General features: G+C 41.7%; 161 protein-coding genes, 1 tRNA gene and 1 pseudogene. 83 read left to right on the top strand and 80 right to left on the bottom strand.

The genetic code is table 11. The features are described 5' to 3' along the window. From D1164_RS13920 to D1164_RS13850, 15 genes and pseudogenes are all read right to left on the bottom strand, one after another. Positions 1-211, bottom strand: a pseudogene (locus tag D1164_RS13920) (MFS transporter); the annotation flags it as partial. Between the two features lie 41 nt (positions 212-252). Further along, complete coding sequence (locus D1164_RS13915; protein WP_206611011.1) at positions 253-1,785, bottom strand: hypothetical protein; 1,533 nt, start codon at positions 1,783-1,785, stop codon at positions 253-255. Positions 1,786-1,813: 28 nt separating this feature from the next. Beyond that, complete coding sequence (locus tag D1164_RS13910) at positions 1,814-2,539, bottom strand: fibrobacter succinogenes major paralogous domain-containing protein (protein WP_172594463.1); 726 nt, start codon at positions 2,537-2,539, stop codon at positions 1,814-1,816. Between the two features lie 11 nt (positions 2,540-2,550). Next, entirely contained in the window at positions 2,551-3,201 is a 651-nt protein-coding gene (locus D1164_RS13905) for a fibrobacter succinogenes major paralogous domain-containing protein (protein WP_119350599.1), read from the bottom strand. Between the two features lie 34 nt (positions 3,202-3,235). Then, positions 3,236-4,852: a hypothetical protein gene (locus D1164_RS13900; RefSeq protein ID WP_119350598.1), complete on the bottom strand. Its 1,617-nt coding sequence runs from the start codon at positions 4,850-4,852 to the stop codon at positions 3,236-3,238. A gap of 136 nt (positions 4,853-4,988) precedes the next feature. Beyond that, the gene (locus D1164_RS13895; RefSeq protein ID WP_119350597.1) at positions 4,989-7,382 is read right to left on the bottom strand and encodes a glycoside hydrolase family 3 N-terminal domain-containing protein; all 2,394 of its coding nucleotides are present in this window, start codon (positions 7,380-7,382) and stop codon (positions 4,989-4,991) included. A 5-nt stretch (positions 7,383-7,387) separates the two neighbouring features. Further along, positions 7,388-8,986: a hypothetical protein gene (locus D1164_RS13890; RefSeq protein ID WP_206611010.1), complete on the bottom strand. Its 1,599-nt coding sequence runs from the start codon at positions 8,984-8,986 to the stop codon at positions 7,388-7,390. Between the two features lie 78 nt (positions 8,987-9,064). After that, positions 9,065-11,392 carry a glycoside hydrolase family 3 C-terminal domain-containing protein gene (locus D1164_RS13885; RefSeq protein ID WP_119350596.1) on the bottom strand — a complete coding sequence of 776 codons (2,328 nt, stop codon included), beginning with the start codon at positions 11,390-11,392 and terminating at the stop codon, positions 9,065-9,067. 39 nt (positions 11,393-11,431) lie between these two features. Beyond that, positions 11,432-13,573 carry a glycoside hydrolase 5 family protein gene (locus D1164_RS13880; protein WP_119350595.1) on the bottom strand — a complete coding sequence of 714 codons (2,142 nt, stop codon included), beginning with the start codon at positions 13,571-13,573 and terminating at the stop codon, positions 11,432-11,434. A gap of 194 nt (positions 13,574-13,767) precedes the next feature. After that, on the bottom strand, positions 13,768-15,369 hold the full coding sequence (locus D1164_RS13875) for a hypothetical protein (protein ID WP_119350594.1): 1,602 nt from the start codon (positions 15,367-15,369) through the stop codon (positions 13,768-13,770). An 18-nt stretch (positions 15,370-15,387) separates the two neighbouring features. Further along, on the bottom strand, positions 15,388-17,505 hold the full coding sequence (locus D1164_RS13870; protein ID WP_119350593.1) for a glycoside hydrolase 5 family protein: 2,118 nt from the start codon (positions 17,503-17,505) through the stop codon (positions 15,388-15,390). 15 nt (positions 17,506-17,520) lie between these two features. Further along, entirely contained in the window at positions 17,521-18,978 is a 1,458-nt protein-coding gene (locus D1164_RS13865) for a hypothetical protein (protein WP_119350592.1), read from the bottom strand. Positions 18,979-19,060: 82 nt separating this feature from the next. Next, positions 19,061-20,692: a RagB/SusD family nutrient uptake outer membrane protein gene (locus D1164_RS13860; RefSeq protein WP_119350591.1), complete on the bottom strand. Its 1,632-nt coding sequence runs from the start codon at positions 20,690-20,692 to the stop codon at positions 19,061-19,063. Between the two features lie 21 nt (positions 20,693-20,713). Then, entirely contained in the window at positions 20,714-24,112 is a 3,399-nt protein-coding gene (locus D1164_RS13855; RefSeq protein WP_172594462.1) for a TonB-dependent receptor, read from the bottom strand. 197 nt (positions 24,113-24,309) lie between these two features. Beyond that, complete coding sequence (locus tag D1164_RS13850; protein ID WP_119350589.1) at positions 24,310-25,308, bottom strand: FecR family protein; 999 nt, start codon at positions 25,306-25,308, stop codon at positions 24,310-24,312. Between the two features lie 257 nt (positions 25,309-25,565). Between D1164_RS13850 and D1164_RS13845 the strand changes: the two genes are divergently transcribed. The 4 genes from D1164_RS13845 (at position 25,566) to D1164_RS13830 (ending at position 30,513) form a co-directional block, all read left to right on the top strand. Further along, positions 25,566-26,909 (top strand): Gfo/Idh/MocA family protein, encoded by a 1,344-nt coding sequence (locus D1164_RS13845; protein WP_119350588.1) that lies wholly within the window; start codon positions 25,566-25,568, stop codon positions 26,907-26,909. A 21-nt stretch (positions 26,910-26,930) separates the two neighbouring features. Beyond that, positions 26,931-27,632, top strand: a complete 702-nt coding sequence (locus D1164_RS13840; RefSeq protein ID WP_119350587.1) for a 3-keto-disaccharide hydrolase — start codon at positions 26,931-26,933, stop codon at positions 27,630-27,632. A 430-nt stretch (positions 27,633-28,062) separates the two neighbouring features. Beyond that, positions 28,063-30,024 carry a DNA primase gene (gene dnaG, locus D1164_RS13835; RefSeq protein ID WP_119350586.1) on the top strand — a complete coding sequence of 654 codons (1,962 nt, stop codon included), beginning with the start codon at positions 28,063-28,065 and terminating at the stop codon, positions 30,022-30,024. A 6-nt stretch (positions 30,025-30,030) separates the two neighbouring features. Beyond that, positions 30,031-30,513, top strand: coding sequence for a pyridoxamine 5'-phosphate oxidase family protein (locus D1164_RS13830; RefSeq protein ID WP_119350585.1), 483 nt, complete (start codon positions 30,031-30,033; stop codon positions 30,511-30,513). A 3-nt stretch (positions 30,514-30,516) separates the two neighbouring features. On the opposite strand, the gene D1164_RS13825 is transcribed toward D1164_RS13830, so the two are convergent. Beyond that, the gene (locus D1164_RS13825) at positions 30,517-30,705 is read right to left on the bottom strand and encodes a hypothetical protein (protein ID WP_119350584.1); all 189 of its coding nucleotides are present in this window, start codon (positions 30,703-30,705) and stop codon (positions 30,517-30,519) included. Positions 30,706-30,808: 103 nt separating this feature from the next. On the opposite strand from D1164_RS13825, the gene D1164_RS13820 reads away from it, so the two are divergent. Continuing rightward, entirely contained in the window at positions 30,809-31,843 is a 1,035-nt protein-coding gene (locus tag D1164_RS13820) for an NAD-dependent epimerase/dehydratase family protein (protein ID WP_119350583.1), read from the top strand. Here the strand turns inward: D1164_RS13820 and D1164_RS13815 are convergent. Together D1164_RS13815 and metK are read right to left on the bottom strand one after the other, a co-directional pair. After that, positions 31,834-32,931 carry a universal stress protein gene (locus tag D1164_RS13815; protein WP_119350582.1) on the bottom strand — a complete coding sequence of 366 codons (1,098 nt, stop codon included), beginning with the start codon at positions 32,929-32,931 and terminating at the stop codon, positions 31,834-31,836. The two genes, D1164_RS13820 and D1164_RS13815, sit on opposite strands and share 10 nt — an antisense overlap. 153 nt (positions 32,932-33,084) lie before the next feature. Beyond that, positions 33,085-34,338 (bottom strand): methionine adenosyltransferase, encoded by a 1,254-nt coding sequence (gene metK / locus D1164_RS13810; protein WP_119350581.1) that lies wholly within the window; start codon positions 34,336-34,338, stop codon positions 33,085-33,087. A gap of 461 nt (positions 34,339-34,799) precedes the next feature. Here metK and D1164_RS13805 point away from each other — a divergent pair, with 461 nt between their 5' ends. Next, entirely contained in the window at positions 34,800-35,744 is a 945-nt protein-coding gene (locus D1164_RS13805) for a PorP/SprF family type IX secretion system membrane protein (RefSeq protein WP_119350580.1), read from the top strand. A gap of 24 nt (positions 35,745-35,768) precedes the next feature. On the opposite strand, the gene D1164_RS13800 is transcribed toward D1164_RS13805, so the two are convergent. Beyond that, positions 35,769-36,533, bottom strand: a complete 765-nt coding sequence (locus tag D1164_RS13800) for a creatininase family protein (RefSeq protein ID WP_119350579.1) — start codon at positions 36,531-36,533, stop codon at positions 35,769-35,771. Positions 36,534-36,544: 11 nt separating this feature from the next. Continuing rightward, on the bottom strand, positions 36,545-37,357 hold the full coding sequence (locus tag D1164_RS13795; protein WP_172594461.1) for an outer membrane beta-barrel protein: 813 nt from the start codon (positions 37,355-37,357) through the stop codon (positions 36,545-36,547). 233 nt (positions 37,358-37,590) lie between these two features. Between D1164_RS13795 and D1164_RS13790 the strand changes: the two genes are divergently transcribed. The 5 genes from D1164_RS13790 to D1164_RS13770 all read left to right on the top strand — a co-directional run bounded on the left by D1164_RS13790 (position 37,591) and on the right by D1164_RS13770 (position 45,477). Then, positions 37,591-39,255 (top strand): DEAD/DEAH box helicase, encoded by a 1,665-nt coding sequence (locus D1164_RS13790; protein ID WP_119350577.1) that lies wholly within the window; start codon positions 37,591-37,593, stop codon positions 39,253-39,255. Positions 39,256-39,362: 107 nt separating this feature from the next. Beyond that, positions 39,363-41,759 (top strand): response regulator, encoded by a 2,397-nt coding sequence (locus tag D1164_RS13785; RefSeq protein ID WP_119350576.1) that lies wholly within the window; start codon positions 39,363-39,365, stop codon positions 41,757-41,759. Between the two features lie 93 nt (positions 41,760-41,852). Further along, positions 41,853-43,199: a sigma-54-dependent transcriptional regulator gene (locus tag D1164_RS13780; RefSeq protein ID WP_119350575.1), complete on the top strand. Its 1,347-nt coding sequence runs from the start codon at positions 41,853-41,855 to the stop codon at positions 43,197-43,199. A gap of 205 nt (positions 43,200-43,404) precedes the next feature. Next, complete coding sequence (locus tag D1164_RS13775) at positions 43,405-44,367, top strand: Cbp1 family collagen-binding glycoprotein adhesin (RefSeq protein WP_119350574.1); 963 nt, start codon at positions 43,405-43,407, stop codon at positions 44,365-44,367. 147 nt (positions 44,368-44,514) lie between these two features. Then, complete coding sequence (locus D1164_RS13770) at positions 44,515-45,477, top strand: DUF4382 domain-containing protein (RefSeq protein ID WP_119350573.1); 963 nt, start codon at positions 44,515-44,517, stop codon at positions 45,475-45,477. A gap of 114 nt (positions 45,478-45,591) precedes the next feature. On the opposite strand, the gene D1164_RS13765 is transcribed toward D1164_RS13770, so the two are convergent. The 3 genes from D1164_RS13765 to D1164_RS13755 form a co-directional block, all read right to left on the bottom strand. Continuing rightward, positions 45,592-46,008, bottom strand: coding sequence for a hypothetical protein (locus tag D1164_RS13765; protein WP_119350572.1), 417 nt, complete (start codon positions 46,006-46,008; stop codon positions 45,592-45,594). Positions 46,009-46,109: 101 nt separating this feature from the next. Next, positions 46,110-46,757, bottom strand: coding sequence for a response regulator transcription factor (locus D1164_RS13760; RefSeq protein WP_119350571.1), 648 nt, complete (start codon positions 46,755-46,757; stop codon positions 46,110-46,112). Positions 46,758-46,762: 5 nt separating this feature from the next. Further along, on the bottom strand, positions 46,763-48,280 hold the full coding sequence (locus D1164_RS13755) for a response regulator (RefSeq protein ID WP_119350570.1): 1,518 nt from the start codon (positions 48,278-48,280) through the stop codon (positions 46,763-46,765). 312 nt (positions 48,281-48,592) lie between these two features. On the opposite strand from D1164_RS13755, the gene D1164_RS13750 reads away from it, so the two are divergent. The 4 genes from D1164_RS13750 to D1164_RS13735 all read left to right on the top strand — a co-directional run bounded on the left by D1164_RS13750 (position 48,593) and on the right by D1164_RS13735 (position 55,996). Further along, a complete protein-coding gene (locus tag D1164_RS13750; protein WP_172594460.1) occupies positions 48,593-51,040 on the top strand; it encodes a T9SS type A sorting domain-containing protein in 2,448 nt (815 codons plus the stop codon). 300 nt (positions 51,041-51,340) lie between these two features. Beyond that, entirely contained in the window at positions 51,341-53,812 is a 2,472-nt protein-coding gene (locus D1164_RS13745; RefSeq protein WP_119350568.1) for a T9SS type A sorting domain-containing protein, read from the top strand. Positions 53,813-54,005: 193 nt separating this feature from the next. Then, the gene (locus D1164_RS13740) at positions 54,006-54,908 is read left to right on the top strand and encodes a prephenate dehydrogenase (RefSeq protein ID WP_119350567.1); all 903 of its coding nucleotides are present in this window, start codon (positions 54,006-54,008) and stop codon (positions 54,906-54,908) included. Continuing rightward, entirely contained in the window at positions 54,905-55,996 is a 1,092-nt protein-coding gene (locus D1164_RS13735; RefSeq protein WP_119350566.1) for a chorismate mutase, read from the top strand. Before D1164_RS13740 ends, D1164_RS13735 begins: the two co-directional genes overlap by 4 nt. 54 nt (positions 55,997-56,050) lie before the next feature. On the opposite strand, the gene D1164_RS13730 is transcribed toward D1164_RS13735, so the two are convergent. From D1164_RS13730 to D1164_RS13715, 4 genes are all read right to left on the bottom strand, one after another. Next, positions 56,051-57,451, bottom strand: coding sequence for an aldehyde dehydrogenase (locus D1164_RS13730; protein WP_119350565.1), 1,401 nt, complete (start codon positions 57,449-57,451; stop codon positions 56,051-56,053). Further along, a complete protein-coding gene (gene rnpA, locus D1164_RS13725; protein WP_119350564.1) occupies positions 57,421-57,840 on the bottom strand; it encodes a ribonuclease P protein component in 420 nt (139 codons plus the stop codon). The genes D1164_RS13730 and rnpA overlap by 31 nt, the downstream gene beginning before the upstream one ends. 61 nt (positions 57,841-57,901) lie before the next feature. After that, a complete protein-coding gene (locus D1164_RS13720; RefSeq protein WP_119350611.1) occupies positions 57,902-58,651 on the bottom strand; it encodes a uroporphyrinogen-III synthase in 750 nt (249 codons plus the stop codon). A 22-nt stretch (positions 58,652-58,673) separates the two neighbouring features. After that, positions 58,674-59,675 (bottom strand): DUF4271 domain-containing protein, encoded by a 1,002-nt coding sequence (locus D1164_RS13715; protein ID WP_119350563.1) that lies wholly within the window; start codon positions 59,673-59,675, stop codon positions 58,674-58,676. A gap of 103 nt (positions 59,676-59,778) precedes the next feature. On the opposite strand from D1164_RS13715, the gene D1164_RS13710 reads away from it, so the two are divergent. Together D1164_RS13710 and D1164_RS13705 are read left to right on the top strand one after the other, a co-directional pair. Then, complete coding sequence (locus D1164_RS13710; RefSeq protein WP_119350562.1) at positions 59,779-61,419, top strand: AMP-binding protein; 1,641 nt, start codon at positions 59,779-59,781, stop codon at positions 61,417-61,419. Between the two features lie 21 nt (positions 61,420-61,440). Beyond that, positions 61,441-62,358 (top strand): TIM barrel protein, encoded by a 918-nt coding sequence (locus D1164_RS13705; RefSeq protein WP_119350561.1) that lies wholly within the window; start codon positions 61,441-61,443, stop codon positions 62,356-62,358. Positions 62,359-62,665: 307 nt separating this feature from the next. Here D1164_RS13705 and D1164_RS13700 read toward each other — a convergent pair whose 3' ends face one another. Continuing rightward, entirely contained in the window at positions 62,666-63,253 is a 588-nt protein-coding gene (locus tag D1164_RS13700) for a hypothetical protein (protein ID WP_147372188.1), read from the bottom strand. A gap of 254 nt (positions 63,254-63,507) precedes the next feature. Between D1164_RS13700 and D1164_RS13695 the strand changes: the two genes are divergently transcribed. After that, complete coding sequence (locus D1164_RS13695) at positions 63,508-64,215, top strand: 2-phosphosulfolactate phosphatase (RefSeq protein WP_119350610.1); 708 nt, start codon at positions 63,508-63,510, stop codon at positions 64,213-64,215. Positions 64,216-64,272: 57 nt separating this feature from the next. Further along, the gene (locus D1164_RS13690; RefSeq protein ID WP_241558290.1) at positions 64,273-65,466 is read left to right on the top strand and encodes a MalY/PatB family protein; all 1,194 of its coding nucleotides are present in this window, start codon (positions 64,273-64,275) and stop codon (positions 65,464-65,466) included. 44 nt (positions 65,467-65,510) lie between these two features. On the opposite strand, the gene D1164_RS13685 is transcribed toward D1164_RS13690, so the two are convergent. The 5 genes from D1164_RS13685 to D1164_RS23785 form a co-directional block, all read right to left on the bottom strand. Beyond that, positions 65,511-66,266 (bottom strand): LytR/AlgR family response regulator transcription factor, encoded by a 756-nt coding sequence (locus D1164_RS13685; protein WP_119350559.1) that lies wholly within the window; start codon positions 66,264-66,266, stop codon positions 65,511-65,513. After that, positions 66,247-67,311 carry a sensor histidine kinase gene (locus D1164_RS13680; RefSeq protein ID WP_172594459.1) on the bottom strand — a complete coding sequence of 355 codons (1,065 nt, stop codon included), beginning with the start codon at positions 67,309-67,311 and terminating at the stop codon, positions 66,247-66,249. The genes D1164_RS13685 and D1164_RS13680 overlap by 20 nt, the downstream gene beginning before the upstream one ends. A gap of 77 nt (positions 67,312-67,388) precedes the next feature. Then, on the bottom strand, positions 67,389-68,183 hold the full coding sequence (locus D1164_RS13675) for an SDR family NAD(P)-dependent oxidoreductase (RefSeq protein WP_119350557.1): 795 nt from the start codon (positions 68,181-68,183) through the stop codon (positions 67,389-67,391). Continuing rightward, complete coding sequence (locus tag D1164_RS23790) at positions 68,173-68,634, bottom strand: DUF2062 domain-containing protein (RefSeq protein ID WP_172594458.1); 462 nt, start codon at positions 68,632-68,634, stop codon at positions 68,173-68,175. The genes D1164_RS13675 and D1164_RS23790 overlap by 11 nt, the downstream gene beginning before the upstream one ends. Then, entirely contained in the window at positions 68,631-69,266 is a 636-nt protein-coding gene (locus D1164_RS23785) for an SRPBCC family protein (RefSeq protein WP_172594457.1), read from the bottom strand. Before D1164_RS23785 ends, D1164_RS23790 begins: the two co-directional genes overlap by 4 nt. Positions 69,267-69,698: 432 nt before the next feature. Between D1164_RS23785 and D1164_RS13665 the strand changes: the two genes are divergently transcribed. The 12 genes from D1164_RS13665 (at position 69,699) to D1164_RS13610 (ending at position 84,291) form a co-directional block, all read left to right on the top strand. After that, positions 69,699-70,283 (top strand): RNA polymerase sigma factor, encoded by a 585-nt coding sequence (locus D1164_RS13665; protein WP_206611009.1) that lies wholly within the window; start codon positions 69,699-69,701, stop codon positions 70,281-70,283. Further along, positions 70,273-70,779 (top strand): hypothetical protein, encoded by a 507-nt coding sequence (locus tag D1164_RS13660; RefSeq protein ID WP_119350555.1) that lies wholly within the window; start codon positions 70,273-70,275, stop codon positions 70,777-70,779. Before D1164_RS13665 ends, D1164_RS13660 begins: the two co-directional genes overlap by 11 nt. Positions 70,780-70,801: 22 nt before the next feature. Continuing rightward, a complete protein-coding gene (locus D1164_RS13655) occupies positions 70,802-71,902 on the top strand; it encodes a DUF4097 family beta strand repeat-containing protein (protein WP_119350554.1) in 1,101 nt (366 codons plus the stop codon). A gap of 175 nt (positions 71,903-72,077) precedes the next feature. After that, a complete protein-coding gene (locus tag D1164_RS13650) occupies positions 72,078-72,794 on the top strand; it encodes a head GIN domain-containing protein (RefSeq protein ID WP_172594456.1) in 717 nt (238 codons plus the stop codon). Between the two features lie 7 nt (positions 72,795-72,801). Next, complete coding sequence (locus D1164_RS13645; protein ID WP_119350552.1) at positions 72,802-73,437, top strand: hypothetical protein; 636 nt, start codon at positions 72,802-72,804, stop codon at positions 73,435-73,437. Positions 73,438-73,718: 281 nt separating this feature from the next. Beyond that, complete coding sequence (locus tag D1164_RS13640; protein ID WP_119350551.1) at positions 73,719-75,476, top strand: ABC transporter ATP-binding protein; 1,758 nt, start codon at positions 73,719-73,721, stop codon at positions 75,474-75,476. Further along, complete coding sequence (locus tag D1164_RS13635; protein ID WP_119350550.1) at positions 75,460-77,223, top strand: ABC transporter ATP-binding protein; 1,764 nt, start codon at positions 75,460-75,462, stop codon at positions 77,221-77,223. Before D1164_RS13640 ends, D1164_RS13635 begins: the two co-directional genes overlap by 17 nt. Before the next feature lie 111 nt (positions 77,224-77,334). Continuing rightward, on the top strand, positions 77,335-77,937 hold the full coding sequence (locus tag D1164_RS13630; RefSeq protein WP_119350549.1) for a TetR/AcrR family transcriptional regulator: 603 nt from the start codon (positions 77,335-77,337) through the stop codon (positions 77,935-77,937). Between the two features lie 233 nt (positions 77,938-78,170). Next, a complete protein-coding gene (locus tag D1164_RS13625) occupies positions 78,171-79,499 on the top strand; it encodes a TolC family protein (RefSeq protein ID WP_172594455.1) in 1,329 nt (442 codons plus the stop codon). Between the two features lie 21 nt (positions 79,500-79,520). Then, positions 79,521-80,585, top strand: a complete 1,065-nt coding sequence (locus D1164_RS13620) for an efflux RND transporter periplasmic adaptor subunit (RefSeq protein WP_119350547.1) — start codon at positions 79,521-79,523, stop codon at positions 80,583-80,585. Positions 80,586-80,595: 10 nt separating this feature from the next. Then, on the top strand, positions 80,596-83,727 hold the full coding sequence (locus D1164_RS13615) for an efflux RND transporter permease subunit (RefSeq protein WP_119350546.1): 3,132 nt from the start codon (positions 80,596-80,598) through the stop codon (positions 83,725-83,727). A 6-nt stretch (positions 83,728-83,733) separates the two neighbouring features. After that, positions 83,734-84,291 (top strand): hypothetical protein, encoded by a 558-nt coding sequence (locus tag D1164_RS13610; RefSeq protein WP_119350545.1) that lies wholly within the window; start codon positions 83,734-83,736, stop codon positions 84,289-84,291. Between the two features lie 150 nt (positions 84,292-84,441). Here D1164_RS13610 and D1164_RS13605 read toward each other — a convergent pair whose 3' ends face one another. The 25 genes from D1164_RS13605 to D1164_RS13485 form a co-directional block, all read right to left on the bottom strand. Continuing rightward, entirely contained in the window at positions 84,442-84,654 is a 213-nt protein-coding gene (locus D1164_RS13605) for a hypothetical protein (protein ID WP_119350544.1), read from the bottom strand. Positions 84,655-84,983: 329 nt separating this feature from the next. Further along, the gene (locus D1164_RS13595; protein ID WP_119350542.1) at positions 84,984-85,949 is read right to left on the bottom strand and encodes an NAD-dependent epimerase/dehydratase family protein; all 966 of its coding nucleotides are present in this window, start codon (positions 85,947-85,949) and stop codon (positions 84,984-84,986) included. After that, entirely contained in the window at positions 85,942-86,763 is an 822-nt protein-coding gene (locus D1164_RS13590; RefSeq protein ID WP_119350541.1) for an SDR family NAD(P)-dependent oxidoreductase, read from the bottom strand. Before D1164_RS13590 ends, D1164_RS13595 begins: the two co-directional genes overlap by 8 nt. A 101-nt stretch (positions 86,764-86,864) precedes the next feature. Further along, positions 86,865-87,854 (bottom strand): glycosyltransferase family 9 protein, encoded by a 990-nt coding sequence (locus D1164_RS13585; protein WP_206611008.1) that lies wholly within the window; start codon positions 87,852-87,854, stop codon positions 86,865-86,867. Further along, positions 87,851-88,093, bottom strand: a complete 243-nt coding sequence (atpC, locus tag D1164_RS13580; RefSeq protein WP_119350540.1) for an ATP synthase F1 subunit epsilon — start codon at positions 88,091-88,093, stop codon at positions 87,851-87,853. The genes D1164_RS13585 and atpC overlap by 4 nt, the downstream gene beginning before the upstream one ends. 16 nt (positions 88,094-88,109) lie before the next feature. Next, the gene (atpD, locus tag D1164_RS13575; RefSeq protein ID WP_119350539.1) at positions 88,110-89,615 is read right to left on the bottom strand and encodes a F0F1 ATP synthase subunit beta; all 1,506 of its coding nucleotides are present in this window, start codon (positions 89,613-89,615) and stop codon (positions 88,110-88,112) included. A 113-nt stretch (positions 89,616-89,728) separates the two neighbouring features. Then, complete coding sequence (locus D1164_RS13570; protein WP_119350538.1) at positions 89,729-90,724, bottom strand: polyprenyl synthetase family protein; 996 nt, start codon at positions 90,722-90,724, stop codon at positions 89,729-89,731. Next, on the bottom strand, positions 90,699-93,110 hold the full coding sequence (locus D1164_RS13565) for an efflux RND transporter permease subunit (protein ID WP_119350537.1): 2,412 nt from the start codon (positions 93,108-93,110) through the stop codon (positions 90,699-90,701). Before D1164_RS13565 ends, D1164_RS13570 begins: the two co-directional genes overlap by 26 nt. 335 nt (positions 93,111-93,445) lie before the next feature. Further along, positions 93,446-94,030 (bottom strand): DUF4202 domain-containing protein, encoded by a 585-nt coding sequence (locus D1164_RS13560; protein ID WP_119350536.1) that lies wholly within the window; start codon positions 94,028-94,030, stop codon positions 93,446-93,448. A gap of 46 nt (positions 94,031-94,076) precedes the next feature. Next, a complete protein-coding gene (locus D1164_RS13555; protein WP_119350535.1) occupies positions 94,077-94,505 on the bottom strand; it encodes a DsrE family protein in 429 nt (142 codons plus the stop codon). After that, a complete protein-coding gene (locus tag D1164_RS13550; protein WP_119350534.1) occupies positions 94,502-94,918 on the bottom strand; it encodes a sigma-70 family RNA polymerase sigma factor in 417 nt (138 codons plus the stop codon). Before D1164_RS13550 ends, D1164_RS13555 begins: the two co-directional genes overlap by 4 nt. 99 nt (positions 94,919-95,017) lie before the next feature. Next, positions 95,018-95,389: a heavy-metal-associated domain-containing protein gene (locus D1164_RS13545; protein ID WP_119350533.1), complete on the bottom strand. Its 372-nt coding sequence runs from the start codon at positions 95,387-95,389 to the stop codon at positions 95,018-95,020. Positions 95,390-95,460: 71 nt separating this feature from the next. Next, positions 95,461-98,082: a copper-transporting P-type ATPase gene (locus tag D1164_RS13540; RefSeq protein ID WP_241558289.1), complete on the bottom strand. Its 2,622-nt coding sequence runs from the start codon at positions 98,080-98,082 to the stop codon at positions 95,461-95,463. Between the two features lie 13 nt (positions 98,083-98,095). After that, positions 98,096-98,323, bottom strand: a complete 228-nt coding sequence (locus D1164_RS13535; RefSeq protein WP_119350532.1) for an SHOCT domain-containing protein — start codon at positions 98,321-98,323, stop codon at positions 98,096-98,098. Positions 98,324-98,373: 50 nt separating this feature from the next. Beyond that, positions 98,374-98,616 carry a heavy metal-binding domain-containing protein gene (locus tag D1164_RS13530; protein ID WP_119350531.1) on the bottom strand — a complete coding sequence of 81 codons (243 nt, stop codon included), beginning with the start codon at positions 98,614-98,616 and terminating at the stop codon, positions 98,374-98,376. A 196-nt stretch (positions 98,617-98,812) separates the two neighbouring features. After that, entirely contained in the window at positions 98,813-99,154 is a 342-nt protein-coding gene (locus tag D1164_RS13525; protein WP_119350530.1) for a P-II family nitrogen regulator, read from the bottom strand. Between the two features lie 27 nt (positions 99,155-99,181). Next, positions 99,182-99,388: a hypothetical protein gene (locus tag D1164_RS23645; protein WP_147372187.1), complete on the bottom strand. Its 207-nt coding sequence runs from the start codon at positions 99,386-99,388 to the stop codon at positions 99,182-99,184. Positions 99,389-99,404: 16 nt separating this feature from the next. After that, positions 99,405-101,186, bottom strand: coding sequence for an efflux RND transporter periplasmic adaptor subunit (locus D1164_RS13520; protein WP_119350529.1), 1,782 nt, complete (start codon positions 101,184-101,186; stop codon positions 99,405-99,407). Next, positions 101,173-102,420 carry a TolC family protein gene (locus D1164_RS13515; RefSeq protein ID WP_119350528.1) on the bottom strand — a complete coding sequence of 416 codons (1,248 nt, stop codon included), beginning with the start codon at positions 102,418-102,420 and terminating at the stop codon, positions 101,173-101,175. The genes D1164_RS13520 and D1164_RS13515 overlap by 14 nt, the downstream gene beginning before the upstream one ends. Beyond that, the gene (locus D1164_RS13510) at positions 102,417-106,241 is read right to left on the bottom strand and encodes an efflux RND transporter permease subunit (RefSeq protein WP_119350527.1); all 3,825 of its coding nucleotides are present in this window, start codon (positions 106,239-106,241) and stop codon (positions 102,417-102,419) included. The genes D1164_RS13515 and D1164_RS13510 overlap by 4 nt, the downstream gene beginning before the upstream one ends. 99 nt (positions 106,242-106,340) lie before the next feature. Continuing rightward, the gene (locus D1164_RS13505; RefSeq protein ID WP_119350526.1) at positions 106,341-106,715 is read right to left on the bottom strand and encodes an HYC_CC_PP family protein; all 375 of its coding nucleotides are present in this window, start codon (positions 106,713-106,715) and stop codon (positions 106,341-106,343) included. Positions 106,716-106,825: 110 nt separating this feature from the next. Next, positions 106,826-107,263, bottom strand: coding sequence for an RrF2 family transcriptional regulator (locus D1164_RS13500; RefSeq protein ID WP_119350525.1), 438 nt, complete (start codon positions 107,261-107,263; stop codon positions 106,826-106,828). After that, a complete protein-coding gene (locus tag D1164_RS13495; protein WP_119350524.1) occupies positions 107,260-107,877 on the bottom strand; it encodes a hypothetical protein in 618 nt (205 codons plus the stop codon). The genes D1164_RS13500 and D1164_RS13495 overlap by 4 nt, the downstream gene beginning before the upstream one ends. A gap of 69 nt (positions 107,878-107,946) precedes the next feature. Further along, positions 107,947-109,113 (bottom strand): hypothetical protein, encoded by a 1,167-nt coding sequence (locus D1164_RS13490; RefSeq protein ID WP_119350523.1) that lies wholly within the window; start codon positions 109,111-109,113, stop codon positions 107,947-107,949. A 53-nt stretch (positions 109,114-109,166) separates the two neighbouring features. Then, positions 109,167-109,778: a YceI family protein gene (locus tag D1164_RS13485; RefSeq protein ID WP_119350522.1), complete on the bottom strand. Its 612-nt coding sequence runs from the start codon at positions 109,776-109,778 to the stop codon at positions 109,167-109,169. A gap of 319 nt (positions 109,779-110,097) precedes the next feature. Here D1164_RS13485 and D1164_RS13480 point away from each other — a divergent pair, with 319 nt between their 5' ends. The 10 genes from D1164_RS13480 (at position 110,098) to D1164_RS13435 (ending at position 122,582) form a co-directional block, all read left to right on the top strand. Further along, entirely contained in the window at positions 110,098-111,339 is a 1,242-nt protein-coding gene (locus D1164_RS13480) for a TolC family protein (protein ID WP_119350521.1), read from the top strand. A gap of 30 nt (positions 111,340-111,369) precedes the next feature. Then, complete coding sequence (locus D1164_RS13475; protein ID WP_172594454.1) at positions 111,370-112,563, top strand: efflux RND transporter periplasmic adaptor subunit; 1,194 nt, start codon at positions 111,370-111,372, stop codon at positions 112,561-112,563. A gap of 24 nt (positions 112,564-112,587) precedes the next feature. After that, complete coding sequence (locus D1164_RS13470; protein WP_119350519.1) at positions 112,588-115,671, top strand: efflux RND transporter permease subunit; 3,084 nt, start codon at positions 112,588-112,590, stop codon at positions 115,669-115,671. Positions 115,672-116,058: 387 nt separating this feature from the next. Continuing rightward, positions 116,059-118,824: a phosphoenolpyruvate carboxylase gene (locus D1164_RS13465; RefSeq protein WP_119350518.1), complete on the top strand. Its 2,766-nt coding sequence runs from the start codon at positions 116,059-116,061 to the stop codon at positions 118,822-118,824. 14 nt (positions 118,825-118,838) lie between these two features. Continuing rightward, positions 118,839-119,408 (top strand): Crp/Fnr family transcriptional regulator, encoded by a 570-nt coding sequence (locus D1164_RS13460; RefSeq protein ID WP_119350517.1) that lies wholly within the window; start codon positions 118,839-118,841, stop codon positions 119,406-119,408. Positions 119,409-119,523: 115 nt separating this feature from the next. Then, positions 119,524-120,021 (top strand): cupin domain-containing protein, encoded by a 498-nt coding sequence (locus D1164_RS13455; protein ID WP_119350516.1) that lies wholly within the window; start codon positions 119,524-119,526, stop codon positions 120,019-120,021. 23 nt (positions 120,022-120,044) lie between these two features. Continuing rightward, positions 120,045-120,476, top strand: a complete 432-nt coding sequence (locus D1164_RS13450) for a hypothetical protein (protein WP_119350515.1) — start codon at positions 120,045-120,047, stop codon at positions 120,474-120,476. Between the two features lie 98 nt (positions 120,477-120,574). Continuing rightward, positions 120,575-121,033 carry a beta propeller repeat protein gene (locus D1164_RS13445; RefSeq protein WP_119350514.1) on the top strand — a complete coding sequence of 153 codons (459 nt, stop codon included), beginning with the start codon at positions 120,575-120,577 and terminating at the stop codon, positions 121,031-121,033. Further along, a complete protein-coding gene (locus D1164_RS13440) occupies positions 121,020-121,907 on the top strand; it encodes a T9SS type A sorting domain-containing protein (RefSeq protein ID WP_172594453.1) in 888 nt (295 codons plus the stop codon). The genes D1164_RS13445 and D1164_RS13440 overlap by 14 nt, the downstream gene beginning before the upstream one ends. A 21-nt stretch (positions 121,908-121,928) precedes the next feature. Continuing rightward, positions 121,929-122,582 (top strand): hypothetical protein, encoded by a 654-nt coding sequence (locus tag D1164_RS13435; RefSeq protein WP_119350512.1) that lies wholly within the window; start codon positions 121,929-121,931, stop codon positions 122,580-122,582. 42 nt (positions 122,583-122,624) lie between these two features. On the opposite strand, the gene D1164_RS13430 is transcribed toward D1164_RS13435, so the two are convergent. Continuing rightward, entirely contained in the window at positions 122,625-123,056 is a 432-nt protein-coding gene (locus D1164_RS13430) for a DoxX family protein (RefSeq protein WP_119350511.1), read from the bottom strand. A 337-nt stretch (positions 123,057-123,393) separates the two neighbouring features. Here D1164_RS13430 and D1164_RS13425 point away from each other — a divergent pair, with 337 nt between their 5' ends. The 14 genes from D1164_RS13425 to D1164_RS13355 all read left to right on the top strand — a co-directional run bounded on the left by D1164_RS13425 (position 123,394) and on the right by D1164_RS13355 (position 146,294). Then, positions 123,394-123,942 (top strand): RNA polymerase sigma-70 factor, encoded by a 549-nt coding sequence (locus tag D1164_RS13425; protein ID WP_119350510.1) that lies wholly within the window; start codon positions 123,394-123,396, stop codon positions 123,940-123,942. Positions 123,943-124,045: 103 nt separating this feature from the next. Then, positions 124,046-124,993 carry a FecR family protein gene (locus D1164_RS13420; RefSeq protein WP_119350509.1) on the top strand — a complete coding sequence of 316 codons (948 nt, stop codon included), beginning with the start codon at positions 124,046-124,048 and terminating at the stop codon, positions 124,991-124,993. Positions 124,994-125,200: 207 nt separating this feature from the next. Then, the gene (locus D1164_RS13415) at positions 125,201-128,530 is read left to right on the top strand and encodes a TonB-dependent receptor (protein WP_206611007.1); all 3,330 of its coding nucleotides are present in this window, start codon (positions 125,201-125,203) and stop codon (positions 128,528-128,530) included. 11 nt (positions 128,531-128,541) lie between these two features. Continuing rightward, complete coding sequence (locus tag D1164_RS13410) at positions 128,542-130,335, top strand: RagB/SusD family nutrient uptake outer membrane protein (RefSeq protein ID WP_119350508.1); 1,794 nt, start codon at positions 128,542-128,544, stop codon at positions 130,333-130,335. 197 nt (positions 130,336-130,532) lie between these two features. Further along, positions 130,533-131,951, top strand: a complete 1,419-nt coding sequence (locus D1164_RS13405; protein ID WP_206611006.1) for a Gfo/Idh/MocA family protein — start codon at positions 130,533-130,535, stop codon at positions 131,949-131,951. 207 nt (positions 131,952-132,158) lie between these two features. Beyond that, positions 132,159-133,532 (top strand): mandelate racemase/muconate lactonizing enzyme family protein, encoded by a 1,374-nt coding sequence (locus D1164_RS13400; RefSeq protein ID WP_119350507.1) that lies wholly within the window; start codon positions 132,159-132,161, stop codon positions 133,530-133,532. Between the two features lie 211 nt (positions 133,533-133,743). Beyond that, positions 133,744-134,331, top strand: a complete 588-nt coding sequence (locus D1164_RS13395) for an RNA polymerase sigma-70 factor (protein WP_119350506.1) — start codon at positions 133,744-133,746, stop codon at positions 134,329-134,331. A 424-nt stretch (positions 134,332-134,755) separates the two neighbouring features. Further along, positions 134,756-135,751 carry a FecR family protein gene (locus D1164_RS13385; RefSeq protein ID WP_119350504.1) on the top strand — a complete coding sequence of 332 codons (996 nt, stop codon included), beginning with the start codon at positions 134,756-134,758 and terminating at the stop codon, positions 135,749-135,751. Between the two features lie 219 nt (positions 135,752-135,970). Next, complete coding sequence (locus D1164_RS13380) at positions 135,971-139,336, top strand: TonB-dependent receptor (protein ID WP_119350603.1); 3,366 nt, start codon at positions 135,971-135,973, stop codon at positions 139,334-139,336. A 30-nt stretch (positions 139,337-139,366) separates the two neighbouring features. Next, complete coding sequence (locus D1164_RS13375; RefSeq protein WP_119350503.1) at positions 139,367-141,199, top strand: RagB/SusD family nutrient uptake outer membrane protein; 1,833 nt, start codon at positions 139,367-139,369, stop codon at positions 141,197-141,199. Between the two features lie 98 nt (positions 141,200-141,297). Further along, positions 141,298-142,467, top strand: a complete 1,170-nt coding sequence (locus D1164_RS13370) for an alpha/beta hydrolase family protein (protein WP_119350502.1) — start codon at positions 141,298-141,300, stop codon at positions 142,465-142,467. A 45-nt stretch (positions 142,468-142,512) separates the two neighbouring features. Then, positions 142,513-143,688, top strand: a complete 1,176-nt coding sequence (locus D1164_RS13365; RefSeq protein ID WP_147372186.1) for an alpha/beta hydrolase — start codon at positions 142,513-142,515, stop codon at positions 143,686-143,688. Positions 143,689-144,068: 380 nt separating this feature from the next. Then, positions 144,069-144,935, top strand: coding sequence for a sugar phosphate isomerase/epimerase family protein (locus D1164_RS13360; protein WP_119350500.1), 867 nt, complete (start codon positions 144,069-144,071; stop codon positions 144,933-144,935). A gap of 6 nt (positions 144,936-144,941) precedes the next feature. Beyond that, entirely contained in the window at positions 144,942-146,294 is a 1,353-nt protein-coding gene (locus D1164_RS13355) for a Gfo/Idh/MocA family protein (protein WP_119350499.1), read from the top strand. Between the two features lie 138 nt (positions 146,295-146,432). Here the strand turns inward: D1164_RS13355 and D1164_RS13350 are convergent, their stop codons facing one another. Next, entirely contained in the window at positions 146,433-146,783 is a 351-nt protein-coding gene (locus D1164_RS13350; protein WP_119350498.1) for a carboxypeptidase-like regulatory domain-containing protein, read from the bottom strand. 88 nt (positions 146,784-146,871) lie between these two features. Then, positions 146,872-147,336: a toxin-antitoxin system YwqK family antitoxin gene (locus D1164_RS13345; protein ID WP_119350497.1), complete on the bottom strand. Its 465-nt coding sequence runs from the start codon at positions 147,334-147,336 to the stop codon at positions 146,872-146,874. A 475-nt stretch (positions 147,337-147,811) separates the two neighbouring features. Between D1164_RS13345 and D1164_RS13340 the strand changes: the two genes are divergently transcribed. The 3 genes from D1164_RS13340 (at position 147,812) to D1164_RS13330 (ending at position 152,977) form a co-directional block, all read left to right on the top strand. Further along, positions 147,812-148,996, top strand: coding sequence for a hypothetical protein (locus D1164_RS13340; RefSeq protein WP_119350496.1), 1,185 nt, complete (start codon positions 147,812-147,814; stop codon positions 148,994-148,996). A gap of 138 nt (positions 148,997-149,134) precedes the next feature. Further along, positions 149,135-152,014: a TonB-dependent receptor gene (locus D1164_RS13335; protein ID WP_119350495.1), complete on the top strand. Its 2,880-nt coding sequence runs from the start codon at positions 149,135-149,137 to the stop codon at positions 152,012-152,014. A gap of 303 nt (positions 152,015-152,317) precedes the next feature. Continuing rightward, positions 152,318-152,977 carry a cation diffusion facilitator family transporter gene (locus tag D1164_RS13330; protein WP_119350494.1) on the top strand — a complete coding sequence of 220 codons (660 nt, stop codon included), beginning with the start codon at positions 152,318-152,320 and terminating at the stop codon, positions 152,975-152,977. Between the two features lie 26 nt (positions 152,978-153,003). On the opposite strand, the gene D1164_RS13325 is transcribed toward D1164_RS13330, so the two are convergent. Beyond that, positions 153,004-153,846 (bottom strand): mechanosensitive ion channel family protein, encoded by an 843-nt coding sequence (locus D1164_RS13325; protein WP_119350493.1) that lies wholly within the window; start codon positions 153,844-153,846, stop codon positions 153,004-153,006. A 27-nt stretch (positions 153,847-153,873) separates the two neighbouring features. Then, on the bottom strand, positions 153,874-155,550 hold the full coding sequence (locus D1164_RS13320) for a S41 family peptidase (RefSeq protein WP_206611005.1): 1,677 nt from the start codon (positions 155,548-155,550) through the stop codon (positions 153,874-153,876). Positions 155,551-155,815: 265 nt separating this feature from the next. On the opposite strand from D1164_RS13320, the gene D1164_RS13315 reads away from it, so the two are divergent. The 5 genes from D1164_RS13315 (at position 155,816) to D1164_RS13295 (ending at position 161,683) form a co-directional block, all read left to right on the top strand. Continuing rightward, the gene (locus tag D1164_RS13315; RefSeq protein WP_119350491.1) at positions 155,816-156,538 is read left to right on the top strand and encodes a head GIN domain-containing protein; all 723 of its coding nucleotides are present in this window, start codon (positions 155,816-155,818) and stop codon (positions 156,536-156,538) included. 275 nt (positions 156,539-156,813) lie between these two features. After that, the gene (locus tag D1164_RS13310) at positions 156,814-158,187 is read left to right on the top strand and encodes a DUF5723 family protein (RefSeq protein WP_119350490.1); all 1,374 of its coding nucleotides are present in this window, start codon (positions 156,814-156,816) and stop codon (positions 158,185-158,187) included. Between the two features lie 11 nt (positions 158,188-158,198). Further along, a complete protein-coding gene (locus D1164_RS13305; RefSeq protein WP_119350489.1) occupies positions 158,199-158,477 on the top strand; it encodes a DUF4834 family protein in 279 nt (92 codons plus the stop codon). A 264-nt stretch (positions 158,478-158,741) separates the two neighbouring features. After that, the gene (locus tag D1164_RS13300; RefSeq protein ID WP_119350488.1) at positions 158,742-160,277 is read left to right on the top strand and encodes a glycine--tRNA ligase; all 1,536 of its coding nucleotides are present in this window, start codon (positions 158,742-158,744) and stop codon (positions 160,275-160,277) included. Between the two features lie 107 nt (positions 160,278-160,384). Next, the gene (locus tag D1164_RS13295) at positions 160,385-161,683 is read left to right on the top strand and encodes a glycosyltransferase family 4 protein (protein WP_119350487.1); all 1,299 of its coding nucleotides are present in this window, start codon (positions 160,385-160,387) and stop codon (positions 161,681-161,683) included. Here the strand turns inward: D1164_RS13295 and D1164_RS13290 are convergent. The 4 genes from D1164_RS13290 to D1164_RS13275 all read right to left on the bottom strand — a co-directional run bounded on the left by D1164_RS13290 (position 161,680) and on the right by D1164_RS13275 (position 164,952). Further along, on the bottom strand, positions 161,680-162,621 hold the full coding sequence (locus D1164_RS13290) for a Gfo/Idh/MocA family oxidoreductase (protein ID WP_119350602.1): 942 nt from the start codon (positions 162,619-162,621) through the stop codon (positions 161,680-161,682). The genes D1164_RS13295 and D1164_RS13290 overlap by 4 nt on opposite strands. An 87-nt stretch (positions 162,622-162,708) precedes the next feature. Next, complete coding sequence (locus tag D1164_RS13285; RefSeq protein WP_119350601.1) at positions 162,709-163,269, bottom strand: acyltransferase; 561 nt, start codon at positions 163,267-163,269, stop codon at positions 162,709-162,711. A gap of 90 nt (positions 163,270-163,359) precedes the next feature. Next, positions 163,360-163,746 (bottom strand): GxxExxY protein, encoded by a 387-nt coding sequence (locus tag D1164_RS13280; RefSeq protein WP_119350486.1) that lies wholly within the window; start codon positions 163,744-163,746, stop codon positions 163,360-163,362. A 78-nt stretch (positions 163,747-163,824) separates the two neighbouring features. Beyond that, a complete protein-coding gene (locus tag D1164_RS13275) occupies positions 163,825-164,952 on the bottom strand; it encodes a DegT/DnrJ/EryC1/StrS family aminotransferase (RefSeq protein ID WP_119350485.1) in 1,128 nt (375 codons plus the stop codon). Between the two features lie 174 nt (positions 164,953-165,126). Between D1164_RS13275 and D1164_RS13270 the strand changes: the two genes are divergently transcribed. Together D1164_RS13270 and D1164_RS13265 are read left to right on the top strand one after the other, a co-directional pair. Next, positions 165,127-166,296: a glycosyltransferase family 4 protein gene (locus tag D1164_RS13270; RefSeq protein WP_119350484.1), complete on the top strand. Its 1,170-nt coding sequence runs from the start codon at positions 165,127-165,129 to the stop codon at positions 166,294-166,296. Position 166,297: 1 nt separating this feature from the next. Then, positions 166,298-166,837: a methyltransferase domain-containing protein gene (locus D1164_RS13265; RefSeq protein WP_119350483.1), complete on the top strand. Its 540-nt coding sequence runs from the start codon at positions 166,298-166,300 to the stop codon at positions 166,835-166,837. A gap of 4 nt (positions 166,838-166,841) precedes the next feature. Here the strand turns inward: D1164_RS13265 and D1164_RS13260 are convergent, their stop codons facing one another. Further along, the gene (locus D1164_RS13260) at positions 166,842-168,320 is read right to left on the bottom strand and encodes a lipopolysaccharide biosynthesis protein (RefSeq protein WP_119350482.1); all 1,479 of its coding nucleotides are present in this window, start codon (positions 168,318-168,320) and stop codon (positions 166,842-166,844) included. Between the two features lie 57 nt (positions 168,321-168,377). On the opposite strand from D1164_RS13260, the gene D1164_RS13255 reads away from it, so the two are divergent. Then, complete coding sequence (locus D1164_RS13255; RefSeq protein WP_119350481.1) at positions 168,378-170,849, top strand: YfhO family protein; 2,472 nt, start codon at positions 168,378-168,380, stop codon at positions 170,847-170,849. A 5-nt stretch (positions 170,850-170,854) separates the two neighbouring features. After that, positions 170,855-171,376 (top strand): DNA-3-methyladenine glycosylase, encoded by a 522-nt coding sequence (locus D1164_RS13250; protein WP_119350480.1) that lies wholly within the window; start codon positions 170,855-170,857, stop codon positions 171,374-171,376. Here D1164_RS13250 and D1164_RS13245 read toward each other — a convergent pair. From D1164_RS13245 to D1164_RS23780, 4 genes are all read right to left on the bottom strand, one after another. Next, the gene (locus D1164_RS13245; protein WP_119350479.1) at positions 171,360-172,799 is read right to left on the bottom strand and encodes an MFS transporter; all 1,440 of its coding nucleotides are present in this window, start codon (positions 172,797-172,799) and stop codon (positions 171,360-171,362) included. The two genes, D1164_RS13250 and D1164_RS13245, sit on opposite strands and share 17 nt — an antisense overlap. 195 nt (positions 172,800-172,994) lie before the next feature. Then, positions 172,995-173,492: a response regulator gene (locus D1164_RS13240; protein ID WP_119350478.1), complete on the bottom strand. Its 498-nt coding sequence runs from the start codon at positions 173,490-173,492 to the stop codon at positions 172,995-172,997. Between the two features lie 271 nt (positions 173,493-173,763). Further along, positions 173,764-175,707 (bottom strand): Ig-like domain-containing protein, encoded by a 1,944-nt coding sequence (locus D1164_RS13235; RefSeq protein WP_119350477.1) that lies wholly within the window; start codon positions 175,705-175,707, stop codon positions 173,764-173,766. 265 nt (positions 175,708-175,972) lie between these two features. Continuing rightward, positions 175,973-176,143 carry a hypothetical protein gene (locus D1164_RS23780; protein WP_172594452.1) on the bottom strand — a complete coding sequence of 57 codons (171 nt, stop codon included), beginning with the start codon at positions 176,141-176,143 and terminating at the stop codon, positions 175,973-175,975. 96 nt (positions 176,144-176,239) lie between these two features. Between D1164_RS23780 and D1164_RS13230 the strand changes: the two genes are divergently transcribed. The 4 genes from D1164_RS13230 (at position 176,240) to D1164_RS13215 (ending at position 181,542) form a co-directional block, all read left to right on the top strand. After that, entirely contained in the window at positions 176,240-176,683 is a 444-nt protein-coding gene (locus D1164_RS13230; protein ID WP_147372185.1) for a hypothetical protein, read from the top strand. Between the two features lie 250 nt (positions 176,684-176,933). After that, positions 176,934-179,096, top strand: a complete 2,163-nt coding sequence (rnr, locus tag D1164_RS13225; RefSeq protein ID WP_119350475.1) for a ribonuclease R — start codon at positions 176,934-176,936, stop codon at positions 179,094-179,096. A gap of 162 nt (positions 179,097-179,258) precedes the next feature. Beyond that, on the top strand, positions 179,259-179,861 hold the full coding sequence (locus tag D1164_RS13220) for a TetR/AcrR family transcriptional regulator (RefSeq protein WP_119350474.1): 603 nt from the start codon (positions 179,259-179,261) through the stop codon (positions 179,859-179,861). A 106-nt stretch (positions 179,862-179,967) separates the two neighbouring features. Then, positions 179,968-181,542, top strand: a complete 1,575-nt coding sequence (locus D1164_RS13215; RefSeq protein WP_119350473.1) for an AbgT family transporter — start codon at positions 179,968-179,970, stop codon at positions 181,540-181,542. Here the strand turns inward: D1164_RS13215 and D1164_RS13210 are convergent. From D1164_RS13210 to D1164_RS13200, 3 genes are all read right to left on the bottom strand, one after another. Continuing rightward, complete coding sequence (locus D1164_RS13210; RefSeq protein ID WP_119350472.1) at positions 181,530-183,641, bottom strand: alpha-galactosidase; 2,112 nt, start codon at positions 183,639-183,641, stop codon at positions 181,530-181,532. The two genes, D1164_RS13215 and D1164_RS13210, sit on opposite strands and share 13 nt — an antisense overlap. A gap of 94 nt (positions 183,642-183,735) precedes the next feature. Then, complete coding sequence (locus tag D1164_RS13205) at positions 183,736-184,494, bottom strand: ABC transporter ATP-binding protein (protein ID WP_119350471.1); 759 nt, start codon at positions 184,492-184,494, stop codon at positions 183,736-183,738. Further along, positions 184,491-185,231 carry an MlaE family ABC transporter permease gene (locus tag D1164_RS13200; RefSeq protein WP_119350470.1) on the bottom strand — a complete coding sequence of 247 codons (741 nt, stop codon included), beginning with the start codon at positions 185,229-185,231 and terminating at the stop codon, positions 184,491-184,493. The genes D1164_RS13205 and D1164_RS13200 overlap by 4 nt, the downstream gene beginning before the upstream one ends. 171 nt (positions 185,232-185,402) lie before the next feature. Here D1164_RS13200 and D1164_RS13195 point away from each other — a divergent pair, with 171 nt between their 5' ends. Continuing rightward, positions 185,403-186,491, top strand: coding sequence for a mannose-1-phosphate guanylyltransferase (locus D1164_RS13195; protein WP_119350469.1), 1,089 nt, complete (start codon positions 185,403-185,405; stop codon positions 186,489-186,491). 68 nt (positions 186,492-186,559) lie between these two features. On the opposite strand, the gene D1164_RS13190 is transcribed toward D1164_RS13195, so the two are convergent. The 4 genes from D1164_RS13190 to D1164_RS13175 all read right to left on the bottom strand — a co-directional run bounded on the left by D1164_RS13190 (position 186,560) and on the right by D1164_RS13175 (position 193,652). Then, complete coding sequence (locus D1164_RS13190; RefSeq protein WP_119350468.1) at positions 186,560-189,991, bottom strand: efflux RND transporter permease subunit; 3,432 nt, start codon at positions 189,989-189,991, stop codon at positions 186,560-186,562. A 28-nt stretch (positions 189,992-190,019) separates the two neighbouring features. Then, the gene (locus tag D1164_RS13185) at positions 190,020-191,141 is read right to left on the bottom strand and encodes an efflux RND transporter periplasmic adaptor subunit (protein WP_119350467.1); all 1,122 of its coding nucleotides are present in this window, start codon (positions 191,139-191,141) and stop codon (positions 190,020-190,022) included. A 23-nt stretch (positions 191,142-191,164) separates the two neighbouring features. Continuing rightward, positions 191,165-192,505, bottom strand: a complete 1,341-nt coding sequence (locus D1164_RS13180) for a TolC family protein (RefSeq protein ID WP_119350466.1) — start codon at positions 192,503-192,505, stop codon at positions 191,165-191,167. Between the two features lie 487 nt (positions 192,506-192,992). After that, positions 192,993-193,652, bottom strand: coding sequence for a 2-C-methyl-D-erythritol 4-phosphate cytidylyltransferase (locus tag D1164_RS13175; protein WP_119350465.1), 660 nt, complete (start codon positions 193,650-193,652; stop codon positions 192,993-192,995). A gap of 60 nt (positions 193,653-193,712) precedes the next feature. On the opposite strand from D1164_RS13175, the gene D1164_RS13170 reads away from it, so the two are divergent. The 4 genes from D1164_RS13170 (at position 193,713) to D1164_RS13155 (ending at position 196,770) form a co-directional block, all read left to right on the top strand. Continuing rightward, positions 193,713-194,369 carry a DUF2461 domain-containing protein gene (locus D1164_RS13170; protein WP_119350464.1) on the top strand — a complete coding sequence of 219 codons (657 nt, stop codon included), beginning with the start codon at positions 193,713-193,715 and terminating at the stop codon, positions 194,367-194,369. Between the two features lie 176 nt (positions 194,370-194,545). Continuing rightward, the gene (locus D1164_RS13165) at positions 194,546-195,226 is read left to right on the top strand and encodes a DUF5020 family protein (RefSeq protein WP_119350463.1); all 681 of its coding nucleotides are present in this window, start codon (positions 194,546-194,548) and stop codon (positions 195,224-195,226) included. An 11-nt stretch (positions 195,227-195,237) separates the two neighbouring features. After that, a complete protein-coding gene (locus tag D1164_RS13160; protein WP_119350462.1) occupies positions 195,238-196,530 on the top strand; it encodes an NCS2 family permease in 1,293 nt (430 codons plus the stop codon). A 165-nt stretch (positions 196,531-196,695) separates the two neighbouring features. Next, positions 196,696-196,770: transfer RNA gene (locus tag D1164_RS13155), tRNA-Val, on the top strand. A gap of 144 nt (positions 196,771-196,914) precedes the next feature. Here the strand turns inward: D1164_RS13155 and D1164_RS13150 are convergent. After that, a complete protein-coding gene (locus tag D1164_RS13150; RefSeq protein WP_119350461.1) occupies positions 196,915-197,493 on the bottom strand; it encodes an RNA polymerase sigma factor in 579 nt (192 codons plus the stop codon). A 458-nt stretch (positions 197,494-197,951) separates the two neighbouring features. Between D1164_RS13150 and D1164_RS13145 the strand changes: the two genes are divergently transcribed. The 7 genes from D1164_RS13145 to D1164_RS13115 all read left to right on the top strand — a co-directional run bounded on the left by D1164_RS13145 (position 197,952) and on the right by D1164_RS13115 (position 210,509). Continuing rightward, positions 197,952-198,917, top strand: a complete 966-nt coding sequence (locus D1164_RS13145) for a FecR family protein (protein WP_119350460.1) — start codon at positions 197,952-197,954, stop codon at positions 198,915-198,917. Positions 198,918-199,061: 144 nt separating this feature from the next. Beyond that, positions 199,062-202,427, top strand: a complete 3,366-nt coding sequence (locus D1164_RS13140) for a TonB-dependent receptor (RefSeq protein ID WP_119350459.1) — start codon at positions 199,062-199,064, stop codon at positions 202,425-202,427. Between the two features lie 11 nt (positions 202,428-202,438). Beyond that, positions 202,439-204,037, top strand: coding sequence for a RagB/SusD family nutrient uptake outer membrane protein (locus D1164_RS13135; RefSeq protein WP_119350458.1), 1,599 nt, complete (start codon positions 202,439-202,441; stop codon positions 204,035-204,037). 314 nt (positions 204,038-204,351) lie between these two features. Then, positions 204,352-207,066, top strand: a complete 2,715-nt coding sequence (locus D1164_RS13130; RefSeq protein ID WP_119350457.1) for a hypothetical protein — start codon at positions 204,352-204,354, stop codon at positions 207,064-207,066. Between the two features lie 57 nt (positions 207,067-207,123). Then, positions 207,124-208,683, top strand: a complete 1,560-nt coding sequence (locus D1164_RS13125) for a Gfo/Idh/MocA family protein (RefSeq protein WP_119350456.1) — start codon at positions 207,124-207,126, stop codon at positions 208,681-208,683. A 15-nt stretch (positions 208,684-208,698) separates the two neighbouring features. Beyond that, complete coding sequence (locus tag D1164_RS13120) at positions 208,699-209,196, top strand: DoxX family protein (protein ID WP_119350455.1); 498 nt, start codon at positions 208,699-208,701, stop codon at positions 209,194-209,196. 5 nt (positions 209,197-209,201) lie between these two features. Further along, positions 209,202-210,509: a glycosyl hydrolase family 28 protein gene (locus D1164_RS13115; RefSeq protein ID WP_119350454.1), complete on the top strand. Its 1,308-nt coding sequence runs from the start codon at positions 209,202-209,204 to the stop codon at positions 210,507-210,509. Positions 210,510-210,706 lie beyond the last annotated feature (197 nt).

Below are 210,706 nucleotides of genomic sequence, written 5' to 3'. Positions count from 1 at the left end.
AAATAAATACTTTCCCTTTTTTGTCCTGGAGTATTCCCATGGGTATGGACAACACCCCGAACATCAGGTAGCCCAAAAATGGCAGCAGGGTGGCTGCGGTTATGGAAAGCGTGAATGACTCCCGTGCTAGGCTTACCATCGGACCCGCTGCATCCACCATGCCCATGGATAAAAATATCAGATAGACCGGTAGAAATTGTTTGTGTCGCATGGTTTTGTTATTATATGGTTGCTATAGGAAAATGGCATTGTTCATTTTCCTGAAAATAATTGATTTATAATACTTACTGTAGAATCTACCAAGATCTGTCCTCCTATTGGACCTACCGGACTACTCTGAATAATGGCGCTATAACCCCCGCCGTTAACCGCTTTTTTTGTAGGAAGATACGTTCCGGGACCAGCTAGTTGTATTACAAAGGTTTGCAGTGCAGCACTTCGAGCTTGAATTCGTAGTCCGTAATCTGTAAAAAGTTCAAATTGGTTAGTACATATTGCTATATCTCCAATACGTAAGATATGTACCTCTGTTTCCAATTTAGCATCCGGATTTTTTTGTTGTATTTCATATCGTTTCAGAACATCTGCATTCCAGGTCATGGAAGTTAAAACCTGTTTTGCCGCCTCAGGATTCGCATCAATTTGTGCTTTGTATTTATCTCGTTCAGATTTTGAAAACAAATATTCTTTTTCTGTAACCTTTCGCATTGGTAAAGGTAGGATTTCTACCTTATGGGCTAATTCTACATCAGTATAACGATCTTTTTTTACAGTCTCATAGGTTTCTTCAACAGCTAAAACAATTCGTCTGGCTATTTCTTCCATGCGGCTTAAATTTCGTAGTTTGAGCATGCGTTCTTCAGCGGCTTTTCGGTACATGGGGCGTGGGGACTGATCTCCTGATGCACCTGTCCAGCCGAGTACACAAAGTTGGGGACCAAAGCGCTGCTTTAAACTCTCACGCACGGGATGCCAAAAATCAGCATTGACGGCCAATCGATGTTCAACCTCCTGGGAAGGACATGGAACATTAATAGTCATTGCAACTAACTTATCGGTACTATCCCAGAAGAAAAGCATGTTAACATCATGATCTTCAATGCCCTCCAGATTCATAAAATCAGGTGTATTAGTATTACCATACATTTGTGCTGTCCCGTTTGAAAACTGCCCTGGCTTTTTGGCTTTTTCTGAATAAACCACTCTCCTGTTATATGCAATTGCTGCATGACTTAATCCCCATGAAACACTCCCGGAGGAACGGTTTTCCCATGCTTTAATAATTGCATCAGCTACACGTTGAACAAAAAAATTCTGGTATTCTTCGACTTGTAAAACTCCTTCTTTGGGTATAGGATATCTAAAATTAGACTCCGGGCCATTTTCTAAAACCGGAGCTGTGTGGGTATGTGTAGCATTTAAAAAGATTTTTTCTCCATCTAATCCAGGTATCTGCTTTTGCACTTCAGCCCGAATTTTTTTCACCAATTCGTTAGGTATACCGACTAAGTCACAAGAAACCATTATGGCCAAATCAAGTGTTTTGTTACTTTCACTTGATTCCAAAACTAATACATTTGCAGTCAGTGGAGTTTCAATAGTTTCTGCAATCCGTAAATTAAACTGCCCACACACTGCTACAGGCAAAGCCGGCGTAATATCGGCAGTTGCAGTGCCAATATTCAATTCTTTTGCATGCAGATGAGTACTTAATGTCAAAATGAATATAGACAATACAGCATTTAAGAAGGCATTCCATCCTCCTTTTGTTATTTTTGTTTTCATAACAATATATTTAAAATTGATTAACTACTTATTTTTTTATGCACCTTGTCGCGAAACCGAATTTTTTGTCTCCATTGGGATTTCTTCCAATGCATTCATTTGTTGAAGAAAAATGGCGATAATAAGCACATGATATAGAGGTCTCAGTAGATGTCCATATGGTAGAACCCGTAGTCATATCATAAAATTTGCCGCTACTGTCTCTTCGTCCGCTGGGGATAATCGTAAGGCCACTTTCATTTGTGGCACCTTTATTCGGGCTACTCCATTTTTCTGTGCCAGCTTCTTTGAGTTTTCCTCCTTCGTTGTCACCACGCCATACTATTCCGTTGGCCTGTTCGGAACTCATTCCCATAAACATTTCCAGTTTTTTCCAGTCTTCGTCTCTGGCAATGCGCCATCCTGCCGGGCACAGTTCTTTGTTGGTGGTAACCGCATGTCCGTTATACAAAGCGCCGTAAATATCTTTGTGTGAAATGTCATTATCATACCAAACATAGGCCGGGGCATCACTATTTCGCCATTCCGTAATATCGGTCACGTTGGGAATGGGAGTGCCATCGTTATACCGGGTGGCTTTAAGATTTTCTGTCATCCATTCCTGTTCTCCAATAGCCACCGTTTTATAAACATTCCCATCTATATCGGTCACTGTCTGATGTTTCTCCTGAGCCAATGATTTTGATAAAATTCCCGTAACCATTAGTAATATTATCAGGAATATGGAGCCTGTTTTATTTTGTAGTATTGTCATTTTAAAAAAGATTAATTGCATTTTACGCATCTGATACTAAAGCCATTGTTGCTGGTAAAATAACTCCGGTATATTTTTCTGTTTTTGATACTTATGGTTCTTGACCAAATATGTGTATCGGTAGCTTTTGTCGAAGTCCACCAGTACCCGGTGATGCCTTTTTCATAGAATATGCCCGAACCCCAGTAGTATCCATACCGATAGCCATTATAAACCGGGGAAAAACCAATCTTCTCCAGTTTTGTAAAAGCAATCTCGGTTCCACCGAGGTATTCAATAAGTATCTTCCAGTCAGTGTCTGATGGTACGCGCCATCCTTCCGGACACAATTTACCTGTATTTACGGCTTGCCAATTATATAAACCACCATGTATCGATTTTTTTGAAATATCATTTTCGTACCATGAAAAGGCCGGTTTGGTAGTGCGTACCCATTCTGTCATGTCAGAGATATTTGGAATCAATGTACCATCATTTAATTTTTTAGTTTTCAGGTTCTCTGTCATCCATACCTGATTGCCTATCACAATTGTTTTATATTTATTACCCTCAATATCAGTTGCGATACTTGAACTTTTTTGCCCATTAGTTTCAGAAGAGGTAAATACAGATAATGAAAAAAGCAATAGTATCAAGACATAAATTGAATTTGTATTTTTCATTGTAAAGTTATTTAAGTATCATGTTTCCAGATTATTATTGTTCCATTATATCGTTTATCATTTCCAATGTTTTTTCTACCAGTTCTTGTCCCCCTTCAGGCCCTATAAGGGTGCTGGCAGGAACAGCCCCATAAGCACCACCTTCAATTGAGCGGGTTGTTGGGACATATGAACCACTCCCAGTGAGCTGAACGAGGAATGTTTGTGTAGCTGGACTACGTGCTTTTATCCTCACTCCATAGTCAAGGTAATATTCAAATGGATTTGTTGCCATTACTATATCGCCAATGCGGAGCATATGCACTTCAATCGGCATCTTAGACTGTACTTTTTCAAGTTCATAGCGATCCTTGACGCTTTTCCCCCTTCTCATTTTGGTATGGGCAATTGTAATTTGAGTATACCATTTCGGTTGTTCTTTTAATGCAGGGGTTTTCTGGATTTCTTTTAGAAGCTGAATATACTCCTCTTCCCATTTTTCAGCTTCTTTGTTTCCTTGAATAACGTCTTCAGGACCAATTAGTCGCCTTGAAAGTTCGACAACTTCCAGTTTGTGTTTTAAGGTGGGGTTTCGGTTTATGCTATTTTCCATATAAGGAAGTACGGAAGTAACAGCATCAGCTATTCTCACTGCAATATCTTTTCTTAATCCCAGTGTGCGATCACCCACGTCCTTTAGGTCGGGAAACATCATTTTTTGCATCCTGGCTTCTGCTTTTTCTCCTATCATTATATGAGGAGACTGGTCACCTGCTGCGCTACACTGGGGTAGAATAAATATATTTTCCCCGAGACGTTTACGAATTTCAACCCTGGTGTCATGCCAAAAATCAGCACTTATCTGATACAAACCCTCAGTAACCTGTGATGGACAGGCAACATTTATTAAAACTCCGGTTAGATTATTTTGATTGTCCCAGGTATAAAGAAGATTAACGGAATGATCTTCGTATCCTTCTATATGGCTGAAATCTTTTCTGTTTGTATTTCCGTACATAACAGATTTTTCGGAAAAGTCAACCTGTAACCTGTTATGCCCCACAACTGCATGTCCCAGTCCATAGCTTATTCCTCCCAAAGTCCTGTTTTTCCATGCTTGTTCTGCCGCTTCGCTAATTTTATCAGATACAAATTGAATACATTCTGCGGGTGACATTACATCCAGATCAACACCGTAAAGTTCTTTTGCACTGGATGCTGTGTGGCAATATGGAGCTGTATGTGTATGAGTTGCGTTAATTATAATTTTTTCGGGAGACACTTCGGGGATTTTTCTGGAAATCTTTTCCCGTATTGTACTTCTAAGATTATCCTTTGCATTATCTCTTGTGCCATCGCTTATACTCACAAGGTCACAACTTATAAGAAAGATCTTTTCTGAAGATTCTCCGTTGCCAGATTCCAGTGCAAGTACTGTGGCAGTAACCGGGTCCATTACTCCTTCGGAAACCCTGGCATGAAATTGACCGGAAATGAGAACAGGTTTGTCCGGTGTTATATCAACCTGTGCCCATCCAACAGATAAATTGCCTGAATTATTAGCAACAACAGTTGTCGTATTTTTCTTTACCTTTTTATCCTTACAGCTGTTAGTCACAACGAACAGTGAGGGAAAAATTAGAATTGCGATTAAAATTTTTAAGTTTTTCATAGTCATTTATTTTTTTAGCCATTTTGTTATAATTTTTTGATCTAAAGCACTGTGTGGCTGCATGTACCTATTCAGCAGTCAGGTTTCATCCAAATAATAAATGAGTATTTTCTCAAAGTTTTTTGATGAATAATTATCATAATATTGTAATGATATCTGTAAGTTTTATATTATCGGCAGAGGCTCCTACCATAATTTCAAAATCTCCCGGTTCAACCACATACTTCATACTTTTATCCCAAAGCCCCAACTCTTTGCATGAAATTGTAAAATTTACAGTTGTTGTTTCACCCGGTTTGATATTAACTTTTTTAAAGGCTTTTAATACTTTCACCGGAGTAGTTACTGAGCTAACCTTATCATTAATGTATATCTGAATAACCTCTTTCCCTTCCATCTGTCCTGTGTTTTTTACCGAAACAGACAATTCAATCTTACCGTCACCAGATAATTTGTTTTGTTTGATGTTTAGATTAGAATATTCGAATTTGGTATAACTCAACCCATACCCAAATGGGAATAGAGGATCTGTTGAAGCAAACACATAGTCTCTTCCGGGTTTTTCGGGAGTTCCCGGTGTGCGATAATAACCTCTGCCAGTAGGTTTGTAATTATAGAACACCGGAATGTGCCCTTCACTTTGCGGAACTGAAACGGTAAGTCTTCCCGAAGGATTCACTTTTCCAAAGATAATTCGGGCTATGGCATTACCACCCTCTTCTCCCGGATACCATGCCTCAAGGATAGCAGGAATGTTTTCTTTCTCCCATTTAATGGTATATGCACGTCCGTGAACCATCACCATCACTATGGGTTTCCCGGTTTTGTGAATCGCTTTTATCAGTTCAGGCTGAATGCCTGGAGGGGTCAATTCGGATCTGTCATACCCTTCACCACAAGTAGGGTATCCCCCCTGCTCTGCCAATTCTCCCCAGCCTACTCCGGCCAGAGACATGCTTGATCCTCCTATTACCAACACGACAACATCGCTTTTTTCTGCTGCCTCAACAGCCTCCCGGAACCCGCTTGCATCCAGGTCGGTAATGCCACAACCTTTTGCATATTTGACAATAACCTTATCCCCGACTATATTTTTTATACCCTCAAGTACTGTAACTCCGGTATTATTATCTTTAGAAATACTGTAATCACCGTACTGAACCTGATCGGCATTGGGGCCGATAACGGCAATTGACTTTAAAGAAGAAATATTAAGTGGCAATAAATTATTTTGATTTTTTAATAATATTATCGATTCTTCAGCTACCTGACGGGCTAATTTTACCGATTTTTCAGTATGGATCAGCTCTGACAAATTTTTAGGTACCTTGTATGGTTCGTCGAACAAACCTGCTTTGAATTTTACAGTAAGGATATTTTTTACCGCTTCATTGACAAGAGTTTCAACTTCCTTATCTTCTTTTGCCAAGGTTATTAATTCTGAATATGCATAATTGCCACCTTCCTGGTCAACGCCAGCCTCCAGGGCAACGATTGCTGTTTCAGCTTTGCTCGAAGTTATTTTATGTTTGTAATGTAACATGCCAACTGCCCCATAATCAGCGAATACATATCCATCAAAACCAAATTCTGTTCGCAGAATATCTTTAAGTAAGGTTTTATTCGCATGCACAGGAATGCCGTTAACCTCACTATAGGAGGGCATTACAGAATATACGTTTGCTTCTTTTACAGCCTTTTCAAAAGGATATAAATGAAGATCTCTGAAATCTCGCGGACCTACCTGGATGGGTGCGATGTTGATGCCGGCAATTGGAGTTGAATAACCTACATAATGTTTTGCAGTACTCATAATGTGGTTTTTGGGTATTCTTTCTCTGGTAATGATAGGATCTCCTTGCATACCTATAATAAAAGCTTTTCCCATTTCAGCAACGTGGTAAGGGTCTTCTCCGAAACACTCCTCTACCCTTCCATATCTAGGGTCCCTGGCCAAATCAAACAAGGGAGCAAAAAACTGGTCACATCCGGTTAAGCTGGCTTCATAAGCTAAGAGGGTAGCCATTTCTTTTATTAATTCCGGATTCCAGGTACTACCTTGACCAATGGTTTGAGGGAAAATAGTTGCATCGTAAGCCAATTGTCCATGAATCCCCCCTAAATCAACCTGTATGGCAGGAACTCCCAATCTGGTATTTTCGCGAAGATACTTGTCTGCAGCTTCTGAATATTTTGCGATGCCTTTAACATCAATCGGCTTATCCTCCACTTTATTCCAGCGAGGAGGATCCAGACAACCAATGCTTTCACCTTTAAACAGTTCTTTCAGGGATTCCTCAGGAATATTACCATCATTGTCTGGTTTAAGATTTTCCAGGCTTAACTTTAACATTTGGTTGACTTTTTCTTCAATAGTCATCCGACCAATCAAATCATTGACGCGTTCCTCAATTTTAAGTTTCGGATTTTTATATGGAGGTAACTGTCCGTAAAGTTTTGTAGTGGGCAAAGTATTCAATGCAATAAGAATCATTATTGCGACAATAATTTTTTTTCTAATTGATTCCATTTTTTTTAGTTAACTTTTTGATTATATGATACATTCCAAAGTTTATTAATAAGTTCAACAGTTTGATCAACAAGAAGCTGACCTCCTTCCGGCCCCACCAGGTTACTTTGAGCGATTGCACTGTAATGTCCTCCTTTTACAGCCTTCTCAGTAGGAAGGTAAGTCCCTGGTCCGGCAAGCTGTACAACAAATGTCTGTACAGCTTTACTTCGGGCCTGTATGGCGATACTATAATCGGTGAATAACTCAAAAGGATTCGTGCAAATAACGATATCACCAATACGGATTACATGTATTTTGGCATTATACATTGGGGCTAGCTGGATTTTTTGTTGTTCATAACGCCGAATTACATCTCCTTCAAATGAGTTAAGCTTGCGGAAAAGGCGGTCTTTTGCCTTTGGATCAGCATTAATCTGGGCTTCTAATTTTTTAATTTCTTTTTGGCTGGCCTTATATTCGGTTTTAGTTATCAGTCTCATTGGTAATGACATGTCCTTTGTTTCATGAATTAATTGAATGTCATTATGACGATCCGTTTTAACAACTTCATAAGTGTCCTCAACGGCAAACACTATACGACGTGCTATTTCATCGAGCCGACTCAGGTGCCTCAGATTACGCATCCTTTCTTCACCTGCTTTCCCATACATAAGGTGAGGTGACTGGTCACCTGCCGCTCCAATCCAGCCCAAAACGCAAAGGCGAGAATTGAAACGTTTTCGTAAGGATAACCTTACTGGATGCCAATAATCTGCATTGATTTCATACCTCTCCTCTACCTCCTGAGCAGGACATGCGACAGCAATACCGACAGCAATTAATTCCCCTTGCTTATCCCAGAAAAAAAGAGAATTTACATTCTGGTCTTCATAGCCTTCAATGCCCCTGAATTCAGGGATATTGGTTTTTCCATACATTTTTGCTGAGTTATCGGCATAGACTGCTCTGCGGTTATAGCCCACTTTTGCCTGGCTTAACCCCCAGGTCACATTTCCTGGTTTTCGACTGTCCCAGGCTTGTTTTATGGCTCTTCCTATTTTTTTCGCAAAAAAGGAATAATAATCTTCAATTTGCGTAACATCTTTTTCAGGAATCGGATAAACATTAGCACGCACAACAGGTGCAGTATGCGTATGGATTGCATTCATTACTATTTTGTCGGTATTAAATCCAGGAAGAAGCTTGTGAACTTCATATTTTACTTGATATAGCATCTCTGAAGGAATAACCACAAGATCACATGAGACAAAAACAGTTGTTTCGATTAGCTTATTTTTATGCCTTGACTCCAATACAGCAATATTGGCCTCCAGGGGTGTTCCAACTTCACGGGCAATCCTTAAATGCATCTGACCATCCAAAGCAACGGGTAATTCAGGCGTGATGTCAACAGTAGATGTGCCAACATAAAGAGTATCCGCATACGCTTTAATATTAACTGAAAGAAGTGAGATTGTAAAAACAGGTATTGTAAATATGAATCGATACAATAAGGTGTTGTTCTTCAGCGTGGTAATAAGTTTATGTATGATATAAATAGTTATAAATGGATAGCCTGAAATTTTATTTAAGCCGTTGTTGCTGGAATGATTATTATTCATTTGTATTCTGTATTTAAATTTTTTATCCATTTGTCACATTGGTTGTCTTAATCGTTCCACATGGAGTTTATCATCTCTTTAATTTATAATTAGTTCAGTATTATTCATCTGCAGTTTCTCATCAGATGAATCAGTAGCTGTAAAGAGGGTATATTTGCCGGGTTCCACCACCCAGTTTGTATTCCAGTATTCCAGCTGTTCCTTCCCTATTTCAAAATTCAGAGTCTTTTTTTGACCCGGCTCCAGGTAAATACGCTGAAACCCCCTTAATTCTTTTTTGGGACGCACACGGGCAGTATTCCTGGCTTGAATATAGAGTTGTACAACTTCTTCTCCCGGCACCTTTCCTGTGTTTGTAATATCAACTGAAAGTGATGTCTTCTCATTAGAGGTTATACAAGCATTTTTCAAAATGAGATTATCAAGTTTGAAAGTTGTATAGCTAAGCCCGTATCCAAAGGGGAACAGAGGTTTGGGAGATGATGCATAAATTCTGCGGGGCCGGCCGGTTTCCAGTTTGTTATAAAACAAAGGTACTTGTCCAACATTATGAGGGACAGATACAGGAAGTTTGCCTCCGGGATTGACTTTTCCAAATAATACATCTGCAATTGCATTCCCGGTTTCCTGGCCGAGATACCAGCCCTGAATAATTCCAGGAATATTTTCTGCGACCCAGTTTATTGCAAGGGGTCTGCCTCCAATCAAAATGACAACACATGGTGTCCCGGTAGCTTTAACTGCCTGCACAAGTTCCAGTTGTCTGCCTCTTAGTCCCAGATAATCCGTGTCTTCATTTTCCCGGCAGGTTGCTTCGGAACCCCCAATAGCCAGAATTGCTACATCTGATTTGCGGGCCAGTTCAACAGCTTCCAGTATCTTTTGTGATTCAGGAGCAGCTGTATTTTTTACTATACTTTCAGCCTTTCGTGTCAACTCCTGCTCAAACTGAATATCATAATTCTTTGATCTTTCAGTGTCAATATCTGTACCTTCGGCATAGCAAACTTCTATTTTATCTCCAACATAGTTTTTAATTCCTTCCAGTATTGTAACAAAATATTTGAGTTCTCCCCTAGAGTAGCCACCAACTCTTATCGCATTAGCATTAGGTCCGATAACAGCAATTTTTTTCAACTTGTTACTATCGAGAGGTAAAGTATTTTTTTCATTTTTGAGCAGAACAATAGCTTTATGGGCTACTTCAAGTGCAAGTTCATCGCTTTTTTTGTCATTTATGGTTTTCCAGTTAATGTTTTTCTCGCGTGTGTTCTTTATAGAATTATAAGAGGAAATACCGGCTCCCCGGTAACGCTTAAAGTGGTCTGCATAATATACCGGTGGCGCTGAATCCTGTTTCACAAATATATCGGGAGATGGAATTTCTGTGTCAAATAATCTAAGTGCAAATTTAGCACGTAGGTTAACGGCAACTGCATTGTCTAAAAGTTTCTCAGGTATTATATCTTTTTTTACAGCTTCAATTAAATTGTGTCCATATACTCTGTTGTTAAAACCTACCGATAGATCTAACTCCTGATGAACTCCTGCCTCAAGTGATTTTCGGGCCGCGTCTGAGGGGTCCGACGCATAATAAAAAAGATTATATAGTCTTGGAATGTCCTGGTTATCTGATACAACTAATCCATCCCATCCATATTGACCACGTAAAATATCATTCAATATAAAATTGTTTGCGTGGCACGGAATTCCGTTTAGCAGATGATGGGCTGGCATTATGCTTGAAACTCTTGCTCCTTTCATTGCCATTCGAAATGGGTAGATATGGATATTATGAAGGTTATATTCGGAAACATCCATTGCTGCACCATTATCCCCGGCCATAGGCTCTCCGTCTGCAACAAAATGCTTTACACATGCAAGTATATGCTCTTTGTCAAACCGTTGTTCGCCTGTTCCCTGTAAGCCCTTAATGTAAGCAACACCAATTTTTCCAACCAAAAAAGGGTCTTCCCCATAGCTTTCCTCAATTCGTCCCCACCTGACATCTCTTACCACAGCCAGCATGGGTGAATAGCATTGATGAACACCGTAAGCTCTTGCTTCTTTGGCAACAACATTTCCCATTCTTTCAATTAAATCAGGATCCCATGTACTGGCCATTGCTATTGCCTGAGGAAACCTTGTTGCCCCGTTTGCCATAAATCCATTTAAACACTCTCCGGCAATCAAATTGGGTATTCCAAGTCTTAAATTGGCATTGGAATAAATATTTGTACCAAAGTAATAGGAAACAAGCTGGTATGCCTTTTCTTCAATAGTCATTTGGGAGATTAATTCCTGAACTTTTGCCTCATCTACATTTGGAAAAACAGATGAATTTTGAGCACTTAATTGAACAGAATAACCTATTACTATTAAATATATCTTGAGAATAAGCTTCATGTTAATTTTGGTTGTGTGGCATACAGTGTTTTATCGTGGTTATAGTTCTTGTATTAAATAGTACATTGACTGAAATTCTTTACCTATTTCAAATCTGAATACTCCATCTTTATATTCAGAAGGCATGTAACCAGTAATCATTCCTTGCGGATTTATAGACATTACACGTAAATTTTTCTTGTCCGTTGTAATCTCTATCGCAGCTTCTATCACTTCAATCAAAATTGGACCATGACCGGGATTTAATTGTTGTGTATGCTCCTCATTGTATTTGCTGTTGGTATTGTCTGCTCTCCCTATGGCTGTCAGGAGCATGTTTGTTGAACTTTTAATAGGCTCATCGGTTAACGAGCTAATAGCTACAGTGGCAAAATCTGTCTTTGCGTCAACTTTAAAATCGTTCAGTGACAATTCCCCTTCTTTGCCAATAAAGCCATAAACCGCTTTACTCTTTGGTGAATCTATCCAACCTATCTTTTTGTTCAAGTTTCTGTAAAGTTCTTTGGTATCAGAGAGTACCTCGCCTTTTTCTATGTTTAATACCGCTTCGTCGGGTCGGACAATCAGATCTCCCTTGCAATTCATTCCGGGGATAACACTCTCAGTCCTGTGCTTTTCTGCTGTTAAAAGATGGGCTTTCCCACGACCATCCAGAGGATCAATGATTTTTATATTTACAATTTTTTCGGCAGGTTTTATATCACCTCTTCTCATAATGAGGGCTGCATGGTAAAATAACCCAAACTTTGCAGGATCATTAAATGTATCAAATACGCCGCCCCTGTAGTAAACACCATTCAACGCTTTTCCTGTAACAGGCTTACCGATCATATCAACATCCTCATCCAAAGTATACCGGTAAGTATGTATGGTAAAACCGCCCCATCCCTGAAAAGAGCCTGCCGCTGCCATTAAGATTGAACTTTCTGCTCTCCACTCATTTGGCCAGGGATTATCCCACTCCGATATAAAAAATGGCTTATCCTGTACTCTGTAATATGCCAACCCGGGTAACATATTATTGGTAGAGCCTACATTAGGTTTATTTCCAAACTTCCCGGTTCCGTCCCGCCATCCTCCACCGCCAGATGTGTAAGCATGGGTATCGGTAAAATCACAGACTGCCTGAGCAAATAAATGAGCTGCATTTCTTGTCCAGTTGGTGCCGGCAATAGGAATCTTTACACCTATTTCCCGCATATGGGCAGTCATTTCATTGTAGTAATTTTTAGTAACATCGATAAAGAAGTTTGTTATGTTAATATCTTCTCTGGGATCAAATTCAACTTTACCATTACCAATCTTTATTTTTTTGCTGGCGGCCCATTTCCTGTATTGTTCTTCTAGTTCTGTTCTGTAAGGTTCATCCTTTACCGCATATCTCGGATAGGTAAATAAATCATTTTCATTGGTTATCTCGGTCAATACGATAGCGGGTTCATCTTTATACGCCAGTTTTGTATACGGATTTATGTGAGTCCACAAATCATGATTGAATTTTTTTTGTAATTCAATTAACTTTTTGTTGTATGTACTATATGGTTTTGCAGCATCACCCAATTTGTCGGCGGCTAAAACACCGTCACCTGTTTCAAATCTTCGGTAGGTTAACAAATCCATATAAATATATATCCCTTCTTTTTTTAGACAATATATCAGGTAGTCAAGGCGATCCATGCTTTCCGGATCAACGCTTTGTGTATTGGGTTTATTTTCTCCTCTGGTAAACTGAAAAATATTGGGAGTGGACCATTCCCCATCCATTTGATGGAACCTTACGATATTGACCCCAATCTTGGCTAGTCGCCTGGCTACCTTTTCGCTGTGCTCATGAGAAGGAAATATTTGTGCACTGTTGAAATTGGTTCCCCAAAAGCGGGCTTCGGTTCCATCTTCAAAAACAAATTTATCTCCCTCTGCTTTTAAGAATCCATGTTTCCCTGCGGGTTTTTCATTTTTATAAATAAAAGACAGATCAATGGGCATATCATCCCAGGGGAGGGTATACGGAACTGATTTCCTTTCAGGCCCTCCCTGTTCATTCAGATTATTTTCTGAATGAAGAGAATTATTTACTCCATTAATCTCTAATATTGATAGAAAAAGAAGAATAACAAAGAATCCTCTTTTGATATAAGAGTTTTTTAAAATTCCAGGTTTGGGGATTTTGAGAAGTGACATTTTACTCATGATTTTTATATTTTACTAATGGTTTTGGACTACCTGTATTCTTTTTTTAGTTGTTGACACATATCAAGTTGTGGTATTATGGGCAAATGTGGAACGGCAACAATCGATTAAATTTGCAGTTAGATGAATACTGCCTGCCTTATAATCTATGTACCAGAAACATCAGGTATTCTTTCCTATATCAATTATTTTTCCCACACTTCATCTATCAGTTTCAAGGTTTCTTCTGCAAGTTCATAACCTCCTTCAGGGCCAACTAAAGTACTTGTTGGAACTGCTCCATAGGCGCCCCCGGAAATTGAACGGTTTGTAGGAACATAAGAACCACTCCCTGCCAACTGAACCAAAAAGGTTTGTATGGCAGGGCTACGAGCCTTTATTTGCATTCCATAATCCACATAATATTCAAAAGGATTTGTAGCCATAGCAATATTACCTATCCGTAAAACATGAATTTCTATGGGAAGCCTTGGTTGCATTTTTTGTTTTTCATAGCGCTCCTTAACACCCAGACTTCTCAGCATCAGTCTGTGTGTTCTGGTTATTTCCAGGTACCACCTCGGCTTTTCCTTCATCTCAGGATTTTCTGTAATATCAAAAAGCATCTTTTCAAACTTTTTTTCCCACTCTTTAGCCTCTTTCATGGCATTATTGACATCTTCAATCTCTATAAGCCTGCGGGAAATTTCTATTGTCTCTACTTTATGTTCAAAAATGGGATTCCACTCGATATTGTTTTTTGTATAATGAAGGACTGAGGTAACAGCGTCTGCAATATGCATTGCAATTTGTTTTCTGCGGCCTGAGCTATTTCGTCCTGATTCAGTTCCCGGAAACATAAGCTGTTGCATACGTTCTTTCGCTTTCTTTTCTATCATAAGATGTGGGGACTGATCTCCCGCAGCGCTGCACTGTGGTAAGATAAAAAGCTCTTCTCCAATCCGTTTCTTAATCTCAATTCTGGTCTCATGCCAAAAATCCGCACTTATCAAATAATCACCTTCACTAACTTGCGATGGGCATGCTAAATTTACCACAACACCTGTAATGTTTTTTTTGTTATCCCAGGTGAAAAGCAGGTTCACCGAATGATCTTCATAGCCTTCAATATGACTGAAATCTTTCCTGTTTGTATTACCATACATTTGAGATTTTCCTGAAACACCTGATTGCAAGCGGTTATTCCCCACCGCAGCGTGTCCCAGTCCATAACTTATACCCCCAGGTTTCCGGTTCTTCCAGGCCCGTTTGGCAGTTTTACTTATGTTTATTGTTAAAAAATCCAAACAATCTGAGAACTCCATTGCTTCCAGTTCAATGCCATAAGTGCTTTTTATATTTGACGTCTGAGTAATATTATCAGTAGTCTCTTTTATAACCTCTCTGCTGGCCGAGTATTGTGGGCCGGAGTGGGTATGAGTGGCATTAAGAATTATTTCTTCGGGTTTTATTTCCGGTAATGATTCTGTTACACGTTTTCTTACGGCATCCCTTAGTTCATCCGTAATAAAAACCAAGTCGCAGCTTATTAGTATTACCTTTTTAGAAGATTGTCCATCAATGGATTCAATTGCAAGAGCAGTCGCCGTTACAGGGTCCATAATCCCTTCTGATACCCTGGCATGGAACTGTCCGTGAATAATAACAGGAACATTAGGTGTCGTATTTTCAGATGCCCATCCAATATACATTTGAGATGAATTGTCAACTTCCTTTTCTTTACAGCTTATCAGGAAAAAGAAAATAATACTGTAGAATAATGTTTTGCATAGAAGATGTACGTTCATTATGCCAATTTTAGATTTTTACAGTTCCTGTATCAAATAATACATTGACTGGAATTCTTTTCCAATTTCAAATCTGAACACTCCTTCTTTGTATTCTGAAGGCATATAACCGGTAATCATTCCCTGCGGGTTGACAGACATTACACGCAGATTTTTTTTATCAGTGGTAATCTCAATGGCAGCTTCTATTACTTCTACCTGGACAGGACCATGGCCAATGTCAAGTATTTGGGTATGTTCATTGTTATACTTGCTATTGGTATTTTCGGCCCGGCCCACAGCTGTCAGGAGCATGTTATCCGAAGAGCTAATGGGAGCATCATTCAAAGAGCTGATTGCAACAGTGGCAAAATCTGTTTTTATCTCAAAGTTTACCTTGTTTAATTTTATCTCACCTTCCTTTCCTACAAAACCATATACTGCTTTTGTTTTAGGAGAATCAAGCCATCCTATTTTTTTGTTTAAGTTTCTGTATAGTTGCTTGGTATCGGAAAGTACCTCCCTTTTTTCCGGATCAACCACTGCTTCATCAGGATGAACAATTATATCTCCCTTACTGACCATTCCGGGAAGGACACTCTTTACTTTATGCTTTTCTGCGGTAAGCAAAAGGGCTTTCCCGTGCCTTGAAAGCAAGTCGTCTAATTTTATATTTACAGTTTTCTCTGCAGGTCTGAAATCACCCCTTCTTATTATTAGTGCAGCATGATAAAACAATCCAAACTTAGCAGGGTCATTGAATGTATCAAACAATCCACCTCTGTAATAGACTCCATTTAGTGCTTCCCCGGTGATGGGCTTGGCTATCATATCAACATCTTCATCCAGGGTATATCTGTAAGTATGGATAGCAAAGCCACTCCAGCCTTGCATGGCTCCCACAGCAGACATTAACAAAGAACTTTCAGCCCTCCACTCATTAGGCCAGGGATTATCCCATTCAGAAACAAAAAATGGCTTATCTTGTACGTTATAAAATGCCAATCCGGGAAGCATATTGTTTGTGTTGCCAGTCATTGGCTCATTCATAAACCGTTTGCTTCCATCTCTCCACAGTCCAAAATCATAATAATAGGCATGGGAATCGGTAAAATCTGCCACTACCTGTGCAGTCAAATGGGCGGCATTTCTTGTCCAGTTGGTGCCGGCAATAGGAATCTTCACTCCTATTTCCCGCATGTGCTCAATCATTTCATTATAATAATCAGTAGTTACATCGATGAAGAACTTCTGAATATTGATGTCTTTTTTGTTAAACTCCAGCTTCCCGTTACCTACTTTTATTTTATTCTTGTCGGCCCAGGTTCTGTATAAATCTTCCAGTTCTGTTCTGTAAGGTTCGACAGTTACATTTTGTGACCATAAATCACATTCGTTCGTAATTTCAGTCATTACAATCGCAGGCTCATCTTTATATGCCAGTTTTGTATACGGGTTTATGTGAGTCCATAAATCATAATTGAATCTTTTTTGTAATTCAATTAACTTTCTGTTGTATGTGCTATATGGTTTTGCAGCATCACCCAATTTGTCGGCAGCTACAACGCCGTCACCTGTTTCAAATCTCCGGTAGGTTAACAAATCCATATAAACGTATATTCCTTCCTTTTTCAAACTATATATCAGGTAGTCAAGACGATCCATGCTTTCAGGATCAAGGCTTTGTGTATTGGATTTATTTTCTCCTCTGGTAAACTGAAATATATTTGGGGTGGACCATTCTCCATCCATTTGGTGGAATCTGACTATGTTAACCCCTATTTTTGCCAGTCGCTTTGCTACTTTTTCGCTATGTTGGTGCGAAGGGAAAATTTGAGCGCTGTTGAAGTTGGTGCCCCAAAATCTTCCTTCAGTCCCATCTTCAAAAATAAATTTATCGCCTACCGCTTTTAGGAAGCCATGCTTTCCTGCCGGTTTTTCTTTTTCATAAATGAAAGACAAATCAATGGGCATATCGTCCCATGGGAGGGTATAGGGTATGGTTTTGGAGGGAGTATTGTCCTGTTTGGGGATTAGGATATTACTTATACTCTCTATCTGAAAAAACAAAAACAACAGTGTAAATATACAAGCTTTCAGTAGGCTGGCACATACCATATTTTTTGTTGTAAGAATAAATATTGATTTTATTTTCATGATTATTGTTTTAGATTATTTCATTGTTTTGCTGATCATTTCAACTGTTTTTTCAACCAGTACCTGTCCTCCCTCAGAGCCCACAGAATTGCTTTGTACTATTGCAGAATAGCCACCCCCGGCTTCAGCTTTAGCGGTAGGGACGTAGGTTCCGTTTCCATTTGCAAGCTGTACAACAAAAGTTAAAACAGCGTCACTACGAGTTTTAATTCTCAACCCAAAATCAAGAAAAAGTTCGAAAGGATTAGTTGCAAAAACAACATCGTCCAGTCGCATAACATTTACTTTTACCGGGTAATATGGATTTTTATCCTGTTTATTATATCTGTCAATAATTCCTCTGTGCCATGATGCCCGGTCAGGTTGCTCTTTAGCCAATTTTTCAGACTGATCTGCCTCCTCTTTGGTAACTTTGCGTACAGGTAAAAACAACTCATCATATAGATGATTGAAGACAACTTCATTTTTTATATCGTCCTGAACGTAAGGGAATACTTCATCTACTGCGTTTGCTATGCGAAGCCCAATTTCCTGCCTGCGATTTATCCCTTTTCGTTTAAGCATTTCCATTTCAGCTTCCTTCCTCCACAGTAAATGGGGGGAAATATCACCAGCTGCGGCAACCTGTGGTAAAATATAAACATCTTTGCCATATCGTTTATGCAATTCAACCCTTGCCTCATGCCAAAAATCGGCAGACAATTGTGTCAGACTCTCTGTCTCTTGTGTAGGACATGCAATGTTTAATACCATACCGGTAAGTTTTTTCTGCTCATCCCAAAAAAACATCATTTCCAGACCATGATCTTCATAGCCTTCTATATGCGAAAAATCTACCCGATCTGTTTTTCCATACATTACTGCTGTCCCCTCTCCAAAACCACTTGGAACAGGGGAAAAGTAAACTGCCCGGCGGTTGTTTCCCACCACTGCCTGTCCCAGTCCCCAACTCATCCCGGCAGGTTTGCGGGATTTCCAGGCTTCAACGGCGGCATTTACAATTTGTTCTGCTGCAAATTTTACATATTCTGCAGGCTGAATCGCCTCTTCGGGTATTTCATACCTACCTTCCGTCAGTACAGGTCCGGTGTGGGTGTGCGTGGCATTTAAGATTAATTTGTTTGAATTAAATTCGGGTAATTCTTTTTTTAATAGCCCTGTCACTTTTTTAAGAAGGCCTCCTCTAATTACCACAAGATCACAAGATACCATAATGGCTGTTTCGATACTTTCATCACCATTTCTTGTCTCAATGGCCATTGCAGTACATGTTACGGAGTCCATTATTTCCCTGCTGATTCTGGTCCCAAACTGACCGGAAAGGGCAACAGGTTTATCGGGAGTTATGCTTTTTGTTGACCAGCCGACATAAAGTTTGTGAGGATTCTGATTAACAGCAAAAGAAGTATTAGTTGATAATAAAACCAGATAAATTCCTATTAAGATTTTCCAACCTTCTATTTTATTAGACATTTTTTACCCTTTATAATTGTTTGATTACTAACTTAAAGATTGGCTATGTTTTTCGCCAATCTTTAAGTTATTTGATACTTTTTTATTCCCAGCCCGGGTTTTGTTCCAGGTTTGGATTTAGAGCTATTTCCTGGGTTGGTATTGGGAGAAGATACAATTTGTTATCCCATGTTCTTGTAAAGCCGGGATACACGATTCTATAATTGTTATTATCATTAGGATCGCGTGCTCCTTTATACGTGAGAGAATCTTCGAGTCTCTTACAAGCTTTCCATCGAACCAAATCATCCCATCTGTTACCTTCTGCACAGGTTTCGATACGGCGTTCGCGGCGAATCTCATTAATAAGAGGTGATACCGGAATTTCCCAAACCGGCCAATCCGGATCCACAAAGCTAACATCCACAGTCAGATGAGGCATGTTTACCCTGTCTCTAAGTACATTGATGCTTTGGTCCAGCACTTCCTGTGTGCATTCTCCTAATTCTGCTTTGAGTTCAGCATAGGTAACCAGTAATTTTCCATAACGAAAAATAAAACGATCAATGTCGCACTGCCATTGCACCCTGTCCGCTTCATAAGGGGAATATCCTTTGGTGATGTAATATCCAGTTGTACAGTAATTTCTGTCAAACTCAGGCATGTCCAGGTATTCTTCTCCTCCATCCTGATATATTCTGTATGGACGATCGGGGGTATAGATTGATTGTTTCATACGGGGATCCCTGTTTTGAAATTCATCCATAAATTCTTCATCGCCTTGGTACAGAGGACTCAAAGAAGTAGGCAAACCGTCTTCGCAAAGATATGATTTTACAAAATCCTTGGTATAACCTGTTTGTTGCTCACCTAATTGACGAACATCATCATGTGTGTGCAATCCTTTAATAAAACGTTGGATCATTATGGCTTCCGGGTTTCCCTTCAATTCATACTGAACAAATAAATCGAAATAATCATTGTGAGGATTATCGGTACTATATAGCTCAAATGCTCCTGAGTTTATCACACCTTCGGCAGCATTAGCCCCTTCTCTTAATATCTCTTCAAAATTTCCAAGGTCGTGATATTTTCTAAATGTGCCTTCGTATAAACATGCCTCTGCCTTAAAAGTAAGCGCCGCATATTTTGTCAGGCGCCCAGTGGCAGATTCTTCGGGCAGATTGGCAATGGCAAAATCCAGATCTTTCAGCAAGTTGGCGAAAACCACTTCTCTGGAATCCCTTGCATTATAAAGTTCTTCAGAGTCTGTTTGTAAATCTTTATCAAACCAGGGCACATCGCCAAAATCTTTTACTTTTTTATGGTAAAAGTATGCTTTAAAAAATCTTATCTCTCCTTCATATCTTAAGACTTCGGGACTCTTTTCCATATTTTCAATCCTGACAAGGGCAAAATTACATCTGCGTATAGGCAGCCAGTCTCCTTTGCCCCAACCTCCTCCGGATGCCGGAACAGTGTATTCATTCCAGCTACGTGCACGGCGGTTTGCCGGAGCCTGATTATCCGAATCGTTATCTGGGCCTGAGCGGAACAAAAAATTAGGAGGATCTAAATATTGATAAAATTGATTCGCATACATGGCTATGTCTGATGCTGATTTCCAAAAATCAGCATCACTTACGCTGTCTAATGGGATCTTTTCCAAATATTCATCGTTACATGCCATAGCGATAAATAATGAAAGGCTTATAATAACAAATAATTTTTTCATAAAACATTAATTTTTTCTGGGTTAGAAATAAATATTTGCTCCGATAGAATATGTTCTGTTTATAGGAGTTTGATAAGTATTAGTCATTTCAGGATCTGCTAACATTTTATATTTATATATACCTGTTGTTTCCCATAAATTATTTCCTGAAAAGAATACCCTTACCTTATCTATTTTTACTCGTTGTGTCAGATTCACCGGGATTGTATAGCCTAATGTTAAGTCTTTTAACCTTAAGTAGGCAGCATTCTGCAAATAACGGGTCTGAGCCTGCTGAACATCCCGTCCTCCTGTAATAGAAGGTCTTGGGAAGAATGCATCAGTGTTATCCGGAGTCCACCAGTCAGCAATGACTGCACTGTGGGCAGTCCATTCGTCGTTCCAACCATTAAGCCAGTATCTTCCATTAAGCCAATAATCCCTTTTGGCAATCCCCTGGAAAAATATGTTCAGATCAAAACCTTTCCATTCTATGTTTGAAGTTACCCCAAAACTGTAACGTGGTGTATTATTTCCGATAATTTTTCTATCCCCGGGATCATCCAGAGTGCTTTTACCGTAGGTGATTTTGCCATCCTTATCTAAATCTTTAAAAATCAGATCTCCCGCTCCTCTCTGAAGCCCTACAATATTTGTCATATCTAATGCCTGGGCTTCTTCGTCTGTTTGGGCAATACCTTCCGTTACAAATCCCCATATTTCACCAATATTCTTACCTACATAATAATCAGATATAATTCCTACAGGATTACTGAATTTTGTAATTTTGGAAGTATAATCAGATAATAAAAGTTTTATTCCCCATTTTAGTTTTTCATTCCGTTGCCTCCATTCTATGGAAAGATCCCAACCTGTAGTTTTTAAATCGGCAGCATTTTCCCTTGGCTCAGAAACTGCTAAAACAGCCGGTAATGTGGCAGACTTGGTCAACATGTCTTTTGTATTTCTCTGATAAATATCAAAAGTTGCATTTAATCTGTTGTTTAGTATTGCCAAATCAACTCCAACATCATATTGCTCAACTGTTTCCCAGGTAAGTGCCGGGCTTACCAGGCCTGGGGCATAAAGTGTCATTGGAAGCTCCTCGTTCATCATAAAGCTAACCTGCCCAGAGCTATACGTTGCTATATAAGGGTAATTTTCCCTTACGGACTGGTTGCCCAGATTTCCATATGATGCCCTGATTTTTAGCATATCGAATGAATTCTTCAGCCTGCCCAGATAAGGTTCATTATCTAAACGCCATCCAACTGATGCAGATGGGAAAAATGAAAATCGATCAGCTTGAGGAAACTTTGAGGTACCGTCATACCGACTATTAAATTCGAATAAATAACGGTTATCATAATTGTAATTTACGCGTGTAAATGCACCTCTAATTGCAAACTCTGACGCCCCGTCCCATGTATATTTTTCTCCATAGGCTAAGTTCATAAACGGCATGGTTTCAACCATTAACCTGTCCCTGCGCGCTTCAATATACTCATACTTCTGATTTTCCTGATTAAACCCTACCATTGCAAGAACTTTGTGCTTGCCAAAGGTATTTTCGTAATCAGCATAAACATTAAAAGTATAATACCTGGTCTTATAATGTCCCTTGGTTGCCTGGCTCGGATTGGTGTAAGGGAAATATCCACTGACAGTCCCATCCACAAAATACATTTCAAGTTTTCTCCAGGTGCTGACATCGTTTTGGTGTTTGAAATTAGTTGAATAATCAACATTAAAAGTCATATTCTTAACGGGAGTAAGGATTGCACTGCCGGTCAACCATAAATCATCAATATTTCTTGACCGATAACCCGCTTCCTTATGAAACTGTATCATGTTGGGAACAGAACCTACTGAATAATAGTTCCCATTGGTGTCGTAAGGTGGAATATTTGCCCATTGGTGATACTGAAAACCGGACGTATATTCATCATGATGATTTGCTCTATGGTTGGGAGGAAAATACTTTTCGCTGGAATTAAAAGATATTTTGGTGCCAATAGTCGCCCACTTAAAAACCTCAAAATTTAGATTTGTCATAAAATTGTAGCGTTCGTAGGTTTCGTCGAACTGCTTAGGAATACCTTTTTGGTTTAGATAGTTCAGAGATGCGTAATAGTCAAATTTATCAGAACCACCTGATACCGTGGCTGAGTATTGCTGTTGAGGCATATAATCCCGCAATAAGAGGCTGGGCCAATCGGTATTGCCGTGGTAAAGAAATGTATTTGGACTGTCTGGATTCGGACTCACAGCCGGGTTATTTTCAGGATCATTATAGTGGGCAATTAAAAGAGATGCTCTTAGCTCATCAAACTGAGGATATGGAGTGCCATTTTGCCTCATGGAGCCAGAATTCATGTACTCCATACGCTGCATTGCATCCAAAGTCTTAAACTTTAATACCGGTTCGTTTACCCCATAATTTACAGACAGCGAAATTATCGGCTTATCACTTTTTTTACCTGTTTTGGTTGTAATAAGAATCACTCCATAGGCAGCACGGGCACCATAAATTGCAGCAGAAGCCGCATCTTTAAGAACAGAAACACTTTCAATATCATTTGGATTAATAAGATTAATATCCATTGGGACGCCGTTTACTAAAATTAAAGGCTCCCCTCCATTTATTGATTCAAAGCCCCGAATGTTAAAGGATGCCCCGGAGCCTGTAGTACCGGTTGTTTGAGTAATGTTAAGGTTAGAAATGGTTCCCTGAAGACCTTGCCCGATATTAACAATAGGACGGCTTTCCAGGACTTCTGCTGTTACTTGAGACACAGCTCCTGTAAGGTTTTCCTTTTTTTGAGTACCATAGCCAATCGCAACTACTTCTTCAATACCAACCGTCTCTTCCTCCATTACCACATTTATGCTCGTTTGATTTCCAACAACTAATTCTTGTGTCCGCATGCCCACAAATGAAAATAGTAATGTCGCGTCTTTCGGGATTGTGGAAAGGGTATATTCGCCGTTCGCATCGGTCACCGTCCCTTGGGTAGTACCTTTTACCACAACCGTTACACCGGGTAAAGGTTGACCGCCGGAGTCAGTTACCCTTCCTGAAACTGTGTTTTGTTGCATGTCCCCTTGTTGCTGTACATAATTCCGGTTAAAAAAGCTGTCGGATTTATCTACCAGTGCAATTTGACGTTCATACACTTCGTACTTTATATTGGTGCCTTTAAACAGCTCGTCGAGGATCTCAAAAACAATCTTATCTTTCATATCGATAGATGTTATTCTGTCCACATCAACATCGTTGCTGAAAAAGAATCGGAATTCACTTTGATCCTCAATGTCACCCAGAATTTCAATTACCTTGACATTTTGTCCGATCACCGTGAGTTTTTTAGATTGTGCATAACTCAAAGAGGCTAAGGATGTCAGAGTTGAAATGCACAAAATAAAAATTGTTAGTTTCATTTTTCTTAAATTTTCATGCACCCATGGTGCTATGCCATGGGAAAACCATTTTTTGTTCATAAATTTACATTTTGAGTTAATAAACTTGTTTTAATTCAATTCCAAAGGGGCAGAAGGATCAGTTCTGCCTCTTTTTGATTCTAAAGTCGCATTGTTTTGGTTTTTTTAAGTCATAGGCAAAATTATTATTGATTGATTTATTTCAGGTAAAAAAGGTTAATCACCCGGTTTTCTTCATCCCATGTATAATCTACGGAGGCAGTTACTTTCAGCAGGTTCAATACCTCACTGAAAGATTCCATCTCAATAGTGGCGGTATAGTAAATATCTTCCAGGCGTTTATCGTCATCCAGTTCAATTTTTATATTGTACCATCGTCCAAGTCGTTTGGCCATTTGGGGCAGGCTTTCTTTTCTGAAAATGAGCCGGCCTTCGGTCCACGACGTATACAGTTCCGTTTCTACCTTATCTACCTTGAAACCTGTAGGGGTATAAACTGCCTGGTACCCAGGTCGGAGGGCTGCCCCATTCCCTTTCTCTGTCAGCACATTCACTTTGCCCTTTACGAGGGTTGTTTCAAAAAAATCATCCTGGTATGCTTTTACATTAAATGAGGTGCCCTTAACTTCTACATCGCCGTAAACAGTTGAAACCACAAAGGGCGATTTTCCTTTTTTTACCTCGAAGTAGGCTTCGCCTGTCAGGCGAATTTGCCTTTTATCTTCAAAGTGTGAAGGAAACAGAAGTTCCGACCCGCAGTTTAACCAAACCAATGAACTATCGGGTAATGTAAATTGAGTGCGCGCTCCGTGCGGGGCAGTTATTTTTTGTTGTATCGCAGCCTGTTTTGCCGGCTTTGTCACATTCCAAAGTACCACTCCCGCAATGATAAACCCGATGACAAATGCAGCAGCCAGCGGGGCAGTCAAGTGGTAATATCTTTTTAAAGTATGTGTAAATGGATTTTTGGTTTTTTTCTCAGGTTCAATGCGTTCAAGCAACTGTTGCCAGCGCAAAGTAACTACTTTATTTTGGCGTCGTTTCACCTCTTCGCCAAGGGAGGATTGCAAATAATGGAAATATTTTTTATTGTCCGGAGACTGCTTAATCCACTCCAGCAGTTTAATCTCCTCCGTTCCGGAGAGGGTCCCTTCCAAAAATTGTTTTATTCTGTTTTTATATTGCAAATAATCCATTTCCTAAAATAGTGTTTATTAGTAATACAACTTCATTTGGATTTTACCAACCTCTGATTTTGATTTTTTTTAATTCCACACCTAATTTATGTTTCAGGCTGAGTAAAAGCCGGATAAAAACAGTACTAGTGTTAAAATATTTCTTCCAAAAAGGCTGTGATTGGGCAGTGTGGATTTTTAAAAGTAAGATCTTTTCGATAAATTAGCGCGCTGTCTTTAAGAATTTTATTGTTCAATTTATTAGAAAATCATACATCATGGGAACTAAACCGGCGATTGACCGCCGAAATTTCATTGCTAAAACAGCTCTTGGCACACTTGGCGCAGCCGGAATTTTGACCTCGTGCTCCGGCCCCGATTCAAAAAAACAGGAAATCCAGCTTCCAAAACTACTTGACCAGGCTCCAGACGGGAAGGTTATAAAAGCCGGACTGATTGGTTGCGGAGGGCGTGGTACCGGGGCTGCTATCAATTTTCTCGATGCAGGGCCCAATCTTCAGATTACAGCGCTTGGCGATGTTTTTCAGGACAAGATAGACAACTGCCGGGCAAAGCTAAAAGAAGAACGCAATGTGGAAATTGCCGATGAAAATTGTTTTCTTGGATTCGACAGTTTCGAAAAAGTAATTGACTCAGGGGTTGATATGGTGCTGTTGTGCACGCCGCCTCATTTCAGACCGGCACATGTGGAGGCCGCTGTGAATGCCCGGAAGCACATTTTTATGGAAAAACCCATTGCTGTTGATCCGGAGGGTGCGCGTTCGGTAATGGCTTCGGCCAAAAAAGCAGAGGCTATAGGATTGAGTATGGTAAGCGGTACCATTCGCCGGGTACAAAAAGATTATATGGAAACACAACGCCGTGTGGCTAACGGAGAAATTGGTGAAATTACGGGCGCCAACATCATCCGAAACGGGGGAGCACTTTGGTACCGGAGCCGGCAGCCCGAATGGACCGATATGGAATACATGCTGCGCAATTGGGTGAATTTTTGCTGGCTCTCAGGAGACCACATTACCGAACAGTTTATTCATGAAATTGACGTGATGAACTGGCACCTCGGGCAAAACCCGGAACGGGCAATTGGCTGGGGCGGTCGCCAACGCAGGGTCACAGGAGACCAATACGATTTTTTCAGCATTGAATACCTTTACGAAAACGGGTTGCGTACACACTGTGCTGCCCGTCAGATAAATGGTTGTACCAACCGAAAAGTGCAGCAAATTAACGGAACAAAAGGTTACGCTGACGCTGCAGGAAAACTGTTTGATTACAAAGGGAATGTAATTTGGGAATATCCTTATCCGGAAGAAGGAGATACTACTTCTGAATGGAATGTAACCAATCCGTTTGTACAGGAACATATCAATCTGGTTACAGCCATCCGTACCGGCAATCCTGTAAATGATGCCGAAGCACAGGTGAACTCCACCCTTGTGACTATTATGGGAAGGATTTCTGCTTACACTGGTAAAGATGTTACCTGGGAAGAAATTTTAAATTCCGATTTGTATCTCGGTCCAAAGACCTACACCTTTGGTCCTGTGCCGGGAATAAAAGAGGAAATTCCGTTGGCAGGTGTGTCAAATACAGCTAGTTAGTTTTTTTGAAAGTATAATGTGATGAAACGAATAATTGTAGTATTTGCCTTTTTTATGGTAGGAGTACTGGGTATTTCCGCCCAGGAGCTGGTAACTGTTTTTGGCAAGGAGGTTCAGTGGCAAAACGTATTGGATGCGAAAAAAGTCAAAGGAGAACCTGTTAAATGGTACCAGGTCAATACAGAAGTGGATACCTGGAAAAAGGACGGGGATATCCTGAAATGTTCCGGACATCCCATAGGCGTTATCCGAAGTGAAAAAGAGTACGAGAATTTTATCATGCACATTGAATGGCGCCACATGGAAGCCGGTGGAAATTCAGGTACTTTTGTTTGGAGCAGTGCTAAACCGGGCGAAAATCGTTTGCCCAACGGGGTAGAAGTACAAATGTTGGAGCTCGACTGGGTGAACCAAAACATCCGAAACGGAGAGAAACCTCCCATTGCTTATGTACATGGCGAAGTTTTTGGAGTGGGCGGAGTAGAGATTGTTCCCGATAACCCACGGGGCAAACGAAGCAAGTCCGTGGAAAACCGTTGTAAAGGCAAAGGGGAATGGAACACTTACGAGGTGGTGTGCGTGGACGGAACTGTCAAATTATCGGTTAACGGAAAATTTGTAAATGGTATCAGCAAGTCGTCGCAAAAGAAAGGGTATATCTGTCTCGAATCAGAAGGCGCTGAAATTCATTTTCGCAACATTAAAATTATCGAATTGCCATAATGCCGTTCCCAACGGAGTTTTCTAAAATCTCCTATCGGTGATATTGGCCGGATTTTAATGGATTAAGAACCGGCTGGTAAGGTGTGTTGGGAATCAAGTAAAGAAAATAGTTCTGCAGATTATTGCCAGTAGTTTGTTCAGATAAACTGCTGGCAATAATTGATTGTTTTGGGCATAAAGAATTCTTCAAAATAGAAAACTCGCTAATTGAGGTAAACGAGTTTTTTCAGAATTCAGTAAAAACGGGTTTATCACAAGCTTTAGTTGTTTGTGCTTCGTAAGGTTAAGTAATTGTTTTAATGGGGCAAAACCAATTTAGTATTTTACCTTGAGTCTTTTACCATTCTTACTGGCCGGTTTCTCGAAATTTTCCTTGTATGGCCTTTGAATCTGCATCTTTTCTCCACCCAAAATCCCTACATTTGTAGTCGTGATTGATCATTCCACTATACAGCGAATTCTGGATACTGCGGACATTTCCGACGTGGTTTCTGAGTTTGTGACCCTGCGTCGGCGTGGGGTTAACATGTTGGGATTATGTCCGTTCCATAATGAAAAAACACCTTCTTTTACGGTGTCGCCGGCCAAGGGTATTTTTAAATGCTTTGGCTGCGGGAAAGGCGGGAATGCGGTCAACTTCATCATGGAGCACGAAAACCTGAGTTATCCGGAGGCGCTAAAATGGCTGGCCCGAAAATATAACATCGAGGTGGTCGAAGAAGAGGAAACCGAGGAGCAAAAACAATTGAAGGATGAGCGCGAAAGCCTTATGATTGTTTCCGCATTTGCTCAAAAATATTTTACCCGTACACTTTGGGAAGAAAATGAGGGGCGAACCATTGGGTTGAGTTATTTCCGTGAAAGAGGATTTCGCGACGACATCCTGAAAAAGTTTGAACTGGGATACAGTCCGGATGGCAAAGTGCCTTTTACTGAGGCTGCTCAAAGGCAGGGCTACAAAATCGAATTTCTGGAAAAAACCGGGTTAACCATTAAGCGTGATGACTGGCTGCGCGATCGTTTTGCCGGGCGGGTTATGTTCCCTATTCATAACCTGGCAGGCCGGGTGATTGCATTTGGCGGCCGCATCCTGAAAGATGATCCTAAAGCGGCCAAGTATCTTAATTCACCCGAGTCGGAGATTTACCATAAAAGTAAGGTTTTGTATGGTATTTTTCAGGCCAGGCGTGAAGTAGCCCGGTCTGAAAAATGTTACCTTGTGGAGGGCTATACCGATGTGCTCTCCATGCATCAGGCAGGTATTGAAAATGTGGTGGCCTCTTCGGGAACTGCGCTTACTTCGGAACAAATCAGACTGATAAAACGGTTTACGTCCAATATCACTATCATTTACGACGGAGACGAAGCCGGAATAAAAGCCTCATTACGGGGTATCGATCTCGTACTCGAAGAGGGGATGAATGTGAAAGTTTTGTTGCTTCCCGGGGGAGAAGATCCTGACTCGTTTGCAAAGATGAAAGGGGCCAGCGGCTTCCTCGAATACATCCGGGAAAACGAAACGGATTTTATTCAGTTTAAAACCCGGTTGTTGCTGAAAGATGCCGAAAAAGATCCGGTGGCCAAAGCGCGGCTTATTTCTGATGTTATTCGGTCGGTGGCAGTAATCCCCGATACCATTACCCGGTCGGTTTACATCAAGGAGTGTAGCAGGCTGCTTGGGGTGAGTGAAGAAATTTTATATACTGAAATTAGAAAACAAAAATACAAGCAGAACGAGGATTTCAGGAATAGGGAAATGCGCAGGCAACGGGAAACACCCGTCGCTCAGCAAACCAGCCCTTCCGGTTCGCCTCAGGAAGAAGCAAAAACTTCTGATTTTTTGGTGGAAGAATTGGAATTTCTTCGGTTTCTTTTAAAACATTGCAACACGGTAATTTTTGAGGAAGAAGGAGAAAATCCCAACGAAGTGCATGAGGTGAAGGTCGGTGAATACATGGTGGAAGAGTTGGAAAACGACGATTTGGTTCCGGAGAATGAATTGTTCCGGAAAATTTTTTACGATGTAAAAGAAAACCTTGATAATGAGCAGTTCGATCCATGGAAACATTTTGTATACCATGCTAATGCTGATGTGAGTAAACTGGCTACCGACCTGCTGTCAGAAAAATTTATTGAAAGCAAGCGGTGGACAAAAGCCGGTGCATTTACCGAAAAGGAGGAAGAGATTTTGGATTACCTGGTGCCCCGAATTATATATGAATATAAATTACGCAGGATCAAGTTGATGATGGAAGAGATTGAACGATCCATTGATGCTGCTTCGGAAGAAAACAACTTTGACCGCGTGATTGAAGAGCAGTCGAAATATATGAACCTGAAGCGCGTGGAGAAGTTTTTATCGGACAAACTCGGCAGCAGGGCAATAAATTGATGAGCGATGCGGACACTGATAATTGAAAACAGAACGGAAATAGAAGAAATTGTACAATCCTGTAAAACATGCTATGTGGCGATGTCGGAGAATAATGTGCCGTATGTTTTACCCATGAATTTTGCGTTGGAGGACGATGTGGTTATCCTTCATTCTGACCAAAGCGGCCGGATGTGGGAAACGCTGCATCAAAACCCGAAAGTCTGTATCAACTGGACGCTGGGTGAAGAACTGGCCTGGCAGGATGTGCGCGTAGGCTGTAGCTACCGGGTAAAATCAAAATCGGTGCTGGTGGAGGGTTCGGTGGAATTTGTGGACGACTACGACGAAAAGGAGAGGTGCCTCCATTTGCTCATGGCTCAATACAGCGATCGCAAATTTAAATTCAACCCGCCGGCTGTAAAAAATGTGGGCATACTGAAGGTACACATTGAAAAAATATCGGCCAAAGAGTTTGGGGCGAAGGCGGTTACGCCATGGAACAGTTGATAGTCATTCAATAATAAAATTGTTCTTAAGCCTGTTCGGGTGCGGAGTTGACGTTTGAAAAAACTGCATTTCCTGAACCAACTCCAGGAAAAACATCAGCCGTTCGTGCGGATCACGCTCCAGTGTTTCCTCTCTCCTCCTTTCGTTGGCTTCCTCCTTTGTTTCAAAACGTAACAACTTTTCTACATCCATTATGCATCTTTTTTAATATGTAAATTTAATGGTTCTCTTGTTTAAAAGAAATTCAAAAAGTGAAAGGCCCTAAATTTTTTATCTTTAACCGAAAATTTCAGTTATGATTTTTGTTACTGGCGGAACAGGGTTAATTGGATCGCATTTGTTGTATAAACTGGTTTCTGAAGGGGAAAAGGTGAAGGCGTTAAAACGAAAGAAAAGTAATGTGCAACAGGTGCTAAAAACTTTTTCGTATTACACTGAAAAGCCGGAAGAACTTTTCGCCTGCATTGAATGGGTTGACGGTGATATACTCGATTATTTCGGCCTTGAAAAATTATTGGTCGGAATAGAGGAAGTGTATCATTGTGCGGCTATCGTTTCATTTCGTAGCAGTGAGCGCAAACAAATGATTCAAAATAATGTAGATGGAACGGCTAACCTGGTTAATGCCGCATTGGTTAACGGGGTTAAAAAGTTTTGTCATGTAAGCTCGGTGGCTGCCCTGGGACGTAATTTGAACGGAATCCCAACCGACGAACAGACCAACTGGGTACCTTCCAAAAAAGTTTCAGGTTATTCTGAAAGTAAGTTTTTTTCTGAAACAGAAGTCTGGCGTGGAATAGAGGAGGGGATGGATGCTATAATCGTGAACCCTTCTATCGTTTTGGGACCTGGAGACTGGAATACAGGAAGTTCACAATTGTTTAAAACAGTTTGGGATGGTCTGTGGTTTTATACTAAAGGAGTTACCGGGTACGTGGATGTAAACGACGTTGTAAAAGCTATGGTTCTGTTAATGGACAATGCAAATTTCGAGACCTTAAAAAACCAGCGTTACCTTTTAAGTGCGGAAGATTGGAGTTACCAGAATCTTTTCAATCAAATAGCTTACGCCCTGAACAAACCCCATCCGAAATATTTTGCTTCGAACCTGATGCTCCGTTTTGCCCGGTGTGCTGTTTCAGTATTCGGATTGATAAACAAAAACTTTTCATCCCTTTCCCGCGAAACTGCTGCTGCTGCCAACTCTGTGAGTCGATTTGACGGGAACAAAATTTCTCAGAATGCAAATTTTCAATACCTCCCGGTAACGAAATCGATTCAGCAAACGGCTGCCTTTTTAAAACAGGATATGAGAAATATTCAGGCATGAAAAATCAGTAATGGGGTGCGACTGTGAAAAACCATTTTCCGAGCCACACTGGGATTGAACAGCCTTGATATCATATTCCGTTTGTGGGTAGTCAGTGAAATAATATCGATATTTTCCTTTTCAATAAATGTATCAAAAGTTTCCAGGAAATCTTTTCCAACAATAAGCCGGCAGTCAAAATCCTTTTCCGTATACCTGCTTTTTAATACTTCTTTCATTCCCTCCAGTCGGGCTTTGTCCCAGTCGGAACTGTCCTCTTTTCCCATGTGGACACAATATACCTTGGCGTCAAAAGGTTTCAGCAGTCCCACCAGCTTGTCAATTACGGCAAAATCTTTTTCATCGAAGTTGGTCGCGTAAAGTATGCGTTTAAATTCCTGAATTTCTTTTTCGGGAGATTCTTCAGGAATCACCAGAACCGGAACTTTTGCATTATAAATAACATCGGCTGTAACACTGCCTACAATCGTGCCTGAATCACCGCCCGTTCCCATCACAATAAGGCGTGAATTGTTTTCATGGGCATACGCAAGTATATCTTCATCGGCATAACCGGGTTTGATGATAAACTCACTTTTCACCATTTTCCATTTCTCTTTGCCTATTTCGGTAGAAAGTTTCCGGATAAACTTTTTGAAGTTGTCGTTGGCATTCTTTTCCGCATTGTCCATCCGCTCCAGCAGCGTAGAATCATATACGTAAACATCGGCATACGGGACTGAATGGACAATAGGGTTGACATAACAGTGTATAAAAACCAGCTTTACCTGCTGGTGGCTGGCAATGTTGAATGCCAGTTTGCAGGTTTTATAGGAAACCGGCGAAAAATCAACGGGTACGAGTATATGGTCATCCTTCTCCTTATGTTTTTTTTGTAATTCGGGCTTTTTTCCCAAAAACTCTTCCAGGATGGGAACGGCATGTCGAATATCTTTCTCCAAGATTTTTACTTTCACTGAAGTAGCGGCATCTTCCATCAGGTTGATGTCTTCCAGATCGCATTCAATATCCTGTTCCTCAAGCCGCATTTTAAGTATTTGCGCTTTGGAATAGGGTAAAACCACAATTGTAACCAGTTTATCTTCCATGATTCTCGTGTTTTAATTGAACATTGTTTCCGTTAATTTATTCGTTGGAAGCCTTAAGAGGTTACAAAAAGTCTTCAAAAAATACAAAAAAAGAGGTGAATCAAATGTTGTTTTTGAAACACCTCTCATAAATGTAGTCTTGCTTTTCAGGAATTAAATCCCAAAAGCTTCCTTGATCTTATCTACAAAATCTAGTTTTTCCCATGTGAAAAGTTCCACTTCCAGTTCCGTCTTTCCCTGGTAGGGCGATTCAAATACCTTTGATACCGTAGCTGGTTTTCTACCCATATGACCATAAGCAGCAGTTTCTGAGTAGATTGGATTTCGCAGTTTTAGTCGTTCTTCAATGGCTGCAGGGCGGAGGTCGAAAATGTCTTTTACTTTCTGAGCAATTTCACCATCAGAGGAAGGTACATTTTTTCTTCCGTAAGTATTCACAAAAATACCTACGGGCTGTGCAACTCCGATGGCGTAAGCCAGTTGCACCAGTATTTCGTCAGCTACTCCGGCAGCAACCAGGTTTTTAGCAATGTGCCTGGAAGCGTATGCCGCGGACCGGTCCACTTTCGATGGGTCTTTTCCCGAGAATGCACCACCGCCGTGCGCTCCACGTCCTCCGTAAGTGTCTACAATAATTTTTCTTCCTGTGAGGCCGGTGTCGCCATGAGGACCGCCGATCACAAATTTTCCGGTAGGATTCACATGGTAAATGATGTCGTCTCCAAAAAGTTGCTGCACCCGCTCAGGAAGTTTTGCCTTTACACGGGGAATCAGGATGTTGATTACATCTTCCCTGATTTTTGCCAGCATAGGCTCGTCGTCGTCAAACTCGTCGTGCTGAGTGGAAACAACAATGGTATGCACTTTTTGCGGGAGGTTGTCATCTGAATACTCGATGGTTACCTGCGATTTGGAGTCGGGACGCAAATAGGTCATCTCTTTTTCTTCCCGACGAATGGCTGATAATTCTTTTAAAATCAGATGAGAAAGTTCCAGGGGCAAAGGCATGTAGTTGTCGGTGTCCTTGCAGGCATACCCAAACATCATTCCCTGGTCGCCGGCTCCCTGTTCATTTTTATCCCCTTTATCAACCCCCCGGTTAATGTCAGGGCTTTGTTCGTGAATAGCTACCAGTACACCGCACGAATCACCCTCGAAGCGGTAGGCTCCTTTGGTGTACCCAATTTGGTTGATAACACGGCGGGTAACTTCCTGTACATCTACATATGTTTTTGATTTGACTTCGCCGGCAACCACCACCTGTCCTGTGGTTACCAATGTTTCAATGGCAACTTTCGACTCAAGGTCGAACGCCAGGAACTCATCCAAAAGTGCATCTGAAATTTGATCGGAAACTTTGTCTGGATGACCTTCTGAAACTGATTCACTCGTAAATAAATAACTCATAATCCCAAAATTTTAGCCGAAATTTGTTCAGCGTGTTTAACAAAAATTTTTAGGCTGCGGGATGTATCGGATTGAAATAGTAAAAAAAAGCGACTGTTTTAGCATTCTTTTTCTGTGGTTGCAATCAATCTCAAATCTTTCCACGTAGCGCTACAAAAGTAACACTCTTTATCGGAATATAAAAAGAGTTTTATGGATTTTTTTAAATGAGGCAGTGCTAAACTCCAGATTCAGAAAATTTTATCTGTGCGAAATGGTTCCTGTAGTTTTCAGCAGTAATGCGGCTTTTGGCTTGATCCTTTTATCGCATGAAGGGGAAAAAGCAGCCATATACCCTTTAGAGAAGAAAATTTAGCCATAGTTTCCCTTTTTAAAAATCTGTTTTACAGCAGGTTGTGTGGCATATTGTTTATGTCGAGATAAATTTGTAGTTTTCCCAGTTGGAATTTTGTTCCGAGAGCATGAAAAACTGGATAAAATGTTTGGCTTCGGCAATCCTCTTGTTCCCTTTGTTTCCCGGCGAATCACATGGGCAGGCAGAGCCTGTTCTTACCCAGTATATGTTCAATATGCAGCCCATTAATCCGGCTTATGCCGGTATGTGGGAGAAGATCGGATTTTCCACGCTTGTGCGAAAACAATGGGCCGGCATCAACCGCTCCCCGCTCACACAGGTTTTTTCTTTTCACTCCCCCACAAATAATGAAAAAGTAGGGGTGGGACTGAATGTAACCAACGATCATTACGGCCTGGAAAACAAACTGGGTGTTTTTGGCGATTATGCTTACGAAGTTGCCATTACCCCTCAGGCCCGGTTGCGCCTGGGGTTAAAATTTGGTTTTCTGAACTATAAAAATCCGCTTACATTATATCAGCTTTATCCTGATGGCAAGTATGACGAAGCTTATGCAGAAGATGTAGATTTGAAATTTCTGCCCAATTTTGGTATTGGCGGATTTCTTTATGAAGAACATTATTACATTGGGCTCTCCATACCGAAGATGCTGAGGAACGACCTTAAAGCAAATATCAATAATTATAACATCGAAGCCCAGATTCAAACGGTGTACCTTACAGCTGGTTATGTATTCCGGTTTATTCAGTTCAATTACCTGATTTTCAAACCAACCATGATGATAACTTATAACCGTGGGTTGCCTATCCAGTATGACATCGGTGTGAACTTTATGCTGCGTGAAAAACTATGGCTTGGGTTAATGAACCGTTCCGGAAATGCCATAAGTTTTGTCTCGCAATGGATTATGGACAACAACCTGCGATTGGGTTTTGCAATGGATCTTACCTACAACGAAATATTTCCTTATCAATATGGCACCTACGAAGTTACCCTTGGTTTTGACATGGATTTTTTTGGCAGGAGCTACATCCGCGAAAAATTCTTTTAAAATAAAACTGTTGGAAAGGATAAGCTACTCGTAAAGGTCATCCAGATCACATTCTGCCAGTTCAACCAGGAAATCTCCAATTTTTGAAGTCACTGCCTCCAGAAATTTTTGTCCTTTTTCGGGTGTTGCCTTTTGGGGATCCCCTATTCCCGTATCATCGGTCACTTTATCCCAGCGACGAGGGGTCCAGCCGACCTTGTCGTTCAGTCCTTTCAGCTTGAATTTATTGGCTTTCCCGCTACCGGCTTCTTCCAAAGGTAATACCAGTTCGGGGAAATAATGCATAATTACACTGGTCTCCATTTCATTGGCATGGTCTCCTTCTTCTTCAAAATAATCGGATAAGGGAACCTGTTTAAACCATTCGGTTACGGCAATAAACATACCCGGGAATTGTGGCATTACCTCACGTATATGTGGTTTAAATTCGTTGCCGCCGTGGCCATTCATAACCACTAATTTGCGAATTCCCTGATTATACAGCGCCCTGACGATATCTTTCAGAATGGCTATTTGGGTAGATGGAAGGGTGTGCAAGCAGAAAGGCATTTCAATTTGCCCCGGGTTTTGTACGCCTAATGGAATGGTAGGCAATACCATCACTTTGGCTCCTTTTTTCCATGCTTTTCCGGCGGCATCAGCAGCAATCCGTGATGTTTCCAACGAATCGGTGCCAAAAGGCAGGTGGTAGTTGTGTGGTTCAGTAGCCCCCCAGGGGAGGATAGCTACATCGTATGGTTGGTTTTTTACCTGTTTCCAATTGGTTTCTTCTAAAATGTAAGGTCTCATACTATTGTATTTCAAAATTTTATTACTGTTATTCCGATAGTTACCGGTGTTAATTCGGGGCCTTTGTCTTTTTTGAAAAGGGGAGTCAACTCGTAGGTGGCAAATAAATTTATCCAGCGATAACCTGCCCGCACCATCAACCCGTATTTAAAGTCCTGAAGGGAGTAGTGACCAGGCGTTTTTAACTTTTCCTTTTTGCCTTGCACACGGTATTTTACTTTGGTGTGACTGCTTAACCGGACTCCTCCCACAATGCCTCCTGACACGTAAATCCTGTTTGTGTAGTGGTTTACAGGAATTTGAAATTCAGTCAGTAGGGGTATGGTTAGGGAAACTATGGATAATTTCGATTTTTGGTTTTGCTCAAAAAACAGGGACTGGGGCTCAATTCGTCCGTTTCCCAGTCTTTGGATGGTTGTGTTTTGCTCCATCCGGTAGCTTTGGAGGTGCAGTCCCAAACCTGTTACCAGCCCGATGGTATTTCGGTTGCGTTGCAACCCGATGCTTTGTTGAATAAGGTTGAGGTAGGTAGAATTTGAGCGGAAAATGTCGTTGTCCATAAATTCGGAGTCGTATCCTGAATAATCCGGGTTGACAAATAGATTAAAGCCAAAATCAACACCAGCCCAATGACCTGAAAAATCATCGTACCAAAAGTTAAACCCCTGACGGGTAAGTTCCCGCACGTCTATTTTTCGTAAAATTTTTTTGGTGTCTCTATTGATTGGAACAATGGTATCCGCTTCCTGTGACCACAGCTTTACAGAAAAAATTCCTGCCATTCCCAGCACCAGAAAGAATCGAATATAAATTGCTGTTTTCAATGGCTTGCTAAATTTCATAGAATTCAACTTAACTTGAATTTATAATGAAACAAATGTAAAGGATTTGGGTTGATTTGTATGGAAAAAATTATACAAAAACAGTAGAGATTTGATATGATAAAAAAATTTACGATGAATTATTAATTTGTTAATCCCTGCAACATTTTCTCCTAAAACCCTGAAATACATTTTAAAAGGTTACCTTTGCGCCTGCAAATTTTAGACATAATTACATGACATTATTCAATGAGATGAGCCTCAGTGCCGAAATTCAACAGGCAATTGAAGCATTGGGGTTTGAAACACCCACACCCATTCAGGAAAAAACCATTCCATTTTTATTGGAAAGCAAAAACGATATGGTGGCGCTGGCACAAACCGGTACCGGAAAAACAGCCGCATTTGGCCTGCCAGTTATTCAGCAAATTGACACCTCCCAAAAACATCCGCAGGCTTTAATTTTAAGCCCCACAAGGGAACTGGCTTTACAAATTGCCGGCGACCTGACTAATTTTTCAAAGTTCAGCCAAAAAATTAGTATCGCTGTGGTTTATGGCGGCGCCGATATAAAAAAGCAAATTAACCAACTGGAACGGGGAGCTTCTATCGTTGTGGGAACACCCGGCCGTACCCTCGATTTAATTAAGCGTAAAAAATTAAAAGTAGATAAAATACGATGGCTGGTGCTTGATGAAGCTGACGAAATGCTTTCAATGGGTTTTAAAGATGACCTGGATGCTATTCTGGCTACTTCGCCGGCGGAAAAGCAAACCCTGCTTTTTTCAGCCACTATGCCCAGGGAAATTGTTTCCATCGCCAACCGCTATATGACAAACCCTCAGGAAATTTCAGTAGGGAAAAAGAATACCGGCGCTGAAAATGTGGAACATCACTACTATCTTGTTCACGCTAAAGATCGTTACATTGCCCTGAAACGGGTAGCCGATCTGAACCCCAGTATTTATGGGATTATTTTTTGCCGTACCCGGTCTGAAACCAAAGATGTGGCCGACAAACTAATGCAAGACGGCTATAATGCCGATGCACTCCACGGAGATCTCTCCCAGGCCCAGCGTGACCATGTAATGGCCCGTTTCCGAAGTAAACACCTGCAAATGCTGGTGGCAACCGATGTGGCTGCCCGCGGCCTAGACGTAAACGACCTGACGCATGTAATTAATTATAACCTTCCCGATGATCCTGAAGTATATATTCACCGGAGCGGGCGAACCGGAAGGGCAGGTAAAAGGGGGATTTCCGTAACACTTATTCATTTGCGCGAAAAGGGCAAACTACGCCAGGTTGAAAAGAAAGTGAATAAATCCTTCATGCTGAAAGCTGTTCCATCGGGAAAGGAAATCTGTGAAAAGCAGCTTTTCAGTCTGATTGATAAAATGGAAAAAATTGAGGTGAATGAAACCGAGATTGAACCTTTTATGCCGGTAATTTACAAGAAGCTGGCCTGGCTCGAACGCGAGGAACTCATAAAACGTTTCGTTTCTATAGAGTTTAACCGTTTCCTGAAATATTACGAAAACGCCCCGGATATTAATGTGGACGAATCACGCCCCGGAGAACAGGATTACGAGCCCGGTAGAAGGAAGAAACGCGGCGCAAAAGGGCGGAATGGCCGGAGTGAGAGGAAAGAGGGAGGATATAAATTTTCGCGTTTCTTTTTTACATTGGGAAAGAAAAATGGGATCAACAAACGGAAGATTATCGATTTGATTAACCAGCATTTTCCAAATGAAAGTGTGGAAATCGGGAACATCGAAGTGATGAAAAACTTTTCGTTTTTTGAAGTGGATCGACGTTACGAAAAACAAGTGCTGAAATCCTTCTCAAAGGCCACTTACAAGGGACAGAGAATGGGTATCGATCTTGCAAAAGAAAAATAAAAAACAGGAAACACCTGCTTTTCTTACTCAACAAAAAAAGTCAGTTTACGTTTAAAAATAGCAAAACGACTGGTTTGGCTTATAACAAATTGTAAATCACTGACTCGATGGCAAAGTTTAGAATTGAATTCCAGATTACTCTTTTGGCTGTTGTAATTGCATCTGCAGTAGTTGCAACAGGTTATCTTGCTTATAAAAGCCTTTCTCAAATTGTTACTTCCGCCCAGCAGCAGGCCAGTCCCGATTACCAGTTGTTTTTGATAAAGGATATTGCTGCTGACCTGGCCACTGTGGAAAATGCAGTGCGGTTGTATGTTTTAACCGATAACAAAAAAAACCTGACACCGCACCGGGAAGCGAGCGAGGCCGTAGCAAAAAAACTGGAAAGCCTTAAAAAAAATACGTCGCCAGAGTACCAGTCGCTTGTGGATTCCTTTTATGTTTTATCCGTTGAAAAACTGGGAATCTGGCAGGAAGTGCTGAAACTGCATAATTCAGTACAGGGAATGGAACCTGTTTTTACGGAAATATACTCTAAACTGGAAGGAGAGGAAGCGGACACGGTTATTACTGAAACCCAAACCCGCGAGAAGGGTTTTTTGAAAGGTATTTTTGGACGGAAGAAAGTAGTTATTGATACAACAATTGTTGAGAAGAACATTGAAAGGGCAGAACTAAAAAACGAAATTCAAAACATTGAGTCCACTATAAAAGAGAAAGATACCCGAATTAATATTCTTGAGTCGAAGCTGATTGAACGAAACGGGGAAATTGGGAAAGAACTGAACCGGTTGATACTGTGGGGCGAAAACTTTGAAATGGAGAAACGTATTTCGAAAACCATGGAAGCCCACCATTTGGCGCAAATGACATATAAGTATCTGGCCATGTTTTCGGCAGCTGCTGTAGTGCTATTGCTGGCTGTCATTTTTCTCTTGTTTAATTATCAGAAAAAATCGAGGATTTACCAGCAAGCATTAAAAAGGGCGAAGCAGGAAGCGGAGAAACTGGCTCATGCAAAAGAACAGTTTGCAGCCAATGTGAGCCATGAAATGCGCACTCCGGTTAACGCAATATTTAGCTTATCAGAGCAATTGCACCAGCAGGTCTCTGATGATCAGGTAAAAAAGCAAATAACCATTTTATCTCATTCGGCAAGTCATTTGAAATCAATTATTAACGATACCCTCGACTTCTCTAAGATTCAGGCAAAAAAATTGTCTTTCGATTCCATTCATTTTTCTCCCCTGGCGGTTTTTGAAGAAGTGGCCAGCATTCAGGGCATTGAAGCACGAAAAAAGGGGATTTCGCTGCATTATTTCCAGGCGAACTCATTGCCTGAGGCGCTGGAAGGGGATCCGTTACGGTTGAAACAGATCCTGATTAACCTGGTGGGCAACGCCATTAAGTTTACCGAAAAAGGTGAAGTTGTGCTTAGCGTAAAGACCGAGAATAGTACCGGCAATAAAGTTCTATTGCATTTTCAGGTACAGGATTCAGGAATCGGCATTTCGGAAAAAAATCTTGAAATCATTTTCGATGAATTTGTTCAGGCTGAAAATGAAGGAGGCAAAAAATACAGCGGGACCGGTTTGGGGCTTGCCATTGTAAAAAAGCTGGTTGAAATGCAGGGGGGACACATTTCGGTTGAAAGCAAAACCGGAAAGGGAACTACCATGTTTGTTTCTATACCTTATCCCCTGGGCGATGCCGGAAAAATCGAGCATCGTGAGTTTGCAACACCGGATATTCCGGAGCATTTCCGTAGGTGTTCGGTATTGATTGCCGATGATGATGAGTTTAACCGGTTTGTTTTGATAAACATTTTGAAAAAATGGGGGACAAAATACGGGGAGGCAACGGATGGGGAAGAGGCCATTTCAGTGGCTTTGTCTAACCATTTCGATGTAATACTCATGGATATGCGGATGCCCCGAAAGACCGGGATTGACGCAGCTAAAGAAATTCTGGCTGAAAAACCAACATCAAAAATAATCGCCGTAACAGCTTCCGACCGGAAGGTAGATCAGCAGGCATGTTTAGAAGTCGGGATGTCTGGTTTTTTAATGAAGCCGTTTTCCGAAAAAGAGCTGTTTGATGCTGTGTCGCCTTTCCTGAATATTTCTCATTCCGAAGAGAACAAGCAAGTCAGCCAGAAAATAAAGCCTGATGATTTGGAACGGATTGCTAACGGAGATCCTGTTTTTTTAAGGGAAATGATCCTGCTTTTTATTAAAACTTCGAAAGACGGCCTGAATAATATTCAAGATGCTGTTGTGCAGAGAAACTGGGAGGCTGTTTCTGAAGCCGCACACAAAATGGCGGCACCGAGTAAGCACCTTCATGCTTTTGGGCTCTATGAAAAATTGAAAAGACTGGAAACTGAACCGCAAAATTCACCAAACCCTGAAATAATCGAAGAACTGTACCGTTCCGTGAAGAAAGAAACAGATGAGGTGGTGGCATCACTGAAACATTATTTGGATACACACAATGCCACATAAACCGGGTTTGGCGTTTTCTTTCGCTGAAAAAAAATATTTAACTTCCCCCTGTAATTAAAAAAGCAAAACAGGCTTGATTTTAAACCGGAAAAAATGGACGAGAAACCTTTCAGAATATTTGTAGTTGAAGACGATGAGTGGTACAACAGGCTTTTGGTTCATAACCTTTCCCTGAATCCTGATTACGATATAGAATCGTTTACCACCGGCAAAGATTGTCTCAACAGCCTGTACAAATCGCCCGATGTAATTACGCTTGATTACCGCCTTCCTGATATAAAAGGCCTTGAGATGCTGAAAAAGATTAAGGCGGAGAATGAGGATATTCAGGTTATTTTGATTTCAGAGCAAAGTGAAATTGAAGTAGTTGTGGAGTTGCTTAAGTTCGGAGCTTACGATTACATTGTAAAATCGGACGACATACGCGAACGCCTGCTGAACACCGTCCAGAATATCAGGAAAGGGGTGCGTTTAAAACGGGAGGTTATTTCGTTGCGCAGCGAGGTGAAGAAAAAGTACAGCTACCAAAAAACCATTGTAGGGAGCAGTCCGGCAACAAAAAAAATATTCAATCTTATAGAAAAAGCTACCCGAACAGGGATTACCGTTACTATTACCGGGGAAACAGGAACAGGAAAAGAGTTGGTAGCCAAAGCTATTCATTACAATTCGTCGCGTTCCGACAAACCTTTTGTGGCAGTGAATGTGGCAGCCATCCCACGCGATTTAATAGAAAGCGAACTTTTCGGATTTGAGAAGGGGGCTTTTACCGGAGCCAATGCAAGACGCATTGGTAAATTTGAAGAAGCCAACGGGGGAACTCTTTTTCTTGATGAAATAGCAGAAATGGATATAGCGCTCCAGGCTAAAATACTTCGGGCTCTTCAGGAGAAAGAAATTGTGCGGATAGGAAGTAACAATCCGGTAAAAACAGATTGCCGTATTGTTGTTGCCACGCATCAAAATCTTCAGGAGCTCGTTTTGAAAAAAGAGTTCAGGCAAGATCTTTATTATCGCCTTTACGGGTTGCACATTGAACTCCCGCCCCTGCGTGAAAGGGGAAACGACATTATTTCTCTGGCGAAACATTTTATCGGTGAATTTTGTGGGGAAAATGAACTGCCTCATAAAACATTGTCTAAGTCAGCAGTAGATAAGTTGCTGTTGTACAGCTTCCCGGGGAATGTACGGGAGTTGAAATCGGTGATGGAACTGGCAATCACCCTTGCTGATAACGACGAAATCAGCAGCGAAAATATTATCCTTGAAAACCAGGCCCTTTTGCCTGAAATTACCGATCAGGAAATGACACTCAGGGAATACAATATGCGAATTGTAAAAAGTTATCTTGATAAATACGGGAACAATGCTTCCCAGGTAGCGGAAAAACTCGGGATAGGAGTAGCTACTGTTTACCGGATGATGAAAAAAGCGGAATAAAATCATTCCTTTTTCAAACACACACTCTTTCTTATCATTTTGATAGTGAATTATCAAATAGATAAAGCTTGTGCAGGCTTTGTTCTTTTGTAATGGGCTGATTATTACTGGTATATTGGTCAGATTGAATTTTGGCACCCCGATTGAAATATCCACGGAAATGTTGGAGAAATGAATGTTAAATTAATTTTGGGAGGAATGAGCCATGAAAAAGGATTTTGAAGAAACAAAAAGTTCTAAAAAGTGGGAAAAATCAATCCTGAGAAATATTGTAACCGGGGCAATTATTTTACTTATTGTCATTACCGGTTTCATTATCATCTTAAACAAGGATGCAAAAATTAGCGATCTTCACATGGAGAAAACCAATTTAAGTTCGCTGATTGAAACAAGAGATTCTGTTATTAATGAACTCGACGGTACGTTGAGCGAAATCGAACAAAACCTTACGTTTATTAAGGAAAAACGGGGGCAGCTGGAACTTGAGCAAAGTGAAGGCAATCTCGATAAACAGGCAAGTATTATTGAAGACATTGCCCTGATGAACACGATGCTGGAAGAAAGTGAAAAGAAAATTGAAGAGTTGAATAAAAAGCTGTCTTCTTCTAATGTTGAAATTAAATCGTTCAGAAACAGAATTGCCAAACTTTCAACGGAGTTGAAGGAGCAAAATGAGGTAGTTGTTCAGCTTCAAAGAGAGTTGCAAGAGCGTGATTTGCATATTGCAGAAATGGATGTCCGGGTAGATCGCCTGGAGAATGATTTGAACGTGATGAATGATTCACTGAATGTAATGAACGATTCCATTGTGCGATCATCCGAAAAAATTAAACAAATGGATCACGAACTGAACAAGGCTTACTGGACGTTCGGTACATTTAAGGAATTGAAAGAACACGGTGTGATTACCCGCGAGGGAGGTATTCTTGGTATTCTGGGTGCCAATAAAACCCTGAAAGAAAATTTTAATGAAGACTACTTTACCGAACTTGATATCAGAAGTACTCAAACTATTCCGCTCTACACTAAAAAAGCGGAAGTTCTTTCGGAGCATTCCGACAGTTCCTATCGTTTAGTATATCAGGATAATCTGGTTGCCTACCTTGAAATTGAAGACCCGAATGAATTCTGGAAATTAACAAAATACGCTGTGATAGAAGTTAAATAATAAAGTCAGGGGGCCGTGGTGCTTGTTTTGAGAGGCCCCCGCAACTTTTAAATACAGGAAAAGTAAATTTCTTAATACCAACTATTAAATTGTTAACTCCCAAATACTTTTTAATAAGTAAATAGTTTTTAACCCTAAATTGGAAAAATGATGAAAAGGAAGAATTTTTTTGTTGTTGTAATCATCTTGTTTTCAGCGGTTCTTTTTGTTCAATGTTCTAAAGACGATTTAGACGGCAAAGAAAAAGGAATGCTCTCAGTTAAAATAACAGATGCCCCTTCAGACGATATGAATATTCAGGGAACGTTTGTTACAGTGTCGGATATTAAAATTGACGGGAAATCGGTGGAAGGCTTTACAAGTCAAACAATAGAGGTTTCGGCCTACCAGAATGGGAATGCCAAATTACTGGTAGATAATGAAGAAGTTGCTGCCAATACATACAACTCTGTTACCCTGGTTTTGGATCATGAAAACGATGCGTCGGGTGAATCGCCGGGTTGTTATGTTCTTACTGAAGACGGCACAAAGCACAATCTTTTCGCCGAAACAAGTACAGAAAGTGAGGTCACTGTTTCAAAAGAATTTGTGGTAGAGTCGGGGATGGAAACATCTTTGGTTATTGATTTCGATTTGCGGAAGGCTGTGGTTCGGATTCCTGAAAGTTCAGGTGAAAGCGAATACAAATTTGTAACTACCGCAGAACTTAAAAACTCGCTGAGAGTGGTCAATGAAGATGAATGTGGCGAGGTTTCGGGAAAGGTGGATTCGTTTAATGCCGAAAATCAAACCTACGTATTCATTTATAACAAGGGAGAATTTGAAACATCCGCCGAAAGTTCGGGTAGTGGTGAAAGCAACGTATTGTTTGCCAAAGCAGTTACCAGTTCTAAAGTAGGGAATGGCGGAGTATATAAACTCTCGTTTGTTGAAGAAGGTGACTATGAAGTTCATGTCGTCTCTTTTGAAAAGACAACGGATGAGAATAAATTTTCATTTAAAGGAATCCTCAACGCAAATAGTAAAATAGGCGGCTTACTTTTAAACGATGTTTCTGTTTCAGCTGATTCAACTGTTGAGCTGGACATTGAGATTTTAGGCCTGCTTTAATTCCCTGAAAACAATCCTCTCGGCAAACAAATGCAAATCAGTTTGGTTTTTATTACTTTCAAGTTGGATTTTGCTGAGGGATTCGATGCCCCGGGAGTTTTCCCGGGGTTTTTTTTATTCCGTATCCTTACTTTTTTTGCCCCAAAGCGAGACAATGATCAACCCGATTACGGCCATCATCAGGGTGAAAACAAGCACATCAACCACCAGGCCACTAAAATGAAGGAACATGGTGGTCATGGAGTAAAAAGACAAATTAATGTTTAGCGACAAAAGGAAACCCAAAATAGCGCCGGTTTTTAGTCCATCGGTTATTGCTTTAGCTCCCGACCATTTCAGAACAAGGGTTAGTAGCAATGCAATGGCCAGGTTGGAAGCGATAAGGGCCCACCAAATCATTTCTCCATCTGCCCTGTATATTGACTGGTCGTAATTGGCAGAAGAATAATCCATTAGTAAAATGCCATAAACAAGCCATCCGAGAAGAAAAAATGCGATACCGCCGAAAACTGTTCCTCTAAGAATTTTCATAATCGTAAACTTTAAAGTTAAACTACTTCAAGTTACGAATATTTTTTTATTGAAAGACTTAACTGGTTGTATTATAGTGCTATCATGCTCCTGGATGGGCGTCATTGTAGTTGTATCAACCCTTCCTTAATGGCATATTTTACCATATCCGCATTGCTTTTTAGTCCCAGTTTTTCAAAAATATGTTGCTTGTGGGTACCCACTGTTTTGACACTGATGAACAATTTTTCCGAAATTTCTCGTGTCGATTTGCCTTCGGCATAAAGTTTTAAAACTTCCAGTTCCCTTTCCGAAAGCTCAACCTGCCCTTCCGGGTTATCTTCTTCCGGTTCAAGGTATCCCTGTATAACCATTTCTGTAATATCGTCGCTCAGGTATTTTTTGCCTGAGACCACGGATTGAATGGCCTCTATGAGCTGCCGGTACGTGCAGTTTTTTAAAAGATAGCCATCTGCGCCAGCTTCGAGCACTCCTTTCACAAACTGACGGTCAGAATGCATGGATACAGCAATAACCTTTATTCCGGGATCTTCTTTTTTTATGATGCGGGTAGCTTCAATGCCATTCATTTGTGGCATGCCAATATCGATTAAGACCACGTCCGGTTTCAATTTTTTTGCCCGGTCGGTTGCCTCTTTTCCATCTTTTGCCTCGGCTATCACTTCTATGTCAGGAGCCGAAGAAATTAAGTTCACCAATCCTTCCCTGAATAATTGATGATCGTCTGCTATTAAAACCTTTGTTGTCATAATTTTTAGCCCTCACTCGTTGGTATAATCACAGTTGCATTTGTCCCTTCTCCCATAACCGACTTAATCTCAAGGCGTCCTTTTATGTTGTCAAGCCGTTCGTTAATACTCATCAGACCAAAACCTCCGTCCAGTTTGGCCTTTTTGTCCAGGTTCTTTTTAAAACCAATGCCATTGTCTCGTACTGAAATATAGTAATATTTTTTCTCTTTTTTTACCTCCAGCTCTACTGAATTGGCCTGTGCGTGTTTTAATACATTATTTAGTAACTCGGCAACAATTCGGTACAGGAAAATATTAAATTCCTTTCTGATACCAATTTTTTGATTTTCGCCGTGCAGAGTGGTCTGTATTTCATGTTTCATTTCTATCTGTTCCAGCTTCCATTTAAATGCCGGAATAAGCCCCAGCTCATATAAAATGGGCGGACTGAGGTCGTAGGTAAGCGTACGCGACTCAGAGATAGCATTGTTCAGTAGCTCAGATATTTCATTGATTGTTTTCTGTACCCTGGGAGGAAAATTTTCATTCATAATGGAAGAAAGCTTGATATATGCCAGCGACAGCGTCTGCCCGAGGCTGTCGTGCAGGTTTTCGGCAATTCTGCGGCGTTCTCTTTCTTCAACCAGTGTCAGTTCCGTGTTCAGGTACTTCAGCTTTTTTTGATAATTTTTAATTTGCTTTAAACTTTTCTTTAGCGCAATCTCTGCCTCTTTCCGTTTTGTAATATCGTAACACACTCCCCGAAAACCGTAAAACTTTCCTTTCTTATCAAAGGTGGAAAATCCACTTGCCGAGAGCCATATTGTTTCTCTTTTTATTTTTAATTCAATTTCACAATCGTTAAAACTTGATTGGTTGAGAAAACTTTCCTCAATAGTACTTTTTTTAGTTCTTCCAAAATGAAGCTGAAAAAGAGAGATATAACTTTTTTCACCGACAATACGATCGGGTTTTTCCCCCAGTATTTTTTCAATAACCGGGCTCACATAAGTAAAAATACCTTTTGAATCTACCTCCCAGTAAAATTCGAGCGCATGCTCTGAAATTTGCAGATACCTTTCTTCACTTTGCAGATATTTTGTGGTTTGATCTTTAATAAGAACTTCAAGGCTTTCGTTTCTTTTGCGTAGCAGGTCTTCTGCTTTCTTAATCCGCAAAACCACGTCGATTTGCGCGCGTAATTCATCCTGACTGAACGGCTTCGAAATAAAAGCATCAGCGCCGGCATTTAGCCCTTTAGTACGTTCAATGGGGTTTTGTCCCAGGGCAGAAATCATCAGGATAGGAATATGACACGTAGCTGTTTCTTTTTTCAGATATGCACAAACCTCGTATCCATTCATCTCGGGCATTAAAATATCGAGCAATATAATTTCAGGAATTTCAGTAACTGCCACTTCAATTCCTTCTTTCCCGGATGTGGCTTGTAAAAAAAGAAAATCAGGATAATACAGTTTGAAGATCTGATTTAACAGTACTAAATTTATCTCATTGTCGTCAATTGCCAGGATTTTCTTCATGTAATTCTCAGGTTGATTTAATATTTGTTGGATTTACTTTTTGAAAACATATTGAATATTAGCAAATTCAGTTAAGACAAATTTATCGTTTTTTTGTTAATGTTTTGTTTTTACTAAAGGAAAAAGTAAAATACAAGAATGGGTTTCCTAAGCTTTTTGTTAGTAATCAGTCACTTGATCTGACCCTCAATCAGCAAAATACTGACAAGGTTTCAGCATTTTCCACCCTGCTATTTCAGCAGTGCAACTGCGGCCCGGAATATTGGGATGCATTACTTTAGTATTGATTTACAAACCTTAATTCAGAATACGATGAAGTGGACGCTTCAGTTTGTCTTTCTCATTGCAATGGTGTGCAATGGGGAGGCGCAGGAATTCTATAAAGGCTCTGCCGCCCGGGGTGAACCGTTGATTAACATCGCGATTGATGAGGTAAACAAAACCTTTATTGCTCCGCCAGAGCGGCTTAGTCAGCTTAAATCGGCAAGCACCCCTGGTTCAACCATTAAAGTTACCTATGTCAATTTTCCGGAAGATGCCAAACGGGCTTTTGAATACGCCGTTTCTATCTGGAGGGAATTAATTATTTCCTCTGTGCCTATTCATGTGGAAGCTCACTGGGATTACATGAATGGAAATGTATTGGCAGAAGGACGCCCGTCTCTCTTTTTTAACAACTTTAGCGGGGCGCCTAATAGCAATATTTACTACCCGGTAGCTTTGGCAGAAAAACTCAGCGGCAAGGAAATGAATGCAGGAAGTCCTGACATTATTTGTCATTTTAACAACAAATATCAGTGGTATTTTGGAACCGACGGGAACACGCCGTCCACTCAGTACGATTTTGTTAGTTCTGTGTTACACGAAATTACTCATGGTCTGGGTTTTGCCGGGTTTTTGAAGGATACTGACGGAAAAGGTTTTTTTAATAATAATAACAATCTTCCAAGCATTTACGATCATTTTCTTTTTAATCAACAGAATCAACAAATTTCAGATAAATCGTTGTTTCAAAGTCCCTCTTATGAATTGCACAAACAACTTACTTCTGATAACCTCAAATTTTGTGAGCCCATAATTCCCAATCAGGAGCAGAGAACAATTGACTGGGTTTTTGCCCCTGCTGTTTGGAACGAAGGTTCCAGCATCTACCACTTGAAAGGGTACGATTACGGGGACGAAAACGGACTGATGACGCCTACTGCAAAAAAGGGTGAAGCAATCCATAATCCTGGCAAAATTGCGCTGTCTATTCTTTCCGAATTAGGGTGGGAATCAGTTACATTTGATTTTGACCAGTTGAAAGACAGGGAAGATGCACTGGCTGAGATACCTTTGAATATTGGGATAGTTTCCGATGCAGATGAAGACTTCTCTTCTGTCAAGTTGATTTATTCTACCGATGGTTTTGCTTCAACCAAATCTGTTTTATTGCAGCAAAATGAAACCTACCGGTTTGGAGGTAAGTTGCCGTTGGATTTCTTTGTTGGTAAGGTTGAGTATTATATAGAAGCTAAGACGATTGAAGACAGGACGTTCCGGCATCCGGCCGAAGCGCCTTCCAAGAAGTTTACTTTGCGCATTGGGCCGGACTACTATGTGCCCAACCTTTTCCATAATCCGTTAAAAGCAGTTGCCGGGTCGGTTTCCAAACTCGACTTGAGTGCTGAAGCTACGGATAACCTCGGTATAAAATCTGTTATGGTAGAGTATAAAATTAACGGCGTTTTACAAGAGCCGTTTGTTTTGTCCAATAGTGAAAAGGATTTATTCTCAGGTACCCTCGAGTTACCCAACGGAATAAAGGAAAATGATCGTTTGGAATACCGTATTACCGCAGAAGATAATTCTTCCAGGATGAATAAACGCTCCGTGCCGGCCATAGGATTTCAGCGTGTGGAAGTTTTCTCTTTCCATCAACCGCTCTCAGGGTATTCCACCGATTTTGAAAGGGGAGCAGACGATTTTATTTGCACTGATTTTAATATTTCCGGTGTCAACGGATTCTCAGGGAATGTGCTACATACACAAAGTCCATATCCTGTCTCGGCACTGGAGAATGAAAAATACAACCTGGTAGCACAGCTTAAATATCCGGTTATTATTCAGCAGGATGGTCAAATGTCTTTTGATGAGGTCGTTCTGATTGAGCCGGGAAGTCTCAGCGATACGGAGCTTTGGGATTACGTAGTTGTTGAGGCAAGCAGAGACGGTGGTACAAGTTGGCTGAATTTATCAGAACGGTATGACTCAAGAGTTGATGACACCTGGTATTCTGCCTTTACAAATAGTTTTTCAAACAACACATCCATTGCTACACCTCACGAGAGTATGTTTGTAAATCACACCATTAACCTTACCCAAAACACCGGATTGGAAGTGGGAGATACGGTACTTTTCCGTTTCAGACTGGCTTCCGATAAATCAGTAAATGGCTTTGGATGGACTATTGACAACCTTAAAATACAAGGGTTGCAAACGGGCAACGAAGAGCTTTTTGCCGAAGGCAGTTTCCAGGTTTATCCCAACCCTGTAAGCAGTCATCTTTTTGTAGAATGGTCGGGGCAGACCGATTCCTCACCTGTTGAAATTGTGGTGACTGATTTGTTTGGGAAAACCGTCCGTCGCGAGTCCGGCATTGACCCGTTCTATTCGTCGAAAACAAGAATAGACTTATCGGCAATGAGTCCGGGAATCTATATGGTGAACGTTAGTGACGGGATGCGCGTGTTGTCTACCAGTAAGATTATTAAAAATTGAAAGAAGAATGATTTTTCCAAAGGGAAGAATAAATGAATAATTACATTATTAATTTTTAAAAGAAAAAAATGGGAACTTTATTATTTGTACTTTTTGCTGCATCTTTTGCAGGTTTTGTCACTTCAACAGTGGTAATGTATAAATTACTCACATCCAAGAAAACACAGTAGTTTGAATGGAGCACCTTTTTTTTAGAAATTGAAAAGTGGCTTTTGATTGCATGATGGATTTTAAAATCCTATTTACTTTCAAACCTTTATAGTGTTATTTTTGTATATAGTTTGAAAGAAATATAGAATCATGTCAAAAACACTCATTACACTGATTTTTTCGTTGGTAGTTGCTTCTGCCATAGGGCAAAAACTGTGGCAGAAGCAAGGTTTTAAGCCTCCACCATCGGTTTGCTATGCGTCGGATAAAACGGAAAAGGTCTTTATTCCGCCGCCGGCCGGGGTTTTGAATTTACTCAAATCTGCTGAAAAGAAATCGGACATTATAGTTAATTACAGTCTCTTTCCTACGGAGGCAATTAAGGCTTTTGAGCATGCTGTGAGTATTTGGGAAGGATTGATAGAATCGCCGGTTCCCATCTATATCCAGGCCAACTGGCGGCCGCAAGGGCAAAATATTCTGGGTAGTTGCGCACCCGCCGATTTTGTGAAAGATTTTGAGGGTGCTCCCCGGAAGAATATTTATTATCCGGTAGCACTGGCAGAGAAAATAACAGCGACCGAGTTAACGGGTCCGGACCAGCCTGATATGGTGGCTGACTTTAATGAGGATATCATCTGGTATTTTGGCATTGATGGGAAAACACCGAGGTTGCGTTATGATTTTGTTACAGTGGTTTTGCATGAAATAGGGCATGGTTTGGGTTTCACGGGTTTCTTTTATGTAGAAAACCAGTCGGGAGAATATAGTTGGCTGGATTTGGGGGATGCTTCTTCGTTCGATAGGCTGGTTGAAAATCTTAACGGGGATCAACTCATTAACACGTCTGTTTTTGCCAATCCTTCTGCTTTATTAAAAGATGCACTGGTTTCCAATATGCTGTATGCCAACAGTCCGGTAGTATTGGCTGATGACGAAAACAGGCCACGGCTTTTTGCCCCTTCGGAATGGGACAACGGCTCAAGTATTTATCATTTAAATGATGCCACCTACCCTTCAGGTACCATAAATTCATTGATGACACACTCAATGGGTAAGGGCGAAGCTATTCATGACCCCGGTCCGTTAACAATGGGTATCATGGCTGATATGGGATGGAAAAGTATGTACATTGATTTTGCGCCTCCAAAAGACAAGGAACTGTTGGAAACGATTCCGTTTGAGGTAAAGATTACCAGCGACTACCTTTTGGATACCGCCCAGCTTTTTGTTGTGTTGTCGACCGATTCGTTTGCTACCCCTCCCGACTCTCTTCCCCTGTTGGTAAATGAAGCCGGGCTTTTTGAGGTGCAATGGATTCCGCCTACCGGAACCGAAACCGTTCAGTATTATATTAGTGCAGAAGATGAAAAAAGCAGGGTATTCAACAAACCGTCGGAAGCACCTCTTGAGTTTTTTACATTGAATTTTGGACCTGATACGGAAAAACCTGTCATCTGGCACGAACCCATTACTTATTTTTTCGATACAGGAAATAATCTGCGTATTTCTGCGCAGGCTGATGATAACCTGGGAGTAGATACGGTGTATGTGGAATACTCCGTTAATGGAGCAGAGCAGCTCACATTTGGCCTTGCTCACGACTCTGCAACAACTTATTCGGCCATTTTCCCATTTGAAAATAACCTTTTGAATGATGGAGATGAAATTGCTTACAATGTGGTAGCACGCGATGCATCGGTTGCCCAAAATACACGGATACTTCCTGTAGAAAGTAAGTTTTCTTTCAAGGTGGAAAAAATGTATGCTCCCATTGCAGGGTACATTAACAATTTTGACAATACCACAGCCGATTTTATTCTTACTGATTTTGATGTTTTTACGGCTGACGGTTTTGAAAACGGTGCACTCCACAGCCCCCACCCTTATCCAAGTCCCGAAGAGGATAACGAAGAGTTTAATTTTTCCACCATTTTAAAGTACCCCATCATCCTGAACGAGAATGCGTCTATGACTTTTGATGAGATTGTATTGGTTGAACCCGGTGATGAGGACACTTTTTTTGGCGATTTTGGATTTTGGGACTACGTGATTGCAGAGGGAAGTAAAGACAAGGGAGAAACCTGGCTGCCTCTGACTGACGGCTATGATTCCCGTGAGTATACTACCTGGGAAAGTAGCTATAATGATTCAATATCAGGGATAAATTCGACCACGAAAGGTTCGCCCGAATGGTTTATTAACCGGGAAATAGACATGCTCGAAAACGGGAATTTTTCAGTGGGAGATACCGTGATTATCCGTTTCCGGCTTTATTCCGATCCGTATGCACATGGCTGGGGATGGGCGATCGATAACCTTCGGGTTCAATCGCCGGTATCAGTTTCACAACCGGTTCTTTCACCAGGCAACATACTGGTTTATCCTAATCCTTTTTCAAAATCGTTCCGCGTTCTGACCGAACCTGAGAAGCCGGTTGAAGAATTACAATTCGATGTTTTTAACATGTATGGGCAAAAGATACAATCGGTTTTACTTCACTATGTAGATGCACCGGTAACTACTGAAATCGAGATTGGAAACGGGATGAGTGGAATCTATTTTCTCGTGGTAAAGGAAAATGGAAGGCAGGTTTTCACAAAAAAAATAATTCACAATTAAAATAAAAAGCTATCTTTGCTTCCAAATTGTAAAAAAAAGCATTCAATAATGAACAATACTTCTTATTACTGGTATTTTTATTTTGGTTCTGGAAGCATCGGGATCAACCAGTAGGGTATTGTTATAGTTAAAAATATTTTACAAGAGGTCCCGGAGTTTCCGGGGCCTCTTGTTTTTTAGAACAGTTTGAAAAATGAAGATAACAATTATTGGACTTGGTTTAATAGGCGGTTCGTTTGCCAAGGATTTGAGACTGGCTCGCTTTGCTACCGAATTCGTCGGTGTTGAAGCCAACAAGTCACACGCTCAGGAAGCGTTGAAACTGGGGTTGGTTGATCGGGTAGAACCATTGGAGAAAGGAATAAAAAATTCCGACCTGGTTATTATTGCCATCCCGGTAGATAAGGAACTGGAAGTTTTGCCTGCGGTACTTGACGGAATCGATCGGGGAACCACGGTGACTGATATGGGATCTACCAAAAAAGTGATCACTGAGTTGGTGAAAAGTCATCCTCGCCGGAACCAATTTATTGCGGCCCATCCTATGTCGGGGACTGAAAATTCGGGACCGACGGCAGCGATCGAGGGCTTGTTTAAGGGGAAAATAGCCATTGTCTGTGATCAGGAAAATTCAGGACCACAGCATCTTGCCCTGGTCGAAAAAATGTTCCAGGTTTTAGGTATGGACATCGCCTATATGTCTTCTGACGAACAGGACCACAGTACTGCATTTGTTTCACATTTGCCCCACGCGGCCGCATTTGCGCTTGCCAATGCGGTTCAGGACAAAGAAGATCGCAGTATCATTTTCGATTTAGCCAGCGGAGGTTTTCGCTCTACCGTGCGACTAGCAAAGAGTTCATGCTCCATGTGGAAACCCATTTTTGAACAAAATTCTCACTACGTGGTTAACTCTCTCGATGTTTATATTCAGCATTTACAGCAATTTCGCGATTGTATTAAAAACAATCAGTTTGATAAGCTGCAAGACCTGATTCTAAATGCCAATAAAATCAGAACCATTCTCGAAGGAGAGAACCCGCACTTTATAAAAAACGAAGAAAAAATTGTCAAACTTTACACGAAACAGCAATGAGTACAAAATTCGAAATTAACCCCATAAAAGAATGGCTCCCTCACATTAATAATCCGTTGCTTATTTCGGGGCCCTGCAGTCTCGAAACGGAAGAGCAAACACTTGAAACAGCTAAACTGCTGGCTAAAGATCCACGTGTTTTTGTTTACCGCGGAGGTGTTTGGAAACCCCGAACCCGGCCCGGGTCATTCGAGGGCGTCGGTTCCATTGGGTTGAAATGGTTACAGTTGGTAAAAAAAGAAACCGGGCTCCCGGTGGGAACTGAGGTGGCAAACGCACAGCATACTGAAGAGGCACTGAAAGCAGGGTTGGATGTATTGTGGATAGGCGCCCGTTCTACTGCCAGCCCTTTTGTGGTGCAGGAAATAGCCGATGTGGTTAAAGGAAGTGATGCTGTGGTAATGATAAAAAATCCTGTCAATCCTGATATTCAGCTTTGGGTGGGTGCCGTTGAGCGGATTTACCAGGCAGGAATAAAAAATATTGTGGCTATACACCGGGGGTTCACACCTTTCAGGGATACTGTTTTCCGCAATTATCCCAACTGGAAAACGGTGATTGAACTGCGCCGGTTAATACCCAATCTTCCCATTATTTGTGATCCCAGTCATATCGCAGGCAAGCGTGAATATCTTTTTGAAATTTCACAGAAGGCATTTGACATGGGAATGGAAGGTCTGATGATTGAATCACATATTGATCCTTCGTGCGCTCTGAGTGATGCGGCCCAGCAACTTACTCCTGCTGATTTGGGGAAGCTGCTCGACAGGCTGGTTATCAGGCACGCGACAGCCAACAATCCTGAATTCGACAACCGGCTCGAGTTGCTCCGTAGTCGTATCGATGTTATTGACTCAGAGTTGCTGGAGATGCTGGCTTCCCGGGTTGAAATTGTAAAACAGATTGGGCAATACAAAAAAGATAACAATGTAACCGCCCTGCAAATTAACCGTTGGAGTCAATTAATGGAAAACAGGGTAAATCTCGGAAAGAAGCTTGATTTGAACGATACTTTTGTGAAAATTCTTTTTCAGCTCATTCATGAAGATTCGGTCAGAATGCAAACTGAAATTATGGACAAAGAATAATTTATGTATTAGAATATCAGGCAGACCCGGGAGTATTTCCCGGGTTTTTTTGTATTAGCGAAATAAAAATTTCATCAAATTTAAAACCCAACTTTTGTAAGGAGGGTAACGTAATGGTAAATCAAATTTAGTGGATGTATGCATGACAGAACGCTCGTGGGAAAAAACTTCGAAACTGCGTTTGCCATGATAAGAGCCCATCCCGCTATAGCCAACGCCACCAAATGGCAAAGACAAGTTGGAGAAATGAATAACCACATCGTTTATCATCGCATCGCCAGAGGTTGTTTTTTTTAGAAATTCTTTTTGTTTTTTACGGTCTTCTGAAAAATAGTATGCTGCCAGCGATTTTTCTCCCATTTTTATGTGTGAAAAAACTTCGTCCATATCCCGAAAACTTAGCACAGGCAAAACCGGGCCAAATATTTCATCTTTCATTGCGGCAGAATCACCCGTAACACCGGTTAAAATGGTAGGAGAGAAATAGTTGGTTTTCGCATCAAATTCACCCCCGTAATAAACCTCCGAATCTTTCAGTAATTCAGATAGCCGGTTAACCGCCTGCGGATGAACAAGTCTTGTAAAATCGCCGTTCTTTTGCGGAAAGCTGGAATACATATTTTCGATTGACTTTACCAGTAATTTCAGAAACTGCTCTTTAACCGATTCGTGAACAAACAAATAATCTGGCGCTACACACGACTGGCCTCCGTTAAACAGTTTTCCCCAAACAATTCTTTTGGCCGCAACGTTAAGATTTGCGTCATGGTCAACAATAACCGGGTTTTTTCCACCCAATTCGAGTACAACCGGTGTGATGTATTTTGCTGCGGCTTGTAAAACAATTTTTCCAACCCTCGAACTTCCGGTAAAAAATATTTTATCCCAACGAAACGAAAGAAGTTCACTGCTTACTTCCGCGCCGCCCTGTATAACGGCTACGTATTCATCGTCAAATACCTCTTTTATTATTTTTTCGATGGTATTAGCTACCTGTGCTGTGGATTCCGATGGTTTTAACACAGCCACATTCCCGGCGGAAACAGCCCCGGCCAGGGGAGCCATTGTCAGCATAAAAGGATAATTGAATGGACTGATAATTAAAACCTTCCCATGAGGCTGCTTATGGATATAGCTTTTGGAGGGAAAGGCATGCAAAGGCGTTCTTGCACGTTGAGGCTTTACCCATTTTCTCAGATTTTTTATATGCTGTGAAAGTTCGTACTGTACCAATCCAACTTCCGAAGATAAAGCTTCAAACCCGCCTTTGCCCAGATCTTTTTTAAAAGCAGCTATTAGTTCTGCTTCGTTTCTTTTTATGGCTGTTTTTAATTCCTTTAGTTTTTTAATGCGGAATTCAACTTCCAATGTGGCATGTGAGCGAAAGAATAAATCTTGTTTTTGAATGATCTGGTTTAGGTGTTTTATTTCTCCGTCAGAGTGATTTTTGTACATCTTAATAATGCTTTTTTCATAGATTGTTCGATGGATTTATAATCCAGAATTTCTTTCCCGATAAAAATAATAAAAATTGCCCATTGAGTGTCTGCTCCGGTTTCAAGCAGAGTGTGTTTGTTTAATCTGTAAGCTTCTTTCATCCTGCGTTTTAAAAGGTTTCGCTTAACCGCATTTTTAAAACTTTTTTTACTAACCGAAAAACCAACCTGTACTTTATTTTTAACAGGCAGTTTTGTGTTTAAATAAACAATTTTCAGCGGGTAAGATAAAAACGATTCACCTTCTGAAAAGAGTTTATTAATTATTATTTTACTGCGAAGCCGTTCTTCTTTTTTTAAAGTGAACCTGCGATTTTGTATATCAAACGTTGGCAGCGTTTTTTCCATTTTAGATTAAAAAAGGCCATCCACAAAACGGACAGCCTCTCAAAGTTACATATTTTTCTTCTTAGGTGTTTTTATTCACATCTTTAATGTATTGCTCCAGGGCCATAGTCATTGAAGGGGCCTTGGGAGTAGGAGCTTCAATGTCTAGGCGCAACCCGGCTTCATGCACAGCCTGGGCTGTTGTGGGGCCAAAACAGGCAATCCTCGTGTCATTTTGGCTAAAATCCGGAAAGTTTTGGAACAACGATTTGATTCCTGAAGGACTGAAAAATACAAGGATGTCGTAATTTACATCCCGCAAATCAGATAAATCGCTGCTTACCGTACGATACAAAATGGCTTTGGTGTAATTAAACTTGCCTTTGTCGAGCAACTCCGGAATTTCCTGTTTGTGGATGTCTGAAAGCGGCACCAAAAACTTGTCGTCTTTGTGCTTTTTCATGATATTGATTAAATCGGAGAACTTCCCGTCACCATAGAAAATTTTACGTTTACGGTAAACAATGTATTTCTGCAGGTAATAAGCTGTAGCTTCAGAAATGCAGAAATATTTCATGGAATCGGGAATGGTGAGCCGCAGATCCTGACTGACCCGGAAAAAATGATCGACTGCAGTCCGGCTGGTAAAAATAACAGCTGAATGATCCAGAATGTGAATCCGTGTTTGACGGAATTCTTTTGCTGTAATACCTTCAACCTGAATGAATGGCCGGAAGTCAATTTTCACATTGTTTTTCTCGGCCAGGTCAAAGTAAGGTGATTTTGCCGTCGCTGGCTCTGGTTGTGAAACTAGGATACTCTTGATTTTCAAAATTCGCTTCTTTAAGTTTAAACTAATACCCACTCACTTGTACCACCAAAATCTTGTAAAGTAAAACCAAGGGTAAGAATTCAAGGGTACAAAAGTATAAAAACAGATAAAATATTGAAAATTGTTTCTTTAATAAAATTATGAACCCCCTTGAAAGCAATAAAAGATAAAAGGAGATAAACACAAATAATCCAATGGCTATGGGTAATAAAACAGAAGAGAAGGGATAGAACGCAATAACAGTAACCACGGGAAAAAGGACTAAACCTGTTACGCGGTTAAAATTATCCATATTGAACAAGAATTCTCCCGTTTCACTCTTTTTTTCAATCAAAATTCCCATGAGCCTGTAGACCATTTTTTTCGCAGAAAAATAAACCAGTACCAATGCCAGACTGAATAAATACTGGTAATTTTTTTTCCAGGGAAGATCAATTCTGAAATAATCCAGCAATTGAAAAACAAAAACCGAAAAAACCAGGTAAAATAGAACGTCGAGCCAGAATGCCCCCTGCAAAACGGAAGAGTTTTTTTCCTGAAATATGCGGGAAGAAGTGGAATAGTTTACCGTAGAGTGAAACAAACTCCCCATGTATTTGTCCCAGGCAGTTCGTACCAATGCCAGTAGAACCAACACCACCATGAGTAAAAGAGTGAGCCAGTCGTAATTTTCACGGTTTATTCGCCGTACAGGCAACCGGAATCCCTGGTTTTCCATTTTTAATGATGAAGCAAGTTCAATTTCACCTCGTGGCAACATATACCGCGAATCCCCCACCAAAAGTTTTTTCTCACGCTGCCACCACCAGTAACGCAACTGTTCCCTTGTTGGGGGAGCAGGCCGCGATGAGGCCTCAACGGTATCCGTTTTTTGTTCCGTCGTGTCGCGGGGGGCGATTGGCATAATCGGGATGGTTTGCGAACGTTCAATATTCAATTTTCCGGTTTGGGGTAAAATAGGCAGATTCTCCAAAGGATTTGCGCCCTTTGTTGTGTCTTGCTGGTATGTAATCCTGTTGTCCATAGTTTTTCCCGGCACAAAGATACCAATTGATTGATTATTGTATTGAAAACAGTGCGTGTAGTTGCTATTTTTTCTACATTTGAGCAAACAAAACTTCAAAAGGATGTCAGGTTATACATTATCAAAGCTTTACACCGAATCGTTTCAAAAGAACTGGGATAGCCTTGTTTTCTCGGATTATGAAGGCAAGGATTTTAGGTACAAAGACATTGCTGAAACCATCAAATCGTTGCATCTGTTTTATCAGCTAACGGGTTTGCAGAGAGGCGATAAAATTGCCGTTCTTGGTCGTAATTCGGCTCATTGGGGAGCGGTTTTTCTGTCTGCTCTTTCGGCAGGAATTGTTATTGTTCCTATTTTGCCTGATTTTAACGAGAGCAATACCAATCATATTATTAACCATTCGGAATCGAAACTGGTAATTGGCGCAAAACCGTTACTCGAAAAAGTAGATTTTGAAAAGGCAGAAAAATTACAGGCGGTTCTGGTGTTGGAGGATTTTACGCTTCACGCCGCCAAAGATGAAAATACCCAATTCAAACTGGATGATGCTTTTCAATATTACAAAGAAAATGAGCTGAAAAAGGAAGCCTTCAGTTTTGAAAACTGGGAAAGGGAAGAGACCTGCATTATTTCGTATACATCGGGAACTTCCGGCTTTACCAAGGGGGTTATGATTCCGGAAAGGAGTCTGGTCTCAAACATCGTTTTTGCGCAGGATCACATGCCACTGCAGCCCGGCCATAAAATTGTATCTTTCCTCCCGATGGCACATGTTTACGGGTTGCTGTTCGAATTTTTATTTCCGGTAACCCTGGGGTGCCACATTACCTTTTTGAGCCGCATCCCTTCGCCGGCCGTTATTACAAAAGTGTTTGGTGAAGTGAGGCCTCACCTCATTCTTTCGGTGCCACTGGTTATCGAAAAGATTTACAAAAAGAGGATTTTGCCTTCCATTGAAAAACCTCTCGTTAAAGTTTTACTGAAAGTGCCCGGATTGCAAAATGTAATTCTGAAAAAAATAAAAGAGAAACTCACCGAAACATTTGGCGGACGGTTCTTCGAAATTGTAATTGGCGGGGCGCCGCTGAGTGCGGAGGTCGAACAATTTTTCCGGCGTATTAATTTCCGTTTTACTATTGGTTACGGGATGACGGAATGTGGGCCGCTCATTAGTTATGAGGCGTGGAATAAAACCTTGCCCTCATCGGCAGGCCGCTTGGTGGACAGGATAGAAGTGCGTATCGATTCGGAAGATCCTCATAATGTGGTGGGCGAGATACAGGTGCGCGGGGAAAATGTAATGACCGGCTATTTCAAAAACGAACAGGCCACCAAGGAGGCATTTACCGATGATGGATGGCTTAGAACAGGCGACCTTGGAATTGTGGATAAAGACAATTTTGTTTTTATCCGGGGGCGGTCGAAAAATATGATACTGGGTCCGTCGGGGCAAAATATTTATCCGGAAGAGATTGAAGCTAAAATCTGCAACCTCCCCTATATGGCAGAGTGTGTGGTTACCGATCGCCAGGGAAAACTGGTTGCCAAGGTTTACCCCGACTTTGAAGCCATGGAAGCAGATAAAGTTTCGTTGGAAGAAATGCCTGAAATAATGGAAGAAAACCGGAAAAAATTGAATGCAGAACTTCCAAAATACGAGCAGGTCAGTACATTTGAATTGGTGAGCGAGGAGTTTGAAAAAACACCCAAAAAGAATATTAAACGATTCAAGTATATTTAACCCAATTAAATACGTAAAGAGATGGCAAATAATTCGCGAAGGGATTTTTTACGAACAACAGTTGCAGCAACTGCAGGAACTTTGGTTATTTCACCGGCTATGGCCGGGTTGGTAGCCAAAAGGGCACCCTTTGAAATATCATTGGCCGAATGGTCGTTCCACAAAGCTTTATTTGCAAATGAAATGACGAATCTGGATTTTCCGAGAGTGGCAAGAGAGCTTGGTATTGGCGGTGTTGAGTATGTGAATCAGTTCTTCAAGGACAAAGCCCGGGATAACAATTACCTGGCCGAGTTGAAAAAGATATGCAAAAACGAAGGCGTTACAAGCGTGTTGATTATGTGTGACGGGGAAGGCATGATGGGGCATCCTGAAAAGGAAGAACGCATTAAAACCGTTGAGAATCATAAAAAATGGATTGACGCTGCCAAATTTTTGGGATGCCATTCTATTCGCGTAAACGCAGGAAGCAAGGGCGGTTTTGAGGAACAACAAAAGTTGGCGGCCGATGGGTTGCGCATGCTTTGTGAATATGGCGACACCCGGAAAATAAATGTTATTGTGGAAAATCATGGCGGTTTATCCAGTAACGGCGAATGGCTGGCAGGTGTTATGAAAATGGTAGATCATAAACGGGTAGGTACTTTACCCGATTTTGGGAATTTTATTATCAATCGTCAGACCGGTGAAGAGTTCGATCGCTACAGGGGAGTTGAACTCCTGATGCCTTATGCCAAAGGAGTGAGCGCCAAATCGAACAATTTTGATGAACAGGGAAATGAAACCCGTTCGGATTATTACCGGTTAATGAAAATTGTAAAAGACTCGGGCTACAAAGGTTGGGTTGGTATTGAATACGAAGGGAGCGAATTGCCGGAAAAAGAAGGGGTTATTGCAACCAAACGCCTGCTTGAAAAAGTATTTGTAAGTCTGGGGTAGGAAAAGCCGGTATCCGGGCTTTTGTTAACCGGTTGTTAAACCAGTATTCTATCGAAACAAAAAAGCGTATAAAAACGTATTTTTTAATGTTTTGAGCAAACAGATATGAGGTGGACTTGATGAATTGATTGGTTGAGGTTTTGTTCAAGGCAGAAGAGGTATAATAATTATTTGTATTTCAGGGATTAAGCGGCGGAATTTTTCCGCCGCTTTTTATATACCCTTTTTGTTTCTGTTTTCTTGTTGGATAATAAAAAAGGGCTCTGCCACCAAAACAGAACCCTCTACCTTTTCTCCATTTTCTAGTCTATTTTTCTACGTTGTATGTGTATTCATTGTTGATTGAGCTCAAAACTATTTTGTATGAACCGCTTTCCAGTTTGGAGAGGTCATACCCTTTGGTGATGTTAAAATCATCGCCTAGTTTTGTTTCGTAAACCAATCCTTTACTGTCATTGTAGAAATACAACTTTACGTTTTCATGGTCGAAGTTCAGATACGAAACTTTCAGTTGGTTACCACTGAAATCAAAATACGGAGCAAAGCGTACTTTGGATTCACCTACTTCAATCCCTCTGCCTGAAACCTCAAAGTTGTTGTAAACCTTGGTGTCATTCACCTTCAGATTTAAAACATATTGCCCCGCCGGCAGATCTTTAAAGTCGTAAACCTGCCCGTAATCGGTAATTGGTTTATCTGTTTGTTTATAGTATACCACATTACCGTTAGCGGCTTCAATACTTACTTCAAAATAGGCGGGATTTTCGTTTGTAATTGCCACAAATGCCTTTTCTGCATTGAGCGGAATTACGTTCAATTTGGGCTTTTCAACTGCTGTTGTCATTGCTGCAATGGCAACAGCTAAAATTGTCATTGCTAATTTAATTGTTTTCATAACCATTCGTTTTTAAGTTTATATGAATGTCGGTGCAAACATACGGGGTTTTTTGAAATATGCTGTAAAACATACATTAAAACTACATCAAATAAATGTAAATTTAATACCTGATTTTGTTGTTTAACTTAACATTAATTTTAAATTTCTTAAAATCAGTGTCTTGTATTTTTATCGATGCTCTTATCAAATATCATGCCCCGATTTGTTTAGATATGTTAAGTTATTTTTATTTAATTTGTAAAAACGTAAAAATGGAAGTTCAGATATTACAACTACTTGACGGAGCGAAGGAAGCAAAAGGATTGACGGTGATAATCGATGTTTTCCGGGCTTTTTCAACAGCATGTTATGCTTTGGCGGAAGGAGCTGCTAAAATTATTCCGGTAGGAAACATTGAAAATGCCTATCAGTTAAAGGAGCAACATCCGGATTATATTTTAATGGGCGAACGCAATGAAATGAAGCCCCACGGATTTGATTTCGGGAACTCGCCTTCGCAACTAATTGGTTCAGAGCTTAAAGGGAAAACATTGGTGCATACCACCAGCTCGGGAACCCAGGGAATTGTAGCTGCCGGGCATGTACCTGAAATAATTACCGGAAGTTTTGTCAATGCCGGTGCCATTATCAGTTATATTAAAAACCGGAAGCCTGAAATGGTTTCCCTGGTTTGTATGGGATATGCCTGCGAGTTTCCTACCGATGAGGATACATTATGTGCCGAATATATCCGGAACGAACTGAAAGGGTTGTCCAATAATTTCCCCCAAATGGTTGAAATTATCCGGAAGGGTTCCGGGGAGCGGTTTTTTGAACCGGAAAAGCAGGAGTGGGCGCCAAAGGAAGATTTTGACCTTTGTTTGGACCTTAATCGTTTTGATTTTGTTTTGAGAGCGGAAAAGGAAGGTGAATTCAGTTTCCTGCGTAAAATTGATGTGGCAGGCGGAATATTGCGGTGAGAGGAAACGTTTTTCATCTCAGTTACAGTTTCCGGTGTGAGTGTTTAATGAATCTGAATGACAAAAAAAATAGGAATGAAAAGATATGATTTCGATGAAATTATTCCCCGTGAGGGTACCCATTGTTTAAAATATGATGCAAGGGAATGGATGTTTCACACTAACGATGTGCTGCCGCTGTGGGTAGCGGATACTGATTTCAGAACACCTGATTTTATTGCAGAGGCCATAAAAAATCGGGCGGAACATGAAATTTTTGGGTACACGTTTAAACCCGACTCATACTATGAAGCGGTTATAGGGTGGATGAAACGGCACCATAACTGGGACGTGAAGAAAGAGTGGATTTTGTTTAGTCCGGGAGTGGTATCCGGCCTTACTCTCGCCATCGAAGCATTGTCGAAACCCGGTGATGGGGTGGTGGTACAGCCGCCGGTTTATTTTCCGTTTTTCGATTGTGTAAAAGGTACGAAACGGAAATTGGTAGAAAACCCGCTGGTGTTGGAAAACGGCAGGTACACCTTTGATTTGGATGATTTAAAGGCGAAAGTAGATAAAAATACAAAGTTGCTGTTGTTGTGTAATCCACAAAACCCGGGAGGCATGGTTTTCACCCGTGAAGAGTTGGAGGGACTCGCTAATTTTTGCCTTGAAAACGATATTGTAATAATTTCTGACGAAATTCATTCCGACCTGGTGTTTAGTGGGCAGAGGCACATTCCTTTTGCCTCAATTTCGGAAGAGACAGCTAAAAATTCGGTCGTTTGTATGGCGCCCAGCAAAACCTTCAATGTGGCCGGTCTTTCCTCGTCACTGGTAATCATCCCTGACAAAACCAAACGCGGCCGGTATGAACGAGCCCTGAACATAGGTCATCTCGGTATGGGAAATATTTTTGGCACGGTAGCGTTGGAAGCTGCTTATACCCATGGCGACGAATGGCTGAAGCAGTTGCTCGACTACCTTTGGGGAAATTACCTTTTTTTGGAAGATTTTTTCAAGGAACACCTTCCGAAGGTAAAAGTAATGAAACCGGAAGCCACGTATCTGATATGGCTTGACTTCCGGGAATATGGAATGAATGACAATGAGCTTTTTAAATTCACTGTTGACAAGGCGAAAGTAGGCCTGAACAATGGCGGAAAATTCGGATCGGGCGGAGACGGCTGGCTGCGGCTGAATATAGGTTGCCCGCGCAGTGTGCTGGAAGAGGCATTAAAAAGGTTGGCCGGGGCGTTTGGTACATTGTAATGTAGTGGAGAAACTACATTTTGTAGCGCAATGTTTCTGTTGTTCTACCGGTCGAGCCACAGCTTGAAATCTTTGGCGCGCTCACGGCTTACAATTATATCTTCCCCTGGTTTTGGATTGATCTCAATTTTGAACCGGCTATTGAACCAGGTGTGAATATTGCGAATACTCTCAATGTTTACCACATATTTCCGGTTCGTTTGGAAAAACGTATCCGGATCCAACAGCGCAGAAAGCTGATCGATGGAATAGTTTATTGCAAACCGATCATTTTCGAATGTTACGGCAAAAGTCAGCCCGTCGTCATAAATGAACCAGGCAATATCTTCGCTTTTGACAGAACGAAACCGGTCGCCCAGTTTTATCAGGAATCTCTTTTTTATTTCAGGCTTTTCCGGAAAAACAATCTTTTTCAGTAACTCACTTTCGGGGGGAAGAAATATTTCCCTGAAATTTTTGAATTTATCTAATGCATTTTTTATGTCCTGGTAATCATAGGGTTTTACAATGTAGTCAATGCTGTTTACTTTGAATGATTTTAGTGCATACTCGTTGTAGGCAGTTGTAAAAATTACGGGCACCTCTATTTTTACCTCGTCAAAAATTTCGAAACAATTTCCGTCATTCAGTAAAATATCCTGGAAAATTAAATCAGGCATCGGGTTGTTTCTGAACCACAAAATGCCCTGCTTTACCGAACCGATGACCTCAAGTATTTTAATCCGGGGATCGTACTTTTCCAGAAGCCGGATTAGGTGCTGGGCTGTATGTTTTTCATCTTCAAACAATAAAACGTTCATAGTCAGAGTAGTTTAGAGACGGAATTTTGACGATAAATTCAGAATCTGTTTTCAGTATAATCACCTTCTGCCCCGATACCAGTTCGTACCTTTTCGAAATATTTTTTAATCCCATTTGTGTTGAAGGTTCATTTTTTACCCGGAGGTTTAGATTGTTTTTTACCACTATAAATTTTTCCTCCCTGTCAATGGTAATTTTTAAGGGGTTTTCCGGATTGCTTTTATTGTGAATAACCGCATTTTCCACCAGAAGCTGCAGGGTTACCGGTGGAATGTAGGTGTTCTCCACAAAGGGTTTTTGTAATCTGTTTTCAAGAAAGACACCTTCTTCGAAACGGGTTTTTATAAGAAAGAAATAGGCATCCAGAAACTCCAGTTCTTCGGAAAGTTTTACCAGATGAAATTCATTCTTTTCAATAATATACCGCAACGTTTTCGACATTTTTACAATAAATCCGGAGGCTAAATCGGCATCATCGTAAACAAGGGAAGAGAGCACGCTGAGGCTGTTGAATAAAAAATGGGGTTCAATCTGGGCTTTCAAGGCTTTGTACTGGGCCAGGATACTTTCTTTTTCCAGTTCACGTGCCTTTAATACCTCATTCTGGAAACTTTGTTGCATTTCGAAATACCCGTCAAAACCCAGGATTATCAGATAGATACTTGTTAATGCAATGGTCAATTCCGGGTTGAAAAATGAATTGTGCTCCCAGTGCCCCACATCTTCAAACAGATAAATATCTCCTATGCGGTAAAAATGATTTAACGAAAGGGAAAGGATAAATCCAAGAATCGCATGCAGGAAGGTTAAAACGGCAATTTTTACACGTATTCTGATTACATGCTGCGTTAGTTTTTGAAAAAAGCCATTAAAATAATCGGCAGTTTGCCAGATAAACATACCGTAGGTCATAAAAAACAAGGAAAACAGCAGGCTGCGAAAATTCAGCTCAAAAGGTCCTCCGGGAAATGATAAATCAAAACTTTTTATCATAAGATGAATAAGAAAAACCACCCAGAAACGTAACCAGATTTTTTTTATCATCCTCATCTGAATTATAATAGAATAATCATTGTTTTGAAAGCACAAGATAACTTTTTCCCACTGATTGTTTAAAGGAATCACATTGATTCTTTCATTTCGTTCTGAAGCGCCGAACGCAGAATAATGAGCCGCAGCCAAACCGGTACTATTTTCAGGGTTAACCAGCTCAGTTTATTCATTAGACCGGGAATGATTAACTCGTCGTTTTTTAATAATTGCCTGATGCATATTTTGGCCACTTTTGCTGCTGACAGGGTGGTGCTCCGAATCAGCCGGTTATGGCGCTCAATTCTGCGGGTTACTTCTGCATTGGTTTTCATTCCTCCGGGATGGGCCACGCTCACTACAATACCTGATCCCTTTAATTCAGCTCCGAGCCCCCGGGAAAAAGAATATACAAATGCTTTTGAGGCCGGATAAATTGTTTTAAATGGCATAGGACCGAAAGAGGCCATGCTGGAAATATTCAGGATGTAAGCTTTTTTTTGACGTTTCAGCGCGGGTAAAAGTAGGCGGGTAAGCAAAACCAGCGCCCGCATGTTGAGTAAAATAATCCGATCAATGTATTCGGGCGTGGCTTCCAAAAAAGGTTTGGTCCCACCAAGCCCGGCATTGTTGATTAAAATTTCGATTTCCAGTTCAATAATTTTCTTTACGAAATCTTCCACGGCGCCCCATTGCGTCAGATCGGTTTCAAATGTTTTTACTTTCACGCCAAACCGGAGCGATAAACCCAGGCCAAGCCGGGCTATCTGTTCGCCGGGTAGTGCAGCTAAAACGAGGTTTTTCCCCAGGCGGGCGCATTCGGTTGCCAGCTCCTTTCCCAGTCCGGTACTGGCCCCGGTAATCAATGTATATTGCTCAGTTTTCATATTTCATCCTGTTTTTTCGGGTAAGGACAGAAAGTGATATGTAGTAGCCGAGGAACATGGCAAAGACTCCTGTGATAGCTCCGCCCAAAAGCAACGACAAAAAAACATCGGAGCCGGCATCCATAACGGTTTTGGCAAAATTCAGGTTTATGCGGTCGGGGAGCCGGAAGGAAGATTCAATTCCCAGTATTTTTTTACCCAGCCAGTAGTTAAATGCAAACACAAAAACACCGGTTGCCAGATTGGTGTTAAACACACCGGCAACGGCTGCCATTCTGTTATAACGCAGGAAAGTAGCTAACGTAGCCGAAATCAGCATTTGGAAGCCGGGAAACGGGAGCATTCCCACAAACGAACCCAGGGCAAAGCCGCGGGCAATCATCTTGGGATCTCCCTTCAGGTTAAAAAGCCGCTTAAATCCGTTTTGTTTTTTGATTGTTTCTGTTTTCATTTTGTTTCCGCCAGGTGTTTTAAATCGTGAAATGAATCGATAAAAAGATTTTGAATAACCGGATCCTGGATAAACCTCGGAAAAACAGGCTTGGTGAATGAAACAACCCGGTAATCTACTTCGGTTGTTCCGTCTTCTGCAGAAATGAAGTGCCATTCTCCCCGGTAATTTTCCATCCGCTCCACGCCTTCTTTTTTCGGGAAGAATTGTGGATCCGCAGAAATTGAAATACGCGTGCCGGAGGCAGTTTGCCGTACAATATGCCTGGTTACCAAATCCTTTTGTTTTAGCGGCCAGGGGTAGCTCATGAGGGCGTAAGTAACCCATTCCGAGTTGTCCATCTTTGTTATCCGGCATTCCTTCACTCCCACTGCCCACAGGAAATAACTTTGAGGGTCATAAAAATGTGCCAGGATTTCAGGAACTTCTGCCTGGATAAAAAAACGGGCGCGCATTTCGCGGGTTTTTACCGAATCAATGGTCACCCAACGGTAATATACAGAGATATCCTCCGATTTCCTGGCAAGGCTCCATGTTTCATTGTTCCCGCTTTTGCTCTCTTTTGCCATTGGTTTTGCTGAAGCAGACAATAGCAGGAGCATTATCAGGAATGTTGCTTTCTGTTTTCGCATACTGAATTGTTTTCTGTTTTCACGCCTAAAATTATCCTGCTTTACCTTTTGGGGGAAATGAATTTCTGTGAAGCAGCAAGTTAATTGCTGAACTGTAAAAAATAGTCGCTAAACTGTTTTCATGTTCTTGTGAAAAAGACAGAAAAATGTTGGGAACGTGCGTTAATTTGTGTTAAAAGCGGACAAGACAGGAAAGATGAGTAGAAATGCTTTTGTAACCCTTTAACCGGTAATATTTTAGATAGGATTTTACAGCAATTAAGATGAACTTGCGTATTTTTGGCAAGACGCAACATTAGTGATAGCGTGAAACATCTAAGTGTAAAAAACTTGTAAAATGCTTTGGGGTGTATTCCTGAATCAGATACAAGTTAACAGCAGAATTGCAACCCTTTATTTTTTCTTTTGTCATTATTACGGAAAATTTAAAAATTGGGAGGGACAGAACATATACATCAGAGGTTAATTGAAGCCTGTAAGAGGGGGAAAGACAAAGCCCGGTTTGAGCTCTATCAATTGTATTCCAGGGCCATGTTCAACGTGTGCTACCGGATGATGAACAATCGTGAAGAGGCTGAAGATATGTTGCAGGAAGCATTTATACAGGCTTTTACAAAGCTTGATACATTCAGGTATGAATCGAGTTTTGGAGCGTGGCTAAAAAGGATTGTTATAAATACTTGTATCAATGCAAAAAACAAAAGAAAGGTGGAATTGACTTACTCCGAAGAAATATTCAATTACGACCAGCCTGAGACCGGAGAAGACGAAGAGGAACTTCAATTTACGGTGGCTGGTGTAACCCGGGCGATGGAGCTGCTGCCCGAAAGGGGCCGGATGGTTTTTTCACTTTACCTGCTGGAAGGATACGATCACGGAGAAATTGCCCAAATTATGAACATTACAGAATCGACTTCGAAGAGCCAGTTTATGCGAGCGAAACGACATATTGTGAAGATATTGAAAGAAAATACAGGAGGGATTCCTTTGACAAAAAACAAGGATTATGGAAACTGATCGATTGGAAGAATTTGTAAGGAATAACAGACGTGGGTTCGATCAACTCGAACCTTCACAGAAAGTCTGGGAAAATATTTCAGCCGCCTCAAAAAAAACGAAAACAAGGCGTTTAAATGTATACCTGCTCAGGGTAGCTGCCGTATTTATCGTGGTGTTGGTTACATCTGTTATGTTGTACAAATCAACCATTTTATCTCCAGGGTATTCCGAGATAATTGATGATCCGGAGATGCGTGAGTTAATGGAGGCAGAAACCTTTTACGCCCAACAGGTAAGCGGGAAACTGAAAGAGATTAGAAAGTGCTACAGCACGTTTCCTGAATTGAAAGTGGAAATTGAATCTGATCTCACAGAATTAGAGTTTATGTACAATGAATTGAAAAATGATCTGAGAGAGAATATTTCGAACAAGGCTGTTATTGAAGCCATGATCGACAATAACAGGAAGCGTCTGAAACTGGTTGACGAAGTACTGGATCAAATTAATTGCTAATAGAATAGGAAAGGTAAAAATAATGAAACAACTTAAAATTGGAGTGGGTCTTTTGGTTTTGGGCTGGTTGGTACCTGTTTCGCTGTTTGCCCAGTTTACCGAAACCAAAGAAATTTCCAAACGATTTCGGGTTAGCCCGGAAACGAGAATAGAAATTTCCAATAAATACGGTAAAATCGAGTTAAAAACCTGGGAAAAAGATTCGGTGGTTGTTGAAATTAGAGTGAGGGTGGAAGAGAAAAAGCAGTCGAAGCTCGAAAAATCGATGGACAAGATTGATTTCGAATTTACCAATAGTCAGCATTTTCTGATAATCCGTACTGAAGTGGGGGAAAACAGCAGCACCATGGAAAAAGAATTTTTGCGGTTTAAGGAAACATTGCTTCAGGCGGGAGGTGGTAATATGGAGATCGACTATTTGGTGAAATTGCCAAAAACGAATACACTGAAAGTGGAAAACAAATTTGGAGATATTTTTATCGGCGATTACCAGGGCGAAGTTGAGATAGACCTTTCGAACGGAAACCTGAAATCGCATGACTTTTCAGGCAGGACAAACATCACGCTCAATTTTGCCGATGCAACCATCAATGAAATAAAAAACGCACGCTTTAATTGTAACTACAGCGACCTGTACATTAAAAAAGCAAAATCGTTACGGATAACCGGAAAATCATCGTCTTTTGAGATACTCGAAATAAATGAACTTTATGCTGATTCCCGTCGCGACAAATATAGAATCCGGCTTGCCGATATGGTGGAAGCACGGGGTAGTTTCTCCAATTTCAGGCTGAATGAATTAAACGACCGGTTAACGTTAAGAGCTGAATACGGCGATTTGGATATTGAAAAAACGGCTTCGGACTTCACCAACATATTTATCGAATCAAAATCTACAGATATTAATCTTTGGTTTCATCCTGAAACTGATTTTGGATTCGAAATTACCCATACCAAATCAGAGGTGAACACCGATCGTGAAATTGAGATTGAAGAAAAAGAAACACTGGATGAAAAGGAAGGTAAGGTAAAGCTTTCCGGGTTTTTCAACAAGAAGGATGACAGTATGAAAAAGCTTTTTATAAATGCCAACTCAGGCGAAATCAATATATTCTCAAAATAGAAAGAGCATTTTTTTATTTTTCGTGCAACCCTTTTAAAAAATAGCTGTCACTAAAACAGAAACAATTTAAACGGAAACATTTTGCTTTGAAGCCATGAAAGGAACCATGGGAGAAAAACTGCTATCCACTGTGGTAAATTCCATTGAGTACCATGAAAAATTAAAACAATATGAGATGAAAACAATTAAACTATTAATTTTTAGTACAGTTACCTTTTTTGCGGTAACCGGCTGCGTAGATGATTTAATAATCAGGGGGAACGGGATAGCAGCCACCGAAGGGAGAATTACCCCTGATTTCGAAAAGGTTAAGTCGGAAGGTGCTTTCGATGTTCATATTACAAAAGGAGATGAATTTGAGGTTGTGGTCAATGCCGAATCAAATCTTCTTCAGTACATCGAAACCCACGTGAAAAATAACACTCTTCGAATTTACACTTCCGGCCTGCATAGTCTGAACAACCGTTTGCCGATGGAAGTTTACGTTACAACCCCCTACCTGGAAGGGATAACACAAAGCGGTTCAGGTACCATTTCAACGGGCTATTTTACCGCCGAACATTTTGATGCAGTTATCTCCGGCTCGGGAACCATTGAAACCTATGTTGAGGCGGCTTCTGTAGATGCTGTGATTTCCGGCTCGGGCGCCCTTACAATTTCCGGGGAGGCTGAAGTTGCTGACTTTTTGTTGAGTGGTTCAGGCGAAATGGACGCCTGGGATCTTGACCTTCATGATTGTGACGCAACCATTTCCGGGTCAGGAGATATTTGGATTCAGGTAAGCCATTACTTAAAAGCGGCAATATCCGGGAGTGGTAATGTTTTTTATAGTGGTTCTCCCAGCATAGAGACTCATATTTCGGGTTCAGGAGATATTATTCGACAAAATTAAGGATACGATGAAAAAATTTATGATTTTACTTTTGTCTTTACTGGCAATTAATTTTATTTCTTCCGCACAGGAGGATGAACGCGGACATGAAATTGAGACCCTTTTTTCAGACCAGAAAAGCCTGGGTTTTTATGGTGCGTTTTCGGTAGGCTATTCACAGATTGGCGGTGAGGATGCACTGGTTACAGGAGGCCGTGCAGCTTTAATTTTTAATCATTCCACAGCCCTTGGACTGGCAGGCTACGGGTTCATAAGCAACCTCGATGATCTTATGGAGGATGAAATCCAAAACTATGCATTAACCGGCGGCTATGGAGGTATTTTTATTGAGCCTATTGTGGGAGGGTTGAAACCTGTTCATGTGTCATTTCCCATCCTTTTCGGAATAGGTGGTGTTGCACTCATAGAAAACTACAATTACGGTATCCCGGAACATCCTCACTGGAGAACCGACTATATTGAACACGATTTGATTTTTGTTATAGAACCTGCAGTGGAACTTGAGTTTAACCTGGCACGGTTTTTCCGAACGGCTGCTACATTGAGCTACCGGTATACTTCGGATGTTCAATTGCCTCACACAAAAAAAGATGCATTGCGTGGCGTGCACGCCGGATTGACATTCAAATTTGGGAAATTTTAAAAATAAGGATTTTGAATCAGGCGAATGAAAAAAATGTATCATTCGCCTGATTCACTATTTTCTATTTCAAACACGCAGCATAAAAGCAGATAACTTTTTTCCTGAAAACTTGTTATTAATGCCGGATTGAATTTCAGATTCAGATGTTTTTGAATCGATAATCCGGCCATTAAAATTTATTGGTTATAAGGAATCATTCTTACATTCGCCGATAAATCCATGCAAAGTTCATTTTTTACATTTTTCTTTGCAGAACAAAAGTTTTAGAGGAAAACAGGACAATGGAAGACACGAGAAACAAGCAAAAAACCACTTCCGGAAAAACAAAATCGGGGTTACTGGCCTTATTGAAACCCTATATGTCCATGATTGTGTTGCTGGTGGTTTTTGCTTTGTTGGGAAACGGGGCGAACCTCATCATTCCCAAAATCATTTCCTACGGTATCGACGCTTATACGGATGGTCAGTTTGTGTTGAAAAACGTTGTAGTTGCATTTGTTTTGGTTTCTGCAGGTATTTTTCTTTTTAGCTACCTGCAGGCGATTATTCAAACGTATGCTTCAGAGCGGGTTGCTTTTGATCTTCGGAAAAAACTTTCTGATAAAATATCGCGCCAAAGCTTTTCTTTTATCCGGGAGTCGAACCCGTCGAAATTGTTGACGAACCTGACTTCAGATATAGATTCGGTAAAAATGTTTGTTGCCCAGGCGGTGGCTTCCATTATTTCATCGGTGTTCATGATTATTGGCACCTGTGTCCTTATGCTCCTCATCAACTGGAGACTGGCTTTGTCTGTTATTTTGATGATTCCGGTAATTGGGTTCGCATTTTATTTTGTGTTGCGAAAAGTTCGGGTTTTGTTTAAAAAGAGCCGGGAAATTATTGATCGTCTCAACCAGGTGATAAACGAAAGTATTTTGGGGGCTGCTATTATAAGGGTCATTAATTCTCAGCAACTGGAATACGGAAAATTTCTGGCAACTAATACGGAAGCGAAGAAGCTGGGGATTTCTATTCTCACTTTGTTTGCTACACTGATTCCGATTATCACTTTTGTGGCTAACCTGGCCACTCTTACGATTTTGGCGCTGGGGGGGCATTTTGTTATCAACGGGAGTTTGTCGTTGGGTGATTTTGCTGCTTTTAACAGTTATGTTTCTATGTTGGTCTTTCCCATTATTGTAATCGGTTTCATGAGCAATACCATTGCCCGGGCTTCTGCCTCATATGAACGGATTGATCAGGTTCTGAAGAAGCCTGAAACCCCGGGAACAGGAACGGACACTACTCCGCTGCAAGGGAATATAGAGGTAAGAAACGTGACTGTTTTGTATGATGATAAACCGGTGCTGAAAGATGTTTCGTTTGCAGTAAAAGCAGGTTCGCGAACAGCCATCATAGGACCAACAGCAGCCGGGAAAAGCCAGCTGCTCTACCTGCTTACCGGGCTCATAAAACCTGACTCAGGAACCATTGAGTTTGAAGGAATATATAGTCAGGATTTTCAGAAAGAGTCTTTTCATCAACAGATTGGGTTTGTGTTTCAGGACAGTGTGCTGTTTAACCTGAGCCTGCGCGAAAATATTGCTTTCAGCAATACCGTAACCGATGAATCGCTGGCAAAAGCCATTGAAACAGCTGAACTAAAAGGGTTTGTTCAGTCCTTGCCGCAAAAGTTGGATACTATTGTATCGGAGAGGGGCACCAGCCTTTCAGGAGGGCAAAAACAGCGAATTATGCTGGCCAGGGCGTTGGCACTCAACCCGAAAATATTGTTGCTGGATGATTTTACGGCGCGCGTCGACCAGCAAACCGAACAAAAGATACTGCATAATGTGTTGAATAATTATCCTGATTTGACACTCGTTTCTGTGACTCAGAAGATTGCACCTGTCAAAAATTTTGACCAGATTATTATGCTGATGGAGGGCGAAGTGATTGAAACAGGTAGCCACGAAACATTACTGGCTACCTGTCCGGAATACATCCAGATTTATAATTCTCAACAGAGTACCAGTCACTATGAATTACAATCTTAATTTCGAAACAGAAAATAAAGCAAAGAAACGATCCACTTTTGCATCGTTAAAAAGTCTGGTGGTACACCTGGTGGAAGAGAAAAAAATGTTGTGGACCGCATTTAGTGCCATGTTGATTACTGCTTTACTCACTCTCGCCGGACCCATCATCATCGGTCATACAATCGACACATATATACGGGCAAAACAATTTGATGGTGTCCTTCTGTTTAGTGGAATTTTGCTGATTATGTATATCGTTGCGGTGGGTGCCGGCTACCTGCAAACCAAGCTGATGGGCACTGTGGGGCAGCATATCCTGTTTGCCTTGCGGAATGCTGTTTTTAATAAACTTCAGGAATTGCCCTACGACTTTTTCAATCAGAATAAAGCCGGCGATCTGATTTCACGTATCAATAACGACACCGAAAATATAAACCAGTTTTTTTCTCAGTCGTTGATGCAGTTTATGCGTTCAATCCTGATAATGATTGGAGCCGGAATTTTTTTGCTGTCTATCCATTTGCCCCTGGGGGCGGCAACGCTTTCCCCGGCTATTATTATCTGGATTTTTACACATTTTGTATCCCCCTGGGTAAAGAAGAGAAATGCGGAAAGTTTAAAAAGTACCGGGAATCTCAGTTCTGAAGTGCAGGAAAGCCTGAGCAACTTTAAGGTGATTGTGGCCTTCGACCGGCGCGACTACTTCAGAAAGAGGTTTGCAGAAGTGAACCGCTATAATTATTCAACTTCTGTTAAAGCGGGTGTGGCCAACAATCTGTTTATGCCTGTTTACACCTTTTTGTCCAATATGGGGCAGCTCATAGTACTCGCCTTTGGCATTTACCTGATTACCCAGGGAAGTTTTACCATCGGGCTTTTAATCAGCTTTATCGCTTATGTTACCAGTTTTTATAACCCGTTGCGCCAACTTGCCTCGTTGTGGGCCAATTTCCAGTTGGCGCTTGCTGCCTGGGACCGCATCCGGAAAATTCTGACTCTGGAGAATAATATGCCCGTTGTTGCAGATCGGGAAAGTGTAACTTCTTCATCATTGCTCGCTTTTAAAGATGTTTCATTTTCATACCCTAACGGCACGGAAGTTCTGCACCGTATAAGTTTTGAACTGGAAAGGGGAAAAACATATGCCTTTGTCGGACCTACAGGCGGAGGAAAAACAACCACTGCTTCCCTGATAGCTCGTATTTACGATCCCTCCAAAGGTACTATATTGCTCAACGGCTGCGATATTCAGTCCTACCCGCATGAAGAGCGCGTAAAAAAAATCGGGTTTATTCTGCAGGAACCTTTCCTCTTTAGCGGTACCGTTAGAGACAATATTTTGTATGGAAATGAAGCATACAGGGAATACAGTAACAAGAAACTGGCCCAGGTTTTTCGTGACACCGGGCTGGAAAAACTACTGGAACGGTTTGACCGCGGATTGGATACAAAAGTTGACGATACGGGTGATGGCATTAGCCTGGGACAAAAACAGCTTATCGCTTTTATGCGCATTGTACTTCGCCAGCCCGATCTGCTCATTCTTGATGAGGCTACTGCCAATATTGACACCATAACTGAAAAACTGCTGGACAAAATTTTGCAAAAGCTCCCGGCCTCTACTACCAAGGTCATCATAGCGCATCGCCTCAATACCATTGCCAATGCCGACGAAATTTTCTTTGTCAACTCAGGAAAGGTAACCCGTGCAGGCTCACTCGAAGATGCCGTAAACATGTTGATGCGCGGAAAGATGGCCAGCTGACCGGAGTATATATCTTTTTAGAAAACTTTTTTTAACAGAAAACAAAAAAAATTAAATTATTTGCAGTGCTGTAAAATTAATTTTTATATTTGCAGACCAAACGGTCGGTTTATGAATACAACAAAGGAACATATTATGAAAACAGCTTTGAAACTTTTTTTGCAAAAAAGTTTCAAAGAAGTAACCATGAAAGAGATTGTCCAGAAAACAGGGCTTTCCAAAGGGGCTTTTTACCATTATTTCCCCAGCAAGCAAGATCTTTTTAGCGAAATCATCAATACATATTATCTTAAAATGGCAGCGGTTGAATACGAAAGATTTGACAGGAAATCATTTTATGGATTCTATCATGATTATGTCGAATATATAATGAATGAATTTATGGCGCTAAAAAAACTGTTGGAAGATACAAACGATGAAGACGATATAAACTATCTCACTATAGCTTTTGATGCAATACATATAATCCCTGATTTTAATCTGAAGGTTGAAGAGCTTCATGTACTGGAACTGACAGCATGGGCAGAGGCCGTAGCCCGGGGAAGGGCCAGCGGCGAACTTGATACGGTAATGACCGATGATCAGATAGCCTGTATGTTTGTTTATTCGAATGACGGGATAGGACTGCACCTGATCCAGGAAGGCCGGGTCAAACAATTGGGTCCCAAAATGCTGGAGCTTTGGGATGGTTTTTACAATGAAATAAAGGCATAAATTTTTTTAAATGAAAGCAAACCGAATGTTCGGTTTATCTATTGAATCAATACAGACCGGACGTTCGGTTTAAAAAAATGAAAAGAACCATATTAACAATAAAAAACGACAGAAGAATGATTCCGAATGCGACTTGCATAAAAAAGGATAAACGGGTTGTATTGAACGGAATCTAAATGATCGAAGAATAATTAAATAACTGAACAAATGACAATTATAATGGCATGAAAACAATGAAACAGAAATTGAAAACAGCATGTATTTTATTTCTTTCTGCCCTTTCGGTTGCAACAGCACAACCCCGCAGGTTGTCGTTGCAGGAGGCGGTACAAGTTGGATTGGAAAGAAACATGGAAATCCAAAATGCCGGACTTGAAAGGCAAAAATCAGAAAGTTGGCAAAAGGAACAACAGAGCCGGCTTTACCCGCAGGTGGAGGCCTACAGTAATTTTAACTATTACTTCGCCCTACCCAAACTTGTGGTTCCCGGTGAGATTTTTGGACAGGAGGGCGACATTCCGGTTGAATTTGGGACGAAACTCGATTGGGGTTCCGGTTTCCGCGCTACCCAGTTGTTGTACAACCGGAGTTATTACACCTCGTTAAAGCTGGCTCGTCAGAAAACAGATCTGGAAGGCCTCACCATGAGGCAAAAGCAGGAGGAAACGGCTTACAGCATTTCTCAGGTTTATTATTTGTGTCTGGCCACCTGGCAGCAGACCAACCACTTGTCTGTAACTCTGGAAAGTATGGAACAGCTGCTTAAGATTACCGGATTGCAGCAACAGAATGGAGTAATCCGGAAAGTGGATCATGAACAGGTGCTGGTAGACCAAAATAATCTTCGCACCGAAGTAGAGCAGCTTTCACGGCTTTACGACCAGCAGATTCGTCTTTTGAAATACCTCACCGGAATGGACCCCGACAGTGAGGTGGTACTGACTGACTCCTTAGCTTTTTCGAATGAACAGGCGGATTTGTATTTACCCGATTGGGGCAACCGTACCGAACTGAAACATCTTGAAAAACAAATGGAGGTAGTGGGATTGTCTAAAAGTATGAATAAGCAGGCCTATCAGCCTACACTTTCCGGTTTTGCCCAGTATTATTACCAGGGACAGCGCAACCAGTTCGATTTTTTTAAGGGGGGGAGTGACAAGTTTTTTAAGGTTGGTTTTGTTGGATTGAGTTTGTCCATTCCGGTTTTTAGCGGGTTTGAAAAGCAGGCAAAAATCAAGCAAAACGATATTACTTTAATGCAGTTGCAAAATACCCGGAACAATACCCTTCAGTTTTTCAGGAAAGAGTTTGCTGATGCAAAACAGCAATATGAAGACAGTTGGCAGGCGGTAATCAGGCAAAGACAAAACATTGGTATAGCAGAAGAAAACTACAGAGTAAACCTTCAGGCTTACCAGGAACAAACCATATCGCTTGTGGAATTGCTCCGGGTGCAAAACAGCCTGACAGAGGCCCATTTGTCTTACGACAATGCCTTGTTGCAATGGAAGAATGCCGAGCTGGGCCTAAAAAAATCAAGAGGTGAAATTCTAAACTTTTAAAGCAATAAAATAATAATAGCTATGAAAACAATTGGAAAGTATGTAACAATCCTGGCAACTCTTGCCATTGTGGCGCTGCTGGTTTATAAATTATTCAGTAATAAAAAACAATCAGACAATGAGTTGAAGGCCATGAGCGAATACAGCTCCGTAATTCCGGTAGAGGTGGTTTCCCCGGAGATTCGTAAATCGATACAATCAATGCAGGAGAACGGGGTGGTTCGCTCAGATGGTGAAATTACGATTCTGTCGGAAACGTCGGGCAGAATAACCTATGTAACGGGTGAGCCCGGGGAGCGGGTTTCTGCCGGGCAAACACTGCTCCGGGTAGAACGCGAAGTTATTGAGAGTCAGTTTGAATTAGCCCGGCTAACCTTGGAGAATGCAGAAAAGGATTTAGCGCGTTACAAAAATCTGGCAGGGGGAAATGCGGTTACCGAGCAGCAACTGGAAAACTCGAAGCTGAATTACCGGAACGCTCTCACAAATTTTACCACCCTGAAAAAGCAACTGGAGAATACGGAAATAAAGTCTCCGGCAGACGGAATAATTATTAAACGTTTTGTTGAAACCGGCGATAACCTGCTGCCTTCGGTGCAGGTGTTTTCATTACTCAAAAAAAATAAAATGGTTTTTGTGGTGAAAGTGGCCGAAAACGATATCCGGCACATTAATAAAGGGCAGGAGGCCACAGTCAGTCTGGATATTATCCCCGATAAACTATTTACAGGCGAAGTAAAAAGTATGAACATAACTCCTGATTTATCGGGCAGGTACGAAGTTGAAATCGATCTAAAAGAAAATGACAGCCGGTTTCGCGATGGCCTTGACGGAACAGCCGGGTTTAAAATTATGCAAGCCGGTGAAGGGGTGGTCATTCCACGGAAATGTATCGAAGGAAGTATTAACGATGCAGTAATTTACCTGCTTCAGGGCGATGTGGTTGTTTCCCGGAAAGTGGAAGCAGTTTCATTGAACGAAACCGAAGCTCTGATTACTGAAGGGCTTTCACCTGATGAGACACTGGTTCTTTCAGGTCAGATTAACCTTCAGAACGGAACAAAGGTATCTGTTTTAAATCAGTAAAAAGAAGACGATGAATGTATCTGAATTAGCCATAAAACGACCCACGCTGGTGGTAGTTGTGTTCACCATACTGGTGTTTCTGGGAGTTATGAGTTTTACCTCGCTGAATTACGAACTGTTACCCGAATTTAGTTCTCCGGTTTTTACGGTTTCTACGGTTTATCCGGGCGCCGGGCCGACTGAAGTGGAAAACAGTGTGACCAAACGAATAGAAGAGGCCGTTTCGGGTCTTTCTAACGTGGAAACGATTCGCTCCATATCGCAGGAAGGGGTTTCCGTGGTTTTCATTGAGCTAAAGCTAAAGGCGGATGTAGAGGCGGTGGTAAATGAAGCCGTACGAAAAGTGCAATCGGTAAGAAGTTTGCTTCCGCCGCAGGTGCTTGAGCCTTCTGTTTCAAAATTCTCTGTAAGCGATTTGCCCATCATTACCCTGAGTGTCAGTGCTAATTTGCCGGCGGCAAAACTGTATGATGAGTTGAACTACCAGATTATTCCGGCGCTGGCAAAAACAGAGGGAGTGGGTGAAATAAATATTTTGGGCGAAACGGAACGGGAAATTCAGGTTAATATCGATCATAATAAGCTGGATAATAACAATCTGTCTATACTGCAGGTGGTGCAGGCCATACACGCCTCGAATACCGATTTTCCGGCGGGGAAAATCAAAAATACAGATCGTCAGACTTTGCTCCGGATGTCGGCAAAATATACACATGTGTCTGATATTGCCAATCTGGTGGTTTCGCAAATGCCCGATGGTTCCATGGTGAAGTTGAAAGATATTGCTGAGGTAACCGATACCGAGAAAGATGCTGCAACTATTTACCGGGTAAATGGAGTCCAGTCGGTTGGATTGCAGATAAAAAAGCAGGACGATGTGAATGCTGTAACGGTTTGCGATGCCGTAAAAGCGGAAACCGTGAAGCTCGAAGATCAATACGCCGGCATTCAGCTTAAATTTACCGTTCCGCAGGATGGTTCACAAATTATTCTTGATGCTGCCCGGTCGGTAGGATTCGATCTGTTGCTTGCCATCATCCTGGTTACAATAATTATGTTCTTTTTTCTTCACAGCGGGCGCAATGCCATTATTGTAATGATTGCCGTACCATTGTCTTTAATCGCCTCTTTTATCGGTATGAGCCTGTTAGGTTACACCCTCAACCTGATGACCCTGCTCGCTATGTCGCTGGTTATCGGGACGCTGGTTGATGATGCTATTGTAATACTTGAGAATATTTACCGACATCTCGAGATGGGGAAAAATCGTTGGCAGGCGACAATTGACGGCGTGAAAGAAATCGGGTTGAGTGTGGTTTCCATTACGCTGGTGCTTATTGTGGTATTCCTTCCGGTTGCTTTGTCCGAAAGTATTATTTCCCCCATTATAGCTCCTTTTGCCATGGTAATTGTAATTACGGTTTTACTGAGTTTGCTGGTTGCGTTTACCGTCGTTCCGCTGCTCACCTCCCGGTTTTCAAAACTTGAAAAGTTGAACCGAAAAGCGCTATGGGGCAGAATTATCACGGTTTTTGAAAAAGGTATTGATGCTTTTTCCCGTGTTATTTTGCAATTGCTTAACTGGTCGTTGCGGCATAAGTTTATCACACTTGGCACCGCATCCCTGTTGTTTATCAGTTCGCTCATGTTGCCCGCAGGTGGTTTTATCGGCAATGAATTTATGAATGTGGGAGATATGGGTGAATGCCTGGTTACGTTAGAGTATCCCAGGGACTATACACTCAAACAGAACAGTAATGTTACGCGGAAAATTGAAGAGATCATCAGTCAAAAGCCGGAAGTGACAAATATTTATACTTCAGTAGGTAGTACTTCGGGCATGCTGGTGGCGCAAAGTGGAAATTACCAATCGGAAATTAATATTAAGCTGGTAGATAAAACCCGGCGTGATGTGTCATCGTCTCTTTTTGTGAAGAGACTGGAGCGCGAAATCAACGAAACATTCCCTGATGTAAAGGCCCGTTCGGCAGTGTTAAGTATGATTGGAAGTACGGATGAAGCTCCCATTCAAATAGTTTTTCAGGGGGCCAATACAGACACGCTCTATGATTTTGCAGAAAAAATGCGGCAAAAAATTGGTCAGATTCCGGGCACAAATAATGTAAAACTGAGCATTGAAGGGGGCTCTCCCGAAGTGGTGATAAAAATCGACAAAGATAAGATGGCCCGGCTTGGGGTGTCTCCCGAAGTGGCAGGGGGCACCATTCAAACATCATTTAGTGGAAATACCGATAGCAAATTCCAGATCGGTGATTACGAATACGACATCAATATCCGCCTTGATGCGTTTAACCGCCAGTCGGTCAAAGATGTGGAGAATCTTTCATTCCTGAATAATTACGGACAGACGGTTAAGCTGAAGCAGTTTGCTGACATTACTGAAGAGAGTGGTACCTCGAAGTTGGAACGCTTTGGGCGAATTTCTTCTATTACCCTGGAATCGCAGGCTTTGGGAAGGGCGGCAGGCGATATTGGCAACGACATTTTTGTTTTGCTCAACGAGACAGATTTTCCGCAGGGCGTAACCTATGTGCCTTATGGCGAATTGAAATACCAGGGCGATGCATTCGGCAGCCTTGGAATGGCGCTTCTAATTGCCATCATTCTGGTCTATTTAATTATGGTGGCACTGTACGAAAGCTACCTGCATCCTTTTGTGGTGTTATTCTCCATTCCGCTTTCCATTATCGGGGCGTTGTATGCGCTGGCCCTTTCGCAACAGTCACTGAGTATCTTTAGTATACTGGGCATTATTATTTTAGTCGGGTTGGTAACAAAAAACGCGATACTCGTAGTCGATTTTACAAACTCTCTGAGAAAGGAGGGGAAAGAACTGACAGAAGCTTTGGTTACAGCAGTAAAGCTCAGGTTACGTCCCATACTTATGACGGCCGTTTCAACGGTGGTAGGGATGTTACCGATTGCCTTGTCACACGGTGCTGGCAGTGAATGGAAAAGCGGTTTGGGATGGGTGCTGATTGGAGGCATGAGTAGCTCGATGTTGCTTACCCTCATAGTAGTACCCGTAGTGTACCTCGTTGCCGAAAAGATAAAGATCAGGGTTCAGAAAATTTTTGGAAGAAAGCGTTCCCTTTATCTTGTTCAATCTGAGAATAGCTAAAACGAAATGAAAACAGGAAAACAGATAGGGTTTCTGCTTCTGGCATTGGGAATGTTTTTCCCGGTGGCAGGGCAGGAACCTGTTTCTTTAGCCAACGATGGTCTGGTTTCCCGGACAGACAAAGGGTTTTACCTGTCGGTTGATTTCAGACAAACCGCTTTGGGCGGGGAACCGGTGAGAATGAATGGCGGAACATTGGCTTTTCTGCATAAGCAGCGGCTTTCTGCAGGAGGTGTTTTTTATGCCACTCCCTATTCTTTTTCTTATGAAAACCGGTTCTACGATTTCAGTTATGGCGGTCTCTGTGTCCAGGCGCTGCTCAAACCGCAAAAGCTGATTTTTTTGTCTGCCGGTGTTTCCGGGGGAATTAGCTACCTGCAAGAGGTCGCGGTTAAGGATCAGGTTGGCCCCTATCTTGAACTGGAAAGCCGGCTTTGGATGAATATAACTTCATTTATGAGAGTGTCGCTTTTGGCTGCTTACAGGTTGTCTGACAACCGGGTATCCGGTTTTGAGAGTTCGGGCGAATCCCTTGGCTTTTCAGTGGCTTATGGTAAATTCTGATGACGGGTACCGGAGATTTAGGAAAATTTTCTAAATATTATATGGCGATAAACAGGGGGCAGTATAAAAATCCGGTGGAGTAAAAAGTAATTGTGCTTAACTTTCAATATTCATTTAACTTTTTTTCTTCCCCGAAATAATAATTGGGACTTACGCTCCGCTCCAACTTGAACCTATGACATAGTACCCGGAAGGAATTTCCGGGCCAAGGTTGACTTTTACTTCACCCAAAGTCTTTTCAAAACTAACTTTGAAGGAGTGATTACATTTCACAAAACAACATGAGTTCGATGTAAAAATCTTATCTATAGCAACAGACTGGTTATCCACTCGTTTGGGGCTTTGCCCCAATCCCCACTTCATTTTTCTCCCAGATGAGAAAAACGAACCAAAAAGAATCATGTCAAAATTAACCTTTGCGTTTTTTCAATGTTTCGAATTAGCCCGACTGACGGAATTTTGACACAGCCCGCATCAGGTAGCTTTTCCGAGTGAAGCGAACGCAGCCTTGGGGTTTCTGTTTATCTTTTTGGCTAAACCAAAGAGTAAAATCGGCCTGATAAGGCATAAAAATGTTGATGGAAAATGTATCTGAAAACAGACTACTCCACCGAACTTTCAAGGTGCTCCATAAACAGTTAAACAGAACATTTGCAGACACAAACTCCTGTGCCATGCTTACCGGGAAAATATTATTGAATAGCTTTTTCTATCGCTTTCTTTGCCGGAACCATTGGCAATTCCAGTTCTTCTATTGCTTTTTTCGGAGTGAAATAATTTCCCAGACAAAGCATCCGGGCATTGGCAGAGGTTAGTTGGATCGGCCTTCGTAATACTTTTTCAGAGAAGTCGCCCCAATGGCCGAGCATCATCAGTAAAAAAGCGGGGATTGGAATTAAAATGGAACGTTGGCCGGCCACATGTGCCGTAAGGTGAAAAAATTCCCGGTACGAAAGATTTTCACCAGCCAGTAAATAACATTCCCCGGTTATTCCTTTCTCCAGGGCATTTACTACTCCGGTGGCAGCAGCCTCGGCCTCCACAAAGTTTTTCCCGCCGGGAGGATAAAAGGCTATTTTTTTATTCAGAATGTGTGAAAATATTTGTCCGCTGCTTCTACTCCCGGGAGTGGAACCAATAATAAAAGTAGGGTTAACAACCACAGCATCCATACTCCCGGCTTTTGTTTCTTTCAGAACCCATTGTTGCGCCAGGTATTTGCTGTAAGCATAACCCGAATCTTTCAGCCAGGGCAAAAATGGATGCTTTTCGCTTCCCGGATTTGCTTTTGTTCCATTTCCAAAACAATTGGCAGTACTTACAAATACCAACCGTTCTATTCCATGCCTCTTACCTGCTTCAAAAATGAATTGCGTGCTGTCTATATTTACTTTTTTGTAAGCTTCCAGCGCGGATGGTTTGGGGGAAGTCCTGGCAGCAGAATGTACAATATAACTACACCCCTTTACCGCTTTTTCTATATCCTCTTTTTGCGTTATTTGGCCGTTAAAAAAATCGACCTTTAAATTTGTCAATGCCCTTAGGTCACTTCCGGGACGTACCAGTACCCGCACCTGATAATCTCTTTTTAAAAGCTCACGCACTACGTGGGAGCCCAATAGTCCGTTTGCTCCCGTAACAAGCACTTTTTTATTCATTTTCAGTCTTTAGATTGAATCTTTTTTGTTTAATCTCTTTTTTTAACGAACGGCGCATGAGGGAAAGCCGTAACCAGACAGGTGCAACTTTCAGTAGTAGCCAGCTCACTTTATTAAAGAAACCGGGAATAATCAGTTTCCTTCTTTTTAAAAGCCTTTCAATACAAATTTGAGCTACCTTTTGGGAAGTGAGGGTTGTTGTCTGAATAAGCCAGTTGTGTTTTTCGATACGGCGGGTAACTTCTGCATTTGTTTTCATCCCGGCGGGGTGTGCTACACTCACCGAAACACCGGTGCCTTTTAACTCGGCACCTAACCCTCTGGAGAATGAATAAACAAAAGCCTTGGAGGCCGGATAAACGGTTTTATAGGGCATGGGACTAAACGATGCCATACTGGCAATGTTTAGTATATAAGCCTTTTCTTGTCTTTTTAAGTTGGGTAACAACAGCCGGGTGAGCAGAACCAGGGCATAAGTGTTCAGCAATACAATCTCTCCAATATATTCGGGTGAAGCATCCAGAAAAAGTTTTGCCCCTCCAAGGCCGGCATTGTTAATGAGCATATCTATTTCATATTTTTCTGAAATAGTGGACGCCAGCTTTTTTATCTCTTCTGTTTTGGTGAGGTCGGCTTCAAAGGTTTTTACATCCACTCCAAATTCATGCGCCAATTCCTTCCCCAACTCTTTCATGTTTTCTCCGGGAAGCGATGTGAGCAACAGGTTTCTTCCCCGTTGCCCGCATTCTTTGGCCATTTCTTTTCCCAGACCGCTGCTTGCTCCTGTTATCAAACAGTATTTATCTGTTTTCATGTTTTTTGCTTTGGACTTGGGACAAGATAACCAAAAGGTTGAAACAGAACAAAACGAATAAAAGGCGATACCGGATTTTAACAAAAAAGTTTAATCCCCGCTTAATTTGTAAATTGCTGGTTTATCCATTTTACAGCCTTTTCCGAGTCCTGTTCCATCATGCAGCGGAAATGTTTTTTTGGGCATTTCCGGTATCCCAGTTTAGAGCAGGGCCGGCACCTGAGCCCTGTTTTTTCCATCATTTCCGAGGCGGGGTGCGCGAGGTAGGGAGTCATTCCAAAATCAGGGGCGGTATTTCCCCAAAAAGAAAGAATTTTTTTTCTGAAAGCAGCAGCAATGTGCATCAACCCGGTATCATTGGTTAACACCACACGGGCATCGCGTACCAGACTGGCCGATTGATTCAGGCTGATTGCGCCGGCAAGGCTCACCACATTGCCTTTAGACTGTTTCAGAATCTCTTCTGCTTCTTCTTTTTCTCCTTCGCCCCCCAGCAGTACTACGGGGAAATCAATGTTGTTACAAATTTCCACCACCTTGCTGACCGGGAGTTTTTTAGTTGCCCATGTTCCGGCAATGGCAAAAGCAACAAATCCGTTTTGAAAGGAAGGCGGTAGTTCTTTTGTACCGGAATCTTCCTCTTCCGGAATGAAAAAATCAAGTCCTTTCCCGTCGTTTTTTACATCGAAAACAGAAAGTGTTTCCAGGTAACGGTCTACAATGTGCTTTTGAGGAAGCCTGTTGATTTTAAAGTTTACAAGAAGGTATTTTTCAATATTCAGCTTTTTAAAGGTGAAAGACGGAATATTTAGTTTCCTTTTTATTTTGCTGCTGCGCAAGTTGTGGTGAAGATCTACAATGTAATCAAACTGTTCTTCCTGTAACTGTTCAATCAGCTCGCCCATATTTTCGGAAAGTACATGCACTTTATCGATATACGGGTTGGAAGAAACCAGTGGGGCGTATACTTTTTTGGTTACAAAATGAATTTCTGCGCCTTCAACCTGCTGTTTCAGGCAGCGCACCACCGGTGTGGTGAGCACAATGTCGCCAATGGAGCTGAACCGTATTGCCAGGTACTTTATTCTCAATCTGATTCTGCTAAAACAATCACGTTGTTGTCTTTATTTTCAACCACTCCCCCGGTTACTTCGAAGGTGTGCCTGCGGTCGTTTTCGTCAATAACCCGTATGGTTCCTTTCCGAAGCGTAGAGATGAGGGGGGCATGATTTTTCAGCATTTCGAACAAACCCTTACTTCCCGGCAACCTGACGCGTTTCACTTCGCCTTCGTATATCTTTTTTTCGGGTGTAATGATTTCGAGAAACATAGTTTACAATTCTAAATTACTTGTTGGCCAGCAAACGTTCCCCCTTCTCAATGGCTTCTTCAATGGTTCCTACCAGGTTAAAAGCATTCTCGGGATATTTATCCACTTCTCCATTCAATATCATGTTAAAACCTTTCACGGTGTCTTCAATGGAAACCAGTTTTCCTTCGAGACCGGTAAACTGCGATGCCACAAAGAATGGTTGTGAAAGGAACCGCTGTGCGCGGCGGGCACGGTGTACCACCAGTTTGTCTTCCTCTGAAAGTTCATCCATACCAAGGATGGCAATAATATCCTGCAACTCTTTGTAGCGTTGCAGCAGGTGGATTACATTCTGGGCGCAGTTATAGTGTTCTTCCCCAACAATTTCGGGAGTAAGAATACGGGAAGAAGAATCGAGTGGGTCCACGGCGGGGTAAATACCGAGCTCCACAATTTTACGACTCAGTACGGTAGTGGCATCAAGATGGGCAAAGGTGGTGGCAGGTGCCGGGTCTGTGAGGTCGTCGGCTGGCACATAAACTGCCTGTACCGATGTAATGGAGCCGTGTTTGGTAGAAGTAATCCGTTCCTGCATAATACCCATTTCAGTGGCCAGTGTCGGTTGGTATCCTACTGCCGACGGCATTCGACCGAGAAGCGCAGATACTTCGGAACCGGCCTGGGTGAAACGGAAAACATTGTCGATAAAAAAGAGGATGTCACGTCCTTCATTTGAACTGGAGCCACTGTCGCGCAGGCTCTCGGCAATGGCCAACCCCGAAAGGGCTACACGTGCACGGGCGCCCGGAGGTTCGTTCATCTGTCCGAAAACCATGGCCAGTTTCGATTTTTTCAATCTCTCCTGATCCACTTTTGCCAGATCCCAACTGCCTTTTTCCATCGATTCACGGAAGGCATCGCCGTAATCCACAATGTTTGCCTCAATCATTTCACGCAGCAGGTCGTTCCCTTCACGGGTACGTTCTCCCACACCGGCAAAAACGGAAAGACCGCTGTGTGCAAGTGCAATATTGTTAATCAGTTCCTGTATTAACACGGTTTTTCCTACACCGGCGCCACCAAACAGTCCGATTTTCCCTCCTTTTGCATAAGGTTCAATCAGGTCAATTACCTTAATCCCGGTGTAAAGTACCTCTGTTTCTGTGAGTAAATCTTCATATTTTGGGGGGTCGTTATGAATTTTAAATCCTTTTTTCGGAAGTTGTTCCAGTCCGTCAACGGAATCGCCCGTTACATTCAGCAACCTTCCCAATGCCTCTTCTCCTTTTGGCATGATGATTGGCTGCCCGGTTGGAAGCACTTCCATCCCGCGTTTGAGCCCGTCAGTAGAATCCATGGCAATACACCGGATGGTATTTTCTCCAATGTGTTGCTGACATTCTACTATCAGATTGTCTTTCCCTTCGCGGATAACTTCGAGGGCATCGTAAATTGTGGGAAGATCGTTTCCCTCTTTCTCAAAACTGACATCAACCACAGGGCCTATTACCTGAATGATTTTTCCTTTGCTTTGATCCATCTGTTTTTTGAATTTGAAATGCGGTAAAAAGATACCGTCTGTTTTTTAGCCGCACAAAGTTATTGAAGTTTTGTTTTTTTTCGGCAAAAAATACATTTTAATCTTAAATTATTTTAAAAACGACGTCCAAGCATGTTTTTACTCAGGTTGCTGAGTTGTTCTTTCCGTAAATCGTTGACCGGTAAATCGTGCAAAATGTTAGCAGCCTGACTGAAACAGGCATCGATTTTTTCTTCAGTCAGTTCTTTAATTCCCAGCTGACGGTATATTTCCGTTACTGAACTGATTTTCTCTTCAGCGTTAAAATCCATTATATTCAACCACCTGAGAAGTTCCGTTTTGTGATTTTCAGCTGCTTTCTCCAGTGCTTTAACAAGCAGATAAGTTTTTTTATTGGCCAGGATATCTCCTCCGATTTTTTTCCCGAACGATTGCTGGTTCCCAAATGTGTCAAGCAGGTCATCCTGCAACTGGAATGCAAGTCCCAAGTTGATGCCGAAATCATAAAGCTGACTGGCCATTTCATCGGTTGCATGGGCCAGCAGTGCACCTGCTTTGAGACTACACCCAAGCAATACTGCGGTTTTTAACCGAATCATTTCAAGGTATTCTTCCTCGGTAACATTCAGGCGATTTTCAAAATCCATATCGTATTGCTGCCCTTCACACACAGCAAGGGCTGTGTCGGTAAATAAACCGGCCACATCAAACAATTGTTTTGAACGGCACTCCATCAGATACTGATACGATAAAAACGCCATCGCGTCGCCTGAAAGAATCGCACTGTTTTCACTGAATTTTTCATGGACGGTTGGTTTGTTCCGGCGCATTTCTGCTTTGTCCATAATATCGTCGTGGAGTAGCGTAAAGTTGTGAAAAACTTCTACCGCCAATGCTGCCGGCAACGCATTTTCAATTTCTTCGGAAAAAAGGTTGAAAGACATCAGCAATAAAACTGGACGTAACCTTTTCCCGCCCATACCAAGCGAATAATTAACAGGTGCATAAAGTTCCGCAGGGTTTCGGGCACTTAAAACCTCAGCCCGGCGGGCAATTTCGTCGTTGATAATTTTTTGCAACGTTTCAATCTGGTACATCGATTTGTTCATTTTGATAGTTGTCTTTTATCTTCAATTCTTCCAGCTCAATATCTTCTTCTTCATCGTAAATATGAAGGAGTGGTTCCTGGAATGAGCGGGTAGTGGTTAACCTCTCCAGCCCGGTGAGCAACGAAGGCAGTAAAATTAAATTGGAAGTAACTGCCACAAGCAGGGTAAGGGATACCAACACTCCCATAGCTACTGTTCCGCCAAATCCCGACAGCGCAAAAATGCCAAAGCCGAAAAAGAGTACCACTGATGTATAAAGCATGCTCACACCGGTTTCCTTTAGTGCGAGTACTACCGAGCGTCTTATATCCCAGTTGGTTACGATTAATTCCTGGCGGTATTTGGCCAGAAAGTGAATGGTATTGTCCACCGAAATTCCAAATGCAATGCTAAAAACAAGGATGGTGGATGCTTTGATGGGAATTCCTGAAAATCCCATGATGGCAGCAGTAAATATCAGCGGGATAACGTTGGGAGTGAGCGACATAATGACCATTCGCCACGAAGAAAACATGACGGCCATAAAAAAGGAGATAAGAAAAATAGCCAGTCCCAGACTTGTAAAAAGATTTTTTAGCAAATACTGCGTGCCCTTAAAGGTAGTCACGCTCGACCCGGTTACCGTTATATCGTATTTATCGGAAGTAAAAATGGAATCAATATCGGCATTTAACCGCGCATAAATATTTTCCATCCGTTTGGTGCCTACATCTTTCATCCGTATACTGATTCGCGTTACCTGTCTGGCACTGTCAATAAACGAATGCAGCATTCCTGCATCGTTTTCTCCCAAAGAGGCGTACTGCAGAATAAAACTTTGTTCGCGATTGTTTGGCAGGCTGTAATATTTTTCGTGACCGTTGTAGAAAGCCTGCTTCGAAAACTTCAGCAAATTCAATAAAGAAAGAGAGGGCGAAAGTTCTGAATACTCCGCCAACTTTTTATCGAGGTGGTCAATTTTATTGAACGTGCTTAGCTGCATAACTCCGCCGGGCCGTTTGGTGTCAATCATAATTTCCAGCGGCATCAGTCCGTCGAAGTTGGTTTCAAAAAATTTCAGGTCTTTGTAAATCGGGTCACTTTCAGGGATATCATCCACCATATAGCCGGAGCTTTTTATGAGGGAAATCCCGTAGAATCCAATTCCCAAAATGACAACCGCCACCACATAAACCGCTTTTCTGCGGTGTTCGGTAATATAGATGAGCTTGCGAATGATTCCGGTGACAAAACGATTGTTCAGATGATTTACATGGCGGGAAGAAGGAGGGCCGATGAAGCTGAAAATAATTGGAATAAGTAACAACGACAACACGAAAAGTCCCATGATACTGAGCGAGGCGACCACCCCAAATTGCCGCAGGATATCGCTTTTAACAATAACAAACGTGGCAAAACCCGAGGCCGTTGTCAGGTTGGTGAGAAACGTAGCGTTGCCAATTTTAATGATTACCCGCTGGAGGGCCTTGATTTTATTGCCGTGACTGACATATTCGTGGTGAAACTTATTCAGCATATAAATGCTGTTGGGAATACCTATCACAATCAGCAAGGGGGGAATCATGCCCGAAAGCAACGTGATTTTGAACCCGAACAATGCCAGCATTCCCATGGACCAGACTACCCCTGTCAGAACAATCAAAACCGGAAAAACTACAGCTTTGAGCGAACGGAAAAACAGGAACAACACTACAATACAAATGGCAAGGGCCAACACACTAAACAGGTAAATTTCTTTTTTTATCCTGATTGAGTTGACAACCCGGATGTATGGCAACCCGGAATAATGCAAATCAACCCCTTGCTCCTCCTCAAATTGCCGGGTAATTTTTTGGATAGACTTTACCATTTTTTCCCGCTCTTTCGACTGCATTTTGTCTTTGTTGACCGTAATGGCCAGCAGATAAGTATTGTTTTCCGGGTTATAAACCAGCTTCCGGTAAAATGGAAGGCTTCTGAATATATCGGCACTTTTGTCGAGTTCTTCCTGAGTGTGGAGCGTATCGGGGAAAAGCTCCTTTATTTCAAACCGGCGTTTCCCGGTATTCTTCAAAAGATTGTAGGCGTTTGAAACCGACAAAAGATCTTCCACCCCTTCTACTTCTGAAAGTTCTTCGCACAGATGTTCCCATTCCCTAAAACGGTCGATTTGAAAAAAAGCAGAATCCTGAATCCCAATTATAATAAGGTTGCCTTCTTCACCAAAAATTTTAACAAATTGCTGGTAGTCTTCAAATGCCGGATCTTTTTTAGGCAGCAGCGAAGCATATTCGTACGACATTTCAACATTACGTGCATGGTACCCTAAAAACAGGGTAATTACTGCCAGTACACCGAGTAAAAGTATTTTATTTCTGAGGATAATGCCCGAAATCTTCAGCCACATAAAATATTCAATCTATTGATATAAAGAAAGTGCGAAATTAAAAGAAATATTTGGATAATGAAGGGAAAAGTCCGTGGGGAGGCTTGAGAAGGTTTATGGGGAAACGGAATGGTACTTTTTAAATGGTGAGGGAACCTGTTTGTGATTTTTTTGTGATGGTGTTGGCGGCTCTGAACAGGAGATATCAGACTGACGGAGAGCAATCCGGAGTGGCTGAACTGCTAACCGGTTGACGAAGCAGGATACGTGCTGAAAGGAAGTCAGGTGGAGTGTTACCATTCTTTTAAGGATAAAGCAACCCCGGCTTCAGGCGTGGAGCAGGAACACCCGATTACTTACCCCAGCGCCTGCGATATAATCTGACGGGCTGGCTCGGGCAGGTTCAACTGCAATGCAGTACGATGGGCATGTTCCGACATTTTATTCCAGGTTTTTTGAACGATCCGGAGCAATTGCCCTTCCGGTTTCCCCTGCATAAAATCGTACATGTAGTGTTCCAGGAAAACCAGGCATACCACATCTTCAAGTTTTTGGGCCTCTTCCAGCCTCCGGATATTCCATTTTTTCAGAATGTTAGTCACCTCCGAAATAAAACCGTCGGAGTAGCCGCTTTCTTTTAGAATGACTGCCGCCTTTTCAGATTGATAATCACTCAGGTAATCCCGCCACTGATGGTATCCGGTCCGTCCTTCGGGATAATCGCTTCGCGGAATTTCCCAACGGTAAAGGTGCTGGCAACAAGCTGCAATTGTGAGGGCCTCCGAAGCATCAGGATAGACTTGCCGTAAACGTTCGGAAAGCCGCTGTGTATAAAGCCATTCTGCCGGGACGGCATCCGCCCCGTCAAATTCAATGCGGGGATCCTGAAGGTGTGCGTTTTTTAATGCTTCTGCGGCTGTATGAAAAACTGAACTGTACATACCATATTGTTTCGTATAAAAACGCTGGATAACAGCTTCTGCTTTATTAAAAAGTCAAAACTTTTGCATCGCTTTTCAGATAATCGGAAAGTGGTTTTCCCATTCCTTTTACTTCGAAATTCAGCTTTTTCAAGTTTTCAGTAACTCCGTAAGCATCGGCGCAAACAATGCAAGCTTTTATTTCTACACCGTCTTCTTGCATGGTTTTCAGCTTTTTCTGAATTTCCAGGTTTTCGGATGTCAGCTTTGCCGATGGCCCCCAAATGATTAAAGTCACTTCACTAAACCATCCGGCAGTTTTAGCGGCGTGTGTGTACATGAGCGCCACCCTTTCAGCTACATACGGATCATCGCTGGTCCATACTACAACGAGTTTGTCTCCGCCTTTTACATTATCATTTGATTGTGCTCTGGTTTTGGATACCGAAATGATGGTTGTTAGAAGCAATGTGATAAAAATAATTTTTGTTTTCATTGGATTAATGTTGGTGTAAACGTAAATAGATATTTTTTCAGTATAGCCCGAAAGTCATGATTATCCAGTAGGTTTTCTTCGTCGTTATCGTACCATCTCCCGGGTCTTCTGTTTTCCTTCCAGGAACCTTCCGGTTCAAAGAATCGGGCCAGCGATTTATTTTCATGCGGAACGGTTTGATTTACCTTTTTACGGTAATAATCAATGATTTTGTGGTTTAGAATACTGAATAGCCAGGTTTTCGGGGAGCTTTTCCCTTTGAAACTTTCAATCTTTTCTGTTGCTGCCAGAAAAGTATCTTGTACCAGGTCTTGCGCTAATTCTACATTCGGCAATTTATGAAAGGCCCACGAATAAAGCTCCCCGGTATAAGTTTCGACCCACTGGGTGAGATTTTTATTTTGTGTAACCATATTATCGGATAAAAATATCCGTGAAGGTAATTATTTTTCGTCTGCATAAAAAAAAGGACTACCGAAACCGGTAATCCTTTTCCATACGGAATTTGAAATTTAATGCTGATGTCCTTCGTGTGAATGTCCTGCGTTTTCTGCTGAACGATCATACTTGCAACAGCCCGGAAGTTTGTTGTAAACTTCGTTTTCTGCTTTGTGCATGTCGGTATCATGACCTACTTTGGCAATCGCCATATGAACTTTGTGCACATCGGTCTTTGAATCATCGAAAGAGACTTCCATCACTTTCGTTTTTTTGTCCCAATCAGCTTTTGAGACTCCATCTACCGACATCGCAGCTTTTTCAATACGCTTTTCGCACATGCCGCAGTTTCCTTTCACTTTAAACTTCTCCGTTTTGTTTCCGGCAAAAACAGTAACTGTACCCATAAAAAAGAGGGCAATCAAACCTAAGACTTTTGTTTTCATTTTTTTGAATTTTAAATGGTTTACTATATTATTCTTTATTCACTATTTACTATTTGAAAATCAAATAACTTTTATTTTTTCCTTAGTCGTAATGCATTGGAAATGACCGAAACAGAACTGAAACTCATGGCTGCCGCTGCAATCATGGGGCTGAGCAGAACCCCAAAAAACGGGAACAGAATACCGGCTGCAACGGGAACTCCCAATGAGTTGTAAACGAAAGCGAAAAACAGGTTTTGCCTGATGTTTTTCATTACTTTGTGGCTCAGTTCTCTTGCCCGGACAATACCATTCAGATCGCCTTTTACCAGGGTAATCTCAGCGCTTTGCATGGCTATATCTGTCCCGGTGCCCATGGCAATACCTATGTTGGCCTGTTCAAGCGCCGGCGCATCATTAATGCCGTCGCCGGCCATGGCTACTATTTCTCCTTGCGCCTGCAATGTTTTTACTTTTTTAAATTTATCATCGGGCAGGCAATCGGCCTGGTACCCATCCAGTTTTAATTCTTCGGCTACTGCCCTGGCCGTAAATTTATTATCGCCTGTCAGCATGTGCACTTTTACGCCCATTTTCTGCAATTCGCGAATGGCCTTTGCCGAAGTTTTTTTGATGGTATCGGCTACACTTACAATTCCTTCAATTTTATTTTCAACCAAAAGGTACATCACGGTCTGACCGGTTAATTGCCAGTCTTTTACCATTTCCTGTTTCTCCTTCATGAGTGTAGCACCCAAATCATCTGTTAAACGGTTGTTTCCCAATCCTACTGATTTTCCGTCAATTTTACCTTTTACTCCTTTGCCTGTAACCGCTTCAAAGTTTTCTGTCTTTTGCAGTTGTATTCCTTTTTCTTTTGCCCCTTTTACAATGGCCTCGGCAACCGGATGTTCACTGTGTGCATCGACTGACGCAGCCAGCCGGAGAATATCATCATCGGAAAGACTTCCGAATGATTTGTAGGATTTTAAAGCCGGTTTCCCTTCAGTAATGGTTCCGGTTTTGTCGATAATAAGGGTACTTACTTTATTCATTTCTTCAATGGCGCGGGCATCTTTTACCAGTACACCCGCCTGTGCCATTCTGCCCGAACCTACCATGATGGACATGGGTGTTGCCAGTCCGAGTGCACAGGGACACGCAATGATAAGTACAGCCACAGCATTAACAAAGGCATATACATATGCGGGTTCAGGCCCCCAGGCAGCCCAGATTATGAAGGTTAGTAAAGCAATGCCAATTACGATCTGCACAAAATATTTTGCTACCACATCGGCCAGTTTTTGTATCGGTGCGCGCGAACGGCTGGCCTGGTTTACCATTTCAATAATCTGAGCGAGTAAGGTATCTTCACCTACTTTTTCAGCTTTCATTTCAAACGAAGTATTTCCGTTAATAGTTCCACCGGTTACCTTGTCATTTTGTGATTTATCAACCGGAATGGGTTCGCCAGTGATCATACTTTCATCCACCACCGCGTTTCCGTCGGTAACTATTCCATCTACCGGTATTTTTTCTCCCGGGCGTACGCGCAGGATATTGCCCTCCTGTACCTCTTCAAGCGGAATTTCCTCCTCCTGCCCGTTGCGGATAATTCGCGCAACAGGCGGTACAAGATTCAGCAGGGCTTTAATGGCCGAATTGGTTTTGCTGTGTGCCCTGAGTTCGAGCACCTGGCCAAGAAGTACCAATGTTAAAATAACTGCGGCTGCCTCAAAATAGAGGTGCACGTTTCCGTTTGCATCTTTAAATTGTGCGGGAAATATGCCTGGTGTCAGCAGTGCAAAAACGCTGAAAAGGTAGGCCGCGCCAACCCCAATAGAAATGAGTGTCCACATGTTGGGAGACCAGCGACGAAGAGAGTTCCAGCCACGTTTGAAGAATTCCCGGCTGGAATAAAAAACAACCGGCGTAGCCAGGACAAACTCAAGCCAGCCCCACACTTTTTTAGAAGCAATTTCTTCCAACTTCAGAAACGGAAAAAAATCAGACATGGCAATAATGAATACCGGGATGCTTAAAATCACTGCAACCCGGAATTTTTTGGCCATTTTTTTATAAGCCTTTTCTTCCTCGCTGGTTTCTTCTCCTTTCTGTGGAACCAGATCCATCCCGCATTTGGGACAGCTTCCCGGATGATCCTGAACAATCTCGGGGTGCATAGGACAGGTGTAAACGGTTTTGGCAACCGACGCGCTTTCTTCTTTCACAAGATGCATCCCGCACACCGGGCAGTCGCCGGGTTGTTCGTAGGTTTTATCCCCTTCGCAATGCATGGGACAGTAATATGTCCCATGGCTTTTTTTACCCCTTTCTACGTTATGATGGTGTCCGGACTCATGATGATGACTGCCTTTTGTATGCGAATGTTTATGATGCCCTCCTTCTTTCTCTTCTCCTACAGGAACGAGGTGCATGTTGCATACCGGGCAATCTCCCGGCTCATCATAGGTTTTATCCCCTTCGCAATGCATGGGGCAGTAATATGCCCCGTGACTTTTTTTATCACTTTCCATGTTATGATGATGATTGTCTTTTGTATGCGAATGTTTGTGATGGCCTCCTTCTTTCCCTTCTCCTACAGGAACGAGGTGCATGTTGCATACCGGGCAATCTCCCGGCTCATCATAGGTTTTATCACCCTCGCATTTCATGGGGCAATAGTATTGCACATGATTTTGTTTGCTTGCCATTAATCTTGTTATTTTAGGAGTGAATGATTCTTTTTTTCTCCTCAAATTCTTCTTTTTCTATCTCGCCACTGGCATATCGGTCCTTTAAAACATCCAGGGCAGATTTATTGTCGGGTGAATTCTGGCGGGTGTTTTGATTTGATACCCGCACCACTAACCAGATAACTGCGGTGAGGATAAATAGGAAAACAATCCAACCCCACCCCATTCCGAATACCATTCCTTCAAATCCGTGATGCATTGTAAACTCCTTTCTTTTTTAATTCACACAACGTATTTTACGTAATCATTTTAGCAGCAGCATCCATCATGATTGTGACTTTGTGAGTCTGCGCCATTGTTCACCGGAGCCAGTTTCATGTTACATACCGGGCAATTCCCGGGTTTGTCGTAGGTTTTGTCGCCCTCGCATTTCATCGGACACTGATATAATGCTCCTGAATGAAAGATTGATTTTTCACCACTTTGGGACGATACTGTTTCCATTGTCATTACCTTTGTTTTTCCGCCGAATAAATTTTTTAGTGTCTTCATAATTAAAAGTTTTACTATTTTAACTGTCTCAAAGGTACAATGCTAACATTCCTAATGTGTTACACAATTATTTAATTGTTTTACATATTTTTATGTATCTATACTTTTCTGAAGAGTTTCTGTTTTTTTCTCCATGTTGTTTATAATCAGAATATGTAAGAATCTTGAAAATAACCTACGTAAGAATTCTCATCGGCTAAACGGCCAGGATGCCTTTCTCGTCGGTTCTTACTTTATACACTTCGTCAACTGGTGACACGAGAATCATCCCGTCGCCCCGATACCCGGTGCGTCCGTTTTTCCGGACAATTTTTACAACGGGCTCCACATGTTCGTCTGCAACAAGAATCTCCAGTTTAATTACCCGGTAGGCATCGGCAAACGGATATTTGACACTGATATGCTCTTTTTCATGATCCGAGTATTGTCCGGTTCCTTCGCATTCAACAAAGGTCATGCAGCAGTATCCTGCAGTTTTCAGGGCAGTGTAAACTTCTTCTGTTTTGCGGTGCCTTATAAATGCCTTAATCAATTTCATAACTTCAATTTTAAGATTCAATAATTGCTATTTGCTTTCTGCGTTTTCCGGGCAATCAACGATGTCTGTCAATTCGCATTTGGAACAAGTTCCCTCCCGGTCCGGACTGCCATCTTCTATGGCACAGGAGTGGGCAGTGAACTGTGCATTTTTATTGAATAGAAGCTTTATGCCCAGGGCCAGCATAACGATTGCTACCAAAATGACGGATATGATTAATAACTTGAAAAACATAGTTTAAAGTTTATACTTAATGATTATGCGCACCTGTTGTTTGCATGTTTTCTGCACCCTCATTTTTATATACGGGTTGTCCTTTGCGGTAGGTTTCTTTTACTTCACCGCAACGCAGCATCATATCGCCAAAGTAGGGATTCAGAACTTCATCGGATTCGCTAAGCCAGAATGCACCTTTATCGTCAAAGGCCATGGGGCAGAATTGCCTGTAAACCTTTTCAATTTCCAGCCCGAATGATTCAGTCATTTCCAGGATATTTTCTGAAAGTATATTGAAGTGTTCCCGTTGTTTTTCGATATCGTCCGTTGCCGATATCATTTCAGTCGCTTCCTTCAGATGTTTTTGCAAAGCCATCCAGTGGTGATGAGCATCTCCTTCCAGCAATCCCATGTCAACTTTTTTAAGTATGTCCGTTGTTTTTCCGGCGGCTTCACGGGCTTTTTCCGCATCATCGTTTACCAGGGCATTTTTTACTTCGAAATAGGCATTGGCTACCCTGGTAATTTGCTCCCTGAATGCCTGCGGCGCTTCCATGGTTTTGGTTTCGGGCCGCATCATCATGCTGGGTTTGCCTGCAAGTTGTGCGGCGGCATCAATGCTAAATGTACCGCTCACGGCAATCTCTTCACCATCTTCCAGCCCGCTTTCTACCAGATAATTGTCGCCCAGTGCCGGGCCCAGAGTTACTTCGCGCATGATAAAGTTTACCCCGTTTTCGGTTGCAGATTTTACATATACCAGCGAACGTTTTCCGGTCCACATCACGGCGGTTTTAGGTACAGTGAGGTTTCCGGCCCGGGCAGGTAATTTGGCTTCCACAGTCCCGGAAGCAAACATTTCAGGTTTTAGTTTCAACCCGCTGTTTGCCATTTCAACACGGGCTTTTGCTACCCTGGTGCGGGAATCAATGACCGGATCGAGGTATGAAATGGTTCCTTCAAAGGTTTCTCCCGGAACCGACTGAATGGTAAAGCTGATTTTATCGCCTTTTTTTATCCACGGCATGTCCTGTTCATATATATCAAACAGCACCCAAACCCGCGATAAGTCAGCAACCTCGTATATTGTCTGGCCCCGGTTCACATAATCACCCAGGTTTACTTTCCGGCTGATTACATAACCGGAAATATCGGCCAGAATATCAAATTTTTCTTGTGGAATACCGGATTGAAGGATTTGTTCCACCTGATCTTCCGTTAGCTTCCAGTTTTTTAGCTTCTCTTTTGCCGCCCGGAAAAGTTGTGGTTGTGAGTCTTTTATTTTTTCTGCCTCAAAAAGTTCTTCCTGGGCGGTTACCAGGTTGGGCGAATAAACCGAGGCAATTTTTTGTCCCTGTTGAACAAATTCTCCGGTAAAGTTTACCATCAATTTCTCTATCCTTCCCGGAATGTGTGACGACTGGGACGCAATCCGCCTTTCATCGGTTTCCACTTTCCCATTTAACCACAAGGTTTTGGCCGGCTCGGCAGTTCCTGCTTTTGCTGTTCTTACACTGGCCAGTTTCATGGCTGTTTCCGACATGCTGATAGCCATCGGGTCGATGCCTTCATCCTGTTCATCTTCCAACGGAATTAGATCCATTCCGCAAATGGGGCAGTCGCCGGGTTCCGGTTGCCTGATTTGCGGGTGCATGGAGCAGGTCCAGGTTTCGGCCTCTCCCGGTGCCTCTATTGCGTGATCATGTCCTTCATGATTTTTTTCTGACGAAGAACCGCCGAAAATGAACCATCCGGCCAGTAGCCCTACTACCAGGGTAGCTGCTGCAATGAATATGGTGATTTTATTTGTTTTCATCGTGTATTGTTTTTGCCGTTAAATAATTGATTTTTGCCTGGGCGGTCTGGAATTCAGCCAGTGCCGTAGCTTTGTTTTTTTGATACTGAAGCAATTGTTGCTGCATTCTCAGTACTTCTTCAAATTCTTTCCCTGAGTTACCGTAGGCTGTAAAAAGTAGGTTCAGCGATTGCCGGGTGGTGCTGATTTGTTCTTCGTATAACCTAACCAGCTGCTGTTGTTGCTGCAGCGTAAAACTGGCCCGGTCGAATTCTGAAACCAGCGTATTGAGTACATTTTTTTTCTGAAGAGAGAAACTTTCCTGCATTAGTCGGGCCTCCTGTTCCGCAGCTCTGTATTTTTTCCGGAACAGCGGGATACTTACCGAAACCATGGGCATGAGCACATCTTTTCCGTTGTCGGCCGAAGTCATTCCCGAGGGTTGGCCGACAACCACATAGTCGAGCCCGACACCAATGTTGGGTAAACCCTTCTTTTGAGCTGCTGTCTCGCTGGCTTCACTTGCATGCATTTTTAGATCAAGTTCAGCAAGCACCGGATTTTTTTCCAGTAAAGAATCTTTTTTCATTTCAACAGAAAAAATATTGGCCGTGAGCGAATCAATCACTTCCACCGGGGAAGTTTCGTTGCGGTTCAGCAAACTGTTAAAAGCAGAAAGCAATGGTTTTTCTTTGTCATCCAGAATCCGGAGTCGTGTTTCAGCTTCTTTTAGCAGAATGTCCACCCGAAGTACATCTACCATAGGGCTATTCCCGTTTTCAAATTTCCTGGTGGTTATGTTTTTATAAGAATTCAGAATAGCAATGTTTTCTTTTTCCAGCTTTTTCCATTTGTTAAGTTCGTAAAGCGGATACCAGGCAGATGCTACCTGAAAATACAGCCGGTTTCGCGCGTCAAGAAAAGCCTGGTATTTGGCTTCGGCCATGAGGGTGGCAGCGTCGCCACGGGCTTTCAGCGTTCCGAACCATGGAAACATTTGGGTAAGCGAAAACTTTGCCCGTTGCGGACCCACCCTGGTTTCTACCGGTGAAATAAAGTAACCGAAGGAAAAGGTGGGATCGGGCAGGGAATTGACCTGCGGTACCTTTTGCATGGCCGCTTCAAATGTTTTGTATTTGGCCTGCAATCCGGGATTATTTTCTGCAGCTATTTTGAAATAATCATCCAGGCTCTGGGCAGAACCTCCCGAAATGGCCACCAACATCACGATGATAGTATTGATAATTATTTTCATGATTTTCTTTTTTTAAGTTTCCATTCTTCCCTTAATGAATAAAGCGTGGGTACTATAAAATAGGTAATGGCTGCTACCACCATTCCGCCAAATGCGGGGATGGCCATCGGGATCATAATGTCGGAACCACGACCGGTAGATGTTAAAATGGGCAGCAAGGCAATAATGGTTGTTGCCGACGTCATTACAGCCGGTTTGATACGGCGCTGACCAGCTTCCACCACTGCGGCATGAACCCCTTTTAAATCATTGGTTTTGTTCCGTGCGAAACTTTGATCCAGGTAAGTTCCCATAACTACCCCATCATCGGTAGCCAGTCCAAACAGGGCAATAAAACCGACCCAAACGGCCACACTCAGGTTTACGGTTCCCATCTGGAAAAGGTCACGCATATTGGTTCCGAATACCGAGAACTCGGCAAACCAATTTTGCCCGTAGAGCCAAATCATGATAAATCCTCCGCTGAACGCCATGGCAATTCCGGTAAAAATCATGAGCGAGGTAGCAACTGATTTAAACTGGAAGTACAGGATCAGAAATACGATGATGAGCACTAAAGGTACAATGATTGACAACCTTTTTTCAGCTCGCACCTGGTTCTCGTAACTTCCAGAAAATTTATAGCTTGTTCCGGCAGGAACGACCAGTTCGCCCGCATCAATTTTTGCCTGAATGGCCTGACGGGCATCATGAACGACATCCACTTCGGCAAATCCGTCCTTTTTATCGAAAAGAACATATCCTACCAGAAAGGTTTCCTCGCTTTTAATGGCTTGTGGCCCTTTTATGTATTCAATTTTGACCACCTGTCCGAGAGGGATTTGTGCTCCGGTGGGAGTGGGAATAAGGATTTTTTTCAGCATTTCCGGATCGTCGCGGAGTTCACGCGGGTAGCGTACCCGTACCGGAAACCGCTCGCGGCCTTCCACTGTAGATGTGATTTTCATCCCGCCAACAGCCGTTTCAATGGTGCGTTGTATATCTTCCACATTCAGTCCGAAACGGGCGATCTCATCCCTGTCGATGTTTAAATGGATATATGGTTTACCGACAATACGGTCTGCAAAGGCAGCTTCGCTTTTTACCGAAGGCACTTCTTTGAGAATTCCTTCCAGTTTTATCCCGAACTGTTCAATGGTATTGAGGTCGGGGCCGTAAACTTTAATTCCCATCGGTGCACGCATTCCGGTTTGTAGCATGACAAGCCGCGTTTCAATGGGCTGAAGCTTAGGTGCGGAGGTAACGCCGGGTATCCGGGTTACTTTCACTATTTCGTCCCAAATATCGTCGGGCGATTGGATATGAGGCCGCCAGTTGCGGAAATAATTGCCCCGGTTGTCAGGAATCAGCTGGTCGCGGGTTATTTTTTGTTCAAGCGCTTCTTCGTTGGAGAGTGTATCGCCGGAAGTTGTGATGAACCGGTCCTCTCTATCTGTTTTATAGCGCACCCGGTGTCCCCGTTCATTCAGCAGGTATTCCGGTTTGTAGTTGATAACATTTTCAAACATGGAAATGGGCGCCGGGTCGAGTGCCGATTCCACGCGGCCCAGCTTGCCAACAGTCAGTTCCACTTCAGGAATACTTGTTACCAGCATATCGAGCTGCGCCACTACTTTAGTATTATATTCCACTCCTGAATGGGGCATGGAAGTGGGCATCAGCAGGAAGCTGCCCTCGTCGAGCGACGGCATAAATTCCTTGCCGGTTCCCGGGAATGCATGAGCCAGTTCTGACCAGACAGAAGTGGTGCGAACATTCCATCCCAGTTTGTCGAAACCCCGGGCCATAAATCCGAAAACGGTATTGAAGCCCAGCCAGATCACTACTCCCCAAAGAATGAGAACCGAAGGAATGGTCAGAAACAGGGCCTTATGGTTCAGGCACCATTTTAGAATGGGTTTGTAAAAATATTCCAGGACACTGAAAGCGCTAAGAATCAGCCCAACAAGCAATGCTACGAAAAACACATTCAGGAAAAGACTTTGCGAAGGTCCCAGCGGCATCCAATAGTTTGCCAGAAGCCAAATTACGCCCAGGCCGGCAATAATCAAGCCCGAGTGATTCAGAATCCACCTGGTCCAAACGGAATGATTTTTTTCTTCATGGTAGAAAAGATGTTTTAGCAATCCGGAAATTCCAAACAGGAATAACAGAATACCCCCCCAATAATATCCGGCTATTACCGAAATGGCGCCCAGGAGTGAGAGGGCCACATTTACCCATTGCGCAATCTTTTTGTTTTTTATCCGGGCGCCAAAAAACCAATGTGCAAATGCCGGCAGGATAAAAAGTGCCACAACCAGTGCCGCTACCAGTGCAAAGGTTTTGGTAAATGCCAGCGGGCCAAATAGTTTTCCTTCGGCAGCCTGCATGGTAAATACCGGGATAAAACTTACAATGGTGGTAGAAACTGCGGTTAAGATGGCAGTAGCTACTTCTGAGGCGCCCTGGTAAATGGTTTCGATGAGTTTTTGTCCCGGTGGCGCTTCATCTATCCGTTTGACAATGTTCTCGGAGAGAATAATTCCCAGATCAACCATGGTACCAATGGCGATGGCAATACCGGAAAGTGCCACGATGTTGGCATCCACACCGGCGTATCGCATGGTAATAAACACTATCAGCACTGCAATAGGCAACAAGCTGGAAATAAGTAGCGAGGCGCGCAGGTTATAAATCATGACAATAATAACCAGAATGGTAATCAGAATCTGCAAAGACAACGCCTCTTCCAGAGTTCCCAGGGTTTCGTAAATTAACTGGGTGCGATCGTAGAATGGTACAATGGTAAGCTGGCTTTCGGTTCCGTCGGGCAAAACCTTTTGGGGTAGCCCGGGTGAAATTTCGGCTATTTTTTCTTTTACATTGTTGATAACATGGAGTGGATTGGAGCCATATCGTGCAACTACTACGCCGCCCACAACTTCGGCGCCGTCTTTATCCAGGGCACCTCTGCGGGTAGCGGGCCCAAGACTCACAATACCAACGTCGCTGATGCGAACTGGCACATTATCATGCACTGCCACTACGGCTTTTTCGAGGTCTTTTACACTTTTAATGTAGCCCAGACCGCGCACAAGGTATTCGGCCTGGTTGATTTCGATGGTTTTTGCTCCAATATCCCGGTTGGAGTTTTTTACTGCCAGCATTACGGTATGAAGTGGTATGTTATAGGCTTTCAGTGCATCAGGGTTTACGTCTACCTGATATTCCTGCACAAATCCGCCAATGGAAGCCACTTCTGAAACTCCTTCAGCAGAGTTCAATCCATACTTCACATAAAAATCCTGAACGGTGCGTATTTCGTGCAAATCCCATCCACCGGTCGGATTTCCGTCTTTGTCACGCCCTTCAATGGTGTACCAGAATACCTGTCCCAAAGCGGTGGCGTCGGGTCCCAGGGCGGGTTGTACACCTTCGGGAAGTAACCCCGACGGAAGCGAATTCAACTTCTCAAGAATACGGGAACGCGACCAGTAAAATTCTACCTTTTCATCAAAAATGAGGTAGATACTCGAAAATCCAAAAATAGAGGAACTCCGAATGGATTTTACGCCCGGTATTCCCAGTAAGTATGTTGTGAGCGGGTAGGATATCTGGTCTTCGATGTCCTGAGGCGATCGGCCCGACCACTCCGTGAAAACAATCTGCTGGTTTTCTCCAATGTCAGGGATGGCGTCTACCGGAACCGGGTCTGACGGTAAAATGCCCGTATCCCATCCAAACGGGGATGTAATGATTCCCCAACTAACAAAAAGAGCTAGCAGTAAAACAGTTACCAGTTTGTTTTCCAGAAAAAAACGTATGATTTTGTTCAGCATATTTGTTATTTATAATTTAATCCTTCTGATGAAATGCTAATTAAAATATCCTGCGAAGTTTTATTTTCACAACGCACGACAGGGGCAGAAGAAATTAAATCATAAAAGCCAGGTCTGCTTTAGTGAAAGCAAAGTCTGTATTTTGGGTGGTGGTGGGGGACCTCTTTCTGCAATGATGTGATCAAAAGTTTCCTGAGGAAACAATGTCAAAAATTGTGTGGTCTCGAATGTAAGTATGTCAATATTAGTGATGTGGGGTAATTGCAGGAGACCGGGAACCGCAAAATCGTAATCAACCTGGTAGAATATTGTTTCATTGTGGCAACAGCCCCCATCGTCACAACAAGTTTCGGCTTCTGCGTAAACAGAAGTTGAAATCAGAAAATCATCGCAAAAATGCTTTGACACAGCCATCCCCGTTGTTGCCATCAGCAACAAAAATGAAAGAGTGATATGACTGAATCTTTTTAGCATTTTACAAAATAACAAAATAGTTGTAAGAATTGTTTTACACAATTGTGGGAAAAGATTATAAAATTTTTAGTTGATCCGCTGGTGATTCAAAAAAAACTAATGGATTGGAACTAATTTTCTACCTGTGCCAAATCATCTAATTTTATCTGTTCTTCAATTAAATCCTGAATGGTTTTTGATTTGAAATAGTCAATGATCTGATTATTGAGCTGCCCCCAAAAACCTCTTAAGGAGCAGAATTTTTCCCTTTCACAAGAAAAATTGGAAGCCAGACAGTCGATAATGCAGATGCCGGGCTCAAAAGCATTATGTACATCAAACACTGTGATTTCTTCCGCTGACCGAGTGAGTACATAGCCACTCCGGCGTCCTCCGGCTTTTGTAACCAGGCCGGCAACTTTCAATCCAGTGATTATCTGATCAAGATATTTATAGGAAATATCCTGATTTTTGGAGATCTCTTTTTGATATATTCCATTGGCATCCTTGTTTAATGCAATTTCAAGGATTGCACGTATCCCATATCTTGTTCTTGTACTGAATTTCAAAACGTGGCATTTTCGGTTAATGTTTTTTTCGACTGCAATCGGAAAGCAAAGTTAATAAAAACCTCGTTGTCAACTTTTATGGCTCCAAAGATTTTTGTGGGCGGGGCAATTTCAAAATCAGTCAGTTCTACTTTTAATTCTCCTTTTAGTACGGGAACCTCCCCGTCGCAAAAAATAATTCTGCATGGAACAATATATTCACGTGAATTCCCGGCAATGAATATTTTTGTCCGGAAGTTGGTCATCCCTGTAGTCTCATCAAAATCTGCCAGTTCTCTGGGTTCAATGTTGATATTAATGTTTGGGTATTGGGAGGCATTGACCATTTTGTAAAAGTCGTTGAGCATGCGGTTATTCGGGCCTGAAAAGTCATAAACAGGAATCTGAATATTTTGGTATGGTTCTTTCCCCGGGTTTTTTGCGGTGCGATTATTAACTTCCGGATTGTAGCTAATAAACTGAAACTGATTTACATTTGATGAACCTTGAATGGAAACATAACTTTCACATTCAGCTTCCTCCCTTGTCCCTTTTTTGTCGTTTGCAGTAATGTCAAAGGAAATAAGAGAAGTTGCTGTCAAAAGAATAAGATATGTCAGAATTTTTCCTTTCAAAGCTTTCTTTTTTTTGAAAAAGGTCGCCCGGGTTTTGACACCGGGCTACCCTTTGTTCACTACTAAAAATTAGAATGAAATTGCTGCCTCGAATACTAATCCATTAAATTTTCCACCATCAATATCTCCATGTGCAGGTCCGTCATATTTTTGCGTAACGTAATCAAGTTTTACCAGAACATTTTCTACCATATACCAGCCACCACCAATGTTTGTGCGGTTTACAGAAGAACCGTCATTGTTGGAAACTTTGTTGAGGCGTGTCCCTACATAAAAACTGCCTAAACGGTAAAGAGCCTGCAGGGCGGTTTGGGTGAAATGTTGGTCGGCATCTCTCCGGACTCCTTTCATCGATTCATAAATACCGAATACTTCCAGTCCGTGGAACTGTGCAAAAATGTTTGCCATGTAGCTGTTCATTTCCGATTGTCCGCTACCGGGGCTCCACCGGCCTGAACGGAAGTTGTCTCCCTCGGCATCGGCTTTTTGCATTACGTTGTAGTAGCGGGCGCCGGCACGGTCTCCATCCCACAGGTACGAACCGCTGTGTCCTTCCCCAACATGATACCCTGAAAGTGAAGCGCGAAGCCTCAGATCGTCATTTACCTGGGTATCGTAGCCCAGCTTCCAGTTGAAAACCAAATCTTCCCCAATGTCATTTCCCCGGCCATAATTGAGGCGTCCGTTGTTGGTCCCGACCAATGCCAGGAACCCGTTGCTGCGGAACATCACTTCCAGTCCGGGATTGGTTGTGTAGGCATCCATAATCCAGTTCCCAACAAACGGATTGTTTAAAACATCCGCGTTGTTGCTGCGGAAAAAATGGGCGTCGCCATAGTTGGGCATCATAACCCCTGCTTTTATGGTCAGGTACTTCATTACATTGTCAGCAGCCGGTAAAAACGGCATGTTGTCAATAACCAAATATCCACCTTCTACCCACGCCTCGTTATGGTGACGCGACGACATGTAGTTGTTAATGAATAACTGGATACCTGGGGCTAAATCAGCGGTAATATTGAGATTGGCTGTGGGTAAATTAAAATTATTTTTCAGGTCAATCAGTTCAACATCTGCTTCATGATCGAGAGATTGTAACTGAATGGCGAAATCGCCCCCAACCGTTACTTTTACATTCTTAAACTCTTCTGCATTTATTTTTTCTTTTTCAAACTGTTGTGAAAATGCAGGTAGGCTTAAAAGTAAAGCAATAACTAAAAACGATAAATTTTTCATCTTATTTTAAATAAATGGGTTATTAATTATCAATAAACTATTAGTTTTTATGTTTAAAAATTTCGTGAGAGTTCCTGGTCGCTTTTTTTGAATTCCAGGTCGAATTTTACCACTACATCATCGCCTGTTTTTAAAGCGCCCATCATGGCCGTAGGCGGATCAATTCCGAAATCTGACATTTTTAGGGGAACCTTTCCGCTTACCTGGAAGTGTTGGGTATCGTCGATTTTAAAATCGACTGTCATGGATACCTTTTTTGTTTGCCCGGCAATTGTCAGTAATCCGGTCATGTTTGCTTTCTTTTCTCCTGAAAGGTCAATTTTCCCTTTTTCGTCGAGAACGAAAGTGATTTGCGGAAACTTTTTCTTCTTCAGGGCATCATGAGTCTTATTGTCCATTATACCTTTCCCGCTTTTTAAGCCTTCTACCGGAGAGGTAAATTCTATGTTGCGGATTTCGGAAACCGTATTTCCATCCAGCTTCAATAACGTTTTGGCATTAAAATCAGCTGCCTGGATTTCCCAATCATGTATAGAAGATGTTCCTTCTATAATGAGTTTGCTTTGTTCCGACTGCAGTTGAAAGTAATCCTGCGCCCGGGCATTTACCGTAAGTAAAATGGATAAAATGCCTATAAAATAAAAACTAAATCTGAACCTTTTCATGTCTTAAAAATATAAAGTTATACTACTAATGCTATATATCCTATCACATTGGTAGGACAAAGTAATAAAAAGTTTTTCACATAAACTTTTGCGGCTCTATGTTGTTTAGCATACTTTGCGATTTAACCGGTCATATTTCCGGCTTTTTAATGTAGTTTATTTTTTATTAAAATGTTGTTTCATAGTTATTTATTGTGAGTTTTAGTGAGGATATTTTGGGAATATGTTTTTGAACATTATCTCAACAAAAGACCTTTTTGTCTGTTATTATTTAACCTTTTTTTAACTACCTTTAAATGTCAAAATCTTGTTAATTACCATGAATAAGAGAAAGTTTCACATCTTGTTTTTTTTGATTTTTCCATTGTTTGTTGCAGCCCAGGAAGATGTACTTACCATACAGGAGGCTGTTCGTTCTGCGCTGGAACAAAATGCCGGATTACAGCAACTCCGGGCCCGGCTAAAACAAAAAGAGAACAGTTGGCGTACCGAAACCGGTATTTCCCCGCCGGAGGTCAGTTATTTTAAGGAAGGTATAGGGAGCGGCCCCGGGGATGTTTTTGATGAGAAAAGGATTTCTGTTTCACAGACGGTGGACTTTCCGCTAACAACTGCCTATCGGCTAAAAGGAATTTCGGAAGAGTTAAAAGCGCTCGAATTTCAGGTAAAAGCCAGGGAAAAAGAAATTAAGTCTGAAGTAAAAAGTTTTTATGTCGAGGTTTTGTATGCCTTTTATTTGCAAGGTTCGCGTAAGAATCAACTTGAACTGGCACGTGAACTGTACAATGCTGTTTTTACAAAATTCGAAACCGGGATGGCAACCGGTATTGATTTGGCCAATGCAGAATTGAGGCTGGAAGAGGCCAGGAACGATCTCGACCAGAGTGAGTGGGTATTGCACCGGGCGCGTTACGGGTTGTTTTATGCCATGGGATTACCGGAAGAAGAACAACGATATTCCATTGCATTTTCGGATACCTTGATGGCCTCTGATATTGAGATTTCGCAAATACAGTCCTTGTCAATGCACGGAGATCAGCCGGGGTATCTGGCTACCCAGCACGAGTTGCAGGCCACGGATTATTTCCTGAAGGAAGCAAAAAGTAACATCCTTCCCGATTTAAGGTTAAACCTGTACAAACAAAATTTTGGCGAGGGTTATAACTTTCGTGGTTTTGAGGTGGGCTTACAGTTTCCCTTATGGTACCCGTTTGAGCAAAAAGGGAAAATTAAAATTGCACAGGCAAAGCAGGAAGAAATTTCCTGGAAGCAACAGGAAGTCAGCCTTGACATGAAACGGCAAATTGAATATGCCTGGCATAACTATTCTGTGAGCCGCACCATTATTGATCGTTACCACAAATCGATGAAGAATAAAGCAGCACAGTTGCAAAACCTGACGTTAAGGGCCTACCAGTTAGGGGAGGTGGATTTGCTTAATTTGCTTAATGCCCAGCAAATCTTTCTGGCCAGTGAACAACGCTACCTTGTGGCCTTGCGTGACTACTACCTTCAATTGGTTTCTCTGGAAAAATATATTGATCAGGAACTTGTATATTAACAAAAGAAAAAAATACAAAATCAAATGAATATGAACCGCATATTATTATTTCTACTATTGGCACCGTTTGCTTTTATAGTAGCTTGCTCTTCCCAAAAGAACAAGATAGATGCTGAAATTCCGGAGCAGGTTGAGCTTCCCCCTTCGTTGAAAAGTGAAACAGAAATGACAATAGTGAAGCTCACCAGTCAGCAGCAGCAGGATCTTCACATTAAAATTACACCGGTAAACAGCCGTTTGGTGGATTATTCGCTGTCCGCGCCCGGAGTTGTATTTCCGGCGCCAAAACATTCAAGTATTATTAGTACACCCATCAACGGGCAGGTTAGTGAAATAAAAAAGTACGAAGGAGATTGGGTCCGGGAAGGGGAAGTGCTTTATCATATTCAAAGTCTGGAGTTTGGCAACCTGGTTTCGGAGTACCTTCAGGCCTACGCCGAAAAACAGTTTCAGACCAACCGGCTGAAGCGCATCAGGCAACTGGTGGAGGAAACGATCAGTTCCGTGAGTGAGATGGAGCGGGTTACGGCGGAGTTTGAGCGCGCTTCTGCTTCGGAAAGGGCCGCTTATTCCAAATTGAAGGCGCTGGGGGTGACCGACAGGGAAATGCAAACCTTCATTGGCGCTGAGAATATTACCCCGGTGCTTCAAATCCATTCCCCCATTGGCGGAATGGTAGATCAAACGTTTGTCGAACTGGGCCAGTCGGTAAGTGCGCTTGAAAATCTTTCCCGAGTACTCGACACGCAGGAGGTGCTGATTCGGGGGTATGTTTCACCCGATGAAGCAAGGCTAATCAATAACAACGACTCGGTCCGGATTTCCCGGAGAGATGAAGCCCTGGGTTCTACACTGCATGCAAAAATTGCATCTATTAATCCGGGTCTTGAAGAAAACAGCCGGTCGGTGGTGGTGAATATCCTGACAGAGGCTGTAGATGGCTGGCCGCGTCCGGGTGAGAATGTACGCTTGGAAATTATCACCTCTTCTAAAAAAGAAGTGATTGCCATTCCGGTGGAGGCGCTGACTTACGATGGAAACCAGGCTGTTATATTTGTGAAAAAAGGACAGGGAGTTTTCGAAAAAAGACCGATAACGGTGTCTGAGATTGGGGCAAAGCATGTTTTTGTTCAAAACGGACTTTCTGATAACGAGCAGGTAGCTTCATCAAATGTATTTAGTTTGAAGGCCCTTTCCCGGTACGACATCATCTCGGAAGAATAAAAAAACCAAAAGAATTAGTTTCTCATGCTTAAGAATATTATCACATTCAGTGTCAGGCAAAAATATGTGGCTCTTTCCCTGGTGGTATTAATGGCCGTGGGCGGTTACTTTTCGCTCATACGGCTCCCCATTAATTCGTTGCCCGATGTAACGCCGGTACAGGTTTTAATCATTACTAAAGCCGGGCGTTTTTCTCCATTCGATGTGGAGAAGCTGGTAAGTTACCCCATCGAAACCGCCATGAACGGCCTCCCGAATATTGCCCAGGTGCGTTCTATTTCTCAATTCGGATTGTCGGCTGTGACAGTCGAGTTTGAAGAAGGAACCGATATTTATTTTGCGCGTCAAATGGTGAGCCAGCGGCTCCAGTCGATAAGCGACGAGTTGCCTCCCGATGTTTCGAGCCCGCAACTGGGGCCCATTTCCACCGCACTCGGTGAAATTTACCAGTATGTGGTACATGGCGAAAATTACTCCCTTACTGAATTGCGGGAAATTCAGGACTGGCTGATTGCCCCGCAGTTGAAAGTGGTAAAAGGGGTGACGGAGATTAACTCTTTCGGTGGTTTTGTAAAACAATACAATGTTATTGTACAACCCGGGCGGTTGCGCATGTTCGACATCGGCATTTCTGATGTGATGGACGCGATCGCAAATAACAACAGTGTTTCAGGAGGGAATTTTTTGGAACATAATAACGAACAGTACATCATCAGGGGGTTTGGCCAAATAAATAAGGTGGATGATATTCGAAATATTATTATAAAAAACGTGGAAAATAAGCCCGTTTTTATCCGCGATGTTGCCTCAGTGGAAATAGGGACTCAAATCAGGCAGGGAGGTGTAACCCAGGATGGAAAAGGTGAAGTGGTGACAGGAATTGTAATGATGTTGCGCGGAGGAAACGGAAGAGAGGTAATTTCAGATATTGAAGAAAAGATTGAAACCATTAATACCAGTCTTCCGGAAGGGGTCAGGATCGAAAAATTTTATGACCAGTCAGACTTAATTGATCGGACAACGGCCACCATCTCTACTAACCTGGTGGAAGGCGGGCTGCTGGTAATTGTAGTGTTATTGCTTCTGTTGGGTGAAATCTCCGGAGCGCTCATTGTGGCTATGGTCATTCCCTTATCCATGCTTTTTGCATTTATCGGTATGCGTGAATTTGGTTTGGCTGCCAACCTTATGAGTTTGGGGGCCATCGACTTTGGAATGGTCGTGGACGGTTCGGTAGTAATGGTGGAAAACATTGTTCACCGCCTTCAAAAAGATAAAGGTTCCGATAAGGGTGAGCTGATTAAAAATGCAGCCCAGCAGGTGGTCAGGCCCATATTTTTCGGCGTGCTGATCATTTTAATGGTTTATGTTCCTATCATGACTTTCAGCGGGATGGAAGGGATTATGTACCGGCCCATGGCTATTACGGTAGCGGCAGCGGTTTTTGGGTCGTTGCTGCTGGCGCTGATTTTTGTTCCCGCAATATCTGCCATTATTTTCAGGAAAGGGGTGAAGGTGAGGAAAAACCGGTTGATCAACTGGATGAAGCCGCATTATATTCGATCTCTTGAGAAATACCTGGAACGTCGCTGGACGGTCGTTTCTGTAGCGGTTGTTATTTTTGCCGCCTCCGTTTTTCTGATGTCGCGACTTGGCACCGAGTTTCTGCCTGAACTGGATGAAGGCTCCATTTTGGTTGAGCAGGTACGAATGCCTTCGGTAACACTCGAGCAATCCATTGAAAATGCCAACTGGCTGGCTGGTAAATTAGTGCAGGATATTCCTGAGATTCTCACTGTGGTGCCGAAAACAGGGCGCTCAGATTTAGCCAACGACTGGATGGGCGTGCACCAAACAGATGTTTGGGTGGTGCTAAAACCAACGGATGAATGGCGCGCCGGAATTACCAAGGAGGATATTATTGCCCGGATTGAGCCTTATCTGCAAACCGAACCCGGCCTGGTATACAATTTTACGCAGCCCATTGCCATGCGGGTGGATGAACTCACCAGTGGGGTGAAATCGGATTTGGCAGTTAAGATTTATGGAGAGGATTTGGATGTGCTTGGCCAGATTGGCGATGACATCTCAAAATTGTTGCCCGGATTGGAGGGTTCCGATAATTTTTTTGTTGAACAGACTGTAGGGCAGCCCTACCTTACCATTGAAATTAACCGGGAGGCTGTGGCTTCGTTCGGGTTGAATGTAAATGATGTGCAGAAAGTAATTGAAGCCGGAATTGGCGGGCAGGAAATCGGGATATTGTACGAAGGCCAGCGGAGTTTCGGCATTGTGGTCCGGTATCCGGCGAACGTGCGCGACGAGTTGCATAAAATACAGAATGTACCGGTACATTTACCTGGTGGCGATTTTGTTCCCCTGAAAAGAGTAGCCAATATTGAACTGCAGGAAGGACCTCGCGAAATCCAGCGGGAAAACGGGTGGCGCAGGTTGATTGTAGGAATTAATATAAAAAATATCGACCTTGGTACTTATGTGTCTAACCTTCAGCAAAAGATTGAACAGAATACGGAGATTCCGGCCGGTTATTTTATTGAATATGGCGGCTCTTTTGAAAACCAAAGAAGGGCTATGCGGCATCTGTTGCTGGTTGTACCCCTTTCTATTTTTATCATCATCGGGCTGTTGTATCTGAATTTTGGAAAAATGAAATACGCCATTTTAATTTTACTGAACCTGCCGTTTGCGCTGTCGGGGGGCGTTTTTCTTTTGTGGCTGCGCGGCATGTATCTTTCTGTTTCGGCAAGTATTGGTTTTGTCGCCTTGTTTGGGGTGGCCGTATTAAACGGTATTGTTTTGATAGATCATATTAATGAACTCCGGAAGGAAAACAGGAAGAACCTCAAACAAACAATACTCGATGGGGCTGCCGACCGGCTGCGGCCGGTATTGATGACGGCGCTGGTTGCCAGTTTGGGTTTTATTCCAATGGCTTTTAATACCGGTCCCGGGTCTGAGGTGCAACGTCCGCTGGCTACCGTGGTTATTGGCGGGTTGATTACTTCCACCATGCTTACGCTGATGGTGTTGCCCATTATTTATTACTGGATGGAACGGAAAAAGAAGGTTCCGAAGGCAAACAAATAAAAGAATGAGCATACCGGTCGGCTAGTTTTTCTATTAGGAGTTCACTGGTTTTTTGGGGAGAGAGTTGTAGCTCATTGGCCATCATATAAAAACTGTTTACAAGATCAATCCAATTGATGGATTTTGTTAGGTGTCTGTTTTGTTTGGTATCTGATAATGAGTTGTGTCGTATCCGTTGAGCATGGCAGTTCCATTCAAAATTCAGGATGGTAATTTGAATGTGTAGTTAGCTTTATTGTCCGGGAACATTTATTCTCATTTTTATATTTTGTGAAAAGATAAAGAAGAAAAAGTGAATAAAAACCAAACAAAGTGGCTCAAAACCTGTTCTGATTAAAAAAATTGTAATATCCTTTATTTAAAGGGAAATAGAATAATTTCAGCGGCATGGAACACCTTCTTGAAGAAGTAAAAAAGCGAATAGGTAAACCTTACTCTGATTTGGAATTTTTGTTGGAATGCTTCTCCGAAGTTTTGCGGGAGAACAACGAACCTGAGCTGGCGGCACAGGTACCGTGGATTTTAGAGAGAGGGCCTGTTTTCGATGGGAAGAATACAGAAAAGCTGCTACACCTTTTTTCCATTAGTTTTCAGTTGCTGAACCTGGCTGAGGTGAACGGGGCTGTTCAAAACAGAAGGGCTATTCAGGAAAAAGATGGGTTGGAAAGTGTGAGTGGCATGTGGGGGAATGTTTTCAACGATCTGAAAACAAAAGGTATCGGGGAGAAGGTTATTGCAGAAACCCTGAGCCAGATACATGCCGAACCAGTACTCACCGCTCATCCAACAGAGGCTAAACGCCCAGTGGTGCTTGCCCTGTACCGCCAGTTGTATCTGCTGTTGGTGAAGCGTGAAAATTCAATGTACACCAGCTATGAGAAGGAAGAGATAAAACATGATATCAAACAGATATTGCACAAGCTTTGGTTTATTGGGGAAATATTTCTGGAAAAACCTGCCGTGGAATCGGAACTTGAAAATGTACTTTACTACTTTTATAAAGTTTTTCCGGAGATGCTTCATTATCTCGATTACAAGCTTCGGCAGTCATGGGAAAAAGCCGGGTTTAATCCTGTTTGGGTTGAAGACACTGAAAATTTTCCCACCATTACTTTCGGGAATTGGGTAGGCGGCGATCGCGACGGCCATCCGCTGGTTACTTCCGGGGTGACTGCAACCACGCTTCGTATTTTCAGGTTACATGCTTTTTTGCTGCTGAAGTCGATGCTCGATGAACTTTCGGATAAATTAAGTATTTACTGCAGCAGCGATTGTCTTTCAGCCCGTTTTAAAAAGCGCATGAAGAAGCTGCAAAAAGAGCAGAACGTTACGCTGGAAAACAATTCGAACGAACCTTTCAAGGCGTACCTGTATCTGATAAAGCAGAAACTCCCTGTTGCGGAAACTGCGGCGGGTGGTATTGAACTGCAGGATACTCCTGTATCGTATAAAAATTCGGGAGAACTGATAGAAGATCTTCTTTTTTTGAAAGATGCTTTAAAGGAATATGGAGCACGGTCGCTTGCTGTTTACGATGTGCAAAAAGTGCTGCGGCACCTGAAAGTGTTTGGGTTTCACCTGGCGCGGCTCGACATCAGGCAGAACAGCAAATTTTACGAAGAAGCCCTGCGCGATTTGATAAAAGCCAGCCTGCCGGTAAAGTACAAAACCCTTTCATCAGATAAAAAATCTTTCGGACAGTTCATAAAGGATGAATTAGGGCACAACCGTCCATTTATCAGCAGCATCGATTTTCTCGATTCAAAAAAGGCGAAGGAAGTTGTACAATCCTTCCAGACCCTTGGCGCACATATTCACAAATATTCGGAGAGGGCGCTCGGATCCTTTATTGTAAGTATGACCCGTAATGCCACTGACTTGTTTACCGTTTACCTGTTTGTGCGTGAGGCAGGGCTTTCTCATTTTACCAATGGTGGTTTGGTTTGTCCCTTGCCGGTAGTGCCGCTGTTTGAAACCATCGATGATTTGAAGAGGAGCCCCAAAGTGCTGGATGAGTTTTTGAGTCATCCGGTTACCCGGAATAGCCTGGAATACATCAAAGAATATAAAAACCTCCCGGAACCTGTTCAGGATGTTATGATTGGCTACAGCGACAGCAATAAAGACGGTGGCATATTGGCCAGTATCTGGTATCTGTACGATGCCCAGGTGAAGCTCTATGAAGTAGCCCGGAAACATGGGGTGCAACTGCGGTTTTTCCATGGCAAAGGCGGAACTATTAGCAGGGGGGCGGGGCCAACCCACTGGTTTATGAAGTCGCTCCCGGTTTCTACCATGAACGGATTGATTCGAATGACCGAACAGGGGGAAACCATTGAGCGGAAATATACCAACAAAGTGAACGCAGCCTACAACATGGAGCTGTTGGTAGCAGGCCTTACGCGTCAAACCCTGTTAAACAGGGCAAACAAGGTGACAATTAACCACCAGCGAAATGAGCTGTTTGACTACCTGGCCCGCGAGAGTTACCGGGCTTTTAAGAAATTCACCGGGCTTCCGTCTTTTATCGCTTTTTACGAACAGGCCACCCCCATTGATGCTATCGAATCCAGCAAAATTGGGTCGCGTCCGGCACGTCGCACAGGAAAACGCACGCTGGCAGACTTGCGGGCTATTCCCTGGGTGTTTAGCTGGACCCAGTCGCGGATGCATATATCGAGTTGGTATGGTGTTGGTTCAACCTTGCATAAAATGCAAAATGAACAGCCCGAAAAATATGATCTTCTGAAAAAACTGGTAAAGGCCGATGATTTTGTACGGTATGTGCTGACCAATATAGACACCAGTCTGGCAGCTACGGACGAGGATATTATGCGGTTATACGCCAGCCTGGTTGAAAATACCAAGATACGAAATGAAATTCTCGGACTGTTGCTCGATGAACTTGCACTGACCCGGAAAACCATGGTCGATTTGCTGGGAAGCCCCATCAAAGAAAGGCGCCGAAACCATTACTTTTCCACACAGCTGAGGGCAGAAGCGTTGTTGCCTCTTCATAAGCAACAGGTTAACCTGCTGAAAATTTGGAGGAAAACTCAAAAAACCGGCAACAGGGAAAGACAAAACCAGTTGCTGAATGATCTCCTGCGTAGTATCAATGCGATTGCCAATGCGATGGGTACAACCGGATAATATTCTTTCATTCTATGAAACGGATTTTTTTTAACATTCAGAGGGCTTTTAATGTGCCTGATGAAGAACTGAAAGAAATAATACATGCCTCGCAATTAGTTTTTCTTGAAAAGAACGAATTCTTTTTGCATGAAGGAGAGGTTTGTCAGTCAATTGGTTTTATAGAGCGCGGAAGTATGCGACTTTTTTATGAATCGCCTGATAAAGAGGTTTGCAATGATTTCTTTTTTGAAAATTCTGCCATTGGTTCTTTAGCCAGCTTCCTTAGCCAAACACCTTCCATTGTGAATATTGCAGCCATTGAGAAATGCGAATTGCTGCTTTTGGGTTACGATGATGTGATGGCATTAATTGAAAAATTTCCGTCTCTAAAAAGGTTCTCGGATGCCATTTTGCAGGATCAGCTTCTCAGGGCTGAAAGACGGGAAGCAGCGCTACTCAGATATTCCCCCGAACAACGATTTCGAAACCTTATGGAAGAGCATCCAAAAGTTTTCAAGCGTATCCCGCTTCATTATATTGCCAGTTATTTGGGGATCAAGCCCGAAACATTAAGCCGCTACCGGGCGAAGTTACTGGTTTGATGGAACAAAAATAACTTGCCGCTAATTGAATACTGAAAATTCCTTTCTTGATTTGGATCAAGTACCAGCTGAATATTCTTCACTTGTTTTGTTGTGAAATTTTTAAATAAAACAAATGAAAACAAGAAGCAAAAATGAAGAGTTATTGGTTTTAACCGATGTCATTAAAGTGTTGGTGTCCAACAGTGAAACACAAAGTGGCTATGCTGTATTTGAAGAAAATGTACCGCCTTTGGGAGGACCGCCTCCACACAGCCATCCCGATGAAGAAATTTTCTATGTGCTGGAAGGAAATTTTGAATTTATTCTGAACAATGTGGAAAATCCTTTTAAAGTGTTACCCGGAAGCGTGGTGCATGTGCCTTCCAATGCCATTCATACTTTTAAGAATGTGGGAAATACACCGGGGAAAATGGTAGTACTGCTCAATCCAGGTAATTTACTCGATTATTTCAGAGCCATTGGGACGGTAATTAAAAATGCCAAAGACAGGCCGGATTTAACCTTGGTGCCAGATATTTCCCAACTCGATTTGTCAAAAGCTTTTAAATTGGCTCCTGAGCATAACATCGAGTTTTTTCTGCCCGAAGTCATGAAAAATGATGTAAATTGAGAGGTACTTTTTAGGTTTCGCAAATGATTGTTGTCGATCTGATAAAAAATAAGGAGGGCGATGTTTATGCCAAACTGAGCTATGAGCCCCGTAAGAATTACCTTATAATGAAATGGACCGGACCTTGTTCGGAAGAGGAAGTGAAAGCAGCATCCATGCGCATGCTTGATTGGCAAAAAAGGGAAGGGTTACGTGCCGGTTGCCGGTTTCATGTACACGATACCAAAGAAATTGAAGGGGCATGGTCCGGACTGGTTGACTGGATTAGTAATTACTTCTTCCCGTTAAACTATGAATACGGTTTGCGCTACAACATCAGCATCATTTCGCCCGATCTGTTTTCCAAAATGTCCTCTCTTGAGTTAAAAAAGAAAAGCAGCGGTAAGATCATAACAATTCTTTGCGAAACCATTTCCCAGGCTGAATCCTGGATTTTAGAACATTCGTCCGGGTAATGCTTTTCAAACTGGGATGTACTTCTCTAAATCATCAATATATTGTTAACTCCTAAACAACTTGTTGATTTTTATACATTTTAATCTCTGAAAGAATCATGAAAACATTAAAAATTAAAACCCTCATATTAATATTTTTGTGCCCTTTTTATACTTATTCTCAACAATTTTGGAGCCTGACAAACGAATTTTGGGGTGACCCCAAAACAGGAATTACCCTTGTAAATGATTCCATATTGTTTGTGAGTACTACCAATGGAGTTCTGAAAAGTACGGATGAAGGTGAACGTTTTGAGCAGGTCTTAACTGCTACTTCTGTATTCACCATATTCTCTTCACGGTGGGGGAAAGTGTACGCCGGTGGTTTGGGAAAGGTCTATTCTTCAGAGGATTTTGGGCTCTCCTGGGACTCGGTTTCACTGAATTCCGTTTTCCCGGTTACACAGTTTGTCGAAAACCGAACAGAAGGTATTTTTTCTATAACAGGAGAATGGGGGGAAGGAGATGGTGTCTTTTTCTCTGATAACCGGGGGGGCAAGTTGGATGGAGCGCAATAATGGTCTTGGAAGTTTCAGGGGGTGTGAGGGAATAGCGGTTGATAAAAACAATCGACTCTATTTGGCTATTACAGACAATAATATAAACGGAAGTGGAGGTCTGTTTATTTCAGAAGATGATGGTGGACTTTGGGGAAAAATTCCTGTGTTGGTGGATTCCATCAAAGGTCCGATTAAAGTTGGGAGAATCACCGGGTTGACGATTTCTCCAAGCGACAGCGTCTATTTCAGCTTTTCAGGTGTTGGCTCCAATTTTTATGTGGAATTAAATATTTGCAAAAGCATTCTGGATGTAAGATCCAATACTTCATGGTTGCCGTTTCAGGTTGGTCAACCTGTATCGTGGTGGATGGATCGGGCATTAAATAATATTCACTTTGCCCAAAACGGAAATTGGCACAGTTCTTATGCTTCTATAACAGTCTGGTTAGGAGGTGCTTATTTCTCAGAAGAAAAAGGGAGGGATTGGCACAGAATTGATTTCGGTCTGGGACTTTCCGAGACCGGATTTTATATGCCCCAGCATTTTGTAGAAAATGAAGGGGGTAGAATTTTTATGATTCAGTATTTGGATGAACGGATTTACACAACCGATAAAAGCCTTGTAACAAATATTCAACGCCCCGATAGACCCATTCAACCGGTTCGGGTTTTTCCTAATCCCGTTAAAAGAGGTAGTCCATTTTATATAGAGATTCCTGACATAGAGAAAGGCATGTCTGTCTCGCTCTATAACCTGGCTGGGGAAATAATTTGGGAAGAGCCGGTTTTTAAGGTTAAAACTGAAGTAATTGCTCCTCCCAAAGCTGGATTCTATATTATTTCTCTAAAAGGCAGGTATTCTGAGAGAACATCAAAAATTACCGTTTTTTAAATTCTAAAAATTCATTCAGTTATGAAAAGAACCGCAATGTTAATCCTTGCAATTCTGTTAGCTATGCAGAATTTTGCCCAGGTTGATATCAAAAACAATGAAATTCAGACCCTTTTTTCAACTTTCAAAAGTTGCGGATTTTACGGGGCATATTCCATTGGCTATTCTCAAATGGAAGGAAAAGATGCTTTGGTAACGGGTGGTAGAATGGGGCTGATATTTAACCACTTTACTGCAGTTGGAGTTGCAGGATACGGATTTTTTAACAACCTTGATGGGTATCACCCGTTTGTTGAGGACCCGGTTTGGTATTCGCTGGCGGGCGGTTATGGCGGAATTTTTATTGAGCCAATTATTAACGGGTTGAAACCAGTACATTTGTCATTCCCGATTTTGTTTGGTGCGGGTGGAACCGGCCTCGTGAGGAATTACGGGCCGGGACAGTGGCAAGATCCCTTTGACATTCACTTTCCGGAGAATGCTTTCTTTTTTGTTGCAGAGCCGGCAGTGGAGTTGGAGTTTAACCTGACAAATTTTTTTCGGACTGCCGTTACTTTGAGTTATCGCTTCACTTCCGATGTGGAATTAACCGGCAAAAGTAAAGATGTTTTGCAGGGGCTGTTCTTGGGATTAACATTTAAGTTAGGCAAGTTTCAGATATGCCCTTTGGATTAAGTTAATAATTGCCTGCACGAACAGAAGGAGACCCAGGACAACTTAAAACCGGTATTTTCTTTTTTGCTTTTTTTGAAGCAGGCTATCGATAGAAAATTTTCCGCTGCCCAGAACAAAAACAACTATTGACAGAAGCAAAAATAGGAATGCCAGTTCTTTGTCCGCAAACGAATCGTTTGCATGCGCTATAAAATACGCCACCGACATATTAACGATTATAGGAATTACTGTCAGCCGGGTAAAAAAGCCCAGGGTCACTAAAATGCCGCACAAGAATTCTGCGAATATGACAAGGATTAGAGATAACCTTCCCCCGATGCCTATCAGATCCGGAAATTGTGTGGACATCTCACCAAATGTCGATACTTTCATCCATCCGTGATACATAAATAATAATCCGCCCAGCATGATTCTGAGCAAAAAGGCCGCAATATCTGTATTCAGAGGAGCGGTATGCAAAATTCTGTTTTTCATGGTTCTAATTGTTAACTTGTTTAAAATAAAGCATGTCTGCCTGTCCTTTGCAGTCAGGCCGGGAACCTGCCATGGTGAAATTTTGCTGTGTGTATAGCGTTTTTTCTCATGGTTCGTTTCAAAAATCCGATCTCCAAAAAGTAACTCAACGTTATTCTATTTTAACAACAGGTAAATTGAAAGGTTGACAATTTTCTGTTTTAGAAAACTCCGGATATTTATAATGCACTGAGAATAAATAGGTCAAAAGCATAGGGCTGCTGAATAATGAAAGATGCCATTTCGCTCCTGTCTAATTTTTTTTAAGTTTGCAACAGCCTAACCTTTGTTTTGCTTTATGGCAGACCATTTTAATGAAATTTATACTTCCTTTTACAGAAAGTCTTTTCTGTTTGTCAAATCGTATGTTCACGACGATATGGTTGCCGAAGACATTGTTTCGGATTCCCTGATAAAAATATGGGAAAAAATGAAACAGGAGGAAACAGGCCCGATTGCCCCTTTGTTGTTTACTATCTTAAAAAACGCTTCGCTCGATCATTTGAAACATGAAGCGGTGAAGCACAATGCGCACCGCCATATCAGCAATTATTTCACCCGCGAACTGGAAATCAGGATTTCTACTTTGCAATCGTGCAATCCGGAAGAGGTATTTTCGTCGGAAGTAAAACAAATTGTTCGGGATACCCTTTCATCTTTACCTGAAAAAACCCGCCAGGTATTTGAGATGAGTCGTTTTGAAGGGAAACCTTACAAAGAGATTGCCGCAGACCTTGGTATTTCGGTAAAGGGAATTGAATATCATATTTCCCGTGCTGTAGGCGAACTCCGGGTGGCACTGAAAGATTATCTGCCCCTGTGGTTTTGTATTTTACACGGATTCTGAAAAAAAAAAATCGAATTCCGGACTAGGGATTCGTTTTCCTCAATCGTAATTATTATATCAGCGGCAAAATGGCCGGATAGTTAAACTGTTTTTTATAATTCGAATGGATAAAAAATTGTTGTTGCGATATATTTCAGGGGAAGCTACCGAAAAAGAAAAGGAGGAGATAACGGAATGGCTGGATGCCGATGTGGAGAATATGCAGGAGTTTTTGGCATTGCGTAAGCTGAATGATATAACAATATGGCAGTATGATCCCCAAAGCCAACAAAATCATCAAAAGGACAGCCCCCGGATATTATGGCAATCTTCCAAAAAGATAATGACAGAAGTTTTAAAAGTGGCCGCCGTCCTGGTTCTGGCATTTATTCTGTTCCGCTATTTTGACAAGGCCGGTTCCGAACATGCCTCCACCCAAACTCTTTATGTGCCGGCAGGGCAGCGTGCGCTCCTTACTTTGTCCGATAGCAGTAAAGTGTGGCTAAATGCCAATACAACGTTTACTTTTCCCAATACTTTTTCATCCGGCACCCGCGAGGTTACTCTGGAGGGGGAAGGTTATTTTGATATAGCACATAATGCATCGCAGCCTTTTGTTGTAAAAGCAGGAAAGTACGATATAAAAGTGTTGGGAACCGAGTTCAATGTACTTGCTTATACTGAAAATCCGGAATTTGAGGTTTCCCTCCTTAGCGGTTCTGTGGAAGTGATTAGAGCGGGAGGTAAAAACGGGAGATTGATTACACCCGGACAAAGAATTTTCATGGAGAAAAACAGTTTGAGAATCGCTCCTATTGAACATGCAAGTTATTTCATGTGGAAAGAAGGCCTGATCAGTTTTGATGACGAGGCTTTCCCGGAAATGGTCCGGAAGCTTGAACGCTATTTCGACCTGAAAATTATTGTAAAGAATGATAAAATACTTCAATACCGTTGCACAGGTAAATTCCGGACAAAAGACGGGATTGAACATATCCTGAAAGTACTTCAGTTGAGCAACCGGTTTGATTACTCCATCGATGATAAAATCAACGTTATAACCATCGAATAAAACCAGACCAGCGTATGTCTAACTAAATGATTTTGCCAATGAAATAGGAACTAAAAAGAAAAAGCCGGAGGGCGCTCCAACGCCAACCGGCAAACGGTCGAAACGCGACTGACTCGTAAAACAATCTTTGTATCAACCATCAAGAACAAAAGTATGAAAATTTATTTATTAAAGTTTGATGACGTATCAATTAAGCTAATCCGAAAAATGAAGCTAACTATTTTATTGATGACTCTGTTTGTATCGGGGGTGTTTGCAACAAATGCAGTCTCTCAGGTATCAAAAATTACACTTGCAATGACCGATGTTACCGTTGAGCAGGTGATGGGTGCCATCGAAAAACAAACCGATTATCTTTTTGTGTATAACAAGAGAGAAGTCGATTTGGGAAGAAAGGTTACGGTAATGGCAGAGGACAAGGCTGTGGCAGAAGTTCTTTCAGCTATTTTTCGGAGCACAGACATTATTTATGCCATGGAGGGTTCCAATATTATGCTGATGGTCAACAGGCAGCCGGCACAACAGTCAAGGCAGATAGGAGGGAAAGTGACTGATTCCGATGGCCGGCCTCTTCCGGGAGTAACAGTAATATTAAAAGGAACAACCCAGGGTACAGTTACCAATTTCGAAGGGGAATACTTATTAACAGATATTCCTGAAAATGCCACTCTTGTATTTTCTTTTGTGGGAATGTTGGCCCAGGAGATAGTTGTGGGAAGCCAAACTACCATTAATGTCAAAATGCAGGAAGAGACAATCGGACTGGAAGAAGTGGTTGCGGTTGGATATGCCTCACAGAAAAAGGCTACCATTACAGGGGCAGTCGGCAAAGTAGAAGGAGAAAAACTGGAAGTTGCCCAACCGACAAACTTTACTAATTCTTTGACCGGTAGGGTTCCCGGGTTGGTTACTGTGTCGAACAAGGGGATTCCCGGCGACGATGAGCCAACAATCAGAATACGTGGGAATAACACGTTAAATAATAATAGCCCGCTTATTGTTATTGATGGAGTTCCGGACCGGGGAATGTCGCGCCTGAGCGCACAGGATATCGAAAGCGTTACGGTGCTTAAGGATGCTTCAGCTGCCATTTATGGTTCCCGTGCGGCAAACGGTGTCATCCTGATAACTACAAAACGCGGAGTGGAGGACAAATTACAGACAAGCGTTACATTTAATCAGGGCTTCGCTTCGCCTACGGTACTTCCCGACATGGCTCCGTCGTGGCTTTACGCTACCATGATGAATGAAGTGGATATGTATGCCGGACAAAGCCCCAGGTTTTCAGAAGAAGATATTCAGAAGTTTAAAGACGGATCGTCTCCGTATACTCATCCCAATACAGATTGGTTTGATGAAGTATTTAAACCATTCTCGTTGGAAACCAATGCAAATATAAATTTGAGAGGAGGAACAGAAAAACTGAAATATTTCACTTCTCTAGGAGGAAGGTATCAGGACGCCACGTATAAACGAAGTGGCACCAGCTACAGCCAAATTAATTTCCGGAGTAATATCGATGCAAAGTTGTCCGATTATCTTAACCTTGCTATTGATATTGCGGGTCGCCAGGAGAACAGGAATTTGCCTATTTACAGCAGTGGGGTTGCTTTCCGGATTATTCCAAGGGGAAAACCAACGGATGTTGCATGGTGGTTTGATGAATACCCCGGACCGGATGTTGAATCAGATTGGCACCCGGGGCTTATGGGGACTGATATTCCCGGATACGATAAAAGAAAGAACTATGTTTTTGAAAGCAATATAAAACTGGATTTCCAGGTACCCTGGGTTAAAGATTTAGTGTTGACCGGAAACTTTTCTGTGGATAAGAACTTTTCCAACAAGAAAGTATGGCAGGTGCCCTATTATCTCTATGTGTGGGATAAAGAGAGTTATGATGAAAACGGGTTGCCCAAACTGTCTTCTTCCAAAAGGGGAATAAGCGAACCGAGACTGGACCAGGAAATGAATAATGGCCAGCGTATTGTCAGTAACTTTCTTGTCAATTACAAAAAACAACTGGACGAAAAACATTTGATTAAAGTGTTGGTAGGAACAGAAGTTACTGTCGGAGAGTCAGGGTATTTCTCTGCATTAAGAAAGTATTTTCTTTCAGAGTCTATTCCTGAGTTATTTGCGGGTGGCGATTTGGAAAAAGATAATACCGGAGCAAGCAGCGAGTATGCCCGGATGAATTATTTTGGTCGTATCAACTATGATTATCTTTCCAAATACTTGTTGGAGTTTGTTTGGAGGTACGACGGCTCATACATATTTCCGGAAGACAAGCGTTGGGGATTTTTTCCCGGAGTTTCAGCCGGCTGGGTAGTGAGCGAGGAAGGTTTTTGGAAAAATAGTGTGGACTTTATTGACTTTTTTAAGTTTCGCGGGTCTTGGGGACAAACAGGGAATGACCGCATAGGTAACTTCCAGTATCTTTCAACCTTTGAATTTGGTGATGACTGGATGCTAAATGGCTTTGAACACAATATTTTTACTACCGGAGGAGATGACAAAAACAAAACGTTGTATGAAAGCCGGATTCCAAATGAGAATATAACCTGGGAGGTCGCTAACCAAACCAATATTGGGTTTGAAGCAAAACTGATGAAGGGAAAATTATCCATAGAAGGAGATTACTTTTATAATGTCAGGTCGAATATTTTAATACAACGAAACGCTTCCATTCCTTCCTCGGCAGGGTTTTCTCTTCCTCCGGAGAATATAGGGGAAGTAGTGAACAAGGGAGGTGAGTTCAATATTGGATACGGCAATAATATAAGGGACTTCAATTATTTTGTTACGGTTAATGGAGGATATACGAAAGATAAAGTTACTTTCTGGGACGAAGAACCAGGGGTTCCGGACTACCAGAAAAGGGAAGGACATCCCATGCAGTCTGAACTTTATTACCAGGCAATCGGGATTTTTAAGGACTGGGACCATGTGAATTCTTATCCGCACTGGACAGGAGCGCGCCCCGGAGATATCATATTTGAAGATGTTAACGATGATAAAAAAATTGACGGCCTGGACCGGGTGAGAGACTACAGAGGGGCAATTCCCAAGTTTATTGGCGGCCTTAATTTCGATTTATCTTACCGTAATTTCTATGCAACGGTTCTTTTCCAGGGAGCTACAGGAAAAATAAGATACCATTATGTAGAGTCGGGAGAAGCCGGCAACTATTATATGGTAGATGCAGTTGGGCGCTGGACCGAAGATAACCCTGAAGCCGACAAACCAAGGTCGTTTAGTTATGTGGGCGAATATTGGCGGTCAAACGAAGGACGAAATACTTATTGGTTGAGAAGTGCCGATTACGTGAGACTGAAGAATATGGAAATAGGTTATAATATGCCTCAATCAGTGAACACCAAGCTCGGTACCAATGGGCTACGCGTGTATGTTAGCGGCTCAAATTTGTTAACATGGTGTCCTGATATTTCAGACTTTGACCCGGAATCAACCTCCAGCTATTGGGACTATCCACCACACAGGGTTATAAATCTAGGCGTAACAGTTAACTTTTAAAATGTAGAAAAATGAAAACGAAGTTGTTTATAATATGGCTTATTGTATCGGTTGTGATGGTGGGATGTAACCATGATATTCTGGAATTAAAGCCACTGGATGAATATTCGGATGCAGCGGTTTGGAGCGACCTGCATCTGGCAGAAGCAGTTCTCAACGGATGTTATAAATACAGGGACGATCCATTCAATAAATTTTCGATCGGTAATCTTGTAGATGAATTGGAGCGGAGAGACGGTGTGGCCCAAACACGGTTTAATAATTGTCAGATTACCCCGGATGTTATTCCCGGGTGGAGTTATCTTCCTACGTGGAACAATGAGTATAAGGCAATCAGGGCAGTGAATATTTTTCTTGAAAAAGCCAAGTCGCTTCCTGACGGAGAAGAGGTAAACGGAGTAACCATGAAAAACAGGATGCTGGGAGAAGCATATTTTTTACGGGCACATTATTACAGGAACCTGGTTAATTTGTTTGGGGGCGTTCCCATTATCAAAGAATCGTATGATCTGGAAAGTGAGTTTCAGGTTCCGCGTAACAGTTATGAAGACTGTGTTGAATTTATTGTGGAGGATTGCGAAAAAGCGGCAGATTTATTGCCTCTCGAACATTCCGGAGATAATATGGGAAGGGCAACCAAAGGAGCTGCACTTGCGCTTAAGTCAAGGGTTCTTTTGTATGCTGCCAGCGACCTTTATAATACAACAGTATTTCCCGGATATGCTAATCCTGAACTGATTGGTTATGTGGGAGGTGATAGAGAAGCCCGTTGGAGAAGGGCGAAGACTGCTGCCAAAGATGTAATGGATTTAAATATATATAGTTTGTACAAAGCAAACCCTGAGCCCGGTGATTCGATTGCCGCTAATTTCGAAGAATATTTTTTGAAACGGGAGAGTACCGAAGAAGATATTCTGATGGAGTATCGTACAACTACTTCATACCGTGATGCGAACCGGAGTTGGCAAAATCTTAGCGGACCTAACGGCTATCACCTGCGCGGAAGTAACGCTCCGTTAGACAATCTCGTAAGGGATTATGAAATGAGGGATGGGACAAAATTTGACTGGAACAATCCGGAACATGCGGCTCATCCTTACAAAAACCGTGATCCGCGTTTTTACGCTACCATATTTTATGAAGGAGCCAAGTGGAGACAGCGCGCTTCGGGTGAATACCCCCTGGATCCGGTGGGTCAAATCCAAGTAGGTCGTTGGGAAAAATGGGATCCTGTGGCAAATGAAATGTATGAACACTGGGGGTTGGATACCCGCAAAGGTCCCTATTCTCCTTTTGAAGGAGCTTATACAGGTTATTATATCCGCAAATGGATGGATTCTGAAGTAGATGCCCAGTTCTTTATTCCGGATATTTCTTACCGCTGGATTAGATATGCAGAAATACTTCTGAATTATGCGGAAGCATGTATTGAATTAGGTGAGGATGCCGAAGCCCGTATCTATATAAATATGATAAGGAAAAGAGCGGGGATGCCCGACATTACAGAATCAGGAGATGAACTCCGTGAACGTTATCGCAATGAACGGCGTATCGAGTTGGCTGTTGAGCGCCATCGCTTTTTTGATGTGCGCAGATGGGTTATCGGACCGGAAGTGTACACGGCCTCGTACAGGGTAGATGTTGTATATAAACTTCTGCCGGATAAAACAACGGCAACGGAGCCAACTGTTACACCTGTTTTGCACAAGGATTACTCATGGGATAATAAAGCCTATTTTTTACCTGTTATGAGGTCGGAAATGAATAAAAATTCGGAGTTGATTCAAAATCCTGGTTACGAGTAATCTGGTGTGTGTGCCTTTTCGTGTTTTGATGTTTTTATGAGTTGATTACAGTTAAGTTAAAGTGTTACAGTATATTACATATAATCATTATCTTGTTATTCCAATGAATAGAAATAGTAGTCTCGAATGAGGTTTAAGGGGGCTATGAATCAATACATTTTAGAAGGTTTATTTTTTAATGATATAAAATTTGAATTATGGAAGAAAATAAGAAAAAGACTACCCGCCGGGCTTTTTTATCTCAGACAAGTATGGTTGCAGCCGGTATTACGCTTGGTGCGAAATCGGTAAGTGCGAAGAGTTATTCCCGGATATTGGGGGCTAATGACAAAATCAGGGTTGGTTTTATCGGAGTTGGAAACCGGGGAACACAGGTAATGCATGAGTTTATGAACGAGTCGGACTGCGAAGTAGCAGCATTGTGCGATGTTTACGAACCTTACATAACCCGAAACCGTTCGCAGGTTGATCCGCGGTATATAGAAACCCGTCCGCGACAGATTCCCCAAATGGGGGAGGATTTTTCCAAAGATGTGGGTCGCTATACCGACTATCGTAAATTGCTGGAAGACAAAACCATTGATGCCGTTTATATTGGCACCCCGGATCACTGGCATGCCCTTCAGACCATTAATTCGATAGAGGCAGGGAAAGATGTTCTTGTGGAAAAACCGCTAACCAAAAGTATTCACGAAGGAAGGGCTATCATTAAAGCCTGGGAGAAGAGTAATCAGATTGCAGGGGTTTGTTTAAACCGCCGTGGGTCTGGTACATACCAGAGGCTGGCACAGGAAGTTCCCGCAGGGAAAATCGGGAAAGTAACTTTTGCTTTAAGCAGCCATGTTTCAAATATGGCTCCCAACGGAATCGGGAAAATGAAGCCCGAAAGACCGCCGCAAAATTTTGACTGGGATATGTGGCTGGGGCCAAAGCCATACAGGCCTTACCAATACAATATTGCGCCCTATATGTTCCGTTGGTGGGAAGAATACGACAACCAGATTCTGAATAACGGAGTGCATTCGCTGGACCTGATTCGGTGGTTGTTAAATGAAAAAGCCCCGGTTTCGATTACTACCCTGGGAGGTAAATATGTTGTGGATGATGACCGCACCATTCCGGATACCATGCAGACAATTTTTGAATTTCCCTCCGGCGCCATTGTTTCCTTTACTCAGTTAGAAGCCAGTTCCGGCAGCCTGGTCCGCCAGGGATTCCTTGAGATGCGGGGAACTAAAGGAACACTCTATGCCGAGGGAAACAATGGATATAAAATTGTCTCCACATCGAAAGGGCAGTTTCAGACCTGGGATAAGTTGATGGCAGACGAAACGTATGCAGTGGAAAGCGCTGGCAACGGAAAATTGTCGGATGGCACGTACGCTAATCCGGGAGCTAATATTGTACGGAATTTCCTCGATTGTGTTAAATCACGGGAAATGCCTATGGTTTCGCTCGAAGATGGACACCTTTCGACTAATATGGCTCATTTGGCCACCATTTCTTTGCATGTGCAGCAAACCCTTAAATGGGACGCAGAAAAGGAAATGGTTACTAACTGCGACAAAGCAAACGAGCTATTGTCGTATGAATACAGGAAACCCTGGAAATTATAAATATCACATTTTCCCCATTGGCATTAGCCAATGGGGAAAATTTATTTTTTCCTGCTACCCAAAAACTAAACGGATTTACAGCACAAAACGAAACTAGATTTTTACTGATGGAATAGCCATGATTAAAGAATTTGAACACAACGGCGAATGATTAACGTTTCCGTTTTTGTGTTTTGATTCTTGCGTCCTGGTTCTAATTTTTAACAAATGGAACGACGTAAATTTTTAAAAGACTCCGGTATGCTCTGCCTTTTGGGAATGTGCAATATTCTGCCGGAAAGTTGCAGCCCAAAGTCCCCAGGCAAAATTTATATTGCAGACGCTAATTCTGCCGTTGAAAAAGAGCCGTTGATTCAGCCTTTCGGTTTTAAAGGCGGATACTTGTCAGAATTGTGGCAAACGGTAGCCCGGCTAACCGGTTCTGATAACAACAGCGTGGTTGGTTTGGGAACACAGAGTGTATTGTGGTCTGATCAAAGCGTTTTTTTGAACCATACCGAAACAGAAGGTAACGCAATGATGTATTCCATCACCCAAAGGGCTTTGGAAATAATAAAAGGGCAGTACTACACTAATCCGGTGGAATTGTTGGAGAGCATTATGGATGAGGTAGTTGCTTACGGCAAAAAAGTGACGGGCAACGCTCACCTTCGGAAAACATTTGTTTTAAATGCCCTTGTGGCTGTTGATAATGCTCTTTGGCTGCTGTATGCAAAAGAAAACGGAATTACCAATTTCGACCAGATGATTCCGGCTGAATACCGGTCGACCTTTTCTGAAAAACACCAAAAAATTGCGGCCATTCCGTTAATTTCTTATGGTACAACACCCGACCAGTTAAAACAGACGGTTGATGATGGCTATTTTTTTATGAAGATTAAAATCGGGCAGCCGGGTTCACAAAAGGAGATGCTGCAAAAAGATACCGAACGCCTGAGTGCACTTCATGAGATGCTAAAAGATGTACGAACACCTCATACCCAGTCGGGCAAACTCCCTTATTACTTTGATGCAAACGGACGGTATGAAACGAAAGAGGCTTTCCTTCGATTTCTGGATCATGCCCAAAAGATAGGTGCATTTGAGCAAATTGCAATTATCGAAGAGCCTTTTCCTGAAGAACATGAAACGGATGTAACCGACATTCCTGTGCGGCTTGCGGCCGACGAAAGCGCCCATACCGATGTCGATACGGAGAAACGGATACAAATGGGATACCGGGCTGTGGCGCTCAAACCCATTGCAAAAACACTGAGCATGACAATGAAAATTGCCAAAGCTGCTACGGACCAAAGTGTTCCTTGTTTCTGTGCGGATTTGACTGTGAATCCTGTTTTGGTTGAATGGAACAAAAATATTGCCGCCCGGCTGAAACCATTTCCGGGGCTTCATAACCTGGGACTGCTTGAAAGTAACGGACATCAGAATTACCGGAACTGGGAAAAAATGATGAGCTATTTGCCTGACAGGAATAAGCCCTGGGTAGGCGTTAATAAAGGGTTATTTACCACAGGAAATGAGTTTTTTGAGAATGGAGGCGGCATTTATAAGTCATTAGATCATTACAAAAATTTATCTTAGTGTATTAACTCTGACCTCCTCAGGTTGCTGAGGGATGCTGTAGAATTACTGGCAGCCCGAAGAGGGATATCTCTTTGTTTTTACTGGTGTTACTCCCCTAAAGCGGGTTTCATCTCTCCGGATATCTGACAAATTCTTTAAAAGTTTTCCCCGAAATCCTGTCCGGGATTGTTCATAATTGGTTAAAATTGCAAATCTAACCGACTTTTAAATGAACATTCTGACAAATGAGATAATCGGACTTTTAACCCAAAGGCAGGAAGCTGCTTTTGAGGTGATGTTCAGTTTGTATTATCCGCGGTTGGTGTATTTTGCAAAAGAGTATGTTCCGTATGAAGATGCCAAAGGTATTGTTCAGGATGCATTTGTTACTTTCTGGGAGAAGGATCCTGAAATTCTAAACGAATCCCAGCTTCAAAGTTATTTATATACGGTGGTGAAAAACAACTGTTTAATGTACCTCCGGCATGAGAAAATAAAAAAGGGCTTTGAAACGGAGGCGGGAATCAGGATGCAAAATCAGGTTTATCAGTCGGCTTTGGAACAACTGGATACGTCGGAGATGGCCTTTCAGGAGATAGAAAGCAGGATAGAAACAACACTTGCGAAACTTCCGCCCCGTTGTCGCGAGGTGTTTATTCTGAGTCGTATGGAGGGCAAAAAAAACCATGAAGTTGCGGAAGAACTGAATATCTCCGTTAAAGCGGTGGAGGCACAGATAAGCAAAGCACTCAAAGTATTCAGGGTAGCCCTTAAGGACTTTCTTCCTCTTTTGGCGTGGTTCTTAAGGTATTTATAGACTCAAAAAAGCAAAAGATGAAAATGATAATGCAGCACAAGTTCCGGAAAAATATAGGATACATTATACATTCGATGTAGGTTCGCTATACTATTGAAGTATCGAAAAGAATGTACGTCATTTTCTGAAAGAGTATTTACAAACAAGATTCAAGTACTTATACCCCCGGTTATTCCCCTGTTGAAATTATTTTTTACGGTAAATACGCGCCTGCAGTTGAGCTTTACTGTAACAATTTCATGTTGCGTAACGGAATTTTTGTTGGTTGTGTACCCAAAAACAACCAAAGGGGCGCAGTATGAATTTTGGTTTTTGACTGATATCAAGGCATGTCCGGGATGAAATAAAACATTTTTCAAAAAAAGTGATTTTCCGGCGTAGGGTATTTTGATTTTCAATCATTCTATATAACAGAAAGAGATAAATGGAACAGAAAGAAATTATAGAAAAAATAATAAACAATGAGCCTTTGTATCGTTCCGAAGAGCTCATTTCCTGGATTCGTGAGTCGGAGGCAAACCGGGATGAATATATTCGTTACAAAAATGCCTGGGCATTGCTTCAGCAGGGCAGGGAGATGAGTGAGAAATTTATCGCAGAAGACTTCGAAGCGGTCAAAAGAAAAATGAAAATGCCCCGCAGGCAGTTCGATTTTCGCCAGGTAATGAAATATGCCGCCATAATTATTTTTGCCATAATGAGTGGGTATGTCCTGAACTCTGTTGTCTCATCAACGGGAAACCAGGTCGTTTCCATGAATGAAATTTCGGTACCCTATGGCAACCGGAGTTTAATTGTTCTGCCCGATGGCAGTAAAGCATGGCTGACAAATGGTTCCAAAATCAGCTACCCCGAAAACTTTACCGGAAAAACAAGGGATGTGACATTGACCGGAGAGGCTTTTTTTACCGTGGCCCATAATAAGGAAAAACCTTTTTTTGTGAATGTTGGAGAGCACCGGGTGAAGGTTTTGGGAACCGAATTTTCAGTTGTTGCATACCCCGATGATGATATGGTCCGGGTGGATCTGGTCTCGGGGAAAGTTCAGATGGATGTCAAAGATCAATCGGGAAACTATGAATCATATTCCTTGAAACCGCTTCATGGATTAGTACTGGACAAAAAATCCGGTAATCTGAAAAATAACCTGAAGATCCCGGATGGGTTTTTTAAATACTGGCAGAAGGGTGTGTATGAATTTAGGGACGAGTCGTTTGAAAGCCTTGCCAGAAAAATTGAGCGGATTTACAGTGTGAAAATTGTTTTCGAGGATAGTCATATAGGGCACAACTCTTTTACCGGGGCCTTCCACATCGATTCCAATATTTATACAATAATAGAAACCTTCAAACGGGCATCAAGGGTTCCGTTTGATTACTCCATTGAGAAGGATAAAATATATATAAAACATGTAAACTAAAACGATTTGCCTATGAATTAACTTAAACTGTGAAAAAGCGGGAAATGCCGCTAGCAATTCCCGCTTAACAGGGAAACATTACCGTGTTTCCTCTTCTTTTAAATCAATAACAAGCCTAGTGGCTTTATTATCTAACTTCAAAGTTTCAAAAGTATGAAAAAAATTAGATTTTTTAAGGGGGTAGGAGAAAACCCCCCTGTAACTAAATTAATTAGAACGATGAAGCTGACATGTTTACTTATAACATTTGCATTGCTTCAGGTTTCGGCCGAAACCTATTCGCAAACGAAGAAGTTGACGCTAAACCTGAAAAACACCCCCCTTTCGGTTCTTTTTGAGGAGATTGAGAAGACATCCGAATTTCATTTTTTTTATGATAGCGGTAGCTTGGACTTGTCGCAAAAAGTGACAGTAGCAGTAGAAGATTCAAATATTGAAGAAGTGCTGGAAAAATTATTCAGTGATTCCGGCATTTCGTATGAGATTTTTGACCGCTATATCATTCTAAAAGGTGAAGAGAAGAGGCGTATCAGGGAAGGTTTTTTTGTACAACAGCAGCAGCAGCAACATTCCGTTTCAGGGAAAGTTACTGACAGTGGTGGCGAGCCATTACCGGGAGTAACAGTAGTTGTGAAAGGTACCACGCAGGGAACTGTTACCAATGCAGAAGGAGAGTATTCCCTTTTCAATATTCCGGCAAACGCCACATTGCAGTTTTCGTTTGTGGGTATGCGGATGCAGGAGGTGGAGGTTGGAAACCAAACATTGATCAATATATCCATGGAAGAAGAAACCTTCGGGTTGGAAGAAGTTGTTGCCATTGGTTATGGAACCCAGAAAAAAGTAAATGTAATAGGTTCTGTAACAACCGTTAATAACGATGAGCTAACAGCAGCACCTGTAGGCAGAATAGCCAATGCATTAACAGGGCGTATGCCCGGAGCAACCATTATGCAGTCTTCTGGTGAACCGGGGAATGATGCGCCTTCAATTAGAATAAGGGGGAATTCAACATTAGGGAATAATGCGCCGTTGATTGTAGTTGACGGTATTCCCGGTCGCGATCTTAACTCGTTGCACCCCGAAGATATTGAGAGTATTACCGTTCTGAAAGATGCAGCAGCCGGTATTTACGGAGCCAGGGCAGCAAACGGTGTTATTTTGGTTACAACAAAACGGGGAGACTTTAACAAGGCACCTACATTTACATACCGGTTTTCGGAAGGTTTTCTTACGCCAACAATGCTTCCTGAAATGACTGACGCTGCAACTTATGCAACGATGATTCGCGAAAACCAGTCATACAGGGGTGTTGAGGAAGCCAATATGAGATTTTCGGAGGAAGACATAGTAAAATATGCATCCGGTGAGTATCCCTGGACGCATCCAAACACCAATTGGTTTGATTCGGCTCTCAGAAGATATAGTTCCACCCGTCACCACTCCTTTTCCGTAGCCGGAGGGGCAAAGAGTATAAATTATTATACCTCTTTTGGTTATCAGCTTGATGATGGTATATATAAAAACAATAATACCTCGTATAACAGATATAACCTGAAAGCAGCTTTAAACATTAAAATCAATGAATACATAAGCTTGGGGATTGATATCGCTGGTGCAAGAGAAGATAAAATGTATGGAACCAAATCTGCCGGTTCCAATTTTACTTCCCTTATAAGGATGTATCCTACATCGCATGCATTGTTCCCTAACGGTTTGCCCGGGCCTGATATTGAAAGGGGTGATCAGCCTATGGTATCAGCTTCCGCTGAAACAGGATTTGATGATGATCAGCGTTACAGAAGCAATAATATGCTGTCTGCGCAATTTATAATTCCGGGAGTTGAGGGATTGTCTTTGTCCGGGTATTTTGCTTACGATGTATATTTTCAGCAAAGGAAGTTATTCCAGAAACCCTGGACTCTTTATAGTTTCAACAAAGATGCCTATTTGGCAGCCGGGAATACAGGTAAAGAAGATGGCTCCGATTTTTTACTTGCTTCATCTTATGGATATTCAGAGCCAAGGCTAACAAATTATTCCACACGATCTGACTCCAGAACGACCAACTTAAAAATTGATTATACTCGTTCGTTTTCAGATGATCATAATTTAAGTGCGTTTGTGTCATATGAGAGTTTTGAGTATTATTATCAGAGCTTTGATGCTTTTCGCAGGTATTTCCTTTCCGATAAACTCCCGTATCTTTTTGCCGGTGGCGATGCAGAAAAGTCAAATGGCGAATCAGTGGATCATGATGCCAGAATGAACTTTTTCGGCAGGGCAAGTTACAATTATAAAGAAACCTATATGTTCCAGTTCAGCTTCAGGAGGGATGGTTCACTGCGGTTCTCGAAAGAAGCCGGACGCTGGGGGAACTTCCCGTCAGTACTCCTTGGATGGAGACCTTCGAACTACGAATGGTGGGAAGATAGTTTTGGGTTTATTGATTATTTAAAGTTTAAGGCTTCCTGGGGGCAAATGGGTAATGATGCCGTTCCTGCCTACCAATATCTGTCGAGTTACCAGTTTAGTGGCGGATATGTTTTGGGAAATAGCCAGGATTACAATCTTGGCTTAGCACAGGCAAATACTCCTAATCCGCATATTACCTGGGAGGTAGCAAACATGTTTAACATTGGTTGGGAATCCATGCTTTGGGATAGCCGGATAAATTTTGATACCGATTTATTCTACGAAAGAAGAAACAATATTTTAATTACAAGAAATGCTTCCGTCCCACAATTTACCGGACTTGAACTTCCTGATGAAAATTTTGGGATTGTGGACAGTAAAGGAATAGAACTGGTATTGGGCTATAGCAAAACGGAAGGTGATTTTACCTATAAAGTCAATGGAAACTTCTCTTTTGCCCGAAATAAAATTGTTGAATATGATGAGCCAGAGCGTAATGTAGCATGGCAGGAAAGAACGGGCCTTCCCCAAAATGCATTGTTACTGTACAGATCATTGGGTATTTTCAGGGATGAGGAGCATGTAAACTCTTTACCCCATCTGCAGGGAGCACGGCCAGGTGACATTATTATTGAAGATTATGACAAAGATGGTAAAATTACGAACGATGATCGTCAACTGTTTCCGCTTACTACAACTCCTGAAATCAACTATGGACTTTCATTTAATCTAAACTATAGAAACTTTGAACTTACCGGATTGTTCCATGGGGCGGCCCGTGGTATGAGGCGGGCGTATTATGAGATACAGGGTACCGGAGGAAATTATTTGCAATGGGCATCAGAAGACAGATGGACTCCTGAGAATACAAATGCGTCGAAACCGCGTGCGTTTGAAAGGATTGAAGAATACTGGAGGCAGGATTATATAACAGATTTCGATTATATGCCTATTTCCTTCTTGCGGCTCAAAAATTTACAATTAAAGTATACTATTCCGCAAAGTGTATTAGGATATACAAAAGTTGTGAAAGACTTCAATGTATATTTTTCAGGGCAAAATCTATGGTTGGTATATTCAGGCAATGAAATAATGGACCCGGAAGTAAGCAATGTTACAAGTTATCCACTCATGAAAGTGTATTCTTTGGGTGCTCAAATAACTTTTTAATTCAATCTTTTTAACTAAATGTGAAATATCATGAAAAGAATAATTCGAAATATTATATTTTTTAGTTATGTGTTGCTTTCGACGCTTGGGTGCGAAGAAACCATTTTAGATAAAGATCCTATTAACAGGTATTCAGATCCAATTGTTTGGTCTGATGTAAATCTTGTTGAGGCCTATTTAAACAATGTGTATAATAATGTGGATTATGGCAGGAGTTTTAGGGGACATGCCTATAATAGCAATTCAATTTTTGGATGCGAAGTTATTATGTACAAGGGAGGTCAATCACCGGTATATAACACCGGAGCCATAAGCGCTGACAACCAGGGTACTGATTTTGCCACGGGAATCTGGAAGCGGTACAAACAGATTCAGCAATTAAATATTTTTCTTGAAAAAATAGATCAGGTTTCTGAGGGGTATCCTGACACGGAAAAAGCAGCGATAAAAGTTCAGACAGATGTTCTGAAAGGGGAAGCGCTTTTTTTAAGAGCTTATTTTTACACCCGGTTATGTATGGACTATGGTGGTGTTCCTGTTTTAAACTCACCTACTTCATTGGGAGATAATTTTCTGGACATCAAAAGGAGCACCTTTGAAGAAACCGTTAACTTCATTGTTAAAGACTATGATGAAGCCGCGTCACTTTTAAAACTTAAGAGTGGAATGGAAATGGGAAGAGCAACAAAGGAGGCTGCTTTAGCATATAAATCAAGGCTTTTGTTGTTTGCTGCGAGCGACCTTACTGCTGATGGAAATGCGGAAAACGAACTGGTTGGTTACAGTAATCCCAACAGAGTAGCTTTATGGACTGCCGCAAGAGATGCAGCAAAAGATGTAATTGACTTGGGAACCTGTAATTTGGAAGATTTTGGGGCTCCTGATTTGGATGCAGTAGCACAAAATTATTTTAACTTTTTCAAGGCATACGATCTTTCAAGTAATGAGGTTATTTGGGGGAAAATGAACAGGCAGGATGTAGGGAGAAAAATATATACTAATAGAATGCAAGGCCCTAACGGCACCTATAATTACGGGAATCAGGAACCCTCAGGGAATTTTGTTGATGGGTATCAAATGAACGATGGATCTGACTTTTTTGATCACTTTGAAATCAATGAAGAGGGGGAGTATATAAATACATCCTCCCAATTCACAAACAAGAATCCATACTACTACAGAGAACCCCGTTTTTATGGAACTGTTCTTTATGACAGTGCTTTATGGCAACCACGTTTCTCTGATTTAGCAGATATTGATCCGGTTGGAATATATGACAGGAGAACAAGGGTAGAAAAAGTGGGAGGACAAGTTGTAAGCGAAAGATTTGGTCTGGATACACGCCAGGGACCGATTCAAAGTTGGAACGGAGGCTATAGTGGCTACCTTACCAAAAAATTTATGGACGATGCTATTGTTGGCAGGTACGAAGCCAATAAGAATATTCATATAAATATCCGCTATGCCGAAGTAATACTCAACTACGCTGAAGCGCTGTTGGAATTGGAAGAAGAAGAGGAGGCTGCAATATATATTAATATGATACGAAACAGATCCGGTCTTCCTGATTTTACCGGAGATATTGTGGAAGCTTTGCGCTACGAGAGAAAGATTGAGCTATTCTGTGAAGAACTCAGATGGTATGACATAAGAAGGTGGAAAATAATTGAAGATGTGTATGCCGAAAAATTGTATGGGGTAGATATTGTTGAGCTAAAAGAAGATGGTGTGACTACCACCAAATGGAAAAAGATATTTGGGGTACAGGCGGATAATAATTTTAGTGCAAAAATGTATTGGTGGCCCATTGCAACCGATGAGATCAACAAGGCACCTCAGCTTCAGCAAAATCCACATTATTAATTTTTTATCTGATTGTATGTTGGCAATTATTCCGGCATACGATTAAAAGTAACCTGGGAGTTATACTCCCAGGTTACTTTCCCAAAATCATATTTGTTATGAAAAGCTTAAAATATGTATGGTTGGCTTGTGTCTTCTTTGCAATGCTTAATGATTCCATGGGGCAAAAAAAAGAATTGTGTGTTGGCCATCATTGGACAGAAGACGAAGCCAATCTCAAAATGAAAGAGTTTGCACAGCAGTGGAATGATCTTGAATCATGGGAAACACGGGCAAACAAAATTAAGGAAGGTATCATTAAGGGGATGGAGCTAGGCCAGATGCCAAAGATTGAGGAAAATTTCAATGTTGTCGTCAGAAATGCCAAACACATGGATGGGTACATAGTCGAAAATATTACTATAGAAAGTTTCCCGGGATTCTACATCACGGGGAATCTTTACACTCCTGTAACTAAAAGAGACAAATACGCGGCCATCCTTGCTCCTCACGGTCATTTGAAAGATAGCAGGTTGCGGAAAGATACACAAATCCGCTGTGCAACACTTGCCCGAATGGGAGCAATCGTTTTTGCTTACGACATGGTTGGTTTTGGAGAATCAGTTCAGGTAGATCACGAGATTCCCATAGCGATGACTCTTCAAACCTGGAATAGCAAAAGAGTACTCGATTATTTATTGTCAAGGCCGGATGTGGATCCGGAAAGGATTGGTATGAGTGGCGCCTCAGGTGGTGGAACACAAACTTTTTTGTTAACGGCCATTGACGACAGGATAAAGGTCTCGGCACCTGTTGTGCAGGTTTCTGCCCATTTTTTTGGTGGTTGTATTTGCGAAAGTGGAATGCCTGTACACAGATATAATGGATTTCAAACCAATAATGTGGAAATAGCTGCCCTTTGTGCTCCAAGGCCTCTTTTGTTAGTGTCGAATGGAGAAGATTGGACACGGAATACACCAATAATTGAATATCCGTACGTAAAGAGAGTTTATGCGCTTTACAATGCAGAGCATAAAGTTGAGAATGTTCATTTGGCTACGGAAATACATGATTATGGGTATAGCAAGAGGGTGGCAGTTTACAATTTTTTTGCACACCACTTAAAGCTTAATAACAGGAATATTCCTTACAATAACGGGTACAAAGAAGACTTTGTAAAAATATTATCTCCCGAGTTAAGAGTATTTGACAAAAACCATCCAATGCCATCGAATGCTTTAATGGGAGATCAGGCAGTGATGGATTATTTGAAAATATACAATAATTGATTGTATTACAAGAAATTAAATTTTGATAACTTCAAAATAAAAAAAATGAAACAAATATTTTTGTCTAAACTGTATGTAGTTCTTATGGCTACACTATTCACCGTTCATTCTGTTGCCCAGGATAACATGCTATGTGTCGGCCGTCACTGGACAGAAGACGAAGCCAACCTGAAAATGAAAGAATTTGCTGCTGAATGGAACAATCTTGAATCGTGGGAGCAGCGGGCCGCTACCATTAAAGAGGGCATCATTAAAGGGATGAAGCTGGATCAGATGCCAAAGATAGAAGGCAACTTCAATGCTCAGATTACCAACACCCGGAAGTTTGACGGATATATTGTGGAGAATATTCGGATTGAAAGTTTTCCCGGGTTTTACATCACAGGAAATCTTTACCGGCCTGTAAATGCAAAAGAAAAGAATGCCGCCGTTCTTTCTCCTCACGGGCACCTAAAAGATAAGCGTTTGACCCACTATGTGCAAAAACGTTGCGCAGTACTCGCCCGAATGGGAGCTATTGTATTTGCTTATGATATGGTGGGTCACGGGGATTCACATCAGGTGGATTCCCATAATATTCCAATTGCATTGCTCCTTCAAACATGGAATAGCAAACGGGTGCTCGAGTATTTATTGTCGCGTTCGGATGTTGATCCGGAAAGGACTGGAATAACCGGCGGTTCCGGAGGTGGTACACAGACATTTATTCTTGCAGCCATTGACGAAAGGATAAAGGTTTCGGTGCCATGTGTTCAGGTCTCAGCCCATTTTTTCGGAGGTTGTGTATGTGAAAGCGGTATGCCAATTCATAAAAGCAAAAACCATCAAACAAATAATGTTGAAATTGCGGCCCTTTGCGCTCCAAGGCCTATGCTGCTTATTTCGAACGGAAACGACTGGACAAGGAATACGCCAAGGATTGAATATCCTTATATTCAAAAAGTCTATACACTTTATGATGCAGAACACAAAGTAGAGAATGTTCACCTTCCGGCAGAAAAACATGATTACGGCTATTCAAAACGTTCGGTGATGTACAATTTTTTTGCCTATCATCTTAAGCTGAATACGGGAGCAGTAAGTTGGACTCCATCGGTGAATGAAGACTTTGTTACCATTCTGCCCGAGGAACAATTAAAAGTGTATACCAGCGATAATCCAATGCCTGCCGACGCACTGAAAGGGAACAAAGCTATTATGGATTATTTGAATTTACAGTAAATAAGCTGGCTTTGTGTTCCTTGCAGATAATAAATGTAGCGGATTAAAATTTGAAATCTTTTTATCATTTAGGCTAGTACACTTTTGAGGTAGTACCTGGGTGTTCTATGCTGAAAAGTCGATTTTTTTCAACAGGATTATTTCCATAGAGTAGTGAGTATTTTCAGCTAACTGACCTGGAAATTAATTCAGGGTGTTTTATTTTCTATGCAGAACGAATGTGATTTTACACTTGAGATATTCGTTCAGCCTGAGCTTGTTTTGTTCATTTTACATTTGTTGGTTTTGTGCGTAAAGAGTTGAATGAGCGGTTTATAAGAAGGATGAATCTTCTTTTCTAAATTTCTATTGCCAGATTTTTTGAAGTAATAATTTATATAATGATAAAGTATATTAAAACAAGTACTTATATGTTGTTGGTGTGTTTAACAGTCAGTTGTGCAACAAAAACAGAAGATGTTTTTTTAACTGAAATTGGAGTTTGTATCAGCGTTTCCAATGCTGAAATGCTGGCCACACACGGGTATTCTTACATAGAAGAGAGTGTGGGCCGCTTTTTAATGCCGGCCAAAAGTGAGGCTGAATTTCAGGAGGCCCTTCAGAAAGCTCAAAATGCAGCCATCCCTGTAAAAGCCTGCAACAGTTTTATCCCGGGGAGTTTAAAGAGTGTTGGCCCCGATGCGGTTCATCCTGAGATGCTTGAGTATATGGAAACGGCTTTTCGCAGGGCACAGTTGGCCGGGGTGGAATATATAGTTTTTGGGAGCGGTGGTTCGCGCGGCATCCCCGAAGGCTTTTCGCGCGAGGATGCCCGTCGCCAGTTCATTGATTTGTGCAGCCAGATGGCTCCAATTGCTGCCAGGTACAATGTTGTGGTGGTGCTGGAACCGCTCAATACAAAAGAGTGTAACTTTGTTAATTCAGTAGAGGAAGGCGGTAAAATTGTGGAAGAAGTCAACCACCCGAACTTTCGCCTTCTGGCCGATATTTATCACATGCTGATGGACGGTGAAGGGCCGGGAAGCATTGAAAAATATGGTCACTTGCTTCATCATACCCATATTGCCGAAAAAGAGGGAAGAGCTGCGCCGGGAACACATAATGAGGATTTTACGGCCTATTTTGCTGCATTGAAAAATGGGGGGTACAAGGGAAAAATGTCCATCGAATGTAAATGGGGAGATCTGGAGATACAGGCACCGGTTGCTATGGAAGTGATAAAGAAACAGTTAGTAACCTTAAAATAAAAGAAGATGAATAATTCAAGGCGAACATTTATTAAAAAATCAGCCCTGGGGGCTGCCGGGATTACCATTGGCGGCATGGGGATGTCGGCCAGGAGTTATGGGAATATTCTGGGGGCGAACGACAAAATCCGGGTAGGGATCCTGGGCTTTTCCAACCGTTTTAAGGGATCTTTGGGTAAAGCTTTCCTGAAATACGCGGATGAAATGAATTTCGAGTTTTTTACGGTTTGTGACATTTGGAATCGTCGTCGCGATGAGGGACAGGCCTGGCATAAAGAAACCACTGGCAGGGAGATTGATACGGCCCGAAACACCGATGAGCTTTGGGGACAAAAGCCCGATGCCGTTATTTTAAGTACAGCTGATTTTCAGCATGCTTTGCTCACGGCAGAAGCAGTACGTGCCGGTGCCGATGTATATTGCGAGAAGCCGTTTGCCGAAACCATGGACGATGCCAACGAGGGGTTGAAAGCAGTGAAAGAAACCGGGAAAGTGATAACAATAGGTTCACAACGGCGCAGTGGCCCTAACTACCACGCTGCCCACGACTACATCCGGTCAGGTAAATTTGGAAAAATTCTGGACGTAGAAATGACCTGGAATGTAAATCAGCCGGGGAGGTGGCGTTTGCCGCATCTTACTTCCCAGATTAAAGAGTCGGATACCGACTGGAAACGTTACCTGATGAACCGTCCGTACGAGCCGTGGGATCCGCGTAAGTATTTGGAGTATCGCCTGTTTTGGCCCTACTCGTCGGGAATACCGGGACAGTGGATGGCCCACCAGATAGATACGGTGCACTGGTTTTCGCATTTGCCGCACCCACGTTCGGCCGTAGCCAACGGGGGTATTTACATGTGGAAAGATGGTCGTACCAATTTTGATACCATGACTGCTGTTTTCGATTATGGCCCGCAGGACAACCCGGATGAAGGGTTTCAGGTCATTTATTCTTCCCGCCAGAACAACTCTTCGGGTGGAACGAAGGAGTGGTACTTCTCCAACGGGGGCAAACTTGATTTGGCCACGAACAAGGTAAACAGTGACGGCGGATTAACCGAACGCTACGCCAGTGCCATGGGTATGGAACCTTTCCTGCTGGAAGACTTTGAACTGCCTCAGATTAAAGCTGAAACAGGCGCCAATACCGGTTCCGACCCGCTAACCAATGCGCACATGAAAAACTGGATGGAGTGCGTGCGTAAAGGCGACCCGAAAACCAATGCTCCGGTTGAGGCCGGCTACAGCCATTCCATTGCCAATATTATGGTAACAGCTGCCTTGCGTACCGGGCAACGTGCTACATTCGACGAAAAATCAAAACAGGTTATGGCCGGTGGAAAGGTGTTTAAATATTGATTTTTTTTGAATGGAGGGTATCATATAATATTGAGAGTGTCTTCTTCTGAATTCGGTTGACACAGAAAGAAAAAGCCCTGCTGAATTTGGTCTGGCCAAATCCGGCAGGGGCTATTTTGGGAAGGGAATGTTGAGCAACTAATTCGAATTTTCCAGCTTAATATTTACCTGGTTTTTGCTGGCATCCACATGCAGGGTTTCGGCGCTTTTTTTATACGAAATATAATTGGCTACCAGTTTGTATTCACCAGGTTTGATGTTTTCAAACGAAAAATTTCCGTCGAAATCGGTGTAGGTTTTTGTGTCGGTGCCGTCAATTTTTACTTCAACCCCTACCAAAAGTTCTCCGGAGTCACTATCATAAACAGTGCCTGAAAGTGCCACTGTGGCTGTGTTGTCTGAGTCATTTCCTGTTTTCGTTTCTTTTTCTTTTGCTGTAACTGTCAATGCAAATACTACAGCTATAATACCGAACATTATTCGTTTCATCTTTCAAAAAATTAAATGGTTTTCTCAGTGTAAAAGTAAGGCGCTGCTGTTAAATGGCAGTTACAGAAATATTACACTTTCGTTACATTTATTCGCGGTATTCTCTGGTGCTGGTAACCTCTCCGTTTTTTCCATAGTTTTTCCAGGTTCCGCTTTTTTTACCATTCCGGTAATGCAGTTCGTACATCAGGTTTCCCTCGTCGCCCCAAATAAGCCACTTTCCATGTTTTTGGCCCTTTTTGTAACGGGCAACCGAAACCTTTACATTATTGGCATTATACATCTCCCACTTTCCGTGCATTTGATTGTTTTTGTAAGAACGGATCTCATTCAGTTGTCCATTCTCAAACCAAATTTTTACTTTCCCGTGCTTTTTCCCATTTTTTACGGTCAGTTCCATTTTAACCTGCCCGTTTTCAAAATGAGTGGTATAAGAACCAGTATACGGGTGATTGTCTTTGTAAAAAAGACCTTCGATTTCTCTTATCTCCTGGGCCTTTAACCCGGAAAGAGCGAGCGCTACCATTCCGATAATCAATACTATTCTGTTCATTTTATCTTAATTGAAAAACGGCGAAATTAGAAAAAAACCATTCTGTAAAATTTCAGGAAGTTTTTTTTAATTGAAATTTAATAGATTATGATAACTACGTTTTCCTTATGGTACAAACTGATACTAATTCGAAAAGGACGTAATGGAAGTACGAAATGTATTTTAAAATGTTTTATACTTCAGCGTCTGTATCTGCCTTGTTATCTGTGAATGTATTTTTCAATTCGAAACAGTAGTTGTGCCACCTGGGATTGATTTTTTCTATGATAATAACATTACTTCTGTAATGAGGTAATTTCGAAAAAAGGTTTGATAAACAGGAATATAATGTTGACGGCAAGTTCTGTCAGAGACCATAAAAAAGCCCGGTAATGGCAATAAAGCGAAAGTAATTGTTTATTAATTCGCCTGTAATATTTCTGTAATATGCACAGGTTACATTTGCCCCGAATTTAAATCACAAAAAAATTCTGTTATGAAGAAGATCAATTTATTGTTTCATTTAACCTTGCTTTTGGGATTGCTGTTTACAGCATGTGAAGAGGATGACACTCAGTTAATTCCGGACGAGGATTCGGAGAAGATTACCAGTAATATTACGGAGAATACTACCTGGACTTCCGGTAAAGTTTATGTTTTGGGCGGAAGGATTACAGTGTTGGACGGGGTTACCCTGACCATTGAACCAGGTACCATTATTAAAGGAGAAGCAGGTACACAGGCCAATTCAACGGCGCTGCTTATCGCACGTGGAGGGAAATTGGTTGCAGAAGGTACGGCAGAAAAACCTATTATTTTCACATCGGTGGCCGATGAAATCCAGCCGGAAGATATTACAGCCGGAAACTTTGAGAGCCCTAATCTCGATGCAGATATCAACGGCCTTTGGGGAGGAGTTATCCTGTTGGGGAAAGCGCCCATCTCTGCATCGAACGAATCGGGTGATGTAAGTGAAACCCAAATAGAAGGAATTCCAACTTCGGATCAAAACGGGCTTTATGGAGGAAATGAGGCGGAAGACAATTCAGGTATTTTGAAATATATCTCCATTCGCCACGGGGGCACCAATATCGGCGCCGGGAATGAAATCAACGGCCTGACTCTTGGAGGCGTTGGTTCGGGAACCGTTATTGAAAATATTGAGATTGTTGCTAACCAGGACGATGGCATCGAGTTTTTTGGAGGAACTGTGAATGTTAAAAACCTGGTGTCGTGGAACGTGGGTGACGATGGTGTAGATACCGACCAGTCATGGGGTGGTACCCTCACTAATTTTATTGTTGTTACCCCGGCCGGGCATTGTTTTGAACTGGATGGCCCGGAAGGTTCCATGGAGGCCGGACACATCATTCAAAACGGAACAATTATCGCTTCGGAAGGTACCCGTATTTCACAGGATCTGATCAATGTGGATGACAATTCAATCGTTGGGTTGAAGAACCTGTTTTTCACCGGTATTTCAGAAGGGCAACAGATTAACCGGGTTACAGCTGCCGGGGTTACATTTGAAGGGATTGAACTGGATGTGACTGAAGAAGATTTGGCGGGCCATGTTAATGGGGATGTTCCTACAGGTGTAAGTGCCGTGAGTTCGCCCACCGTGGGCGCTGACACATCGGTTTTTGGATGGACCTGGGCTTCAAAAGCAGGCAAATTTTAAAAAACAAGAGTTAAAACGTTGATACATTCAGTCACCTGTTACAAAACGCATAATAATTTAGTTTACAAAAACAGACTTGCATTCACCTGTGCAGGTCTGTTTCTTTTGTTTCGGACAGACAAATAATTTTTCAATAAGATGAGGTATTTATTTAGTATATTTTTTTCATTTATTACCCTGCTTTCTGTAGCACAAAATGGAAAAATCAGAGGGACAATTGTGGATGATAAAACGGGTGAAACCCTTGTAGGAGTGGCTGTTTTGGTAAAAGGAACTACTACCGGTACTGCTTCCGACCTTGATGGCCAGTTTACGTTGGATGTGGCGGAGGGAAGTTACGACCTCCAAATATCCTATATTTCTTTTCAGACTTTAACAGTTGGGGATGTACAGGTGAAAGCCGGTGAAATAACCCTTCTCGATAATCTTAGGATGAAGGAAAGTACCCTTGAACTGGGAGAGGTGGTGGTTTCGGCCGAAGTGATTCGTACTACGGAAGCAGCTTTAAACACCATCAAAAAACAATCTGCCTCCATTTTGGATGGTATCTCTTCTGAAAAAATAAGGCTAACAGGCGATAACACTGCTGTAGAAGCTGCCCGAAGGGTAACGGGGGTTTCCATCGAAGGCGGTAAGTATGTTTATGTTCGTGGCTTGGGCGATCGCTATTCCAAAACGACCCTGAACGGTATGGATATTCCGGGTCTTGACCCTGACCGCAACAGCCTGCAGATGGATATTTTTCCGACAAATCTTATGAATAACATGATGGTGAGCAAAAACTTTACCGCCGACATGCCCGCCGATTTTACAGGAGGGTTGATGAATGTGGAAACAAAAGATTTTCCGGAAGACAAAATTGTGAGTGTCTCGCTAAGTACTTCATTCAATCCCGACATGCACCTGAATTCCGACTTTCTTACTTACACCGGCAGCCCGACAGATTTTTTGGGGTTTGACAATGGGACCAGGGGATTGCCAAGCGGGGCTGACCAACGGGTTATTCCGACGCCTATCAGCGGACATTCCCAGCAGGAAGTGGTTGATTTCGTTCGGAGTTTTAACCCCGAACTGGCAGCTTCGCGGAAAACCAGTTTGCCAAATTATAGCGCCAGTTTTTCATTGGGCAATCAAATCAGTTTAAACGGGGATAAGAAGCTGGGGTATATTTTTTCTGTTTCCTATAAGTCGGAATACACCTGGTACGACAATATCGTTTATGGTGAATATCAAAGATATATAGATCCCGATTTGTATGAAATGAGGTATGCCACCCTGCAAAATGGTGAAATGGGCGAGCAGAATGTGTTGGTAGGCCTGCTGGGCGGCGTGGCGATAAAAACCACTTTCTCGAAACTTCGGTTGACGGCCATGCGTTTGCAAAATGGTGAAAGCCGTGCCGGTAAGTTCGAGATTGACAATGACGGACAGGCAGTGGGGCAATCGGGTTATTTTGCTACTTCGGATAACCTGGAATACAACCAGCGTTCTCTTTCGAATGTGTTGTTGAACGGGGTACATGTTTTTAAAAATTCCGGATGGGAAATTGACTGGCGCCTGTCTCCCACTTTTTCGACTTCTGATGATCCGGATATCCGGAAAACAGCTTTTACACATTCATCAAACGGCAGCAGCTTTAATGCAGGCGCCGGCGGGAATCCTACCCGGATTTGGAGATCGCTGGGCGAACTAAATGCTATCGCAAAACTGGATGTAACTAAAAAATATACACTGAATGACCGCGAAGCAAAGTTAAAGTTCGGCGTGAGCCATACATACAAATACAGGGATTATGAAATACTATTGTTTGATATTCAGTTTTTTGGCGGTCAGTCGTGGCCTGATCCCGATCCTTCCACGGTATTAAATCCCGAAAATATTTATCCTAACCGCCCGAACAGTATATATTACCAGTCGGGCAACATTTATCCAAATCCCAATGCTTACCGATCGAATGTAAATAATACCGGCATATATATTTCCAATGAATTCGAGTTGTTCCCAAAGCTTAAAACAATTGTTGGGTTGCGGGCAGAGAATTATGTGCAGAAACATACAGGCAGGGATCAAAGATATGCCAGCGGAGATACGAAAAACGGACAAAACCTCGACAATGAAAAGGTGCTGGGATCTTTCGATCTGTTCCCTTCAGTTAACCTGGTTTTTTCACTCACGGACGATCAAAATCTGCGTGCTTCCTACGCCAGAACAATTGCCCGGCCATCTTTCAAAGAGCTCTCCTTTGCACAAATTATCGACCCCGTTTCCAATCGTATTTTTAACGGAAGCTTTTTTACATATCCCGGTTGGGACGGGAATTTAACGGAAACCCGGATCGATAACTTTGATGTTCGTTGGGAACTGTTCATGAAGAGTGGGCAGATTCTGTCGATGAGCGCATTTTATAAGAAGTTTGACAACCCGATTGAGCTGGTGCGGATTCCGGAACAACAAACCAGTACCGAATATCAGCCACGGAATGTAGGAAATGGCAGGTTGTATGGCGTGGAACTGGAGTTCCGGAAAGATCTGGATTTTATTTCTCCTGCATGGAGCCATTTCAACCTGAACGGGAATTTTACGTTTGTTGAATCACTCATCGACATGACAGAGATCGAATTTAAATCGCGTAAGTCTTACGAGAAAACGGGTGAAACCATTAAGGATACCCGGCAAATGGCAGGTCAGGCGCCGTATGTTATAAACGGAGGAGTAAGTTACAATCATTACGAATCAGGATTTGATGCGGGACTGTTTTATAATGTGAAGGGGCCCACGCTGTCGATTGTTGGGGCAGGCCTTTTTCCTGATATTTTTATCAAACCTTTTCACAGCCTGAATTTCAGTTTGAATAAGAAAATCGGGGAAAGCAAAAATACCACGATCGATTTTAAAGTGTCGAATATTTTGAATGCCCGAACGGAAAGTTATTACCAGTCGTACCATGCAGAAAACAAACCTTACAGCCAGATGAGTCCCGGCAGGAAATTCAGTTTGGGTGTGAGTTACAGGTTTTGAAAAAGCTGTTTTTTCTGCAGCGGTAATATGAATACAGAGAGTTGATTGGGAACAGGCTGTATCCGCTCCTCTAAATGAAGTACACATGTGAAGGCGCGTTGGTAAAAAAATTGAATACGCAGTATAGAGATGGGATTATACAAATGAATGTATGCCCCATTTTTTGGCAGGAAAGTGACCGTAGAAAACAGCGAGGCAATCCTGAAACCTAAACGGGGCTTTAGTTGTTGTGTTATTTGTTCTTGCAGGTGGTCAGGTGCCTGTTATTCAGGAAATCCAAAATTGCTGTAAAATCATTAAGTTATGCCGGAACATAAACACGAACATGAAAAGAAAACATTTTGGGTGGTGCTTTTAACAGCCGTCACAATGGTTGTTGAGATTATTTTTGGACTGATTACCAACTCGATGGCGTTGCTGGCCGACGGTATTCACATGGGATCTCATGTGTTGGCCATTGGGTTAAGCTGGATTGCATACATTGTTGTACGTAAGGTTTCCAAAAACGAAAAATTTAAAGGCAATTCAGATAAAATCCTTTCACTTTCAGGATATAGCAGCGGCCTGATGTTGCTGTTGTTTGCCTTCGTTATTATGGTGGAAGCTGTTGAACGTTTTTTCAACCCGGTGGACATTATTTACAGAGAAGCCATTTTTGTGGCCATTATCGGATTGATGGTTAATATTGCCAGCGCTTTTCTTTTACATCATGATCACGAGCATTCCGACCATAACATCCGCGCGGCCTATCTTCACGTGATTGCCGACGCCCTCACCAGTCTTTCGGCGATTTTGGGCCTCACCGCTGCCATGATTTGGGACATCCCGTTTATCGACACCATTGCCGCCATAGTGAGTTCGCTTGTCATTGTCAGGTGGTCAGTCGGACTACTGAAAGATTCAGGGAAAGCGTTGCTGGATATGAAGAACGCGCGTGCAGAACATGAACATCATCATCATTAAACAGATTTAGTTTGAGATTCCTGTTCTCAAGCCTGACCCGGGTTTGACTTAATGTGCAGATCGCGTTGCGGGAATGGAATTTGCACCCCGTGTTTCCGGAAAGCGTCGTCGATGGCATACCTTAATTCGCTTTTAGCATGTTCTACCAGGAAAGGTTCTTTCACCCAGAAAAAAACCTCGAAGTCGAGCGAGGAGTCACCGAAATCACTGAAACGTACAAACGGTCTGGGCTGTGCCGAGATATTTTTGTTTTGCAATACACAGTCGAGTAAAAGATCCGTAACCAGTTTTGTGTCACTGCCGTACGCCACGCCAACCTCTACCGAAAACCGTGTATTGTAATCCATTTGGCTCCAGTTGATAATGGTGTCGTTTACAAACTTGGAGTTTGGTACCACAAGGATTACATCGTCGCGGGTTTTCAGCTTGGAAGTCCTCAACCCGATGTGAATTACTTTCCCCACGGTTTTATCTTCCAGTTGAATGATGTCATTTATCTGGAGGTTTCGTTCAATAATCAGCACAATACCCGATGCAATGTCGCTAAACAACTGCTGAATACCAAACCCAACACCTACCAGCAGGGCAGTAATACTGGCCAGCAGAACCGACACTTTTACACCGGAAGTTTCGAGTAGTAAAACAATAACTACCACCCAGACAACATAACGCAAAATCAGATAAACAGACCAGTGTGAACGTCTTGTTGCTTCCTGCTTTTTGATATAACGTTTGAAAAGCCCCCGGATAATTCTTAGTCCGATAAACGTGGCAATCAGTACCATAATAACAATGACCACACTGGAAACTGTTATTTCAATATGCTCGGTCTTTAAAAGTTGATAATTAATTAATTCTTTTAGTTTCACAGGTATTAGGTTATTGTAATTCTGACGTTACGGGCGTTTCATGGTGATAATAATACCCGGCTCAAAATACCCGGTGTAGCCCATGGGTGAACCAAGCTCATCAATGGCTCTCTGAATAACAGTATCGTCTCCCAGCGAAGAACGAATAGCTCCTTTCTGGTAGTAATAACGCGATACGATTTCATGCCTTAGCAAACTTTTTATTTCATCTTTAAACCCTACTAAATCTTTGTCGAGTTGCGGCTCTAACCTCGCTTGTAATGTTTCAAATTCTTTTTGGGCAAGGCTGTAATATTTTTCATCTTTTGCCACTTCAATCAAATCCTCCAGCATGTGCTTTGACTCTGATTCGTATTCAAAATCGTCTTCCTTAACAAAGGCAGCAAATTTGTTGTAAGTTTCTTCGGTTACCTCAAACTCTTCCGGTGCAGCAATTGATTTGGTTTCATTGGTAAAGTTTGTGGCAAAGTCGAAAACTTTAAATTCAGAAAGCAAGGCAATGCTCAGGTTGCTCAACTGCTCCGAATCAAGCACAACGTCCGGAACAATCCCACCACCGTCGTATACTTTTCTGCCCTTTTTTGTAGTAAATTCCGAAATAAGCGAATCGGGAACATAACCTACGCTTCCATCTTCATTGCGGTGAGTATAGTCGAGTGCCTGGATGCAGCGTCCACTGGGAATATAATATTTGGCGGTTGTAACTTTTAACTTGGCATTGTAGCTCAGGTCACGGGTAGTTTGTACCAGGCCTTTGCCAAATGTACGCGCCCCAACAACCAGTCCGCGATCAAGATCCTGTATGGCGCCTGCCACAATTTCTGAAGCTGAAGCCGATCCGCGGTTGGTTAAAATCGCAATACGAATGGTAGTGTCCAGCGGCACTGATGTGGCAGTGTAGGTTTTATCCCACTGTTTTACCTTTCCCTTCGTACTTACTATTTCTGAACCTTGCGGAACAAAAAAGTTTACAATTTTTACAGCTTCCTGGAGCAATCCGCCCGGGTTTGAACGTAAATCGAGAATAAGTGACTCCGGGTCGTTTTTTTTCAGATCGAGAAATGCTTTTTTTACATCCTCGCTACAGTTAACCGTAAAGTTTGACAGGCGAATGTATGCCGTATTTTTATCAAGCATCCCAAAATAAGGTACGGCATCGATAGATATTTTTTCACGGATAACGTCCACTTCAAAAGGTTTTCTCTCACCGGGCCGCTGCAGTTTAATTTTTACAGGTTTTTTGGCAGGGCCTTTCAGAAGATTACTCACATCTTCGGTGGTCATATTTTCGGTCACTTTACCTTCTACTTCCAAAATGATATCACCGGCTCGTAATCCAAACTTCTGGGCAGGAAAACCTTCATACGGTTCTGAAATCACAACTTTTCCATCGTGGTTCCCAATGAGTGCCCCAATGCCGGCGTATTCCCCGGTTGTCATAAAACGAAAATCCTCCATTTGGTCTTCCGAAATGAAGTTGGTATATGGGTCAAGCGACTGAAGCATTTCGTCGATACTCGTTTTTACCAGTTTATTGGGATTTACTTCATCCACATAAAACATGTTCAACTCCCTGAAAAGGCTGTAATATATTTCAAGGTTTTTGGCTATTTCGAAATTTCTCTCATCGCGGTTAAAACTGTAGAAACCTATTCCCGCAACGATTACAATCAAAGCTCCAATCCAAATTTTTTTCCAATTCATATTTTTTCTCCTCATTTTTATCGAAATGAATTTCAGTAAGATAAATGTTATCTCTGAAACAGCAAAATTATAAATATTACCCGATATCAGTAATAAAACCCCTCAATGCATTACGTTAAAATATATTAACCTCGCTCCGGGGCTTTTTGTTTTTATCTTTAGAACGACAATGTTTGTCGAAAAAACAGAACGTAAAACTGTAACTTACCGTAATTTGTAACGTCTTGTAAATTACAGTCTCTTAAAAATTAAAAAATCTGTTATTATGAAATCATTTAAGTACGTATGCATTTTTCTTCTCGTTATTGCTGCCAGTTCCCATTCAGTTTCTCTGGCCGGGAATGTCAGGGAAACGCAAAACCGGGCTGTAAAAAATTTCGATGCCATAAAAGTTTCATCAGGCATCGATCTGTTTCTTTCGATGGGAACTGAAGAAACATTGAAGGTTATTGCCGATGATGATGTTATTGATGATGTAATAACCGAAGTAAAAAAGGGCACATTGCATATCTATATGAAAAAGAAAGATTGGCCCCGTTTTTTCAATTGGGGAGCAACACAAAGCCGGAAAGTTTATGTTACTGTTAAAGAGCTGAGTCTTCTCAGCGCTTCTTCTGGTTCAGATGTAAAATCAGAAGGCATTTTAACAGGGAAACGGCTGGAGGTGTCGGCCAGCAGTGGGAGCGATGTGGTTTTGGATGTGAATTATAAAAGTATGTCGCTTGATTCAAGTAGCGGCTCCGATTTAAAAGTAAGCGGGAAAGCCAAAACAGTGAAAGCCAGTGCCAGCAGCGGCAGCGATATAATAGCACGCGACCTGAAAGTAGCCACTTGCCATGCCAGTGCCAGCAGTGGTTCTGATATTTCTATTCATGTTACCAGGGAGATACATGCCAGTGCCAGCAGCGGCGCGGATATCAGGTATTACGGGAATCCGGGAGTTAAAGAAATTGACGAGTCAAGTGGTGGTGACGTTACCGGAAGGTAGTGTTAAAAAAGAATGCTGTTTGAGGAGGCACAACAAGTTCAATAATTTTAGCGGACAGCATGTAGATTTCCCAGGTGAGGCGAACGCAGCCCAGAGTTTGTTGCTTACCTTTTTAAGCTAAATCAAAGAGTAAAATCTGTTTGATAAGGCGAAAAGAAATTGAAAGGACAAGGCAAGTTGAAACATTCTTTTGCTCCATAAAAAGTTAAACTGATCCATTCTCCTGCCGTTATCTTTTGGGAAAAACTATTTTTGCAGGAAGTTATTTAAAAGAGATGGCTTTGGGAGAAATAAAAACAACCGGCTTTGTTTTGATTTTTGCCTGGCTGACATTTTCATTCAATGTGTCGGCACAGGAATCTGTTTCGCTGTATTTTTTGCCGGGGGTAACCCAGGCCTCCCTTGAAAATCCGGCTATTCAGAATCAAACCCGGAAGTTGGTTGTCGGTATTCCGGTACTTTCCGGAGCTTACGGGAACTGGGACGCAAACATTCAGTTGAATTCCCTCTTTTCCGATGGGTTCAGTTATAGTTTACAGCGTTTTTACGATGCCCTTGGTGAGCGGGGAAATGTTCGGGCTTCGGCCGGAATGTCGATGTTTTATGCCAGCCTGCAGCACAAGGATTACTCTTTTACTTTTTCCGTTTCAGAAAGGGCTTTAATGAAGGGTAATTTTGATCGTGAAATTGTAAGGTTTGTCCGTGACGGGACACTGAATTTTTTTGGTGTGAATGAAAATTTAGGGAATGCTTCTTTTATGGCAACCCAATACAGGGAACTTGCATTGGGCATTTCAAAACAGGTAGGGGAAAAGCTGGATGTGGGATTTCGTCCGAAGATATTATTTGGTAAAATTCATTTTGAAATGGATGAAGTGAACCTCTCCGTGGAAACAGAGCCGGGAGGTGAATACCTGCTGTTGAAGCCCGAAGGATCTTTTAAACTTACCGGGCCTTTTTATCCAAAACAGGATTCGGCAATTCATTTTTCTGCCTTTGCTGCCGACGCTTCTCCCGGCGATTATTTTTTTCAACCCCGAAACCTGGGTTTTGCCCTTGATTTGGGAGTGGTTTATCGTCCAAATGCCTTTTCCGAATGGTCGTTAAGCCTCATTGATGCCGGGTTTATCGGGCGAAAATATAAAACATTTAATGTTGATTTTGTCCGGCCCGCACGTTATTCAAAATACAATGCATACCAGTCGAACAATCCTGGCGGGGATAATTACAAAGAGCCCCGTGAGGCTTTGAAAGAATTTGGTGACACGGCTTCTTTTCTTATCACCATCAATGAAGCCGCTAAAAGAACGTTCACAGCGGTACCCGTTAAAATAAATGTGGCCGGGAAATATCATTTTTCTGAAAAAACGACCATCGGGTTCAGTAACCAGTTTAAATATTACCAACAGGATCCTCTAAATATGTTCTCTGCCTTTTTGGCCAAATCATTTCATCCAAAATTTGGAATGTACGGAAGTTTAACACTTTTAAATACCAGCAATATATTTCCCGGGTTAGGCGCCAGCTATACCAATAATTGGTTTCAGCTTTACTTTACCAGCAATAATATTTTAGGGATTGTTCAGCCGGGTTCTTCAAAACATTTAAATTTGTACTTTGGCGTTAATTTTTTATTCGATACTCAATAATAGAAATAAATATGAACCTATTCATAATTCTTTACCTTGTCGGTTTTATCCGCACACTTGTAGTCATTGCTATTATCTATTTTGTGATTAGACTATTTACGCGCTATGTACTTCCGGTTATTCTGGAAAATAAACTGAAAGACATTCAGCATAAAATGAATGAAAATCAAAATCAGCAGCAGCCTGCAAAAAAGCGTGAAGGAGATGTAACCATTGAATATGACCGGAAAAGAAATGGTAATCGTAGTAAAAGTGAAGGGGAATATGTTGATTTTGAGGAAGTGGACTGATTAAAGCGTAAAACATTTCTTTAAAATCGGAACCTCCATTCGTTTTTTCCACGCTCCAGAGGTACCCGGATGTCTGCCTGGCTTCAGGAAGAAATTTTTCTTTTTTCTCCCTTTTTACAAAAAATAATGGACATCCGGGGTTCCATTTAATCTGACAAACCAGAACTAAAATTCCGGAATCCTTTTTTTGAACCTCCTCATTTTTTCACAGCAACCAATTTAATTCTATTTTTGTCGCTATAATTCATTCTGAAATCAAAATAAATGGCACAGGAAGACATTTTTAAAAAGTTGGTTGCACACTGCAAAGAATACGGATACGTTTTTCAGTCGAGTGAAGTTTACGATGGACTGAGCGCTGTTTACGACTACGGACAATACGGCGTGGAATTGAAAAATAACATTAAAAAATACTGGTGGGACAGTATGGTGTTACTACATGAAAATGTGGTGGGGCTTGACTCGGCCATTTTTATGCATCCCACTATCTGGAAAGCCTCGGGTCATGTAGATGCGTTTAACGACCCGCTCATTGATAACAAAGATTCGAAAAAACGCTACCGTGCCGATGTGTTGATTGAAGAACAACTGGCCAAAATAGAAGAAAAAATAAACAAGGAAATTGGCAAAGCCCAAAAACGTTTTGGAGACGCTTTTGATGAGCAGCAGTTCAGGGAAACCAACCCACGGGTACTGGCCAATCAAAAAAAATATGAGGAGCTTCATACCCGGTTTGCAAAGGCATTGAATGATAATGATCTGCAAGAGTTAAAGCAAATAATTGTTGATCAGGAGATTGCCTGCCCGGTTTCAGGAACGCGTAACTGGACCGACGTTCGTCAGTTCAACCTGATGTTTGCCACTGAAATGGGCTCTACCTCCGATGGCGCCATGAAGGTTTTTTTACGTCCGGAAACAGCACAGGGGATTTTTGTAAATTACCTGAATGTGCAAAAAAGCGGGCGTATGAAAATTCCGTTTGGGATTGCCCAAATCGGGAAAGCTTTCCGCAATGAAATTGTAGCAAGGCAGTTTATTTTCCGAATGCGTGAATTTGAGCAAATGGAGATGCAGTTTTTTGTAAGGCCTGGTACTGAACTGGATTGGTTTGAAAAGTGGAAAAGCATTCGCATGAAATGGCACCAGGCGCTTGGTTTTGGAGAAGAAAATTACCGTTTTCATGAGCATGAGAAGCTGGCTCACTACGCCAATGCTGCTGTAGATGTGGAATACAAATTTCCATTCGGGTTCAAAGAAGTGGAAGGTATCCATTCCCGCACTGATTTCGACTTGTCGCAGCATGAGAAATATTCGGGACGAAAAATTCGTTATTTCGATCCGGAGTTGAACGAATCGTACGTACCTTTTGTAGTAGAAACCTCTATTGGAGTAGACCGGATGTTTCTGCAAGTGATTTCAGCAGCTTACTGCGAAGAGGAGTTGGAGAAGGATTCCCGCGTGGTATTGAAACTTCCGCCGGTGTTGGCCCCGGTAAAACTGGCTGTTATGCCGCTGGTAAAAAAAGATGGCCTACCTGAAAAAGCACGGGAAATAATAGACAAATTAAAATTCGATTTCAACTGCCAATACGATGAGAAAGACTCCATAGGTAAACGTTACCGCAGGCAGGATGCTATCGGTACGCCGTTTTGTGTTACCGTCGATCATCAGACCACACAGGACAACACCGTTACCATTCGTTACCGTGACAGCATGGAACAGGAGCGGGTAGCCATTACTGAGTTGGGCAAAATTATTGGCGGGAAAGTTAGCATGCGAAATTTGTTTGAAAAATTATAATGATAAATTTTCCGTGGGGGAGATTTTGGATAGAGTTTTATTTTTTTTCTCTGCCTTCTCCTTCACGGTTTTTTATGAATAACCACGGTATTCGCATTTCAGGTTAAATGAAAAAAGTTTTAATAATAACCTATTACTGGCCTCCGAGTGGAGGTGCCGGCGTTCAGCGTTGGATTAAATTTGTGAAATACCTGCCGGCGTTAGGCATCGAACCTTTAATATTGACTGTGCATCCCAATTACGCCACTTATCCGCAAATCGACCTAACGCTTGAAAATGACATTCCAAAGTCGACCAAGATATTTTATGCAAAATCGGTTGATTTGTATTCATTCTACAAAAAAGTATCTTCCAATAAAGAAGTTCCTTATGGTGGTTTTGCCAACACCAAAAAAAATAACCTGAAAGAAAAAATAATCCGTTTTATACGGGGGAATTTTATTATTCCCGATCCCCGGAAAGGTTGGAATAAATACGCCGTAGCCAAAGCGAGAGAGTTGATTCGGTCTCATCAAATTGATACGATCATTACTACCAGTCCTCCACATTCAACTCAACTTATCGGACTAAGATTGAAAAGGGAGTTTGATATTAAGTGGATTGCGGATCTACGTGATCCTTGGACTGATATTTACTATTTCAGACAAATGTATCCTACGCCAATTGCAATGCAGATTCACAAAAATCTGGAAAAAAAGGTATTGGTAGGAGCAGATAAAATTATCACTGTAAGCGAGTCGCTGAAAAAATTATTCGCACAAAAAGCGGATAACGTTTTAGGTAAAATTGAAGTAATTTCCAATGGGTTCGATGCCGATGATTTTAAGCATGTCGAAATAAACTCTGAATCGGACTTTTTTTTCATCTCATATGTAGGGACTATCTCGGAGAAATATGATGTTTCAGGTTTAATTCAAGCCCTTTCAGAATTACCCGAAGATATTCGTGCCAAAATAAAAGTCAGGTTTATTGGAAGAATTCCATCTAATATAATTGAGGAATTTGATAGGGCAGGATTAAATAAGTTACTTGAGGTAACCGGATATGTGCCGCACGCAAAAGCCATTGAATTTCAGTTTTCATCCGATGCACTTTTGTTGGTTATTCCAGATGTGAAAAATAATGAAGGGATTTTAACCGGTAAAATTTTTGAATATTTGGCAAGCCAAAAGCCTATTCTTTTAGTCGGGCCTGAAAATGGTGATGCTGCAAGAATTATCAGGGAAACCAAAAGTGGACTGGTTTGCGATTATAAGAACCATCTAAAAATGAAAGATGGAATTATCCGGTTCTTTCAGTCCAAACAGCTTACCATCCCTGAAAAAAATAAATTATCGGATGAAGTGATGATGTATACAAGGGAAAATCTCACAAAAGAATTACTAACAGTAATTAATTCCCTTTAAAATATTTTTTTCAGAAACGGATGGTAATCGCCTTTTCGTCCAACAGGATTTGCATTTCTCACAAAATCGGTTAGTTCAATGCTTTCGCGGGCATCGTCGATTCCAAATCCATTTCCATTTAGAATGTTTTGATAGGTCACAGTGTGCAAATCGGTAAAGCCGCCACTGAATTCAATCTCCTTGCCGTTCATAGTGATAGAGCGGTAGGTACGCATTCCTTTTTCGGTAGCCTGTGGTGGCAAATCACTGTAATCGAGACTCAGGAACCAACGTACCCGTGCTTTTTCTAGGTGAAGAAAACCCGCTGCTTTGTGTGATCCGTAATGGTGAACAATATTTTCCTTTACATTGCCAAAAATCCATGTGATCATATCGAAAAAATGGATGCCAATGTTGGTGGCCACTCCGCCTGATTTTTTAGCATCGCCCTTCCAGCTTTTCAGGTACCATTTTCCGCGGGTAGTTATGTAACTCAGGTCGATGTCATATATTTTATCGCCTCCCTCTTCAATTTGCTTTTTCAGGGCGAGAATAGTGGGGTGATACCTTAATTGCAGGATCGTGTAAACATTTTTCCCGGTTTCTGCCTCAATGTCTTTTATGATGTGCATGTCCTCCGGATAAACCACCAACGGCTTTTCGCAGATGGCATGGGCGCCATTGCGCAGGGCAAACCGTATATGCGAAGGGTGCATGTAGTTTGGGGTGCAGACGGTTACGTAGTCGATGGGGTCCCCCTCGCGTCGGATATCATCCATGTATTTGTCCATATTTTCAATTTCCAGGAAAAATTCTGCATCCGGGAAATAGCTGTCCATCCGGCCCATTACATCAAACCGGTCCGTGGCACAAACCAGTTCATTTCCTGTTTCTTTTATGGCTTTCATGTGGCGGTCGGCAATGTAGCCTGCCGAACCTATCAGTGCAAATCGTTTCATATTTTTATTTTTCACCGCAAGGGCGCAATGTCGCAAAGGTTTTAAAATTCTTTGCGCCTCAGCGTTTTTGCGGTTCATTCTTCTTCTTTACAAAGGTTTCAAAAAACCATCGGCTAAGATATACTTTTCTCCGGTTTCGGGGCACACCAGGTTGTCGCCCAAAATGGCGCCCGAGCGGCTCACCCACCCTTTTTGCCGGGCCGGAACACCCGCCATCAGCGCAAACGGTTTTACATCTTTGGTAATTACAGCGCCAGCGCCAATAAAACAATATTCGCCCAAGGTTGTACCGCAAACAATGGTGGCATTGGCGCCAATGGTCGCTCCCTTTTTTACCAGTGTTTTTTTGAATTCTTCCTTGCGGTTAACGGCACTACGCGGATTAATTACGTTGGTAAAAACCATGGAGGGTCCCAGAAAAACATCGTCTTCACAAACCACTCCCTCGTACACCGACACATTGTTCTGTACCTTTACATTATTCCCTAAAATGGCTTTGTTTCCAACAAAAACATTTTGCCCCAGCACACAGTTCATACCAATATGCGCCGTAGCCATAATGTGACAGAAATGCCAGATTTTGGAGCCACTACCTATTTTTGCACCGTCGTCAACGATGGCTGTTTCGTGGATAAATAGTTTATTCATTTTAATATTTTTTGCCGCTAAGGCGCCAATGTCGCTAAGATTTTTACGTTTTCCTTTGCGCCCTGGCGTCATTGCGGTCAATCCTTCTTCCTAAAAATTGTTCACAAATCGATTAAACCCTTCTTTCAGTAAAGGGACATTAAAATTAATCAGAAATCCCAATTTTTTATTGGTCAGTTTTAAATAGGAAATAATTTGCGCTTCATGAACAGGAAGCAGAATATCAACCGCTTTCAATTCAATCACAATTTCTTTCTCTACCAGAATATCAATTTTGAAGTCTTTGTTTAATTGTTCTCTTTTATAAAAAAGTGGAACAGGAACTTGATTTTCAGCATAAATACCTCTTAAATGGAGTTCTTTTAATAAACAAAGTTCATAAACCGATTCCAGTAAACCCGGTCCCATTTCTTTGTGAACAGTAATTGCAGCAGAAAGAATTTCCTTTGAAAGCTGATTGAGCTCATCTTTGTTCATCGTTTTTATTTTTCACTGCCAAGACACAAGGGCACTAAGATTTTTAAATTTTTTCTTTGCGCCCTGGCGTCATTGCGGTTAGTTTTTTTTTCTGAAAAATTCTTGTATCACTCTTGTTATATAATCCAGTTGCTCTTCTGTCAACTCAGTGTGCATGGGCAGCGAAAGCACGGTCTCCGCCAGGTGCTCACTCACCGGAAAATCGCCTTTGCCATGGCCTAAAAATTTATAGGCTTCCTGTAAATGAATTACTCCCGGATAATAAACCATCGACGGGATTCCCTTTTCTTTCAGGAATTGCTGTAGTTCGTTTCTCCGATTGGTCTGAATGGTGTATTGGTGGAAGGTGTGTGTACTATAATTTACACGTTCAGGTAACCGGATTTCTTCAATTTTTTTCAAATGTTCGTCGTACCAGGCTGCTGCATACCGGCGTGCTTTAATATGTTTTTCAAAATATTTAAGTTTTACGCTCAGTACCGCCGCCTGAATGCTGTCGAGCCGTGAGTTGACGCCAATACGTTCATACTGGTATTTCTGCTTCATGCCGTGGTTGGCAATGGAACGGACTATGGCTGCCAGCTTTTCGTCGTTGGTAAATACTGCGCCACCGTCACCAAAGGCACCCAGGTTTTTCGACGGGAAAAATGAATTGCAGCCAACATGGCCAATTGTTCCAGCTTTTTTTGTTGTATCGTTGCTGAAAATGTAATCAGTCCCCAGCGCTTGACAGGCATCCTCCACCACATAAAGATGGTGCTTTTGAGCCAGATCCAGCATCGGTTCCAAATGGGCACATTGTCCGAAAAGATGGACTGGCAGGATGGCTTTGGTTTTTGTGGTAATCGCTTTTTTTACCTCATTTTCGCTGAGGTTGAAAGTTCCGGTATCCACATCCGCAAAAACCGGCTTTAGTCCAAGCAGGGCAAGTACTTCTACTGTAGCAATAAAAGTAAACGGTGTGGTAATAACCTCGTCACCCGGCTTCAATTCCAGTGCCATTAAAGCAATCTGAAGAGCGTCGGTTCCATTTCCGCAGGCAATGACGTGTGTATTGAGGTAATGCGAGAGTTCCTTTTCGAACTCAAGTACTTTTCCGCTTTTTATGAATTGTGTTGATTTTATCACCTCCTGCATGGCCGCATCAATTTCCTTTTTCATGGTGAGGTACTGCCCGTAGGTGTCGCACATATGTATAGTTTGCATTTTCTGGATATAATTTATTTTTTAGTTATTTAACCAATAATTAGCAAATTTAGTGTGATTGAATGACTTTTTGGAAAATAATTCGGAATTGATTCTATTACAATTTGATTTTTTCTTCGAATGAAGATAAAAAACTAATTTTGCTAAAAGCTTAAAAATATATATAAACATATCATGAATACTTTAATGGTCTTAGAGCATGATTATCCCGAAGACGAGCGTGTCACAAAAGAAATTCAAACTTTGAGGCAAAGCGGGATGAATGTATTCCTGGCATGTTCTACAAAAGAGAATAAAGCTCAATACGAAAAGTTAGATGGTTTAGAAATTTACAGAAAGCCAATCTCGAAATTTATTGCAAAAACTTCTGTTGGAGCATTAAAATTCCCATTTTATTTTAACTTCTGGAATTCATTTATTCATCGTATATTAAAAGAGAAGCAAATTGATGCAATCCATATTCACGATTTACCTTTGGCAAGGGTAGGTTATAACATTTGTAAAAAACATAATATAAAATTTGTTCTTGATTTGCATGAGAATTGGCCTGTTCTTCTTGATTTGTCACCCCATACAAAGTCTTTTTTGGGAAAAATCTTATCCAGCAAAAAGCAATGGTTGAGGTATGAAAAAAAGTATGCCTCATTAGCTGATGGGTTAGTTGTTGTTGCGGAAGAAATGAAGCAGCGTCTGATGAATAAAGGAGTAATAAATAGAAATATTGCAGTTGTTCCCAATACATCGCGTGCTGGTATTTTTGAGAAGAGTAAAAATTATAGTTCGGATGAAAAATATATAACTCTCTATTATGCAGGAGGAATAACTCAACACAGAGGCTTAGATATAGTTATTCAGGGACTATCAAAAATGACATTGCCTGATAATTTTAGATTTTGGATTATTGGTAAAGGACGAAATGAACCTTTCTTGAAGAAAATGGCGCTTGAATTAAATTTGTCAAAGAAAGTGTTTTTTTTAGGGTGGAAAACCCACAGTGAAGTTTTGGAGTTGTTACTCCATTCTGATATTGCAGTAATTCCTCATTTAAAAAATGAACATTCTGACAATACATCTCCCAATAAAATTTTTCATTACATGTTAGCTAAAAAGCCTGTTTTGGCTTCCAATTGTAAGTACATTCAAAATATAGTCAACGAAACAAACTGCGGACTTATATACGAAAATGATAATCCTGAAGATTTTATAAAAAAGCTTAAAATTTTGATTGAAGATCCATCAAAAAGAGAGGATTTGGGGAATAATGGATTCCATGCTGCAGTTAATGAATACAGTTGGGAAAATACGTCAAAACCATTAATAAACTTATATAAAACTCTGAATTAATATGGTAACTAATGCATATAAAAATCCTAATAAAGCTCTTTTAAAGAGGTATAAAAACACACTTAACTTTTTTTATCAGCAAAACATAAATCCTCAAAGCCGGATACTTGATTTGGGAGTTGAAAATCCATTTACTCAAATAATGGAAAATGAGGGATTCTCTGTTTTGAACACAGGAGAAATTGATCTTGATTTAAAACCGGAAATGGTTAAAGGGTATGATGTTGAAGTGGTTACGGCTTTTGAGATACTTGAGCATCTGGTTTCTCCCTTTCCTGTGCTTAAAAATTTACCAGGTAAAAAACTGATTGCAACGGTACCTCTTCGGCTTTGGTTTAGCAGTGCTTACAGAAATCCGAACGATCCATGGGATTGCCATTACCATGAATTTGAAGACTGGCAATTTGACTGGCTGCTTGAAAAGAGTGGCTGGAAAATAGTTGATCGTGAAAAGTGGAAATCTCCGGTTATTAAAGTTGGAATCCGTCCGATGTTAAGAAATATTACTCCGCGGTATTATGCTGTTTATGCCGAAAGGTAAGGGTTTATTTCTTTTGGATTTTATTCATCCATGTGTCTTTTATCTGATTTACATCTTCTGAAATTTTAAAGCTAATAGTTAGCACTACGAAAATCACAGTGAATAAAATACTCCGTAATAAAATATCGGCTATAAGTTGTATCTCCGGCAATAAGTTTGAGATGAGTACTGAACCCATAAAAATCAGAGCAATAAAAAAAGTATTTTTATTAAATGGCTGCATTTGGTATTTGACCTTTAAAAAAATAAGCCGCATGACATTATTAGTTGCAATAGATGCTGCAATGGCAATTGCTGCCCCAGTTATGCCCCAAACCGGAACAAATAAGAAGATGGTGACAACAACCAGTATGATTAGAACCAGCATAAAATAAAGGGCTACCCTGTAATATTTTGAAAAAGCAATAATCTGTGCATTTGCACCGGTAAGCATATCAACTAAATAGCCCAATCCAATAAAAAATATCACCCATTTGGCATCATTATATTCTGGACCAAGAATCGTCAGGATATTATCTATATTAATCCAGATACCACCAAACAGGAAAGCCCCAATAATAAACTGATTCAGGCAACTTTTTTTGTAAACTTCCCCAATATAGGCAAGGTCATTCCGTTTCCAGGCATCGGCTATTAGTGTTCCCGTAATGCGCAGAAGTGGCCTTGATGGAATAATAACCAGTGTGCCAAAAAAGAAAGCAATGGTGTAAACACCAGTTGCACTCAATCCCAGCATCTGATTTATCAGAATTTTGTCGATATTGAAAACAATGCTGCCCCCCAAGCCGGTAAGAATGCTGTAAGCAGCAACACTCACCATTTCTTTGCGCAATTTCGGTTGAATAAACTTCAATTGTGGTTTCAGGTTCATTTCTCCTTTTGCCACCAAATATCCAATTAAAACTACCGTTTTGGCGCAAACGGCGACCGTATAAGTTAAAATTAGTTGATGAAGATTTAAGATGTTAAATACAAACAGCAGCGTAACGCTGAAAATTAGAATTCGTTGCAGAAATTCCTGCAAGAAAGTGCCAAAAACGGCATTATACAACAGTTTGTTAAATGTATCGAGTTGAACAAAAAGTAGGGCAAAGAATGTGAGAGGAATCAGCAGATCAATGTAATCAGCAAATATTTTTGATTTTTCGAGGTTACTCTCCACCAAATATGGCCTGAAAAACCAAAAAAAGATCAGAAACAATAAAAATCCGGTGAGTATCACAATAGATGCAATAAAAAGGTAGCCGTTGTGCCCTTTGTTTTTATCGCGAAAATAGGGAAAAAGCCGGGAGGTCACCCCATGAAAACCAAGCGAAGAAAACTGGGCAAACAGCAGTGACCATGATAACAGCAGTCCAAACAATCCGATAGTATCAGTACTCAGGTAATTGGGAAAGAGGTAAGCCGTAGTAATAAAACCTATACCTACCCCCAGGTACGACCAGAAACTGCCCTTTATGCTTTGTCTGATGATTATTCCCATTTATGTGGCAAAAGTGTTATAAATCCCTATTTTTGTTCAGAACTATATTTTAAAATTATGGCAAAGATAAGCGGCTTTCGTAATATTTTGACCAATCTGGGAATAATCCTGTTTTTTATCGTTTTAAGCTATGCCTATCTTTCTCCTTTACTGGAAGGGAAGGTTTTGCAGATGCCGGATATTGAGCATCATAAAGGAATGTCGAAAGAACTGGTAGATTACCGCGAAGAAAACGGGGAGGAAGCCCTTTGGACAAACAGTATGTTTGCAGGAATGCCGGGTTATATGGTTTCTGTTATTTACCCTGATAACTTAGCGAGGTATATTAATGGAAATATTCGAAAACTGTTTTCAATAGCCGGCTTTCTTATTTTATATATGGTCGGATTCTACATTCTGCTGATGAGTTTGAAAATAAACCGTTGGCTAAGTGTAGCTGGAGCGGTGGCGTTTGCCTTTTCGTCCTATTTCCTGATAATTCTTGGGGCGGGACACATGTCGAAGGCCAACGCGATCGGTTACCTTGCACCTGTTGTTGCTGGCGTGCTGATTAGTTTTCGGGGAAAGCACTTGGCGGGGAGTTTACTTCTTTCCGCTGCACTGTCACTCGAATTACTTGCAAACCACCTCCAAATTACCTACTACGGTTTTATTTTAATTGCCTTGTTGGGTATTGTCGAGTTGATTTTTGCTATCCGGGAAAAAACATTGCCTTCGTTTTTTAAGGCTGTCTTGTTTTTGCTGGCAGGGGCCATAGTTGCTGTGGGAATGAACTTTTCCCGTTTGTACACTACCTGGGAATATTCGAAAGAAACTATCCGGGGGCCTTCTGAGTTAACCTCGGAAAGTGAAAATAAAACCAGCGGTCTTGATAAAGATTATGTGGTACAATGGAGCTACGGAATTGATGAAACGCTGACACTGCTTATTCCTAATTTTAAAGGCGGAGGGAGCCAGGTTAATCCGGGGGTGGATTCGGAAAGCTATAAGGCTTTGCAACGACAGGGAGTTCAAAATCCAAGACAAACCATTCAGGCAGTGAGCATGTATCATGGAGACCAACCTGGAACTTCCGGGCCGGTTTATATTGGCGCTATTATCGTATTATTTTTTGTCTTGGGATTATATGTGGTGAAAGGGCCGGAAAAGTGGTGGCTGGTAGCGGCTACTGTTGTGTCTGTTGTGCTTTCGTGGGGAGGAAACATTATGTGGCTCACCAGTTTTTTGCTTGACTACCTTCCGTTTTACAATAAATTCAGGGCGCCCAGTATGACTTTGGTAATTGCACAGTTTTCTATGCCGTTATTAGGATTCATTGCTCTTAATAATATCCTTTCAGGGAAAGTAGAAAAGAAGGTTTGGTTAAACGGGCTGAAATGGTCGGTTATTTTTACAGGAGGTCTTTCCCTTTTACTGGCAATTGTTCCCGGAATAACCGGCGATTTTACCAATGCTGCAGATTCTATGCGTTTCCCAGACTGGCTAATGGACAGCGTCATTGCCGATCGGAAAAGTATGTTGCGTACAGATGCATTCCGTTCGTTCCTGTTCATTGCACTGGCTTCCGGAGCATTGTATCTGTGGCATCTCAAAAAAATAAAAGCTACTCCTTTTATTGCCTTGCTCGCATTGCTTATTCTGGTGGATTTGTGGACTGTGGACAAACGTTACCTGAACAACAACAATTTTGTCCCGAAAAGACAGGCCGAAAACCCATTCCCCATGACACCAGCTGATAAAGCCATTTTGAGTGACACGGATTTATATTACCGGGTTTTGCCCCTTCAGAATCCTTTCCAGGATGCGCGGACTTCTTACTATCACAAAAATGTAGGCGGATATCATGCGGCAAAATTACGTCGTTATCAGGAACTTATAGAACATTATTTGCAACCTGAAATGCAAAAAATGGTTGCCGGACTACAGTCAGGTTCTGCAATCGATTCGGTTTTCAGGCAGTTGCCGGTTATTAATATGCTGAATACTCGTTACCTGATTTTTGATTTGAACCAGGCTCCCATTCGCAATCCGTTTCCGTTGGGAAATGCATGGTTCGTTTCTGATTTTAAGATGGTAGGAAATGCGGATGACGAAATTAAAGCAATGGAAACGTTCAATCCCGCAGAAACAGCTGTTGTTGACCAGCGTTTCATTGAGCACGTTAACGGAATCTCAATCGCTAAAGAGAGTAACGGCAAAATTGAACTGGCCGAATATGAGCCCAATTACCTGAAATATAATTTTGAAGCAGAAAACGATCAGTTTACCGTTTTCTCAGAGATATATTACGACAAGGGTTGGAATGCATATATTGATGGAGAACCTATTCCCCACTTTCGGGTAAATTACGTGCTGCGTGCTATGATAGTCCCGGGGGGCCAGCATACTATCGAGTTTAAATTTGAACCGAAATCGTACTACACCGGAAACAAAATTTCTCTGGCCAGCTCCCTTCTACTTATTTTGGCTGTTGCCGGATATGCTTTCGCACAATTTCGCAGGCGAAAAGCTTTACCGGAGAATGAATAGTAGCTATGAATAGTCGGCTACCCAGTGTTTTTTTTCAGCGCGATGTGCTGGAAGTAGCCCCGGAATTATTGGGGAAAGTTCTGGTTCGTCAATTCGAAGATGGTCGGATAAAACGTTATGTCATTACCGAAGTGGAAGCATACAGCGGGAACGGGGATCGTGCCTGCCATGCCAGTAAAGGTAAAACAAAGCGTACCGAAGTCATGTTTCGCGAAGGAGGGCTGGTTTATGTTTATCTCGTTTACGGGATTCACTGGCTGTTGAATATTGTTACAGGAGAAGAGGGGGATGCCTCTGCTGTCCTTATCCGGGGGGTGGAAGAAATTCCAGGACCTGGCAGGGTGGGCAAAGCCCTTCAGCTGGACAAATCATTTTACGGAGAAAACCTCGCTACTTCTGACCGTATCTGGATTGAGCACTCTGGAAATCAGCCTAAATACATCACAACATCCCGTGTGGGAATTGATTATGCCGGCGAACCCTGGATAAGTAAACCGTGGAGATACCTGGTTATTTCGCCAAAATAAACCGGTTGTAAATCCAAAGTAATACGACCGCAGAAACTGCTACTCCGGCATAAACTATCCAGATATTGGAAGGATGGTAGGTTTCCCATATAAACCGGGAAAGTTCACCGTTAGTCATATTCATTTTTTCAGCAGCAGCTGAAATAAAATCATTTTTGCTGAAGGTGTCTGAAATTTCGGGTATGGACAACCCACGTTTGGCAACCTCCTGTTTTAACAGATAAACATCATCGGCAATGCGCTCGTAAACTCCTCCCGAAAGCCAGCCTGCCAGTTGGTGACCGGCGGCGATAGGCAAAAACGAAGTGCCCATGTACAACGCTTTTTTGTCTTCGGGTGCAATGCGCCCCACATATTCAGTGAATTTAGGTGAGCTGGCCATTTCTCCCAGCGCAAAAATCAAAATACCCAATAAAATGAGCCAACTGTTCTGGTTTGAAAACATCAGTGCCAGTCCGCCGGCCAGAACCAGAATTCCCCCCATCATGGCTGCCAATGGCCGAAAACGCATTACAAGTGCTGAAACCATTAATTGAAAAACAATAATAAAAAAGGCATCCATACTCCCCAATGTTACAGAAGTAATGGTTCCATCCGAAGTTCCGATGGCCTCTGCCAACCAGGGCCAAACGGCATGAATCCCATCATATAAGGGTGAGGTATCGATCCACTGCTCAACAAAAACCGGGAAGGAATAGTATAATTGGTTAAACGCGGTCCAAAAAAGAATCATGATGATCAGGAACAATACATATTTCCAGTTTTGCAGGGTAATTCCAATATTTACAAAAGCATTTGCAATGCTTTTCAGAAGCGATGATCCTTTTTCCTTGATTATCGGTTCGCGAAAGAAGAATGCAGTAATAAAGTAATTGATTCCCATGGTAATGATGGACATGTAAAACACAAAGTCCCATGATTTTTGCATAAGAACCCCTGCTATAAACGGACCAATAAACCCACCTATGTTTATCATCATATAAAAAATGCCAAAACCAATGGAAGATGTTTCAGCAGTGGTATTTCTGGCAATCATCGCCGAAATAATAGGTTTGAAAAGTGCCCCGCCAATACAAGTCCAGATGAAAGCAAAAAACATCCAACCAAACGTTTCAAAACTTCCAATCATATAAAAACCGGTGATATACACTGAAAAGGAAAGAAATAAAATCCGCTTGTATCCCACTTTGTCGGCAATGGCGCCGGTTATTACCGGTAAAAAATAGAGCAACATAGATCCGGTTCCCATAATGATACCTTTCTGTGCCTGAGTAAGTCCCAGTGCTCCGGTATCTTTCGAGTTTACTAAATAGAGGGCAAATGCCATATAAAAGCCATACCATGCCCAACGTTCAAACAATTCAATAACATTTGCGGCCCAAAAGGTCGTATTGTAATTCTTTAACACCGATAAAAATTTCATCTGTATTATTTAAATAATGAAGCGCGCAAGGTAGTAAAACAAAAGGAAAAGGGGAAAGACAAAATTTATGTCGTGCTCAATTTTAAGCATGACATTTTTATAAAAAATACTATGCCGGATTTGTTGTAATAAAAACTCCAAACAAAATTAAGTTTGCACTTATAAAAATATATTTTCAGGAACTTAGGCTCCTGGTCAGAGGTTAAAATCTTCCAGGAAAATTGTCATCAATACAATAATCATGATGGTTAGGAACAACATGATAAAAAATCCTACAACGCCAATCTGAAATCCTTTTTTGACTTTTTGGGATCGTGTTGTATTGATTAGGTATTCAATGGAATGAAGGAGGACTTCAGGAGCTTTTTCGTTTTTTACGATGTAATCGGAAGCGCCCATTTTCATAATGTTAACAGCAACTTCCACATTGTTCTGGCCGCTTAAAAATACAAAATCGATTTCCGGGTGATCCAGCTGAACTTTTTTCATAAGTTCCAGTCCGGTAATTCCTTCAAAGGAATAGTCCAGTACAATAATATCGGGTTTTTGATGAACGGCCTTCAGGCACTCTTCCCCCGACTTAAAAGTTTTCAGGTTTGTGAGTTTTTTCTGTTTCAGGTAACCTACAATCAAGTCTTTGTAAACAACGCTGTCCTGAACAATAAAGATGAGCGGATTTTTAGTTCTTTGCATAGTAGCCTGATTAATTTTTGACGCTTATAAAAGTACCACAATTTTTTTCAGAAATCAAACATACTGAAAATAATCATCGGTACATTCACTTTCTGTTTTCCAGCATCTGTTTTGCTAGAATAAATTGGGCTCCCGATGATTATCCGGATATTTAGCCAGTAGTTGGTGAGTGGTTTTGTTCAAAAACCGATAATTTTTCCCGCATTCAGCAGTGTAAAACCTTACCTTATTTTGGGGATGGTAATTCAAAAATATTCCGGGTTTGCAGCAGCTACATGGAGCCGGGCGAAAATCCTCCTTGTCTGAACATATCGTTCTGTTGCCCCTGATTTTGCTCCCGTTCCTGCTCCCGAAGTCTTTCTTCTTCCTCTTCTTTTCTTTTTTGCTCTTCCAGTTCTTTATCCCTGATGTTTTTTGTGAACGTCGGGTCCGGCTTCAAATCCCAGTTTAAATTGTTGTCCCAGTTCGAACGAATTTTAATCACTTCATTGATGTATGCTACCCGCTCCGGCTGGTATTTATCCTGAAAACTGCCCGTGTCCCATTTGCCGTTTTCGTTTTTGTCATAAATTACCTTTACCCTGTATTTTTCAGGAGACAAATAGTCAAAAACAACTGTTTTGTCTGATGTAACCTTCTTTTCGGCTAAAATGGGTTCTTTGTCGTTGTTTTCAAGAAGTTGGACCAGAACAGGTGTCTCCACATTGGTTAATGTGAGATTAATTGCCCCGTAATAATCCTTGGCGCGGGTGGTAAATTTGGATGAAAGTTTCTGGCTGGTAATGCCATAAATATTTTCGCAGGCTGCTGAATCTATTTCGATGGTATAGCTGGTTTCCGGTTCCCAGTTGAAAGACAACCGATACGTCCTCCAGACCGTAGTGTCAATTGCGAATTTGGCATTAATGGGCGTTTTGAGCGTATCGTCTGTCAGGTATATCGAAATGGCTGCAGGGTCGAGGTACCTGACGGGCTGTGGTGCCGTAAGAAGAATATCCTTGTTCAAATCGAACCCGGAAGAGCTGAGGTTGGTATTCCATGTAAACTGCGGGATAGGGGGAGGCCCTTCTTCTTCTTCCTCTTTCCTGTCTCTTCTTTTCTTCCGAGAATCGTCTTCTTTTTCGGCAAATTGCATTTCAACGGTATCCTTTTTTACGAAAATCTGGTTTAGGGAATCGAGTTGAAAATAGGACAATTCCATTTGAATCACTTCCTGTGCCGCCAATGCTGTATCGGCAATCCACATAGTCAGCGAATCATATTTTTGATTGGGTTCCAGTACATACCAGTCATGTAGGAGCGTGTCGGTCAGCTGTATGTCGAATGTGTCGCGTACGGGCTCGTTAAAAACAAACGTACACTGGTAACGGGAATCTCTTTTGGTGGTTTTCACATACTGGTCAAAAATCTTTTCAGTGAATTGCCTCAGGTAGATGGGGTCAGGCAGAAAATGTACGTGCCCTGCCACCAGCATTGAATCAGCGCCTGATACCATAGTGTCTACTTCAGAATGATATTCGGCAGAGGGAATAATCAGGGTATCGTGAAAGGCGATTTCTTCGGCGCCTTCATTGTATTTCAAATCAGTGTTCAGGTCGTTTAATGCAAAAACGTGATATTCCCCTGCGGAAAGATTATCGAAAAGATACATTCCCTCTTCATCTGTTTTGGCAATATATTCGGGTGGCGTGGTATAAACTGCTGAGTCGTGCAGGTTTTTATGAAGCAAAACCAGTGCATTCTCTACCGGTTCCAGGTTAAAACTGTTAATTACCTTTCCAGCCACCCTGAGCGTATCGAGGCTGTTGCCGGTACTGAAAGAAAAACGCAGGTTTTCATACGGATTCTTTTCGTTATTGTCTACAATCGAGTTTTTAAAATCGAGAGAATAGGTTATACTGTCTTGCAGTTTTTCATTAAACCGGATGATCAGTGTTTTCGATTTGGTAAGTACGGTAGGGCGTTTTTCAAGCGGCGGCGAAACCACGAGCATCTCCGAAACCTGGTCGGGAATGATAAATTCGTTGAAGGTCAGCCGTACTTCTTCTCCCCCATAATTCAATGCTTTGTATTCAGGTTGGGTTTCAACCAATACAGGAGGTACGGAATCACGCGGTCCGCCGGTGGGCATTCCCTGGTTGGCACACGATGAAACAATTACGACCCAGGCAAAACCTGCTATAATGATGTAAGGTAATTTATCGAGTATCTTCATTATTCTTAATAGCGACCCACAAACATACAAATTCCTGTAAAGAAAGTGTATGGGGAAGTCGTTAAATTAGGTAAAAAGAAGATCTCCTCCGGCTGGAATGAAGGGGTTTACATGGTGTGTGAAAACTATAAAGTTGAAGAATTAACCGGGAAGTTGGTAATGGTGTTGTAACATTTTATTAGTTCTATACGGAATTCTAACCCTGTCAGGGGTAAATGAAGTATATCATATTTGCTGTTTAGCAGCATAAAAATACCTGCTTTTTTTAGGCAACCTTTTGTTGCCTTAGCGCATCTTCTTCTTGAAACAAATTAAATCCATAAAAAATGAAACGCCACCCATTGACATTATTAAAAATATCTTGCCGGTTAACAACCAGGTTGTTAAACCAGGCGATCCCGTAAATACCGGAAACCACTCTTTGTCGATCTGCCACCTGAAAATTTTTTATTGCCTCGAATACAAAAAAATGAGTTGAAAAATATAATCCCGATTTTTTTATTCTAAAAACAAAATGATGAAATCAAAAAAAATGAAATTACTTACGCTTACTCTGTTTTTGCTGCCGCTTTGTGTTATTTGGCTGGGAACAGGATGCGAAAAAGACCAGGACGAATATTCCGGTTATGTTGAGGGCTATATTGTGGGTTCTTTCCAATGCAACAACAATGCTAAAGAGAGAGGATTTTGTATTATTCTTGAAAATAATGCGGATTCGATATTTACCTTTTCTGTTGCTGAAAAAGATTTCGATTTTCCACAAGGAATTATAAAACCCGGACATGATGCTTTTTCCGGAGGACCATACTTTTTTCCTGATTCCTTACGATACAAATTTAAACTGAGATTTAAATTCAGAGAACCTGATGAGTCCGAGGTTGTAGACTGCCCTTTAGCTTTTTACACCGTGGGCACTCCATTTCCCTGGGAAGAATGGAACGATGTCATTATTAAAGATGTCAGTAAACTTTTTTAACAGTTACAGTTTTTTACTGACACACATTTGGAATAAACCTCAGGTTTTTATCTATTTCAAAGGAGGGATACCAGGCAACTTCAACGTTTTAAAATGATTGCTTTTTACGCAATGCTGTTTGAAAAGTCGTCTCAGACCACTGAATCAAGGGAAGACTAAATCTGGATAAACAATTTTGGCAGATTGACTAAAATTCCTGCTTAGTTCAGATAAATTAAAGTAAATTGCATCTGTTTTTAAATGGAAAACAATGGCCAAGAAAAAGAAAAAAGAACGCATGAAGCTGAAAAAATCAGCCACATTCAACAAGAAAAAATTAAAAAATGCCATTCTTTCGGTTTTGTATGAAGAACCGGGGAAGGTTGTCAACTATAAACAAATCTCGTCGTGGTTGGGGATTAAAGACCCCGAAGGCCGCAGATTGGTTAACGTGGCATTCGAGGAGATGAAAGACGATGAGTACCTGGAGCAGGTTTCGCGAGGCAGTTACCGGCTGAAAGCCAAAACGGGTACCATTTGCGGGATTGTGGAACTTCAACCGCAGGGTTTTGGCTACATTGTCAGCGATGAGGTCGACCGTCCGGTGCTGGTTTCTTCACGGAACCTGAACAATGCCATGGATGGCGACAAGGTTCGGGTGCATTTGTATGCACGCCGGAAGAAACACGACCTGGAAGGGGAAGTGACCGAAATTGTGGAGCGCGCGAAAACCAATTTTGTTGGAACCGTCGAAATGTCACGTAACTTTGCCTTTTTGGTTCCGGCAGGTAAAGTGGGGTTCGACATTTTTATTGCAAAAGAAAATCTGAATGGCGCCAAAGACGGGCAGAAAGCCATTGCCGAAATTATTGAATGGCCGCCCAAAGCACGCAGCCCGTTCGGAAAGATTATTGAAGTGTTGGGAGATACCGGCAACAACGACGCCGAAATGCACGCTATTCTTGCCGAGTTTGAACTGCCCCATAAATTTCCGGAGAAGGTGGATAAAGTAGCAGAAAAGATTCCGTTCGAAATTCCGGAAGAGGAATACAAAAAGCGTCGTGACTTCCGCGAGATAACTACATTTACCATCGACCCGGCTGATGCCAAAGATTTTGACGACGCCCTTTCCATCCGGAAGCTGGAAAACGGTAATTGGGAAGCAGGTATTCATATTGCGGACGTAACTCATTATGTTGTGCCCAATTCATTGATTGAAGAGGAAGCTCAAAGCCGTGCCACATCGGTTTACCTGGTCGATCGGGTAGTGCCCATGCTGCCTGAGCGGCTATCCAACGGGGTGTGCTCGCTTCGGCCCAATGAAGATAAACTGTGTTTTTCGGCGGTTTTTGAATTGACGGAGGATGCCCGCGTAGTAAACCAATGGTTTGGGAAAACAGTCATCCATTCCGACAGGCGGTTTTCCTACGAAGAGGCCCAGGAAATTATTGAATCCAGGGAAGGGGAATTATCTGTTGAAATGCTGAAATTGAACGAACTGGCTAAAAAATTAAGGAGCGACAGGTTTAAAAAGGGGTCCATTGCTTTTGAACGAGTGGAAATCAAGTTCAATATCGATGAAAACGGGAAGCCGCTTTCAGTCTATTTCAAAGAAGCGAAGGAGTCAAACCTGCTTATTGAGGAATTTATGCTTCTGGCCAACAAAAAAGTAGCGGAGTTTATCGGGAAGCCCCGTGGAAGGAAAAAACCGAAAACATTTGTTTACCGTATTCACGACAAGCCCGACCCGGACAAGCTAGAATCGTTTAACTCGTTTATCAGCCGTTTTGGATACGGCATTCAGCTTCAGTCGGCTAAAACTATTTCCAGTTCCATGAATAATCTGCTGGACCATGTAAAAGGCAAAAAGGAACAGAATGTAGTGGAAACACTGGCAATCCGTACCATGGCTAAAGCCGAATATTCTACCCGGAATATCGGACACTACGGACTGTCATTTGATTTTTACACCCACTTTACCTCACCCATCAGGCGCTATCCGGATATGATGGTACACCGGCTGTTGGAAAAGTACCTGGAAGATGGACGATCTGCCAATGAACAAAAATTTGAAGATCTGTGTAATCATTCTTCCGATATGGAAAACCGTGCAGCCAATGCCGAACGGGCATCCATAAAATACAAGCAGGTGGAATTTATGCAGGATCATGTAGGTGAAATTTATCCGGGAGTGATCTCCGGCATAACTGACTGGGGGATTTATGTGGAACTGGAAAATAAAATCGAAGGGATGGTTCCTATCCGCGAGTTGGATGATGATTTTTACACCTTTGATGAAAAAAATTATGCGTTGGTTGGCCGGCATAAAAACAAAAAATACCAGTTGGGAGATGATATTACAGTAAAAATATGGCGGACCAATCTGGAGAAAAAGCAGCTCGATTTCAGGTTGGCAGAAAACAATAAATTGTAGAATTTCGAAAGTTAAACTATCGCATTTCAACTGGTTAAGGCACTTCTGTACATCGCAATTTTATTTCGGCTTTTTTAGTCGAAAAATTAAAAAGTTCTCTGCCTAAAATAAATAATTATATTTGTTGCTTACTTTTTTTAAATGTAGCAAAAGGGAATTAAAATGCAAACCAAAACTGAAAACGGTACAAAAAGAGACCTTAACAGGGAGAATATCCTTAAAATTGCGCGCGAAATTTTCAGTAAATACGGCTACAAAAAAACAACTCTTGACGACATTGCCAACGCTGTTCGTAAGGGGAAAAGTTCGCTCTATTACTACTTCGCCAGTAAGGAAGATTTGTTTCAGGCCGTTATTATGAAGGAAGTGGAGATTCTGGCCCGTGAGCTGGAGATTGTGATTAACCGGAATACCGACCCGGTGGATAAACTACGGGATTATATTCTGACCAAACTCGCCACTTTTCGCAATTTGGCCAATTTTTATCACGCCATAGAGAATGATGTAACGGCGGTAGAGTTTATCGAGGAAGTAAAACGTCGTTATGAACAAGATGAGATCAGAATGATCAAAAGAATTCTGATTGAGGGAGTTCGCAAAAATGAATTTGAAATATATGATTTTAATCTGGCAGCTATTGGAATTACAACTGCCATTAAGGGGCTGGAAATGCCTCTTTCTGCTGGTAATTACGGGTCTGTAAACCTCGAACGCAGTGTCGATATTATCCTGAAAATCATGTGTTACGGAATAATAAAAAAGTAATTATACCGTAGGATTTTATGCGAGCTAAACACACAAGTCTCACCCTATGAATATATTACGAAACAATATTCCTGCAGGAATGTTTGTTTTATAAAAATGGATTTGAATGGCAAATAAAGAAACGACCAGTCAGAATTTTTTCAAGCGGATACTAGATAAAGTAGAAATAGTGGGGAATAAACTGCCACAGCCAGTTACCCTGTTTGCTATGTTGATGGCGGTTACACTGTTGTTGTCCTGGTTTTTTGGCGGTATTTCCGTGGATCACCCCGGAAAAGAAGCCGGATTGATTGGCCCGGATGGTAACCCCGTAGATTCTATTGAGGTGGTAAATTTGTTATCGCGCGAAGGTGTACAAATGATTTTTACCAAAATGGTATCCACTTTTGCCAATTTCCCTCCTTTGGGATTGGTATTGGTTGTAATGCTGGGCATTGGCGTAGCTGAATATACAGGCATGATTTCAGTGGGACTGCGGCTGTTTGTTTCCAGAGTACCTAAAGCAATCATCACCTTTTCCATTGTGTTGGCCGGAATGCTCAGTTCCGTTGCTGCTGATGCGGGCTATGTTGTACTCATTCCGTTGGGCGGTGCTATTTTTATGGGAATGGGGAGGCATCCCCTGGCGGGGATTGCGGCAGCTTTTGCGGGGGTATCCGGAGGTTTTGGAGCCAATTTGCTTCCCACTGGTCTCGACCCTATGATTGCTGCCTTTACCGAGCCTGCTGCCCAAATCATTGACCCGGAGTATACTGTGAATCCGCTTTCTAATTTTTATATCATGGCTGCTTCAGTGCCGCTGATTGGTTTAGTGGGAACATGGATCACCGAAAAAATACTGGTACCCCGGCTGGGGCCTTATAAACCTGCTTCCGGTATCGAAATTGAAAAAGAAAAACCAATTACCCGGCAGGAAGTGAAAGCGTTAAAATGGTCGTTTGCCGCAACGGTAGCTGTTCTTGCACTGTTCATGCTTACCATTATTCCTGCCGACGGGCTGCTTCGGGGAGAAATAGACCCCAGCACGGGAAGCCGGAGTTTTAAGCCTTTTTACGATTCCCTGGTACCGGTTATGTTTATCGTATTCTTTGTGGCCGGTCTGGTGTATGGTATCGTAGCCAAAACTATAAAAAAGGACAAAGATGTTACCGACATGACTGCCAAAAGCATGTCGACCATGGGAATGTATATTGTAATTGCTTTTGTGGCGGCCCAGTTTGTGGCTTATTTTAACTGGTCAAATCTGGGGAGTGTGCTGGCCGTAAAAGGATCCGATACGCTTAAAGCCATAGGTTTTACAGGAGGCCCGCTGCTGGTAGCCTTTATTATTGTTTCGTCGGTTGTAAATCTGGTAATGGGAAGTGCCTCGGCGAAATGGGCTTTGTTGGCCCCCATATTTGTTCCTATGCTTATGTTGATGGGCTATTCCCCTGAAACAACACAGGCAGCCTACCGCATCGGCGATTCCTATTCCAACATACTTACACCCCTTTTGCCATATTTCCCGCTGGTTATTGTGTTTGCGCAAAAATACGTTAAAGAAGTCGGCATCGGAACCCTTATTTCCATGATGTTGCCGTATGCCATAGGGTTTGCAGTAGTGAGAATACCGATGTTACTGTTGTGGATTTGGGCAGGGTTGCCGTTGGGAATTGAAGGACCTATTTATTATTCTCCATGATCCTTTTCTTCTCCAGCCGACAGAAAATCTTCCTTTCCTGCTTTGCCGCCAAGTGTAACGTTAGAAGGCGGAGGTTCATTTCCTTCTGATAACCAAAAGAGACGCGACTGGTGGGGCTGAAGACTTACTAAAATTTCTTTCATCGGTCCAAACGGAATAAAGGTTCCGGGTTCCCACCCAAAAACAAATGCCGAATCTTCTTCTGTAAAATCAAGAATAGGAAAGTTTTTGATCACGGTTACATTTTGATCATTAAAGAATAAAACACCCCATCCCCTTAGGTTTCTGTAACGCCTGACAGCCACTTTAATTTCCTCCTCAGAGGGCCAGTAGGGGAACCATGCATTTTGATATCTTTTGGCCGGTTCAAGAAACCGGAAAAATTCCAGCTTTTGGGCGCTCCAGTCATTAAAGTTGTCACTACTGCCCACTGTTCCACCCAGGAAAGCGATCCAAAGAGCAAGGCTCGTTTTTTCGTCCTCTGTAAGCGAGTCATTGTTCAGCTCAATTTCTCCCGGATTGTTTTGCCACAGTGTATTGTTAAAATATTGCGAAAAATAGGATTCCCTGATGATGGCCTCTACCCCGTCTGCTTTCCAGCCATTGAGAGTTGGTGTGACCAGTTTTACATAGTCAGCAAACCCGATAAGCGGAGAATAGGCTGTTTGATCGGCGGTGATAAGACTACCATGTCCGATTTCTTCCCGGATGATACCCAAAATATCCCTGAAATCCTGAACGGAAGAGTTCCCGGGTGAGGCTTTTTTTACCAGATACGAATCTTTTATTCCCCATTCCAGATAAGCAAGATTATACGAAATAAAACCTATTTTTCGCAGGGTGCCAAATACCTCGCGTATATATCTTTTTACCCCATTATGGCTGGCGTCCAGGGCATAAAATATTCCGGGTTCGTCTGATTTTTCCGGAATAGGTTGATTGTTAAAATCCTTGATAACCCAATCACGATGCTTTTTATAAAGATTACTGTTTTTGTCCACCATAAAAGGAGCAATCCAAATTCCGGCCCGGTAGCCGCTTTTAAAGATTTCACGGGCAGCCCGGTCGAGCCCTCCGGACCAGTTTTCGTTTGGCTCCAGCCAGTCTCCGATGGTACAATAGCCTTTATTAATTGTTAGGGTTTGAACGGGCAAAGGAGGGTCGAGTTGCTCCAGAAAGTCAACTTGCTTTTTTAGTTGATCGAAGGAATAAGGTTTTTGGGTATCTGCCTTCGATATCCAATGATAACTTGTTAACGATGTTTGCCGGGCATGGGTACGTTTACTCGTTCTCCATGTCAGTTCCTGTAAGGTTTCAAAAGGCTTATTGCCGGTGTAAAAAAAGAGATTGGGTAGTTTTACGTATTCATTGTCAATTTTTGTTTGGTTTAGTAGCATGGCCGCTTCGAAAAAAATATGCCCATCTCCCTCTTCACTATCGTGCAGCCGTTGTCTGTGTCGATGGCAATAAATGGTGCTCCGCTGTAAAAAGTCGCTGTGGTCGGTATTTCCAATGGCAATGGTTTCAGTTTTTCCTAAAAATGCGAAGGACAGGTAGCTGTCGTAGCTCCAGTTTTGCCATGGCCCAATTTCCCGGGTATTAATCTGTGAAGGTTTAACAATTGGGAAAACGCCACTGGGGCCGCCTGTGCCGAAACCCTGCCTGAAAAACCGGTCGGCGCCAAATACCTGTGCCTGAGAAATAGGGAAAAACCAGCGTGGCGTTTGTGAGAAACCGCTAAACTCAACGCCAATGGCAAGAGAATCTTCATGAGTTTGCAGGTCGAGCATCACAAAACCACCAGGCAATTCATAAACAATACGGTTCCCTTTTGGTGAATCTCCGAGAAAAACATTTCGGGGTGTGACGGTTTGATCGTTAATGGAAGGGCGGCAGTTTTTTAAGATAATCTCATTGGAAATTAAGTCATAACTTCCGTTTTCATAGATTATCCACCTCGGTTTTGACAGCCTGAAACGTTCTTTTTCCTTTTCGGCGTCACCTGGCAATAACTTTTCAGGGGGGAGAATTGCGCTTCCTAAAGCCGCGCTACCGCACATTTTAAGAAAAGTGCGGCGCTCAAGGTTATTCTTGGCCATCGTTAGTTTTAATGTTTTATAAAAAATCCGCTTACAAGATACTGTATTTCAACCGGAATTACCAGTAAAAACACCGTCATTTTTTACGCCTTGTTTAAATATCCTCTTTTCGCATCTGTGCGTAAAGTTTATTGGCAAAAATAAAATCGTTAAGCTTTTTGTTTCCGGTTTGCAGAATGTCTTTGTTGGCACCCTGCCAGCCCACCTCACCTTTTGAAATAAACAATACTGATTCGCCAATTTCAATTACCGAGTTCATATCGTGGGTGTTAATGAGGGTAGTCATCTGAAATTCTTTGGTCAGGCTTTGAATAAGTTTGTCTATTACGGTGGCGGTTTCCGGGTCGAGGCCGGAGTTCGGTTCATCACAAAAAAGGTATTTGGGATTCAGGGCAATGGCTCTGGCAATGGCAACTCTTTTTTGCATTCCCCCACTGATTTCACTCGGGAAAAGGTAGTATGCGGCAGGTTCAATATTTACATGTTCAAGGCAAAACTCCACCCGGTTTTGTTTTTCCTTTGTCGTCATGGTGGTAAACATATCGAGAGGGAACCTTACATTTGCTGCTACCGAAAGACTGTCGAAAAGAGCGCCACCCTGAAAAACCATCCCGACTTCGCGGCGCATTTTTTTGCGTTCTTTTTCATGCATTTGAACCAGATTGCGGTCATTGTACCATATTTCGCCCTTATCAATCTCAAACAATCCTAAAATAGACTTCAGTAAAACTGTTTTCCCTGATCCGCTCCGTCCGATTATCAGGTTGGTCATCCCCGGAACAAAACGGGTCGAGATGTCTTTTAAGACCATTACGCCGTCAAAAGATTTATATACATTTTTTACTTCAATCATGTCAGCAACAGCCTGGTTAAAATTAAATCGAACAACAAAATTAAAATATTGGTATTTACCACCGCCTGGGTACTCGCCTTGCCCACTTCCAAGGCCCCTCCCTGCACATGGTATCCAAAATATGCCGGAACTGAAGCAACCAAAAAGCCAAAAAATAAAGACTTAATAATGGAGAAGGTCACATAATACGGATAAAAGAGCCACTGGATACCCTCCACATATTCAGGAATGGATATTACTCCTACTATCGGTCCGGTAACCAATCCTCCCAGCAGTCCAAAAAATACACTGATAATAAAAAGAAAAGGGAAAATAAAAACAACTGCAACAATTTTGGGAAGGATGAGGTAGCTGGCCGAATTAATTCCCATAATTTCCAGCGAGTCGATTTGTTCGGTCACCCGCATGGTGCCAATTTCGGAGGTGATGTTGGACCCAATCTTTCCAGCCATAATCAGGGCCAGCATCGTTGATGAAAATTCGAGGATGAGCGTGTCGCGGGTTCCCAAACCAATGAGGGTACGCGGATATATCGGATTGGACATGCTGTAAGCAAACTGAATGGTCATAATGCCGCCTATAAATATAGAGATGATAATAACAATCCAAACCGAGTTAACTCCCAGGCTGTCTATTTCATGGAAAAGTTGCCGGATATACATTTTATGCCTTTCCGGGCGCCCAAAAACCCGTTTAAGCATCTGAAAATACCGGCCTACATGAAAAAAGAATTTCATCTTATTACGCTTTCTGGTTGCAACATCTTTAAAAGATTTGGGCTAAATTTACAACATAAATAGATGAAATAAAATTTTAAGTCGTTAAATGGGAAGTGGAACCTGTCCGGGAATTTTAGACTGATTCAATCTTAAAATTATATTTTTGTAGAAGAAAGAAAATTGAACCAGATGGAAAAGAATTATTGTGTAATTATGGCTGGCGGTGTTGGCAGCCGTTTTTGGCCATTAAGCAGGCAGGCCAGGCCAAAACAATTTTTAGATATTTTAGGTACGGGGCGTACCCTCATCCAGCAAACGTTCGACCGATTTTCTTCCTTTATTCCGGTTGATAATATTTTAGTAGTTACAAGTGTCAGGTACAAAGAACTGGTAATGGAACAGCTACCTGAATTGAAAGAGGAGCAGGTGTTGCTGGAGCCTCTCCGTCGAAATACAGCTCCTTGTATTGCCTATGCTTCTTATAGAATTAAAACACAAAACCCTGATGCTAACCTTATTGTAGCTCCTTCCGATCATTTGATTATTAAAGAAGAAGAATTTATAAAGCAAATTAAAAACGGGCTCAGCTTCATCGAAAATAATGATGCCCTGCTTACACTTGGCATAAAACCCAATCGCCCTGAAACCGGTTACGGGTATATTCAGGTGAAGAAAAAAGTGGAATTTAATCACCTCGACAATTTATACAAGGTGAAAACTTTTACTGAAAAACCCGATTTGGAAATGGCAAAAATATTTGTTGACAGTGGTGAGTTTTTCTGGAATTCCGGGATTTTTCTCTGGTCAACCTCTTCCATTCTGAATGCTTTCGAAACCCACCTTAATGACATTTCATCGTTGTTTGCCAAAGGGATTAAACTTTACAATACGGAAGACGAGGTTCATTTTATAAATAAAATTTATTCTGAGTGTAAAGGAATTTCCATTGATTACGGTGTGATGGAAAAGGCGCAAAATGTGTATGTTCTTACGGCCGATTTTGGCTGGAGTGATTTGGGTACCTGGGGTTCATTGTACGACAATAAAAATAAAGACTCATTGGGGAATGTAGTTCAGGGAGAAAATGTTCTGACTTACGACACCCAAAATTGTATTATTAACCTGAGTGATGAAAAAGTGGCTGTTTTGCACGGGTTGGACGGCTACATTGTGGCTGAATCGAACGATACACTGATGATTTGCAGGAGGGAAGACGAACAGCAAATCAAACAGTTTGTTACCGACGTGAGAATTCAAAAAGGCGATTCGCTGGTATAAAAAAAACAGAACCGGGATTGAATGATACATCTTCCCGGTTCTGTTTTTACTAATCTATGTGCTTCTATTTATTGTTTTCCCTCGTTTTCCTTTTTTATTTCCGGTAAGTTACCTGTCCATTTTTTGATTCGATAATTGATTCGAATGGTCAAAAGGTACATTATCGGGGAAAGGAGCAGGGTAAGAAATGTTGCAAAGCTGAGCCCGAAGATTACTGTCCACGACATGGGACCCCAAAAGGCAACACTTTCACCGCCGATTGAAATCTGCGGATCGAAACGGGAATAAAGAGTGAAGAAGTTAAAGTTAAATCCAATGGCCAAAGGAACCAGTCCTAACACGGTGGTAATGGCGGTTAATAACACCGGGCGGAGACGTGTTCTCCCTGCTTCTACCAAGACTTCCCTTTGTACTTTTTTGGGCAGGAATGCCTTTTCAGGTAAACCCAGTTCCTCGCGTTTCCGTTGTCTTACCAAGTCAATGTAGTCTATTAGTACAATGCCATTGTTTACCACAATCCCGGCCAGCGAAATAATCCCGATTCCGGTCATAATGATAACGAACTCCATTTTAAAAATCCCAAGTCCGAGGAATACCCCAATGGTACTAAAGATAACCGTTGCCACAATAATTAACGGACGAATCAGGGAGTTGAACTGGGTTACCAGAATAATCATTATCAGGGCAACAGCCACCAGCAGGGCAAAAAACAGGAATTCACTGCTTTCATCTTGTTCCTGTTGTTCTCCGGTAAATTCATACGTATAACCGTCGGGCATTTTATAATCATTCAATAGCTGACGGATACGCTGGTTTATCTGGTTGGCGTTGTATCCTTCCACCACATTGGAAGAAATGGTAATTGTCCGTTTGTTATCGATACGGCTGATTTTATCGTAGGTGGTTGAATATTCAAATCCTGCAACCGAAGAAACAGGTATTTTATTCCCTTCTACAACTACTTTTTGATTCATCAGGGTAGAAACATCGTTGCGGTATTGTTCGTCGAGTCTGACAAAAATATCGTATTCGTCTTCCCCGTCTTTAAATTCCCCGGCATCGTATCCATACAGAGCATTGCGGAAAGCCATGGCGATTTCCTGGGTAGAAAGTTCGTATAATCGTGCTTTTTCGCGATCAACCTTTACAATCATTTCAGGCTGATTAATATCGATACTTAACCGCAGTTCATCGATTCCCGGAATGTGGTCATCCTCGATCAGTTTCACAAAATCATCAGATATCCGGATGAGTTCGTCAAATTCGTCTCCCGAAATATCAACATTCACAGGAGGTCCGGTCGGAGGACCTTCCTCAGCTTTTTCCACGAAAATTTTTGCCCCTACAAACCCGTCGAGATTTTGGGTGATTTGTTGCATAATTTTAGCGGTACTGATCCCTTCGCGGAATTTGTATTCAAAGAAAGAAATGGACGTGAGCGACTTGTTCGGACTCGTTTCATTTTCAAATGCTCCGCCTTTACCTACCCCTACATTGGTAGTGACAGATTTTACAATATGGTCAAACGGCTTCAGGGTTTCTTTGATGATTTGCTCTACTTCCCGCGAAACGTTATCGGTTTTTTCCAGTGAAGTCCCCACCGGAAGCTCCATCGTAACAAATACAGTTTGAGGATCTGTTTCCGGGAAGAATACTACTTTCGGGTTGCTGGAAAAATAAAAAACCATGGAGAATATAAGGAGAAGAACTGTTCCCATAAAATATACTACAGGCCAGTACCCGGTTAAAGCATGTCTCAACTGGCGGGTATAGAAGTTTTCAAGCCAGACCAAAAACTTTGTCTGGAACCAGCGGGCCAGCGGTCGTAACAATACCAGGTTAAGCAGGATGAAAATAGTTACGGTCATCAAAATATTACCTAAAAGCCAGATGCGGGCGAAATAAAACAATGCTGCCACAGCGGCAAATATCCCGGCATTTTTTAATGACTTTTTCCAGTTGATACGAACATTTATGTCATCGATTTTCATGAATGAGGCCACAAAAGCCGGATTCAGAATGAGGGCTACAAAGAGTGATGAGGCAAGTACAACAATCAGTGTCTTAGGTAGTACGCTCATGAATTGCCCTACGATGCCTTCCCACATCAGCAAAGGGAAAAATGCAGCCAATGTGGTTAGTGTTGATGCAATGATGGGGTAGGCAATTTCACTCACTCCCTTCTTCGTTGCCGAGAGCAGTGAGTATCCTGCATTGTAAAGCCGGTAAACGTTTTCAACTACCACAATGGCATTATCGACAAGCATTCCCAATGCCAGGATGAGCGAATACAGAACCATATTGTTGAGCGTGACACCCGCCTGTTGCAGTATTATAAATGAAAGGAACATGGACATAGGAATTGCCAGTCCGGAGAACAAAGCATTTCGGAACCCCATGAACATAAAAAGAATGAAAATAACGAGAAACATCCCCAGGATGATACTGTTTTCCAGGTTTTGAATTTCATCCCGAATATAAAAAGAGAGATCGTCGGTAGTAATTATTTCCAGGCCGGCGGGTAAGTATCCTTTTTCCTTTTGGTCGATAATGGCTTGCTTCACTTTGTCGGAAGCTTCCAAAATATTCTCTCCCGCTTTTTTGGTAACCGACAAGGTTACTACCGGTTTGTCGTTTAATCGTGCAATGGTCGCCTGTTCCTTATAACCGTCAATCACCGTTGCTACATCTCTGATGTAAACCGGTTTGCCCATGTTTACTTTGATGATTGTGTTGGAAATCTGCGCTACATTTTCGTAATCGGCCACAGTACGTATAATCCGGCGCGTGTCGTCAGATGTAAATTCGCCGGCACCAATGGTAATGTTTTCGAATTGAACAGCCATTGCGATGTCTTCGAAGGTGAGTCCTACTGCATCGAGCTTGTACGGGTCAACATTTATTTGAATCTCCCGCTCTTCCACCCCCCTGATGTTTACATCCGAAATTTCCCGGAGGCTTTCGAATTCATCCTGCAGGGTCTCCGCATATTCTTTCAGGTCATGCATATTGTACTCACCCGATATGTTCACATTCATAATAGGGAACTCGGAGAAGTTGATATCCATTACCAACGGATCGGACTCCAGGTTGTCAGGCAATTCCGATTTAGCCTTGTCTACCTGGTCTTTGGTGTCTTGTAGGGCCTGGTTTATCGAAATATTTGTATTGAATTCAACCGTAATAATACTTACGTCCTGATAGGATGCAGAAGTCACTTTTTTAATACCCTGCATTCCTTTCAACTCTTTTTCGATGGGCCGGGTAATCAGGTTTTCAATTTCCTCCGGCGAGTTTCCGGGGTGCGTGGTCTGAATAAAAATATAGGGAATAACCACCTCCGGCATCAACTCACGGGGCATTTGTTGGTATGAAAAAATACCGAAAAAAACCAATAAACCGGTGATGATGTATACAGTGGTTTTATTCTTTAACGAAAGATAAGTAGGCTTGAACTTTCGGTGAATATTTTGAATATTGGCCTCTTTTTCCTTTGCCATTTGTTTATGTTTTTAGAAGAACAGAAAATCAGTTTAATACTACGGGGGTTCCGTCAGACACCTGGGCGTACCCTTCTGAAATAACCTGCATCCCGGCACTTAGTCCGGTTACCACTTCAGTAAGGTTGTTGTTGGTCATGCCCGGCTCCACATATACTTTTTTTGCCCGCGATTTACCCTGCGCATTATCAACGATATAAGTGTAGTTTCCAGTGAAATCTTCTTTGATAAAAAGGGATGGGATAACAATGGCATTTTTGGCCATATAATCACGGATTTGAATGACCGAAACCAGGTTGGGTTTGATCATGCCGTCAGGATTATTCAGGTCAATACGAATTCGGAAGGTGCGATTATTCGGATCGATGACATTTCCAATTTGAAGTATGGGCGCTTCCAGTTCACGTCCTAAAGCAGGGAATCTGATTTTTACCTTGTCGCCTCGATGCACTTTGGTGAGATACGATTCCGATACATCAGCATAAATTTTTACTTTTTTCATGTTAAGTACTTTGACGAAAGGTGTTTGCGGACTACCAATTTCTCCTTTTTTTTGGTAAACAATATCAACTATCCCATCAATCGGCGATTTTATTTCCGACATTTTTAGCTGGGCTTTAATTCCTTCAATTCTTTTTCCCAGGCTTTCCATGTTGGTTTTTGCCTCCAAAAATTGCATCTCAGATCCAATGTTTTGGTCCCAAAGGTTTTTCTGGCGCTGGAAATTTGTTTTGGCAAGCTCAAGTTGAATTTTCATTTCATCCAGATTGCGTTCCAGTGCATCGGTATTCAGTTTTCCCAACACCTGGTCTTTGGATACACGCTGTCCTTCATTGATAAAAATTGAATCAATAGTACCTGCTGATTCGGGGCTGATATCTGCATCATGCTTTGCTTCCACTTTACCGGTTACTTCAATAAAGTGTTCAAAAATTTGTTCATTAAGTTCACGCACCGATACTTTTACCGATTCGTCTTTTTTTGTATCTGTCAATTCATGTTCCAGCACCTCAATTTTTTTTTGAAGTTCGCTTAACTGCTGTTTGTATTGCTGAAGCTCTTTGCGTTTGCTTTCTTCGTCGCTGACTGTTGTGCTGCTGCAGGCTGCCAGTAATACAGTTGCTGCAATAAATAATACAATTCGTTTCATTTTTCCTGTTTTTCCTGATTTAATTATAATTTTCCCATTGCTTTTTGCAATTTCAAATCGGCCTGCAAAATTTGCAGGGTTGATGCTACATAGGCGCCGTGCGCCTCAATATACTGGCTTTCGAGTTGCGAAAGTTCCGTACTGCTGGTGAGTCCGTTGTTAAATTTAATTTTTGATTTATCTAAAATTTTTTCTGCCAGTTTACGGTTCTCCACGTCGTTTTCGTACTCTTCTACTGCCGATCTCATTTCAGCAACCGCCGTTAAATAATCTTTTTGGAGGGTGGTTTCAGCCAGCCTCCGATTGTTTGTTGCCTTCTCCAATTCGATACGCGCCTGCTGTGTTTTAAAAATCTTCTGGCCCGAGTTAAAAAGAGGAACCTCAAGCTGTAGGCCCACCAGAGAAGAGGGATACCATGAAACACCCGGCTTAAAAAGATTGGCGTGGTTTCCGTAAGCTGTTTTTGTATAACTGTAAAAACCGCTAAGTTTTGGCAAAAACGCTGCTTTTTCCAATTTTAGCAATTTCTCAGAAGCAAGAATGTTAGTGCTGGCCAGCCGGTAATCAATATGGGCTGAAAAATCGAAACCACCGGGGTGATTTTCTGCCGTGAGTGGCATTAGAAACTTATCCAGCGCATCGCTCAGTTCAATATCTTCGTCCATGTCATACCCCATTGTATATTTCAAAACAACTTTGGCTATGGTTATTTCACGTTCTGCCTTTAGTACTTCATTTTCAGCATTCTTGACTATGATTCTCATCTGGTCTACATCCATCTCTTCCCGAAAACCATTGTCGTAGTATGCTTTTGTTTCACTGTAAAGCTTTTGAGCATTGGTGAGGTTTTCCTGCATTACAGTCAGGTTTTTCTGACCGATAAGAACCAGATAATAGGCTTGTGCTACGGCTTCCCGTATATCTATTTCTGCCTTTTCGTTGGCATGCTTTGCCAGATCGAGATAGATTTTCGAGGACCCCACTCCTACAATATACGAGCCGTCGAAAATAAGTTGCGAAACGGTAAAACCAAAGTCGGATGTGTAGTCCTGACCAAATTTTACCGGGACATAAGTTCCCTCTTCTTCCCCAAAAAACTGACCGGGGACCAGTGAAACCGGTAGATTTAAAAACTTAGTGTAATTAGCTGTTCCTGAAACCTGTGGTAATCCGGTGGTAATGGTTTCCCAAACTTTCTTTTGGGCAGAAGCAACGTCGTGTTGAGTATTTTTCAAAATGTAGGAGTTACCCATGGCGAAACGCTGCGCTTCTACAAGTGAAAATTGGTTGGTTTGAGCTGCCACTCCAGTAGTTAAAAGTGTAAAAACAAGCAGCCAAAATTGCTGTTTTATTCTGATGTTCATCCTGAATAATGTTTAATAGTTTTCTGTAAAAATTAATTTGAATGCTTTTAAAAACCTTCAGTTATAATAATTAAAAGTGTGTTTTTGTTTTCATTACACTATATGTAAAGATTTTTTTAATGTAGATGCAAAAATAATAGTTAAGAGTGTAAGAATAGTTAGCCAAAATTGCTGTTTTATTCTGATGTTCATCCTGAATAATGTTTAATAGTTTTCTGTAAAAATTAATTTGAATGCTTTAAAAAAACCTTCAGTTATAATAATTAAAAGTGTGTTTTTGTTCTGTTTTCATTACACTATCGTAAAGATTTTTTTCAATGTCAGATGCAAAAATATTCATCCTGGCAAAGCTTGAATAGTTGGAATCGGCGAATAGCGGAATCGGGCAATTAAAAAAACAAATAGAAGTAGTGAACCAGAATTTTAAAGAAGTCAGGAATAAATTTTTACCGGTAAAAATCCGAATATCGGAGTTTTTTGTCGTTTTTCAAAGAAGCGCCTTCGCAAAAATCAAATCTTCAGGAAAGGTGATTTTGATATTTTCGCGATTCCCTTCCACAAGGTGAATCTTTTCACCGGTACTTTCAAGTACCGAAGCATCGTCCGTGAATTTTTCCGAATAGTTTTGGGTGTAGGCAGTTTTTATTAGCTTCGATCTGAATGTTTGTGGAGTTTGTACCAAAAAATAATGGGTGCGATCTACCGCCCGGTTTTGTTCTCCGGATACCTCCCTAACTGACTCCGACGGAGCCATAACAGGGAGGGCATTTCCTTTTTGCAAGGCAGTTTGGTAACAGTTTTCGATGGTCCGGACCGAAACCAGTGGACGCACCCCGTCATGAATAAAAATAATCCCCTCTTCATTTATTTCAGCCAGCCCGTTTTTGACTGAGTGAAACCGGGTTTCTCCTCCTTTAACTACAATGTGTTTTACATTAAACGAATGTGTTTTGCAAAGTTTTTCCCAGGTTCCCATCTCATTTTCGGGTAAAACCAAAATAAAATGAAACGAAGGATCATTTTTCAGAAAAGCTTCAAAAGTATGCATCAAAAGTGGTCTGTCCCGAAGCTCAATAAATTGTTTGGGGATGGCCGATTGCATCCGGTTCCCTCTTCCTCCTGCCACAATCAGAGCAAACTTTTTCATTCCTTTTTTTGTTTAAAAAATAATTACCTTGGCATAAAAGTAACTTAATTTCAGTACAGAATGGAAAAAGTTTTACAGTTTCTCCGGGAGCTCTCGGTAAATAATAACCGTGAATGGTTTGAAGCGAACAAAAAGCGGTATGAGGAAAGTAGAGACAAGGTACTTTTTGTTACGGATGTTTTGCTGAATGAGATTCGAAAGTTTGACACGGAAATTCCTGTTATGGATCCAAAAAAGTGCATGTTTCGTATTTATCGCGATGTCCGGTTTTCCAAAGACAAGCAACCTTACAAAACCAATTTTGGGAGCTTCCTTGCAAAAGGAGGCAGGAAAAGTGAGTCAGCAGGCTATTATTTTCACATAGAGCCGGGAGGGAGCTTTATGGGAGGTGGAGTTTATATGCCACAGGGAGAGTCTCTTAAAGCAATTCGTCAGCATATTTCCCGGTTCCCCGAAGAGTTTCTTGAAATAACAGGCCATTCTGACTTTAAGGCATTCTTTCCTGAAATGTATGATCATCAGTTGAAAACAGCTCCCAAAGGGTTTCCCAAAGATCATACATACATCCACCTGCTTCGTTACAAATCGTATGTTTTTACTGCTCCTGTGACTGACAATGAGTTGACGGGCGGAGATTTTCTTAAAAAGGCAGTGGATGCTTTCAGTCAACTGCACAAAGTCAATTCGTATTTAAATGATGCTTTGAGGAAAATTTAATAAAAAAATAATTTGGATTTTGAGGTGAACTTTTTTAACTTTACCTCATCTTAAATAGATGACCCATATTTTTTTATCTTCCCGATGAAAAAATAACCCCGGCCAGTCCTTTTGCCGGGGTTTCTTTTTAATAACTTTCCTTATTTTTGTGCCAATATAAATTAAAAACCGAAAATATGAGAAAGATTATTCCTGCGTTAGCTTTATTGTTATTTGTTGTTGCTTCACAAGCTCAAAATGTTCAATTACATTATGACATGGGCGATGGAAGGGGGTATTTTACTTCCACGGTCGAAATGTTCAAGCCGGATAGTTGGGGAAGCACATTCTTTTTTATAGATATGGACTATAATGTGGGCGATGTTGAAGGCATCAGCATGGCCTACTGGGAAATAGCACGTGCTATTAAGCTGGGTGATTCACCTGTGGCATTTCACGGTGAATATAACGGGGGCTTTGGACAATATGCCCCGGGTGGAGCTTATCAAATCAATGATGCCTGGCTGGGAGGGTTGGAATACTCCCTGAATGCCGCCGATTTTTCGAAAGGATTAACTTTACAGGCGCTTTATAAATATATTCGTGGTAAGCACGATGCTGCTTTCCAGGTAACCGCTGTTTGGTATTGGAATTTTGCTGGCAACAAACTTTCTTTTACCGGTTTTGCTGATTTGTGGCGCGAAGATTTTGTATTTGGCGAAGAAACTACCAAGTTTGTTTTTCTGGCTGAGCCGCAATTGTGGTATAATTTCAATAAGAACTTCGCACTGGGTTCTGAGGTGGAGATAAATACCAATTTTGGTGGAAGAAAAGGGTTTAATGTGATGCCAACCATAGGGGCTAAAGTTACATTCTAAAAAAGAATAATATGTTAAACCGAATCTTTAAATTAAACGAAAACAAGACTACTGTTAAAACAGAAATCCTGGCCGGAATAACCACCTTTATGACTATGGCCTACATTCTGGCAGTAAATCCTGATATTTTGAGTGCCACCGGCATGGATAAAAGCGCCTTGTTTACCGCTACCGCCTTGTCTGCTTTTGTGGCAACTCTTGTTATGGCACTGGTCGCCCGCCTTCCTTTTGCGCTGGCGCCGGGTATGGGACTGAATGCATTTTTTGCTTTCACAGTAGTACTCGGAATGGGGCACAGTTGGCAATTTGCATTAACAGCCGTTTTTATTGAAGGGATTCTTTTCCTTATCCTGACAGCATTTAATATACGTGAATTGATAGTAAATGCAATTCCATTGTCGGTGAAGCATGCTGTTTCTGCGGGTATTGGTTTGTTTATCGCTTTTATTGGCCTGCAAAATGCCGGTATAATAGTGAATAACGATGCAACCCTGGTTGGACTGGGAGACGTGAATTCACCTGTAGCACTCGTTGCTCTGGGAGGAATTGTTTTAACGGCTGTATTGCTGGCACTGAAAGTGAAAGGCTCACTGCTGGTTGGGATATTTGTCGCTACTGTCGTAGGAATTCCATTGGGAGTAACCCACTTACCCGAGGGAAAACTTATAGATGTTCCGCCTTCCCTTTCTCCCATCTTCTTTAAGTTTGAATTTTCCCAGATTTTTACATTCGACATGCTGGTTGTGTTGTTCACCTTCCTGTTTGTCGACATGTTTGATACAGTAGGGACCCTTGTTGGTGTTTCGTCGAAAGCCAACATGCTCGATAAGGAAGGACGGGTTCCGCGCGTAAAACAGGCGCTGTTTGCCGATTCTATCGGGACAACCCTTGGCGCCATTTTTGGTACCAGCACTGTTACAACTTATGTGGAGAGTGCTTCAGGTGTAGCCGAAGGTGGAAAAACAGGACTTACTTCGCTTACTACAGCCATTCTTTTCCTGATTGCCCTGTTTTTTGCTCCATTGTTTATTATGGTACCACCTGCCGCCACTGCTGCAGCCCTCGTTTTGGTCGGCTTTTTTATGATGTCACCTATCCAGAAAATCAATTTTGATGATTTTACTGAAGCCATACCTGCCTTCATTACTATCATTATTATGCCCCTCAGCTATAGCATTGCTGACGGAATTGTTTTCGGGATGCTCTCTTATGTGTTGTTAAAGTTATTGTCCGGAAAAATCAGGGCACTTTCGCCGGTAATGATTGTACTGGCAGTACTATTTATATTGAAATTTTTCATTTGAAACGAAAATGAATTTTAATTCTTTAAATTCACAAACAAGAAGAATTAAAATTTATCGGGAGTTACATCGAATACAAACGAAATAAACAATTTTAATGAGATGAAATAAAAAAACAGGCCCGGTGTATTTTTACTGGGCTTGTTTTTTTATTTTTGCAGCGAATTTGGGTTGTTAGCTCAGTTGGTTTAGAGCATTACCTTGACAGGGTAGGGGTCACTGGTTCGAATCCAGTACAACCCACAAAAGTTAAACAAAGGAAGCAGAGTTCCGGAAGTTTATTTTGAAAGGGGGTTTTTAGAAACTTTTTCTATGTTGGAATCATTCTCAGGTACAGAGATTTGTATCTGAATTGATATAAGCGAACAACAAATAAATATTCAAACGTTACAAAAATACCTCGAACAACAGCAAGGCGATAAAACCCGATTTCTCAAGATTATTTTTTATAAAATGTTTTGCTTTCGTTTTGTGGTCCTCTACGGTTTTGACAGAGATGTTTAATTTTTCTGCAATCTCCTTATTACTTAACCCTTCCTCTTTATATAATTTAAAAATGTGTCTCCTTTTCTCGGGAAGTTCCTCAATTAATTTTTGGATTTTTTCATACAAGATTTCATAATCGTATTTTTCATCCGTATCGTTGTAAGAAAGGACAGTCGTTTGCCTCAAATTTTCCAGGTATTTTTTTTCCTGAACTTTTTTTCGGAAGGTTGAAATGACCGCATTTTTTGTAACGGTAAAAAGATAGGACTCCAGATTAGAATCATCACTGATATTTTTTCTTTTATCCCAAAGGTTTACAAAAACAGTTTGAACAACATCCAGTGCATCTTCCTCTGTCTTTAAGTAAGAAAAGGCAAAATTATATAGTTTACGGCTAAACATTTCATAGAGCTTGTTTATCGCATCTTTGTCATTTGCCTTAAACTGTTTCAAAAGGATTTTTGCCTCCACTGAATTCATTGTTTCCTTTTCTGGTATAGCTACGCTGTAAAAATAGAAAGAATAAGTGTATTTGCAATAAAGTAAAACGACTGTAAAAAGTTAGAAGTAGCCTTCTAAACACTTGTTTTTCGGAGTAAATATTCTTTTCAGTTTAAAAATCGGATAACGATTTTTTGTTCGGATTTAGAAAATAATTCAGAGCTAAAAATATAAGATGGAGCATATATTTTTGGCGTGTAATATCTTCTTTATGAATGACTTTGTGTTGTGGTGTCTTATTAAATCTGAAAAAATAAAAATCGGAGCAGGGGTTTTTGTAATTTGTGCGTTTTAATTAATAAAGCAGGGTAATTATAATGTCACAAGGTTTATTCTACATCGTAATAGGGACAGGTATAATAAATACTCCGCTGAGCTACTGGTTGTAGAAGGAATATTGTAAAAAAGGGGTAAAAGAATAAAATAGAAGCACAATAATGGAGGAGCGTTTTTTAAATAAATATGTTGAAAATAAATGCAGCGACGAAGAGTTTAAATCTGCACTCGATCTGTTATTGGCAAAAGATAAATGGCCCGTTCGCGATGTTCAGATGAAGCAACATTGGAATACAACAACCAATGAAGGGGAACATCCCGATCTTACAGGTACTCTTTATAAAATCCATTACAGCATCAATAAGAATGAAAAGGTAAAAAAGCTGGAAGTCGTTGATTACCTTTTGCGGATTGCTGCCATACTGATTTTACCTCTCACCCTTGCATTGGTATATTATGCCAGCGACAGAGCTTCTTCCGAAGCAATAATGCAGACAATAACTTCTCCACTGGCTTCACGTTCCAGTTTTGACTTGCCGGACGGCTCAAAAGTGTGGCTAAATTCGGGATCTACTATCCATTTTCCCACGCAGTTTTCAAGCAAGATGAGAAAGGTAGAATTAGAAGGCCAGGCTTATTTCGATGTAAAAAAAGATAATACTCCTTTTGAAGTAGTAACCAACAGTTTCAAAGTAAATGTGCATGGAACCTCCTTTGATGTGGATGCATATAACGGGGAACCAGCCTCGGTAACACTGGTAAACGGCAAAGTAGCCATTGAAAATTTGCAAGGCATGGAAACCTTTTTAGACCCCGGGGAACAGGTTACAGTAGATGCGCAAACGGGTAAATTGAATAAACAAGAAGTAGATATTAATGTACTTACCGCATGGAAGGATAATCTTTTAATATTCAAAGACGAGCCATTCGAAGATGCTGTTTTACGACTTGAGCGCTGGTATGGAATTGATATTGATATCGCCGATGAGGCCATTAATTATATCCGGCTTACCGGAACTTTCCAGTTTGAAGGTATCAGCGAAATCCTGCAACTCTTAGAAATCACAGATGATATCAAATATTCTTACGACGAAAAGACACGTAAATTAATACTGAAACTTCGATAAAAATGAGTCTGCCTATGAAAAATTGAAATTGATTTTCAAAACAAAAGTTTCCCTCTAAAAAAACAAGTGAGAAAGATGGAGCCTTCCTCACTTGTAAAAAAATAACTTTTTACAAAATTATTTAGTTTTAAACAATTCAAAATTATGAAAAAAAGCAAATTAAAAAAGAGTAACCTGATTACTTTTTGGTTAAGATTTTTAATGATTATGAAGTTGAATATTTTTATTATTTGCTTGTCTGCCTGGTCTGTAATGGCTACAGAATCTTATGCGCAAACAAGATTATCACTTCAAATGGATAATACAACCATTGCTGAGGTGTTCAAACAGATTGAAAACCAGAGTGAATTCCGGTTTTTCTATACCGAGCACCTTGAGGTGGATAAAAATGTCAGTGTGAATTTCAGAAATGCAAGTATTGATGAAATTCTGAACTATGTTTTAACGGGTACAAATATTAATTACCAGGTGGTTGACCGGCAAATTGCGTTGTATCTTAATAAGGGGAAAAAAGCAGGCGATGCAACAAAAACAATGAAGCAGGGGGCTCAGGTCTCAGTGGTTTCCGGCAAGGTAACTGACTTTGGAGGGCAGCCATTACCTGGGGTTACGGTCGTTATTAAAGGTACCACAAAGGGAACAATTACCAATGCTGATGGAGACTATTCGTTATCCGATATTCCGGATGATGCCACGCTTGTATTTTCGTTTGTGGGGATGAGAACACAGGAAGTTATTGTAGCAGGGAAAACTATTATAAATGTTACAATGAAGGAAGAGACCATTGGGTTGGAAGAGGTTGTTGCTGTCGGGTACGGAACAATGAAAAAGGCTAATCTTACGGGTTCTGTCTCTTCTATTGATTTTTCTGAATCAATGAACAGCAGGCCTTTAACTAATACTGCTATTGGGTTGGCAGGGATGAGCCCTGGTTTGGTGGTAACACAAAATAGTTCGGCTCCGGGAAATGAATCTGTTTCACTTCGTATCCGAGGCGTAGGTACATTGAATGATGCATCTCCATTGGTTTTAATTGATGGGATTGCCGGAAATATTAATGATGTAAATCCTAATAATATTGCACAGATATCTGTATTAAAAGATGCTTCTTCCAGCGCTATTTATGGTTCGAGGGCCGCGAACGGTGTAATCCTGATAACTACAAAACGGGGGGAAGAAGGCGATGTTTCAGTAACATACAATGGATACGTTGGTGTAGAGAAAGCCGCTAATATGATAGATTTTATTAGTGACTATCCTACGCATATGGAATTGTTGAATGAAGCCTATTCGAATAGTGGTCAACCGGAAGTCTTCGACCAGGGTCTAATTAATGAATGGAGGGAAAAATCAAAAACAAATCCGTTGGATTATCCTAATACTGACTGGTTTCGTGATATTCTGGAGCCTTCAGTTGTCAATGAGCATAATTTGTCTGTTCGTGGAGGAAATGAAAAGGCCAATTTTTTACTGTCTTTAGGATATCTTGATAATAAAGGAGTTGTTGAGAATGCAGAATTCCAGAAATATTCATTCCGGTTAAACGCTGATTCGAAAATCTCTGATTGGCTCAGCGTGGGAGGTAATGTTTTTGGATTTTGGTCTGACAGGGGAGCATTGGATGTAAATGAGCTCTTTAAAACAATGTTGCAGACAAACCCGGGAATCCTTCCCAAATCATCTGATGGACGTTACGGTGGCAGTATGATGGAAGGTGAAAATAAAATGGCATATAACCCCAGGGCATTTATGGAAAGCGCCACAGGAAATAATGAAAGGCAACGCGTGGGGTTAAAATTTTTCGCGAAAATTAATTTTCTCAAGTATTTTGAATTTGAAACAAGCTTTGCAGGTAATTACAATAATTACCGGAGTTGGAGTTATTCGGGGCCTGTTGAGATTTGGGATTTTCAAACAGATGCAGTGCTTTATGAAACAGCTTCGCGTAATTTTGTTTCAAACGCTAATTCCAGGTACTATTCTACTACACTAAATGAGTTGTTGCGCTTCAATTATACTTTAAATGATGTGCATCATTTTGGAGCGTTGGCTGGCTTCGATCAGGAGTATTCCCGTACCGATAGCTTTTCTGCATCCAAATATGATTTGATAAGCGACAATATTTATGTGCTGGATGCTGCTGCTGCCGATCCGGTGGTACGAGGAACTGCAGCTGACCGTGCTTTACGTTCCTATTTTGGAAGAATTAATTACGATTTTAAAGGGAAGTATTTATTCGAGGCCAATGGACGTTACGACGGGTCGTCCCGATTTGCATCAGATAGAAGGTGGGGATTTTTTCCATCTTTCTCTGCCGGATGGAGGATGTCCGAAGAATCATTTTTCGAGTCTTTGAGGACCTGGGTTGATAATTTTAAAGTGAGGGCATCCTGGGGAGAACTCGGCAATAACAATATTGGCGATTACGAATATCAGTCATTGTATGGATCTCAAAACTACTCTTTCGGAGGAAATATTGTTACCGGAATTGCTCCTACTGAACTTTCAAATACGAAGATAACCTGGGAGTCGACCACTACTTCAAATGTAGGTTTTGATCTGGCCATGTTTAAAAACAGCCTTTCATTATCTGTTGACCTTTTTGATAAACTGACCGATAACATCCTGGTGAAGTTGCCGATTCCCGGAGTAATGGGAAATGTTAGCGCACCTAGTCAAAATGCGGCGGAAGTCAGAAACCGTGGATGGGAAGCTCAGCTGAATTATTACGGACACGTAGGAAATGATTTTCAATATAGCGTAGGAGGCAACATCAGTTTTGTGAATAATGAAGTGATGAAATACCTGGGAGATGTAAAGACCGTTTTAGGCCAGCAGGTGTTAACCGAAGGTTATTCTATATTCCCGTTCTACATCAGAGAAGTTGACCATATTATTCAAGACCAGAGTGAGATCGATCAGTTAATTGCTGACGGCTATACTTTTTCTCCGGCCATACCTCAACCAGGAGACTTTTTGTATAAGAACCAGAATGACGATAAGGTAATAAACGATGACGACCGCGTTATCAAAGGTTCTTCAATTCCGAAGGCAACGTATGGTATAAATATCAGCGCTTCGTACAAAGACATCGACCTGTTCGTTCTGGGACAAGGTGTATCTGGTATTGACTCTTATTGGGGCGATGGTACTTTTAATACGTTTAACCTTCACTGGGATTATATTCAGAAAGCAGACATAACAAACAGGTGGACTGAAGCGAACAAATCGGCCCATTATCCGCGACTGACTACCGGGTTGGCAAACAACACCATCGGTAGCGATTATTGGTTGTACGATGCATCCTTTTTCCGTATCAAATCAATACAACTTGGATATACTGTACCTGCCAGGATTTCTTCAAAATTTTTGATTCAACGCCTGAGGCTTTATACAACCCTGGAAAACTATTTCACATTTACAGACTATCCGGGGTTTGATCCGGAGAATGCCGGAGTTGCTTATCCTAATATGAAACAGTTCATTGCAGGTCTTAATATCACCTTTTAATTAATAGAACGATGAAAAATAAGATATTATCAATAGTAATTATAGTTATAAGCCTTGCTTCTTGTCAGGACGATTTTTTGCAAAGGCCGTCATTAATTCAATTGTCAGAAGAATCATTTTGGGTAGATGCTGATGATGCAGTGGAAGGAGTAAACTCCATTTACAATGCCTATTATCAGCTAAATAATACATTTACCAACTACGGGATGTTAGACGATTTTTCTGACATTTCTTATCAAACCTGGTCCACCGGAATGACAACCGGGCAATATGTTGCATACGGTTCATTTTTCTCCGGGCCATGGGGAATTTTGTATAAGGGAATTTACCGGGCCAATACGGCCATTAAACGTATCCCGGATATTTCTATGGATGAGAGTTTGAAATCGCGTTTAATGGGCGAGGCGAAATTTCTAAGAGCCCTGTTTTACTTTAAGTTGAGGGATTATTTTGGCGGAGTGCCGATTTATGATACTCCCATGAATTACGACGAGGCATATAAGCCAAGAAATACGGTTGAGCAAGTTGATTCTTTTATTGTGCAGGATTTAACGGATGCCATCGATCTGCTTCCTTCCGGTTATTCAAGCGGCGATGCCGGCCGTGCAACAAAATGGGCGGCCATGTCGTTACGAGGAAAAACTTATCTTTTTGGTCAGGAATGGGAAATGGCCGCAGCAGACTTTGATTTTGTTATAAAGAATAGTGGCAGAGACTTACATCCTGTGTACGAGCAGTTGTTTAATTTTAAGTGGGAAGACAATAGCGAAGTTATTTTTGATGCCCAGTATATTATGGTGGAAGGTTTCGGGAACCGTTGCGATATTACCTACGGAAACCGGAATACAAAAACAGGAGGGTGGCAAAGAACAGTGCCTACCGTCAAACTTATAGACAGCTATGAAATGGCTGACGGGACGCCATTCAGTTGGGATAATTTTGAAACAATAAATGGAGAGGCTTTCGACCCGTCAAATGCTGACGATTGGGCCAAAGAAGACCTGGTAAAGGAAATTTTCAACAACAGGGATCCTCGTTTGCAACAGACTGTGGTAGTTCCCTGGTCAACTTTTATTGGTGAAGGAGGGAAAACATTAATTTATAAGTGGCCTCAGGATGCCTCAGACAGTGAGTGTTTTGTGTCTAACTTTCAGGCGGTGTATGCCTGGAGAAAATTTGTTCATCAGGGAGATGAGAATTCCCAGCGCTATAACTCGCCCAACAATATTCCTGAAATTCGTTTTGCTGATGTTTTATTAATGTATGCTGAAGCAAAAAATGAACAAAGTGGTCCTGACGAATCAGTATATAATGCCATAAACAGGGTGAGGGCGAGAGTGTCAATGCCTCCCATTCCGGAAGGGACAAAAGATGAAGTACGTGAAAGAATACGTCACGAACGGAGGGTTGAATTTCCGGGAGAAGGTCTTTGGTATTCCGATATAAGAAGATGGAAAATTGGCGTAGAGCTCTGTAATCACGATGTGGAAGGATTTATTGGAAATAAATTAAGAACACGTGGATTTGCAGAGAGGGAGTATCTTTGGGCCATACCATCCTCAGAGATTGATCTCAACCCGGAACTTACTCAAAATCCCGGGTGGGAATAGTTGCAAAAGATGTTTCAGATAATTCCCATTTTATAGTGCTTTCATTCTTGTAATGAGATGGGATTCATTTATCTGAGCAGATAAAGCATTAAGATATAATCAATGGGTGGTTCCCGGACGGAGTATGTCAAAACAACAAATGATATACGTACCGGAAGTTGCATCGGGAGCTAAAACATCATTTTAATCTGTATTTCACGGCGTGGCTTTTGGGTCACGCCGTGATTAAGCTCCCGCGAAGTGTCTTTGTGAGATCCAATGCAGAGTGGGACCGTCTTGCTTTTCAGTCTGCTCTAAAATTTAAACCCGATTTTATGTTTCCAAAGCTAATTATATTATCACTTTTCATTTTATATAATTTGAATGCTTTCGCACAGGAAAGACTTGCTACCTGGTCCGATAGCACAACGTGTAACTTAAATGTTGATGTGGGGAACATGAATGAAATGTCTTCTGAAATTATATATGAAAAGGGTTCTCCAAAACTAAAGTTGCTAAGATTAAAAGACAGTTCTTCTGAAAAGGTTGATGAAGTTGAAACGGACAGGGCCGATATATTTTTTTGGATTAAAGCACCCTTGCGAGGCGAATATGTTTTCGAAACAACAGTAGTCAGAGAAAATTTAGACAGTTTTACAGGAAACCCTCCAACATTGTTTGCCAAAATTCAGGTAGATAATCAACGACCTACCAAGCGCATTGTATCTGATGCACGAAATTATTACCATCACGATTTAGGTAAATTTCATTTATCAGGAGAGAAGCAACAACTAAAAATATGGTTACCCAAAGGTGTATGTCTTGAAAAAGTAGTCATAAAAAAATACGTCCCACCAATAGTTCCCGCTGATGTTAAAAATTATACTCCGTCCATTACTCCCCCGGAAGGTCATCCCCGGTTATGGGTTACTCCACAAATTCTTCCGTTAATTAAAAAGCGGCTTGAACATGCAGAGAACGCTGAGGCCTGGCAAAAGATAGAGAAAGTTGCCCGCCGTACATTTCATTTTGTTCCTTCCAGGCATGAGATATTGCATTATCCTGAACTGGAGGAAGCTGTTCAGGATAAAGCTTTCTTTTACCTGGTTTTAAATGATAGTGTTATTGGTCGTGAAGCAGTCAGGTTGACGTTGGACTACTTGTCTGTTCTTGAATTTGGGAATATCAGGTTCGGCGATATCACCCGAAAAATTGGCAGTGCCATTTATACTGCATCGTTGGTTTATGACTGGTGCTATGCTATTATAAGTGAGGGAGAACGGCATATTTTATATTCGCATCTTATGCGCCTTGCCGAGGAGATGGAAATCGGGTGGCCTCCTTTTAAAGCATCTGTCATCAATGGGCATGGAAATGAAGCCCAGGTTAACCGCGACCTTTTAGCCATGAGCATCGCTGTTTTTGATGAAGATCCGGTGCCGTACCGTTATACTTCGTATCAGGTTTTGGAACAATTGGTGCCGATGCGAAAGTTTGAATACCAGTCTCCCCGGCATAACCAGGGAGTAGATTATGGTGCATATCGTTTAGGTTGGGAAATGCACGCAGCCTGGCTTTTTTATCGAATGACAGGACGCCGGGTGTTTGATAATAACATTACTGGCTTGTCGAAATACTGGTTGTATATGCGTCTTCCGGATGGGGAAATGCTGCGCGACGGCGACATGTTTTCCGTTTCCAGAAATGGAAATCCATATTATTGGAAACATCCCGAAACCATGCTTCTGCTTTATTCTTATGCAAACGATCCGTTAGCCAAGGCTGAATTTTACCGGCAGGGACGAATCCCTGATAATCCCCTTTTGTTTTTGCTGATCAATGACCCCAATCTTGAGGCAAACCCGGATAGAAGTTCTCTTCCACTGACCATCGATTTTGGATCTGTTCTGGGGTCAATGGTGGCGCGGACAGGTTGGGATATGGGCATGAATTCAAACGATGTTGTAGCTGAAATTAAAGGGGGCGGGTATCACTTTGGAAACCACCAGCATTCCGATGCAGGAGCCATCCAGATTTACTACAAAGGCTTGCAGGTGTGTGATTTGGGACTTTATAGTTATTATGGGAGTTCGTATGATTTTAGCTTTAATAAAAGATCTATTGCTCATAGCATGATGCTTGTTAAAGATCCGGGTGAGGAAATTTTATTCAATACAAAATTTAATGACGGAGGTACCCGGTTTAATCAGCGTTTCCCTCTAACACCTCAGGAAGTAAAAAGTGACCCGTGGTTTAACAACGGCGAAGTTTTATCAGCCGATTTTGGTCCATCGAAACAAAAACCGTTTTATAGCTTTTTCAAGGCGGATCTGACCAAAGCCTATAGTGAAAAAATGAGCCGGTATACACGAAGCTTTTGCTTTCTGAATCTGAACAGGGATGACATACCTGCTGCCATTATCCTGGCAGATGATGTGTTAGCGGCCAAATCCGGATTTAAAAAGGAATGGCAAATGAATACGCTGACTAAACCCACAAATGAGGATAGTTGCATTATTTTGCAGAATAGTCGGAATGGGTCTGAAGGAAAGACGTATGTTCAAATGCTTCAGCCTGAGCCAGCCAAACGGCAAACCCAAATACTTGGCAGCGCTGATTTGGGTAAATTATATGGCCCTCAGGTTACAGTCTCCTCAAATATTCCGGAAGCAAATGGTTACCACGTTTTAATCTCGCCAACCAAAAAAAGCAGGCATAGCAAGTTTCTGACAGTTTTTCAAATGGCAAATGAAGATGTCAAACCGTTGCCAGTCAGGCATTATGAGAAGGGAGGGAAATATTTCATTTACATGGCTGATTATGTCATTTGTATGAGTTCAACAACCGGTCAGAACCAGGACTCTTTTTCTCTTTCCATTTCCGGGAATAATGAGAGGAAGGTGTTACTGACAGATTTAAGTCCCGGTGAATGGACCGTGAGTAGTTCCGATAAAAAAGTTGAATTTAACAGGAAAGTTTCAGCAAACCAGAATACCATTTTTTTTGAGGCATCCCCCGGCGAATATCAGATCTGTCCCGTCAGGGATTAAAAAAGATCATGAAGCATGTTTAATTGATTGCTGTAATAAACAAAAATTGAAGTACCGATGAAAAAAACAAAGAATCAGGAAATTTTCAGAAGAGATTTTTTAAAAGGACTGACAGCGCTTCCTTTTTTAGGATACTTTGGATTTGGATTTAAAGATAATATAGAAAAGGAGCTTTTGGGGAAACAGAAGGACCCGAAGGAAATGCTGAGAATAGACAGTTTCGATGCTATCCGCGAAAAATTATCGCAACGCACCGGGAGTGAAAGCAGTCGTATAAAAGTTGGCCTGGTGGGGCATGGTTGGAGAGGAGAAAACCTGCTTAATTCGTTGGGCTATTTCCATCCGGAATATGTTGAAAAGATGAGAGCAGATACCATTTACGACAGGTGGTTATCTTATCAAAAGTGGCATGAAAATTTATTTGTCGATATAACGGCCATTTGCGATACATTCAGTATTCATGCTGACAGAGGAAAGGAAGTGGCTCAAAATGATGTTCGGGGTAAAAGTTCAGGGAATGCATTCGTGAAATTGTATCCCAATTACCGGGAGTTAATTGCAAGCAAAGAAGTTGATGCAATTATTGTTGCAACCCCCGATCATATGCATGTTCCTATTGCAGTAGAAGCGGCAAAGGCAGGGAAGCATATTTACCTGGAAAAGCCAATGGCACACAGCATTGAAGAGGCTGTTCAGCTTAGGGATGCAGTTAAAAAAACCGGAGTAGTCCTTCAGGTCGGGCATGAAAACCGGCAACAAATGAGTTTTAAACTCGGGCGTGAGCTGTATCAGAAAGGTGTTTTGGGCACTGTTTCAATGGTGCAAACTTTTACAAACCGCAATTCGCAGTTTGGCGCCTGGATTAGAGAAAGGAAATTCGATTCTTTGGGAACCCCTGAAAATATAAACTGGAAAGAGTTTTTAGGGACGGCTCCGTGGAATGAGTTTGATACTAAACGGTATTTTAACTGGCAACGCTATAACGATTATGGCACAGGCATGGTAGGAAACGATTTCTCCCATACATATGATTGTATTAATCAGGTGCTGGAGTTGGGTATTCCTGAGTCGGTTATGGCTTTTGGTGGTCAGTATTATTATAATGTCGGGAAAGATGATATGCCTGATGTTTTTAATGCCATGTTCAGTTACCCGGAACGTGGGCTTACTATGACGTATGACGGAACACTAAAAAGTGGGATATACAGGCAGTCACGCATTTTAGGCTCGGAGTCCACAATGGATATTGACCGGGCTATAATGCTCTTTAAAGATACCTATTCTGAGCGCTATAAAGATGTTCCGGAAAGTCCGGATGATCCGTTTTATTATTATGCCCCGAATACCAATGCCAATGTTGACGCGGTTTCCAGCGCAACCTCAAAGTCATATTTTAAGAGTGGCTATGGTCCTACCTACATTGATGGGAAAGTTATTGATGCCACATTCCTTCATTTAAAAGAATGGGTTGATGTGATAAGAACCAATGGGAAAACAAGCTGTAATGAAGATGTTGGTTTTGAGGAGGCTGTTACATTTAACATGGCCAATCTGTCTTATGCGCATAAAAAACCAATTCATTGGGACAGAGCAAATGAAACAGTAATTATAGGATAATATAAAATGATGAGAATGAATACACTGAATTATTCTAAAGGGCAGATTATATCGCTCACCATTCTTCGGATTCTGATTGGATGGCATTTTTTGTATGAAGGGTTGATTAAATTTTATACGCCTAATTGGACCTCAAAATCTTATTTGTCGGGGGCTGTTGGTCCGTTTTCAACGATTTTTCACCAGATGGCTGAGTCGGGCTGGCAGCTAAAAGTTGCCGATACATTGAATATATGGGGACTTACTTTAATCGGACTGAGCCTGTTTACCGGTTTTTTGTCAAAACCATTTAAAATCTTCGGGATTATTTTGCTTTCAATGTATTATCTGGCTTATCCCCCTTTTGCTGATTTTGGGGTTAATGCATATGTTGAAGGAAGTTACTGGGTTGTAAATAAAAATCTTGTAGAGATGGCAGCACTGTTCGTCCTGTTTATGTTTCCGTCAAGTAATGTAACCGGAATCGACAGATATATTTCAGGCTTTAACTGTTTTAAAAGGAATAAAAATTAATAAAAATGAAAAGACATATTTTGAAAATTATTTTAGGACTTGCGGTTGCTATTAACCTTTTTGTCTGGGTTGGCTGTAGTGAAACGTCAAAAAACAGGGGAAACTCATTTACGGAAGAAGTAACCCCCAATATTTTCAAGGGGACTGATACCGAACGGATTTATCAGGCCATTGAGGCAGCCCGGGGAAAATCGAACTTGGTAAGGATTCCGCGGCAAAATGCAAACGGTACTTCAATCTGGTTGTTGGACAGTGCAATACTGTTACCTTCCAATATGACCATTTTGCTTGATAATTGTACGTTGCAGTTATCCGACAAATGCAGGGACAACATGTTCCGGAGCGATAATGTTGGAGAAGGAATCACCGATCCGGTCTGGAACCACAATATTAGTATTATCGGAACGGGTGAAGTCACTTTAAAAGGGGCAAGTAATCCAAGGGCAACCGGTGATTACCGGCGTTTGTTGACCCTGGATACCCAAAAAGAACTGGAAAAAGGAAACTGGAGGGTTAGCTACGGAACCGATGCCGGAAAAGAAGGGATGAAGCAAAAAGGAGATTGGCGGAATAACATGATCGTAATGGCGTATGTGAAGAATTTCAAGCTTAAAAATGTGAATATTTTAAACTCGCATGCGTGGGCTCTTGCTTTTGAGCGTACATGGTATGCCGACTTATCCGATATTCATTTTTATAATCCCGAAATGATTGATGTTAATGGGGAAAAAATGCTTTCAGCAAACAAGGACGGAATTGATATTTTATTTGGTTGCAAGTACTTCCGGATTAATAATATTACCGGTATGACAGGGGATGATTTTATTGCCTTATCAAGTCTTGATGTGTTTCCCGATGTTCCCAAAACCAACGGAGATATAAACTCTTCAACGGTTACAGCCGGTTGCTGGAGTGGTGAAGTGGACGATACGGAAGATATTGTGATTAAAAACATCGATTGTGAAAGCGTTTATCGGGGGGTTGCCATCCGGGGAAGCGATAGTGCCGGAATCCACAATGTTTATATTCAGGACTTAATATTTAAAGGCCTGGGTCAAAAACATGAAGCTATTTTGCTGGGGGGGCAAGGTTACGGGAAAAAGTCAGTTGCCGGGAAGATCAGAAATGTTTACGGCATGAACGTCATAGCAAACGGAAAATCATTGCTGGCTGTTGAATCGCCCGTACATGATTGTCATTTTAGTAATGGTATTCTGACAAACTCCAAAGGGGAAGGAGTAGTTTATAATATTGAAAAAGAAGAAGTAAAAAATGTTACTGCAGATAATTGGGGAGCTACTGGTTCCCGGTAATGTATGATTTTGCGAAGTTCGTTGAGTTTTTAATTTTAAAAATAGTGTTGTTCCGGAGTGGCACTGCAAGTGTCTAAAATCGGGGCAGTGTCCCTTTTTGAATATTTCTATCCCTATTTGGGTCGCATTCCAATTATTGACTTTGTGTTAAGGTTTTGTTTGTGAGTGTTTTATGATTTTGGCATTCGTGTTGTTTT

The organism is Mariniphaga sediminis (genome assembly GCF_003573545.1).
In the GTDB taxonomy this organism is placed as follows: Bacteria; Bacteroidota; Bacteroidia; order Bacteroidales; family Prolixibacteraceae; genus Mariniphaga; species Mariniphaga sediminis.
The sequence above is the reverse complement of the archived record's forward strand: the minus strand, read 5'-3'. Positions and strand labels throughout refer to the sequence as shown.

What these genes read in the sequence shown, in the direction of transcription:
- D1164_RS13165 (WP_119350463.1), top strand. Translation starts at nt 194,546, where the DNA reads ATGAGAAAGATTATTCCTGCGTTAGCTTTATTGTTATTTGTTGTTGCT.
- D1164_RS13285 (WP_119350601.1), bottom strand. Translation starts at nt 163,269, where the DNA reads ATGAATAAACTATTTATCCACGAAACAGCCATCGTTGACGACGGTGCA.
- D1164_RS13640 (WP_119350551.1), top strand. Translation starts at nt 73,719, where the DNA reads ATGGAAGACACGAGAAACAAGCAAAAAACCACTTCCGGAAAAACAAAA.
- D1164_RS13595 (WP_119350542.1), bottom strand. Translation starts at nt 85,949, where the DNA reads ATGAATAAAAAAGTGCTTGTTACGGGAGCAAACGGACTATTGGGCTCC.
- D1164_RS13340 (WP_119350496.1), top strand. Translation starts at nt 147,812, where the DNA reads ATGAAGAAGATCAATTTATTGTTTCATTTAACCTTGCTTTTGGGATTG.
- D1164_RS13470 (WP_119350519.1), top strand. Translation starts at nt 112,588, where the DNA reads ATGCTTAAGAATATTATCACATTCAGTGTCAGGCAAAAATATGTGGCT.
- D1164_RS13345 (WP_119350497.1), bottom strand. Translation starts at nt 147,336, where the DNA reads ATGAACAGAATAGTATTGATTATCGGAATGGTAGCGCTCGCTCTTTCC.
- D1164_RS13385 (WP_119350504.1), top strand. Translation starts at nt 134,756, where the DNA reads ATGGAACAGAAAGAAATTATAGAAAAAATAATAAACAATGAGCCTTTG.
- D1164_RS13515 (WP_119350528.1), bottom strand. Translation starts at nt 102,420, where the DNA reads ATGAAAATAATTATCAATACTATCATCGTGATGTTGGTGGCCATTTCG.
- D1164_RS13820 (WP_119350583.1), top strand. Translation starts at nt 30,809, where the DNA reads ATGATTTTTGTTACTGGCGGAACAGGGTTAATTGGATCGCATTTGTTG.
- D1164_RS13135 (WP_119350458.1), top strand. Translation starts at nt 202,439, where the DNA reads ATGAAAAATAAGATATTATCAATAGTAATTATAGTTATAAGCCTTGCT.
- D1164_RS13630 (WP_119350549.1), top strand. Translation starts at nt 77,335, where the DNA reads ATGAATACAACAAAGGAACATATTATGAAAACAGCTTTGAAACTTTTT.
- D1164_RS13875 (WP_119350594.1), bottom strand. Translation starts at nt 15,369, where the DNA reads ATGAACGTACATCTTCTATGCAAAACATTATTCTACAGTATTATTTTC.
- D1164_RS13815 (WP_119350582.1), bottom strand. Translation starts at nt 32,931, where the DNA reads ATGGAAGATAAACTGGTTACAATTGTGGTTTTACCCTATTCCAAAGCG.
- D1164_RS13180 (WP_119350466.1), bottom strand. Translation starts at nt 192,505, where the DNA reads ATGAACATCAGAATAAAACAGCAATTTTGGCTGCTTGTTTTTACACTT.
- D1164_RS13185 (WP_119350467.1), bottom strand. Translation starts at nt 191,141, where the DNA reads ATGAAACGAATTGTATTATTTATTGCAGCAACTGTATTACTGGCAGCC.
- D1164_RS13400 (WP_119350507.1), top strand. Translation starts at nt 132,159, where the DNA reads ATGGAACGACGTAAATTTTTAAAAGACTCCGGTATGCTCTGCCTTTTG.
- D1164_RS13880 (WP_119350595.1), bottom strand. Translation starts at nt 13,573, where the DNA reads ATGTCACTTCTCAAAATCCCCAAACCTGGAATTTTAAAAAACTCTTAT.
- D1164_RS23645 (WP_147372187.1), bottom strand. Translation starts at nt 99,388, where the DNA reads ATGTTTTTCAAGTTATTAATCATATCCGTCATTTTGGTAGCAATCGTT.
- D1164_RS13295 (WP_119350487.1), top strand. Translation starts at nt 160,385, where the DNA reads ATGAAAAAAGTTTTAATAATAACCTATTACTGGCCTCCGAGTGGAGGT.
- D1164_RS13380 (WP_119350603.1), top strand. Translation starts at nt 135,971, where the DNA reads ATGAAGCTGACATGTTTACTTATAACATTTGCATTGCTTCAGGTTTCG.
- D1164_RS13845 (WP_119350588.1), top strand. Translation starts at nt 25,566, where the DNA reads ATGGGAACTAAACCGGCGATTGACCGCCGAAATTTCATTGCTAAAACA.
- D1164_RS13370 (WP_119350502.1), top strand. Translation starts at nt 141,298, where the DNA reads ATGAAAAGCTTAAAATATGTATGGTTGGCTTGTGTCTTCTTTGCAATG.
- D1164_RS13485 (WP_119350522.1), bottom strand. Translation starts at nt 109,778, where the DNA reads ATGAAAAGGTTCAGATTTAGTTTTTATTTTATAGGCATTTTATCCATT.
- D1164_RS13760 (WP_119350571.1), bottom strand. Translation starts at nt 46,757, where the DNA reads ATGACAACAAAGGTTTTAATAGCAGACGATCATCAATTATTCAGGGAA.
- D1164_RS13440 (WP_172594453.1), top strand. Translation starts at nt 121,020, where the DNA reads ATGGAGCGCAATAATGGTCTTGGAAGTTTCAGGGGGTGTGAGGGAATA.
- D1164_RS13480 (WP_119350521.1), top strand. Translation starts at nt 110,098, where the DNA reads ATGAATAAGAGAAAGTTTCACATCTTGTTTTTTTTGATTTTTCCATTG.
- D1164_RS13435 (WP_119350512.1), top strand. Translation starts at nt 121,929, where the DNA reads ATGAAAAGAACCGCAATGTTAATCCTTGCAATTCTGTTAGCTATGCAG.
- D1164_RS13465 (WP_119350518.1), top strand. Translation starts at nt 116,059, where the DNA reads ATGGAACACCTTCTTGAAGAAGTAAAAAAGCGAATAGGTAAACCTTAC.
- D1164_RS13160 (WP_119350462.1), top strand. Translation starts at nt 195,238, where the DNA reads ATGTTAAACCGAATCTTTAAATTAAACGAAAACAAGACTACTGTTAAA.
- D1164_RS13800 (WP_119350579.1), bottom strand. Translation starts at nt 36,533, where the DNA reads ATGAGACCTTACATTTTAGAAGAAACCAATTGGAAACAGGTAAAAAAC.
- D1164_RS13565 (WP_119350537.1), bottom strand. Translation starts at nt 93,110, where the DNA reads ATGTGGCTGAAGATTTCGGGCATTATCCTCAGAAATAAAATACTTTTA.
- D1164_RS13830 (WP_119350585.1), top strand. Translation starts at nt 30,031, where the DNA reads ATGCGGACACTGATAATTGAAAACAGAACGGAAATAGAAGAAATTGTA.
- D1164_RS13690 (WP_241558290.1), top strand. Translation starts at nt 64,273, where the DNA reads ATGACAAAAAAAATAGGAATGAAAAGATATGATTTCGATGAAATTATT.
- D1164_RS13680 (WP_172594459.1), bottom strand. Translation starts at nt 67,311, where the DNA reads ATGATAAAAAAAATCTGGTTACGTTTCTGGGTGGTTTTTCTTATTCAT.
- D1164_RS13865 (WP_119350592.1), bottom strand. Translation starts at nt 18,978, where the DNA reads ATGTCTAATAAAATAGAAGGTTGGAAAATCTTAATAGGAATTTATCTG.
- D1164_RS13730 (WP_119350565.1), bottom strand. Translation starts at nt 57,451, where the DNA reads ATGTACAAAAATCACTCTGACGGAGAAATAAAACACCTAAACCAGATC.
- D1164_RS13150 (WP_119350461.1), bottom strand. Translation starts at nt 197,493, where the DNA reads ATGAATTCAGTGGAGGCAAAAATCCTTTTGAAACAGTTTAAGGCAAAT.
- D1164_RS13775 (WP_119350574.1), top strand. Translation starts at nt 43,405, where the DNA reads ATGAAAAAGGATTTTGAAGAAACAAAAAGTTCTAAAAAGTGGGAAAAA.
- D1164_RS13125 (WP_119350456.1), top strand. Translation starts at nt 207,124, where the DNA reads ATGAAAAAAACAAAGAATCAGGAAATTTTCAGAAGAGATTTTTTAAAA.
- D1164_RS13145 (WP_119350460.1), top strand. Translation starts at nt 197,952, where the DNA reads ATGGAGGAGCGTTTTTTAAATAAATATGTTGAAAATAAATGCAGCGAC.
- D1164_RS13300 (WP_119350488.1), top strand. Translation starts at nt 158,742, where the DNA reads ATGGCACAGGAAGACATTTTTAAAAAGTTGGTTGCACACTGCAAAGAA.
- D1164_RS13555 (WP_119350535.1), bottom strand. Translation starts at nt 94,505, where the DNA reads ATGAAAACAAAAATTATTTTTATCACATTGCTTCTAACAACCATCATT.
- D1164_RS13490 (WP_119350523.1), bottom strand. Translation starts at nt 109,113, where the DNA reads ATGAAAAATTTATCGTTTTTAGTTATTGCTTTACTTTTAAGCCTACCT.
- D1164_RS13900 (WP_119350598.1), bottom strand. Translation starts at nt 4,852, where the DNA reads ATGAAAAACTTAAAAATTTTAATCGCAATTCTAATTTTTCCCTCACTG.
- D1164_RS13860 (WP_119350591.1), bottom strand. Translation starts at nt 20,692, where the DNA reads ATGAAAAAATTATTTGTTATTATAAGCCTTTCATTATTTATCGCTATG.
- D1164_RS13655 (WP_119350554.1), top strand. Translation starts at nt 70,802, where the DNA reads ATGAAACAACTTAAAATTGGAGTGGGTCTTTTGGTTTTGGGCTGGTTG.
- rnpA (WP_119350564.1), bottom strand. Translation starts at nt 57,840, where the DNA reads ATGGAAAAAACGCTGCCAACGTTTGATATACAAAATCGCAGGTTCACT.
- D1164_RS13895 (WP_119350597.1), bottom strand. Translation starts at nt 7,382, where the DNA reads ATGGAATCAATTAGAAAAAAAATTATTGTCGCAATAATGATTCTTATT.
- D1164_RS13780 (WP_119350575.1), top strand. Translation starts at nt 41,853, where the DNA reads ATGGACGAGAAACCTTTCAGAATATTTGTAGTTGAAGACGATGAGTGG.
- D1164_RS13685 (WP_119350559.1), bottom strand. Translation starts at nt 66,266, where the DNA reads ATGAACGTTTTATTGTTTGAAGATGAAAAACATACAGCCCAGCACCTA.
- D1164_RS13270 (WP_119350484.1), top strand. Translation starts at nt 165,127, where the DNA reads ATGAATACTTTAATGGTCTTAGAGCATGATTATCCCGAAGACGAGCGT.
- D1164_RS13915 (WP_206611011.1), bottom strand. Translation starts at nt 1,785, where the DNA reads ATGAAAACAAAAATAACAAAAGGAGGATGGAATGCCTTCTTAAATGCT.
- D1164_RS13910 (WP_172594463.1), bottom strand. Translation starts at nt 2,539, where the DNA reads ATGACAATACTACAAAATAAAACAGGCTCCATATTCCTGATAATATTA.
- D1164_RS13130 (WP_119350457.1), top strand. Translation starts at nt 204,352, where the DNA reads ATGTTTCCAAAGCTAATTATATTATCACTTTTCATTTTATATAATTTG.
- D1164_RS13350 (WP_119350498.1), bottom strand. Translation starts at nt 146,783, where the DNA reads ATGAAACGAATAATGTTCGGTATTATAGCTGTAGTATTTGCATTGACA.
- D1164_RS13245 (WP_119350479.1), bottom strand. Translation starts at nt 172,799, where the DNA reads ATGAAATTTTTATCGGTGTTAAAGAATTACAATACGACCTTTTGGGCC.
- D1164_RS13560 (WP_119350536.1), bottom strand. Translation starts at nt 94,030, where the DNA reads ATGTACAGTTCAGTTTTTCATACAGCCGCAGAAGCATTAAAAAACGCA.
- D1164_RS13790 (WP_119350577.1), top strand. Translation starts at nt 37,591, where the DNA reads ATGACATTATTCAATGAGATGAGCCTCAGTGCCGAAATTCAACAGGCA.
- D1164_RS13200 (WP_119350470.1), bottom strand. Translation starts at nt 185,231, where the DNA reads ATGAAATTCTTTTTTCATGTAGGCCGGTATTTTCAGATGCTTAAACGG.
- D1164_RS13885 (WP_119350596.1), bottom strand. Translation starts at nt 11,392, where the DNA reads ATGAAGCTTATTCTCAAGATATATTTAATAGTAATAGGTTATTCTGTT.
- D1164_RS13405 (WP_206611006.1), top strand. Translation starts at nt 130,533, where the DNA reads ATGGAAGAAAATAAGAAAAAGACTACCCGCCGGGCTTTTTTATCTCAG.
- D1164_RS13475 (WP_172594454.1), top strand. Translation starts at nt 111,370, where the DNA reads ATGAACCGCATATTATTATTTCTACTATTGGCACCGTTTGCTTTTATA.
- D1164_RS13330 (WP_119350494.1), top strand. Translation starts at nt 152,318, where the DNA reads ATGCCGGAACATAAACACGAACATGAAAAGAAAACATTTTGGGTGGTG.
- D1164_RS13610 (WP_119350545.1), top strand. Translation starts at nt 83,734, where the DNA reads ATGAAAACAGGAAAACAGATAGGGTTTCTGCTTCTGGCATTGGGAATG.
- D1164_RS13275 (WP_119350485.1), bottom strand. Translation starts at nt 164,952, where the DNA reads ATGCAAACTATACATATGTGCGACACCTACGGGCAGTACCTCACCATG.
- D1164_RS13615 (WP_119350546.1), top strand. Translation starts at nt 80,596, where the DNA reads ATGAATGTATCTGAATTAGCCATAAAACGACCCACGCTGGTGGTAGTT.
- D1164_RS13210 (WP_119350472.1), bottom strand. Translation starts at nt 183,641, where the DNA reads ATGGCCAAGAATAACCTTGAGCGCCGCACTTTTCTTAAAATGTGCGGT.
- D1164_RS13175 (WP_119350465.1), bottom strand. Translation starts at nt 193,652, where the DNA reads ATGAAAAAGTTTGCTCTGATTGTGGCAGGAGGAAGAGGGAACCGGATG.
- D1164_RS13120 (WP_119350455.1), top strand. Translation starts at nt 208,699, where the DNA reads ATGAATACACTGAATTATTCTAAAGGGCAGATTATATCGCTCACCATT.
- atpC (WP_119350540.1), bottom strand. Translation starts at nt 88,093, where the DNA reads ATGTTTCTCGAAATCATTACACCCGAAAAAAAGATATACGAAGGCGAA.
- D1164_RS13570 (WP_119350538.1), bottom strand. Translation starts at nt 90,724, where the DNA reads ATGAACAAATCGATGTACCAGATTGAAACGTTGCAAAAAATTATCAAC.
- D1164_RS13455 (WP_119350516.1), top strand. Translation starts at nt 119,524, where the DNA reads ATGAAAACAAGAAGCAAAAATGAAGAGTTATTGGTTTTAACCGATGTC.
- D1164_RS13535 (WP_119350532.1), bottom strand. Translation starts at nt 98,323, where the DNA reads ATGCATCACGGATTTGAAGGAATGGTATTCGGAATGGGGTGGGGTTGG.
- D1164_RS13360 (WP_119350500.1), top strand. Translation starts at nt 144,069, where the DNA reads ATGATAAAGTATATTAAAACAAGTACTTATATGTTGTTGGTGTGTTTA.
- D1164_RS13905 (WP_119350599.1), bottom strand. Translation starts at nt 3,201, where the DNA reads ATGAAAAATACAAATTCAATTTATGTCTTGATACTATTGCTTTTTTCA.
- D1164_RS13190 (WP_119350468.1), bottom strand. Translation starts at nt 189,991, where the DNA reads ATGGCAAAGGAAAAAGAGGCCAATATTCAAAATATTCACCGAAAGTTC.
- D1164_RS13770 (WP_119350573.1), top strand. Translation starts at nt 44,515, where the DNA reads ATGATGAAAAGGAAGAATTTTTTTGTTGTTGTAATCATCTTGTTTTCA.
- D1164_RS13255 (WP_119350481.1), top strand. Translation starts at nt 168,378, where the DNA reads ATGGCAAAGATAAGCGGCTTTCGTAATATTTTGACCAATCTGGGAATA.
- D1164_RS13355 (WP_119350499.1), top strand. Translation starts at nt 144,942, where the DNA reads ATGAATAATTCAAGGCGAACATTTATTAAAAAATCAGCCCTGGGGGCT.
- D1164_RS13220 (WP_119350474.1), top strand. Translation starts at nt 179,259, where the DNA reads ATGCAAACCAAAACTGAAAACGGTACAAAAAGAGACCTTAACAGGGAG.
- D1164_RS13695 (WP_119350610.1), top strand. Translation starts at nt 63,508, where the DNA reads ATGGAAGTTCAGATATTACAACTACTTGACGGAGCGAAGGAAGCAAAA.
- D1164_RS13280 (WP_119350486.1), bottom strand. Translation starts at nt 163,746, where the DNA reads ATGAACAAAGATGAGCTCAATCAGCTTTCAAAGGAAATTCTTTCTGCT.
- D1164_RS13750 (WP_172594460.1), top strand. Translation starts at nt 48,593, where the DNA reads ATGAAGTGGACGCTTCAGTTTGTCTTTCTCATTGCAATGGTGTGCAAT.
- D1164_RS13215 (WP_119350473.1), top strand. Translation starts at nt 179,968, where the DNA reads ATGGCAAATAAAGAAACGACCAGTCAGAATTTTTTCAAGCGGATACTA.
- rnr (WP_119350475.1), top strand. Translation starts at nt 176,934, where the DNA reads ATGGCCAAGAAAAAGAAAAAAGAACGCATGAAGCTGAAAAAATCAGCC.
- D1164_RS13410 (WP_119350508.1), top strand. Translation starts at nt 128,542, where the DNA reads ATGAAAACGAAGTTGTTTATAATATGGCTTATTGTATCGGTTGTGATG.
- D1164_RS13715 (WP_119350563.1), bottom strand. Translation starts at nt 59,675, where the DNA reads ATGGACAACAGGATTACATACCAGCAAGACACAACAAAGGGCGCAAAT.
- D1164_RS13520 (WP_119350529.1), bottom strand. Translation starts at nt 101,186, where the DNA reads ATGAAAACAAATAAAATCACCATATTCATTGCAGCAGCTACCCTGGTA.
- D1164_RS13805 (WP_119350580.1), top strand. Translation starts at nt 34,800, where the DNA reads ATGAAAAACTGGATAAAATGTTTGGCTTCGGCAATCCTCTTGTTCCCT.
- D1164_RS13510 (WP_119350527.1), bottom strand. Translation starts at nt 106,241, where the DNA reads ATGCTGAACAAAATCATACGTTTTTTTCTGGAAAACAAACTGGTAACT.
- D1164_RS13335 (WP_119350495.1), top strand. Translation starts at nt 149,135, where the DNA reads ATGAGGTATTTATTTAGTATATTTTTTTCATTTATTACCCTGCTTTCT.
- D1164_RS13395 (WP_119350506.1), top strand. Translation starts at nt 133,744, where the DNA reads ATGAACATTCTGACAAATGAGATAATCGGACTTTTAACCCAAAGGCAG.
- D1164_RS13645 (WP_119350552.1), top strand. Translation starts at nt 72,802, where the DNA reads ATGAAAAAATTTATGATTTTACTTTTGTCTTTACTGGCAATTAATTTT.
- D1164_RS13305 (WP_119350489.1), top strand. Translation starts at nt 158,199, where the DNA reads ATGAACCTATTCATAATTCTTTACCTTGTCGGTTTTATCCGCACACTT.
- D1164_RS13170 (WP_119350464.1), top strand. Translation starts at nt 193,713, where the DNA reads ATGGAAAAAGTTTTACAGTTTCTCCGGGAGCTCTCGGTAAATAATAAC.
- atpD (WP_119350539.1), bottom strand. Translation starts at nt 89,615, where the DNA reads ATGGATCAAAGCAAAGGAAAAATCATTCAGGTAATAGGCCCTGTGGTT.
- D1164_RS13430 (WP_119350511.1), bottom strand. Translation starts at nt 123,056, where the DNA reads ATGAAAAACAGAATTTTGCATACCGCTCCTCTGAATACAGATATTGCG.
- D1164_RS13505 (WP_119350526.1), bottom strand. Translation starts at nt 106,715, where the DNA reads ATGCTAAAAAGATTCAGTCATATCACTCTTTCATTTTTGTTGCTGATG.
- D1164_RS13550 (WP_119350534.1), bottom strand. Translation starts at nt 94,918, where the DNA reads ATGGTTACACAAAATAAAAATCTCACCCAGTGGGTCGAAACTTATACC.
- D1164_RS23790 (WP_172594458.1), bottom strand. Translation starts at nt 68,634, where the DNA reads ATGAAAACAGAAACAATCAAAAAACAAAACGGATTTAAGCGGCTTTTT.
- D1164_RS13890 (WP_206611010.1), bottom strand. Translation starts at nt 8,986, where the DNA reads ATGAATAATAATCATTCCAGCAACAACGGCTTAAATAAAATTTCAGGC.
- D1164_RS13755 (WP_119350570.1), bottom strand. Translation starts at nt 48,280, where the DNA reads ATGAAGAAAATCCTGGCAATTGACGACAATGAGATAAATTTAGTACTG.
- D1164_RS13420 (WP_119350509.1), top strand. Translation starts at nt 124,046, where the DNA reads ATGGATAAAAAATTGTTGTTGCGATATATTTCAGGGGAAGCTACCGAA.
- D1164_RS13240 (WP_119350478.1), bottom strand. Translation starts at nt 173,492, where the DNA reads ATGCAAAGAACTAAAAATCCGCTCATCTTTATTGTTCAGGACAGCGTT.
- D1164_RS13870 (WP_119350593.1), bottom strand. Translation starts at nt 17,505, where the DNA reads ATGAAAATAAAATCAATATTTATTCTTACAACAAAAAATATGGTATGT.
- D1164_RS13115 (WP_119350454.1), top strand. Translation starts at nt 209,202, where the DNA reads ATGAAAAGACATATTTTGAAAATTATTTTAGGACTTGCGGTTGCTATT.
- D1164_RS13625 (WP_172594455.1), top strand. Translation starts at nt 78,171, where the DNA reads ATGAAACAGAAATTGAAAACAGCATGTATTTTATTTCTTTCTGCCCTT.
- D1164_RS13235 (WP_119350477.1), bottom strand. Translation starts at nt 175,707, where the DNA reads ATGAAGATACTCGATAAATTACCTTACATCATTATAGCAGGTTTTGCC.
- D1164_RS13460 (WP_119350517.1), top strand. Translation starts at nt 118,839, where the DNA reads ATGAAACGGATTTTTTTTAACATTCAGAGGGCTTTTAATGTGCCTGAT.
- D1164_RS13590 (WP_119350541.1), bottom strand. Translation starts at nt 86,763, where the DNA reads ATGAAAACAGATAAATACTGTTTGATAACAGGAGCAAGCAGCGGTCTG.
- D1164_RS13375 (WP_119350503.1), top strand. Translation starts at nt 139,367, where the DNA reads ATGAAAAGAATAATTCGAAATATTATATTTTTTAGTTATGTGTTGCTT.
- D1164_RS13675 (WP_119350557.1), bottom strand. Translation starts at nt 68,183, where the DNA reads ATGAAAACTGAGCAATATACATTGATTACCGGGGCCAGTACCGGACTG.
- D1164_RS13735 (WP_119350566.1), top strand. Translation starts at nt 54,905, where the DNA reads ATGAGTACAAAATTCGAAATTAACCCCATAAAAGAATGGCTCCCTCAC.
- D1164_RS13785 (WP_119350576.1), top strand. Translation starts at nt 39,363, where the DNA reads ATGGCAAAGTTTAGAATTGAATTCCAGATTACTCTTTTGGCTGTTGTA.
- D1164_RS13310 (WP_119350490.1), top strand. Translation starts at nt 156,814, where the DNA reads ATGGCTTTGGGAGAAATAAAAACAACCGGCTTTGTTTTGATTTTTGCC.
- D1164_RS13765 (WP_119350572.1), bottom strand. Translation starts at nt 46,008, where the DNA reads ATGAAAATTCTTAGAGGAACAGTTTTCGGCGGTATCGCATTTTTTCTT.
- D1164_RS13530 (WP_119350531.1), bottom strand. Translation starts at nt 98,616, where the DNA reads ATGAAGACACTAAAAAATTTATTCGGCGGAAAAACAAAGGTAATGACA.
- D1164_RS13740 (WP_119350567.1), top strand. Translation starts at nt 54,006, where the DNA reads ATGAAGATAACAATTATTGGACTTGGTTTAATAGGCGGTTCGTTTGCC.
- D1164_RS13850 (WP_119350589.1), bottom strand. Translation starts at nt 25,308, where the DNA reads ATGGATTATTTGCAATATAAAAACAGAATAAAACAATTTTTGGAAGGG.
- D1164_RS13745 (WP_119350568.1), top strand. Translation starts at nt 51,341, where the DNA reads ATGTCAAAAACACTCATTACACTGATTTTTTCGTTGGTAGTTGCTTCT.
- D1164_RS13250 (WP_119350480.1), top strand. Translation starts at nt 170,855, where the DNA reads ATGAATAGTCGGCTACCCAGTGTTTTTTTTCAGCGCGATGTGCTGGAA.
- D1164_RS13620 (WP_119350547.1), top strand. Translation starts at nt 79,521, where the DNA reads ATGAAAACAATTGGAAAGTATGTAACAATCCTGGCAACTCTTGCCATT.
- D1164_RS13525 (WP_119350530.1), bottom strand. Translation starts at nt 99,154, where the DNA reads ATGAAATTGATTAAGGCATTTATAAGGCACCGCAAAACAGAAGAAGTT.
- D1164_RS13840 (WP_119350587.1), top strand. Translation starts at nt 26,931, where the DNA reads ATGAAACGAATAATTGTAGTATTTGCCTTTTTTATGGTAGGAGTACTG.
- D1164_RS13710 (WP_119350562.1), top strand. Translation starts at nt 59,779, where the DNA reads ATGTCAGGTTATACATTATCAAAGCTTTACACCGAATCGTTTCAAAAG.
- D1164_RS13635 (WP_119350550.1), top strand. Translation starts at nt 75,460, where the DNA reads ATGAATTACAATCTTAATTTCGAAACAGAAAATAAAGCAAAGAAACGA.
- D1164_RS13650 (WP_172594456.1), top strand. Translation starts at nt 72,078, where the DNA reads ATGAAAACAATTAAACTATTAATTTTTAGTACAGTTACCTTTTTTGCG.
- D1164_RS13660 (WP_119350555.1), top strand. Translation starts at nt 70,273, where the DNA reads ATGGAAACTGATCGATTGGAAGAATTTGTAAGGAATAACAGACGTGGG.
- D1164_RS13425 (WP_119350510.1), top strand. Translation starts at nt 123,394, where the DNA reads ATGGCAGACCATTTTAATGAAATTTATACTTCCTTTTACAGAAAGTCT.
- D1164_RS13705 (WP_119350561.1), top strand. Translation starts at nt 61,441, where the DNA reads ATGGCAAATAATTCGCGAAGGGATTTTTTACGAACAACAGTTGCAGCA.
- D1164_RS13205 (WP_119350471.1), bottom strand. Translation starts at nt 184,494, where the DNA reads ATGATTGAAGTAAAAAATGTATATAAATCTTTTGACGGCGTAATGGTC.
- D1164_RS13855 (WP_172594462.1), bottom strand. Translation starts at nt 24,112, where the DNA reads ATGAAACTAACAATTTTTATTTTGTGCATTTCAACTCTGACATCCTTA.
- D1164_RS13700 (WP_147372188.1), bottom strand. Translation starts at nt 63,253, where the DNA reads ATGAAAACAATTAAATTAGCAATGACAATTTTAGCTGTTGCCATTGCA.
- D1164_RS13365 (WP_147372186.1), top strand. Translation starts at nt 142,513, where the DNA reads ATGAAACAAATATTTTTGTCTAAACTGTATGTAGTTCTTATGGCTACA.
- D1164_RS13415 (WP_206611007.1), top strand. Translation starts at nt 125,201, where the DNA reads ATGAAGCTAACTATTTTATTGATGACTCTGTTTGTATCGGGGGTGTTT.
- D1164_RS13320 (WP_206611005.1), bottom strand. Translation starts at nt 155,550, where the DNA reads ATGAATTGGAAAAAAATTTGGATTGGAGCTTTGATTGTAATCGTTGCG.
- D1164_RS13545 (WP_119350533.1), bottom strand. Translation starts at nt 95,389, where the DNA reads ATGAAAACAAAAGTCTTAGGTTTGATTGCCCTCTTTTTTATGGGTACA.
- D1164_RS13290 (WP_119350602.1), bottom strand. Translation starts at nt 162,621, where the DNA reads ATGAAACGATTTGCACTGATAGGTTCGGCAGGCTACATTGCCGACCGC.
- D1164_RS13605 (WP_119350544.1), bottom strand. Translation starts at nt 84,654, where the DNA reads ATGAAGTGGGGATTGGGGCAAAGCCCCAAACGAGTGGATAACCAGTCT.
- metK (WP_119350581.1), bottom strand. Translation starts at nt 34,338, where the DNA reads ATGAGTTATTTATTTACGAGTGAATCAGTTTCAGAAGGTCATCCAGAC.
- D1164_RS13540 (WP_241558289.1), bottom strand. Translation starts at nt 98,082, where the DNA reads ATGGCAAGCAAACAAAATCATGTGCAATACTATTGCCCCATGAAATGC.
- D1164_RS23785 (WP_172594457.1), bottom strand. Translation starts at nt 69,266, where the DNA reads ATGCGAAAACAGAAAGCAACATTCCTGATAATGCTCCTGCTATTGTCT.
- D1164_RS13140 (WP_119350459.1), top strand. Translation starts at nt 199,062, where the DNA reads ATGAAAAAAAGCAAATTAAAAAAGAGTAACCTGATTACTTTTTGGTTA.
- D1164_RS13265 (WP_119350483.1), top strand. Translation starts at nt 166,298, where the DNA reads ATGGTAACTAATGCATATAAAAATCCTAATAAAGCTCTTTTAAAGAGG.
- D1164_RS13445 (WP_119350514.1), top strand. Translation starts at nt 120,575, where the DNA reads ATGAAAACATTAAAAATTAAAACCCTCATATTAATATTTTTGTGCCCT.
- D1164_RS13450 (WP_119350515.1), top strand. Translation starts at nt 120,045, where the DNA reads ATGATTGTTGTCGATCTGATAAAAAATAAGGAGGGCGATGTTTATGCC.
- D1164_RS13315 (WP_119350491.1), top strand. Translation starts at nt 155,816, where the DNA reads ATGAAATCATTTAAGTACGTATGCATTTTTCTTCTCGTTATTGCTGCC.
- D1164_RS13230 (WP_147372185.1), top strand. Translation starts at nt 176,240, where the DNA reads ATGAAATTACTTACGCTTACTCTGTTTTTGCTGCCGCTTTGTGTTATT.
- D1164_RS13260 (WP_119350482.1), bottom strand. Translation starts at nt 168,320, where the DNA reads ATGGGAATAATCATCAGACAAAGCATAAAGGGCAGTTTCTGGTCGTAC.
- D1164_RS13825 (WP_119350584.1), bottom strand. Translation starts at nt 30,705, where the DNA reads ATGGATGTAGAAAAGTTGTTACGTTTTGAAACAAAGGAGGAAGCCAAC.
- D1164_RS13195 (WP_119350469.1), top strand. Translation starts at nt 185,403, where the DNA reads ATGGAAAAGAATTATTGTGTAATTATGGCTGGCGGTGTTGGCAGCCGT.